A 230,686-nucleotide genomic window follows, 5' to 3' on the forward strand; every position below is an offset into this window, starting at 1 on the left:
ACCTCCGAGCCGCGGAGCAAATGGCTCAGCGTGGACCGCAGCGGCGGCAAAGGCGACCTCGCGGTGCGCATCTCCTTCGAGGAGAACGGCACGGAGAAGCGCACGGGCATCGTACGCTTCACGGCCGACGGCGTCAATCCGGTCGAAATCATCATCACGCAGTCGGCGCTGACCTTCACCAACCCCATCACCATCGGAGGCAACATCGCCACGATGCCCGACCCCTACATCGTCAAGGACGGCGACTATTACTACACCTGCAAGGCGAGCGGCAACGGCATCGCCATCTCGCGCTCCATGCGGCTCACGGTGGTCAATGCCACCACCAAGAAATGGAGCCTTCCCTACGAAGGCCCCTCGAAACCGTGGAACATCGCCGACCTCTGGGCCCCCGAGCTGTTCCACATCGGCGACCGCTGGTACGTCTACTACGCCGCCGGACGCCGCGGACAGGACGGAATAACCGGTTACGGCACCCAGCGCAGCGGCGTGCTCCGTTCGAAGACCGACGACCCGCTGGGCGAATGGGAGGACATGGGCATGCTCTACACGGGCTATGACTACCAGCCGGGCATCAAGCCCACCGCGGCGAACACGGAATACGCCATCGACCTGACGACCTTCGAGCTCAAAGGACAGCGCTACGCCGTCTGGTCGGGCAACGGAACCGACGCCGTTCAGCAGATCCGCATCGCCACGATGTCGGACCCCTGCACGATCTCCTCGTCGATGGTCATCCTCTCTACCCCCACGCAGTCGTGGGAGACGATGGACGGACGCAAGATCAACGAGGGTCCCGCCATACTCGTCAACGAAGAGAAGGGCAAGCTCTTCATCGTCTACTCCTGCAACCCCTCGTGGACCAAGAACTACCGGCTGGCCTGGCTGATGCTCGACATGAACGACGGCGATCCGATGAATCCGGCCGACTGGCAGAAGTCAAGCAACTACGCCTTCTGGCGCTGCGACAACACGAAGGAGCCGGTATCGGGCGTCAACGGACTGGGCCACTGCACCTTCACCAAGTCGCCCGACGGAACCGAGGACTGGATCGTCTACCACGCCATGCGCTACTCCGACGGCGGCTGGGGCCAGCGTTACCCCTTCGTCCAGAAATTCACGTGGAACGCCGACGGAACCCCCGATTTCGGGGAGGGAGCCGGATGGGGCGAACCGCTGCTGCTGCCCTCGGGCGAAACCCTCTGAAAACCTGTCCGCATCGTTAATCTAACCGAATAACAGTACCGCAAACCGATGAAAAAATTCCTGTTAGCCGCACAAACCCTGCTGCTGCTGTTCGCGGCGGCCCCGAACGTTCAGGCACAGAAAAGCTACGACCTGAAAAAATTCCCGAAGGGATGCCGTCCCGAAGAGATCGGCGTAAGGCTCACCGAACGCTACCTCCAAACCCCGCACTCGCACTGGGGCGACATCAACTCGAAGCACAAGGTGACCCTCGTGACCTATCCCGATGTCTGCGCTTGGCTGGGGGCGCTGTGGTTCACCGCCGGAACCGGCAACGACAGCCTCTACACCCGGCTCGTGGAGCGCTTCGAACCGCTGTTCACCACGCAGAAGAATCTGCAACCCAACCTCTTCCCCAAGGACCACAACGTCGTCGATTTCTACGTCTTCGGCGCCGTGCCCCTGGAGATCTACAAGCGCAGCCACGATCCGAAATACCTGGAGCTGGGCATGAAGTACGCCGACGGACAGTGGGAGCTGCCCGCGAATCCGCAGCACTACAAGCAGCTGTCCGAAGCGAAAAAATACGCCGACGAGGGCTACTCATGGCAAACCCGGCTCTGGGTAGACGACATGTTCATGATCACCGACCTGCAAGCCCAGGCTTATCTGGTAACCGGCGACAAGAAGTATATCGACCGCGCCGCCCGTGAGATGGCGCTCTACCTCGACCGCATCCAGCGTCCCAACGGACTCTTCTACCACCACACCGGCACGCCCTACTTCTGGGGCCGCGGCGACGGCTGGATGGCCGTCGGCATGGCCGAGATGCTCCGCATGCTCCCGAAGGACAACCCCTACCTGCCGCGCATCCGGGCGGCCTACATGCAGATGATGGAGACGCTGCTGCGCTATCAGGGCTACGACGGCATGTGGCGTCAGATCATCGACAACCCCAACTCGTGGAAGGAGACCTCCTCGACGGCCATGTTCACCTACGCGATGATCCTCGGCGTGAAGAACGGCTGGCTCGACAAGAAAATCTACGGCACGGCCGCCCGCAAGGCTTGGCTGGCGCTGCTCTCCTACCTCGACGAGAAAGACAATCTCCGCAACGTCTGCGAAGGCACCGGCGCCAAAAACAGCTTCGACTGGTATCAGAACCGCCGCCGTCTGACCGGCGACCTCCACGGACAGGCCGCCATGCTGTGGTGCGCCTATGCGCTCTCCTGCGACGTGAAACCTTACAAACTGACCCCGAAACGGTAAACCGATCCCTATCATGCACAAGATTCTGAAAACCCTCCTTCTCGGATTCGCCGCGGCCGGGCTGTGCCTGACGGCATGCAGCGAGAAAGCGACCTCCGGATCGGGCGTAAAGCCCAAACCCAAGCCCGACCCGACGCCCGAAGTCGAAGATTACGATCTGGTCAGCTTCCCCGACCGGAAAGACCCCAAAACGGTCGGCGAAGGGGTCGTCGATCTCTTCATCCGCTCGGGCAACTCCAACTGGGGCGACATGCACTCCTCCAGAAAGAGCACGCTGACCTCCTACCCCGATGTCTGCGCCTGGCTGGGAGCCTTCTGGTATGCCGAAGCGGCAGGCAACAACGACCTGTTCAACCGGCTGGTGGCCAAGTTCGACCAGTTCCTCGAAGTGGACGACAAGAGCGTCGAGCCGAACAAGAGTCTGGTGACACAGATCCCCCGCACGGAAAACAACGCCGTGGACTACAACATCTTCGGCGCCGTGCCGCTCCACATCTACCATGTCAAGAAACAGCGCGGCGCAGCCGAGTCGGAGATCAAAAAGTACCTCGACCTGGGGCTTCGCTACGCCGACCAGCAGTGGGAGCTGCCGACGGAGCAGAAATACCTGGAGAAGATGAAGAACCCCGAGTATTATCACAACCTGGGCTATTCGTACCAGACGCGCCTGTGGATCGACGACATGTTCATGATCACGGCGCTCCAGTCGCAAGCCTACCTGGCCACGGGCGACGAGAAGTACATCGAACGGGCCGCCAAAGAGATGATTCTCTACCTCGACGAACTTCCGGGCGAGAACGGAATCTTCTACCACGCCCCCACCGCCAAATTCTTCTGGGCGCGCGGCAACGGCTGGATGGCCGTCGGAATGCCCGAAATGCTGCGGATGCTTCCCAAATCGTCGAAATACGACGTTTACCGCGACCGGATTCTCGCCGAATACAAGAAGATGATGGCCACGCTGAGCGCCTATCAGTACGACAGCGGACTGTGGGGACAGCTGATCCATCCCAATCAAGGCGACATGTGGGAGGAGACCTCCGGATCGGCAATGTTCACCTACGCGATGATCCTCGGCGTGAAGAACGGCTGGCTCGACGAGAAGACCTACGGCACGGTCGCCCGCAAAGGGTGGCTGGGAATCCAGAACTACCTGAACACCAACTTCGAGATCCGGAACGTCTGCTGCGGAACCGGAGCCGGCACGAGCTACGCATACTACCGCGACCGGGACAAATACACCGGCGACCTGCACGGACAGGCGGCCGTGATGTGGTGCGCCTACGCGCTGACCGAACTGGCCAACGAACAGAAACAATAAACGACAGAACAACCCTAAACCTACCTGCAAGCCTATGAAACACACACAGCAGACCGAATGAAGAAACATTCGGTCCGGGGCGCGACCCGCCTTCCGGACTACGGGCTTTCGAGGTCCGAACCATTCCGAATCATCATCATCAATCAACCAAAACCGTATGGAAAAATTTTATAAAACAAGCATCGGGTACGCCAGAGCGCTGAAAAGCGCGGGCATCGCCCTGCTTCTCGTGATGTTCCTGTCGGTGAGCGTCGATGCAGTCCATGCACAGGGCGCCTCCGCACAAACGGGGAAACGACGCATCACCGGAACCATCACCGACGCCGACGGGTCGCCGCTGGTCGGCGCCACCGTCTACATCAAGGACACCAACGTCGGAACGACGACCAACACCGAAGGTCTCTTCGTCATCGACGTACTGCCCAAACAGCAGATCACGATCAGCTACATCGGCTACCTGTCGCAGACGCTCCCGACCGACGGCCGCGAAGTGTTCAACATCAAGCTGCAATCCGACACCGATCAGCTCGAAGAGGTCGTCATCGTCGGCTACGGCAAGCAGAAGCGTCAGGCGATGGTCAGCTCGATCGCCACCGTCGGGTCGCGCGACCTGATGCAGTCGTCGTCGAGCAACCTGACGAGCAACCTCGCCGGACAGCTCGCCGGTCTGATCAGCATCCAGCGCAGCGCCGAACCGGGACGCGACGACGCCGAGTTCTGGATTCGCGGCATCAGCACCTTCAAGGGCGGAACCAACCCGCTGGTGCTCGTCGATGGAATCCCCCGCGACATCAACAACATCGAAGCCGACGAAATCGAGACGTTCAGCATCCTGAAAGATGCCGCGGCGACGGCCGTCTACGGCGCCGAGGGTGCCAACGGCGTCATCCTCGTAACCACCAAGCGCGGTACGATCTCCCGCCCCAAAATCTCGTTCCGCATCGAACAGTCGATCGCCTCGCCGCAGCGTCTGCCCGAGTTCGTCGATTCGTGGGACTACCTCGAACTGGCCAACGAGGCCCGGTCCAACGACGGACTCACGCCCAGCTTCAGCGCCGCGCAAATCCAGCTCTACCGCGACCGTGCGGACAACGACCTCTATCCGAACACGCAGTGGATCGACGAACTGGTTCGCAAAGCCGTGCACAGCCAGCGCTACACGCTCAACTTCCGCGGCGGCGCCGAAAATGCCAAATATTTCGTCTCGATGGCCTACTACCAGTCGGACGGCGTCTTCAAGGAGAACCCCAACGGCAAATACGACAGCAACTTCGGATTCGAGCGCTACAACCTGCGCAGCAACATCGACCTGAAAGTGAGCAAAACCACGCGCCTGAGCGTCGATCTCTCGGGCCAGTACGTACACCGCCGCACAGCCAACCGTTCGGCCGACGACATCTTCAGCTTCATGCTGCACACGCCGTCGTACCTCTTCCCGGCCATTTACAGTGACGGCACGCTCGCCAGCTACGAGAAGCAGGCCGACTCGAACAACCGCAACCCCTACAACATGCTCTACAACCAGGGCTACCGCCAGGAGTGGGGCGTGAAGATCCAGTCGAACATCAAACTGGAACAGGACCTGAAATTCATCACCCCGGGTCTGAGCGTCCGCGGAAGCGTCAGCTTCGACTACGACGGCAGTTCGGCGACGCTGCGCGACTACTGGCCGAGCCTCTACCACGCCAGCGGCCGCGACGCCGAAGGCAACCTGGTCTTCACCACCACCTCGTCGGGATCGCCCGAGATCTCGGACCCGAAATTCACCTCGACGAGTTACCTGCGCAAGATCTACATCGAAGGCGCCGTCAACTACCAGCGCACGTTCAACTATGTCCACAACGTGAGCGCCATGCTCCTCTACATGCAGAAGGAGCAGCAGAAGAACGATCCGGTGCTTCCCTACCGCAAGCAGAGCGTCGTGGGACGCGTGACCTACTCGTACGACAACCGCTACTTCATCGAGGGCAGCTTCGGCTACACCGGCAGCGAAACCTTCGCCAAGAAGAACCGTTTCGGCTTCTTCCCGGCCGTCGGCGTCAGCTACTTCGTCTCCAACGAGAAATTCTATCCCGAAGGGCTGAAAAAGGTGATGAACAACCTGAAAATCCGCCTCTCGATGGGCCGCACGGGTAACGACGACACGGGAACCGACCGCTTCCTCTACCGTGCGACGTTCAACACCGAGGGCCACACCTTCAACCAGGGCATCGGCACCTCGGCCTCGAACGGCATGGGAGCCGGCATCTACGACCTGCGCTTCGTCAACAACGACATCCACTGGGAAATCGAGACCAAGCGCAACGTCGGACTCGACCTCGGCTTCTTCGACAACGAAATCGAACTCACGGCCGACTATTTCAACAACCGCCGCAAGGACATCCTGCTGGAGCGCAACACGGTCCCCGGAGTCGCCGGATTCCACGCAAAGCCGTGGCAGAACTACGGCATCGTGGACAACTGGGGCGTCGATGCCAGCCTGAACGCCCGCCACGACTTCGGCAAAGTCCGCATCAGCGCCCGCGGTACGTTCACGTTCGCGCGCAACAAGATCGTCGAATACGACGAGCTGAACCAGCTCTACGACTACCAGCGGATCACCGGCACGCGCGTGAACGAGAACACGCTCTACATCGCCGAACGCCTCTACACCGAGGACGACTTCATCCGCACGCAGAATCCCAACGGAACCTACTCCTACGAGCTGCGTCCGGGACTTCCGACCGTCGCGCTGCAAGGAACCCTCGGCCCGGGCGACATCAAGTACGCCGACCTGAACCACGACGGCGTGATCGACAGCAACGACAAGAAGCGCGGCGTGGGACACCCCTACAATCCCGAAATCAACTACGGTTTCGGCCTCAATGTCGAGTACAAAGGCTTCTACGTGAGCGCGTTCTTCCAGGGCACGGGCAACTCGTCGGTGCTGCTGGCGTCGGGCAACAACCACTTCTGGCCCTTCAACTGGTACGAGGACAAGTCCAACTACCGCACGCTGTTCCTCGACCGCTGGACGGCCGACAACCCGCGCCAGGATGTCACGATGCCGCGTCTGCACAGCCATTACAGCCACAACGTCAACAAGGAGGCCAGCACGTGGTGGCTCCGGAGCGGCAACTTCCTGCGCTTCAAGAACCTCGAAATCGGCTACAACCTGCCCAAGACCTTCCTCCGCAAGATCCGCCTCGACGCGGCGCGCGTCTACATGCTGGGCAACAACCTCTGCGTCTGGGACGACATCAAATACTGGGACCCCGAGCAGGGCAACCGCAACAACGGCATGAGCTATCCCATGTCGCGCACCTTCACGCTGGGACTCGAAGTCAACTTCTAATCAAGGAGAACGAACTATGAAACAGAATTTTGTAAAAATACTTTCCACCGGACTGCTGGCCTGCACGGTCTGGTCGTGCAGTTTCCTCGACGTGTCCGACGAACTGGCCGGCGGCATCTCCGACATCTCGCAGGTGTTCAGCAATGTCGATCGCACCAAAAAGTGGTATTCGCAGGTCTTCAACAACCGTCCCGACTATTCGGCCGTCTGGGTCACGGACAGCCCGATGGGAAATCCCTGGACCGCCTACTCCGACGAAATCTACACGCGACTGGCCAACAACGCCGGCAAATACACCGAGTGGAACTCGTCCAACAGCAATTCGCAGCGCTGGAACACGCTCTACGGGAGCATCCGGCAGGCCAATATCTTCCTCGAGCAGGCTCACCCGATCGTGGACGAAGGAGGTCCCGACGCCGACCGTCTGACCGAAGAGGAGATCAAGCTCTACAAGGCCAACGTCCGCTTCATGCGTGCGGCCTACCACTACTACCTGATGGAGCTGTACGGCCCGATTCCCATCGTCGATCATTCGATGACGCTGGAAGACGATCTCGACCTCCCGCGCAACTCGCTCGACGAGGTGATCGAATTCATCGACCGGGAGCTGAAGGAGTGCATGGAGGAGATGGCGCAGGAGCCCTACCACGACAACGAGAACCTGCGCGCCGTGCCCACCAAGGGCGCCGCGCTGGCGCTGCGCGCCAAACTGTGGGTTTATGCCGCCAGCCCGCTCTTCAACGGCGGATGGCCCGAGGCTCTGGCGCTGACGAACAAGGACGGAAAACGGCTCTTCCCCGACCGGAACGATTCGAAGCTGCAAACGGCGGTGGACCGTCTGCGCGACTTCCTCGACTACGCCGAGCAGGGCAGCCGCTACGAACTGCTCAACACGGGCAACCCGGACGACGACCTCTACAAACTGTTCCAGGAATACAACAGGGAGATCATCTGGGCTACCTCGACCAATTCGTGGGGCAAGCTGGGCGAACAGAAATTCGACACCTTCGCAACCCCGCGCTCGCAGCCTCAGGGTCAGGGCGGATTCCACGTCCTACAAGAGCTGGTCGATGACTTCTACATGAAGGACGGCAAGCCGATCAAGGCCACCTCGTTCCTCCCCAAGTCGGAGCTCTACCCCGCCAACGAAGCCGAGATGGGGACCTACAACGGCGTTCAGGTGTCGAAGATGTACATCGACCGCGAACCCCGTTTCTACAACACCGTCACGTTCTCGGGCATGAAGTGGCACATGAGCAATCAGGAGATCCAGTTCTACCGCGGCGGCCGGGACGACAACTCGGTGGCCGACGGCGCCCCGCTCACGGGCTATCTGCTCTACAAGCGCATGAACCGCACGGTCTACGGAGGCAACATCTCCGGCGCCGTAACGTCGAAATACCGTCCGGTGATCATCTTCCGCCTGGCGGAGTTCTACCTGCTCTACGCCGAAATGCTCAACGAGGTGGACCCGGGCAACGCGGACGTGCTGAAATACGTCAATCTGGTGCGCCGGCGCGCCGGGCTGGACGACCTGGAGGCGCTGAATCCCGCCATTGAGGGCAACCAGACCTTGCAGCGCGAGGCGATCCGCCGCGAGAGCCGCATCGAACTGGCCACCGAGGGACAGCGCTACTTCGACGTGCGCCGCTGGATGATCGCCGACAAAGCGCCCGGCGAAGGCGGTCAGGGAGGCGATTTCCACGGCATGAACGTCGATCAGGCGCAGCCCGCGTTCTACACCCGCACGAAGCTGCAGACCCGCTCCTTCAAGAACAAAAACTACCTCTATCCCATTCCGCTGGACGAGATCAAGCGCAGCGACGTGCTGGTGCAGAATCCCGGTTGGTAGAGCCGTATAAACCGATAAACTTACGATGATGAAAAAAATCAGCATATTCCTGTTCGCAGCGGCGGCCCTGCTGGGTGCCGGCTGCGACGACAGCTCCGACACGGACAAGGTGATTCCCGTTTCGGCGATCGCACTCGACACGTCGCTGAGCGGCGGCATCTCGCTGGTCGTCGGCCAGACGGCCGACATCACCGGCAAAGTGACGGTACGCCCCGAAAACGCCACGGACAAGACCGAGACCTACGAGTCGTCGGACCCGGAGACCGTTTCGGTCGATGACGCCGGCGTCGTGAAGGCCGTGAAGCCGGGCCTGGCGATGGTCACGATCAGCGTGGGCGGCAAGCACTCGCACTTCGAAGTGGAGGTCCGGGAGCAGCGGATTTCCGTCGAATCGGTCACGCTGCCTGCCGAACTGGCCGACGGCGTAACGCTGAAACTCGGCGCGACGCTCGACATCGCCGGCAAGGCGACGATCACCCCTTCGAACGCCACGGACAAGACCGAAAGCTACAATTCGTCGAACCCGATGATCGCGTCGGTCACCGAAGAGGGCATCGTATCGGCCATCGCCGTCGGCGAAGCGACGATCACGATCTCCGTCGATGGCCAATCGGCCCAGTTCACCCTCACGGTCGAGAAGATCGCCGTGGAGTCGGTAACGCTGCCCGAAGAGCTGGCCAAGGGCGTCACGCTGAACAAAGGCGAAACGCTCGACATCGCCGGCAAGGCGACCGTCAAACCCGAGAATGCCTCGGACCGCACCGAAAGCTACGATTCATCGGATAAGGCCGTCGCCACGGTCAGCGCCGAAGGTCTCGTAACGGCGCTCGCAGTCGGCACGACGACGATTTCCGTCACGATCGACGGGGTTTCGGCCTCGTTCGAACTGACCGTCGCCGAAGAGGCTCAGGTGGACATCGAGACCATTACGATTACCGACGGCCGCTGGAACAACTCGCTGGGAACGGCGAGCGTCGAGCTCAAGAACGGAACGGCGACCTACGATCTCTATTCGCGCCTAGTCATCACCCCCAAGAATCAGAACGAGGGCGTGGCGTATCAGATCGTCAACAAGGACGGCGAATTTATCGACATCGACGAAAACGGTCTGATCACCTGCAAGAAGGTGGGTACGGCCACGGTGGTCGTTACGGCGAAGAACCACAAAAATCTGGCCGAGGGCAATACCAAGAAGGTGATCTTCACCTTGAACATTACCGATTCGAACGACCTCGACCGCACCGGCTGGAGCATGTCGGCATCGGGAGCGATCAAGGGTACCGACGGCAGCGCCACGGCTGCGCTCGACGAGGTATTCGGCACGAGTTCGTTCCCGACTGCGAGCGCATCGATTCCGGCTTCCGATGCAACGATCTTCGGTCTGGACCGTCCCGGCAAGAATGGCGCCGGCGACACGATCTGGTTCGTGGTCGATATGCAGCAGCCAAGGAGTGTAAACTACTTCCGCATCATGCACCAGGGCGTACGCAACGCCGACCGCGGTTGCCGTTGGAATGGTTTCACGCTCATCGAAGGCAGCAACGACAATTCGGAGTGGACGCCGATTGCCGAAAATGTAAAACTGCCCGATATGAGTTACGAAAAGCAGCTCGACCCGAACGACGGCAGCACCACCCGCAATATCGACGATTATCGTACGACATCGAATGTAAAGTTCCCCTCGACAGTAAATTACCGCTACCTGCGGTTTGTCGGCAAGGCAGCCAACTTTACGGGAAATAACGGCACCTGTCAGATCGCGGAACTTTACCTCGGCCTCGACGAATAAACTTTCCGGCTCCGGCGGCAGCACAGTCCGCCGCCGGAGTCCGGAATCTTCAACCGAAAAAACGACTTTCAAATTATGAAAAAAATAAGCATTTGTCTGTTTGCCGCGGCGGCCCTGCTGTGCGCCGGCTGTGAAGACGGCATACCCGAACCGGGAACGATGGAGGTTCCCGCAGAGAGCGTCGTGCTCGACGAGGAGCTGAGCGGCGGCCTCATCATGGAGGTCGGCGAAACGAGGGACGTTGCGCTGAAAGTGAAAGTGCTGCCCGAAAACGCCACCGATCTGGCGGAGCTCTTCTATTCCTCGAACGTCGAAGTGGCGACGGTCAGCCCCAAGGGCGTCATTACGGCCCAAAAAGCCGGCATCACCATGATTTCGATCTACGTGAGCGGCATCGAAACCTATTTCGCGGTGACGGTCGTCGATCAGATCCCGATCGACATCGAGTCGATCGTATTCTCCGCCCCGGCCATGAATGCCTACGCCGGAGTCGGTTACAACCTGCTGGTCTCGGTCGAGCCGTTGGACCAGAACGAAGGCGTGATCTTCTCGTCCTCCGATCCGGAAACAGCATCGGTGAACGCCGAAACCGGCCGCATGATCTGCCACCGAAGCGGCAGCGTCACCATCACGGCCGCCGCCAGAAACCACCCCGAGGTCAAGGCGTCGATCGAGGTCACGGTCACCGAGTTCTACGGCGACTGGGACCGCAGCAAATGGTCGATGAGCTTCTCGCACGGCTGGAAAGCCGACAACGCCATCGGAAGCAGCGCGACGGCCGCCATCGACGGCAACGCGAGCACGACGCTGTCGATGGACCGTCCGGGCAGAAACGGCCTTTCCGCCGACGACGTGATCTGGTTCCAGATCGACCGCGGCGAGAATCCGGGCAAGGTCAACTACCTGCGTATCCACCACCGTCCGGAGGGAGGCGGCAACAAGAACATTCTGGTCCGCTGGTTCGGCTTCAACCGCATCGAGGGCAGCAACGACGGCACGAACTTCGAGGTCATCGCCGAACGGGTCGAACTGACTCCCGATCCGAACGTCTACGAGAACCTGCAAACGGACAACGTTCCGATCCCGGAGAACGACTACCGTTATCTGCGGTTCAGCGGTTGGAACGATGTCAAGCAGGCGTCTCCGAATCTGGGCTTCTACTGCGCCCGCGGAGTGGAATACGGAGGCATCAACCCGGGCAATACCATCCAGATCAACGAAATCTATCTCGGACGCGCACAGGAATAGGCCGTCGGGTAGCGTAATCGAAAAGGCCCGAAGATTTCTCCTTCGGGCCTTTTCCCACTTTCAAAATTCAGACAACGATGATACGAAAAACCCTCTTGACCTTAGCCTTGCTGTGGATGCAGGCCGCGGCGCTGCAAGCGCAGGTCGCGCTGACCGAACGGGCCTCCGCACGCACGGACTTCGAACTGGTCGCCGCGGATTCCGGTGCGGCCATCTGCTACGACGCCGGGGACGCCGCGGTCGTGGAAACCGCCGCCGGATTGTTCGCCGCGGATGTCGCCCGCGTGACGGGCCGCGAAATCCCGGTCGTCGCCGGGCAGGAGCTCCCTGCGAAGACGCGCTGCGCCGTGATCGTCGGAACGATCGGTCAGAGCCGCTGGATCGACGAACTGACCGCGGCGAAAAAAATCGACGTTTCGGCCATCGAAGGCGGCTGGGAACGCTATGCGATCCGGCTGGTCGAGCGTCCGGGCCACGGCGTGCGCAAAGCGCTGGTCATCGCCGGCAGCGACCGCCGCGGCACGGCCTACGGATTGCTTTCGGTGTCGCGCGCCATCGGCGTAAGCCCGTGGTACTGGTGGGCCGACGCCCCCGTGCGGCACCGCAATCGGCTGACGCTGCGCGTCGGGGATTTCACGTCGGAAAGCCCCTCGGTGAAATACCGCGGCATCTTCATCAACGACGAGGACTGGGGCCTCTACCGCTGGGCGAAGGAGAACTTCGAAAAGGAGCTGGGCAACATCGGCCCGAAGACCTACGAGAAGGTGTGCGAGCTGCTGCTCCGCCTGCAAGCGAACTACCTGGCCCCGGCGATGCACGACGCGACGACGGCCTTCTACAAGATTCCCGAAAACATGCGGATCGCCGACCGCTACGCCATCGCCGTCGGCTCGTCGCACTGCGAGCCGCTGGGGCTGAACACCGCCAGCGAATGGGATTCGAAGACGATGGGCGAATGGGACTACGTGAACAACCGCGCCGGAGTGGACCGGGTGCTGAAAGAGCGCGTCGAGACCTCGGCGCCCTATGAGAACGTCTACACGCTGGCCCTGCGGGGTCTGCACGACCGGGCGATGGCCGGCAGCGAGGATCTCGACGCACGGAAGGCCACCATGCAGGAGGCTCTGCTGTCACAGCGGCAGATCCTGACAGAGGTGCTGGGCAAACCCGCGGAGGAGATTCCGCAGGCGTTCACGCCCTACAAGGAGGTGCTCGACGTTTACAACCGGGGGCTGGAACTCCCCGACGACGTGACGATCATCTGGCCCGACGACAACTACGGCTACATGAAACGCCTGAGCAGCCCCGCGGAGCAGAAACGCTCCGGACGTTCGGGCGTCTACTACCACTCGTCCTACCTGGGCCGTCCGCACGACTACCTGTGGATGAACACCACCTCGCCGACGCTGATGTACGAGGAGCTGCGCAAAGCCTACGATTCGACGGCCGACCGCATATGGCTGCTGAACGCCGGCGACATCAAGTCGTGCGAATTCGCGGTCGATTTCTTCCTGGCGATGGCCTGGGACATCGACTCGTTCGACTTCCGGCGCGCCGCGGACTACCGCGCCGAGTGGATGAGCGGCCTGCTGGGCCGGGAGTATTTCGACCGTTTCCGGGAGATTTCCGACACCTTCTACCACCTCGCATTCGTCCGCAAGCCCGAGTTCATGGGCTGGGGCTACCAATGGGCCACGGACAAGCACGGCAAGGAGCGGAACACGGACACCGACTTCTCGTTCGCCAATTACCGCGAGGCCGACCGCCGTCTCGAAGCCTACGCCCGGATCGCCGGGCAGACCGAAGCGCTGATGGACCGGATGCCCGAAGCGAACCGGGCGTGCTTCTATCAGGTGCTCTACTACCCGGTGAAGGCGTGCGAACTGCTGAACCGGATGGTGCTCCGCGGACAGCAGAACCGCCGCTACGCCACGCAGCAGCGTGCCGCGACCGACGCGCTGGCCGCCGAAAGCCGCATGTGTCACGACAGCCTGCGGATCATCACGGCGGGCTACAATGCCCTGCTCGGCGGCAAGTGGAACCACGTGATGACGATGAACCAGGGATTCGCCGCCTCCTATTTCCAGCTGCCCGAGCTGCGGAGCGCACAGCTCGCACCCGGCGCCGTACTGGAGGTCGAGGCCGAAAACGAGGATGTGATGAAAGGGCTGCGCAGCTTCCACATGCTCCCGACGTTCGACACGTTCCTGCGCCGTTCCCATTTCGTGGACGTTTACAACAAGGGCCGCGAGCCGCTGCAATGGAGCGCCTCCGCCAGCGACGAGTGGATCGTGCTGAGCCGCACGGCCGGCACGACGCGCACCGAAGAGCGGATCGAAGTGTCGGTGGACTGGACGAAAGTTCCCGTCGGAGACGAGGTTTCGGGCTGTCTGACGATCGCCGCCGCGAACGGGGAGAGCCGCCGCGTGCTGGTTTCGGTGTTCAACCCGGTCTCCCCCGCCCGCGAAGAGCTGCAAGGGGTGTATGTACAGCACAACGGATACATTTCGATCCCGGCGGCGGATTTCCACCGCAAGCGCGAGAACGACGCGATCCGCATCCGCCCGGTTCCGAACCTCGGCGTCGAGAACGCGGCGCTCCAGCTGGGCGATCCGACGATGCCGAAGCAGAACACCCGACGGCGCGAAGTGCCCTGCGTGGAATACGATTTCTACACGTTCGAGCAGGGTTCCGTAGACGTTTACACCTATGTACTGCCGACCTTCGTGATCAGCGCCGACCGGGGATACGCCGGACACGAGGCGACGAATCTGGAAACCCAGTACGGAGTCTGCATCGACGAAGGTCCGGTGATGAACCCCTCGACCTCGTCGATCGAATACGCGCAGACCTGGTACGAAAGCGTGCTGCGGAACTGCCGCGTGAACAAAACGACGCTCCACATCGGCAAGCCCGGCAGACACACGCTGAAAATCCTGTGCGGCGACGCCGGCACGGTGCTTCAAAAGATCGTGCTGGATTTCGGCGGCATGCAACGCTCCTACCAGGGGCCGCCGCCCACCCGCGCCGAGGTGCAATGAAAAAAGGAACGATCCGAACAAGGGATCGTTCCTTTTTTTCAGGACGGCAGGAAACGTCACTCCGGACATCCGGGAACGGGGTCCCCGGGCGTCGTGACGGCCGGATCGTAAACGGCGACCCCGACCCGCGAATCGGCACAGCCGTAATAGAGATACCACCGGGACCTGAAATAGACCAGCCCCTCGATGAAGACCGTCCCGTCCTTGTACTGCCCGCTCTTCTCGAAGTCGTCCACCGGACGGAAGAACGGCACGTCGAGGCGTCCGATCACTTTCCCGGGCTCTTTCGCGTCGAACAGGATCTGCCCGGCGGAATAGGTGCGTGCCGGATAACGTTTGTCCCGCCCCTCGCCGAGCCGGTTCTGGCCGTTGTAAAGCAGCAGAATGCCCTTGTCGGTCAGCAGCGCCGGAGGGCCGCACTCGGTCAGGGCGCTGTCGAAATAACCCTCGCGCGGATAGACCACCCCTTTCAGATTCCCGTCCGCACCCAGTTCCGGAGTCCAGTCGATCAGGTTGTCCGACGTGGCGATGTTGACCATCCGTTCGCCCCAGTACATCATATACTTTCCGTTCACGCGCGCGATGACCAGCCGGTCGCCGTCGAGCTTCGTCACGATCGACCCCGATTTGCTCTTCAGGTCGCGAAAACGCCCTCCGTAAGCCTTGGCGAATGCCGGGCCGTGCTTCGTCCATGTCACCAGATCGCGCGACGTGGCCACGCTGAGCCGCGGAATGCGGCGGTTCCACGAGGTGTAGAGCATCACATAGGTTCCGTCTTCGGTGACGGCCACGCGGGGGTCTTCGCAACCGCCCGGCCAGTCGCACTCCTTCATCGCGTCCTCGGCCGGAAAGAGCACCGGAGCATCCCCGAGGCGCATCGTCACGCCGTCCGCGCTCCGGGCCAGCCCGATCCGCGACGTGCGCTTGCCGATACCGGTGGCCGAATTGTCCTCGGCGCGGAAGAGCACGCAGATCTCCCCGTCCCGGACGGTCGCGGCCGGATTGAACGTGTCGCTCTCCATCCATCCGACCGAATCCCTGCGCATCGGGCAATAGAACCGGACCTGCGAATCGGGCCGAATGACGGGATTGGCGCCCGCAGGCCGGACGAAGCCGCCCAGCGCCCATTCCGGCAGCCGGTTTTCAGTTGTCCCGGGCTCCGCAGCCGAAGCGCGGCCCGCACCGCCGCCAACGAAAACAAGAAGCCCGGAGGCCGTCAGCAACATTCTGAATAGTCTTTTCATGAAATCTGTTTTTAAGTTCTGTTCCCGGGTCGGTTTCCGCACGTCCGCGCGGTTTTCCCCGAGGTTTCCGCCGGATCGTCCGTCGCCGGCAGATTCGGTACAAGATACGAAAAAACGAGCGGAAATAAAAGGACTCACCTCCGGAAAATTCCTTCGGAAAATCGAATATCCGGCCCTTCGGCGCATTTTGAACATTTCGTCCACCTCTTTTGGGCAATTTTTGAAATCCGCACAATCGGAGAATAACTATCTTGCAATCGCAAAACGACCGAAACACCGCCTATGAAAAAACCGATCCTATTGACCGCTCTCGAAGCTGCGGCCTGTGCGGCGCCCGCAGCAGCCCGGGAACAACCCAACATCCTGGTCATTCTCGCCGATGACATGGGGTATTCCGACATCGGCTGCTACGGAGGTCTGATACGTACGCCCAATCTCGACAGCCTCGCAGCACACGGGCTGCGCTACACCCAGTTCTACAACACGGCCCGGAGCTGCCCCTCCCGGGCAAGCCTGCTGACCGGCCTGCATCCCCACCAGACCGGCATCGGGCACATGGCCAAAAAACAACACGGCGAAGAGGGGTATCGCGGAGATCTGAACGACCGCTGCGTGACGATAGCCGAGGTTCTGCGCACGGCCGGGTATGCGACCTACGCCGTGGGCAAATGGCATGTAACCAACCAGCTTTCGCCCTCCGGCGCGAAGGACAACTGGCCGTTGCAGCGCGGATTCGACCACTTTTACGGAACCATCATGGGCGGCGGCAGCTATTACGATCCGGCGACGCTCTGCCGGGGCAACGACTACATCACTCCGGAAAACGATCCGGCCTACCGTCCCGAAACGTTCTATTACACCGACGCCATTGCCGACAACGCCCTGCAATTTCTCGCCACGCACCACGACCGGCAGGCCGGAAAGCCGTTTTTCATGTATATGGCCTTCACGGCAGCCCATTGGCCGATGCAGGTTCCGGAAGAAGAGGCCGCCTCTTATCACGGCGTCTTCGACAAGGGCTGGGACGAACTCAGGCGCGAGAAATACCACCGGATGCGGCAGTCAGGGCTGCTCGACCCGTCCTGGGCGCTTTCAACCGACGAAACGGTGGTTCCGTGGCGCACGGTGCAGAACAAGGATTTCGAAATCCGCTGCATGGAAGTTTATGCCGGAATCGTATCGCGCATGGACCGCAATATCGGCCGCGTGGTCGAATGGCTCCGCCGGCAGGGAATGCTGGACAATACGATCATCCTCTTCCTTCAAGACAACGGCGGCTGCGCCGAGGGCATGGAGCGGCAGCGTCCCCCGTTCAAGGTCCGCGTCCCCCAGGACGAAACCCTCGCCCCGATGGCTCCCGACGAACTCCAAACCCTCCTGATCCCCTTCAAAACCCGCGACGGGCGTCCGATGCGCCGCGGACAGGTCGAGGCCGGCGGCGCCGACACCTACGTAGCCTACGGCAAAGGCTGGGCGCACCTGAGCGACACCCCGTTCCGCGAATACAAACACTGGGTGCACGAGGGAGGCATCGCCACGCCCCTGATCGTCCACTGGCCCGCCGGCATTACGGCCCGGGGCGAGCTGCGCAAAACGCCGGGACAGCTCCCGGACATCATGGCCACCTGCGTCGATCTCGCCGGGGCGCATTATCCCGAAAGTTACGGGGACAAACCGATAACGCCTTGCGAAGGCACGAGTCTCGCCGGATCGTTCGAGGACGATACGATGCCGGAACGGGATCTGTTCTGGGAACACGAGGGAAACCGGGCCGTCAGATCGGGCCGCTGGAAACTGGTCTACAAGGCATCGAAGGGTCGCAAACAGGACATTCCGCTTTCGGCATGGGAACTCTACGACCTGAAAACCGATCGGACCGAATGTCGGGACATCGCAGCCGAACGTCCCCGACTGGTTCTGGAACTCGCCCGCAAATGGGAAGCATTCGCAGAGCGCTGTCAAGTGAAACCGTGGCCGACCACGAGTAAAACACCCGCTAAAAAACAAACACTCAAAATATCCGAACATGAATAACCGCACACTGCTCACCGGACTGCTGGGCGTCAGCACCGCTGCATCAGCCGCAGCCCAAACGCCCGCCAAAGTCAAAGCGCCCCAAACGCGCCCCAACATCATAATCATCTACACCGATGACATGGGCATCGGCGACCTCTCATGCACCAACACGGGATGGATCGAAACGCCGGCCATCGACCGTCTGGCATCCCAGGGGCTGGTGATGAACAATTATTATTCGGCGGCGCCGGTCAGTTCGCCGTCGCGCGTGGGTCTCACAACGGGAATGTTCCCGATGGAATGGGGCATCAACACATACCTTCAGGCCCGCAAGGGCAATGCCGCCTGCGAGCAGGCCGACTATCTCTCAGCCGACGCGCCTTCGATGGCCCGCATCCTCCACGACGCAGGATACGCCACCGGACACTTCGGCAAATGGCACATGGGAGGCGGACGCGACGTGACGGATGCACCGCAGATCACCCGCTACGGATTCGACGAATATTGCTCGACCTGGGAGAGCCCCGATCCCGCACCCGAACTGACCGCCTCGAACTGGATATGGTGCAAAAAAGACGACGTAAAACGATGGGAACGAACCGGTTACTTCATCGACAAGACGCTCGACTTTCTGGTGCGCCATCAGGGAACGCCCTGCTTCGTGAACCTCTGGCCCGACGACATGCACACGCCCTGGGTTCCCGACGAAGAGTCGCAGGACCACAACAACACGTGGGGATCGCGTCCCAACTTCACGGAGGTGCTGGCGGAATACGACCGTCAGATCGGACGTTTTCTCACCCGCCTGGACGAACTGGGGCTGAGCGACAACACCATCGTCATTTTCACGTCGGACAACGGTCCGGCGCCGAGTTTCCGCCAGCTCCGCACCAACGGTCTGCGCGGCATCAAAAACAGCCTTTACGAAGGCGGCATCCGCATGCCCTTCATCATCCGCTGGCCGGGCGTCATCACGCCGGGCAAGGTGGACGACGAGACCGTCGTCTGCGCCGTGGATCTGCTGCCCTCGCTTTGCGCCATCGCCCGGGCTCCCCTGCCGAAAGACTACCGATCGAGCGGAGAGGATATGAGCAAGGCCCTGTTGGGGACAGCTTCGGCCCGCAAGGGTGATCTGATGTGGGATTTCGGCCGCAACGCATCGTTCAACTTCCCGCGGGACGCCTATCACCGCAGCCCTTCGCTGGCGATCCGCCGCGGCGACTGGAAACTGCTCGTCAACCCCGACGGAACGAATGCGGAGCTGTACGACCTGTCGAAAGACGCCAACGAGACGCAAAACCTCGCCGCAGAGCATCCCGGCCTTACGGAAGAACTTTCGAAGAGCCTCCTCGCCTGGTGGGAGCGCCGCCCCCGCATCAACATTCAAAAAGAAGTGAAATGATACCCACAGGAAAAATCGGGCTCGGGACCTCGCTGGCCCTGCTCTCGGGCGGCATCGCACAAGCCGCAAAACCCGCAACCGGCACAACCCCGAAAAAACCGAATATCGTACTGGTCATCGCCGATGACTGCCGGTTCCTCGATTTAGGCTGCTACGGCAGCCCCGATGCCATCACCCCCAACATCGACCGGCTGGCCGCCGAAGGAGTGCGTTTCACCCGGTTCTTCCAGGCCACAGCCATGAGTTCGGCGACGCGCCACTGCCTGCTCACGGGACTTTACCCCGTTCGTTCAGGCGCATACCCCAACCACACCCGGCTCAACGACGGTGTCGGCACGCTCCCTCAGTACCTCAAGCAAGCGGGCTACCGCGTCGCGCTGGAAGGAAAACGGCACATCGCTCCCATCGAAGCCTTTCCGTTCGAATACCTCTCGAACGAACAGCAGCGCACCGTCTATCCCGAACTGATCGAACCGTTTCTGGCCGACGTGGCCCGTTCGGGCGAGCCGTTCTTCCTCTACGTCGGTTCGACCGAACCCCACGACCCCTGGAACAAAGGCGACCAGAGCCTTTGGAATCCCGACGACCTCACGCTGCCCTGCAACCTGGTGGATACGCCCGCCACGCGCAAGCAGTTCCGCAACTACCTTGCGGAGATCAACGAACTGGACAACCAGGTCGGTGCGGTCGATGCGTTGTTGCACAAGTACGGCCTCGACGAAAACACGATCTTCATCTTCACCAGCGAACAAGGCTATTCGTTCCCGTTCGGCAAGTGGACCTGCTACGACGAAGGTCTGCATACGGGGTTCGTCATCCGCTGGCCCGGGACGGTGAAGCCCGGAAGGGTCACGGACGCCATGTGCGAATATGTCGATGTGACCCCGACGCTGGTGGACATCGCCGGCGGAAAGATCCCCGAAGGACTCGACGGCAGGAGTTTTCTGCCCGTCATCAAGGGCGAAACCGATTCGTTCAAAAACGAGGTATACGGCATCCAGACCAGCCGCGGAATCTTCTTCGGACCGGAGTATTACGCCATCCGTTCGATTCGCAACGAACGCTACGCCTACATCATGAACCTCACGCCCGAGGCCACATTCAAATGTATGTCCACGAATCCCAAGAAAGGCTGGTGGATGTCGTGGAAGGAGAAGGCCGCCACCGACGAATTCGCCCGGCGACAGGTCGAACGCTATCAGAAACGGCCGGCCGAAGAGCTCTACGACATCGTAAACGACCCGTTCCAGACCCGGAACCTCGCCGACGACCCGCAATACGCCGGCGAAAAGGCCCGGATGCGCGCCAAACTCCTGCAATGGATGGAGAGCCAGGGAGACAAAGGCCAGCAAACGGAGATGGAGGCATTGGAACACATGGTCAAACACCGTTAAAATCAGAACTGTCTCTACTCGGCCCGCGACGAACCGCACCTGCTATACGGTGAACCTGCATCAGCGATAGCCGATCCGGTCGGAAAGAGGAAACCGGATCGGCCCGGCAACGGCTGCCGAGGGCTGAAAATCTGCATGCAAAGCGAAACATTCCGGTCGGAAAGTGCGTGTTCCCGGTCGCTGGCAAGGTAATTGACGGCCTCCTGACATAAACACACAAACACATACGACTATGGGAATGTTTTGCTTTCAATGTCAGGAGACGGCCATGAACAAGGGCTGTACGATCAAGGGCGTCTGCGGAAAAGAACCCGCGACCGCCGGATTGATGGACGTGCTGATCTATGCCGTCCGGGGCGAGGCGATCGTCAACCGGGCGCTGCGCGCAAAAGGCGCCGCCGACACCGCCGCCAGCCGCCGGATGCTCGACGCGCTGTTCAGCACCATCACCAACGCCAATTTCGACGACGAGGCGCTGAAGATGCGCATCGCCGAAGCGCTGGCGACGAAAAACCGCCTGATCGGAACGGCCGAGAAACGCGGCATCGCGCTGCCCGACATGCCCGAAGTGAAATTTCACCCCGCCCCGTCGGAATACGAAGCCGAAGCCGCAAAGATGGGTGTGCTGAGCATGCGCGACGAGGACATACGGTCGCTCAAACAACTGATCATCTACGGCGTGAAGGGAGCCGCCGCCTACGCCGAACACGCCCTGAACCTCGGCCACGAAGACCCGTCGCTCTACGAGATGCTGGAAAACGCCCTGGCCGAGGTCAGCCGCGAGGACATCGGCGCCGACGAGCTCACGGCGCTGGTCCTGAACGTCGGCGAAGCGGGCGTCAAGGCGATGGCGCTGCTCGACAAGGCCAACACCTCGGCCTACGGCGACCCGGAGATCACGAAGGTCAACATCGGCGTCGGCAAACGCCCCGGCATCCTCGTGAGCGGTCACGACCTGAAAGACTTCGAGGAGCTGCTCGAACAGACCAAAGACGCCGGCGTGGACATCTACACCCACAGCGAAATGCTTCCGGCGCACTATTATCCGGCTTTCAAGAAGTACAGCCACTTCGTCGGCAACTACGGCAACGCCTGGTGGAAACAACGCGACGAGTTCGAGACTTTCAACGGCGTGATCCTCTTCACGACCAACTGCATCGTGCCCCCGCGGCCGAACGCGGCCTACGCCGACCGAATCTATACGACGGGCTCGGCCGGGCTGCCCGGCGCAACGCATATCCCGGACCGCAAGGAGGGCAGGCCGAAGGATTTTTCGCAACTGATCGAGCACGCCAAGAAGTGCCCGCCTCCGACGGAGATCGAACACGGAGAGATCGTCGGCGGCTTCGCCCACCATCAGGTGCTGGCGCTGGCCGACAAGGTGGTCGATGCCGTGAAGTCGGGAGCGATCAAGAAGTTCGTCGTGATGGCCGGATGCGACGGCCGCATGCGCTCGCGGGAGTATTACACCGATTTCGCTTCGGCGCTGCCCGGAGATACGGTCATCCTGACGGCCGGCTGCGCCAAATACCGCTACAACAAACTGCCGCTGGGCGACATCGGAGGCATTCCGCGCGTACTCGACGCCGGACAATGCAACGACAGCTATTCGCTGGTGCGCATCGCGCTGGCGCTGAAGGAGGCTTTCGGGCTCGGGAGCGTCAACGACCTGCCGATCGTCTACAACATCGCGTGGTACGAGCAGAAGGCCGTCATCGTGCTGCTGTCGCTGCTGAGCCTCGGCATCAAGAACATCCACGTCGGGCCCACGCTCCCGGCGTTCCTGTCGCCGAACGTGCTGAAAGTGCTGGCCGACAAATTCGGCCTCGGGACCATTTCGACCGTGGAAGAAGACATGAAAAACCTGATTTATGAAAACAACGACGGAAAACACGTTCCCGAAGGCATCGGTGATGCGGTTCGCGGATAAAATCGAATATGCCGACGGAGGCGTCGTAAGCAAACAGGTGCTGAAAAACGACGCCGGCAACATCACCCTCTTCGCATTCGACGAGGAGCAGGGGCTCGCAGAGCACACCGCACCGTTCGACGCCCTGGTGCAGGTGTTGGACGGCGAGGCCGAAATCCGGATCGGCGGCGAACCGCTCCGGCTGAAAACCGGCGACGCCGTCATCATGCCCGCCGGGGTCCCTCACGCCCTGCAAGCCGCCGGACGGTTCAAGATGCTGCTGACCATGATCAAGGGATGAGAAAGAGAGAACGCCGGCTTGCGCCGGCGTTCTCTTTGCGCCCGTAAGATGCGAGCGGAAAAGACCGTAAATGTCCAGAATAAGACCGTTTATCCGAAGTCCTCCGCTTGCGCAATCGGCAGGGCTTTAGTAACTTGCAGCCGGACAAATCCGCTTCCCGCAGCTGCGGACAGAAACAACTGGCATTCAACGGCTTGAATTTTGCGGCAGGCGGAATCGTTCGTTGTGCACATGCTGAGAAAAATCGTAAAATATACGCTTCGGACACTGATCGTCATCCTGCTGGCGGTGCTGCTCGCCCCCGCGCTGCTCTACGTTCCGGCCGTTCAGGATTTCATCCGGGGCAAGGCGGTCGGCTACGCCTCCGAGGCGCTCGGCATGGACCTTTCGGTCGGCCGCATCCGCCTCGCCTTCCCGCTCCGGCTGACGGTCGAAGAGACGCTGCTGATCGACCGGGCCGACACGCTCGTCGATTGCGGCCGGCTCTCGCTGGACGTGGCCCTGTGGCCGCTGATCCGGAAAGAGGTCGTCGTCCGCAGTTTCGAACTGGACCGGATCGCGGCCCGCTACAAAGACACCACGGGAGGTTTGGATATGCGCCTCTCCGCCGGACTGCTCTCGCTCGGGGAGACCCGGGCCGACCTCCGGACCCAAAGGGCCGGCATCGCCCGGATCACACTCTCCGACGGCGACATCTTCCTCGGCCTGAAGGCATCGGCCCCTGCGGAAAAGGCCGACAGCACGGCTCCGCCGGCCTGGTCGCTCGACATCCGGAAAATCTCGGTACTGAACACCTCCTTCGGGATGCGGACCGCACCCGCGGTGACCGAACTCGCGGTACGCCTTGCCGACGGCACGGTCGAGGAGTGCCGCGTCCGGCTCGACAGCCAGCAGGTCAGCGTCGGGAGCGTGCTGCTCGACCGCGGCGTCTGCTCCTACCTGACCGCCCCGTCCGGCCCCGGGACCGAAACGCCGCCCGAACCCGCCGACACGACGCCCTCCCTGCCGTGGACCGTGCGGGTGGGAAGCGTCGCGCTGACCGACAACCGGGTGGAGTACGGCACGCTGGGCCACCGCCCCGCCGCGGGATTCGACCCGGCGTTCATCGCCCTCTCGGCACTCGACCTGCGGATCGACTCGGTCTACAACCGGGGCGCCGACATCGCCCTGCAACTCCGGCAGCTGACGTTCACCGAGCGCAGCGGACTTTCGGTGCGCGACGCGAGCGGACGGTTCGAAATGGGCCCGGCAGGCGTTTCGCTCTCCGGATTCGAACTCGGAACCGCCCGGTCCCGGCTCCGGGCCGACGTTTCGGCCGGACCCGGCATCCTGCGCACGGAGCCCCGCACGCCGCTCTCCGCCGCGCTTTCCGCCGACCTGAACACCCGGGAGATCGCCGATCTCTACCCGGCGGCGATCCCTCCGGCGCTGAACGACCGCACGGTCCGGGTGAAACTGACCGCGGCGGGAACCCTGGCCGACATCGGCCGGATCGGTCTCGACATATCGTCGCCCGGACACCTCGACTTCACCGCCAACGGCCGGGCGCAAAACCTCCTCGACCCCGAATCGCTGAACGCTTCGGCCCGTTTCGAAGGCGACTTCCGCGACATGGCCTTCCTCGTGGAGCTGCTGCCCGACTCGGCCCTGCGCCGCCGGGTGGCGATCCCCGACCGGATCGGACTTCGCGGCTCGGCCGCGGCGGACAGAGGTGCGTTCTCGGTCGCCTCGACACTCTCCGTCGGCGACGGCCGCATCGTTCTGGACGGGCGTCTCGATCCCCGGCAGGAGAGCTACGACGCCGAATTCCGGTGCGACAGCTTCCCGGCCGGCCGCTTCCTGCCGTCCGACTCGCTGGGGATGCTCGACCTCGCGCTGACCGCCCGGGGCGCCGGATTCGACCCGTTCAAAGCCCGGACCCGGGCGAACCTTCGGGCGCAGATCGACCATGCGGAGTACCGCGGTCACGACTTCGGCGGCATCGGGCTGGAGGCGGATTTGGAAGACCACCGTCTTTCGGGCGCCCTCTCCGACCGGGATTCGGCCCTGCGGATGTCGCTGACGCTCTCCGGTGCGCTGACCGAGGAGCGGCAGGAGGTGCGCCTCGCAGGCAGAATCGCCGATTTCGACCTCGCACAGATGGGCTTCGTCCCGGAGCGGCTCGGCGGTTCGTTCCTGCTCGACGCCGAGGCATCGGCGACCCGCTCCGGCAGCTATGCCGCCCGCGTGGGGCTGGACAGCATCGTGATCCGAAGCGGCTACCGCACCGACCGCATCCGCGCCACCAGCCTCTCGTTCGCGGCCGACACGGCCTCGACGCGGATCGAGGCGTCGTCCGGCGACCTGTCGCTGCGGTTCTCGTCGCGCAGTCCGCTGGACTCGCTGATCGCGGCCCTGACCCGGAGCGCCGACACGCTGGCACGCCAAATCCGCCTCCAGAAGGTCGATATGGAACAGCTGCAACCCGTGCTTCCCGACTTCGACCTGCAAGCCGCAGCCGGACGGAACAATATCCTGAACAACCTGCTGAAAACCCGGAAAGCCTCGTTCAAAGCGTTGGAAATCCGGGGCGGCAACCACGGTTCGCAGCCCGTTTCGCTCCGGATGCGCGTCGAAGGGCTCGCCTCGGGAGGCATCGTGCTGGACACCGTGAAGCTCGGCATCGCGCAGGAGGCGGAACGGCTGGCCTACTACCTCCGCGCGGCGAACACCCCCGGCAATCTCGACCATGTGGCGCAAGCCGCCCTGTACGGCAGTCTGGCGGGCAACACCGGCACGGTGAACCTCTGGCAGAAGAACCGTGCGGGCCGCGAAGGGTTCCGCTTCGGGTTCGACGTGACGTGGACCGACAGCCTGATCCGCGCGAGCGTCACGCCCCGCAACCCGCTCTTCGGCTTCGAACCCTGGGAGGTCAATCCCGGCAACTACCTCGTCTACCGCTTCGACAAACGGCTGGAAGCCGACCTCGACCTGACCCACGGCACCCAGCGGTTCGCGCTGCGGAGCGTCTCCGCCCCCGGCGCGCCCGACGGCATCCGGCTCGACATCGCCGGACTGAACATCGGTTCAATGCTGGAACTGCTCCCCTCGGCACCGCCCATCGACGGCGTGCTGGGCGCCGACGTGACGCTGCACCTCGCGCCGGACAGCCTGTGCCTCCGGGGCGACGTGTCGGTGTCGGAGCTCTCCTACGCAAAACAGCGTTTCGGGAATCTCGATTTCGGGCTCTTCTACGGTCAGGGCCGGGGACACCGGGCCGATGCACGGCTCCTGCTGGACGGCGCCGAGGCGCTGACCGTCGCGGGCGACTACCGCCCCGACCGCGAAAGCCCGCTCGACCTGACGGTCTCGGTTCCGGGACTTCCCCTGCGTCCGGTCAACATCTTCCTGCCCGAAGATCTGCTCCGCCTCTCGGGCGACCTCGGGGCGAAAGTGCACGTGCGGGGCACCTCCGACCGGCTGATACTCGACGGCGGCGTGCGGTTCGCGCAGACCGAGGTCCGCGTGCCGATGATCGGCACCTCGTTCCGGCTCTCGTCCGACACCATCCGCATCGCCGACAGCCGCGTGCGGTTCGACGACTACGCGATCACGGCCCCGAACAAAAATCCGCTGACGATCCGGGGCAGCGTCGATCTCTCGGACTTCGCCCGGATGAAGGCCGACCTCGCGCTGCGCGCCTCCGACTTCCAGTTCGTGAACGTCGCCCGCAAGGAGGGAGCCCCGGTCTACGGAAAAGCCTACCTCGATCTCGACGCCACGGCCCGGGGGCCGCTCGACGAACTCGTCGTCCGCGGCAGCCTCGCCCTGCTGGGCGGCACGGACATCAGTTACGTCATGCAGGACTCGCCGATGGAGGTGAAAGAGCGGCCGCAGAACGTCGTGTCGTTCGTGTCGTTCCGCGACCTCGACGCGCAGGAGCCCTCCGAAGCGGCCCCGGCGGTCCGGATCGGCGGTATGGACGTGCTGCTGAACGTCGATATCAACAGCGACGTGAAGGCCGGCGTGGACCTCTCGGCCAGCGGCGATAACCGCATCGACCTCCAGGGCGGCGGCAACCTGACCTACACGATGAATCCGCTGGGCGACGTGAGCCTCTCGGGCAAATACGTCCTCTCGGGCGGCACCGTGCGCTACAACCCGCCGGTCATCTCGCAGAAGATCTTCAAGATCACCCCCGACGGCTACGTCGAGTGGGTGGGGAACATCGCCGACCCAGCCTTCAACATCACGGCCGTCGAAACCGTCCGGACCAACGTCTCCTCGAACGACCAGGATGCGCGCCCGGTGAACTTCGACATCTCGATCAACATCCGCAACACGCTCAACGACCTCGCGGTGAGCTTCGACCTCGCGGCCCCCGAGGACCTCACGCTGCAAAACGAGCTGAACTCGCTCACGGCCGAACAGCGCGCCACGCAGGCGATGAACCTCCTGATCTACAACACCTACACGGGTCCCGGATCGACGGGCAAAGCCTCCTCGGAGAACCCGCTCAACTCGTTCATCCAAAAAGAGCTCAACCAGTGGGCGCAGAACAACCTGAAAGGCGTCGATCTCTCGTTCGGCATCAACTCCTACGGCGAGGACGACCCCAACGGCCAGCGCACCGACTACTCCTACCGCCTTTCGAAGAGCCTGTTCAGCAACCGCGTGCGGGCGGTCATCGGAGGCAAGATCAGCACCGACGCCGATCCGTCGCAGAACCTCAAGGAGAACCTGATCGACGACATCTCGCTGGAATACATGCTCACCAAACGGGACAACATGTACCTGCGCCTGTTCCGCCACACGGGCTACGAGAGCATCCTCGAAGGCGAGATCACCGAGACGGGCGTGGGCTTCGTCATCCGCAAGAAACTGCTGCGCCTAGGCGACCTGTTCCGGCTGACGAAGCGCAGCGCCGAAAAACGACAACGCAATGAGTCCGAAGAGCTTCCGAAATAGCGTCTTCCTGCTTGCGGCCGCCGCGCTGCTCGCAGCCTGCTCCACCACCCGGCGTCTGGGGGCGGGCGAGGTTCTGTACACGGGCGTGAAGAAAATCCGCATCGAGCCCGACTCGGGCGTCGTGCTCTCCTCGGCCGCCGAATCGGCCGTGAAGGAGCCCCTCTCCGTAGCCCCGAACAACCCGCTTTACAGCCCCTATCTGCGCACGCCGCTGCCGATCGGCCTCTGGGCGTGGAACTATTTCTACACGCCGAAAGAAAAGGGATTCAAATACTGGTTCTACAAGCGGCTGGCCAAACAGCCCGTGCTGATCTCCAAGGTGCAGCCCGAACTGCGCACCCGGGTCGCCGAGCAGGTTCTCGAAAACTACGGCTATTTCGGCTCCCGGGCCTCGGACTCCCTGCTCCACCGCAAGCACGGCCGCAAGGCCAAGGTGAACTATACGCTCCGGATCGCGCCGCCGTTCCGCTACTCGGAGATCACCTACCCGGCGGTCGAAGGCGGGCTGAAACCCCTGATCGACAGTCTGCACGCCACCTCGCTGCTCCGCACGGGCGCGCAATACAACCTCGACACCCTCACGCTCGAACGGCAGCGCATCGCGCGGCTCCTGCGCAACCGGGGCTACTACTATTTCCGTCCGGAGTATCTGGAATACCTCGCCGACACGACGATCTCGCCGCAACGGGTCGCCGTGCGGCTGAACCTCAAGCCAAACACCCCCGAGGTGGCCCTCAAACCCTACCGCGTGGGCGACATCACCGTCCGCCTGACCAACATCCGCCCCGGTCCGGCCGACACCCTCCGGCTGCGCAACGCCACGGTCATCGCCCAGCGTCCGATGAAGATACGGCCCGGAGTCCTCGCCCGGGCGCTCGCCCTCGAACCCGGCCAGCTCTTCACCGTCGATGCCCAGAGCCGCACGCAAACCAGCCTCAACAAACTGGGGATTTTCCGCTCGGTCAACCTGGGCGTCACGCCGCTCGACTCCCTGCGGGGCGCCGACACGCTCGACGTCACGCTCGACGCGCAGTTCGACTACCCGCTCGAAGCGGCCCTCGAGACCGACGTGACCACCAAGTCGAACAGCTTCATCGGCCCGGGCATCACCTTCAAGGTCAGCAACAACAACCTCTTCCGGGGCGGCGAGGTCCTCGCCCTGAAGCTCAACGGCTCCTACGAATGGCAGACGGGCAACCGGAACTCCGGAGGCCGCTCCTCGCGGCTGAACTCCTACGAACTGGGGCTGAACGCCAATCTCAACATCCCGCGACTGCTGCTGCCGGCATCCATGACGCGGCGCATGCGCTATCCGGGAAGCACCTCGTTCCAGCTGGGCGTGGACCTGATGAACCGTCCCAGCTTCTTCCGGCTGATCGCCTTCAGCGGCTCGGCGGGCTACAATTTCCAAACCTCGCCTTACAGCCGCCACGCGCTGACGGTCTTCAAGCTCACCTATAACAAACTGCTGCACACGACCGAATCCTTCGATCAGACGATGGACGAGAACCCGGCCATCGCCATGAGCTTCCGCAACCAGTTCGTGCCGTCGATCGGCTACACCTACACCTTCGACAAGAGCTACGGCGCCACGGGCAACCGCCGACTCTACTGGCAGAACAGCGTCACTTCGGCGGGCAATCTCCTCTCGGGCATTCTGCGGGCCTTCGGCGAGCGGCAGCCCCAGCACCTCTTCGGCAACCGATTCTCGCAGTTCGCCAAGGAGGTGAGCGAATTGAAGTTCTACCACCGCATCGGCCGCCGCAACAACTGGCTGGCAACGCGCCTGCTCGTCGGCGTGGGCTACGCCTACGGCAACTCGGAGGTGATGCCTTACAGCGAACAGTTCTACATCGGCGGCGCCAACAGCATCCGGGCCTTCACGGTGCGTTCGCTGGGCCCCGGCAGCTACCGCCCGCCCCGCGACGACCGCAACGGATACCTCGACCAGACGGGCGATTTCAAACTGGAGGCCAACGTCGAATACCGCTTCGGGCTCCTCGGGAAGCTCGGCGGAGCCGTATTCCTCGACGCCGGCAACATCTGGCTGCTGAAAAACGACCCCAAACGCCCCGGCGCGGAGCTGAAATGGAAAGGCTTCCTGAACGAGATCGCCTTGGGCACGGGCTTCGGACTGCGTTACGACATCAGCGTTCTGGTCATCCGCGCCGACCTCGGCATCGGCCTGCACACGCCCTATCCGAATCCGGACAAAAAGGGTTATTACAACATCTCCAGTTTCAAGGACGGCCTGGGCTTCCACCTGGCCATCGGCTATCCTTTCTGACCCGCACAGTCGATAATCCGGGGGCAAAACCGGTCCGACACAGGGCTTTCCGCAGAAAATCGGGGTCGCCATTTGCAGAATCGGGAAATATTGCGTACTTTTGGGGCATCTTTCGGAAAGATGCAGGAGTGGTTGAACTGGCCCGCCTGGAAAGCGAGTAAACCCCTAAAGGGTTTCAGGGGTTCGAATCCCCTTCTTTCCGCAAAATTGATTTCCAAACGAAAGGTTGCACAAAGTGCAACCTTTTTTGTTTTGGGAGCGGCGCAAATTCCTACCGGATAAAACTCGTCGCCACCCGCTCTTCGGGCTCCGGACGCCCCTCCCCGGCCAGCAGCCCCGCGCGAAGCACGCGCGCCATGTTGCGCGCCAGCACCCGCATCGTCTGCAATCCTTCGACATCCTGCGCCGCCTCGCCGGGCAGCCGTCCGTGAACGCTGTTCCAATACTGCGACGAGACGACAGGCATGTTCGAGATCGTGAAATACTTGTTCAGCCGGTCGAACGTCGCGCTCGCCCCGCCCCGGCGGCAGACAGCCACCGCAGCCGCAGGCTTGTAAGCCAGCAGGTTCCCGCAGGAGTAGAACAACCGGTCCAACAGTGCGCACAGCGATCCGTTCGGCCCGGCGTAGTAGACCGGCGACCCGACCACGAGGGCGTCGGCCCCGGCGAGTTTTTCACGCACTTCGTCGTAGAGCGCGTCGTTGAAGACGCAGCGGCCCAACTCCGCGCATTTCCCGCAGGCGATGCACCCCTGCACGGCCCGCGTGCCGATCGACACGATCTCGGCCCCGATGCCCTCGTCGCGGAGCGTGCGGGCCACTTCCGAAAGCGCGATGAAGGTGTTCCCCTCGCGCCGGGGGCTTCCGTTGATAAGCAGTACTTTCATGACAGCTATTTTTAATAAAGACACTCCCTGCACTTACCGCGCCGGAGACACGGCATTTCATCTATAATGAAAAAGGGGGATTCTTTCGAACCTCCCTCACTCTCAAACCTAACCGGAAATTACTCGGCCTTCTCGCAGCAGGGTTTCTCGGCGCAGGTTTTCGTCGAATCGCACTTCTCAGCGCAGCAAGCCTTCGTCGAGTCGCATTTCTCGGCGCAGCAAGCAGCAGCTTCGGTCGTGGCGGCAGCCTCGGCGGCGGCATTGTCAGCGGCCTTCTTGTTCGAATTGCCACAGCAGCTTACCATAGCGACGGCAGCCATGACGACAACAAAAGAGAAAATCTTTTTCATAGCGCTAAATGTTTAGAAATTAGTTGTTCTGTAACGCCGCAAAGATAGATATTCGCCCGAAATAAGCAAAGAAAAAACGCATATTTTTCAAAAACGGGCTTTTTCAGTCCAAAAGGTTCGAAATCGGGAACTCCTCGTTTTTCAGGAACGCCTTCGGAAAAGTCCCCGTCACGCGGCCTTTCAGGATCACGGCCTCCTCGTTGCTCAGACAGTCCCCGACCGAAACGACGAAATAGGGGATCTTGTAATCCATGTAGACCTTCACGCCCGGATAGGTCTCTTCGAAGAGTTTCTGGGCGGCGAAAGCCCCGTTGCGGGCCTCGGGTCCGTTGTCCGAGAAGATGCAGACGCGGAAGCCGCGCACCCGCAGCTGCTGTCCGGCGCGCACGGCCTCGGCCACGGCGCGCGCGGCGTCGCCGTGCTCCGCGACGGTCACCTGCGCCCGTCCGAAAAAGGCGGTGCCGGCGACGGGTTCGGCCAGACGCTGTTTGAAAGCGTCGAGCGACTGTGCGCGGAGCGAAACGGCCGCACACAGGAGCATCAGGGTAAGGATCGACAATCTGCGCATCACTTCAATTTGTTTTTAACGTCCTGCAACGTCAGGCCAAAGGTATTCAAAAAATCCGACAATGGCATCCTGTCGCGCGAAATTTTTACGGGCGCCGGGCCTCCGCGTCCCTCCAGGGCATAGGCGATGCCGACCTGCGAAAGGTCTCCCGCCTCGACTTTCCGGAGCAGCACGTAGAGCGCCAGCGGATCGGAGATTTTCACCCGCCACAGCGTCCGGAAACTGCCCGTCGTGCGCCGGGGCACCTCGACCGACTCGCGCAGCACGACCGTCCCCACACGCCCGTCGGCGTAGTAAACGTCGATTTCGGCCGTTTCGAGCTGCAACTTGTAGCCCGTGTTGTTCATCACCCGCACGACGATCTCAGCGCCGGTCAGCCCCTGGCGTTCGATCTTCTCGATCCCCTCGAAGCGGATGTTGCGCTGCGCCTTCTCGACGGCCTTGCGGCACGAAGCCGCCGACGCAGCCACAGCCAGCAGCAACAGGTATAACAGAAACTTTCTCATCGCTCTCCTATATATATCTGCGCGATCCCGCAACTCTGGCTCTTCGCCCGGCAGTTCCGGAACCCCGCCTTTTCCATCATCCCCAGAAACTCCGCCGGAGCGGGGAACTCCCCCACCGAAGCCGGCAGATACTCGTAGGCCCTTTTGTCGCGCGACACCAGTCCGCCGATGCGGGGCAATATCTTGTAGGAGTAGAACTCGTACAGCGCCCGGAACACCCGGTTGCGGGGCCGCGAGAACTCCAGGATAACGACTTTGCCCCCGGGCCTTATCGTGCGGGCCAGTTCGCAGAGCCCGGCCGCGAGGTCGCCGAAATTGCGCACCCCGAATGCGACGGTCGCCGCATCGACCGAGGCGTCGGCCACCTCCAGATGTTCGGCATCGCCCCGTTCGAGAACGATGCGGCTGTCCAGCCCCCGGGCCTCGACCTTGCGGCGCGCCACGGCGAGCATCTCCTCCGAAAGGTCCACGCCCATCACCTGCACGTCGCGGATGCGCCGCGCCAGGGCGATCGCCAGGTCGCCCGTGCCGGTCGCCACGTCGAGTATGCGGCGGGGATTCGCACGCCGCACCTCGTTCACCGCACGGCGGCGCCAGATGCGGTCGATGTTCACCGAAAGCGTATGGTTCAGCAGGTCGTACCGCGGCGCGATGTTGTCGAACATCTCGCGGACCTCCTCCTTCTTGGTCTGATCTGTGTTGTAGGGTTTCATTCGTATCTTATCGTTTCTTCGGGTTTCACGCCGGACACCACGGCCGTCGGGATCACCAGCAGGGCGACGATCGCGGCGACGAACCCGGCGTTCAGCGCCAGCCACCATCCCCATCCCAGCGACACGGGCACCTCCGAGAGCAGGTAGCCCTCCGAACTGAGTTTTATCAAATGGGTCCACTTCTGCACCAGACACAGCCCCAGCCCGACGGCGTTGCCCCACGCCAGTCCCCGCAGCGTGACGAAGCCCGCCCGCCAGAGGAAGATGCGCCGCAGTTCGCCGCTGCGCATCCCGAGAGCCTTCAGCAGACCGATCATTCGCGTGCGTTCGAGCACCAGAATCAGCAGCGCCGAGGCCATGTTGAAGAAGGCCACGACCAACATGATGACGATGATCACCGCGGCGTTCACGTCGTGGGCTTTCAGCCAGTCGAAGATGTTGGCGTAACGCTCCGTGACGCTCGTCACCGCGAGGTTCTCCGTTCCCTCCGCCTCGTCGTAGAGCAGCGTGCGGCCCAACGTGCGGGCGAAGGCGCCGGCGTCGCGCAGGTCGCGGGTCCGGATCTCGTAACCGGAGATCTCGTCCGGCCCCCAGTCCGAAAGCCGCTGCACGTTGCGGATGTCCGTGACGACCACCATGCCGTCCATCTCCTCCATCCCCGAGGCGTAGACGCCCGCCACCTTGAACCGGTCGCGGCGGGGCATCTCGCCCGGCTCGACGAAGAGCATCTCGACCTTGTCGCCCACCCCTAACAGCAGCCTGTCGGCCAGCGAACGCGACAGCAGGATGTCTTTCGTGCGTACCGAATCGCCCACGCGGGGCAGCTCGCCTTCGACGAGCCACTCGCGGAAATAAGACCAGTCGTAATCCCCCTCGACGCCTTTGAGCATCACCTCGCCCACGGCGTCGGCCGTGCGCACGATGCCGCCCTTCACGGCGTAGGGGGCCATCGCCTCGAACCCTTCGGTCGCGCGGATCAGCTCCTCGAGGTGCGCGCTGCGGTGCACGGGTTCCGAATCGAGGGCGTTAACGCCCCGCACGTCGGTCACCGAGACATGGGCGGCGAAGCCCGTCATCTTGTGCGCCACCTCGCGTTTGAACCCCATGATGACGGCCATCGCAAGGATCATCACAGCCGCACCCACAGCCACCGACACCACGGCGATACGCTCCATCACCCCGGGTTTGTTCTCCGGGGAGGGCTTCGCCATGCGGCGTGCGATGAAAAAGGCGAGATTCATGGCAACGGTTTTGCAGAAAATTTATGCAAAGAAACACATAAATTTCGTATTTCGGGTGTCGTAACGACACTTTTGTTTTACAAAGCCCCCGCAATCCGGTTTTGGAACAGCCCGGCTTTTTTGTACCGATTAACATCGTAACGACACTTATCATCCGGGAAGTATTTCGAAACCGCTCGTTTTTTCCTATCTTTGCGGCAAACAAAGGGTTCGATATGAAAAAGGAAGCTCTTATTACGGGTGCGACATCGGGCATCGGACGCGCCACGGCGCTGCGGCTTGCGAAAGAGGGGTATGCCGTCACGGCCACCGGACGGCGTGCCGAACGCCTCGCGGCGCTGAAAACCGAGATCGAAGCCGCGGGAGGCCGCTGCACGACGCTCGCGTTCGACGTGCGCTCCGAAGAGGAGGTGCGCCGGAATCTCGAACCGCTCGAAAGGGTCAATCTGCTGGTCAACAACGCGGGACTGGCCGCCGGGCTGGAACACATCGACCAAGGCGACACCCGCGACTGGGACGCCATGATCGACACCAACGTCAAGGGGCTGCTCTACGTCACGCGCGTCATCGCCCCGAAGATGGTCGCCGCAGGCGGCGGCCACATCTTCAACATCGGCTCGATCGCCGGAACCGAAGCCTACGAGAACGGTGCGGTCTACTGCGCCTCGAAGCACGCCGTGCACGCCATTTCGCAGTCGATGCGCGCCGACCTGCTGTCGGCCGGGATCAAGGTCACGGAAATTCGCCCGGGGATGGTCGAGACGGAGTTTTCCGAAGTCCGCTTCCACGGCGACAAGGAGCGCGCCGATGCGGTCTACGCGGGCGTCGAGCCCCTCACCGGCGACGACATCGCCGAAGCGATCGCATGGGCCGCACAATTACCCGCGCATATGAACGTTAATGATATGGTACTGATGCCCGCCCGACAGGCCGGAGCCTATTACACGTACCGCAAAACAAAATAGAGAACGCTATGACATTTCCTATGATTGCACTGCTCCAGGCAGGCTATTACGCAGAGCCCCACGCCGCACGCTACGACGCCGCGACGATGGGCATGTTCGTGCTGATCATCGCCATCGGCATCGTCGGCTTCATCGTGCAGGCGCGCCTGCAATCGGTGTTCAAGAAATATTCGAAGGTGCAGTTCCCGGGCGGCCTGACCGGCGCCGAGGTCGCCGAAAAGATGCTGCGCGACAACAACATCCACAACGTGAAAGTGACGCACGTGAGCGGCCACCTCACCGACCACTTCAATCCGCAGACGATGACCGTCAACCTGAGCGACTCGGTCTACTCTTCGACGAGCGTCGCAGCGGCGGCCGTCGCAGCCCACGAGTGCGGCCACGCCGTGCAGCACGCGCAGGGCTATGCGCCGCTGGTATTGCGTTCGCAGCTGGTTCCCGTCGTGCAGTTCGCCTCGTCGGCCGCCACGTGGGTCATCATCCTGGGCCTCGTGATCCTGGCCTCGACGCAGAACGAACTCCTCTGCTGGATCGGCGTGGGCATGATCGCCATGTCGGCGGTCTTCTCGCTCGTCACCCTGCCTGTGGAGTACAACGCCTCGGCCCGCGCCCTGGAGTGGCTCCAGGTCAGCCGCACGATGCAGGGCGCACAGCTCGCACAGGCCAAGGAGGCCCTCTCGTGGGCGGCCCGCACCTACCTCGTGGCGGCGCTGAGCGCCATCGCCTCGGTCCTCTACTACGTCTTCCTGATCCTCGGACGGCGCGACTGACCCGGCGATGAACTCCCCCGAAAAAGACTTCACCCACCGCAGCTGGCTGGCGACCGCGGCGCTTATCGCAGTGCTCGCAGCCGTCAGCTTCATTCCCCCGCAGAGCATCGGGAGCGTCAAACTGCGCCGCGCCAACATCCTCTCGGATGTCCTCGTCTTCGACGATGCGGCGGCGGCCGAACCCGCCGCCGAACCCGTACTCTTCGACGAGGAGGATTTCCACATCGACCTCGAAGCCGTCGCCGAACGCATCGAGGCCAACACCGCCCCGCGCGAAACGCAGGCCACCTATCGGTGGATCATCCCGCGGGACAGCCTCCGCGGCCCGCGACCCGAACCCGACCCGGCGCGCCTCACCGCGACGCCCGTTCCGATCGAGGATTACAGCGACAGCGGCCGCATCCGCGCCTTCTGCGACACGCTGCTCAACGCCCGGCGCCCGGTGCGCATCGCCTTCCTCGGCGACTCGTTCGTCGAGGGCGACATCCTCACCTCGGACCTGCGCGAACAACTCCAGACGGCCTTCGGGGAGCGGCCCGGCGGCGGTGCGGGATTCGCCCCGATGGCCTCGCCGCTGACGGCCTTCCGGCGCACGATCAAAACCCAGTCGAAAGGCTGGACGACCTACAACATCATGCAGCGCAAGGCCGCCCCGGAGAACCTGCGCAACCATTTCTACATCTCGGGATGGGTCAGCCAGCCCGCGGCGGGGGCATCGACCCGCTGGGAGAACACCGACTACCGCAAGCTGCTCGACTCGTGCGACGGAGCGCGCATCTTCTTCCTCTCGCCCCGCGACAGCCGTGTCGAGGTGACGCTCAACGACACCCTGCGCCGCGCGTTCGACATCACGGGCGACGCCGCCGTGCGTCAGATCGAGGTTTCGGCCCCGCACGTCCGCTCGCTCGCCTTCAAGGTGCTCTCCGGCACGGAGGGCTTCATCGGCTACGGCGCGATCTTCGAAGGCGGCGGCGTGGTGGTCGATAACTACTCGGTGCGCAGCAACAACGGTCAGGCGATGTTCTGGACCAACCCCTCGGTCAACGCCCGGATCAACGCCCTCACGGGCTACGATCTGGTGATCCTCCAATACGGGCTCAACATCATGCAGTCGGGCGTGAAGAGCTACACCAACTACGCGGCGCAGATCGAGAAGATGGTGGCCTTCGTCCGGAGCTGTTTCCCCCGCGCCGCGGTGCTGGTGCTGGGCGTCAGCGACCGTTCGACGAAGACCGACGCGGGCTTCGAACCGATGGACGCCATCCCCTACATGCTCGACGTTCAGCGCCAGGCGGCCCGGAACACGGGTGCGGCTTTCTGGCCCACGTGCGACGCCATGCGCGCACAAGGGGGCATGGAGCAGTTCGTGAAGAACGGCTGGGCCGGCAAGGACTACACCCACATCAACTACGCCGGCGGACGCCGCGTGGCGTGGGCACTGTTCGACGCCCTCAACGCCGAAGCCTGCGCGCTCCATGCCGAACAACGGGCCGCCGAACTGCGCCGGCAGGCCGAAGCCGCCGTGCTCGACTCCCTGCAAAAGGCGCGCATCGAACGCAGCCTGCTGCCCGCCGCAGCCCCCGAACCGCTTAAACCGCCGATACGATGACGCTTCCCGCGACAGACGGATTCTGGGACAAAGTGCTGGCTCTGCTGACCTACGACGCCTCGTCGCCGCTGATCTTCAGCAGCGGGCTGTTTCTCTTCCTGTTCGCGGGGTTCCTGCTCGTTTACAGCGCCTTCCGCCGCGCGCCGATGGCCCGCATCGTCTATGTCATCGCCTTCTCGCTCTACTTCTACTACAAGTCGAGCGGCATCTATTTCCTGCTGCTGGTCTTTGCCGCGGCGAGCGATTTCCTGATCGCGCGCGGCATCTTCCGCACCCGCTCCAAAAGCCTGAAACGCTGGCTGATGGTGCTGAGCGTGGCCGTCAACCTCGGCATGCTCGGCTACTTCAAGTACACCAACTTCTTCATCGACATCTCCAACCAGCTGTTCGGGCAGGGATTCCTGCAATTCCGGAACATCTTCCTGCCGGTCGGCATCTCGTTCTTCGTCTTCCAGTCGATGAGCTACACCATAGACATCTACCGCGGCCAGCTGAAACCCCTGTCGAACTGGCTCGACTATCTCTTCTATCTGTCGTTCTTTCCGCAGTTAGTGGCCGGCCCGATCGTCCGGGCCCGGGACTTCATTCCCCAGATCCGGCAGAATCCGATCGTCGTCACCCGCGAGATGTTCGGCACGGGCGTCTTTCTGATCCTCACGGGTCTGTTCAAGAAGGCGATCATCTCGGACTACATCTCGCTCAATTTCGTTGACCGCATCTTCGACGAGCCCCTGCTCTACTCCGGATTCGAGTGCCTGATGGGCATTTACGGCTACGCGCTGCAAATCTACTGCGACTTCTCGGGCTATTCGGACATGGCCATCGGCATCGCCCTGCTGCTGGGATTCCGCTTCCCGAAGAATTTCGACGCCCCCTACAAATCGGCGACGATCACCGAATTCTGGCGGCGGTGGCACATCTCGCTCTCGTCGTGGCTGCGCGACTACCTCTACATCTCGCTGGGCGGCAACCGCAAGGGCCGCATCCGGACCTACGGCAACCTGCTGCTGACGATGCTGTTAGGCGGACTGTGGCACGGCGCGGCCGTGCGCTTCATCCTCTGGGGCGGACTCCACGGCGCGGCGCTGGCCCTGCACAAACTGTGGATGTCGGTCGTTCCGGGCGCCAAGGCCACCGGGGCCCAGATGCACTGGTGGAGCCGTGCGGCGGGCATCTTCCTCACGTTCAACATCGTCTGCTTCGGGTGGCTGATGTTCCGCGCCGAGTCGATGCAGACCGTTCAGCTGATGCTGCACCAGATTTTCGAGAACTTCAACGCCCCGATGATTCCGCAGGTGCTGGCGGGCTATGCCTCCGTCTTCGCGCTGATCGCCGCGGGCTACGTCCTCCACCTGCTTCCGGGCCGGGTGGACGCCCTGGCGCAACGGATCGTGGTCCACGCGCCGCTGGTGCTGCAAGTGATGATGGCCGCGGCGATGATTTGGTGCGTCATGCAGATCAAATCCAGCGACATACAGCCGTTTATCTATTTCCAATTCTAAGTGACCGATGTACGACTTCGACCATCAACTGTTTCTCGACCTGAATTTCGACGGCGGCCCCTGCATGGACCGCCTGATGCTGACCGTCTCGGGTACGGCGATGTGGCTTCCGCTCTATGCGCTGATTCTGTGGCTCGTCTGGCGGCGCGGCGGATGGCGCGGCGTCATCGTCTTCACGGTGCTGATGATCGCGGCGCTGGCCCTCGCGGACATGGTTTCGGGCATGTTCAAGAGCAACGGAGTGCTGGGCGGCCTGCTGCCGGGCTTCGAGCCGCGCTGGCGGCCGATGTTCACCCCCTCGCTCGAAGGGCTGGAGATCGCTCCCGACTCGCTGCGGGCGCTGCGCATGGCCGGCACGCCCGGCGACTGGACGGTTCACGTTCCGGTCGAAGCCGTGAGCGGCCGCTACGGAACGGTCTCGGCCCATGCGGCTACGATCGTCGCGCTGACCGTGCTGTCGGCGGCGGCGATTCGCCGGCGGTGGTTCACGGCGCTGATGCTCTTCTGCACCGTACTGATCTGCTATTCGCGCATCTACCTGGGCAAACACTTCCCGATGGACCTCGTGTGGGGCACGCTCGTCGGGGCGGCACTCGGATGGGCCGCATACCTGGCCTACCGGACACTGTCCTGCCAAAAAAAGGAGCTGCGATAGCAGCTCCTTTCCGTTTCCGTCGTCCGGATCAGAATCCCCAATCGGCAGGGTTGTAGGAGGCTTTGACACTCTCGTCCACATCCGGGAAGAAGGTGAACCCGGTCTTCTCTTCGATCTCTTTCACCGAGCGCAAATAGCTCTTATCGAGCGTCGGCGATGAAGAACCGCCGATCTGATCGGCATGTTCGAACCAGAAACCCACAGCCTTCAGTTCCGAAGCTGCACACTCCTGAATCGGCTTTCTGAGGTTGCCGCTGCGGGTGCGCAACAACAGTTTGTAGTAATGGGTCGGCACGATGCACTCTTTCGAGTATCCGGGCACATAGTAACGCACCCGCGTATCGCCGGAACCATTCCAGCAACTCGCATCGCGGGCAACCATGTCATCGTTCTCGAAATAGGCTCCCGAAACACAGTAAAGCGTATCGGAGCAGACATATCTATCCAATATCCGCTTCTCGGCATCGCCCCATACCTTGTCGAAAGCCGTGCGGCCCTGCGGCGAGATATTGCCGGGATAGAAAGTCTGCGTATTGATCTCCGCCGGATTGTTCTTGTCGCCGCATCCCCGGTAACTCGACGCCAGCATGTGCCCGCGAATCCATTGCTTGTCGATGCTCTCGGAATAAAGCGACATCGCCCGGTTGTTGTTCACCGCCAACGGATAGATGATGGCCTGCTCCGTCTCGGTCATCGAAGGATCGCGCGTCCACGGATCCGTAGCGGGGCGCGTAGTGCCGCCCTCCTGATAGCAGGCGTGCTGCGGATGGGCGATCCACAACGGGCAATGGCGCTGCGTATCATAGCAATACGTATAATTGCGCAGATACTGTTTGGTGGTTACGGTCGAGGCCCAGAAAGTGTGGATTTTCTTGCCGGTCATGTCGGCGGGCGTCGCAGGAAGTTCCGCCCAGCGGTATCCGGCAGCCCCGGCGAACGTAATATTCACATTCCCGGTCTTGGCCCCGGGGCCTTCGCCGGCCGTGACGGTCAGCGTGCAGCGCACCCCTTCGGGAGCGGCCGTAACGGTGATCGTGCCGTCGCCCGTACCCGAAGCGGGCGCAAACACGAGCGCCGGATCGGAACACGACGCACTCCACGAAGCGTTGGAGGTCACCGTGATGCGGTTGGTGCCCGCAGGGTCGAAGCGCAGGTCGGCGGGAGCGAGCGAAAGCGTCACTTCGGCAGAAGCCGCGGCGCGGGTCACGGTGATGGTTTTGCCGGAAGCCTTGCCCGCAGCGGTGCGCACCCCGACTTCGACAGACGTTCCCCGGGGCATGTCCAGCACCCGGAAGGTCCCGTTGCCGACGCCCGCCGAAGGATCGACCGTCACGGCCGCCGAGGCAGGCTCCCAATAGACCTGCCACGCGCCGTTGGCCATCACGCGGACGGCATTGTTGGCGGCGTCGGTTTCGTCGAAGGTGAAAGATTCGGATTCGACGGCGGCATAGGAGTCGTCCGAAGAGTCGTCACCGCCGCAGGAGGCGAAAAACAGCAGACTGCCCAAAAGAATCCCCATAACCCGCGGGGGGGGGTAATTCAGCCGATTGCGAAAAAAGGAGTCGAGTTGTTTCATAGACTGGCATTTAATTAGACACAACGGACAAATTTAATCATTCCGGGAAAATAAACAAACAAAAAAACGGTTTCGGGACAGGGAGGGCAGAGGAATGGCGAAACAGTTGCTATTTTGCCCATTTTTCACTAATTTTGCGGGGTTGCACGAGAAAACATCAAAAACATACGATATGGCACTCGAACTCAGCGAACAGGAACAGCTTCGCAGACAGTCGCTCACGGCGCTCCGTGAATTGGGCATCGAGCCCTACCCCGCCGCCCGCTACGAGGTGACGGCCACGGCGCGCGAGATCGCCGACAACTACGACGACACCGAAAAGAATTTCCAGGAGGTGCGCATCGCCGGCCGCATCATGTCGCGCCGCATCATGGGCAGCGCCTCGTTCTTCGAACTGCAAGACCACACGGGCCGCATTCAGGTCTACATCCGCCGCGACGACGTATGCCCCGAAGGCGATCCGACGCTCTACAACACGGTCTTCAAGAAACTGCTCGACATCGGCGACTTCGTGGGCGTCGAGGGCTTCGCGTTCCGCACCAACACCGGCGAGCTGTCGGTGCACTGCCGCCGGTTCACCGTGCTGTCGAAGTCGATCCGCCCGCTGCCCGTCGTCAAGGAGAAGGACGGCAAGACGTTCGACGCCTTCACCGACCCGGAGGTGCGCTACCGCCAGCGGTATCTGGACCTGATCGTCAACCCGCAGGTGAAGGAAACCTTCGTCCGCCGCGCCAAGATCATGGCCACGATGCGCGAATTCTTCAATTCGAAGGGCTATATCGAAGTCGAAACCCCGATCCTGCAACCCATTCCGGGCGGCGCATCGGCGCGTCCGTTCATCACGCACCACAACTCGCTCGACATAGACCTCTACCTGCGCATCGCCACGGAGCTCTACCTCAAAAAGCTGATCGTCGGCGGATTCGACGGCGTGTACGAGTTCGGCAAGAACTTCCGCAACGAGGGCATGGACCGCACGCACAACCCCGAATTCACGTGCATGGAGATCTACGTGGCCTACAAGGACTACCTCTGGATGATGGAGTTCACCGAGCAGATGCTCGAACGGGTGGCCGTGGCCGTGAACGGCACCACGGAGCTGACGATCGACGACAAGGCGATCTCGTTCAAGGCCCCGTTCCGCCGCCTGACGATGACCGACGCCATCCGCGAGAAGACCGGCTACGACATCACGGGCCGCACGGAAGAGGAGCTGCGCGAAGCCTGCAAGCGACTCAACGTCGAGGTGGACGAAACCTACGGCAAAGGCAAGCTGATCGACGCCATCTTCGGACAGTACTGCGAGGAGGAGCTCATCCAGCCCACCTTCATCACGGACTATCCGCGCGAGATGTCGCCGCTGTGCAAGCGCCACCGCTCGAATCCCGACCTGACGGAGCGTTTCGAACTGTTCGTCAACGGCAAGGAGCTCTGCAACGCCTACTCCGAGCTGAACGACCCGATCGACCAGCTGGAGCGTTTCCAGGAGCAGCTGCGACTCTCGGAGAAGGGCGACGACGAAGCCATGTTCATCGACATGGATTTCGTGCGCGCGCTGGAATACGGCATGCCGACCTGCTCGGGAATGGGCATCGGCATCGACCGCCTGACGATGTTCATGACCGACCAGACGTCGATCCAGGACGTGCTGTTCTTCCCCCAGATGCGCCCCGAGAAGAAGGTCGTGAGCGATCCCGTGGAGGCCTACACCGCCATCGGGGTCCCCGAAGAGTGGGTTCCGGTGATTCAGAAGATGGGCTACCTGACAGTCGAGTCGCTGAAAAAACTCGCCCCCGGGAAATTCTTCAACGACCTGTGCGGATTCAACAAGAAGAACAAGCTCGGGCTGAAAGCCCCCTCGATCGACGAGGTAAAGAAATGGTGTACTGAGGAGAACTAATTCACTATAAAATATTCAGGAAAATGAGAAAGAAAATTGTTGCCGGCAACTGGAAGATGAACACGCTTCCCGCCGAAGGTGTCGAACTAGCCAAAGGCGTCGTAGCAGGCCGCGGAGAGGTTTGCTCGTGCGTGAACTTCATCGTATGCCCGCCGTTCACCCATCTGTCGATGGTGGCCGAGGCCCTGAAGGGTTCGGACATCGCACTCGGCGCACAGGACTGCGCAACGGAGGCCAAAGGCGCCTACACGGGCGAAATCGCCGCGTCGATGATCGCCGCACTGGGCTGCAAGTACGTGATCCTCGGCCACTCGGAGCGCCGCCAGTATTACGGCGAGACCTCCGCAACGCTCAACAAGAAGATGGCGCAGGCTTATGCCAACGGACTGGTTCCCATCTACTGCGTAGGCGAGAACCTCGAAGAGCGTGAGGCCGGCAAGCACTTCGACGTGGTGAAAGCCCAGATCGAGGAGGTGGTTTACAACCTCACCGCAGAGCAGTACAAGGAGCTGGTGATCGCCTACGAGCCCGTGTGGGCCATCGGCACCGGCAAGACCGCAACGGCCGAGCAGGCACAGGAGATCCACGCCTACATCCGCGAGGTACTGGCTGCCAAATTCGGCGCCGCAGCCCAGGAGACGGCGATTCTTTACGGCGGTTCGTGCAAGCCTTCGAACGCAGCCGAGATCTTCGCCAAAGAGGATGTTGACGGCGGTCTGATCGGCGGCGCAGCCCTCAAAGCCGAGGATTTCCTCGCCATCGGCAAGGGATTCTCGAAGTAATCCGCACGCCCTGCAAGGCAAATCCCCGATCCTTTTCGGATTGGGGATTTTTCATGGCGCCCGTCCCGAAGCGGATGCGGCGAGACAGCCCCACGGTTCCGACGCCGCGCACAGAAAGCCGACGCCCCGGGCACAGATGTTCAGCCACGGCACCGGAGAACTGCGTTTCCGGCTTGTGCATTCGGCCGCAAATCGCTATCTTTGTATCATAAACCCGCGCTCGGGCAGACGGTCTCCGGACCCCGGACCTGCCCGGCCGAAAACCGATTCCATGAAAATGAAACACATCTTCATCCTCCTGCTGGCCGCGATCTCCATAACGGCCTGCAACCGCACCGCCAACGCCGGCGGCGAAACCCTGACGGTCGATGAACTGCTCGCCGATGCCGATGCCCTGGTGGGCGACACCGTACGTGTGGAAGGGCTCTGCGTCAGCACCTGCGGCCACGGCAGCACCCACATCACCCTTATGGGCAGCGACACGACGCAAGTGATCGAAGCGCTGGCCGACGAACGCATGCAGTCGTTCGATCCGCTGATCTCCAACCGCACGGTAGCCGTCGAAGGCGTCGTGGCGGAACAGCGCGTCGAACTGCCGTTCCTCGACGACTGGGAGATGCGCCTCGATGCCAGCATCGAGGGCGGCAAGGGCAATCCCGAAGCCGTAGCGGTGCTCAAAGGGCAGATCCGCGAACTCCGCGACTCGATCGCCGCCCGCCGTGCACGCGAAGGCAAGGAGTATTGGAGCATTTACCGCATCGAAACGTTCGCCTGCCATGCAATCGACGACGAAGCCGGGCGCTAAACGAGGCTCGCAGATTCGCCGGTGGGCGCGGATCATCCACCGTGACCTTTCCTACTTTTTCGCAGGCGTGGTGGTGGTTTACGCCGTATCGGGCATCGTGCTGAACCACAAACGCGACTTCAACAGCAACTATTCGGTCCGCCGCACGGAATTGCAGATGCCGGGCACCTATCCCGCCCCGGCCGAAACCAGCCGAGAGCAGGCCGAAGAGCTGCTCCGTGCAGCCGATCCCGAAGCGCGCTACGTGAAGCACTACGCCAGCGGCGAACAACGGGTAAAGGTCTTCGTCGCAGGGGGCTCCGTACTCGAAGTGGACATGCAGAACGGCCGGGCGGTCTACGAAAAGCTGACCAAAAGGCCCGTCATCAGTTCGATGAACCGTCTGCACTATAACCCCAACCGGTGGTGGACCCGTTTTTCCGACATTTTCGCCGCATCGCTGCTCGTCATCACGCTCACGGGGCTGGTGATGGTTCCGGGGCGCAACGGACTGCGGGGCCGGGGAGGCATCGAACTCGCGGCGGGCATCGCCGTGCCGATCCTCTTCCTGCTCTTCCTGTAAGACACGCCGGGACAAGACACGAAACGGGGCGGTCGTTCGATACGACCGCCCCGCTGTTTTCAGGACCGAACCGCTTACGCCCCGGCCTGCGTTACTTTCATGCGGAAAAGCTCCTTATTATTCTCTCCCACCAGGATTACATCCAGTTTGCGTTCTGCGCCGGTGTTCACAGTCTCGGGATAGAGAGTTACATTCCCCATATTATCCCGCTCAGCATAAAGCCAAGGCTCTGCCACGACCTCCGAGGTACCTTCGGTAACCACTTTTACGAGGAAAGAGCCCTCGCTCTCAGTTCCGAACTCCTGCTTAGCAGCCTGCGTGGCATCTTTAGCAAAGTTCACGGAAAGATTAGTAGAAAGTTCAGCCCAAGAGTCCATATCGTGAACGGTCAACGACGTTGCCAAAGGCGCATCTTGATTGAGCCAAATCTGAATCGGCTCCGCATTACCTGCCGAAATCTTCACCAAAGCCCCACTCTGCATCAAGGACTGCGTATTGGGAAGGAAATTCACGATCAGAGCATCGCCATTAACACCCGAACTCTTCTTGAGCGTACAATAAGTCGGCAATTCCTCTTCATCGGTAATAGGATCGCCCATAAAATCGCAAAATTCGGCGGTCCAAAGGTGCGCATTGGTAGTCACCGTAGTTACGGTCACATCCCCGCCCGCTGCAGGAGCCGTAAAAGAATAAGACCCATAGACTGCCTCGAGATCGACCGACAGGGTCGCATCTACCGGCTCGGGGAAGTCCTGCGTCACGGTGAACTCCACGGGAGTTACCGTTCCGGCCGAAATACGGTATTTGGCCGTACGCTCCTCGGTGGTCAGGTTGCTTGCAGGAGCCACCTTGATCTGAGTGGCGCTCTGGACCGTCACCACGCACCACTCGGCTTTCTCCTCGCCTTCGGCCAACACCTGCTCGACCGTGACCGTCGAAGCATCGGTGTCGAGCGCAATGACCTGCGCCTCGGGAGAGGTCGCCACGAACGTCAGCGCAGCCTGCGCCGGATCGGCCAGCGCGAGTTTGGTCACGACGGGCTGATCGTCGCCGTCGTCGGAACACCCGGCGAATGTCAACGCAACCAAAGCGAACGCCGGAATCAGAAATTTCATCTTTTTCATAACCTAACGAATATTAAAATTGGACTATAATTTTGCATTCTTGAACGCCGATTCGATCTTCAGGATCTGGAATTCGTAGAAATCCCGCGTGCGGGCGTCGCCCGAACCCCGGCGCTGTTTGTAGAGGCTCAGCACCCGGCGAAGCGTCGCCGCGTAGAGCGGCTGTCCCACCTGCGCCGAAAGCGACGGACCTTTCATGTCGTGACGATAGTAGGAGATCTCCCCGGCCGAGGCGTGGTCGTGGCGGCATTCGGGATGGTTGCAGACGAACGGAGGCAGCGCCTCGTCGGCCAGCTGCGCCAGCAGGGCGCTTCCGTCGTCGGCCAGTCCCTTGCCCAGTTGGAGCGCCGTACCCGAAGGGCCTGTCAATCCGCTGTTTTTGAGCAGCGCGGCCACGGCGGCACCTTGCAAATTCATCTCCTCGACAGTCAGCGAACCGCCCCTGACGGCCGAAGCGAAGACCGTATTGTAGGCGTCGTTCAGATAGGTGTCCACGCGATAGATCCCCTTCTGGCCCGAGCGCTCGCCCTGATAGATGCTGCCCAGGGTCGCAGGGCTGAAAATCTTGCCGGCGACACCCGAAGCCGCGTTGTCGAGGATCGTGGAGGGCTGGCCCAGTTTGTCCATCAGCTCCTGGGGCAGCAGCCACGCACGCGCCGTAAGCACCTGATCGACCAGCCATTTCATAGCCTGCTTCTGCCGTTCGGCGGGAATGTAGCTCAGGGCGCGCAGCGGGCGTCCGTCCTGCACGAGGTCCTTGTACTCCACGCCGCCCAGATAGGGCATCACGTGCATCAGATAACGCGTGTACTGGCCGATCACGGCGGCATACATCGACTGGATATTCTTATAATCGCGGTTCTCCTCGGCGAACCAGTCGCAGAGGTTGGCGATCATGTACTTGCAGTTCTCGATACCGTAATTGCCCGCCTTGATATGGTCGTTGCCCAGGTCCTCCGACTGGTCGGTGGGATCGAGCGTCAGGAAAATCTGCTGTGCGCCGAACTCGTACATGGGGTCGTCGCGCTTGGCGGCCAGCAGCTCGTTGAGCAACGGCAGCTCCTCTTCGGCGTCGCGCGTCTTCTCGAAGATGCGGTATCCCCAGTTGATGGCGTGGATGTCGTAGACGCCGACCAAGGGCGGCACCATCCGCACGCCGCGCTCGAAATCGCCGCGCTGGGCGATATAGTTGTTGCGCGCGTAATCCATGATCGAAGGAGTCGTACCGTATTTCTGCGTGAACGACGGACTGCGCAGCGAATCCACCGGGAAGGAGTAGCTCGCCCCCATGTTGTGCATCAGTCCCAGCGTGTGGCCCACCTCGTGAGCGGCCACGTAGCGCAGCGACTCGCACATCACGTCGTCGTCGAAGACCTGCTTGCGCACGCGCGGATCGACGGCTCCCGTCTGGGCGAAACGCCAGTTGTGCACCAGCGAAATGACATTGTGGTACCAGATAACGTCGGCCACCAGAATCTCGCCCGTGCGGGGATCGGTGTAGCTCGGGCCCATGGCGTTGGCCACGTCGGTAACAGCGTAGCGGATGCAGTTGTAGCGGATGTCGTCGGGATCGAACGACGGATCGTCGGGATAGTCGCGGGCCTCCATCACGTTCTTGAAACCGGCGGCCTCGAAAGCCTTGTTCCAGTCCTCGATGCCCAGCTTCACCACCTCGCGCCACTTGTCGGGGAAAGCGTCGTCAACGTAGAAGACGATTTTGCGCTCGGGCTCGACCAGTTCGCCGCGGAAGTATTTCTCCCATTCGCCCTCCTTCGGCTCGATGCGCCAGCGGTGGATCATCTCATGCGTCAGCAGCTTGTCCTTCGACGAGGTGTAGGTGTAATATTTCGAGCTGAAATAACCCACGCGGTTGTCCTGCCAGCGAACCTTCATCGGCTCCTCGGGCAGTTCGAGAATCGACCGCCGCACGGTCACCGTGTAGCCGTCCGGCTCGGAGTTGTAATTGAGGATGCTGGTGATTTCGAGGTTCTTTTCGAAGACCTTGACCTCCTTGAGCTTCGATCCGGCGGCATCGTACGTCGCACTCATCTCGCCCGGAACCAGCGGGCTCTGGCGGATCGGCGTGAGCAGCTTGTCATTCGACACGAAGAACGAGGTCACGTCGATCAGCAGCGTGTCGTTGCGCGAAGCCTTGATCTTGAAGGTCCGGGTGATGGGGTCCTGCACGTTGCGGCGGAACGACTTCTCGATGGGGTCGTTCGGCGCCACGCGCTCCCAGTGGTTGACCTTGTGGAGATAGACGTTGGAGGTATCGGCCGAGAAGCGGATCATGAACGGATCGCCCAGCATCTGCCCGGCCACGAAATTGGAATTCTGGCTGATCTCCGAAATCCGGTTGGCCAGCAGATAGCTGGCTTTGAGGTTGCGGGGCGTGACGGCCAGCAGCAGTTCGCCCGTCTTCGTCAGATAGTAGTCGAACAGGCCGCTGCCTTTCCGGGCGCCCTTGACGGCCTTGTCGAATTTGTCCTCTTTCTTCACGGAGTCCGTCTTCTCGACCTTCGCGGCCTTCTTTTTCTTACTGGAGAAGGGCCACATCTGCTCCGCGTGCAACGGGCTGCAAGCCAAGAGCACGGCGGTTGCAGCCAGAATCAGTTGTTTATTCATATTCATCGGATGTTGTGTGTGTTACAGTTCCTTGAACCACAGCGAACGGATGCGCTGGAATCCCGTCCAATCGGTATTTTCGTCGGCCTGGAGTTCGATCCGGTCGGCGGTGTCCGCCACCGCATACTTGCGGATGCGGCCGCTGTCCGGAGTGCCCGCCTCGTAGGTGCAGACATAAACGCAATCGCTGTTGCCTTCGGCCACGGTGTGGATGTCGCCGTGGATCTGCGTGATCTCCGCGGGCGAGAAATCCAGCAGCTGCACGGGCTTCCGGCCATTGCGGAAATCGTAGCCATAGAGCACGCCGCCCACCGAGTAAAGCATATAGCCGTGCTGCGAGGTCATGCACCAGTTCGCGGCCTCCGCCACGGGAACCGAAGCGTCGATCTCGTAACGCGCCCCCTTGCTGGGACCCGACCGCAGGCAGGCGTAGGTGTAGATCCAGTATTTCCCTGCCGGGGCGTCGTGCAGGATCGTAGCCGACTGCCCCGAAAGGAAGCGCGAATTGACGGTCGTCACATAATCCAGCCCCGTCCGCCAGGGGAACAGGGCGAGGTCCGATTCGGTGTCGGCGGCGTTCCGCAGGGTTTCGTCGTTGCGCATCAGGTAGCAGAAACGCTTGTCGTCGTCGTTGTAGAGCATGACGGTGGTGATGGACCCGGCGCCGCTTCCGCCGCTCAGGTTGTAGGCGATCCGGTCGCCGATGCGCACGTAGTCGTAGCTCTCGGCATAACGGTTGACCGGATTGCCGAAATAGCCCGTGTTGACCGAAGAAATGCTGTATACGTACGCGTAGCCGTCCACCAGAAAGATGCGGAACTTGTCGTCGATCTGGATCATGTCCGAAGCGGCGGTCTCCGTCAGGTACTGCGGATTGGCGAAGTAGTTGCGCATGACGGTATAGTCGTCCGTTCCGAAAGATTCGCGGTCGTAGAGGAAACTCCCCTCTCCGGTCGAAAGGTAGATGCGCCCGTGCACCAGCGAAGTGTACTCGTTGTTGTCGCACCAGATGCGCAGGGGATTGCGGTGGCGGGTGTCGTCCCTGACCACGTCGCGTTGAAGCAGCGTATCGCGGCTGATCGACACCATGTCCACGACGGCGGCGCCCTCCTCGTCCTCGGCGGCGACCAGCCAGCCGCGCGTATAGGCCGTGCTGACCGAGATCGTGGTGCTGCGGCTGAACATCAGTCCCGTCGCGGGGTCGGTGATGCGCAGCAGCAGCGAATAGTCGTCGCTGGGCAGGTTCACGGCGTAGTCCAGATCGCGCGTCCGGGCGATCGTGGTGCGCTCGCCCGGATTGCGGACCTGACCGACGACCACCCATTCGTATTCGTAACTCCCGGTCAGCCCGGGGTCCTGCGACGCGGTGATGTAGGGGCTGATTTTCAGTTCGTCGATGCCCGAACGCAATTTGTATTCCACGCCCTCGAAGCCCCGGGCCCCGATGACGATTTCATTGATCTCGCGGTAATCGTAATTCCCCTTGTCGCCGTAGCAGCCGCCCAGCAGCAGAAGGAGTGCGGAAACCGCGAACAAACAGCTCTTTTTCATAGGCTCTGAATCATTATTCGGCCGAATCCGGTCCGGATTCCATTTTGACGGGATTGCCCTCCCCGTCGAGATAGTCCTCATAGACGGTCCGCCCGGCGCGCTCCTCCCCGTCGAGGTAGCGGCGGAAATTCTGTCCCAGCACCTTGCGTTCGACGTACGACAGGGCGTCCGGCTGGAAATCGGCGAGCGTCAGGTCGAAGACGCTGCACATGAGTTTGATCTTCTTGTCCGAATAGGGTCCGTAGAACTGGTCCGACCACCCGTCGAGCCGCACGTACTTGTCGCTCACCGTGACGGTGTGGCGCAGCACGTCCGTACCCACGGTCTCGGTCCCGTTCACCGGGAGCCAGGCGCTCAGCGGCAGGTCGAACTGCTCGTTGGGAAGCAGTTCGAGCGTGAGCGTCAGCTCCTTCCCGTCGAGCGAGGCCCGGCGGAAAAACCGGATCGGAATGTAACCGTAAACCTCGCCCGCCGCGACGACGCAGTCGCCCTCGGGCAGTTCGTAGTCGTGTCCCTCCTGCGCCGTGGTCCGGTCGGCGACGGTGCGGAAGGCAAAGGCGCGCGGATAGTCGGCCACCGAACCGATGACCTTGACCCGCAGTTGCAGGGTCTGTTCGTCGGTTCCGCTGGGCAGCAGCGCGAACGGGAGGCTCGAATCGGCGGTGTAGCGCGGGTTCTCCTCGTCGCTGCCCGATTGCAGCATGGCGAAATAGATTCCCGTCTGCCCGTCGTAGGTCCGGATGGATTCGTTGCAGGCCCCCAACGCGAGGGCCGCGGCAGCGAGCGCCGGAATCAGTCCGTATCGGTTGTAATTTTTCATGTCGAACGCTATTTATGGTGCTCCTGTTCCTTCTCGGGCAGCGCGAAGAGGTAATTCGCCGGGTCGAACTCCAAATAGCCGCCGTTGTTGCTGTACACTTTCCGGATCGAGGTCTTGCGCAGACGCTTGTAGTACCAGAAGAGCTGCCCCTCGCCGACGAATTCGCGGATGTACTCCTCCGTGAGATCGTTGCTCAGCGTTCCCGTCGCGGGCAGCGAGGTCGCCTTGCGGGCCGAGCGCAGCGCGTTGAGCCACCCGTAGGCCGTCGCCTTGGAGTCCTCGCACTCGGCGGCGATCAGGTACATCTCCGCCATCCGGACGACGGGGACCATCGAGGCGTAACCCAGGTCCATGTCCTGCACCTGCCCGTATTTGACGAAGAAACGCTGGTCCACGCCCTCGGTATTCTTGAGCGTCTGCCACTGGTAGGTGCGCAGGTCGCTTTCCGAATCGTAGAGGTTGTGCACGGCCAGTTCACCCATCGTGAGCAGGTTGACCTGTTCGAGTTTGTTGGAAAAGAATTTGTCGTGGATGTCGCTCGTGCGTTTCGAGTTGACCGCCGAGAAGAGCGCCTCCGACGAGAAGATGCGGTCTTCGGAGTTCTGCGTGGCCACGCCGACGGCGGTCTGCCCGGTCACATCCTCGCGCGACGCGAAGGGAAAGAACGGCCCGGCCTCGTCGATCACCTCCCCGGCCAGCCGCCCTGCCAGCGTCCGGTCGCCGGTATAGATGGCCAGCCGCGCCTGCAACGCTTTCACCGCAAAGTAATTGAGCCGCAGGTGACGGCTCCGGTAACGCACCGAACCGGTCGTTTCGCCGTTCAACCGCCCCTCGGTGCGCACGGGGTCCCACTCAGCGAGTTCGGAGAGCGCGTCGGTGAAGTCCCCGGCGATCTTTTCGGCCACCTCGTTCGCGGGCAGCAGCGGCGTGACGGTCAGTTCGCTGCTCGTGCGGTAGGGAATCGAAACCCGGGCGGGAGCCTCCGCGAAGACGGGCCCGAAGATGCGCAGCATCTCGAAGTGCAGCAACGCCCGCATGCCCAGCATCTCGCCGCGGATGATGTGGTAGGCGCGGTCGGAGAGCACATCGCGGTCGCTCTCGCAATGTTCGAGAATCTTGTTGACGTTGGCGATGACGAAATAGGCTTTGTCCCACGTATCGGCGACGGCCGTCTTGCGGGCCTCCGCGGAGTAGGCGCCCAGCGTGTTGAAGGTATGGGTCGAAGGCTGCGTGGTATCGAAATACTGGGCCTGCACATCGAACGTGACGGCCGCGAGCGACTTGCCGTATAAGCTCGCCTGCGGCAACTCGGCATAAACGCCGTTGAGCGCCGTGAAGAACCCCTCCTCGGTCTCGAACAGGGTGTTCTCCATGATACGGTCCGACGAGTCGATCGTCAGCCAGCCCTTGCAGCCGCCCGACAACAGCGCCAGCGCCATCAGGAAATATAGTTTGATGATTTTCATAAGCATACGGTTTTCGGATCAGAAACGCAGGCTGATCGACAGCGAGAAACTTTTCGAAAAAGGATAGTCCGTACCGCGCTCCTCCTTGAAGGATGCCAGGCGGAAGATGTCGTTCATATAGAAGCGGAACGAAGCGCCCTGGACGCCGACGACATGCAGCCAGCGGGCCGAGGTTTCGTAACCGACGGAGATCGACTCCCCGGCGATGTAGTTCTCCCGGAGCACGAAGCGCGAGGACATGGGCGTAGTGTCGTCGATGCTGATGGCCTTGAAACGGGCCTTGTCACCGGGTTTCTGCCAGCGGTCGTGCAGCGCGCGCCGGTCGAGGTTGTAGTAGAGCGCCGTTTCGGAGATGTTCTCCACCTTGTTGTAGAGCGCCGAAGCGAATACGTCGGCCCCGAAGCTGTAACGCAGGTTGACGCTGGCCGAAAAGCCCTTGTAGAAGATCGAGGTTCCGATGATACCCTCCAGAGCGGGAGCCGAGGAGCCCACCACCACCTCGTCGTTGGCGTCGTACTTGAACGTATAGCTGCCGTCCTTGCGGATGAAGACCTCGCGTCCCGAGGAGGGGTCGATGCCGTGCGACCGCACGGCCCAGATGTCGTCGGGGCTGGCGCCGTCGTAATAACGCTTGAAGGTCGTGGCGCTGCCCTTCTGGTTCATGAAGTCGAGTTTGTCGCCGATGTTGCGGTACTCCGAGTTGTTCTGGCTGAAAGAGGCGTTCACGCTCCAGCGCAGGTACTGCCGTTTCATGACCACCACGTTGAGACTGCCCGAAAAGCCCTTCGAGATCTGACCGCCGAAATTGGTGTAGATGCGCGTCGTGCCCAGCGACGGGGGCACGGGAATCTGGGCCAGCAGCGGGTCGGTGTTCTTGTGGTAGAAATCCACCGAGAACTTCACGCGGTCGAAGATGTCGATGTCGAGACCGAGGTTCTTGTCGATGGTTTTCTGCCATTTGAGATTCGGGTTGCCGAACTTTTCGAGGATCGCGCTGGTCCCGAAGAGATTCTGGTAGGTGGAGTTGTAGATGTAGGTTCCCGAAGCCGTGTAGGCGTCGAAATTCTGGTTTCCGGGGTTACCGATCGAGAAGCGCAGCTTCAGCAGGTCGAGCCATTCGGCCTTGCACCACGCCTCGTTGTGGATGTTCCACCCCACGCCCACGGCCCACGTCGTCGTGAAGAGGTTCTCCGAACCGAAAACCGACGATCCGTCCATACGCAGGCTGGCGTCGAACAGATAACGGTTGCGGTAGGAGTAGTTGCCGTTGAGATAGAAGCTCGTGCTGCGGCTGATCCGGTCCGTATAGCTCGGCTTGTCGCCCTGCTGGAAACCTTCGGAGAACGAGGGATTCTGGTGCAGGTCGCTCGTGAATCCGAAGATCTCGTAGCCGGTGTTCTTCTGCGTGCGCGAACTGAAATTCCAGCCGCCGACGGCATTGATCTGATGATGGCCGAAAAGCCGGCCGTAGGTGACGGTGACATCGCCGTTATAGCTCATCAGGTCGGTCTTTTCCGTCGTGTAGGAGCCCTTGGAGGTCGAACCGTTGAAATCGGAGTGCGCGGGCGACTTGAACGCCTCGCGCTCGGAGATGCTCTTATTCAGGGCGAGACGCCCGCGGACCTGCAACGAGGTCACGGGACGCCAGATGACCGTGAAATTGTTGCGCAGTCCGAGGTCCTTCGTCACGTCGGTGTTGACCACGCGGCGGAGCTGGTAGAGCGGGTTGTAGATGAACTCCTGCGCCACGGAATAAGGCTCCAGAAACTCCGGAATCTCCCCGTCCTCGCTGTATTTGCGGTAATAGGGATTGGCCTGGGCGAAAGTCGAGAAGGAGACCGGCTCGCGCTCGCTCTTCACGGAATCGAAGCTGAAATCGTTCGAAAAGATCAGCTTGTCGGTGCGGTAGACGAGGTTGATATTACCGCCCGTAATCCCCTTTTCGGAGCCCTTCATGATGCCCTTCTGATTGCTGTAATTCAACCCCACGCCGTAGAGCATGGCCTCGCTGCCGCCGTCGATATAAACGCTGTGCGTGTGATTCAGCACCGAGCGCAGGGGAACCGACAACCAATAGGTGTCCACGCCGCGCATCACCTCGGCCAGCCGCGAATTGTAGAGCGCATCCAACTGATCCTGATCCTCGCCGACATAGCGTCCGGCCAGCACCTCGTAGCGGAGCTTCTCTTCGGCATTCATCAGGTTGTAGTCGGAGAGGTCGGGGAACTCGAACCGCAGGTCGGCCGAATAGGAGACCCGCAGCTGCCCCGGCTCGGGCTTGACCGTCTCGACGACGATCACACCGTTGGAAGCCTTCGAACCATAGATGGCCGCCGAAGCGGCATCTTTGAGCACCGTGACACTGGCGATACGGTCCATGCTCAGGTTCTGAATCTGGGCGATCTCCACCTCGATACCGTCGAGGATGAAGAGCGGCTGATTGGCCGTATTGTCGTATTCGGTGGTGAGGTCGCCCACCAGACTGGTCTTGCCGCGAATCTCCAGATCGGGCAGCCGGTTGGGGTCGGAACCGAAAGCGCGGTTCTCGACGAGCGTCAAGGCCGGTTCGAGCGTTTTGAGACTCTGAAAGACGTTCTTCGTGCCGATGGCCCGCAACTCCTTGCCCGTGTAGGTCGTCGCCGAACCGGCGAAGCTGTTCTTGTCGCGGCTGTAAATACCCGTCACCACCACCTCGTTGACCTGCGTGGCGTCCTCTTTGAGCACGACTTCCAGATCGCGCTGGTTGGCATACTCCACCTCGAAGGGGACCATGCCTATGAAGGTGAAAACGATGGTCTGCTTGCCCGACGGAATGCCTTGCAGGCGAAATTCGCCCTTGGCGTCGGTCGCGGTGCCGATACGGGGCGTCGATTTCACATAAACCGAGGCACCGACAATGAATTCGCCTTTCTCGTTTTTGACATTGCCGGTTATCGTCCGGCTGGGTTTGGAAGCGCTACTCTGTGCATGAACGAGCAGGGGGGGGGAGATCAATGCAGACAACAGAAGCAGCAGAAGTCGCAGTTTCATAGATTCGGAGTATTTCCGCCTGCCGGGAAAAAGCGACTCCGGCCGATCGGAATTCATTTGACTTTTCGCACGCTCCGGAGGCAGGTTATCCGACACCGGAGAGAATGTGCAAAGGTATAATATTAATTCGGAATAGCAAAACAGGACGCATCCCTAAAAAAGGGGATTTTTTCATTTCGCCGTTGCCGTCCGGAAAGCGGAAAGAACGGCAAGGGCGGGCGAAAGCCCCCTGCGAAACAGCGAAGCGATCTTCCGGCCATGATACAATCCGAAAAATCCGCGAATGGGGCGTCAGTCCCATCCGCGGATTTCAACGGAAACGGCGCAAATGCACCGCTGTCACGAATTACATTTTCTTGCCCACGTTGGTCTTCTTGGCAACCTTCGGAGCGGCAGCCTTGGCCGAAGCGGCCTTCGGGGCTGCGGGCTTCTTCGGGGCGGCAGCCTTCTTGGGCGCTGCGGCCTTCTTGGCCTCGCCGCCCTCGACGACGGTGGCCTCCTCCACGGCGTCGGTCTTCTTCGCTGCGGGCTTGCGCGAACGGCGCGTCTTGGGTTTCGCCTCCGAAGCGGCAGCCGGAGCGATGCCCAGCGTGTAAGCCTCGTTGAAATCGACGAACTCGATGATGCACATGTCGGCAGCGTCGCCCAGACGGAAACCGGTCTTCAGAATGCGGGTGTAACCGCCCGGACGCTCGGCGATCTTCGGAGCGATCGTGCGGAACAGTTCCGTGACGGCCTCCTTCTGTTTCAGGTACGAGAATACTACACGGCGCGAGTGGGTCGTGTCCTCCTTCGACTTGGTTACCAGGGGCTCCACGAACTGCCGTACGGCCTTTGCCTTCGCAACGGTGGTCTCGATGCGCTTGTGCATGATCAGCGACGATGCCATGTTCGAAAGCATCGCCTTGCGGTGTCCCGCCTGACGGCCGAGGTGGTTGAAATTCTTATTGTGTCTCATTTAATTAATCTTTGTCAAGTTTGTAGATTGATACGTCCATACCGAACTTCAAGTTGAGCGAGGTCAGCAGCTCGTCGAGTTCCGTCAGCGACTTCTTGCCGAAGTTGCGGAACTTCAGCAGGTCGTTGCGGTTCAGCTTCACGAGATCCCCCACGGTATCCACGTCGGCGGCTTTCAGACAGTTCAGGGCGCGGACCGAAAGATCCTGGTCCGAGAGCTTCGTCTTCAGCAGCTGACGCATGTGGAGAACATCCTCATCGAACTCCTCGGCACCGTTCGTATCTTCCATGTTGACGGTGATCTTCTCGTCGGAGAAGAGCATGAAGTGCTGGATGAGAATCTTGGCGGCCTCTTTCAGAGCCTCTTTGGGGTGAATCGACCCGTCGGTAGTAATTTCCAAATTCAACTTCTCGTAGTCGGTCCTCTGCTCGACGCGGTAGTCCTCGATCGAGTACTTCACGTTCTTGATGGGCGTGAAGATCGAGTCGATCGGAAGCGTTCCGAACTCGCTCTCGGCGGGGGCGTTCTCCTCCGCGGGCACGTAGCCGCGGCCCTTGCCGATCGTGAGCGTCATCTGCATCTTGGTGCCCGGGGCCAGGTGGCAGATCACCAGGTCGGGGTTGAGCACCTTGAAGAACGACAGGTAATTCGAGATATATCCGGCAGTCAGCTCCGTCACACCCGCAACGTTAATGGATACTTTTTCTGCATCCTGATTATCGACTGTGCGGATAAAACGAACCTGCTTCAGATTGAGGATGATGTTCAACATATCCTCCATCACACCGGGGATAGCGGCAAACTCGTGATCGACACCGGCTACCTTGACAGTCGTGATCGCATAACCCTCGAGCGAGGAGAGCAGAATACGACGTAAAGCGTTACCGACAGTCCGGCCGAATCCGGGCTCCAACGGCCGGAACTCGAACTTTCCGAACGATGAAGTGGACTCAAGCATAATAACCTTCTCAGGTTTCTGGAATGCTAATATTGCCATAATAGTGAATTTGTTTGATTACTACTTCGAGTACAACTCGACGATGAGCTGCTCCTTGATGTTCTCGGGAATCTCCTCACGCTCCGGGCGCTGGAGGAACTTTCCGCTCATCGAAGCGTTGTCCCACTCCAACCAGGCGTAGCGGCTCTTCGACGAGCCGGACAGAGATACCGTGATCACTTCCAGGCTCTTCGACTTCTCGCGAACCGACACCACGTCACCCGCACGCAGCGAGTACGAGGGAATGTTCACGACGTTGCCGTTCACACAGATATGGCAGTGCGAAACGAGCTGGCGGGCAGCGGCACGCGTCGGGGCGATACCCAGGCGGTAAACGACGTTGTCCAGACGGCATTCCAGCAGCTTCAACAGGTTCTCGCCCGTGATGCCGCCCATGCGGGCAGCCTGCTCGTAGGTGCGCGAGAACTGCTTCTCCAGCAGACCGTAGGTATATTTGGCCTTCTGCTTCTCGCTCAACTGCGTGCCGTACTCCGACACCTTTTTGCGCTTACGCGCCAGACCGTGCTGTCCGGGAGGATAATTGCGCTTTTCGAGCACCTTATCCGCACCATAGATAGCTTCGCCGAACTTGCGGGCGATTTTCGATTTAGGTCCTATGTATTTTCCCATTGTCTTAACTTATTAAAAAAACGTTGAATATTCCTTACCTCGCACCGAAAATTAGACGCGGCGGCGGTTAGGAGCACGGCAACCGTTGTGCGGCAGCGGAGTAACGTCGATGATCTCCATCACCTCGATACCTGCGCCGTGGATGGTGCGCACAGCCGACTCGCGGCCGGCGCCCGGACCCTTGACATAGACTTTCACCTTGCGCAGGCCCATGTCGTAAGCCACCTTCGCGCAATCCTGCGAAGCGGTCTGTGCTGCATACGGAGTATTCTTCTTCGAACCACGGAAACCCATCTTACCGGCCGACGACCAGCTGATAACGTCACCCACCTCGTTGGTGATGGTGATGATCACGTTGTTGAAAGTGGAGTGCACATAAGCGTTACCCACGGCTCCGACCTTGACAACCTTTTTCTTAACTGTTCCAGTTTTCTTTGCCATAATTCTCTAAAGATTACTTCGTTGCCTTTTTCTTGTTTGCGACGGTCTTCTTGCGGCCCTTGCGGGTGCGCGCATTGTTCTTGGTTGACTGACCGCGGACCGGAAGACCCAGACGGTGACGGATGCCGCGGTAGCAGCCGATATCCATCAGGCGCTTGATGTTCATCTGGACCATCGAGCGGCATTCGCCCTCGACCTTGATGCCCATGTCGGCGATCGTCGAACGGATCGCTCCGACCTGGTCGTCCGACCAGTCCTGTACTTTGAGATCGTAGCTGATGCCAGCCGTCTCGAGAATTTTGCGAGCCGTCGAGCGACCGATGCCGTAGATATAGGTCAGGCCGATCTCGCCTCTTTTGTTTTTCGGTAAATCTACACCGACTATACGTGCCATATAAATACTTTTTCTTTTTTGACTTGTCTAAAAAACATTAACCCTGGCGCATTTTGAACTTGGGATTCTTCTTGCAAATGACGTAAAGTTTGCCTTTGCGCTTCACAATCTTGCAATCCTCGCTTCTCTTCTTGATGGATGCTTTTACTTTCATGATTTTCAAGCAATCTAATTATTTGTACCGGAAAGATATACGTCCCTTCGTAAGATCGTAGGGCGTCATCTCCACTTTTACTTTATCTCCGGGAAGGATCTTGATGTAGTGCATACGCATCTTCCCCGAGATATGGGCCGTGAGCACGTGGCCGTTGTCCAGCTCGACGCGGAACATCGCGTTGGACAGTGCCTCGATGATCGTCCCGTCCCGTTCGATAGCAGCTTGTTTTGCCATAGAGTCTCAGTTGTTTATTGCCTGTTCGATGATACTGAAATCCGTCAATACGTCGGGGCCCGATTTGCGAACCGCAACGGCGAACTCATAGTGCGCCGCCGGTTTGCGGTCCCGCGTGCGGACCGTCCAGCCATCCTGTTCGAAAACCACCGCTTTGGTCCCCATGTTGATCATGGGTTCGATGCAGATGACCATGCCCTCCCTGAGCAATGGTCCCCTGCCGCGTGCGCCGTAATTGGGAACGCCGGGGTCTTCGTGCATTCTGCGACCCAATCCGTGTCCCTCCAATTCGCGCACCACGCCGTAGCCGAAGCTCTCGGCGTGTTCCTGCACGGCCGCCGACACGTCGCCTACGCGGTTGCCGGTCTTGGCCTGCGCCGTACCTTTATAAAGAGCCTCTTTGGTGACCTCCATCAGCTGCCTTACTTCCGCGGCAACCTCTCCCACGGCAAACGTATATGCCGAATCACCAACAAACCCCTTCATAAACGTACCGCAATCGACCGAAACGATGTCGCCCTCTTTGAGGACGCATTTCGAAGATGGGATACCGTGAACTACCTGTTCGTTTACCGATATGCACAACGAAGCGGGAAATCCCTGATACCCGAGGAAGGCAGGAACTGCTCCGTGCGCGCGGATGAAATCCTCGGCAATCGAATCCAACTCCTTGGTGGTGACACCCGGACGGATGTGGCGACCCACCTCCGCCAGTGTCCTCGACACCAGGATGTTGTTCTCGCGGAGCAGCTCTATCTCCTCGTCTGTCTTCAGATATATCATTCTCTTCGCTTAAAACTCTTCGGAAAAACTCCTAATGACGACCTTGGATACGTCCGGTCTTCATCAGACCGTCATAGTGGCGCATCAGCAGGTAGCTCTCGATCTGCTTCAGAGTGTCGAGCACCACGCCGACCATGATCAGCAGCGACGTACCTCCGTAGAAGTAGGCGAACGCCTGCTGGATGCCCAGGAACTTCATCGCCAGCGCGGGCAGAATCGCCACGATCGCCAGGAAGATCGAACCCGGAAGCGTGATGCGCGTCATGATGGTGTCGATGTAGTTCACGGTCTGCTTACCCGGTTTCACTCCCGGGATGAAGCCGCCGTTTCGCTTCATGTCATCGGCCATCATTTGAGGATTGATGATAATCGCCGTGTAGAAGTAGGTGAAAGCGATTACCAGCACTGCAAGCGTGAAGTTGTACCAGAAACCGGTCATCGAGCTGAAGGCAGCCGCGAAGGCCGTACCGGAGAACAGCGCCGGAATGAACATCAGAGCCTGCGCGAAGATGATGGGCATCACATTCGCGGCATTCATCTTCAACGGGATGTACTGACGCACGCCCCCGTACTGTTTGTTTCCGACGATACGCTTTGCATACTGCACAGGCACCTTGCGGACTGCCTGTACCAGGGCGATCGTTGCCATGAAGACAAGGAACAGCAGGATCAGCTCGAGGATCAGCATGATGGCGCTGCCGGTGGCCGTCTGGAAACGGGCGTTGACCTCGGCCAACAGCGCGTGGGGAAGACGTGCCACGATACCGATCATGATGATCAGCGAGATACCGTTACCGATACCCTTGTCGGTGATCTTCTCGCCCAGCCACATGATGAACATGGTGCCGGCGATCAGAATCGTCGTCGCATAGGCAATGAAGCCGAACGAATTGCCGTAGACGAAAGCGGAAGGCACCTGATGGTACAGGTTGGCCATGTACGCCGGGCCCTGCAGGAGCAGGACGCCGATCGTCAGGAAGCGCGTCCACTGATTCATCTTGCGGCGGCCGCTCTCACCCTCCTTCTGCATTTTCTGGAAATACGGAATCATCATACCCATCAGCTGGATGATGATCGAGGCGGTGATATACGGCATGACTCCGAGCGCCAGGATCGAGGCGTTGCCGAAGGCGCCGCCCGAGAAGACGTTCAACAGACCCAGAAGTCCGTTGCCCTCCAGCTGGCTGGCATACGCCGACCCCTCGCCCAGGGCGTTGGGGTTGATGCCCGGAATCACGACGAAACTGCCCAAGCGGAAGACCAGCAGCAGCCCGATCGTGTAGATCACACGTTTGCGCAGCTCCTCGATCTTGTAGATGTTCTTGAGCGTTTCTACCAATTTCTTGTTGGTCGCCAAAAGAGCGATTACCACCAAAAAGACGATACCAACAACGAGATACTGATTCATAATTTTTGGGTTCTAAGGTTGCTTACAGTTTTTCGACGCTGCCGCCGGCTGCCGTGATGGCTGCCTCGGCGCTCTTCGAGAACGCGTGAGCCTTGACAGCGAGCGCCTTCGAGATCGTGCCGTTGCCCAGAATCTTCACCTTGTCGTTCGACGAGATGAAACCTGCGGCCACGAGCGTATCCACCGTAACCTCCGTGAGCGACTTCTTGGCGGCCAGCTCCTCGAGCGTCGAGAGGTTGATCGCCTTGAATTCCACTCGCTTCAAGTTGGTGAACCCGAACTTGGGAACGCGACGCTGCAACGGCATCTGGCCACCCTCGAAGCCGAGCTTGCGCGAGTAACCCGAACGCGACTGTGCACCCTTGTGTCCACGGGTGGCGGTGCCACCGTGACCCGAACCTGCACCGCGGCCGATTCGTTTGTCGTGGTGCGTTGAACCCTTTGCGGGTTTGAGATTATTGAGTTCCATGCTTAAAATAATCCGTTAGCAGTTAAACTTATTCTGCGGGCTGAGCGGCCTCCTCCTTCACCTCGGCCTTCTTGGCCTTGGGGGCTGCCTTCTTCGCAGGCGCAGCGACCTCCTCGACCTTGACGAGGTGTTTCACGCGCTCGATCATACCCTTGATGATAGCCGAGTCGTCGTGCTCGACGCTCGCATTGATCCGCTTCAAACCCAGCGCATCGAGATTCCGGCACTGGCGCGTCGTGGAGCCGATGCGGCTTTTGACCTGGGTGATTTTCAATCTTGCCATGTTCTTCTGAATTAACCGTTAAACACCTTGTCCATCGAGATGCCGCGCAGGCGGGCGACGCTGTGGGCGTCGCGCAGCTCGCAAAGCGCCTTGATGGTCGCCTTCACCAGGTTGTGGGGGTTCGACGAACCCTTGCTCTTGGCAAGCACGTTCTTCACGCCCACCGACTCCAGCACGGCACGCATGGCGCCGCCGGCGATGACGCCCGTACCGGGAGCGGCCGGACGAATCATCACGAGCGAACCGCTGAAACGCGACTCCTGCTTGTGGGGGATCGTGCCGTTGATCACCGGGATCTTGACGAGGTTCTTCTTGGCATCCTCCACGCCCTTGGCGATGGCCGACTGCACCTCCGAAGCCTTGCCCAGGCCGTAGCCTACCACGCCGTCCTCGTTACCTACGACGACGATGGCCGAAAAACTGAACGTGCGACCACCCTTCGTAACCTTGGTAACACGCTGGATGCTGACGAGACGGTCCTTGAGTTCGAGGTCGCTCGTGCGTACTTTCTTTATGTTGGTATTTGACATAATCGCTTAGAATTTAAGTCCGCCTTCGCGTGCTGCTTCGGCCAGCTGTTTAACTCTTCCGTGATACAGGTAACCGTTACGGTCGAAAGCGACGGCCGAGATGCCTTTGGCGACGGCGCGCTCGGCGGCCAGTTTGCCCACCAGGGCGGCTACTTCGCACTTGTTCTTTCCGGCGGCGGCTTCGGCGACCTCCTTGTCCAGCGAGGAAGCCGTAGCGAGGGTTACACCGGCGAGATCATCAATGAACTGCACGTAGATCTGCTTGTTGCTACGATATACAGTCATGCGAGGCTGTGCGGGCGTTCCGCTCACGATCTTGCGGATACGCATCTTGATCCTCTCTCTTCTTTCTATCTTGTTCAGTGACATAACTTCAGACTATTTACTATTTAGCACCTGCCGATTTACCGGCCTTGCGACGGATCTGCTCGCCTACGAACTTGATACCCTTGCCCTTGTACGGCTCCGGCTTGCGCAGCGAACGGAGCTTGGCGGCGACCTGGCCGATAAGCTGCTTGTCGATCGACTTGAACGTTACGATGGGGTTGCCCTTCTTCTCGGTAACAGCCGTAGCGGTCACCTCCTTGGGCAGCAGGAAATGCGTATCGTGCGAATAGCCGAGGCTCATCTCAAGCACCTGGCCTTTGACTTCGGCCTTGAAGCCGACGCCCACGAGCTCCTGTTTGATCTCATAACCCTTCGACACGCCGATGACCATGTTGTTGATCAGCGCACGGTACAGACCGTGCATCGAGCGGTGGCGGGGCTGGTTGGTGGGACGGCTCACCAGAACGGCGGGGATCTCCTTGCCCGTGTGAACGTCCGTGTGCGTGCCGACCTCTACCTTGATGTCCGAGTCAACTTTCTGGCTCAGCGTCCCGAGTGGCCCTTTCACGCTTACCGTATTGTCGGCCGATACCTCTACGGTAACGCCGGCAGGCAGGTTTACAGGTAATTTACCAATTCTTGACATTGTGTTGTTCTTTAATGATTTGCGATTAGTAGATGTAGCACAGCACCTCGCCGCCCACGTTCTCCTTGCGGGCCTGGGCGTCGGTCATGATGCCTTTCGAGGTCGAAACGATGGCGATACCCAGACCGTTCAGCACGCGGGGCATGTCCGAAACCGACGCATAGCGGCGAAGACCCGGGCGGCTGACGCGCTTGAGGTCCTTGATGGCGTTGGTCTTGGTGGCGGCATCCCACTTCAGAGCGATTTTGATCGACGGGTGTCCCTTCTCGTCCTTGTCGAATTTGTAAGCGAGAATGTAACCCTGCTCGTAGAGGATCTTGGTTATCTCCTGCTTAATTTTTGAACCGGGAGCTTCAACCACTTTGTGGTTGGCTTTCACCGCGTTTCTAATTCTGGTCAGAAAGTCCGCAATAGGATCAGTCATAACGAATAGAAATTAAAAATTAAAAAATTGGTTAAACTAATATTCTGGCTTTCAGTCGGTTGACTGTCGTCCGCCGCTTTACAGCCCCTTATCTTCCGCCCCCGCTCGCATACGCACGCGAGGGCCCAAAGCGCGCAAATATACGCATTATTTCCCAAACGGCCAAGATTACCGCCTGATTTTTAGCGATTTTACCGCTGCTCCCGGAATACGGACAATGTTAGCACCCACTATGTTGCTAACATATATCCGCACAAAACTCCCGTTCAGCAACCGGCAGCGCCTCCGGAAATCACCCGGACGCCCCGCTTCCGCAGTTCGCCCCGGTCACCTCCTCCGGCCTCTCGGTCCGAGAAATTCGTAACCAAATGTCCAACCCCTCGCTACGCCCCACATATCGGGAAGTTACCGCTTGCAGCGGCACTTTCCCCGATACTGTGACGTATCTACACGGGCTGCACACCCCTATCTGCCTCAGTTCCTTCGGCAATAAAAAATGAAAAATTCAGCATTAAAAATTTCACTTTACTGCCACGAGCTATGCACTCTCGGACGCAGAGACCTCTCTGAAGAATGGAAAATAATTCTTAATTCTCCATTCCCGGTTTTTAATTGATTTTCCGGGGATAAACTCCCCGGAAAATTACCAGCTGGCCTTCGTAACGCCCGGGATCAGTCCCTTCGAGGCCATCTCGCGGAACTGGATACGGCTGATGCCGAACAGGCGGATGTAGCCTTTGGGACGGCCGGTGATCTTGCAGCGGTTGTGCTGACGGATCGGATTCGAGTTGCGGGGCAGCTTCGACAGTGCCTGCCATGCCTCCTCGTGGTCCATCTCACCGCTCTTCACCTTGGCAGCGATCTCCTCGCGTTTGTGAGCATAGCGGTTTGCAAGTTTCGCACGCTTCACCTCGCGGGCCTTCATAGATTCTTTTGCCATAGCTTAGTTGTTCTTTTTAGCGTTTTTGAAAGGAAGGCCGAACTCGCGGAGCAGGGCATAAGCCTCTTCGTCGGTCTTGGCCGTCGTTACGAACGTAATCTCCATGCCGAAGATCTTGGTGATCTTGTCGATGTCGATCTCCGGGAAGATGATCTGCTCGGTGATGCCCAGGGTGTAGTTGCCCTGGCCGTCGAACTTCTCGTTGATTCCCTTGAAGTCGCGGATGCGGGGAAGCGCCACTGCGATCAGACGCTCCAGGAACTCGTACATCTTCGTATCGCGCAGCGTCACGCGCACGCCGATAGGCATGCCCTTGCGCAGCTTGAAGTTGGAGATGTCCTTGCGCGAACGGGTCTGAACGGCCTTCTGGCCGGTGATCGTCGTCAGCTCGGCTTCAGCCACGTCGATGAGTTTCTTGTCGGCGACGGCCTGGCCCATACCCTGGTTGATGACGATCTTGACGAGCTTCGGGCACTGCATAATGCTCGAGTAACCGAACTCCTTCATAAGGGCCGGTTTGATCTGCTCCTTATACTGTGTCTTGAGTGTAGGTACGTATCCCATTATTTGATCTCCTCCCCTGACTTTTTAGCGAAACGAACTAATTTACCTTTTGCATTGAGCTTGCGGCCGACCTTGGTGGGTTTTCCCGACTTGGGGTCGATGAGCATCAGGTTCGAAACGTGGATCGGAGCCTCTTTTTCGATGATGCCGCCCTGGGGGTTCTGCGCATTGGGCTTGGTGGCCTTCTTGCAGAGGTTCACGCCCTCGACGATGGCACGCTGCTTCGAAACCTCCACCTTCAGTACTTTACCCGTCTGGCCCTTGCCGTCGCCGGCGATGACCTGAACCTGGTCCCCTTTCTTAATATGTAATTTCACTGACATATCCGAAATTGTTTTTATGATTACAATACTTCGGGTGCGAGGGAGATAATCTTCATATACTGGTCGCGCAGCTCGCGAGCTACGGGGCCGAATATACGAGTACCGCGCATTTCACCCTGGTTGTTAAGCAGCACCACGGCGTTGTCGTCGAAACGAATGTACGAACCGTTTGCACGCCTGATTTCCTTCGTGGTTCTTACGACGACCGCCTTCGATACGGCGCCCTTCTTGACATCGCCCGAGGGGGTCGCGCTCTTCACGGCCACCACGATCTTGTCGCCGATGGATGCGTAGCGACGCTTCGTGCCGCCGAGCACCCGGATGCAGAGGACCTCCTTCGCACCGCTGTTATCAGCTACTACGAGTCTACTTTCCTGTTGTATCATAACTACTTAGCTCTTTCAATGATTTGTACTAATCTCCAACGCTTGGTCTTGCTCAGCGGGCGGGTTTCCATGATGCGCACGGTATCGCCCTCCTTGCAGGTCTCGTCGAGCGACTCGGCGACGAATTTCGTCGTCTTGTTCACGAACTTGCCGTAGATAGGATGCTTCACCTTACGTGCTACTGCAACCACAATGGTCTTCTCCATCTTGTTGCTGACAACCACACCGATACGCTCTTTTCTAAGATTTCTTTCCATAGTTGTTGCTTATTTGGCGTTTTTTTGACGCAGAATGGTCAGCATGCGAGCTATATCTCTGCGGTTCTTCTTGATGATCGACGGGTTCTCGATAGGGGACACTGCGTGCTGCACCTTCAACTTCCCGAGCTGGGCCTTTTCGGTCTCGATGCGTTCCTGCAGGTCCTTGATCGAAATATCCTTGATTTCTGCACTTTTCATTTTGCGTTCCCTTAAATTGTGGTTTCGACGTAGTCGCGTCTTACGATAAACTTGGTGGTGATGGGCAGCTTCTGGGCTCCCAGGCGCAGGGCCTCCTGAGCCACTTCCAGGGGCACGCCTTCGGCCTCGAAGAGGATGCGTCCGGGAGTAACGGGCGCCACGAAGCCTTCGGGATTACCCTTACCCTTACCCATACGTACCTCGGCGGGCTTCTTCGTGATGGGTTTGTCGGGGAAGATGCGAATCCACAGCTGACCTTCACGCTTCATGTAACGCGTAATGGCCTGACGGGCCGCCTCTATCTGACGACCCGTGATCCAGGTCGATTCAAGTGCCTTGATTGCGAACGATCCGTATGCAAGCTGGTTTCCTCTCTGAGCGATACCTTTCATACGGCCTTTCTGCATTCTTCTAAATTTGGTCTTTTTCGGCTGTAACATGTTAGTTCTGCTTTAAAAAGGTCCTACTTACTACTGATTGTTGTTGCGGCGGTCTCCGCGTCCTCCGCGGCGGTCGCCACGATCGCCGCGTCCCCCGCGACGGTCGCCACGGTCTCCGCGTCCTCCGCGGCGGTCGCCGCGCTCACCGCGGTCGCCCGAAGGAGCCTGTGCCGAAGCGCCTGCGATCTCGAACAGGTCGCGCTGACCGTAGACGATGCCCTGGCAGATCCAGACCTTCACGCCCAGGATGCCCACCTTGGTAAGCGCCTCCGTCAGGCAGTAGTCGATATCTGCGCGGAACGTATGCAACGGAATGCGTCCCTCCTTGATCGTCTCGGTGCGGGCCATCTCGGCGCCGCCCACACGGCCGGCAACCTGAATCTTGATACCCTCGGCGCCCATGCGCATGGTCGAAGCCACGGCGGTCTTCACCGCACGGCGGAACGATACGCGGCCCTCCAGCTGGCGGGCGATGTTCTGGCCGACGATCACGGCGTCCACCTCGGGGCGCTTCACCTCGAAGATGTTGATCTGGATCTCCTTGCCGGTGAGCTTCTTCAGCTCCTCCTTCAGTTTGTCGACCTCCTGGCCGCCCTTGCCGATGATGATGCCCGGACGGGCCGTCGAAATCGTAACGGTCACGAGTTTCAGCGTGCGCTCGATGATGATCTTCGAGATGCTCGCCTTAGCCAGACGGACATTCAGATACTTGCGGATCTTGGCGTCTTCGACGAGTTTGTCGGAGAAATCCTTGCCTCCGAACCAATTGGAGTCCCAACCGCGGATGATGCCAAGACGATTTGCTATCGGATTAACTTTCTGTCCCATCTGATTACTTGTTTTCTACGGTTACCATTTTGTCAACTACGATCGTTACGTGGTTCGAACGCTTGCGGATACGGTGTGCCCGGCCCTGGGGCGCAGCCTGAATACGCTTCAGCATGCGGCCGCAGTCTACGAACACCTCTTTCACGCAGAGCTTCGTGTCTTCCAGACGCTCCGACTCGTTCTTGGCCTCCCAGTTGGCGATCGCCGACTTGAGGAGCTTCTCCATACGGATCGACGCCTCCTTCTTCGAGTAACGAAGGATGCCCAGTGCCTTGTTGATCTCCACGCCGCGGATGATGTCGGCCACCAGGCGCATCTTACGGGGAGAGGTCGGGCAATCACGCATGATGGCGATTGCCTTCTGCTTCTTTTCGGCCTTCATTTTCTCGGCCATATTTGCTTTTCTTGCACCCATTTTCTACCTATTTTTTCTTGTTACCTGCGTGACCGCGGAAGTTGCGGGTGGGAGCGAACTCGCCGAGTTTGTGTCCCACCATGTTCTCAGTTACGTACACCGGAATGAACTTGTTTCCGTTGTGGACGGCTACCGTCTGACCTACGAAGTCAGGCGAGATCATACTTGCACGCGACCATGTTTTGATTACCGACTTTTTATTCCCTTCGGCCTGGGCGACGATCTTCGCCTCGAGCTTGGGGTCGATAAACGGTCCTTTTTTTAATGAACGGCTCATTATGTACTCTTATTTAATTATTTTTTCTTCTTGGAAATAATAAACTTCGAGGTCGTCTTCTTCGGGTTACGAGTCTTATAACCCTTGGCAAGCAGACCCTTGCGCGAACGCGGGTGACCACCCGACGCACGTCCTTCGCCACCACCCATCGGGTGATCCACCGGGTTCATGACGACACCGCGGTTGCGGGGACGACGGCCGAGCCAACGCTCGCGTCCTGCCTTGCCGGACTGCTCGAGGCTGTGGTCGACGTTCGACACGACACCCACCGTAGCGCGGCAAGTTACGAGTACCATACGAGTCTCGCCCGAAGGCAGCTTGATGATGGCGAATTTGCCCTCACGAGCCAGCAGCTGGGCGTAGGAACCGGCCGAACGCGCCATAGCGGCACCCTGACCGGGGTAGAGTTCAATGTTGTGCACGACCGTACCCAGGGGGATCTCGCTCAGGAAGAGCGTGTTTCCGACCTCGGGAGCGACGCCTGCGCCGCTCATGACGGTCTGGCCGACCTGGAGTCCGTTGGGTGCGATGATGTAGCTTTTCTCACCGTCGGCGTAAACCAGCAGGGCGATGCGGGCGGTACGATTGGGGTCGTACTCGATCGATTTTACGGTTGCAGCGATGCCGTCCTTCGTGCGTTTGAAGTCGACATTACGATACATCTGCTTGTGACCGCCGCCGATATAGCGAACCGTCATCTTACCGGCGTTGTTGCGGCCGCCCGAGCTCTTCTTGGGGCTCAGCAGCGACTTCTCCGGCTTGTTCGTCGTGATTTCGTCGAACGTGCCGATAATCTTATGTCTCGTACCTGCGGTTACAGGTTTAAATTTTCTTACTGCCATCTTCGTTAGATATTACTGTAAAAATCGATCTTGTCTCCATCCTTCAAGGTGACGATAGCCTTCTTGAAGTTATTGGCGCGACCCTCCAGAAGACCTGCCTTGGTATAGCGGCTCTTGAGTTTGCCCATGTAGTTCACGGTGTTCACGTCCGTAACGACGACGTTGTACATCTGCTCTACGGCATTGCGAATCTGCAGCTTGTTAGCCCTTACGTCAACGATAAAACCGTAGCGATTCAACTTATCGCCCTGAATCGTCATTTTTTCGGTCAAAACCGGCTTAATAATAATGTTCATTGTAACTTGCGTTTTTAAGCTAACATCGTATTCAATACATTCTCGGCGCCCTCCACCATCACGATGGCCGATGCGTTCATCACGTCGTAGGTGCAGACGTTCTGAGCCAGCACGGGCTTCACGTAGGTAAGGTTGCGGCACGACAGCTGCAGGTTCACGTTCGATTCCGGAAGAACGAGCAGAACCTTCTTGTCGTCGACCTTCAGCGCCTCGGCCAGCGCAGCTACCGACTTGGTCTTGGGAGCCTCCATCGAGATGGCCTCGACGATGCTGATGGCACCGGCCTGAGCCTTGTAGGTCAGCGCGCTGCGGCGAGCCAGCTGCTTGAGCTTCTTGTTGAGTTTGAAGCTGTAATCGCGGGGCTGGGGACCGAATACGCGGCCGCCGCCCGGGAACAGGGGCGACTTGATGCTGCCCGCACGCGCACCTCCGGTGCCTTTCTGGCGTTTGAGTTTGCGGGTCGAGCCGGCAACTTCGTTGCGTTGCTTCGACTTGTGCGTGCCCTGACGCTGGTCGGCGAGGTACTGCTTCACGTCGAGGTAGATAGCGTGGTCATTAGCCTCTACTCCGAAAACGGCATCCGAAAGGACTACCTTGCGACCCGTCTCTTTTCCTTGTGTGTTCAATACAGCTAATTCCATACTACTTTTCAATCGTTAAATAAGCACCTTTGGCTCCCGGAATCGAACCCTTCACGAGGATGAGGTTGTTCTCGGGAATTACTTTCAATACACGCAGGTTCAGAACCTTGACCTGCTCGCCGCCCATCCGGCCGGGCAGACGCTTGCCCTTGAAGACGCGCGAGGGATAGGACGACGCACCCAGCGAACCCGGCTTGCGCGCACGGTTGTGCTGGCCGTGGGTCTGGCCGCCTACGCCGCCGAAGCCGTGGCGTTTCACGACGCCCTGGAAGCCTTTTCCTTTCGAGATCCCGGTCACGTCAACCCAGTCCTCCTCCGAGAAGAGCTCTACGGTCAGCGTGTCGCCGAGTGCCACTTCGGGCATCCCCTTGAACTCCGCCATCTTGCGTTTGGGGGTGGTGCCGGCTTTCTTGAAGTGACCTAACAAGCTGCTGCTGGTGTGCTTTTCACTTTTTTCGTCATAGGCAACCTGAACCGCCTCGTAAGCATCCTTCTCGACGGTTTTGATTTGCGTAACAACGCACGGACCAGCCTCAATGACAGTGCATGGTATGTTCTTACCCTCGGCACTGTAAACGGAAGTCATTCCGATTTTCTTTCCAATAAGTCCTGACATTTGTTGTCAATTGTTCGTTATAAAATAGTGTAAAGTGATGTTGCGTTCATTTCCCGCCGGTTCCCGGTCCGAAACGCCGTAAACGGCATTTCGGGAGCCGGCGGAACGTCGTTCGGTCTATCACACCTTGATCTCGACCTCGACTCCCGAAGGAAGTTCGAGCTTCATCAGCGCGTCGATCGTCTTGGGCGTCGATGAGTAGATGTCGAGGATGCGCTTGAAGGTGCAGAGCTGGAACTGCTCGCGGGCTTTCTTGTTGACGAAAGTCGAGCGGTTGACCGTAAAAATCTGCTTGTGCGTGGGAAGGGGCACCGGGCCGCTCACGACGGCGCCCGTGCTCTTCACGGTCTTCACAATCTTCTCGGCCGACTTGTCCACGAGATTGTGATCGAATGACTTTAACTTGATTCTAATCTTCTGGTTCATATTGTTTGCTTATTCTATTTCCTTACGTTTACCACTCGACTTCTCGATGATCTCCTTGGCCAGGTTGGCAGGAACCTCCTCGAAGTGCGAGAACTCCATGGACGAAGTGGCGCGGCCCGACGAGATCGTACGCAGCACGGTCACATAACCGAACATCTCCGACAGGGGAACCTTGGCCTTCACCACGCGGGCGGTGCCTTTCGTCTCCATGCCGGTGATCTGGCCGCGGCGCTTGTTCAGGTCGCCGATGATGTCGCCCATGTTCTCCTCGGGGGTAACGACCTCCACGGACATCACGGGTTCCAGGATCACCGAACCGGCCTTGGGAGCGGCGTTGCGGTAACCGTTGCGGGCTGCGATCTCGAACGACAGCTGGTCGGAGTCCACCGGGTGGAACGAACCGTCGATCAGCGTGATCTTCATCGAGTCCATCGGATAACCGGCCAGCGCACCGTTGGCCATAGCCGACTCGAAGCCCTTCTGAACCGAAGGAATGAACTCCTTGGGAATGTTGCCGCCCTTCACCTGATCGACGAACGTAAGGCCCATCTTGCCGTCCTCGGCGGGACCGATCTCGAAGATGATGTCGGCGAACTTACCGCGGCCGCCGGTCTGCTTCTTGAAGACCTCGCGGTGCTGAACCGTCTTGGTGAGCGACTCCTTGTAGTTCACCTGCGGGGCACCCTGGTTGATCTCCACGCCGAACTCGCGGCGCAGACGGTCTACGATGATGTCGAGGTGGAGCTCACCCATACCGCTGATAACCGTCTGACCCGAATCCTCGTCGGTGTGAACCGTGAAGGTAGGGTCCTCCTCAGCCAGCTTGCCCAGGGCGATACCGAGCTTGTCGAGGTCCTTCTGGGTCTTGGGCTCTACGGCCAGACCGATCACCGGCTCGGGGAAGGTCATCTGCTCCAGCATGATAGGTGCGTTCTCGGCGCAGAGCGTGTCGCCCGTGCGGATCTCCTTGAAACCTACGGCTGCGCAGATGTCGCCGGCGCCGACGGTCTCCATCGGGTTCTGCTTGTTGGCGTGCATCTGGTAGATACGGCTGATACGCTCGCGTTTGCCGCTGCGCGAATCGAGGACGTAGGAACCTGCATCGAGTTTGCCCGAGTAGACGCGCACGAAAGCCAGACGGCCTACGAACGGGTCGGTAGCGATCTTGAAGGCCAGTCCGCAGAAGGGCTCGTCCTCCGAAGCGTGGCGCACCTCTTCCTGCTCGGTCTTGGGGTTCAGGCCCTTGACGGGGGGCAGATCCAGCGGCGAGGGGAGGAATGCCATCACGTAGTCGAGCAGCTTCTGCACGCCCTTGTTGTGGAAGGACGAACCGCAGAGCATCGGCACGATCTGCATCGAGATCGTGGCCTTGCGGATTGCGGCGAGCAGCTCGTCGGCCGTGATCGAATCGGGGTCCTCGAAGAACTTCTCCATCAGCGCATCGTCGGTGGAGGCCACCTCCTCGATGAGCTTGGCGCGCCATTCGGCAGCCTCGGCCTTCATCGACTCGGGAATCTCCTTCAACTCGAAGTTGTCGCGGACGGTCTTGTCGTCGTAGTAATAGATAGCATTATTATATATAAGGTCTACCAGACCTTCGAACTTGTCCTCGGCACCGATGGGCAGGACTACCGGCAGAGCCGTAGCCCCGAAGTGCTCCTTGATCTGTGCGCACACCGACAGGAAGTCGGCGCCCGTGCGGTCCATCTTGTTGACGTAACCGAGGCGGGGAACGTTGTATTTGTCGGCCTGACGCCATACCGTCTCCGACTGGGGCTCGACGCCGCCCACGGCGCAGAACGTGGCGATAGCGCCGTCCAGCACGCGCAGCGAACGCTCCACCTCGACCGTGAAGTCAACGTGTCCCGGGGTGTCGATCAGGTTGATCTGGTACTGGTTGCCCTTGTAGTTCCAGAATGCGGTCGTAGCGGCCGAGGTGATCGTGATGCCGCGCTCCTGCTCCTGAACCATCCAGTCCATCGTGGCGCCGCCGTCGTGCACCTCGCCGATCTTGTGGGTCTTGCCCGTGTAGAAAAGGATTCGCTCGGATGTAGTGGTCTTACCGGCGTCGATGTGGGCCATGATGCCGATGTTGCGAGTATACTTTAAGTCTCTGGTTGCCATCTGTCAATCCTCTCTTTTAGAATCTGAAGTGTGCGAATGCCTTGTTTGCCTCGGCCATGCGGTGCATCTCCTCCTTGCGTTTGAAGGCGGCACCCTGCTGGTTGAAGGCATCCAGTATCTCTGCCGAAAGCTTGTCTGCCATCGTCTTGCCGGCGCGCTTGCGGGAATAGAGGACAAGGTTTTTCATGGAAATAGAAATCTTGCGCTCCGGACGAACCTCCATAGGAACCTGGAACGTCGCACCGCCGATACGCTTCGATTTCACTTCGACTTGGGGTGTGATGTTCTCCAGGGCCTGTTTCCAGATTTCCAGGGGAGATTTATCAGCATCCTTCATCTTCTTGCCGACGATATCCAACGCATCGTAGAAAATCGTGTAGGCAATACTCTTCTTACCATCCAGCATAAGGTTGTTCACGAAACGGGTCACAGCCACGTCTCCGAACTTCGGATCCGGAAGTAGAATTCGCTTCTTTGGCTTAGCTTTTCTCATTGCTATTAAAAATGTTCTTCGTTAAAAATTTCTCTTGACTACTTGCCTGCCTTGGGGCGTTTGGCACCGTACTTCGAACGACGCTGACGACGCCCATCGACGCCTGCCGAGTCGAGCGCACCGCGCACCAGGTGATAACGTACACCGGGGAGGTCCTTCACACGACCGCCGCGGACGAGCACGATGGAGTGCTCCTGCAAGTTGTGGCCTTCTCCGGGGATGTAGGCGTTGACCTCCTTGCCGTTGGTCAATCTCACACGCGCCACCTTACGCATGGCCGAGTTCGGCTTTTTCGGGGTCGTGGTGTACACACGCGTACATACGCCCCGGCGCTGCGGACACGCGGCCAGTGCGGGAGACTTCGACTTGTCCTCCAGCGTCACGCGGCCGTTTCTCACTAACTGTTGAATAGTTGGCATTGCTTAAACTGTCCTTTAATTGTTAAAAAAATCTATCTCCATTGTCCAAAATGGACTGCAAAGGTACGCATTTTTTCGGAAATACAATATATAAGGGCATCTTTTTTCGTGATTTTACGGGATTTCGCGCCGTTTTTCATTCTTTTTACTTATAGTTTTCACAGCAATATATCATATCATTTATACATAAAATTACAAACCGCTGCCTTTCATAGTCTTATGCGAACTTTTCGGAAGGCTTGAAATTCGCGGAAAAATCACTAAATTTGCCTGTGCATTCCGGGGCAACCTCCTGAATGACAAAAATCAATCATCAAAAATTTTCAGACCATGAACAAATTTCTTTTTTCGACTGCATGCCTGACCCTGCTGGTTGCGTGCAACGACAACGAGGGGGGGGGAATTCCACGCCCGTAACCTTTGACGACCCAACGTTCGCAACCTACAACCTCGCGCATTTCGATGCCAACGGCGACGGCATCCTAACCGAAAGCGAAGCCCAAAAAGTCAAAAAGCTGACACTCGACGCCAATACCGATGCCTCACTCGCCGGAATCGAATCGCTCGCCGGAATCGAGTATTTCACCGAGTTGGAAGAGCTTGCCTGCACCAAATGCAATTTCGCGTCGGTGGACCTGAGCCGCAACCGGAAACTGAAATCGTTGGCACTGATGTACGGAAAACTCACGGCGTTAGACCTCGGAGCCCTTTCCGAACTGGAAACCCTGAACTGCAACTCCAACGCGCTGACGGCACTCGACCTAACGAAAAATCCGAAACTCAAATACCTCTACGTGCAGGCCAACAAGCTCACCGCGCTCGATGTCAGCCGCAATCCGGAGCTGGAACATCTCTATGTGAGCATTATGAGCTTCATGTCGAATCAGATCGAAACGCTCGACATCACCCAATGCCCGAAAATCACACAGTTGTATGCCGTTGACATGACCTCGCTCAAACAGCTCCGTATGCTGCGAGCCCACAAGGAAGCGAATATCCTGATGAGCGTCCCCGCCACTACCGAAATCATCTACGAATAGGCCATTTTTCGGCGGCAGGCAGACAGGCAGGTAGGCGCGGCACGGACTTTGCCCCCGGAACGGCGGTACGGGCCGCCGGAGCACCGAACGCCCCGGCGACGAACGAACCCGCACCGAAAACAACGCATACCGCCATGAAACAACTCTTACACAACCTCTTCCTGCCGCTGTTCGCAGCGGCCCTCTGCTCGGGAGCATGCAGCGACGACGACAACGACAGCCGGCCGAAACCCTCGGGCTACGACATCTACACGGCCGGCTACAAAACCCCGTCCGGAAAGTCCGTGGCGACGGTCTGGAAAAACGGCAGCGAGCTCTACGCCCTGACCAACGGCACGAACGACGCCTGGGCCTACTCCGTCTTCGTGGATAACGGCACGGTCTACGCCGCGGGCTACGAGCAGCAGGGCGACGCGATCGTCGGCAAAATCTGGGTGAACGGCGCCTTGAAATACACCGTCGCACCGGCTTCGGGCAGCGCCTATCTCTATTCGATTTCGGCCGCGGACGGCAGTCTCTACGTCGCCGGCAGCGAGGACGTGAACGGCGCCCTGACGGCCAAAATCTGGAAGGACGGCGCGGAGGCTTACGCCTATTCGGTGAGCCCCGCCGTGTCGCAGGCCAAAGCCGTGGCCGTCGCGGGGAGCGACGTTTACGCCGCAGGCAGCCTCCGAAACGAACTCGGGAAGCAGCTCGCCGTGGTCTGGAAGAACGACAAGGCGCACTTCACGCTCTCCGACGGACAGACCGACGCCGGCGCGACGGCCCTCTGCCTCGACGGCCGCACGCTCTACACGGCGGGCTACGCCGGCACACAGGCCGTCGTCTGGAAGGACGGCAGCGTGCTCTACACGCTGACCGACGGCAGCTCCTCGGCCCAGGCCACCGCCGTCTGCCGCTCCGGGAGCGCGCTCTACGCCGCGGGCTACGTCATCGACGGCTTCGAGAACGAGGGTGTCGTCTGGAAGAACGGCCGGGAGCTTTACGACCTTTCGGACGGTTCGGGCGAAGGCTCGATGCCCTATGCCATAGCCGTTTACGGCGACGACGTTTTCAGCGCCGGGACCCTTTTCGGCACGTCGCGCACCGCCGCGGTGTGGCACGGCGAGAAGATCCTCCACACGCTCACCGACGGCACGGGACACGGCGAGGTCTACTCGATGTTCGTCGTACCGCTCTACGACTGACGCGCCGCATCGGAAACGGAAAGGGACACGGTCTTTCGGGGCCGTGTCCCTTTTTATGCGCCATTCCGCGACCCGGAGAATGACAAATCGGAAAACTTTTGTTATTTTTGCAAGCCCGCCCAAGAGCCGGGTTTAGAAAGAGACAGAACCAAAAACGGTCAAACAACGACAAAACAAAATCCTTAGAGGAGATATGGAGTACAATTTCAAGGAGATCGAGGCCAAATGGCAAAGCCGCTGGCGGACGGACAAGACCTACAAGGTGGAAACGGACCCCTCGCGGCCCAAATTCTATGTGCTGGACATGTTCCCCTATCCGTCGGGAGCGGGCCTGCACGTCGGGCACCCGCTGGGCTACATCGCCTCGGACATCTACTCGCGCTACAAGCGGCTCAAGGGCTTCAACGTCCTGCACCCGATGGGATACGACGCCTTCGGCCTGCCCGCCGAGCAATACGCCATCCAGACGGGCCAGCACCCGGCCGTGACGACCGAGCAGAACATCGCCCGCTACCGCGAGCAGCTGGACAAGATCGGTTTCTCGTTCGACTGGGACCGCGAGGTGCGCACGTGCGACCCCGGCTACTACAAGTGGACGCAGTGGGCGTTCCTCGAAATGTTCTCCCATTGGTACGACCGTTCGAAGCAGCAGGCGCGACCCGTCGCGGAGCTCGTAGCGGCGTTCGAGAAGAGCGGCACCGAGGGCGTCGATGCGGCCTGCACGACCGAAATGCGCTTCACGGCCGCCGAATGGAAGGCCAAGAGCGAACCCGAAAAGGAGCAGATTCTCCAGAACTACCGGCTGGCGTTCCGCGCCGACACGATGGTCAACTGGTGTCCGAAGCTGGGGACCGTGCTGGCCAACGACGAGGTGCACGACGGACTTTCGGTCCGCGGCGGCTATCCGGTCGAGCAGAAGCGCATGAAGCAGTGGCTTCTGCGCGTGACGGCCTACGCCCAACGGATGCTCGACGGACTGGACAAACTCGAATGGAGCGACTCGCTCAAGGAGATCCAGCGCAACTGGATCGGACGTTCCGAGGGCGCCCAGGTCTTCTTCGACATCGAGGATTCGGCGAAGAAACTCGAAATCTTCACCACCCGTCCCGACACGATCTTCGGCGTGACGTTCATGGTCATCGCCCCCGAACACGAGTGGGTCGGCGAGCTGACGACGCCCGAGAACAAGGCCGCCGTCGAGGAGTACATCCACCAGACCCGCAAGCGTTCGGAACGCGAGCGCATCGCCGACACGAAGCGCGTAAGCGGCGTGGCGACAGGCTCGTACGCCATCAATCCCTTCACGAAAAAAGCCATTCCGATCTATATCTCCGACTACGTGCTGGCGGGCTACGGAACGGGCGCCATCATGGCCGTTCCGGCGCACGACTCGCGCGACTGGGCCTTTGCCCGCCACTTCGGGCTGAAGGTCGTTCCGGTGGTCGAGGGCGGCGACATCGAGAAGGAGTCGTACGACGCCAAGTCGGGCAAACTGATCAACTCGGATTTCCTCGACGGGATGGATGTAAAGGAGGCGATTCGGGTGATGTTCGCCGAAGTCGAGCGGCGCGGACTGGGCAAGAAGCTCGTCAACTACCGCCTGCGCGACGCCATCTTCTCGCGCCAGCGCTACTGGGGCGAGCCCTTCCCGATCTACTACAAGGACGACACGGCCTACCCGCTGTCGGAAGACAAACTGCCGCTGGAGCTGCCGCCGATCGAGAATTTCGGCCCCACGGAACAGGGCGAACCGCCGCTGGCCCGCGTGAAAGGCTGGGCGACGCCCGAGGGGTATCCCTACGAATACTCGACGATGCCCGGATTCGCCGGCTCGTCGGCCTACTACCTCCGCTACATGGACCCGCACAACGACAAGGCGCTCGTGAGCCGCGAAGCCGACGAGTACTGGCGCAACGTGGACCTCTACGTGGGCGGCATCGAACACGCCACGGGACACCTGATGTACTCGCGCTTCTGGAACATGTTCCTCTACGATCTGGGAGTCGTGTGCGAGGAGGAGCCCTTCAAGAAACTCGTCAACCAGGGCATGATCCAGGGCCGTTCGAACTTCGTCTACCGCATCGTCGGTACGAACAAGTTCGTATCGCTGGGCCTCAAGGAGCAATACGACACGCAGGCGCTCTACGTCGATGTGAACATCGTCCGCAACGACATCCTCGACCTCGACGCCTTCCGCGCGTGGAGGCCCGAGTACAACGATGCGGAGTTCATCCTCGAAGACGGCAAATACGTCTGCGGCTGGGCCATCGAGAAGATGTCCAAGTCGTTCTACAACGTCGTGAACCCCGACTACATCGTCGACAACTACGGCGCCGATACGCTGCGCATGTACGAAATGTTCCTCGGCCCGCTGGAGCAGTCGAAGCCCTGGGACACGAACGGCATCGACGGCGTGCACAAGTTCCTGCGCCGCTTCTGGCGGCTCTTCTTCGACCGTGACGGCCAGCTGTGCGTCACCGACGAGAAAGCCACCGAAAAGGAGCTCCGCACCCTGCACAAGACCATAAAAAAGGTCTCGGAGGACATCGAGAACTTCTCGTTCAACACCTCCGTGGCGGCTTTCATGATCTGCCTCAACGAGCTGGGCGAGTGTTCGAAGCGCGAAGTGCTCGAACCGCTGACCGTACTGCTCGCTCCCTTCGCCCCGCACATCGCCGAGGAGCTGTGGGCCGCGCTCGGACACGCCGAATCGGTCTGCACGGCCGCTTACCCGACTTTCGACGAGAAGCACCTCGCGCTCGACGCCTTCGAATACCCCGTGTCGGTCAACGGCAAGCTCCGCTTCAAGAAGGAGTACGCCATGTCGATGACGCCCGCCGAGATCCAGGCCGCAGTCGTCGGGGAACCCGAAGCGCAAAAGTGGCTCGACGGCAAGACCCCGAAGAAGATCATCGTCGTGCCGGGCAAGATCATCAACATCGTAATCTGAGCGCCGGCCGGCTAAGAGCCGGGATTTAGGGGTGAAGCACGGCGCCGGATCTCGTCCGGTTCCGCGCCTCCACCTCTGAAAAACGGTTTCTCAAACGTCCCTTAGTGGGCGCTTACAAACATACAATCCAAAATGAAACGAACCTTCCGACTTTTACTGGCACTTTTGCTTATGAGCGCATCCGCTTCCGCCAAAGACTACGGACAGGCCCTAACAGTCCGCATCTGGGACAACGCCTCGGCACCCCACAGCAACGGCATCGACACCCCCGAACAGGAACCCGAACCCAACCGGCTGGCCAACACCTCCGACGCCGAACTCTACATCTTCCCGGCCGACACGTCGAAAGCCACCGGACAAGCCGTCGTGATCTGCCCCGGAGGCGGCTACGGACGGCTGGCCATCGACCACGAAGGCTACGAGGTGGCGCAATGGCTCGCCGCGAACGGCATCACCGGCGCGGTGCTGAAATACCGCATGCCCAACCACCACCCCGAAGTGCCGCTGGAAGATGCCGAACAGGCCCTGCGCATCATGCGCGGCGACGCGCCGGGCGCCGAAGGCTTCACCTGCCCGAAGGTCGGCATCGCCGGATTCTCGGCCGGAGGCCATCTCGCGGCGATGGCCTCGACGATCGGCAGCGTCCGTCCGGACTTCTCGATCCTCTTTTACCCGGTCATCTCGGCCGTGCGGGGCAAGCGCCATCAGGGGTCGTTCATCAACCTGCTGAGCGCGGAGCGCACCCCCGAACAGGATGCGGCCTATTCGCTGGAGAGCCGCGTGACCGAAGCCACGCCCCCGGCGCTGCTGCTGCTCTCGGACGACGACAAGACGGTGCCGCCGGTCAACAGCACCTGCTATTACACGGCCCTGAAGGAACACGGCATCGAAGCCTCGATGCACATCTATCCCACGGGCGGCCACGGCTGGGGCATCCGCGAATCGTTCCGCTACAAGGCAGCCTGGCAGGACGCCGTGCTGGACTGGCTCCGCAAACGTTAAACCGCAACCGCAATGAAACTGAAAACGACGCTCGCGGCCGCAGCCGCGATCCTCACGGCGTTCGCCGCAACGGCGCAGAAGCCCGTGGCGACGCTGAAAATCTGGGACAACGCGACCGCGCCCCACAGCAACGGCATCGTCCCCGTCCCCGGAGAGGACGACCCGGCCCGCACGACCCGCACGACCGAAACCGAACTCTATATCTACCCGGCCGACACCGCCCGCGCCACGGGACAGGCCGTGGTGATCTGCCCCGGAGGCAGTTACCTGGGGCTGGCCATCGGTCACGAGGGGCACGACGTGGCCCGCTGGCTGTCGCAGAACGGCGTCACGGCCGCGGTGCTGAAATACCGCATGCCCAACGGGCATCCCGAAGTTCCGCTGGAGGATGTTCAGCAAGCACTGCGCATCATGGCGGGCCTCGAAGCGGGCGCCACGGGATTCTCCGCCGACAAGGTGGGCGTCATGGGCTTCTCGGCCGGCGGCCATCTGGCAGCCACGGCCTCGACGATCGGGGCGTTCAAACCCGCCTTCTCGATCCTCTTCTATCCGGTCATCACGGCCGAACCCGGAAAGGGGCACCAGCTGTCGTTCGACAGCCTGCTGGGAACGGACCGCACGGCCGAACAGTCGGAATACTACTCGCTCCAAAACCGCGTGACGGAGGCCACGCCCCCGACCCTGCTGCTCCATTCGGACGACGACACGGGCGTACCCGCGGTCAACAGCGCGCTCTACTACGAAGCGCTCAAAGCCCACGGCGTGAAGGCTTCGATGCACATCTACCCGACGGGCGAGCACGGCTGGGGCTTCCACACGAACTTCCCCTACCACGAAGTCTGGAAAGCCGCCGTGCTGGAGTGGCTGCGGGAGGTCAACCGATAACGAGAGGGGCGCATGCCCCTCTTTCGTTTTTTCGGGAGGCGCATTGCCGTTTGCCGATTATTGGTGTCGTAACGACACTTTTATGAGTCAGAAAGTTTTACCGAATCTCCTGCGATTCGGTTTTGAACTCCTCCGCCTTTTTAGTATCTTTGCACCCAAAATAAACACTTATGGCAGACAACAGCATACTGAACCGTCTGGACGGTCTGAAACTCAAATACGAGGAGACGGGGCAGAAACTCACCGACCCCGAAGTCATCGCCGACGTCAAGCAGTTCATCCAGCTCACCAAGGAGTACAAGGAGCTGGAACCGATCATCGAGACCTCGGAGCGCTACCGCACGGCCATCGCCAACCTCGCCGAAGCCAAGGACACGCTGGCCACGGACAAGGACGAGGAGATGCGCGAAATGGCCCGCGAGATGATCGCCGAACTGGAGCCCCAGCTGGAGCAGATGGAGGAGGAGATCAAGCTGCTGCTGATTCCCAAGGACCCGCAGGACTCGAAGAACGCCATCATGGAGATCCGCGGCGGCACGGGCGGCGACGAAGCGGCGATCTTCGCCGGCGACCTGCTGCGCATGTACACCAAATACATCGAGTCGAAAGGCTGGCGTTACGAAATCACCTCGTCGTCGGAGGGCGCCGCGGGCGGCTTCAAGGAAGTGGTGCTGAAAGTCACGGGCCAGAACGTCTACGGAACGCTCAAATACGAATCGGGCGTGCACCGCGTGCAGCGCGTGCCGCAGACTGAGACGCAGGGCCGCGTGCACACCTCGGCGGCGTCGGTGGCGGTGCTTCCCGAAGCCGAGGAGTTCGACGTGGAGATCTCGATGAACGACATCCGCAAGGACATCTTCTGCGCCAGCGGCCCCGGCGGCCAGTCGGTCAACACGACCTATTCGGCCATCCGCCTGACGCACATCCCGACGGGCATCGTCGTGCAATGCCAGGACCAGAAATCGCAGCTGAAGAACTTCGACAAGGCGTTCGAGGAGCTGCGCACGCGCGTCTTCAACCTCGAATACTCGAAATATCTCGACGAAATCGCTTCGAAGCGCAAAACGATGGTCTCGACGGGCGACCGCTCGGCCAAGATCCGCACCTACAACTACCCGCAGGGGCGCATCACGGACCACCGCATCAACTATACGATCTACAACCTCGCAGCCTTCATGGACGGCGACATCCAGGACTGCATCGACCATCTGATCGTGGCCGAGAACGCCGAACGTCTGAAAGAAAGCGAGCTCTGATGCACCTTCCCGCCGACTTCGACGCCGAGATTTACGACATCGTCGCGCAGATTCCCGCGGGACGGGTCGTAACTTACGGGCAGCTGGCCCGGCTGGCAGGCATGCCCGGTTACGCGCGCCGCGTGGGACGGGCGATGGCCACGGCTCCGGCGGGGATTCCCAGCCACCGGGTCGTCAGCGCCGCAGGCCGCACGGCCCCCGGATGGACCGCCCAGCGGGAGCTGCTCGAAGCGGAGGGCATCCGTTTCCGGCGCAACGGGTGTGTGGACCTCGCCCACCTAAGAGATGAGTTCTAAGGGGCGGCGGCAGGCCGCAGCGCTCTTCATTCCTATCACGCCCCGGCCTGCAAACGGGTTTCGGCGGACAATATCCGGCCCCCGGCGACCGTTTTGCCAATAAACAATACGCCGACAGTCCGAAAAGCACGCCATCTCCCTCCCTGAAGGAGGGAAAGGGTGGGTCGGATTTGCAAATGACGCCGCAGGCGGCAAAAACGGGGGTCGGGAACTACATTATATCGAAAAACAGGAATCGTTCAGCTATGAAAAGATACGTCATACTTCTCTTTCTCCTGAGTTTCGCCGCAACCGTCCGGGCTGCGTCGCCGAAACCTACGCCGATGTACATCGTCAACGGCAAGGAGACGACGGAAATCCGCTCGATACCGCCCGAGGACATCGAGAACGTCGAGATGCTCCCCGCCGACGAAGAGACCATCGCCCGCTACGGCCAGCGCGCCGTGCACGGCGTCATGCTCATCACCCTGCGCTACGACCAGCCCGCGACTTTCCCCGCCGACTCCACGTTCGGCCACTATATCGCCAGCCGGGTGCGGTGGGACGCGAGCGAACCCGCCGCCCGCGTGGTGCTGCGCTACAAGGTCACGCCCGAAGGCGACACCGTCGTCCATCAGGAGCTCGAATCGACCGACAAACGCCTCAAACGGCGCGTGCTGAAAGCCGTGGCCGAGGCCCCGCGCTGGACCCCGGCCCAAAAGAACGGCCGCCCGATCGAGAGCGAAGGCGTGCTGCGCATCCAGCTCCCCGAGGGCAAGCGCATGCCGCGTCCCGTGGAGCTCGTCATCCGCTGAAAACCATCCCCGCAGAAATGAATCCCCGTCTATGAAAACCAACTCCCTTTCCGCCTGGATACTGGCCGTGAGGCCGTATAGTCTGGGCAACTCCGTGATCCTCGTCCTCGTCGGCTCGGCTCTGGCCCGCACCGACGGCTCGTTCCACTGGCTGCCGGCCCTGCTGTGCCTGCTGTTCGCCGTGCTGATGCAGTGCACGGCCAATCTGGTGAACGACCTCTGGGACTTTATGAAAGGAGCCGACAAACCCGACCGGCTGGGACCCGACCGCGCCTTCGCCAAAGGCTACATCACCCTTCCGGCCATGAAGGCCGGCATCGTTGCGTTCACCCTCGCGGCCTGCGCCGCGGGAATCGGACTGCTCGTCTGGACCCTGCATGCCGGCGTTCTCCGCTACGGCGGCTGGGAGCTCGTCGCCGTGGGCGCCGCCTGCGTCGTCTTCGCCTGGTTCTACACCGCCGGCCCGTGGCCGCTGGCCTATCACGGCATGGGGGACATCGCGGTCATCCTCTTCTTCGGACTGATCCCCGTGGGATTCACCTACTACATCCAGACCGGAGCGTGGACCTGGGAAGTCTCGGTCGCAGCGCTGGCCTGCGGACTGGTGATCGACACGATGCTGATGGTCAACAATTTCCGCGACCGCGACGAGGACGCGCGCTGCGACAAGCGCACGGTCGTCGTCTGCCTCGGGGCCGGAGTCGGCCGCTGGGGCTATTTCGCCCTCGGGGCCGCCGCCGTCGCGCTCTGCCTCACGCTGCTGGCCGGAGGCCGCCCGTGGGCCGCGCTGCTGCCCCTCGCCTACCTCGCGGCGCACACCGCCACGTGGCGCAAGATGGTGCACATCGACCACGGCGAAGAACTGAACGTCTGTCTGGGCGAAACGGCCCGCAACATCCTGCTGTTCGGAGCCCTGTTCACCGCCGGAATCCTGCTGGGCTGATGGCTGAGACGCAACATATCACCCTGCGCGAATTGCAGCGCCGCGTGAAAGCGGCGCTCGAAGGGCAGTTCGCCCTGCCCGTGTGGGTGAACGCCGAAATTTCCGAAATAAAGGTCAACTACTCGGGCCACTGCTACCTCGAACTGGTCGAGAAGGGCGGCGACAACGGCGTGCCGACGGCGCAGGCCCGGGCCGTCGTATGGCGTTCGCACTACCCGCGCATCTCGGGTTATTTCGAGGCCGAAACGGGGCAGCCGCTGGCCGCGGGCATCAAGATACTGGCCAAGGTGCTGGTCTCCTACCACGAACTCTACGGCTTCTCGCTGCAAATCACCGACATCGACCCTTCGTACACGCTGGGCGACATGGAGCGGCAGCGGCAGCAGACCATCGCGCAGTTGCAGCAGGACGGAGTCTGGGAGATGAACCGCGAGGTGCCGATGCCGGCCGTCGTGCAGCGCATAGCCATCGTGTCGAGCGTCAACGCCGCGGGCTACCAAGACTTCTGCAAAGAGCTGGACAAAAGCCCCTACCGGTTCCGCCTCACGCTGTTCGACGCCTTCATGCAGGGCGAAGCGGCCGAGGAATCCATCGTCGAAGCCTTGTGCGCCGTGGCCGACCGTGCGGAGGATTTCGACGCCGTGGTGCTGATCCGCGGCGGCGGGTCGAGGAGCGACCTCAACTGTTTCAACGCCTACCGCCTCTGCGCCCACGTGGCGCAGTTCCCGCTGCCCATTCTGACGGGCATCGGGCACGACAAGGACACCAGCGTCGCCGACATGGTGGCCCACACGGCGCTCAAAACTCCGACGGCGGTGGCCGGATGGCTCGTCGAACGGATGGCCGGAATCGAAGGATGGCTCGACAGCGCCGCCCTGCAACTCCATGACACGACGGCGGCGGCGATGCACGCCTCGGAGGTGCGTCTCGAACGCCTTTCGGGCGAGCTGCGGCGGCTGAGCGGCGAACTTCTCACCCGGCAGTCGCTGCAACTGGAACACCTCGCAGGGGTGCTTCCCGAAGCAGCGCGGGATTTCCTCGCGCGGCAGACGACGCGGCTGGAAAACGCCGCGGAACTGATCGCCGGGCGTTCGCCCGAACGCATCCTCCGGCTGGGATTCGCCGTGGTGCGGAGCGGCGGCAGGGCGGTGACCTCGGTCCGGGCGGTCGCGGCGGGCGAACCCATCGAGGTCGAAGTCGCCGACGGCAAGATAAGTGCAACCGTAAACGCTGAAAAGATATGGCAAAAAAAGAGCTGACCTACGCCGAGGCGATGGCCGAGATCGAAAAGATTCTCGGACGCCTGCGCAGCGAGGAGATGAACGTGGACGGCCTCGCGGCGGAGGTGAAACGCGCCACGGAGCTGATAGCCTCGTGCAAGGCGCGCCTGCGCAAGGCCGAAGCCGACGTGAACAAAGTGTTGGAATAGGATGAAAAAGCTGATCCGCTGGTCGCTGAACCACATTCCGCGCCCCGTGCTGCAACGCATCGCCGGATGGGCCGTGCCCGCGGCGGGACTCCTCTACAAGGGCCGCGGGGTCGAATGCCCCGTGTGCGGCGCGAAATACCGGAAATTCATGCCCTACGGCTATGTGCAGTCGCGGTCCAACGCGCTGTGCCCCAAGTGTCTGTCGCTGGAGCGCCACCGTCTGCTGTGGCTCTACCTGACGCGCGAGACCGACCTCCTGACCGCCTTTCCGCGCACGCTGCACATCGCCCCCGAGGTCTGCATCATGCGCCACCTCAAACCCCACTTCCGTCCGCATCCGGGACAATACGTCACGGCCGACCTCGAAAGCCCGCTGGCGGACATCCATTTCGACGTGCAGCAGATCCCGCTGGCCGACGATTCGGTGGACGTGGTGATCTGCAACCACATTCTGGAACACGTCGCCGACGACCGGAAAGCGCTGCGCGAACTGCACCGCATCCTCAAACCCGGCGGCTGGGGCATCGTCCTCTCGCCCGTGGACCGGGATTACGAACGGACCTACGAGGACGATTCGATCACCGACCCCGACGAGCGCACGCGCATCTTCGGGCAGTACGACCACCGGCGCATCTACGGCGCCGATTATGCCGACCGCCTGCGCGAAGCGGGCTTCGAGGCCGCGGACATCGACTACGCCGCGACCTTCACCGACGAGGAGCGCAGGCTATACGCCCTGCCCGCCGATCACATCTACGTGGTTTACAAAGTCTGACAGACGGCCGTCGAAACGGCTGTCCGACGGGAAGCGTCCGACGGCGATGCGGGGTTTGGTCTTGCCGTGGAAATCGCTCCCGCAGGTCATCAGGGCCCCTTCGGACCGGACCAGCGAGGCGAAATAAGCGGCCTGTTCGGGAGTGTGGTAGTTGTTGAAGACCTCCAGTCCCGCGGCCCCGCGGCCCAAAAGCTGTTCGGCGATCTCCTCGCGGCCCCGGAAATTCAACCCCGGATGCGCCACGACCGGCACCCCGCCGTTGTCGCGGACCAGTTCGACGGCCCGGCGGAAATCCATATACTCCACGGGCACGAACGCCGGACGTCCCTGGGCGAAATAATCAAGATAAAAGTTGATGTAAGGCATATCGCTCCGTGCGCCGCCCTCCATATAGGGCCGCAGCGGGGGCGTATGATATTTCGCGTCGGAAAGCATCACCTCGGCGATCAGTTCGCCCGTCGGAAGTCCTCCTCCAGCGGCCGCCAGCACCGCTTCGGCATCCACGGAGAAACCCAGTTTCAGCAGGTTATCGACCATGCCGCCGAACGACGCCATGACCTTGGCGGCGACCTCCTCTTCGAGCCGTGCGAAATCCGCCGACCGCCAGTCGATGCCGTACCCCAGCAGGTGGAGGTCCGTACCCCGGTAGTTGCAGTCGATCTCGATGCCCGGAACGAATCCGATGCCCCGTTCGCAGGCCAGCCGGGCGGCTTCGCCGACGCCCCGCACCGAATTGTGATCCGTCAGCGAAAAGAGCGTCAGCTGCGCCCCGAGGCACTTGCCGACGAGTTCGGCAACGGAAAATTCCCCGTCGCTGCTGTATTCGGAATGGATGTGCAGATCGAAAGCGGCCATATCAGCAGAGGTAAAAGACGATCCCGACGAAGTGCGCCGCGACCGCGAGGTTTATCAGCAGATGCCAGACCATGTGGTGATAGCGGAATCCCTTTTTGGCGTAGAACCAGGCCCCGAGGGTGTAGAGCAGGCCGCCCAGCGCGATCAGCACCAGCAGCGGCGTCGAGGCCCGGCGCACGAACAACGGCAGGAAGAAGACGATCGTCCAGCCCATGACCAGATAGATGGTCAGACTGACGGCCGGTATCGACTTGCGGGACAGTGATTTGTAGAAGATGCCGAAAAGGACCATCGCCCATTGGAGGACGGTGATGAAAACGCCCTGCCAGCCGCCGATGACCACCAGCGCGATGGGCGTGTAGCTGCCCGCGATGGCGACGTAGATGAAGATATGGTCGAGGATGTGGAAAACGTCCTTGTGCTTCGACTGCGGATTCATCGAGTGGTAGAGCGTCGAGGCGAGGAACATCAGAAAAATCGAGATCACGAAAACCGACACCGAGGCCGCCGCCAGAACCCCGTCGGGATCATGCACATAGGCCCACACGGCGGCAAAAGGAAGCGCCACGAGCGCCAAAAACGACATCACGCCGTGGGACACGGCATTGGCGACCTCCTCGCCGACGGTCGGCACGTAAATCTCCTTTTTCTTTGCCATAGCAGAACGTATCGGTTCAATGTTACAAATTTATAATTTTTTTTCATATCTTTGCGAGCATAGGCATTCGGTCAGGTAAAATATGGACTTTTCACGGTACGAAAAACTCCGCACGCTCGTTCGCGCGAACTTCTCGGAGCAAACTCAGCGCCTCGTTGACGAAGCGTTGGAGTATGCCGGCGGGAAACTCGCCGGGCTGGTGCGCTACGACGGCTCGCCCCTGCTGGACCACGCCGTCGCGGTGGCTTCGATCGTGATCTCGGAAGTGGGCCTCGGCCGCAACTCCTCCGTGGCGTCCATCCTGCACGACGTTGTGCGTCTGGCCCACAAGCAGCTTCCGGCCGAGGAGTTCCTCGCCCTGAGCGCCGACATCCGCAAGCGCTTCGGCGATCAGGTCATGGGCATCACCCTCGGGCTGGCCAACATCTCGGAGCTCAAACTCAAAGTGGCCAAGGAGCAGGCCGACAACTTCCGCGACCTGATCGTCAGCTACTCCGAAGACCCGCGCGTGATCCTCATCAAACTGGCCGACCGCCTCGAAGTGATGCGCTCGCTGGAGATGTTCCCGCGCGAAAAGTGGCGCAAGAAGAGCTGGGAGTCGATGAACCTCTATGCCCAGATCGCCCACAAGCTGGGCCTCTACTCGATCAAGAGCGAGTTGGAGGACATCGCCCTGAAATACCTCGAACCGAAGGATTACGAGCACATCGTCACGAAGCTCGAAGAGAGCGCCGAAGAGCGCCGTGCGTTCATCGCCCGCTTCCTCGTGCCGATCGAGCAGCGGTTGCACCGCCTCGGCATCAAATACCATGTCAAAAGCCGCACCAAGTCGATCTTTTCGATCTGGAGCAAGATGCACAAACAGCACGTCCCGTTCGAGGGCGTCTACGACATCTTCGCCATCCGCATCATCATCGACTGCGACAAGGAGGCCGAAAAACAGCTGTGCTGGACGGCCTATTCGGTGGTGACGGACTTCTACACCCCCAATCCCAACCGCATGCGCGACTGGATCTCGATCCCCAAGTCGAACGGCTACGAGTCGCTGCACACCACCGTGTCGGCCGAAGGGCGCTGGGTCGAGGTGCAGATCCGCACCGAACGCATGGACGCCGTGGCCGAGCGCGGCATCGCGGCGCACTGGCGCTACAAGGGGGTCAACCAAGGGGCGCAGACCAGCGAAATGTGGCTGGGACACCTGCGCGAACTGATCGAGGATACGACGCACGCGCTGGCGCAGCGTTTCGACGCCAAACCCGCCTCGGGCGAAATCTTCGTCTTCACGCCCAACGGTGACCTGCGGAAACTCCCCGAGGGAGCCACGGTGCTGGATTTCGCCTTCGACATCCACACCTCGCTGGGCTCGACGTGTGTGGGCGGCAAGGTCAACAACCGTTCGGTGCCGATCCGCGAGCAGCTGCGCAACGGCGACATCGTCGAAATCCTCACCCAGAAGAACCAGACCCCGAAGTCGGACTGGCTGACCTTCGTGGTGACCTCGAAGGCCCGCAACAAGATCAAATCCTACCTCCGCGAGGAGCAGGCCAAGCATACGCGCATGGGGCGCGAGGAGCTGGAACGCAAGCTCAAGAACTGGAAATTCGCCATCACGATCGACGAGGCGGTGGCCTACCTGGCCAAATACTTCAAACTGCGCCTCGGAACAGAGGTCTACGCCCTGATCGCCACCCAGAAGCTCGATTTCGGGTCGATCAAGGAGATTCTGGCCCGCCACCTCTCGGGGGAGGCCGAGGAGGAGCGCCGCGCGGCGGCCGCCGAGGTCGAACGCCAGAAGGCCGCGCTGCACAGCGCGCGGGAGAGCGCCGCGCCGCAGGATGCGCTGGTGATCGACGACGACATTTCGAAAATACAATATAAACTGGCCAAGTGCTGCAACCCGATCAAGGGCGACGACGTGTTCGGGTTCGTGACGATCAATGCGGGCATCACGATCCACCGCTGCGACTGTCCCAATGCCAAGCGCATGCGCGAAAACTATCCCTACCGGGTGATCGACGCCCGCTGGCGGCAGAACGCCGAGGGGGCTTTCCGCGTGACGATCCGCATCGTGGCGGCGGACACGACGGGCATGGCCAACCACATCACCGAGGTCATCGTCCGCGACCTCAAACTGGGCATCCGCTCAATGAACTTCGCCCCGGCCGGCAACGGCTGTCTGGCGGGAGAAGTCGCGGTCGAGGTGCCCGGCGCGGGCGTCGTGGATACGCTGATCCATCAGATCATGCGCATCAAGGGCGTGCAGAGGGCCTACCGCATCAACTAATCCGTACACAACTTTTTACCCACATAAACGATAAATGAATAACAACACAATCAGCGTCGTATTCGCCGACTCGTCACACGCACACTACGCACCGCGTATCTGCGAACTGATCTATGAGTCGGCCCTGCAGCGGGGCACGGGCATCGCCAAGCGTTCGCCCGAGTACATCGCAGCGAAAATGACCGGTGGCAAGGCCGTCGTGGCGCTGGACGGTGAAAAACTGGTCGGGTTCAGCTACATCGAGTGCTGGGGTCACGGCGACTTCGTCGCCACCTCGGGACTGATCGTCGATCCGGAGTACCGGCACATGGGACTCGCGGAACAGATCAAACGACGAACGTTCGAGCTTGCCCGACGACGATTCCCGTTTGCCAAGTTATTCAGTATCACCACGTCGCTGCCCGTCATGAAGCTCAATTCGCGGATGGGCTACGTTCCCGTGACCTTCTCGGAACTCACCGAGGACGAGGAGTTCTGGCGCGGCTGCGAAGGCTGCTGCAACTACGACATCCTGCAACGCAACAACCGCCGCATGTGTCTCTGCACGGGAATGCTCTACGACCCGGCCAAGGAGCCGCCCGCGAAGCAGTCGCGCCTGGCGCCCTACCGGATGTTCCTGAGGAACAAAGTAAAGAAGTTGTTTCACCTGAAATAGTAAAAACCGAAATAAAATGGAAAAGAAGAAAGTGGTTCTGGCGTTCAGCGGAGGTCTGGACACCTCGTTTTGCGTAAAATACCTCTCCGAGGAGAAGGGGTACGACGTTTACACGGCGATCGCCAACACGGGCGGATTCTCGAAGCCCGAACTCGAAAAGATCGAACGGCGCGCCGTGGAACTCGGCGCCGCGGCCCACGCCACGCTCGACATCGAACAGGAGTACTACGAGAAGAGCATCCGCTACATGGTCTTCGGCAACATCCTGCGCAACGGAACCTATCCCATTTCGGTGAGCTCGGAGCGAATCTTCCAGGCCATCGCCATCATCGAATACGCCAAGAAGATCGGCGCCGACGCCGTCGCCCACGGTTCGACGGGCGCGGGCAACGACCAGGTGCGCTTCGACCTGACATTCCAGATCCTCGCCCCCGAGATCGAGATCATCACCCCGACGCGCGACATGACCCTGACGCGCGAATACGAGATCGACTACCTGCGCAAGCACGGCATCACGGCCGACTACAAGAAGATGGAGTACTCGATCAACAAGGGGCTGTGGGGCACCTCGATCGGCGGCAAGGAGACCCTCCATTCGGAGCAGACGCTTCCCGAAGAGGCTTATCCCAGCCAGATCACGGCCGAGGGCGAAGAGCGGCTGAAACTCACCTTCGAGCAGGGCGAGCTGGCGGCGGTCAACGGCAAACCCTATGCGGATAAAGTCGAGGCCATCCGCGCCGTGGAGGCCATCGGTTCGAAATTCGGCATCGGCCGCGACATGCACATCGGAGACACGATTATCGGCATCAAGGGCCGCGTGGGATTCGAGGCCGCCGCGCCGATGCTCATCATCGCCGCGCACAAGATGCTCGAAAAGCACACACTGACCAAATGGCAGATATACTGGAAGGATCAGGTCGCCACGTGGTACGGAATGTTCCTCCACGAGGCGCAGTACCTCGAGCCCGTGATGCGCGACATCGAGGCCATGCTCCTCTCCTCGCAGCGCAACGTCACGGGAACCGTGGAGCTGATCCTCCGCCCGCGCAACTACACGCTCGTGGGCGTGGAGTCGACGTACGACCTCATGAAGACCGACTTCGGAGAGTACGGAGAGGTCAACAAGGCCTGGACGGCCGATGACGTGAAGGGTTTCACGAAGATCCTCGGCAACCAGATCAAGATCTACTACAACGTCCAGAAACGTAACGGAAAGAAGGAGCAATGATCCGCGCGGGCATCATCGGAGGGGCCGGATACACGGCCGGGGAGCTGATCCGTCTGCTGGTGAACCACCCGCAGGTGGAGATCGCCTTCGTACACAGTACCTCGAACGCCGGGAACCTCCTCACGGAGGTACACGCGGGGCTGGAGGGCGAGACGTCGATGCGCTTCTGCGCGGAGTACGACCTCGCGGCCGCCGACGTGGTCTTCCTCTGCTCGGCGCACGGACAGAGCCGCACGTGGCTGGCGGAGCAGACGCTTCCCGAGGGGCTGCGGATCATCGACCTGGCGCAGGATTTCCGCGACGAGTCGGAGGGCTTCGTCTACGGGCTCCCGGAGATGAACCGCGAGCGCATCCGCACGGCGCGTCGCGTCGCCAACCCCGGGTGCTTCGCCACGGCGATCCAGCTGGCGCTGCTGCCGCTGGCCGCAGCGGGGCTGTTGCAGGACGAGGTGCACGTGACGGCGGTCACCGGATCGACGGGCGCGGGCGTAAAGCCCTCGGCCACGACCCATTTCAGCTGGCGGGCGTCGAACATTTCGGTCTACAAGGCTTTCACGCACCAGCACCTGATCGAGATCGGGCGCAACCTGCGGCTGCTGGAGCCGTCGTTCGACCGCGCGGTGAACTTCGTGCCGATGCGCGGGGACTTCACGCGGGGCATTCTGGCGAGCGTCTACACGGCGTGTCCGCTCGACGGCGAGGCCGTACGGAAGCTCTACGCCGGTTTCTACGCCCCGGCGGCGTTCACTCGTGTCACGGACTGCGGCGTGGACCTGAAACAGGTGGTGAACACCAACAAGGCGTTGCTGCACACGGCCGTCTACGACGGTAAAGTGCACGTCGTCTCGGCGATCGACAACCTGCTGAAAGGCGCCTCGGGGCAGGCCGTGCAGAACATGAACCTGATGTTCGGGCTCGACGAGAAGGAGGGCCTGCGACTCAAAGCAAGTGCATTTTAAGATGGAATTATTCAACGTATATTCGCTATATCCGATCGAACCCGTCCGGGGCCGGGGCTGCTTCGTCTACGACGAGGCGGGCACCGAGTATCTCGACCTCTACGGCGGCCACGCCGTGATCTCGATCGGGCATGCGCAGCCCGACTACGTACGGGCCGTGCAGGAGCAGGTCGCACGCCTCGGGTTCTATTCGAACTCGGTGGAGAACACGCTCCAACGGACACTCGCCGAAAAACTCGGGCGCATCTCGGGTTACGACGACTACCGCCTCTTCCTCTGCAACTCGGGGGCCGAGGCCAATGAAAACGCCCTGAAACTGGCGTCGTTCCACACGGGCCGCAGCAAGGTGCTGGCCATCTCGAAGGCTTTCCACGGCCGCACGTCGGGAGCCGTCGCCGTAACGGACAACCCCGCGATTCAGTCGCCCTTCAACCGCACCCCCAACGTGGAGTTCACGCCGCTGAACGACCTCGAAGCCGCCCGGCAGAAACTTGCGACGCGGGAGTTCGCGGCGGTGATCGTCGAGGGCATCCAGGGCGTGTCGGGCATCCACTGCCCCACGGACGAATTTCTGCGCGGGCTGCGCGAAGCGGCCACCGAAACCGGGACGCAGCTGGTACTGGACGAAATCCAGTCGGGATACGGCCGCACGGGGCGGTTCTTCGCCCATCAGGCGGCGGGCATCCGTCCCGACCTCATCACCACGGCCAAAGGCATGGCCAACGGATTCCCGATCGGCGGCGTGCTGATCGCGCCCCATTTCGAGGCGCGTCCGGGACTGCTGGGAACCACCTTCGGAGGCAGCCACCTGGCCTGCGCGGCGGCGATCGCCGTGCTGGAGGTGATCGAACGCGACGGACTCGTGAAGAACGCCGCCGAAGTCGGCGAACACCTGCTGTCCGAACTGCACAAGATCGACGGGCTGAAAGAGGTGCGCGGACGCGGCCTGATGATCGGCATCGAGATCGACGGTTCGGGCTCGGAGCTCCGCAAGCGGCTGCTCTTCGAAAAACACATCTTCACCGGCGGGGCGGGAGCCTCGACCGTGCGGCTGCTGCCGGCGCTGTGCCTCACGCACGAAATGGCGGAGCGCTTTTTGGCGGCATTCAAAGAGGTACTCGCATAGGCGACAGCCGAAAGCCCCCGCCGAGGCGGGGGTTTGGGGGTGGGTCAGATTTGCGAACGCGGCTGCAAGCCGCGACAACGACCGACCGGAACGAGACCCGGACAGAAAAACAAATTGAAACGACCGTATTATTATGGATAAATTTACCTGCGTACAAGACATAGGCGACCTGCGTCAGGCCGTCGCCGAAGCGGAGGAGATCAAGCGCGACCGCTTCCAGTTCACGGGGCTGGGGCGCAACAAAACGCTGCTGATGCTCTTCTTCAATTCGAGCCTCCGCACGCGGCTCTCGACCCAGAAGGCCGCCATGAACCTCGGGATGAACGTCATGGTCCTCGATGTCAACCAGGGGGCCTGGAAGCTCGAAACCGAACGGGGCGTGGTGATGGACGGCGACAAGGCCGAACACCTGCTGGAGGCGATTCCCGTGATGGGGTCCTACTGCGACGTGATCGGCGTGCGCTCGTTCGCGCGCTTCGCGGACAAGGCCGAGGATTACGAAGAACGCGTGCTGGAGCAGTTCATCCGCTACTCGGGACGCCCGGTCTTCTCGATGGAGGCCGCGACGCGCCATCCGCTGCAAAGTTTCGCCGACCTCATCACCATCGAGGAGTACAAGACCGTGGAGCGCCCGAAGGTCGTGATGACCTGGGCCCCGCACCCCAACGCCCTGCCGCAGGCCGTGCCCAACTCGTTCGCCGAGTGGATGAACGCTGCGGACTACGATTTCGTCATCACCCACCCCGAGGGGTACGAGCTCGACCCGAAATTCGTCGGCACGGCCCGGGTGGAATACGACCAGCGCAAGGCCCTCGAAGGCGCCGACTTCGTCTATGCGAAGAACTGGGCCGCCTATGCGGACCCCAACTACGGCAAGGTGCTGTCGCGCGACCGCGCATGGACGGTGGACACCGAGAAGATGGCGCTCACGAACAACGCATACTTCATGCACTGCCTGCCCGTCCGGCGCAACATGATCGTCACGGACGAGGTGATCGAATCGCCCCGTTCGCTGGTGATTCCCGAGGCCGCGAACCGCGAAATATCGGCCCAGGTGGTGCTCAAACGACTGTTGGAGGGGCTGAAATGATGGAACGGATCACGGTCGTAAAGATCGGCGGCAACGTCATCGACAACCCCGCAGCGCTGAAACGCTTTCTGAAAGAGTTCGCCGCGCTGGAAGGTCCGAAAATCCTGATCCACGGCGGCGGGAAGCTGGCCACGCGGCTGGCCGAGCGGCTGGAGCTGAAAGTGCAGATGGTTGACGGGCGCCGCATCACCGACAAAGGAACGCTGGATGTGGTGACGATGGTCTACGCGGGGCTTATCAACAAGCAGGTCGTCGCAGGGCTTCAGGCCGCGGGATGCAACGCCCTCGGACTGTCGGGGGCCGACGGAAACGCCGTCACGGCCCGCCGCCGCAATCCGCATCCGGTGGACTACGGATTCGTGGGCGACATCGAGCGGGTGGATTCGGAACTGCTGCGCCGGCTGCTGGAAGGGGGCATCACGCCCGTCTTCTCGGCCATCATGCACGACGGGAAAGGGACGCTGCTTAACTGCAACGCCGACAGCGTGGCTTCGGCCGTGGCGCTGGGAGCGGCGCAGATCGTCCCGACGGACTTGGTATTCTGCTTCGAGAAAGCCGGAGTCCTGCGCGACCCGGAGGACGACACGACGCTGATCCGCGAAATCACGGCAGCGACGTACGCCCCGCTCAAGGAGGACGGAACGGTGAGCAAGGGGATGATCCCCAAGATCGAAAACGCCCTGAAAGCCATCGAGAAAGGCGTGCGGAGCGTCACGATCAAACATTCGGACAATTTACTGAACGATACGGGAACGGTGATCCGGAATTCGTAATTCAAAATTCACAATTCAGAATTGGATAAAGCTGTCACAGATGCCGTCGAGCTGCTGAAAAGGCTGATCGCAACGCCCTCGCTCTCGCGCGACGAAGCACGCACCGCGGAGCTGATCGCGGGATACCTCGCGGAGCACGGCGCCGTGCCCGAACGGCTTGCGAACAACGTCTGGGTGCGTTCGGAGGGATTCGATCCGGCGCGTCCGACGCTGCTTCTGAACTCGCACCACGACACGGTGCGTCCGGCGGCTTCGTACACCCGCGATCCGTTCGTGCCGACGGTCGAGGGCGACCGCCTCTACGGCCTCGGAAGCAACGACGCGGGAGCTTCGGCGGTATGTCTGATACAGACGTTCCTGACCTTCCGGAAGAGGGAGCTGCCTTTCAACCTCGTGCTGGCCGTCTCGGCCGAGGAGGAGTGCATGGGCGAGCACGGCATGCGGGCCCTGCTGCCCGCGCTGGGCAGGATCGACATGGCGCTGGTCGGCGAACCGACCGGCATGCAGGCCGCCGCAGGAGAACGGGGGCTGGTGGTGCTGGACTGCACGGCGCACGGCAAAAGCGGCCATGCGGCCCGCGGCGAGGGGGTCAACGCCCTCTACATCGCGCTGGAAGACATCGCGCGGCTGCGTTCGTTCCGCTTCGAGCGGGAATCGGAGCTGCTGGGTCCGGTCGGAATCGCGGTGACGCAGATCGAGGCCGGGACGCAACACAATGTGGTGCCCGACACCTGCCGCTTCGTCGCGGACATCCGCACGACGGACGCCTACACCAACGAGGAGACGGTCGAAATCCTGCGGGCGGCCATCCGGTCGGACGCCGTGCCCCGTTCGACGCGCATCCGGGCCTCGGCGCTCGGAGCGGAACATCCGCTGATGCGGGCGGCCCGGGCCGCAGGGCGCACTTCTTACGTGTCGCCCACGACATCGGACATGGCGCTGATGCCCTTTCCGTCGCTCAAAATGGGCCCCGGACAGTCGTCGCGCTCGCACACGGCGGACGAATTCGTGCTTCTGACGGAGATCGCGGAGGGAATCGCCGTCTACGAAAACTACATCGAAAAATTAGCTTTGGAATATGGCAAAACTTTGGGATAAGGGGTTCGAACCCGACAAGATGATCGAGGAATACACCGTGGGCGACGACCGCGAACTGGACATGCGGCTGGCGCGCTACGACGTAGAAGGGTCGCTGGCCCATATCGCCATGCTGGAGAAGATCGGCCTGCTGACCGCCGAAGAGCTCTCGACGCTGACGGCGGGGCTCCGGGAGATCGCCGCGGAGATCGAAGCCGGACGCTTCGAGATCGAACCCGGCACGGAGGACGTGCATTCGCAGGTCGAACTGATGCTCACCCGCCGGCTGGGCGACGCGGGCAAGAAGATCCATTCGGGCCGTTCGCGCAACGATCAGGTGCTGGTGGACCTCAAACTGTTCCTGCGCGACGAGCTGCGGCAGACGGCCGACGCCGTGAAGGTAGTCTTCGACCGGCTGCAAGAGCTCAGCGAACGCTACAAAGCGGTGCTGATGCCGGGCTACACCCACCTGCAAATCGCCATGCCCTCGTCGTTCGGACTGTGGTTCGGGGCCTATGCCGAGACGCTCATCGACGACATGCGCCTGTTGGCCGCGGCGTGGCACATCGCCAATCAGAACCCGCTGGGATCGGCCGCCGGATACGGCTCGTCGTTCCCGCTCGACCGCACGATGACCACCCGCCTGCTGGGATTCGAGGCCCTGCACTACAACGTCGTGGCGGCGCAGATGAGCCGCGGCAAGAGCGAACGCGCCGCAGCGGCCGCCATCGCCGCCGTAGCCGCGACGATCGGCCGGCTGGCGATGGACGCCTGCCTGTTCATGAGCCAGAACTTCGGCTTCATCTCGCTGCCCGACGAGCTGACCACCGGGTCGAGCATCATGCCCCACAAGAAGAATCCCGACGTTTTCGAGATTATGCGCGGACGCTGCAACCGCCTGCAATCGGTGCCCAACGAAATCGCGCTGCTGACGACCAACCTCCCGGTGGGCTACCACCGCGATCTGCAACTGATGAAGGACATCCTCTTCCCGGCGACGACCGAGATCAAACGGACGCTCCGGATGTGCGACTTCATGCTGGCGCACCTGCGCGTCAACGAGCACATCCTCGACGACCGGAAATACGACTACCTCTTCACGGTGGAGGATGTCAACCGGCTGGTGTTGCAGGGCACGCCCTTCCGCGAAGCCTACAAGGAGGTGGGCATGGCCGTGCAAAAGGGCGCATACACCCCCACCCGCGAGGTGCACCACACCCACGAAGGCAGCATCGGCAACCTCTGCACCGCCGAAATCCGGCAGAAGATGGAACGCGTGCTGGAAGAATTCGTCTGAAACCAATCCAAACGGACCATGTTATGACACGTCTGAATTGCATCGCATGGCTGCTGCTGAGCATCTGCGCGGCGGCCGTCGCTCCGGCATCGGGGCAGACGAAGGTGAAGACCTCCGTCGAAAAGGTCACCCTCTTCATCGACGGGGCGCAGGTGACGCGCACCAAGCAGATCGACCTGCCGGCCGGCAACTCGACGCTCGTATTCACGGGGCTCTCGCCCTACCTCGACGACAAGAGCATGCAGGTCGCCGCCAAGGGGCGATTCACCGTGACGGCCGTCAACCGACTCTTCAACCATACGGACAGCCTCGAACGCTCGGCCCGGCAAAAGGCGTTGGAGCAGGAACTCGCCCGAATCCGGCTCGAACAGCAGCAGCAGAAAGCCGCACGCGAGGTGATCGACGCGGAAACCGATCTGCTGAAGGTCAACTGTTCGGTGGGCAACCGCAATGCGGCGACGCCGCTGGCGGCCATCAAGGAGCTCAACGAATATTACGCCTCCCGGATGCAGGAGCTCAAACGCCGGACGCTCGAACTGGACGGGCGGACGAAAGTGCTGGGCGAACGCGAACGGCAGGTGCTCGCCGACCTGGCCCAGCTGGGCGGCAGACAGTCGGCGCCGATGAGCGAGGTGGAGGTGCGGATCGAGGCTCCGGCGGCCTGCAAGGGAGCCTTCACGCTAACCTACTACGTCCGCAACGCCGGGTGGTTCCCCTCCTACGACATCCGCTCGGGCGGATTGTCGGAGCCCGTGGAGATCTCCTACAAGGCCAATATTTTCCAGAACACCCGGGAGGAGTGGAAGAACGTCGGGCTGACGCTCTCTTCGTCGAACCCCACGACGGGAAACATCGCCCCGCAGCTGAAAACCTGGTGGCTCGACTACGGAACGACGCCGCCCCGCTACGCCTCCGACCTGACGGGCAACACCGTGTCGGGAACGGTATTCGACGAACAGCGCGAACCGCTCATAGGCGCCAGCGTCCTCGTCCCGGGCACCACCGTCGGGACTTCGACCGACGCGCAGGGGCGTTATTCGGTCACCGTGCCCGACGGAGCTTCGAGCCTGCAATTCAACTACATCGGCTACAAGTCCCAGACCCGCGCCATCGCGGGCAGCACGATGAACGTCGTGATGCAGGAGGATAACGCACGGTTGGACGAAGTTGTCGTCACGGCATACGGAAGCGCACCATCCGCGGCTCTCAGCGGCAAGGCAGCAGGAGTGCGGGTGCGCGGCAAAGCAGCCCCGGCGATGGAAGCGGAGTTCATAGAGCTCGCCGAAGAGAGCGAAGCGATGGAGGTGGAGCAGACCCAGACTCAGCTGGGCTACGAATTCGAGATCAGACAGCCCTACACCATCCCCTCCGACGGCAAGAGCGTGGCGGCCGAGATCGGACGCTACCGGCTCCCGGCGACATACACCTACCGATCGACGCCGAAGATCGACAAGGACGCCTTCCTCGTGGCGGAGGCCACCGACTGGGCGAAACTCAACCTGCTGGAGGGCGAAGCCAACGTCTATTTCGAAAACACGTTCGTGGGCAAGAGCATCCTCAGCCCCCGGGAAGCCGGCGACACGCTCCGCTTCTCGATGGGCCGCGACCGGGGCATCCGCATCGAACGCACGAAGGAGAGCGACTACTCGGCGCGCCGGGCCATCGGATCGAACCAGACTCAGAGCATGGGATGGAAACTCGCCGTCCGCAACACCCGCACGGAGCCCGTGACGCTGATACTCACGGACCAGCTGCCCGTGTCGCGCAACAGCTCGATCACTGTCGCTGAAGAGGAGCTGAGCGGCGGAACGCCGGACAAAAACACCGGAACGGTCACCTGGCGGCTGGAGCTGAAACCCGGCGAACAGCGCGAACTGCGGCTGCGCTATGCGGTGAAATACCCCAAGGGCCGGAGCCTGACGATCGAATGACCCGGAGAGAGGGAAACGAAAAGGGAGGACTGCACAGTCCTCCCTTTTTTCGAAGCCGCGATTCGCTTATTTGATGCGCTCGTAATACTCGCGGGTGCGGGTGTCAACGCGGATCTTGTCGCCCGTGTTGATGAACAGCGGCACGCGGATCGTGGCGCCGTCCTTAGCCGTCGCGGAATTCACCGTCGCGGGTTTCAGCGAGTTGGTCGAAGCCGTGTCGCCCTTGATGCCCGGCTCGGTGTAGATCACCTCCATATCGACGATCGGAGGAAGCTCGGCCGAAAGAACGGCCTCCTTCTCGGTGTGGAACATCACCTCGACGATCTGTCCGTCGGTGATCAGGTCGTAGTTGTTGATCAGGTTCCGGTCGATGTTGATCTCCTCGAAGGTTTCGGTGTGCATGAAATGAGCGCCCAGGTCGTCCTCGTAGGTGAACTGATAGGGACGGCGCTCGACGCGCACCTGCTCGATCTTCTGGCTCACCGACGAAAAGGTGTTTTCCAGCACGCGGCCGTTTTCCAGGTTTTTGAGTTTCGAACGGACGAAGGCAGGGCCCTTGCCCGGTTTGCAGTGCTGGAAATCGACCACAAGGAACGTCTTGCCGTCCATTTCGATACACATGCCGATCTTGATGTCAGCTGCTGTAATTGTCATAGGAAATATGGTTTATAATTGTTCATTTTCATGCACCATTTCTCGCCTCGGCAATTCGTGCAAGCCCGATTGCACCCGGCTTATCGAAATCGTTGCTTTTCCGCGGCGCGAAGTTACGAAAAAAATCCGGAAATTCCTATTCCCGGGGCCACGGCCCGACGCAAACGCCCGCAGAACGCGTTCAAAGCTCTATCGCCTTGCATTTGAGGCCCATCTGCCGGATCTTCTCCAGCGTGCGGGGCAGCGCGTAGCGCATGTTGCGGAAAGCCTTTTCGCTGTCGTGGAACACCACGATGGCGCCCGGCGCGAGGTACTTCGTGACGTTCTTCAAACAGGTGCGGGGCGAAAGGCGGCGGTTGTAGTCGCGCGAGATGATGTCCCACATCACCAGCTTGTAGCGCTGGCCCAGAAAACGCGCCTGCGCCGGCGTGATGCGCGCATAGGGCGGGCGGAACAGCTCGCTGTGGATCAGGTCGTTGGCGAAATCCACATCTTCCGTATAGCGTTCGAGGCTCATGCCCCAGCCCTTCTGGTGCGAGTAGGTGTGGTTGCCCACCTTGTGCCCGGCGTCGAGGATGCGTTTGTAGAGGTCGGGGTACATCTCGACGTTCTTGCCCAGCACGAAGAAGGTAGCTTTGGCACCGTACTTGTCCAGCGTGGAGAGTATCCACTCGGTGACGCCCGGCGTGGGGCCGTCGTCGAAGGTGAGGAACACCCCGTCTTCGTCGTCGATCTCCCAGATCAGGTCCGGCATCAGGCGCCGGATTATTTTCGGTGGTTTGAAACGCATGCCGGCGCAAAAATAGTGAAAATCCGGGCCATTTGGAAAAAATATATCTATATTTGTAGTAGATTCAATTTCAGACCGCAGCATGAAAACTATCCTCCGTATCGCATTGGTTGCCGCCGTCATCGTCTCGGTGACGGGCTGCGACGCCTTCAAGACCCTGAACAAATCGAAAAAAAGCGCGCAGGGAAAGCCCTACGAGCTGATCGTGGTATGCCCCCAGGCCGAGTGGACGGGCGAGGTCGGAGATTCGCTGCGCGCGATCTTCACGGCCCCGGTGCCCTACCTGAACCAGACCGAACCGCTCTTCGACGTGCTGCGCGTCACCGAACGCGGTTTCACGGGCATGGTTGCCGACCACCGCAACATCCTCAAAGTGCTCGTCGATCCCTCGCTGCAAGCGGCCTCGACGGCCGTGCAATACGATGTCACCGCCGACCCGCAGATCGTGCTGACGCTTCAGGGACCCGACGACAAGGCCGTGGTGGATTACCTCTCGCAGCACCGCGGGGAACTCGTCCACGTCCTCGAACAGGCCGAGCGCGACCGCGCCGTCAAGGCCAACGAAACCTACAACAACCCCGGCATCGAAGCGGCCGTCCGCAAGACGTTCGGCGTCGAAATGCGCGTTCCGAAGGGATACCTGCTGGCCGCCGAGAAGGAGAACTTCGTCTGGGCCCGCAACGAATACCCCACCGCCAGCCAGGGATTCTTCGTCTACTCCTACCCCTACGAAGGTCCGGAATCGCTCTCGGCCGAGGCCCTGACCGCTGCGCGCAACAAGTTCGCGGCGCTGATTCCCGGTCCGTCGGAGGGCTCCTACATGACCACTTCGGACGCTTTCGAACCCGGCTACCGCATGTTCCGCCTCGAAGGACGCCTGTGGTGCGAGCTGCGCGGGTTCTGGGACGTGCACGGCGACTTCATGGGCGGTCCGTTCGTGAGCTACTCGACCGTGGACACGGCCACCAACCGCGTCTTCACGCTCGACTGCTACGTCTACGCCCCCGACCTGAACAAGCCCCGCAAACGCAACTACATGCGCGGCGTCGAACACCTGCTCTACTCGGTGCGCTTCCCCAAGCAGGCGGAGTGATCCGGGAGTCCGCGGCGCACGCGCCGCATGAAACGAAGAAACCGAAAATATGCAGCAGATCCTGACATATACGTTCCTCGTTTTCTATACGGTCACGATCCTCAGCATCGTCCTGGTCATCATCACCGACAACCGGAATCCGCTGAAGACCCTGCCGTGGATCATCGTACTCGTATTCGCCCCCGTCGTGGGGCTGGTGTTCTATTTCTTCTTCGGGCAGAACCTCTCCAAACGGCGCATCATCTCCCGCCGCACGCGCAGACGCATCACCATGCAGCTCGAAGAGGCCCGTGACACCGGGCGGCCCGAAATTCCGGAGGAGCACCGCCGGCTGGCCGCGCTGCTGTACAGCACGACCCACTCCGTCGCGCTCTACGGCAGCCGCATCACCCCCTACACCGACGGCCGCTCGAAGATGGAAGCCCTGCTGGCGGAGATCGCCCGGGCGAAACACCACATCCACATCCAATACTACATCTTCTGCGACGATGAAACGGGACGCCGCCTGCGCGACGCGCTGGTGGAGAAGGTCCGGCAGGGGGTCGAGGTGCGCATCCTCTACGACGACGTGGGGTGCAGCGGCGTGAAAAAGGACTTTTTCGAGGGGATGCGCCGCGAAGGAATCGAGGTGTTCTCGTTCCTGCACGTCAAGTTCCCGCTCTTCACCAGCAAGGTCAACTACCGCAACCACCGCAAGATCGCCGTCATCGACGGCCGCGTGGGATTCATCGGCGGCATGAACGTCGCCGACCGCTATGTCCGCGGCACGGGGTGGGGTTCGTGGCGCGACACCCATTTCCGGATCGAGGGCAGCGGCGCGGCGGGACTCCAGGTGTCGTTCCTGAGCGACTGGTCGGCGACCACCAAACAGCACATAACGGGCGCGGCCTATTTCCCCCAGTCGGAACGCCATGCGGAGAACATCCTCCAAATCGTTCCCAGCGGCCCCTTCGGCCAATGGCGGGCGCTGTTGCAGGCCGACAGCTATGCCGTTTCGAACGCCCGGCGGCGAATCTGGATACAAACCCCCTACTACCTCCCCTCGGACGTGCTGAACACGGCGCTGCAAGTGGCGGCGCTGGCCGGTGTGGACGTACGGCTGATGCTCCCGGCCCGCTCCGACTCGAAGATCGTGGACCTGGCGTCGCACTCCTACCTCGACGACATGATGAAAGCCGGCGTGAAGATTCTCTTCTACAAACCCGGATTCCTGCACTCCAAACTGCTGATTATCGACGACACGCTGACCGTGATCGGCTCGGCGAACATGGATTTCCGCAGCTTCGAACACAACTTCGAGATCAACGCCTTCGTCTACGACACGGAATTCACGGCCCGGATGGACGCCGTGTTCCGCGACGACGCCACGCGCTGCCACGCCCTGACACCCGGAGAATGGTTCAACCGTCCGCGGCCGCGCCGCTGGGCGGAGTCGCTCATGCGGGTCTTCTCCCCGCTGCTGTAACCCGCCTGAGAGGCGGGGTTTTGATTGTCACGGTGCAGTTCGTGAGTTTCGTGAAACGGGCAGGAGCATACCGAAGCATGCGGCTGTCCCGGCCCCGCAAGAGATGTGCAAAAAATGCCCGTAAGAATCGAAACCTAAATATCGACGATGCCGTTGCGGATGGCGTAGACCACCAGCGAAGCGGTATTCTTGCAGCCGGTCTTTTCGAGGATATTGGCGCGGTGCTTGTCCACCGTGCGCTTCGAGATGAAGAGTTCGTCGGCGATCTCCTGATTCGACAGCCCCCGGCAGACCGCCACCAGAATCTCGCGTTCACGCGACGAGAGCTGTTCGTCGGCGGCATCCTCGCGCGTGCGCATGCGCCCCGTCAGCGAAGTCAGCAACTGCGGCGAAAAGTAACTGCCGCCGCCCGTCACCGTCTCGATGGCGTCGATCACGTCGCCGATGTCGGAATCCTTCAGCAGGAACCCCCGGGCCCCGGCCTCGACCATCCGCGAATAGTAACTCTCCTCGCCGAACATCGAAAGGGTGATGATCCGCAGGTCGGGACGCCGCGCCAGCGCCCGTTCGGTCGTCTGCGCGCCGTCGAGCCCCGGCATGGAGAAATCCATGAATACGATGTCGGCGTCGATGTCGTCCAGCATGGCCAGAAACTCCTCGCCGCTGGCAGCCTCGCCCACCACGCGGCACTCCGCACAGCGTTCGAGCAGTCCCCGCAGTCCGTTGCGGAACAGCGAGTGGTCGTCTACGAGTATGATTCGGCGTTCCATGTTACCGGCGGCGGCGTTTGCGGTGTTTGGCAGGCGCGGGGTCCTGCTGCGTATTGACGCGGATGGCGGCGCGCATGCCCTTGCCCTTGGACGAGGAGATGTCGAAGGTCCCGCCCAGCGAATTGATGCGCGAAGCGATGTTCGAAAGCCCCATGCCGCAGTCCATCATCGCCTGCGGATTGAATCCCCGGCCGTTGTCCGTGTAGTCGAGCGTCAGCTCGGAACCGTTCTGCGCCAGCGAGAGGTTGACGGCCGTGCAGGCGGCGTGTTTGAGCGAATTGTTGATCAGCTCGCAGATCACGCGGTAGAGAATGACCTCGATGTCGGTGTCGTAACGCTCCGAACGCAGGTTGGTCGTGAAGCGGATCTTCACGTCGTGCATCGCCACGCTCTTGTCGATGAAGTTCTGCACGCCGCGCGCCAGTCCGAAATCATTGAGCACGTGCGGCGAAAGATTGTTCGAGATTTCGCGCAGCGAGCGGATCGCCTCGTCGATCACATAGGTCGTGTTGTCGATGATTTCGCGCTGGTCGGCGTCGTGCTCCTCGCGCGAAAGGGCCGTGAGCGACATCCGGGCCGACGAAAGCAGCGGCCCGAGGCCGTCGTGGAGCTCCTTCGAGAAACGCGACCGGGCCTTCTCCTCGGTGCGGAGCACGGCCGTCAGGATGCGCTTGTTGAGCAGCGACCGCTGGCGGTTGAGCCGGTCGATGTATTTGAAGAGTTTGTGGGCGTACATCACGCCGATCGACAGGCAGATCGAGATCACGATGCCCAGGTAGCCGAACCACCAGCGCGGAATGACCTCGAACCCGGAGGCGAGGAGCAACTGCACGAGGCGTTCGACCGAGAGCAGCGAGAAACCTACGATGAAAAGAATCCACACCGAATTGTACTTGGTGGTGCGCACCAGCCGCAGGGCGTAGCCCGTGGCGACGCATTGGATGACGATGGCGATGACGAGCAGGATCTTGATCAACATAGGCGGCTATTTTTCACAAAAATAATGAAAAATTAAGAATTATAAATTAAAAATGCTCCGGTGACCGGATGTCCCGACGAACTTTTCGAAAAAAGACCGCTTCGGTCACTTCAAGACATTCCGGAGGCCCGACAATTGCCGGTAATCGGTCAGGTCCGTCTGCACGGGGACCACCGCCACGTAGTTGTTCGCCAGGGCCCATTCGTCGGTGTCCTCGGCGCCGGGCTCGCCGTTGACGAATTCGCCCGTGAGCCAGAAATACTCGCGGCCCCGGGGGTCTTCGTGGCGATAGAACTCCTCGCGCCAGAAGCCGCGGTTCTGGCGGCAGAGTTTTATCCCCTTTATCGTCTCGGGGCGTCCGACCGGGACATTCACATTGAGGCACAGCGGCAATTCGATCTTCGCGGCGAGGATGTCGCCGACGATCCGTTTGCCATAGGCCGCCGCCGCGTCGAAATCGGCGTCGCCGCGGTGGTCGTCGAGCGACAGCCCGACCGAAGGGCAGCCGTAGAAACTGCCCTCGATGGCCGCACCCATCGTTCCGGAATAGAGCACGTTGACGGCCGAGTTGGAGCCGTGGTTGATGCCCGAGATCACCAGATCGACGCGCTCGTCGCGCAGCAGGTAGTCGAAGGCCATCTTCACGCAATCGACCGGAGTTCCCGAAAAGGCGTATATTTCGAGCCCCTCCTCCTCGCGGACGCGCCGCAGGTAGAGGGGATTGTACATCGTGATCGCCTGGCTCATGCCGCTCTGCGTCGTCTCGGGAGCCACGACCACCACACGGCCGAAGCTCCGGGCCACCTCGACGGCGGCGGCCAGGCCCTTGGAATCGTAGCCGTCGTCGTTGGTGACAAGTATCAGTCTTTCGTTCATCTTTTTCAAATCGTTTCCCTGCAAAGATACAAAAAAGCCGGGCGGATTCAAAACCAGATTGCGTGCGGTCCGGTAAAGCCTCCCGACAAACAAAAGGATCGTTACGACACCGAAGATACGAATAATCCCGCGCTTTTTTCATGCAATAGTTGCACCGTTCCGAAAATTCTTCCTATATTTGCACTCCCTATCGGGCGTATATCGACCTCTTTCATTGGGCGGTACGGCGGATGCGGGCGCGGCCGGAGACGGACGCGGCTCCCGCGGGATTACGGGCAAAGGGCCCGTATGGTAGCCGGAACGCAGCGGGAACGTCGAATGCGAAACACAAAAATTCGTTGCAACAATGAACAAAGACGCAATCATCAAGCTCGTCAACGAGCAGATGTGGCCGAAGACGGACGCCGACGTGCCGTCGTTCAAGGCCGGTGACACGATCACCGTCTCCTACAAGATCGTCGAGGGTAACAAGGAGCGTATCCAGAGTTTCCGCGGCGTAGTGATCCAGATCAAGGGCTCGGGCAAGACCAAGATGTTCACCATCCGCAAGATTTCGGGCGGCGTGGGTGTCGAGCGCATCTTCCCCCTCTACTCGCCCCACATCGAGAAGATCGAGGTCAACAAGGTCGGTGTCGTACGCCGTGCACGTATCTACTACCTGCGCGACCTGACCGGCAAGAAGGCCCGCATCAAGGAGAAGCGTGTCGCCCGCACGGACAAATAGTCCGCAGCGGTTGCAGAAAAACAGGACGGCCCGTAGAGGACCGTCCTGTTTTTTGCACCGGCATGAAAAAATCCGGCCCGGAGGGATCTCCTCCGGGCCGGACGAAGCCGGGCAAGACGCCCGCTGAAAATTATTCCGTTACGGGGATGTCCTTGTTGACGTTCTTCGAGCCCACGAGTGCGTAGTAGAGCAGGTAGGCCAGAGCGATCACGATCACCCAGTAGCTGGTCAGATAGCCCATGCCGCCGTCGGTAACGTCAACGATCGCATTCTGGAGCAGGGGCAGGATACCGCCGCCGCAAACCAGCGCCATGAAGATACCCGAAGCCTTCTCGGTGTATTTGCCCAGCCCTTCGACGGCGAGGTTGAAGATGCCGCCCCACATGACCGAAGTGCAGAGACCGATCAGCACCAGCAGCGCCGCGTTGACGGGAACGTTCACCAGTCCGAAGCCTGCGGAACCGTTGAAGACGGGCAGGTTGACAGCCACCTCGGGGGCGAACATCGCACCCAGCGTAAGCAACAGACCTACGGAGGAAACGACCGTCAGCATACTCTTGGCGGACACCTTGCTGCCGATGGCGGCGCCCAGCAGACGGCCGATCAGCATCAGGAACCAATAGGTCGCGGCAACCGATCCGGCGACGGCCTCGGCATTCACGCCGCTGCCCAGCACGTTCAGGTCGGGATTCTGCAACCACTTCTGCAACACGTTGGGGATACCCACCTCGATACCTACGTACACGAAGATGGCGATTGCGCCCAGCATGAAGTGACGGAACGACAGCGGGCCGTATTTCGAAGCCTCGGCCGTCTTCACGCCGGCCTCCTTGTTGGTCTCCGGAATCTTCGTCAGGCTGATCACGATGAACGCGAACGCGAAGATGGCCAGCGCGGCGTACATCAGCGGGAACACGTTGCTGATCTGCGCGTTCTTGATGCCCTCCGGAATCAGCAGGCCCGTCAGGATGATCACGGCCGTACCGCACAGCGAGTTGAACGAACCGCCGGCCTGGATCAGCTGGTTGCCCTTGTTGCCGCCGCCGCCGAGCTTGTTCAGCATGGGGTTGACGACCGTGTTGAGCAGACACATGGAGAAACCTGCGATGAATGCGCCCAGCAGGTAGACGCCGAAGCTCTGGGCGCTGCCGGACAGCGTCTGGATGCCGACACCGATGAAACCGACGGCGATGGCGACCAACGCGGTCTTCTTGTAGCCGTACTTCTGAAGCATGTTGCCGGCGGGATAACCCATGATGGCATAGGCGATGAAGTTGGCGAATACGCCCAGCGTACCCATCCAGTTCGGGACGTTGAACTGATACTTCAGAATGTCACCCATCGGCGAAGCCAGATTCGTCACGAACGAAATCATACCGAAGAGGAAGATCATCACGACGATCGGCAAAACATAGTTTTGTTTTTTTGTCTCCATTTTTATCAATTTAGGTTAATAAGTTTCATCGTATCAGCGGTCCCGTTCGGCGATGTAGGCGCAGAGGTTGACCAGCGCCGAGCGGTATTCGGAATCCTCGTAGTCGGCGAGCATCTCCACGGCCCGCGTGATGTAGCCCTGCATCACCTCGGCGGCGAAAGTCAGGCCGCCTTCGTTCTCGACCGTCGAGCGCAGGTATTCCACCGCCTCGTCGTCCTCGTGACAGCGCGCCAGCCGGGCCAGCAGGTCGGCGCGGCGCTCCTCCGAAGCCCGGTCGAGCACCGAGAGCAGCGGCAGGGTGATCTTGCCTTCGCGCAGGTCGTTGTTGGCGGGTTTGCCCGTATGCGCAGAGGGGGTGTAGTCGAGAATGTCGTCCTGAATCTGGAAAGCCATGCCCACGGCCTCGCCGAAACGGCGCATCGTGGCGACCTTGTCGCGCGTGGCCCCCACGGCCAGCGCTCCGGCCGAGGCGCTGACGCCCAACAGGCTGGCGGTCTTCTTATATATGATGTCGAGATAAGCCTGACGGGTCATCGTGCGGTTCCGGGCGCAGTCGTCCTGCAAAACCTCGCCTTCGCACAGCGCCGCCATCGAGCCGCAGACGTGGGTCACCAGATCGAACTGGCCGCTCTGCAAGCCGATGTTCATGTTCTTGGCGAGGATGTAGTCGCCCAGGATCACGGCCTTATGCGACTGCCAGCGGGCGTTGGCCGAGGGTTTCCCGCGGCGCATGTCGGATTCGTCGATCACATCGTCGTGGATCAGCGACGCCACATGGATCATTTCGACCAGCATGGCGGCCAGACAGGCCCGGCGTCCCATCGAAGCCCCCTTCACCGGTGCATTCATCGCCGCCGAAAGCATTACCAGCATGGGGCGGATGCCTTTTCCGCGTGTGGAAAGGGCGTAGCGCAGCATATCGGAAAGCAACTCCCCCTCGGCCGTGAACTGGCGTTCGACGAAATCGTCGAAGGCTTCCAGCTCGGCAGTCACGGGTTTGTGAATGTCTTCGAGTGTAATCATATCCGCAAAGATAGTGATTTTTCGGAATCCCGGCTCGGGGAGTAACTATTTTTTCGTACCTTTGAGGCCGGTGCCATAACGGCACTTTCAAAAAAAGAGCGGAAAATTTCGTCGAGCCATACGCGATTCGGTTTTGGCCCCATTCGATGTTTTCGTACTCTTTGTTAATTGGTTAAGACTGGCTGAAATGGAACTTTCGAACCCGATACGCTCAAAACTGCTGCCGGCAGCGACGGCCCTCGTGCTCTTCCTCGCGGTGAGCGCCCTCTATTTCGCACCGCAGTTCCGCGGCGAAGTGCTCCCCCAACACGATGTCATCCAGTACGAAGGCATGGCCAAGGACATCACCGACATGCGCATCGCAACGGGCGAAGACCCCCAATGGACGGGCGGCATGTTCGGCGGAATGCCCGCATACCTGATCAATGTCGCCTACCCGGCCCAGCTCGTGAAGCGCACCGTCGGGCAGGTCGTGAAGATCATGGACACCCCGGCGGCGTTCCTCTTCTTCGCCATGATCTCGATGTGGCTGATGCTGATGATCGTCGGCGTCGATCCCTGGGTGGGAATCGTCGCGGCGCTGGCCTACGGGCTCTCGACCTATTTCCTGCTGATCATCGGCGCGGGACACATCACGAAGATGTGGGCGCTGGTCTACGCCCCGCTGATGATGGGCGGCGCGTGGATGACGCTGAGGGGCAACATCTGGTGCGGCGCGGCACTCACGGCGCTCACGGCGTCGCTCGAAATCGGTGCCAATCACCCGCAGATCACCTACTATTTCCTCGTGGCGATGGCCGCCTTCTGGATCAGCGAAGGCATCGTCTCCTTCCGGGAAAAACGGATGAAAAACTTCGCCCTGCGCACGGCGGCGCTGGCCGCGGCGGGCCTGCTGGCCGTAGCGTCGAACTTCTCGCCCCTGTGGTACACGGCCAAACACTCGAAAGAGACCATCCGCGGCGGCTCGGAACTCGCAACGACGGCCGAAACCTCGGCGGGCGGCCTCGCACTCGACTACGCTACGGCGTGGAGCTACGGCAAGGCGGAGACCTTCAACCTGCTGATCCCCGATTTCATGGGCCGCGAATCGGCCACGACTTTCCCGGCGGACGGAGAGACGGCCGCCGTGCTGAACGGATACGGACTGCGCGGCGCGGCGCAGCAGCTGCCCGCCTACTGGGGCACGCAGCCCTACACGGGCGGTCCGACCTACCTCGGAGCGGCGGCGGTGTTCCTCGCGGCGCTGGGCATCGCGCTGGCCCGGGGGCGCAACAAGTGGTGGATCGTCGCCGCATGCGTCGTGATGATTCTGCTGGCCTGGGGCCGCAACCTGATGGGATTCACCGAATTCGCCTTCAAATACCTCCCCGGCTACAACAAGTTCCGCACGGTGTCGATGACGCTCGTCGTCGTCCAATGGGCCGTGCCGCTGCTGGGCGCGCTGGCCTTGATGCGGCTCTGGAAGGAGGAGATCCCGCGGGAACGGCTGATGAAGGCGCTGGCCTGGGCCGCGGGCATCACGGGCGGACTGTGCCTGCTGTTCGCCGTGGCCGGAGAGGCCCTCTTCGACTTCGGACGCGGGGAGAGCGCCGCGATGATGACCGACACGTTCCGCCGCATCTTCGAGAACAACGACATGCAGTCGTACATCGACCGCGGCCTGGATGTCGAGTGGGCCGAAGCGACGGCCGACGCCATGGCCGCCGACCGCGCGGCGATGATGCGGGCCGACGCATGGCGTTCGCTGCTGATGATTCTGCTGGCGGCGGGCGGCGTGGCGCTGTTCGCCCTGCGGAAAATCGGCAAATACGTGCTGACGGGGCTGCTGGCGGGCGTGATGCTGCTGGACCTCGTGCCGGTGGACCTGCGGTTCCTCGGGCACGACAAATTCGAATCGGCACGCCGCCGGCAGGTGGTGCCCACGGCGGCCGACAAGGCGATCATGCAGGACAAAGATCCGGGCTACCGGGTGCTGAACCTCACGGTCAGCCCGTTCAACGACGCCACGACCAGCTATTTCCACCGCTCGGTAGGCGGGTATCACGGCGCCAAGCTGGCCCGCTATCAGGATTTGATCGACCGCTATCTGTCGAACGTCGATGACGGGGTGCTGGACATGCTCAACACGCGCTACCTGATCGTTCCGGGCGCCGACGGACAACCCGAACCGCGCCTGCGGACGACGGCCAACGGCGCGGCGTGGTTCGTGGACAGCGTCGTCTACGCCTCCACGGCCCGGGAGGAGATCGACCTGCTGGGCACGACCGACCTCAAAACGACGGCGGTGGTGGCGGCGCAAGACCCGGTGGAAATCGTACCGCGACCGATGCCCCTCGGCATCTATGCCTCGGCCCGGATCGACCTCACGGAATACCGCCCGAACTACCTCAAATACGAATACACGACACCCGAAGAGGCCGTGGCGGTCTTCTCGGAGATCTTCTACGACCACGGTTGGAAAGCCTATGTGGACGGCGAGGAGATGCCCTACTTCCGGGCCGACTACGTTCTGCGGGCGATGAAGCTCCCCGCCGGGAAGCACACCGTCGAATGGCGGTTCCGCGCGCCGGGCTGGACGGCGGTCGAAGGGGTGACGCTCGCGGCGTCGCTCGCAATCCTGCTGGGAGCCGTCGCGGCGCTGATCTATTGTTTCAGGAAGAAAAAAGCGTAAGGTTATGAAAGATGACAAGCGGTTGAAACGAAAGGTCCGCAACTCCTACATCGTATCGACGGTGAGCATCACGCTCGTACTGTTCCTGCTGGGGTCGGTGGGCTACCTGATGGTGGCGGCGCTGAAAGTCGCCGACACGTTGCAGGAGAGCATCGCCGTCTCCGTGGAGCTGAAAAACGGACTCTCCGACGAACAGCGGGAGGCGATCGAAAAACGGCTGACGGACGAAGAGATGGTTGCGACGATCGCCTACTCGCCCAAGGAGGAGAAGATCGACGATCAGGAGTTCCGGAAAATGTTCAACAGCTCGTTCGAGGAGATCTTGCAGGAAAATCCCCTGCTGGATTCGTTCGAACTCACGCTGACCTCGGCGTCGGCGGACAAGGAGCTGCTCGACTCGTTCATCGCCGCCATCGAACGCATCGACGGGGTCGATCGGGTGTCGTACCCCGCGCAGATGGCCGAACGGCTGCACGCCACGGTGAACAAGATCCGCCTCGTGCTGCTGATGTTCGGCGGGGCGCTGCTGGTCATCTCGCTGATCCTGCTGAGCAACACCATCCGGCTGGCGATCTTCTCGAAACGCTACCTCATCAACACGATGAAGCTCGTCGGGGCCACCAAGTGGTTCATCATGAAGCCCTTCCTCGGGAGCAGCATCACGCAGGGCATACTGGCCGGCGTGGCGGCCTCAGCGCTGTTCGTCCTCGCGGTCTACGGGCTCAACGAAGCCGTGCCCGAACTGATGACCATCGCCGAAGCGGGCAAAATCGCCATCATCCTCGGGTCGATGGTCGTCGGCGGCATCGTCATATCGGGGCTCTTCACCTTCGCGGCCCTCAACAAATTCGTCAACATGAAGTCGAACAAGATATACCTATATTAAATGAAAAAGAAGCAGAAAAAAACGCAGGACCCCGCGCAGGAGGATACCCGCATGCCGCTGACCCGGCGCAACTACGTCCTGCTGGCAATCGGATTCGCCGTCATCCTCCTGGGATTCGTCCTGATGGCCGGCGGCGGCAGCGATTCGCCCGATGAATTCAACTATGCGATGTTCTCGTGGCGCCGCATCACGCTGGCCCCGATTCTGGTGATCGGCGGATTCGTCGTCGAGATCTATGCCATCATGAAGCGGTACTGATACATGGACACACTGCAAGCCATCCTGCTCGGCATCGTGCAGGGCATCACCGAATTCCTCCCCGTATCGAGCAGCGGACACCTCCAGATCGCCAAGGAAGTGCTGGGCGTCGAGCTGGAGAACAATATCACCTTCGATGTCATGCTGCACGCCGCCACGGTGCTCAGCACCGTCGTCGTGCTGTGGCGCGAACTGCTGCAACTGTTGCAGGGGCTCTTTTCGAGGCATTTCAACGAACAGCAGGCTTACATCCTCAAAATCGTCGTCTCGATGATCCCGGCCGGCGTCGTCGGCGTGCTTTTCGCCGAACAGATCGAGGCGTTCTTCGCGTCGCTGACCTTCGTGGGCGCCATGCTGATGCTCACGGCGCAGTTGCTGACCTTCGCCTATTTCGCCAAACCCCGCGCGAAGAAGGGAATCACCTATGGCAACGCCTTCGTCATCGGCCTCGCACAGGCCGCGGCCACGCTCCCCGGCCTTTCGCGGTCGGGATCGACCATCGCTGCGGGACTGCTGCTCGGCAAGAGCAAGGAGGAGGTCGCCAACTTCTCGTTCATCATGGTCATCCCGGTCATCCTGGGCAAGATGCTGCTGGACATCTGTTCGGGCGAGGTCACGGCCCTCGACATCCCGGCGGGAGCCCTCGCCGGCGGATTCCTCGCGGCTTTCGTCTCGGGAACGCTGGCCTGCAAATTCATGATCGAAGTGGTCAAGCGCGGCAAGCTGATCTGGTTCGCCCTCTACTGCTGTTTCGCAGGACTCGTCTCGATCCTCTTCTCCATCTTCTGACACGCATATGCCCATGACCCGAGAACCGCTGGACCTGCGCGGCATCAATTTCGAAGAGGGCTACATCGCCGTTCTGGACAAGCCCCTCCGCTGGACCTCGACCGACGTGGTCCGCAAAGTCAAATTCACCCTGCGCAAGCTCGGCTACCGCAAGATCAAGGTCGGACACGCCGGGACGCTCGACCCGCTGGCGACGGGCATCCTCGTGGTCTGCATCGGCCGCGCCACGAAGCTGGTGGACGCCCTGCAAGCCGAGGAGAAAGAGTACATAGCCGACGTGATGCTGGGCGCCACGACCCCGAGCTACGACCTCGAACACGAGATCGACCGGACCTATCCCTACGAACACATCACGCGCGAAGCGGTCGAAGAGGCGCTCGCTTCGCTCACCGGCGAACGGCTGCAAACCCCGCCCGTCTACTCGGCCAAGAAGATCGACGGGACGCGCGCCTACGAACTGGCCCGCGCCGGCGAGGAGGTCGCCGTACGCCAGGCGCTGATCAACATCTACGAGATAGAGATCGAGGAATACGACCTTCCGCGGGTGCGCATCCGCGTCCGTTGCAGCAAGGGCACCTACATCCGGTCGCTGGCCCACGAGATCGGGCAGGCGTTGCACAGCGGAGCCCATCTCTCGTCGCTGCGCCGCACGCGCAGCGGCGGATTCACGCTCGAAAAAGCGTACGAACTGGATGATTTTCTGGAAAATTTGCAAAAACTCGAAACAAAATAGCCTTTTTTGCGTATAGAAAATAATCTGTGTTATTTTTCGACGTAAAAAAAGCGTTTATCTATGAAGTTATCGCAATACGGGTACGACTTTTCGCCCGAAATGCTGGCCAAATACCCGGCCGACAACCGCGACGAATCCCGGCTGATGGTCATCGACCGCGCCAAAGGGACCATCGAACACCGCATTTTCAAGGACATCATCGAGTACTTCGACGAAAAGGATCTGTTCGTCTTCAACGATACCAAGGTCTTCCCGGCGCGCCTCTACGGCAACAAGGAGAAGACCGGCGCCGAGATCGAGATCTTCCTGCTGCGCGAACTGAACCGCGAACTGCGGCTGTGGGACGTGCTGGTGGACCCGGCGCGCAAGATCCGCATCGGCAACAAACTCTATTTCGGCGACGACGACCTGCTGGTGGCCGAGGTGATCGACAACACCACCTCGCGCGGCCGCACGCTGCGCTTCCTGTTCGACGGCTCCTACGAGGAGTTCAAGCAGACGCTCTTCGCGCTGGGCGAAACGCCCCTGCCGAAATGGGTGCGCGAGAAGGTCGAACCCGAGGACGCCGAACGCTACCAGACGATCTTCGCCGAGAAGGAGGGCGCCGTGGCGGCCCCGACGGCCGGCATGCACTTCTCGAAGCACCTGATGAAGCGCATGGAGATCAAGGGCGTCGATCGGGCTTTCGTGACGCTCCACGTGGGGCTGGGCAACTTCCGCACGGTGGATGTCGAGGACCTCTCGAAGCACAAGATGGATTCCGAGCAGTTCTTCGTCACCGACGAAGCCGCCGAGGCGGTCAACGCCGCCAAAACCTCCGGCCACAAGGTCGTGGCCATCGGCACGACGGTCATGCGCACGATCGAAACCGCCGTCTCGACCAACGGCCTGATCAAACCCATGGAGGGGTGGACCAACAAGTTCATCTTCGCTCCCTACGAGTTCACGGTGGCCGACGCCATGGTGACCAATCTCCACCTGCCCTACTCCACGCAGCTGATGATGGTGGCGGCGTTCGGCGGGTACGAAACCGTGATGAACGCTTACAAGATAGCCAAGGAAGAAGGGTACCGCTTCGGCACGTACGGCGACGCGATGCTGATTCTTTGAAAAATTTTCACTATCTTTGTCAAGCATAAACCCCCTTTCAAACATGGCAAGCAAGATTCTGTACGTCTGTCAGGAAATCACCCCCTATCTTCCCGAAACGGAGGGTTCCCGGCTTTGCCGTGCGCTGACGCAGGCAATGCAGGAACACGGAAACGAAATCCGCACCTTCATGCCCCGCTACGGCTGCATCAACGAGCGCAGGCACCAGCTGCACGAGGTCATCCGCCTCTCGGGCATGAACCTCATCATCGACGACAACGATCACCAGCTGATCATCAAGGTGGCCTCGATCCCGGCAGCCCGCGTACAGATCTACTTCATCGACAACGACGACTATTTCTCGCGCAAGGCCGTGCTGGCCGACGCCGAGGGCAATTATTTCCCGGACAACGACGAACGGGCCATCTTCTTCGCCCGCGGCGTGCTGGAGACGGTCAAGAAACTGCGCTGGACTCCCACCGTCGTGCATTGCCACGGATGGTTCTCGGCCGTGGTCCCCGTCTATCTGAAGCGGGTCTTCGCCGACGACCCGATCTTCCGCGATGTCAAGGTCGTGGTGTCGCTCTACGGCGACGGATTCCCCGGGGAGCTCCATCCGGAGTTCGGCGCGAAGATCGCCGGCGAGGGAGTCAAAGATAAAAATCTCTCGATTCTCGACACCCCGTCATACGAAAATCTCTGCCGCTTCGTTATGGAATATGCCGACGGCGTGGTGGCGGCCTCTGCGGATGTCGCCCCCGAGGTGCTCGAAATGGCCCGCACGAGCGGAAAGCCGATGCTCGAATACCAGTCGCCCGAGGCGGAGGACTTTTTCGATAATTACAACCGATTCTATGAAGCCATTCAATAATTTCCGCCGCAGGCTGCTCCCGACCGCAGCAATCGCCGCCGCAATCGCAGCGGCTTTCGCGGGCTGCACCAAGGTAGACGACACGCTGGGCGGAAACCTCATTCCGGAAAATCAGCAGATGAAAGCCGGATACGTCGAACTCCTCGGCGAGGGGCTGAATCCCCGGAAATACGTCGAAACGCGGCTGTTCCAGAGCGATTCGCTGATCGGTTCGAACATCTCCTACGGCTATTTCGGCACCTGCATCAACGACACGCTCGGCGAGCGCAAGGCCGGATTCCTCTCGCAGATGATCAACTACTACAAGGTCGATGAGGGGTATTTCGGATATATGCCGATCTTCGACTCGGCGCAGATCATGCTCAAAATCGCCAGCATAGGCCGCGACAGTCTGACCAAGCAAAAATTCGCCGTGTACGAAATCCTCAGCAACGACTACATCGACAAAAAGCCGATTGCCGCCGGCAAGTCGCAGGCCGACACGACGTTCTACATCAATTTCGACCCGCAGAACCCCAACGGAGACGGTTCCGCAGCGCCGGTCTATAATCCCGAAAAGCCGCTCTTTTGGTTCTACTTGGGCGGCGAGGGTACGACCCCTTCGACGGCCACGAACATCACGCTGGAGCCTACCGAGGAGGGAAAGAATTACATCAAGCGGCTGATGCTGCAAGAGGGCGAATACAAAGACGACTACTCGATTTACAGTCCCGACAGCCTCGAATACTGGGTCAAGGAGTTCAAGGGGCTCTATATCTGCCCCGATCCGAATGAGCCCGTCCAGAAGAACGGCATCAAGGAGACCGGCACGATCTTCTCCACGTCGCTCGACTATTCGGGTCTGGCGGTCTTCGGCCGTAACCGGGTGGAGGGCGACCCGACGCTGATCAAGGACACGATCGGCATGGTCTACTATTTCTACGAATCCGGCACCGAGTTCGGCAATGTCTCGGTGAACTCCATCCGCCACAACTACGATGCGGCCACTTCGGACGCCAAGATCGACATCTCCCAGGCCCGCGAGGTCAATCCCGACGGAACCATCAATGAAAACCGGGGGCTGAACTCCCGCGTCTATGCCGAAGGCATGGGCGGCGTGGTGACCGAGATGACCTTTACGCCGGAGTTTTTCGCACGGATGGAAGAGGAGATCGCCGAAGCGAACGAAAAGGACGGCAAGGATTTCAAGACGCTGGCGTTCGGCCAGACGAAAATGTCGGTCTATTTCACCGACAGCAAATACGACTGGGAGGAGCTGACCTTCGGCAGCAAGCTGATCGACGAAATGAACGCCTTCCCGAGCCGTCTGGGCATGTACACCAATTTCAAGGCGCTGACGCCGATTTCGGACTACGCCTATTCCTACGAGCAGAACTACAACACGTCGCTCGCTTACGGAGGCTACATCAACCGCAGCCGCGGGTGTTACGTGATGGATATCACGGGCTACATGCAGCAGCTGTGGAACAGCTATATCAAGGCCAAAGAGGCGGCGGGCGGCGTAATCGGCGACATCGACTGGGACAAGGTCGCAAACCGCACGGTCTACATCGGCCCCGATGCGTACAGCCTTTATTCCACGTCGTTCGGCGTATTGCAGGGCATGGCCGCCGACGGCAACGAAGCCCCGATTCGTTTCGAAATATTTTATAACCTGATCAAATAAACGCCAGAGAAACCCTCATGCGGAACCTAAGTGTAATGCTTAGGTTTTCGCATTTCTGAAAAAGCCATCAAAAAAACGCAATGCAGGAAAACTTAGTTATCGTCGAGTCCCCCGCCAAGGCCAAGACCATCGAGAAATTCCTCGGCAAGGACTTCATCGTCAAATCGAGCTTCGGCCATATCCGGGACCTTGCGAAAAAGGACCTCGGCATCAATATCACGGAGGGATTCAAACCGGTCTACGAAATCCCGAGCGACAAGAAGAAGGTGGTGGACGAACTGACCAAGCTGGCCAAAACGAAAACCGTCTGGCTGGCGTCCGATGAAGACCGCGAAGGAGAAGCCATCGCATGGCACCTCACCGAAGTGTTGGGGCTCCCCGTAGACCGGACCAAGCGCATCGTCTTCCACGAGATCACCAAGCGGGCGATTCTGGAAGCCATCGAGAAACCGCGCACGGTCAATATGGACCTGGTAAACGCCCAGCAGGCGCGCCGCATACTCGACCGGCTGGTCGGTTTCGAGCTCTCGCCCGTGCTGTGGAAAAAGGTGCGTCCGTCGCTCTCGGCAGGACGCGTGCAGTCGGTGGCCGTGAGGCTGATCGTCGAGCGCGAGCGCGAGATCATCGCTTTCCGCTCGGCCGCCTATTTCCGCGTCGTGGCGCAGTTCCACGCCGCCGGCGACCCCGAAAAGACGCTCTTCAAGGCCGAACTCGGATCGCGTTTCGAAACCGCGGCGCAGGCCGAGGAGTTTTTGAAAAGCTGCATCGGCGCGACCTTCACGGTGGCGAAGTCCGAAGAGAAACCCGCCCAGCGCTACCCCGCACCGCCGTTCACCACCTCGACGCTCCAGCAGGAGGCCGGGCGCAAACTGGGCATGTCCGTATCGCAGACGATGTCCGTGGCGCAGCACCTCTACGAGCAGGGTCTCATTACCTACATGCGTACCGACTCGGTGAACCTTTCGCAGCAGGCGCTGGCCCAGTGCAAGGAGGAGATCACGAAGCTCTTCGGCGAGAAATACTCCCGCTGGTTCAACTACAAGACCAAGACCAAAGGCGCCCAGGAGGCTCACGAGGCCATCCGTCCGTCGTACATCGACCGGCAGTCGATCGAGGGCACACCCGCCGAGAAGAAGCTCTACGACCTGATCTGGAAGCGCACGGTCGCTTCGCAGATGGTCTGCGCGGAGCTGGACCGCACGACGATCACGATCGACATGTCGGGTTCGTCGAATCAGTTCGTGGCGCAGGGCGAGGTGGTCCGTTTCGACGGCTTCCTGCGCCTCTACTCCGAATCCACGGACGACGACCAGGCCGCCGAGAGCGGCGAAGGGCTGCTGCCGAAGCTGACGGCCGGCGACCGGGTGCTCCCGGTGCAGATCACCGCCACGGAGCGTTTCACGTCGGCCCCGGCGCGTTACAACGAGGCGTCGCTCGTGAAGCGGCTGGAGGAGCTGGGCATCGGACGCCCTTCGACCTACGCCCCGACCATCACCACGATCATCAACCGCGGCTACGTCGTCAAGCAGAACAAGGACGGCCAGAAGCGCAACTACGTGCAATTCACGCTCACCGGCGACAAGATCGCCGAAAAGAGCCTTTCGGAGAACTACGGCAAGGAGAAGAACCGCCTCTCGCCGACCGACATCGGCATGGTGGTGAACGACTATCTGGAGGAGCAGTTCGGACCGATCATCGACTACAACTTCACTGCCAACGTCGAAAAGGAGTTCGACCGCATCGCCGAGGGCGACATCACGTGGGAGAAGATGATCGACGGTTTCTACGGCCCCTTCCACAAGATGGTCGATTCGGCCATCGCCACGCAGAATCCCAAGACGCGCGAGGTGCGCATCCTGGGCAACGATCCCAAGACGGGTCACGTCGTGAAGGCCCGCATCGGCCGCTACGGACCGATGGTCGAGATCGAGGGGAACGAAGGCGAAAAGAGCCGCTTCGCGTCGCTCAAAAAGGGCCAGCTGATCGAATCCATCACGCTGGAAGAGGCGCTGGAACTCTTCGCACTGCCCCGCGGCCTGGGACAGCTGGACGGCGAGGAGCTGACCGTCGGCATCGGCAAATACGGCCCCTACGTCCGCTACGGCAAGTCGTTCGCCTCGCTGGCGAAGACCGACGACCCCTACACGATCACCTACGACCGGGCTGTGGAGATCGTGCACGCGCACAAGGCGGCCGCTGCGGCGGCCAATACGCCGCTCAAGAGCTTCCCCGAAGACCCCGACATGCTGGTCAAGAACGGCCGTTACGGCGCCTACATCGCCTACAAAGGCAAGAACTACCGCCTGCCGAAAGGCGCCAAACCCGAAGAGCTGACCCTCGACGAATGTCTGAAGATCGTCGCCGGATCGAAGAAATAACGACAACGAAAACCCGTCATACCATGAAAAACCTCATTTTCGCCGCATTCGCGCTCTGTCTCGCAGGAGGAGCCGCGGCACAAACGCCCGAAACGGCCGCTCCGGAGGGCTACCGTTTCACCGACGTTAAGATCATGCCCGTCACCTCCGTGAAGGACCAGAGCCGCAGCGGCACCTGCTGGTGCTACTCGACCCTGTCGTTCCTCGAAAGCGAGATCCTCCGCGCCGGAGGTCCCGAACTGGACCTCTCGGAGATGTGGATCGTGCGCAACATCTACTTCGAAAAAGCGGTGAAATACGTCCGGCTCCACGGTTCGCTGAACCTCGCCGTCGGCGGCCAGGCCCACGACGTGACCGGCGGCATCCAGCGCTACGGCATCGTCCCCGAGGAGGTCTATCCGGGGCTGAACTACGGCTACGACAAACCCAACTTCGACGAGATCGACGCCGTGATCAAAGCCTATGCCGACGCGGTGATCGCCGCCGCCTCGAAACGCCGCGACGGAAGCAAACTCACGACCGCCTGGCAGGCCGGGCTGAACGGCATCCTCGACGCCTATTTCGGCGCCATGCCCGAGAAATTCACCTATGAGGGCAAGGAGTACACCCCCGCATCGTTCGCCGCGTCGCTGCCGATCGACATGAACGACTACATCGAATTCTCGTCGTTCACCCACCACCCCTTCTACACGGAGTTCGCTATGGAGGTTCCCGACAACTGGAACTGGGACAAGGTGTGGAACGTGCCTCTGGACGAGTTCATGCGGATCATCGACAGCTCGCTGGAAAAGGGCTACACCATCGCCTGGGGCACCGATGTCAGCGAAAAGGGATTCAGCCGCACCAAGGGGCTGGGCATCATCCCCGAGGCCGACCTCGAAGGCATGGAGGGCACCGAAGCCGAGAAGTGGGGCAAGCTCACCCAGAAGGAGAAGGAAGCCGCGCTCTACAACTTCGAAAAGCCCGGCAAGGAGCGCACCATCACGCAGGAACTCCGTCAGGAGGGATACGACAACTACGAGACCACCGACGACCACGGCATGCAGATCGTGGGCACGGCCGTCGATCAGAACGGCACGCCCTACTACAAGGTCAAGAACTCGTGGGCTCAGGTCGGCCCCTACGACGGCTACTGGTATTTCTCGCGTCCGTTCGTCGCCTACAAGACGATGACGGTGCTGGTCAACAAGAACGGCGTGCCCAAGGAGATACTCAAAAAGATCGGCCTCAAATAAGCGCACGCGCCGCACGAAACGACAGCCCGGGCTTCCATCGAAGTCCGGGCTGCGCATTTTGCGGAACTGCGGTTCACTCCTCGATCTCGACGCCCAGCAGACGGGCCAGTTCGGCGGCTTGCAGAACGTTTATCTTCACGCCTTTCAGTTCGAAGGAGTCGATTTCGCGGACCCGTATCCCGCGGATGTCCGAATCGGCGAACGACACGCCCCGCAGGCGGGTTCCGAAAAACTCGGCCGCCGCCAGTTCGCACTGCGCGAACTCCACGCGCTCGAAACGGCAGTCGCCGAAAGCCGCGCTGCGCATCCGGCACCCGGCGAAGCGCACCGTGCGCAGCCTCGAAAAGGCGAAATTGGCGAATTCGCCCTTGCAGCGGTCGAACAGCAGATGGTTCAGGGTCGTCTCGGCGAGGCCGGTCCCCGTCAGCTTGCAGTCGGCGAACTCCACGCGGTGGAAACTGCACCCTTGCAGATCGGCGTTCGAGAAATCGCAGTTGCGGAAGAGGACATCCGAGAACTGCGAGTGCCCGAGCACGCTCCCGGCGAAGCCACAACCGGTAAAGCGGCACCCCTGCACAGAGAGGTGCTCGCGGACGAGGGCGCCGAACCCGACACCGCGGAAAGCGGCGCCGACAACCTCTTCGTCGAGGAGCATCCGGGCCGGATCGGCGGAGGTTTCGGGTTCGGGCGGCAGCTGCGGGCGGGCGATTTCCATAAACGAATATTGTTTGAATTGCTACAAAGGTAGGAATTTTTCCGGGATCGGTCGCCTCCCGAAGGGGTTCCGATTGTTCATTTTGCACAACCGGAAAATAAGGGTTATCTTTGCATTCGACCCCACCCCACACGCTATGAAAAAGACCATTGCACTCCTTCTTTCCGCCGCTCTCCTGCTGACGGCCGCACGCCCGGCATCCGCTCAGAGCACGGAACCCTCGAAAGAGAATTTTCCCTCGACCGAAACGACGCTCTCGCAGATCGGTCAGGCCGAGGCGCATCCGAACGCCAAACACTCCCGGACGGCCGACACCTCGGCCCTCGCCGCCCCGGTGAAACGCCCCGGGCTCGTCCGCCGCATCATCGACTATTACAGCCGCTCGAACGTCGATCAGACCTTCGAAAAGAAGATCGACTGGAGCATCGCTCCCGGCCCCAACTACTCGTCGGACGTGGGATTCGGCATCGGATTCCTGCTGGCGGGCCTCTACCGGCTCGACCGCACCGACTCGGTCACCGCACCGTCGAACATCTCGATCTACGGCAACTTCACGACCAAGAAATTCGTCTTGCTGCGCTTCTCGGGCGACAACATCTACAACAAGAACAAACAGCGGCTGAGCTACTCGGGAGCGTTCGTCTACTTCCCCGGAGCCTTCTACGGCGTGGGCTACCAGGCCGGCAAGGAGGGTTATGCGCAGGACCTCACCACGACGATGGGCATCTTCCGCATCTCCTACTGCACATCGCTCGTGGGGCGCTTCTATGTCGGTGTCAGCGGCGGCATCGACTACACCGGGGCCAAATACAAGAGCTCCGGCATGGTGGAATACATGCAAAAGATCGACGACAACGAGATAGCGAAACCGGGCGGACAGATCGGTGAGATGTACGACCTCTGGAAAGACGGCAAACGCTACGACCCCGAGAAGCAGGACCCCTTCTCGAACTTCATCGCCGCAACGGGCGACAAACCCAACGCCTTCAACACCAACATCGGACTCTTCGCCCAGTACGACACGCGCGACGTGACGTTCAACGCCTCGAAAGGCGTCTTCGTCAAGTTCGAAGCCAAGTGGTATCCCGAATGGCTGGGCAACACCCGCCGCACGTTCGGACGCTTCACGCTGACCCTGGATTACTACCTGAAACTCTGGAAAGGGGCCGTGCTGGCCTACGACCTCTACGCCGACGCCACGGCCGGCACGCCCTCGTGGCACATGTATGCCAAGATGGGCGGCATGGAGCGCATGCGCGGCTACTACGAGGGCCGCTACCGCGACAAACGACTTATCGAGACGCAGTTCGAACTGCGGCAGAAGATCTACCGCCGCCACGGCATCGTGGGATGGATCGGCGGCGGGCAGGTCTGGGGCACGGACCGATTCCGCTGGGGCAACACGCTGTGCAGCTTCGGATGCGGCTACCGCTTCGAGTTCAAGAACAAAATGAATATCCGCCTCGACTACGGATGGGGCAATTTCGGCAACCGGAACCTGCCGTGGGACCGCAAACGCTCCTCGGCATTCCTGTTCACCGCCTCGGAGGCGTTCTAAAGAATACAGACAAGGATAAAGCCGTCTTCACGGCGCACGGAGAGCTCCACGGGCTCTCCGTTTTCGATCCGCCCGGTCAGCCTGCCCGCCGCGAGGTCCGCACCCTCGATGCGGAGGTCGTTCCGGAAATCCAGTTCCCGGCGTCCGGCGTACTTATAGAGCGTCTCCTTGGCGCACCAGACGATTCCCGGCCATAGCGGATCGTCGGAAAGACCGCGTTCGGAAGGGGTCGTATACCGGTCTTCGGCCCGGCTGAAATCGCGCGACACGGGTTCGATGTCCACGGCGCAACGTTCCGTAGAGATGCAGACGGTGATGCGGCCCGCACAATGCGCGACCGAGATGCAGCAGTCCGAACCCGTCAGCACGGGAGCCCCCGCGGCGTCGTAGCCGATCCGCACCTGCATCCCCAGTTCGCGCCGCACGATGGCCCGCCAGCCGAGGAACTCCGCACGGCGGCGCTCCGAGCCGAATGCCGCCGCCTCGGCGCGCTCCTCGGGCGTCGTCCACCGGGCCGCCTCATCGGCCCCCATCGGCGGCTCGACCAGCAGTCTCGGGATCATGGGATGTCCACGCGGATTTTGTCGATGCGGTGCCCGTCCATCTCCTGCACCGTGAAACGGATGTCGTGCGCCGTGAAGGCGTCGCCTTTGCGCGGGAAGTCGCGTTTGAGTTCGAGCATCAGCCCCGCGAGGGTCTCGGCCTCGCCCTGCACGTCGGCGAAGGTGTCCTCGTCGATGCCGAGGATGCGTTCGAAATCCCCGAGGTGGGTCTTGCCCTCGAAGAGATAGCACTTGGGACCGAGACACGTATAGAACGACTCGTCGTTATCGCTCTCGTCGGAGATCTCGCCCACGATCTCCTCGATGATGTCCTCCAGCGAAACCAGCCCCAGCGTCGAACCGTACTCATCGACGACGATGGCCATGTGGACCTTGTTCGACTGGAAATCGGCCAGCAGGTCGTTGATCTTCTTGTGCTCGGGCACGAAGTAGGGTTTGCGGACCAGCTGCTGCCAGGCGAAATCGCTGCCGTTGTTGATGTAGGGCAGCAGGTCCTTGACGTAGAGCGTGCCGCGGATGTTGTCGATATCCTCCTCGTAGACCGGGATGCGCGAGAATCCCGATTCGATGATCGTCTTCTTGACCGTTTCGTAGTCGTCCGTGGCATCGAGCGCCGTGATGTCCACGCGGGGTTTCATGATCTCCTGCACCTCGGTATTGACGAAGTTGACGATCCCCGACAGCATCACGTGCTCCTCGGGGCTCGTGCTCTGGGTCATGTCCACGGCGTCGGCCAGTTCGTCCAACGATATTTCGCTCCTGTGGGCGGCCTTTTCGCTGATGCGGCTGCTCGTGCGGACGAGGATGTACGACAGCGGGTAGAAAATCCACCGCAGCAGCACGAGGGGCCGGGCCACCATCGAGGCGAACCTCACGGGGATGGTCTGCGCCAGCACCTTGGGCAGGATCTCACCGAAGAGCAGCAGCAGGAAGGTCACCAACACGGTCTTGAACAGGAATTCGAAACGCAGGAACGTGAAAAGCGAGTCGATGATATTGGCCGTGAGAATGACGATGCAGATATTCACCAGATTGTTGACCACCAGGATCGTGGCCAGCAACAGATCGACATCGGTCAGCAAGCGCAGCACGGCAGCGGCCGACAAGCTCTTGCTGTTCTGCAAACGGCGGACATCGTTGTGCGAAAGGGAGAAAAACGAAGTCTCGGCACCCGATACGAGCGCCGAAACACACAGCAGACAGAACGTCACCGCGCACAGCACGGCGATCTGGGGCGAAAACCCGTTGTAAGCGATCCAGGGATGAGCTTCTTCCAAACCGACAGTCAATTTGTTAATCGAACAGCGAGCCGCCCTGCGTCTCCTCTTTCGGAGCCGACGCCTCCGCCGTATCGTCTTTCAGTACCTCTTTGCGGCCGCCGGGCATCTGCACGACGAACTTCGAGTTGCGCGACTGGTAGGCGGGCTTGGCCAGCAGGCTCTCGATATTGCTGTAACGGGTCGGCTTGGCCCCGAGCATCACTTGCTCGGGCTGGCGCTGCGCGACCTTGGGCGTCAGGGGCTTGATCGGCTCCAGCACGGGGGCCGCGGCCGACTCCTTGGCGACCGGCTCGACGATGTGGGGCGCAGGGATGATCGGCCTCATCGCACCGGGCTGGGCCTCGCCCTCGAAGCCCGTGGCGACCACCACCAGTTCGATGGAATTGCCCAACTGCGGCTTTTCGCTCGTACCCCAGATGATGTTGGCATTGTGGATCACGCCGTGGTCGTCCTGCACGCTGGCGTGGGCCTGGATATACTCCAGAATCTGCACCACCTCCTCGTACATCAGAGCGTCGGCGTCCGACACCGAGATGTTCAGCAGGATATTCTTGGCCCCCGAAATGAGGTTGTGATCCAGCAGCGGCGAGCGCAGCGACGCTTCGGCGACCGCTTCGGCGCGGTTGTCGCCCTCGGCCGTGGCCACGGCCATGTGGGCCCGGCCGCTGTCGCGCATCACCTTCGACACATCAGCGAAATCGACGTTCACCAGGTCGCTTTCGACGGTGATGATCTCGGCGATGCCCTTGGCCGCCGAGGCTAGAATGTCGTCGGCCTTTCCGAAAGCCTGCTTGAGCGAGAGGCGGCCGTAAATCTCCAAAATGTTCTCGTTGTTGATGATCAGCAGCGAATCGGCGTTCTGACGCAGCTCCTCGATTCCCCGGAACGCCTGTTCGTAACGGATCTTTCCCTCGACGGCCAGCGGCGAAGTGACGATAGCCACCGTCAGCAATCCCATCTCGCGGGCCAGCTTGGCGATGACGGGCGAGGCGCCCGTACCGGTTCCGCCGCCCATGCCGGCCGTGATGAAGATCATCTTCGTGCCGGACTCTTCGAGCGTCTGCCGGATTTCGGGCAGCGACTCGACAGCCGCACGACGCCCGTTCTCGGGATCGTTGCCGGCTCCGAGCCCCTCGGCTCCGAGGCGTATCTTCAACTCGACAGGGCTCTTGTCGAGCGCCTGCTGGTCGGTATTGCAGACCATGAACGTAACCCCCCGGATACCGAGATTCCACATGTGGTTCACGGCATTGCCCCCGGCGCCGCCGACGCCTACGACCGTAATGATCGAGCCGCTCATGCGCGGAGCCTTGATTTCCGACATCAATTCGTCTGTCATATCGTTTATTTATTTCTATATTACAGAGTCACTACTCCATAGGGGTATCCGCCCCTTCGAAAACCCGGTTAACCCAGCCTGAAACCTTTCGGGACAATTCGCCCCATACATTCTGTAAGGCTTCACCGTCGTCAACCATTCCTGACTCCGTCATCTCTTCTTTCGTACCTATTTCCTCTTTCGACACAACGGAATGATCCTCTTGCATCTGACTGCTACCCCATTCTGAGATTTTAGAATTAGATTCAGAGACCTCAAATCCCGTAGCAATAATCACCAACTCCAACGTTCCCGATTCCATCTGTGGATTGATACTCGTGCCCCAAATAATATTGGTTTCACTCAACCCGACATTTTTCCGACCAGCATTGGCATAATGCTGAATACGATCCAACACTTGCGTCACCTCCCTGGTTTTCAACTCGTCAGAATCCGGAACCGAAAAATTCAGCAGGATGTTCTTGGCTCCAGCAATCTCCAAATGGCCCAATAACGGAGAACAAAGAGATGCCTTCAGAACCTCATCGACTCTGTTTTCACCACATGCTGAAGTCACACTCATATGCGCTCTGCCACAATTACGCATAACTTCGGTCACATCTGCGAAATCGACACCCACTAAATCGCTTTCCCGAGTCACAATTTCGGCAATTCCCCGCGTAGCAGTACTCAATACGTCATCAGCCCGGCTGAAAGCCTCATGCAACGGAAGTTCGTCATACGCCCGCACCACATTGTCATTGTCAATCACCAGCAACGCATCAACATTCTGCTCCAACTCGGCAATAGCTTCCATAGCCTGTTTCCAACGTTTTTTCCCTTCACTCGCCAACGGAGATGTAACGATACCGACGGTTAACAGGCCCAACTCCTTGGACAGCTTGGCGATGACCGGAGCAGCGCCCGTTCCTGTTCCGCCGCCCATACCGGCAGTGATAAACGCCATGCGACAGCCGGATTCCGTGATGCAACGCCGTATATCATCCAATGAAACGATAGCGGCTTCCCGGGCACGTTCGGGACGGTTACCGGCCCCAAGTCCCTCGTTCCCCAATCGGATCTTATTGCCAACCGGATTGACATTCAAGGATTTCTGATCCGTATTACAAGCCAGATAAGTGACACTTTTCACTCCCGCATGCCACATGTTGGATACGGCATTGCAACCTGCACCACCTACCCCGATTACCATAATCAACGAAGACTCGTTCCGGGAAACTTGGATCTCAGACATCAATTCATCTATCATTGCCTGTACATCATTACGAATTCTTCCCTAAATCTCTTCGTCTTCGGCGGCCGAGAAGCCCTTGTTAATCTTGTCGATGGCGCTCATGACGATCGACCCGAAACCGCGCTTGCGCTTGGGCTCGACAACCGGCGGCCGCTCGTCCTCCCGCGGCGCGTCCTGCTCTTCGGCAGGCTCGGCCTCCGGCTGCGGAACGGGCTGCGGAACAGGTTTCGCAGGCGCAGCATAGGGCTGGGCAACACGGGGCTGAGGCGCTTTATAACCTCCGACCGGAGGCTGCGGCGCAGGCTGACGCATCTCGGGCCGCGGAGCCGCAGGCCGTTCGACGACGGCGCATCCGCCCTGCTCGGCGCCTTTCAGCAGGATGCCCACGGCCGTCGAATAGGCCGGATCGGCGATCTTCTCCTTCGACTCCTCGGTGATGCCCGCCTCGGGAACGGCGACGCGCACGTCCATGCCCGTCACCCGGCGGAACAGTTCGTCGAGATCCTTCAGTTTCGCCGAACCGCCCGTCAGCACGATGCCGTAGGCCAGTTTCCCGGCGAAGCCCGAATCCTTGATCTCCTGTTGCACGAACTCGGCGATGTCCGTGGCGCGAGCCTCGATCACCGTCGCCAGATTGCGCAGCAAAATATCCTTCGCCTCGCGGGCCGTGCGGCCGTTGACGCGGATCAGCTTGTCCTCGGGGGCCAGTTCGGCAACCGCCGAGCCGTATTTTTGTTTGAGGCTCTCGACGTGTTTCTCGGGAACGCTCATCGTGCGGATGTCGCGGTTGATGGCCGAAGCCCCGATCGGAATCGAAGCGATGTAGCGCACCACGTTGCGGTAATAGACCGTCACGTCGGTGACGCCGCCGCCGACATCGACCACGGCCACGCCCTCCTCCTTCTCGTCGGGCAGCAACACCGACTCGGGCGCCGCCAGCGCGTCGGACACGACGCCCAGCATCTTGATCCCGAGGCGTTTCAACGCCATGTCGAGGCGCTGCATCGGGGTTTTGAGGCAGAGGATGAAATTGAACGTCGATGAAAGTTTCTTACCGAACGAACCCACCGGATTGCGGACCTCCTGGCTGTCATCGACCATATAGTTCTGGGGCACGCGCTCCATGATGGTTTCGTCGTCGGGAGCCTGCACGTTGCGCATGCGGTCGAACAGCGCATCGACATCCTTCTGGTTGACGCCGTTCTGGGGATCGTAGACGAAGACATGGTCGGTGTGGCGCGCGCAGCGCACGAAATCGCCCGAAATACCGGCATAAGCCTCCGTAATGCGGATTCCGAGCTGCTCCTCGGCTTCCGACACGGCTTCGCGGATGGCATGGCTCACCAACTCGATGTTCTCGATCCGGCCCGCATTGACCCCCTCGACGGGTTTCGAGACGATGCAAGCAACGTCAACGGCGCCTTCGGGCGTCTTTTCGCCGACGGCCACCACGACCGACGAGCTGCCCAGATCGACGGCAACGGCATAATTCTTTCTTTCCACGGTATAATCCTTTTACTTCTTGCAGACCACCTGGTCGTTATATCTGATGTCAATAGTGCGGTATTCGTTCCAGCCGATCGACGGAAGTCCGCGGCGGTAGAAGCGCTCCAACTTCCCGAACTTGCGTTCGACCTCCTCCAACCGGCCGAAAAGGATCGTAAAACGGCCGCTGCGGGGCGTCAGCTCCACTTCCAATGCTCCGCTGGGGGTCGTGTGCGCTGCGATCTGCACCACTTCCGACCTCCAAAAATCGTCGTTTTCGACACTCTCCACAAAGGTAAGGAGTTTCATGAAATCTTCGTAGCTTTTCTCCAACTTTTTTTGTTTCGCCCGCTCGGCCTCCTGCCGCCCGTCGATCCGTTCGATCTCCTCGCGGATCACGCGCGCCCGATAGCGGTAGGTCCGGCGCAGCGCGGCCTTCTTTTCGCGCAGCGCATCGACCCGCTCGTCGAACTCCCTGGAGCCCTCCAGACGCCACCACTGCCGCTTGATGCGCATGCGGCGCAGGGCCGAGACATTGCGGTCGTTCTCCAACTCGCGGCGGTAGAGGGGATACTTCTCCCGTTCGAGTTCGGCGATCCGGTTTTCGATCTCCTGCGAACGCCGATCGACATGCTCCCGGACACTCCCTGCATACGACGCCGGAAAAGGCGGACGGTACGAACCCGTGACCACCGGAACGTAGAGCGACGAGGCGCGCGGAGCGGCGAAAACATACCCTTCGGGCGTCACATAGGCGTTCAGTCCGTCGGTCAGCAGCCGCAAAAGGGGCTTGCGCTGGCTGATGGCGACATGCAGAATCCCGTCGTAGGAGACGTAGGCGGCCACTTCGTCCACGAAACCGTTGCGGGCGATCAGGCGTTCGATCCCCGTAAGATCCACCGCATCAACAGCCGTGCCGATCGTCTCGATTCCGCTTTGGGAAATCCATCCGCGGACCATCGCCGCCGAGACCAGATGCCCCTGCGAGGAGCTGTCCACGACTTCGATCTCCAAGCCTCCGACCCGCTTCGCCATGCGCACACGGCGCGCCGAAGCCCCCGCCCAGATGACATAGGCGGCGACGGCGGCCCACATGAGGCCCAGAAGCGCGGATCGGAGATAACGGTTCATCGTCTAACTTTTCGCACGGAGTTTTTCGGCGATGGCTTCGCAGCAGGCGTCGATATTGCCCGCTCCGAAGCTGATCACCACGTCCGTATCCATCGCGGCGACCTCGTCGGCCAGCCGTTCGCGCCCGACGATCCGGCAGGGGACCGTCACCCGGTCGGCGATGATCTCCGACGCGACGCCCGGGATCGGCTCCTCGCGCGCCGGGTAGATCGGCAGCAACACCACCTCGTCGGCGTGCGACAGCGCCTCGGCGAACTCCGCACAGAGGTCGCGGGTGCGGGTGTAGAGGTGGGGCTGGAAGAGCGCCGTGATCCGCCGCCCGGGGAACATCCCGCGCACGGAAGTCAGCGTCGCCGCCAGTTCGCGCGGATGGTGGGCGTAGTCGTCCATATAGACCTGTTTCGGGGTGTTCACATAGAACTCGAAACGCCGCTTGACGCCCGAGAACGACGCCAGAGCCTCGCGCAGCTTCTCCGCATCCGGTTCCGTCCCCTCGGCCCGCGCGGCGCACCACACCGCGGCCACCGCGGCCACCGAATTTTCGATGTTGATCCACCCCGGGATGCCGAGCGTACACCCTTCGATCACGCCGCCGGGCGTCACGATGTCGTAGCGGTAATGTCCGCCTTCGAGCAGCTGCACGTTGCGGGCGTAGAAGTCGCACGGCGTATCGTAGGCATACCGGTAGACGGTGATCTCCGGATTGTCGATCACGATGTCGAGCCCCTGCTTGATGATAAGGTATCCGTCGGGGCGGATCTGCCGCACGAACTGCGCGAAAGCCTCTTTCACCGCTTCGTGCGTGCCGTAGATGTCGAGGTGGTCGGCATCGGCCGAGGTCACCACCGCCACGTCGGGATAGAGCCGCAGGAACGAACGGTCGAACTCGTCGGCCTCGACGGCCAGCCGCCCGCCCAAAGGACGGGAGCCGGAGACATCCGAAACCCCTCCCGCTGCCGAACGGATCTCCGGCACCCCTTTGCCGTCCAGCACGAGGTTGCCGCCGAAATTCTTGGAGATGCCGCCCAGAAACGCCGAACCGCCGTCCGTCAGAACGCGGTTGAGCCACGCCACCAGCGTCGAAGTAGTGGTCTTGCCGTGGGTGCCCGCCACGGCCATCACGTATTTGCCCTCGGCCAGGTGCCCCAGCATCTGCGACCGCTTTTCGATCCGGAATCCGTGCTCCGCGAAGTAGCGGTACTCGCTGTGGTCCTGCGGCACGGCGGGGGTGTAGACCACCATCGTCCGCTCCGGATCGAGAAACTCTTCGGGAATCAGCCGCACGTCGTCCTCATAATGGACCGCCGCGCCCTCGGCTTCGAGTTCTCCGGTGAGGTGCGAGCGGGTGCGGTCGTATCCGGCGACCCGGCGGCCTTCGTGCAAAAAATAACGGGCCAGGGCGCTCATGCCGATACCGCCGATACCCAGAAAATAGACGTTCTTATATTCCATCACTTCATCACCTTTACAATCTCATTCACAATATCTTCCGCGGCGTTCGGCCGGGCCAGCGCTTCGAGGTTGCGGCTCATCGCCGCCAGCGCCTCCCGGTCGGCCAGCAGCTCCAGGGCCCGCGGCATCGCCTTCGTGCGGCTCTCGGCGTCGGCGACCACCACCGCGGCGCCCTTCGTCTCCAACGCCCGGGCGTTCTTGGTCTGATGGTCCTCGGCCACGTTGGGCGAAGGCACGAACAGCACCGGCTTCGCCACGAGGCACAACTCCGAGACCGTCCCGGCGCCGCTGCGCGACACGACCAGGTCGGCCGCGGCATAGGCATAGTCCATGCGGTCGATGAAAGCCCCCTGCCAGACGTGCCGGGCCGGATGTGCGGCCAGAAAAGCCTGCATCTCGCGCTCATAATACTTGCCCGTCTGCCAGATCACCTGCACGGGGGCTTCGCCGCCCGTTTCGACGATCCACGCCTTCATCATCTCGTTCAGCGACCGTGTGCCCAGCGACCCGCCGACCACCAGAATCACCGGCAGGTCGGGCGTCAGGCCGTAGTATTTCAGCGCCTCGGCGCGGTCGGCGCCCTCCTTCGAGAAGCGGCCCCGCAGGGGATTGCCCGTCAGCACGATCTTGGCCGCCGGGAAGAAGCGCTCCATCCCCTCGTAGGCCGTGCAGATGCGTTTCGCGCCCTTCGACAGGATTTTGTTCGTGACCCCCGCATAGGAGTTCTGCTCCTGAATGACCGTCGGCACGCCCATCCGCTGCGCGGCCCACAGCACCGGGGCGCTGGCATAACCGCCGAACCCGACGACCGCATCGGCCCCGAATTCGCGGATGATCCGCTTCGCCATCCGGATGCTCTTCACCGCTTTGAACGGCACGGCGAGGTTGTGCCAGTCCAGCCGCCGCTGCAATCCCGCGATCGGCAGCCCCGCGATGCGGTAGCCCAGCGCGGGAACTTTTTCCATCTCCATCTTGCCCTCGGCGCCGACGAAGAGAATATCCACCTCGTCGCCGAAACGCCGTTTCAGGGCCTCGGCGACAGCCACGGCCGGATAGATATGGCCTCCGGTTCCACCTCCGGAAAGAATGATGCGTTTCATGGTATAATTTTTTTAATTCTTAGTTCTTCATTTTTCATTGAGTTTACAGCCGACGACCGCAAACTCATCGCCCCCAGTTGCCCCGGTCCAGCGACCGGTAGTTGATCGCCTCGGCGATGTCCGCCTGAACGATGTCGGCGCGTCCCGCCAGGTCGGCAATCGTGCGCGCCACTTTCAGAATGCGGTCGTAAGCCCGCGCCGAAAGCGACAGCCGCTCCATCGCCCGCTCCAGCAAGGCCGCCGAAGCCGCATCGAGGCGGCAGTATTCGCGCAGCGCAGCGCTGTTCATCATCGAGTTCGTATGCACGCCCTCCGTATTGCGGAACCGCTCCGCCTGCACCTCCCGCGCCCGGACGACCCGTTCCCGGATCGCCGCGCTCGGCTCGCCCGGGGCCGTCGCCGAAAGCTCCTGCGGAGCCACGGGCGTCACCTCGACATGCAGGTCGATACGGTCCATCAGCGGACCCGAAATGCGGCCCATGTAGCGGTGCACCGACCCCGGCGAGCAGGTGCACTCCCGCGTCGGATGGTTGTAATAACCGCACGGACACGGGTTCATCGCCGCGACGAGCGTGAAATTCGCCGGATATTCGACGCTGTATTTGGCCCGCGACACCACCACCCGCTTCTCCTCCAACGGCTGCCGCAGCACTTCGAGCACGCTGCGCCCGAATTCGGGCAGTTCGTCGAGAAACAGCACCCCGTTGTGCGCCAACGACACCTCGCCCGGACGCGGCGACTGCCCGCCGCCGATCAGGGCGACCTGCGAAGCGAGGTGGTGCGGAGCCCGGAACGGCCGCCGGGTCATCAGTCCTCCCGCCAGCCCCGTGCCGCCCGCCACGGAGTGTATCTTGGTCGTCTCCAGCGCCTCTTCGCGCGTCAGCGGCGGCAGGATGGTCGGCAGACGCCGCGCCAGCATCGTCTTGCCCGAGCCCGGGGAGCCGATCATAATGACGTTGTGTCCGCCCGCCGCGGCGATCTCCAGCGCCCGTTTCACGTGCGCCTGCCCTTTCACGTCGGCGAAGTCCTCGGCATACCGCAGCGCCTCTGCGCCGAACGACTCTCCGGCGGCCGGCTTCGCCGGAACGATCTCCGCCTCGCCGTTCAGGCAGGCGACGACCTCCCGGAGCGTCGTGACGCCGATCGCGTCGATCCCCTCCACGACCGCCGCCTCGGCGGCATTCCCGGCCGGCAGCACCAGCCGCCGCAGCCCTTCGGCACGCGCCCGGACCGCCAGGGGCAGCACGCCCCGCACGGGTTTCACCGATCCGTCGAGCGACAGTTCGCCGATGAACATCGTGCCGTCCACCGCCTCGGCGTCGATGCGGCCCATCGCCGCGAGAATGCCCACGGCGATCGGCAGGTCGAAGCCCGAACCCTCCTTGCGGAGGTCGGCGGGAGCCAGATTGACGACCACTTTTTTGCCCGACATCCGTTCGCCGGAGTTCTCGAACGCCGCGCGGATGCGCTGTTCGCTCTCTTTCACGGCGTTGTCCGGCAGTCCCACGAGGTACAGCCCCAGCCCGCCGCCCGTGATGTTGACCTCGACGGTCACCGCCACGGCGTCGATCCCGGCAAGGGCGCCTGCATAAGTGCGAACGAACATAAACGTATCTATTAAATATCACGCGGCTGCGCAGACCCGGACCCGTTGAATCACGACCTGCCGCCGCCCATAAATCCCGCTTCCCAGGCGGGCGCAAAATCCGGACATGATCCGTTCTGCTCTGCCCTCGCCCACAAATCCCGCTTCTTAAGCGGGTCAGAAGGGCGCTTCGTCGTTGAGGTTCGCCGAGCGGTTCACGTCGAACTCGCCGCCCATCGCCGCACCCAGCCCGGCCGCGGGCATGCCGTTCGAACCGCTGGCATAGTCGTCGTAAGCCTGCTGGCTGTCCGCCGCCTGCGCGGGCGGCAGCATCGAATCCTCCATGTCGGCGAAACGCGCCTGCTCCTTGAGAAAGCGCAGGTTCACGTCGCACACGGCGCCGTTACGGTGCTTGGCGAGGATGATCTCGGCCATGCCCGCCGTGGGCATGCCGTTCTCGTCCTGATTGATGCCGTAGTACTCCGGGCGGTGGATGAAGGCCACGATGTCGGCGTCCTGCTCGATGGCGCCCGACTCGCGGAGGTCCGACAGCTGGGGACGCTTCGAGCCGCCGCGCATCTCCGTGGCACGGCTCAGCTGCGAAAGGGCAATCACCGGCACGTTCAGCTCCTTGGCGATCGCCTTCAGCGTACGCGAGATGAAGGCCACCTCCTGCTCGCGGTTGCCCTTCGTGTCCTGGTTGCCGGTCATCAGCTGGAGGTAGTCGATGATGATGATCTTGATGTCGTTGTGTATCTTCAGGCGCCGGGCCTTCGAACGGAACTCGAAGACCGAAAGGGCCGGAGTGTCGTCGATGAACAGCGGAGCCGAGCCCAGCGGCTTGGTCGCCGATTCGAGATGGCGCCACTGTTCGGGTGTCAGGCGGCCCGACTTGACATCGTTGCCCGAAAGTCCCGTCTCGGCGATGATCAGACGCATCATCAGCTGCACGGAGGACATTTCGAGCGAAAAGAACGCCACGCCCTGCTCGTGATCGACGGCCATGTTGCGGGCCATCGAAAGCACGAAGGCCGTCTTACCCATCGAAGGACGCGCGGCGACGATGATGAGGTCGGACAACTGCCAGCCCAGCGTCACGCGGTCCAGCGCCATGAATCCCGACGGCACGCCGCTGAAGGCGCTGGTGTTCTTCGAAGCCTCCTCGATCTGCATCAGCGCACGGGCCAGGATGTCCTTCGACGACTGTACCGAACGCTTGACGTGCCCCTCGGCGACCTTGAAGATCTCGCCCTCGGCGTAGCCGATCAGCTCCGTGACATCGGTCGATTCGTCGTAGGATCGTTTCTGAATCTCCGTGGCCGAACGGATCAGCTCGCGCTGGACGTATTTCTGGGCGATGATCTTGGCGTGGAACTCGACGTTGGCCGCCGAACCGACCTTCTGGGTCAGCTGTGCGAGATACGAGGCGCCGCCCACCTTCTTGAGCTCCTTCTTGACCTTCAGCCGCTCGGTCACGGTGTAGAGGTCGATGGGTTTGAGCTCCATCGACAGTTCGTTGATCGCCTTGTAGATCAGGCGGTGTTCCTCGGTGTAGAACGCTTCGGGGGTCACGTACTCCTGTACGGAGATGATGCTGTCCTTTTCGAGCATCAGCGCGCCGAGCACGGCCTCCTCCAGTTCGACCGCCTGCGGGGGTACGTTGCCGACGGTGTCGGTCATCGCTTCGAACGCCTCCCGGTTGCGGGAGGAGGGGGTAAAATCTTTCGCCATTTGGTATCGGAATCTTTCAGACTCCAAAAGTAGCGATTCGGCCGGAGAAAACAAAACGGCCGCGGCAAAGTTATTGTCGAAAACCGTGTCGATAACACGGTTCATCCGCAAACAACTCCCGCTGCATCCGAAAAACGGTCTGTTGAAAAAGATTTTCTAATTTTTCATTTTCAATTACTCCTTCACGCCCATTTCACGCCGGGAGACGGCGAAAGCGGCGATGCTGACGCGGCAGCCGGGCGCGGCGCGGAGAATCTCGGCGGCGCAGGCGAGCAGCGTGTTGCCCGTGGTCATCACGTCATCGACCAGCAGGACATGCCGCCCGGCGAGCCGCTCGGGATGCCGGACCGCAAAGGCGCCTTCGACGTTGCGGGCCCGGTCGCGGCGGGATCGGAGGGTCTGGCTGGGCGTATTGCGCCTGCGGCGGACGCTGCGGCGGTCAACCCCGACACCCAGCTGCGAGGCGATTCCCTCGGCGAGGTACTCCGACTGGTTGTAGCCCCTCCGGCACCTCCGGAAAGGGTGCAGGGGCAGCGGGACCACGACCTCGACATCGTCGTAAAGCCCGCTCTCCCGGAGATGCCGCCCGTACCACGCGCCCATCTCCCGGGCCGTACGCCACGCCCCGCGGTACTTGAAGCCGTGGATCAGCCGCCGCCAGCCGCTTCCGTGGACGAAGAAAAGGAATCCCGAAGCCCGTTCGACGGGCACCAGCCCCCAGCATTTGCGCGCGACGGGATTGTCGGCCTCGTTCCAGTAGCCGGTCAGGGGCGCCGTGGCGCGGCAGAAGGTGCAGACCGTCCGTTCGCCGCGTGCGAGCGGCTCCCCGCAGACCGCGCAGCGGGCCGGGAACAGCAGCGACGCAACGTCGCGCAAAAGGTCACTGAGGATCGACATTGACGATGACGGCGATGGCTTTGAAAGCCGGATTTTCGGAGAAGGTTTTCAGTTCGGCAGCGAGCAGTTCGCGGGCCCGGGCCGACGAGGCGCCGCTCTCGATCTTCAGGAGCAGCCCCGCGAGGTACTCGCCGCGGATGCGATCGACGGGCGGGGTCATGGGTCCCAGCACGCGGCGGCCGAAGCGGACGCGCAGGCGTGAGGCCAGCTCCATGATCCCCTGACGCAGCACCACGGGATCGCGGTGGCGCAGTGTGAGCGACGTCAGCCGCGCATAGGGCGGATAGAAGAAGGCTTCGCGTTCGGCGAGCTGGGCGCGGGCCATCGCCCCGAAATCGCCCGCCACGACCTGCCGGATGACGGGATGCCCCGGCTCGGAGGTCTGGATCACCACCTCACCCCCTTCGGCGCGGCGTCCGGCGCGTCCCGCCACCTGCATCATCAGCTGGAAGGCCCGCTCGGCGGCCCGGAAGTCGGGATTGTTCACCAGGTTGTCGGCATTGAGAATGCCCACCAGCGAGACGCCTCCGAAATCGAACCCTTTGGTGATCATCTGCGTTCCGACCAGAATGTCGGTCTTGCGCGCCTCGAAATCGGCGATGATGGCGTTGAAAGCCTTTTCGGAAGTCACGCTGTCGCGGTCCAGACGGGCCACCCGCGCTTCGGGGAAAATCCGGGAAATCTCCTCCTCGACCTTCTCCGTCCCGAAGCCCATCGGAATCACGTCCGTAACCTTGCACGAGGGGCATTTCGCCGGGACCTCAGCCGTGTAGCCGCAATAGTGGCAGACGAGTTTCCGCCCGCTCTTATGGTAGGTCAGCGTGACGTTGCAGTGGGGACAGCGGGCCGTCCAGCCGCACTCGGAGCACTCGACATAGGGCGAGAAGCCGCGGCGGTTCTGGAACAGCATCACCTGCTCGCCCCGGTCGAGGGCCTCGCCGATCCTGTCCAGCAGGAGTTTGTTGAAATGGGCCTTGCGCTCGCCGCGCTTGGCGGCCCGCAGGGTGTCGGAAACGAGGATCTCGGGCGGCCGGGCATCGCCGTAACGCTCCGTGAGCTCGGCCCGGCCGTATTTGCCCGACGCGGCGTTGAGCCACGTTTCGAGCGACGGCGTGGCGCTCCCCAGCAGCGTGCGGCCCCCCATAAGACGGGCCATCACCACGGCGCAGTCGCGGGCGTTGTAGCGCGGCGCAGGCTCCGTCTGCTTGTAGCTGGCGTCGTGCTCCTCGTCAACGACGATCAGCTGCAACCGTTTCAGCGGCAGGAAGATCGACGAGCGGACCCCGACGACGAACTCGCCCCCTTCGGAGCGGTTCAGCCGCAGATAGGTTTCCGTGCGGCGGCGGTTGGTGAGTTTCGAATGGTAGGGCGTGACTCGGCTGCCGAAAATGCGCTCCATGCGCGCGATGAGCTGCGCCGTGAGGGCGATTTCGGGGACCAGCAACAGCACGTCGCCGCCGCGCGCCAGCACCTCGGCGATCAGGTGGATGTAGATTTCGGTCTTGCCCGAACCGGTGATCCCTTGCAGCAGGGCCGTGCTCTTCCCGGCGGCGAACTGCCCGCGCAGCTCGTCCAGCGCCTTCTGTTGGTGCGGGGTCAGTTCCGGAAGCCGGAATGCCGAGCCGCCGCGCTCGACGGTACGTTCCCGCTCGGTGCAGACGATCAGTTTCTTACGTTCCAGAGCGTGCAGCACGGCGTAGTCGGCCCGGAGCAGACGGCGGGCCACCTCGCCCGTCGAAATGCGCGTCTCGTCGCCGGCCGTGGCCAGCTCCAGCAACGCTTCGTACTGTTTCGGGGCGCGCCGTTCGAGTTTTTCGCACGCCTCGTGGAAGGCCGTCTCGTCGTGGAGCTCCCGCGCCAAAGCGACGTAACACTCCGTCCGGGGCCGGAACTCGTCGTCGGAGAACTCCTCCTCCGTGTCGCCCGAAGGCTTCATCAGCGCCGGCAGCGCCACGCGCATCACCTCGCCCACCGAACACATGTAGTACGAGGCTACCCACTCCCAAAGCGCCATCTGCTGCGCCGAGAGCAGGGGTGCGCCGTAAAGGACGCGGTGAATGGATTTGATCCGTTTGAAATCGGGCTTCCGGTCGTGGACCCGCCACACGATGCCCGTATAGAACTTGCGGGGTCCGAACTGCACCGCTACGGCCTGTCCCGCCGCGACCTCCGTCCCCTCGGGAACGGCGAACGTATAGGCGGGCTGCGCCAGCGGCAGGACTATGTCGGCATAGCGGAGCATCAGCCCTTGCCGATTGCCTGGAATCCCTTGCCGTAGACGCCCATGACCGAACCGACGGTCATGAAGGCGTCGGGGTCGATGGTCTTGACGAATTTGAGGATCATCGAGGTCTCGCGCTTGCGGCAGACCACCATGACGATCTTGGACTCTTTTTTCGAATACCACCCCTGCGAGTCGATGAGCGTGACCCCGCGGTGGACGTTATCGACGATCGCCTGGGCCATCTTCTCGTAGTCGTGCGTGACGATAAAGACCTGGCTCGACTGCTGGCTCCCGGCCATGATCATATCGACCGTATAGCCCACGACCGCCGTCATCACGTAGCCGTAGATCACGGCGCTGATGCCCATGCCCACCAGCATGGCCGAGGCGATGATGACGAAATCGGAGTAGATGAGTATCTTGCCGTAGCTGACCGTGCGGTATTTGTTGATGATCATGGCCACGATGTCCGTGCCGCCCGTCGATCCGCCCTGCGAGAAGCAGAGCGCGATGCCGGCGCCGGCCAGAATGCCGCCCATGACGATCGCCAGCAGGTTATCGACGCCGAGGAAATTGCCCTCGGGAAGCACCTCCTGCCAGAAGTTCATGCCGAGGGAGATGACCACCACGCAATAGATGGTCTTGACGCCGAAATTCCACCCCACGATAAATCCGGCGACGAGCAGCAGGACGGCGTTGATGATGAAGACCATCGTACCGATCTGGAAATTCAGCCCCAGCACCGAAAGGGCGTTGCACAGCACGAGCGACAGACCGGCCGCACCGCCGCCGACACCGCCCGCCGGGAGAATGCAGCCGATCCAGCCGAAAGAATACATCAGCATGCCGACAGCCATCAGGATATACTCCTTGACGGGTTTCAGCACGATATCCGGGGAAATGGATTTCATAGCGACGGATTTTTATTCAACGTTATTTTCGGCGAAGATAGTAAAAAATTCGCCTTGGTATGCATTGCGTTCCTCCAATCTTTTTTCGAGCCGGGCGAGCAGCTGTTCGTTGCGTATCAGCCCCCAGTTTCGGCCGTAATGATAACGCGGGGGAGCCTCCGAGGCGAAACGCTCGACGACCAGATCGGGACGCAGGCGGCGGAGGATCTCGACGAACAGGTCGATGTACTCGTCCGCCTCCCAGAAGCGGAAGCGTCCGGGATCGGCGTCGTATTCGGCAGCCATCGGCGTCGAGCGGAAGACCTGCAACTGATGGAATTTCACGGTCGTGAGCGGCAGGGCGTTGATCCGCTCCGTCTGCGCCAGCAGCATTTCGTCCGTCTCGCCCGGAAGCCCCAGGATGAAATGCGCCCCGACGGGCAGTCCCCTCCCGGCCGTCATCTCCACGGCCCGGCGGGCGCAGTCGAAATCGTGGCCGCGGTTGACGGCCCGCAGCGAGGCGTCGTAAGTCGATTCGATGCCGTATTCGAGGGCCACATAGCGGTCGCGGGCCAGTTCGGCGAACCAGTCGAGTTTCTCCTCGTCCACGCAGTCGGGGCGCGTGCCGACGACGATGCCCGCCACGTCGGGATGCGCCAGCGCTTCGCCGTAGAGCTCCTTCAGGCGTTCCAGCGGGGCGTAGGTGTTGGAAAACGACTGGAAATAGACCAGATACCGACGCGCCGTGCGGTAGCGGTTGCGGTGGAACTCGATGCCCTCGTCGATCTGCTGCCGGATGCTCTTCGACGGCATGCAGTAAGAGGGTGTAAACGCTCCGTTGTCACAGAACGTACACCCTCCTTTTCCAATAGTTCCGTCGCGGTTGGGGCAGGAAAAGCCCGCATCGACCGAGAGTTTCTGAACCCGGCCGCCGAACAGCTGGCGGAAATAGCCCGCATAGGAGTTGAACCGCCGCTCGTCGCCCCAGGGGTAAATCATCGGAAATCCCAGTCTGACTTGTCGTAAGTATCTTTCGGGGCCTGCGGGACGTTGGCGAAGAACTTGAATTCCACCTTCCGCTCGATTTCGGCGACCGAAGTCATATTCGCCGAAGGCTTGCCGCTCGGATAAGCGCGGTTCTCGAACCAGAAGCCGACGCACTGGATCTGATCGGCAGGGAGTTCCCAAAGGGGTTTCCCCGTGTCGCCGGCCTTCGAACGCATCAGCACGCGGTAGAAATTCGTCGGCACGACGCACGTCTTGCCGCTCTGGTCCGTAACGGTCGTATTGTCATTGGCGAAATAAACGCCCGACACCACGTACAACGTGTCGGCGCAGATATTCTTCCAGCAATCCTCCTCGAGCGACATCCACACGCCGCCGTTGAAACTGTTCTGCCACTGCGGGGCTACATTGGTCACATAAAACGTCTGCTCGTTGATTCCGAGACTCGCCGTCCGGTCGTTCGACGCGAGCAAGTGCCCTTTCGAATAACCGGGCTGCGGTTTGTACGATCCGTCGATCAGATCGGGCTGAACGCTTCGGGAAATGATCGGATCATAGGCCCATGCGTCCGTGCGCGTCTGCGACCCCCGGTAACATTCGTGCAGCGGGAATGCCGACCAGATGCCCGTGCGCTTATCGGCGCTGTAACAGACCGAATAGTTGCGGCCGCCCGGCGCACCGTCGCAGTAATGGGCGGCATAGTAATAATCGTCCGGACGGTCCTGGATGGCAGGGAGTTCGGCCCATCCCGTATATCTCTTCAACCCGGAATCCGGATCGGGGTCCGGATCGGGATCGGGGTCAGGGTCGGGGTCCGGATCGGGATCGCTTTCCTCGCCGGTGTCGAACGCAGCCGAAGCACTCCGGATACGTCCGGTCGGCAGCTCGGCAAAGGCGTAGAAAATATAGGTCGTCCGGGGCCGGAGACCGCTCACCCGGGCCGACAGGCGGCTGCCATCGACCGTGACGTCCTTGTAATCGACGAATTCGCCGAGCGATCCGCCGGTCAGCTCCGCGCAGGCGAATCCCGCGCCGAGCTCCTCCAGCACCCCGTCGCCGAAGCGCGTGAGGCAGGTCAGCTCGACGGTCGTGCCGTCGGCCGAAGCGGCGGGCGCCAGGAACCAGTCGTTCCCGTTATCCGTCTTTTCATCCCCGCAGGCGAAGAAGGCCACGGAAAGGGCCGCAAACAGAAGCGCAAAAATCTTTTTCATCAACGTTGCGTTTATTCTTTGTGTTTCGAATCCATCCAGATCGTCACCGGGCCGTCGTTGAGCAGCTCGACCTGCATGTCGGCCCCGAACTGGCCCGTGGCGACCTCCCGCCCCAGCAACTCCGCGACACGGGCCGCAAAACGCTCATAAAGAGGGCGCGAAACGGCTTCGGGAGCCGCATGGATATAACTCGGGCGGTTGCCCTTGCGCGTAGAAGCCTGAAGCGTGAACTGGCTCACGACGAGCACCTCGCCGCCGGTCTGCACAACGTCGAGATTCATCACTCCGGCCTCGTCGTCGAAGATGCGCAGCCGGACGAGCTTTCCCGCGAGGTATTCGATGTCCTCCGCGCCGTCGTCGTTCCCGACGCCGACCAGCGCCAGCAGTCCGGCGCCGATCCGGGAGCGAACCTTGCCGTCGATGGTGACGGATGCGTGTTTCACACGCTGGATCAGCAGTCGCATGGCACGGTCGGTTTACAGGTTTTCGAAATAGGCCCACAAGTTGTCGCCCGCGGGCACGGGAGCCGTGACCGAAAGGGGTTCGCGGCGCACGGGATGCTCGAACTCGACGCGGCGCGAATGGAGCGAAATGCCGCCTCCGGGCAGGGAACGCCGGGCTCCGTATTTCAGGTCGCCGCGGATCGGGCACCCGATCTTCGAGAGCTGGGCCCGGATCTGGTGGTGGCGGCCCGTCAGCAGTTCGACCTCCACGAGCGTATAGTTCGTACCCGCCCCGAGCGTCGCATAGCGCAGGCGCGCCTGCTTGGCGTCGCCCTTCGGAGCGTCGCAGGCCCGCGAACGGTTGGTCTTGCCGTCGCGCAGGATGTAGTGGCACAGCTCGCCGCTCTCGGGGTCGGGCGTGGCCTCGGTCAGCGCCCAGTAGACCTTGTGGATGCGGCCTTCGCGGATCATCTCGTTGAGCCGCGCGAGGGCTTTCGACGTTTTGGCGAAAATGACGGCCCCGCTCACCGGGCGGTCGATGCGGTGCACCACGCCGAGGAACACCTCGCCGGGCTTGGCGTCGCGTTTTTTGATGAAGCCCTTGATCTGGTCCTCCAATGCGCTCTCGCCCGAAGGGTCGGGCTGCACCAGGTCGCCGCAGCGTTTGTTGACGATCAGCAAATGGTTGTCTTCGTAGAGAATATCGTCGGGAGTGAACATCGCACGCATTACAGAATAAAGGTGAAAGGCAGCAGCCGCGCCGCCGAATCGAGCACCGTAGCCGTGCCACGGCCGCTCATGATGACCCGCATCGGGGAGCCCTGGCGGCGTTCGACATCGACCATCACCTGCCGGCACTGGCCGCAGGGATAGCACTCGCGCTCCGAGGGGTTCGACGCGATGGCCAGCGTCTCGATCGGGTCGTCGGCATAGTTGGCCTGAGCGTAAAACAGCAGCGTCCGTTCGGCGCAGAGGCCCGCGGGATAGACTTCGCTTTCGAAATTGCTGCCGTAGAGAATCCTGCCGCTGCGCAGCCGTGCGGCGGCCCCCACGCGGAATTTCGAGTAGGGCGCATGCGCATTGGCGGTGGCCCGCTCGGCCTCGGCGACCAGTTTGCGGTCGGCTTCGGGAAGTTCCGCGAGCGCCGCATAGTGTTCATAGTCGAAACAAAACTGCTTTTCCATAAACTCCTCCTTTTTTACAGGGGTGAATTACAAAGATACGAATAAGCGAGGGCAAAAGCAAGTTTACCTGCATTTTGCCGAGCGAAAGTATCTTCGGCGAAGCCAAAGTACGAATAAGCCGAGAGAAAATGCAAGCGAGCTTGCATTTTTTCCGAGGCAGAGTATCTTCGGCAGAGCCAAAGATAATGAAAGTCCGCGGTTTTCGCCGCTTCCGTTTCGGTTTATTAACCGTTTTTTCCGTCGCAGTCCGCAACTCAGGCAGGCGGGTTCCGTGCATCGTGAAACACGGGCCGGACGGGACATACCGAAGCATTTCCCGTTCGACCCGAATAAGGCGCGATGAAAGGCACCCGTGAGAATCGAAACTTATTCGAGAACGAATTTCGCCTGCACGCTGTACTGCAACTTGATGGTCTTGAAATCGAGCGGCTCCTCCTCGGCGGCGGCCTCGGCGGCATCGAATGCCTTGGCGCTGCGCATCACGGCCATATTGTTGTAGAAAACGGGCATCACGTCGTTGTTCGAATCGTAGACGTAGAAACACTTGCCGATGGTCTGTCCGATGGCCTCGGCCAGCGTCGCAGCGTTCTGCTTGGCGTTCCGCATCGCCTCGACTCGCACCTCGGACTTATAGCGTTCGAGCTGCGAGTGCGACACTTTCAGGATCGAGACGTTCGAAATGCCCAGTCCGTCCAGCGCCTGCCACACCTTGCCCACTTCGGCCGACGAACCCAGCTGCAACTGATACTTGGCCGTAGCCACCGAGGTGTTCTTCTTGAAGAACTCGCTCGACAGATTGGCCACTTTGAGCTGTTTCTCGACGTTGACGCCCAGCCGCTTCAGCGCCGCGATCATGTCGCGCTGCTGGCTTTCGACCGAGACCTTGCCTTTCGAGTCGCGTTCGTTGATGACGATCTGGAGATAAAATTCGTCGGGCGCGATCTCCCGCTCGGCACGTCCGTTGACCTGGATGTAGCTGGGGAACGCCTCCTGAACCTGAGCTGCCGCGGGGAGGGCCAGAAGCGCGACCGCCGCCGCCAAAATGAATCGTTTCATAATTTTCCTTTTTAAGGTTGTCCTTTGCAAATAAAACGCCGGAAATCGAAAATACTGCACGGGGAGGGTCATCGCCGCACGAGTTTCACGACGTTTTCCACGTGGTGCGTGTGGGGGAACATATCGACGGGCTGCACCGCTTCGACGCGGTAGTCGGCATCGAGCAGCGCCAGGTCGCGGGCCTGCGTGGCGGGGTTGCAGCTCACGTAGACGATCCGCCGGGGCGCGGCGCGCAGGAGGACTTCGATCACCGGTTCATCGACGCCCGCACGCGGCGGATCGAGAATCACGACATCGGGACGGCCGTTCGCGGCGACGAACGCATCGTCGAGCACCGCCTTCATGTCCCCGGCGTAGAAGCGCGTGTTGCCGATGCCGTTCAGTTCGGAGTTGATCTTCGCGTCGGCGATGGCCTCGGGGACATACTCGATGCCCACCACCCGGTCGCAGCGCGCGGCGCAGAAGTTGGCGATGGTGCCCGTGCCGGTGTAGAGGTCGTAGAGCACGTCGCCGGGTTTCAGGTCCGCGAAATCGCGGGCCACCTTGTAGAGTTCATAAGCCTGCGCGGAGTTGGTCTGATAGAACGACTTGGGCCCGACCTTGAAGCGCAGCCCCTCCATCTCCTCGATGATATGGTCCTTGCCGCGGTAGCAGACCGGATCGAGATCGCCGACCGAGTCGTTGAATTTGGTGTTGACTATATAGAATAACGACGTGATTTCGGGAAACGCCGCCGCCAGATGGTCCATGAGGGCCGTGATCCGGGGCCGGTCGTCGCTGTTGAAGACCACGATCACCATCACCTCGCCCGTCGAGGCCGTGCGGACGATCATATTGCGCATCAGCCCCTCGTGCGAACGGGCGTTGTGGAACGTGTAGCCGTTCTCGATGCAGAAGCGCCGGGCCTCGTTGCGGATGCCGTTCGACGGATCGGGCTGCAACCAGCACTTGCGGATGTCCAGCACCTTGTCGAACATCGAGGGAATATGGAATCCCACGGCCGGGGCGTCGCCGATGTCGCCCGCCGATGCGATCTCCTCGCGCGTCAGCCAGCGGCGATCGGCGAAGGTGAATTCGAGCTTGTTGCGATAGAACTGCGTATGCGCCGAACCCAGGCAGGGGGCTATCTCCGGCAATTCGACCTTGCCGATGCGCGTCAACTGGTCGCGGACCTGTTCGGTCTTGAAGCGCAGCTGCTCGTCGTAGGGGAGATTCTGCCACTTGCAGCCTCCGCAGACGCCGAAATGCTCGCAGAACGGCTCCGAACGCAGCGGCGATTTTTTGACATAGTTGACCACGAAGCCCTCCATGAAGCGGCGGCGCTTGGAGCGGATCTGCACATCGACCACGTCGCCCGGCACGGTCATCGGGACGAAGACCACCACGTCGTTCCAGCGCCCCATAGCCTTGCCCTCGGCCGCGAGCGTCGTTATTTCGAGCCCCTCGACGAGGGGATAATTCGCTTTTTTCCTTGCCATCGGTTTCTAACTTTGCCCGCAAAGTTAGAAACAATTAAAAATTAAAAATGAAAAATGAAGAATTATTTTCCCGCAAAACGCATCGGAACCATAATACGGAATAGTCAACTCTTAATTCTTCATTTTTAACTCTTCATCTTTAATTCGGAACTTCGCCCGCTGGCGCACGCCTCCGAGCCAGAATCCCAGCGCGAAAGGCCCTCCGATCAGCACCGCGAGAGCCAGGACCAGATAGAGCAGGACCTTGCCGACGAGCCCCGGCACGGCGTCGAGCGTCGTCCTCACCAGGTCGTCGCCCGTCTGCCGCAGTTGTTCGACAAGAGCTTCGCGCTCCCGGGTGACGTATCGCTGCAACTCGTCGCGCTGGCGGTCGAACCCGGCGAAAGCGTTGTCTATCGAGGCGTTCATCGTTCCGATCAGCTGCGTGACCTGCCGGTTCAGCTCCTCCAGCACCCGGTCCGAAATCTCGGGCACATGCTCGGCGACCACGACGATGCGGTTGAAACTGCGTTCGAGCGAATCCAGCTGCGCCCCGACCTGCAAGCGCAGGCTGTCCTGTTCGAGGCGCATCTCGAAGATGTCCTTCGACCACCCGATGCTGTTCGACATCTGCCGGGTCTGGCCGCTCAGACGGTCGTTGACATCGGCCAGCACCTCGGCGATCGACCCCGTGGCGTAGGCGTGCTCCACGCCGTTGTCCCGGAGGTATTCCAGCCACGCGAGGGTCGTATTGTCGGTCTCGTCGCCCTCCGAAGCGGGGTTCTTCCGGACATACTCCTCGACGAAAGAGGCCATCAGGTCGTAGCGGTCGGCCGGAAGCACCTGCCGGGCCAGCCTCCCGGCCCGAAGATCGAGCCGCCGCACGGCGTCGCGGGCGATACCGCTTTGGGGACCGAACAACAGCGAATCGGGCGCCGCGGAAAAGGCGTCGTTCATGCGGCGGCACAGAATCCACATGTCGGCCAGCGCCACGTCGGGAATGCCCTGCATCGCGGCGTTCACCCCGGCGCGCGTGGCGCGGATCTTCCACCGCACGGCGGCCACCCGCGTATTCACGTCCGGCGACAGCGACGCGATCGAGTCGGCCGCCCGGGCCACCTCGCCCGCCATGTCGTAGTAAAAACCGCGCGTCATGGTCCGCACGTTCATCTCCTCCTTCGACAGGGGGTCGCCCGTGGCCACGGCCACCTTCAGCAGCGAACATCCCGTCAGCGACGCCGCGGCGAAAAACGCTGCGGCCAGTTTCATCCATCCGTTCATACGATTCCGTTTATCTTTCCGGCACGCAATTACCTTTCCAGTTTTTTACCCTGTCGCGGATGTAGCGCACCGCGACGTAATGTCCCGCCTGGGGCATGTTCCCGTGGTCGAAGCCGTCGAATTCGCAAATCTGCACGTCGGGATGCCCCGCCACGCGCATCATGCGCCAGAAATAGGCGTTCTCCTCGTAGCGCCCCAGCATCTCCAGCTCGCGGTCGCCCGAGAGAATCAGTACGGGCGGACAGTCGGGCCGCACGTGGTTCAGCGGCGCCATGTCGTCCACGACCACCTGCGTGTCGGGAACGCCCATCTCGCGGCGGCGCGCGAAGTGGGTCACGACCTGCCCGCTGTAAGGGATCAGCGCCGCGAAAGCCGTGTCGGGGTCAATGCCGTAGGGCGCCATCCAGCGTTTGTCCATGCCGATCATCGAGGTCAGGTAGCCGCCCGCCGAATGGCCGGCGATGAAGATTAGCCCCGGATCGCCGCCGTAGGAGGCGATGTTCCGCACCACCCACGCAGCCGCGGCCGCGGCGTCTTCCACGCAATCGGCGACCTTCACGCGCGGGGCGAGGCGGTAATCCACGCCCACGACGGCGAAACCTTTGTCGCACAAAGCCTTCGGGATTTCACGACGACCTCCCGTCAGGCCGCCGCCGTGGAACCACACGACGGTCGGAAACCCTTTCGCGTCCGTCGGGTAACAGATGTCGAGCCGGCAGAGCGAATCGGCATAGCCGTCGCCCGCGGCGTCGCGGTAGGCGATATTCCGGTCGGTCCGGTAAGCGGCCGTCTGGGCCGAAAGCCCCGCACAGAACAGCGTCAAGGCAAAGACAAGCGTAAAAAATCGTTTCATAAGAGATCGCGGTTTCGGGTCATAAAGGTAGGTAAAATCCCGCAAAAACACTATCTTTGCGAAACAGACTGCACCAAAACAGCCGTAAATTATGAAAATAGCCTGCCTGCAATTCAACCCGATACAGGAAAACACCTACATCGTCTGGGACGACACGAAAGAGTGCGCCGTCATCGACGCCGGGAACAGCAACCCCCGCGAGGACGCCGCGCTGGACAACTTCATCGCCGAACACGGCCTGAAACCCGTCCTGGCGGTCAACACTCACGGCCATTTCGACCACACGCTGGGCGTCGAACACCTCAAACAGCGTTACGGCATCCCGTTCGCGCTGTCGTCGAAGGACCGGTTCCTGCTGGACAACGCCGCGACGAGCGGTTCGGTGTTCGGGGTGAAGGTCGGACAGATGCCCGCGGCGGAGATCGACCTCGACACGCTCTCCGAAGTCCGCTTCGGGAAAACCTCGCTGCGCGTGATCCGCACCCCGGGCCACACCCCGGGCCACGTGGCGCTCTACGAACCCGCGTCGAAATCGCTCTTCACGGGCGACACGCTCTTCCGTGAGTCGATCGGCCGCACCGACCTGCCGGGCGGCGATTACTCGTGGATCATGCGTTCGATCCTCGACGAACTGGTCCCGCTGGGCGACGAGGTCCACGTCTACCCCGGCCACGGTCCCGAATCGACGATCGGCCACGAGACGCTCTACAACCCTTTCATCGTCGAGGTGCTGAACGAGGAAGTGAACTACAAGGAGCGATGAAGGCCCTGATTCATAAGATTCTCTACCGGACGCTTCCGCTCGAAGGCTACCTGCGGGTCGTGAGCCGGATGTTCTTTCTCTGGCAGCGGCTCGGCATCGGACGCTACGCCCCGGCCACGGAGTACGTCTACCACCTGCCGCAGCTGGTGCGTCCGGGCGACACCGCCATCGACATCGGCGCCAACCTGGGCTACTACGCCCGCACGATCTCACGGCTGGCGGGTCCTGCGGGATGCGTCTATGCCGTGGAGCCCGTGGCTCCGATCCGCAAGGTCCTGAGCCGCAACCTCCGCCGCTGCGCGAACGCCGAGATAGTCCCCTATGCCCTCGGGACCGAGAACAAACCGATCACGATGGCCAACGATTCGGCGCGCGAAACGGGCTACTTCGGCACGGGACAGAATTTCGTCAACGACGGCGGCCAAAAAGCCGCCGCGGAGTTCACGGCGCAGATGCGCCGCGGCAGCGAGCTGTTCGGCAAACTGGAGCGCCTCGATTTCGTGAAGTGCGACATCGAGGGGTACGAGGTGGTGGTGATGAACGAGATGCGGCCGCTGCTCGAAAAGTTCCGCCCCACGGTGCTGATCGAAACGGGCGGTGCGAACCGTCCGCAGATCGTCGCGCTCTTCACGGAGTTAGGCTACCGGGGCTGCACGCTCGACCGGGGGCGGGAGGTCCCCCTGACGGAAGATTCCACGAAAGACATTATTTTCCGGATCGGAAAATAATTGTGAATTATGAATTGTGAATTTTGAATTGCCATGCGCATTGACATCCTGACGGTCGTCCCCGAACTGCTGACCTCGCCGCTCCACGAATCCATCCTGAAACGGGCGCAGGAAAAAGGGCTGGTGGAGATCGTCGTACACAACCTGCACGACTACGCCCACGACAAACGCAAGACCACCGACGACTATCCGTTCGGCGGCGAGGCGGGCATGGTCATGAAGTGCGAACCGGTGTTCGAGCTGGTCGAGAAGCTCCAGGCGGAGCGGCCGTACGACGAGATCATCTACACCTCGCCGGACGGCATCCGGTACGACCAGCACGAAGCCAACCGGCTGTCAACGCTCGAAAACATCATCATCCTCTGCGGCCACTACAAAGGCATCGACCACCGCATCCGCGAACACCTCGTGACGCGCGAGATCTCGATCGGCGACTACGTGCTGACGGGCGGCGAGCTGGCGGCCTGCATCATCGCCGACTCGGTCGTGCGGATCATCCCCGGAGCCATCGGCGACGAGGCGTCGGCCCTCACGGACTCGTTCCAGGACAACCTGCTGGCGCCCCCGGTCTACACGCGGCCCGCGGAGTTCCGCGGCTGGCGGGTTCCCGACGTGCTGCTGTCGGGGAATTTCGCCGAAATCGAAAAATGGCAGGACGAACAAGCCTACGAACGCACCCGGCGCCTGCGCCCCGATTTACTCGATGAATAGCCTATGAGAACACACTCCATCCTGCTGGTTGCGCTCGGCATCTGCTGCATCCGGACCGCGGCCGCACAAGAGCCCGTCACAGTCACCTTTTCCAATCCGGTGCAGCAAGAGAGCACATTCATACAGGCCTCGGCCGACTTGCAGGGAATCTGCGCCCTCAAAACCCTCGTCACCGGAAAAATCGCCGGAAAACACTACCGGCTCGACCTCGTCCACGTCGCCGACGGCAAGGAACTTCTCCGCACGCCGATGAACGAATCGGTATGCGCATCCGATACGCTGGAATTTTTCCTCGCAGCGCGTTCCATCGGCACCGACTCGGTCCATATCGCTTTCCGCTCCCCGGTCACGCGGCTCTGCGCCCTGGGAATCAGCGGCACCGACCGCTGCATGCTGATGGAAACCTTCCCGGAACAAACGCCGACCACGGACGACGCCATTCCCGTGGCGGCATTCTGCCAGGGCGAACCCATCGAAGTTCCGCTGCCTGACGGAAGCGTATTCCGGGGATTGCACTATTGCAGCGTGCGCGACGGGCATCTCCACCCCTCGAAATGGCACGAACGGTTCCGACTGAAAGACTATCTCTATTTCGAAATCAAATTCACGAACCCCTCAATGACCGAAAGATGAAGTATTACCTCCTCGCCGGGGAGCCGTCGGGCGACCTGCACGGCGCGAACCTGATCAAAGGACTGCTGAAAGCCGATCCCGAAGCGGAATTCCGTTTCTGGGGCGGAGACCTTATGGCGGCCGCAGGAGGCAGGGACAACCTGCGGAAGCACTACCGCGAAACCTCGTTCTTCGGCATCGTGCAGGTGCTGAAAAACCTCGGGACCATCCGGCGGCAGATGCGGGAATGTCAGGCCGACGTGGCGGAATTCGCCCCCGACGTGCTGATCCTGGTGGACTACCCCGGCTTCAACATGAAGATGGCCCGCTGGGCCAAAGAACACGGCATCCGCACCTTCTACTACATCGCCCCGAAGGTCTGGGCGTGGCGCGAATGGCGGGTGAAGGCGATCCGCAGATACGTCGATCGGCTCTTCATCATCTTCCCCTTCGAGCGCACCTATTTCCCGAAGCACGGCATCGAACCCGTTTTCGAGGGCAACCCGCTGGCGGACGCCATCGAAGCCCGCCGCGCATCGCTTCCGACGCCCGACGAGTTCCGCCGCCGGAACGGGCTGGACGAACGTCCGATCATCGCCCTGCTGGCCGGCAGCCGCCGGGGCGAAATCCGCGCGAACCTGCCGCTGATGGCCCTGCTGTCGAAACGCTTCCCCGAACATCAGTTCGTGGTGGCGGGCGTCGCGTGGATCGACCGCGCGCTGTACGAACAGCATATGGCCGGCAGCGACATCCGCTACGTCTGCGACCAGACCTACGAAACGCTGGCGGCGGCCGAAGCGGCCGTGGTGACATCGGGCACGGCGACGCTCGAAACGGCCCTGCTGGGGATTCCCGAGGCGGTCGTTTACCGCACGGTGTGGTGGCAGGTGTGGCTGCGCCCTTATGTGCTGAAAGTGCCGTGGGTGTCGCTGGTGAATCTCAACCTCGGGCGCGAGTGCGTGGCCGAGCTCATCCAGTCGGACCTCTCGGTGGAACGCGCCGAACAGGAGCTGCGGGCGATCGTCGCAGGAGGGTCGAAACGCGAGAAGATGCTCGCCGATTTCGACGAACTGCGCACCGTCATCGGCGGCCCCGGCGCCAGCGACCGCTTCGCAGAGCGCATGGTGGAGGAGTTAAAGAAGGAAATCCGATGAAAATCATCTGCATAGGCCGCAACTACGCCGAACACGCAGCGGAACTGCACGAACAGCTGAACGACAGCGGGAAGCTCCCCGAAGAACCGATGTTCTTCCTAAAACCCGACACGGCGCTGCTCCGAAACAACGACCCGTTCTACATCCCGTCGTTCTCGCAGGAAGTACATTACGAATGCGAACTGGTCGTGCGGATCAACCGCGTGGGCAAAGCCATCTCCGAGCGGTTCGCACACCGCTACTACGACGAAGTGGGGCTGGGCATCGACTTCACGGCCCGCGACCTCCAGCGGCGGGCCATCGCCGAGGGACTTCCGTGGGAGAGCTGCAAGGCTTTCGACCGTTCGGCGGCGATCTCTCCGGCATTCGTGCCGCTCGCGGAGCTGGGCGGAGACGTGCAGCGGCTGCATTTCACGCTCGACGTGAACGGGGAGCGCCGCCAGACGAGCGACACGGCGGAGATGCTCTTCACGGTGGACCGGATCATCGCCTCGGTGTCGCGGTACGTGACGCTGCGCATGGGCGACCTGCTCTACACGGGAACGCCCGCGGGCGTGGGTCCCGTCGCGCCCGGCGACAACCTGCGCGCGGCGCTCGAAGGACGCGAACTGTTGAATTTCGACATACGGTAACATGCTGCTCAACGACAAACTCAAACCCTACCGCCTGCTGCTGGCGTCGCAGTCGCCGCGGAGGCGGGAACTGATGACCGGATGCGGGCTTCCCTACGAACTCGCCCCGAAATACGACTGCGAGGAGGTCTACCCCGCCGACCTCCCGGCCGAAGAGGTGCCGCTCTACCTCTCGCAGCTCAAAAGCCGGGCCTGGCCCGGGCCGCTCGCGCCGGACGTGATCCTGCTGACCGCCGACACGGTGGTGGTGCTCGACGGCGAGGTCCTCGGCAAGCCCCGCGGACGCGGCGAAGCCGTCGAAATGCTCGGGCGGCTGTCGGGACGCCGCCACACGGTGGTTTCGGGCGTCACGCTGCGCACGGCGGAGCGGATGCACTGCTTCGGGGCGCGGACGAACGTCTGGTTCCGCACGCTCACGGCCGAGGAGACCGAACACTACATCGACACCTGCCGCCCGTTCGACAAGGCGGGGTCGTACGGCATTCAGGAGTGGATCGGCTACGCCGCCATCGAACGCATCGAAGGCTCGTTCTACAACGTCATGGGCCTTCCCATTCAGAAAGTATATGTAGAACTGGATAAATTCTTAGACCGATGAAACGAACCCTGCTGACCCTGCTGACCGCCTTCTTCATGCTGCCTGCGCTGGCCGACGAGGGCATGTGGCTCCCGAGCCTGATCTCCTCGCGCATCGACGACATGCGCGCCAAGGGATTCCGGCTCACCGCCGAAGACATCTATTCCGTCAACCAAGCCTCGATGAAGGACGCCGTGGTGCTGTTCAACGGCGGATGCACGGGCGAACTGATCTCGCCCGAAGGGCTGCTGCTGACCAACCACCACTGCGGCTACGGCGCCATCCAACGGCACTCGACCGTCGAACACGACTACCTCACCGACGGATTCTGGGCCATGTCGCGCGCCGAGGAGCTGCCCAACGAGAAACTCTGGGTGCGCTTCCTCGTCCGGATGGAGGAGGTGACCGACCGCATCGCCGCAGGAGAGACCGCGGAGGAGATCGTCAAGAAGGCCGAGGCCGAAGCCCCCGGCTACAAGGCCGCCGTGGAGCAGATGTACTACGGCAACCAACAGTTCCTGTTCGTCTACGAGCAGTTCGACGACGTGCGTCTGGTGGCCGCGCCGCCCTCGTCGATCGGCAAGTTCGGCGGCGACACCGACAACTGGATATGGCCCCGCCACACGGGCGACTTCTCGATGTTCCGCGTCTACGCCTCGAAGGAGAACAAGCCGGCGCCCTACTCGCCCCAGAACGTCCCCTACCGCCCCAAGAAGCACTTCACCATCTCGACGAAAGGCGTGAAAGAGGGGGATTTCACGATGATCTACGGCTTCCCGGGCAACACCCAGGAGTATATCCTCTCGGACGCCGTGGCCTACATCGCCGAGCGTTCCGACCCGGCGAAGATCGCCGTCCGCACGGGCCGTCTCGACATCATCTCCAAGGCGCAGGAGTCCGATCCCGCGCTGCGCATCTTCTACGCCGCCCGTCACGCCTCGATCGCCAACGCCTGGAAGAAGTGGCAGGGCGAGGTGCTGGGCATCGAACGCCGCGGCACCGTGGCCTCGAAACGCGCCTATGAGGAGGCGTTCGACGCCTGGGCGCAGGACAAACCCGAATACCGCAACGTCGTGGCGCAGCTCAAAGCCGAGTACGCCCGCATCGCAGACCCCTATTTCGCCCGCGAGATCACGCTCGAAACGCTCGGCGCACTTCCGATCAGATACTCCGCCAAAGAGCGCGCCGAAGCGGTCTTCGCCCGCCGCGAAGCGACCGAACGCGCCCTGTACGATCTGCAATTCGGGGAGTACGCCCGCCGCTGTCCGGCGCAGTATCAGATTCCGGAATTCCTCGACGGCGTGGCCCGCTGCGGCTCGCCCGAAGCCTTTGCCGAGGAGGTTTTCACGCAGGTCTGGAACGAGGGCGACACCACGGCAGCAACCGCCCTGCGTTCGGGAACGAAGCGCATGCTCGACCACATCGCATGGCTCACGGGCACCAAATCGCTGCGCAACCTCAACAGCAAACGGCTCAACGAACTCTACACCTCTTATATTAAAGGGCTGCGCGAATGGGACGCCCGGCGCGCCTTCTACCCCGACGCCAACCTCACGCTCCGCGTGGCCTACGGCACGGTGGCCGGATACGAGTATGCCGACGGCGAGTACCACAAGCCGCAGACGACCCTCGACGGCATCATCGCCAAGGACAATCCCGAAATCTACGACTACGACATCCCGCAGGCCCTGCGCGACCTCTACGCTTCGAAAGAATACGGCCGCTGGGCGACGACGATCGACGGCCGCAAGACCGTGCCGGTGTGCTTCCTGGCCACGAACCACACCACGGGCGGCAATTCCGGATCGCCGGTGCTGAACGCTTCGGGCGAACTGGTCGGCATCAATTTCGACCGCACGTGGCGTTCGACGATGAGCGACGTGGCGTTCGACCCCTCGATCTGCCGCAATATCGCCGTGGACATCCGCTACGTGTTGTTCGTCGTGGACCGCATCGGCGGCGCGGGCTACCTGCTCAAAGAGATGAAACTCAAATAAGGGGGGGGGCGTCCCGGAGGCCGTGCAGGAGCGCCGCCGCAGGCGTTTCGTAAATTTTGACGTTTTTCGCGCAAAAATTTTGCGAATCGCAAAATAGTGTCTATATTTGCACTCCCGAAAGTTGCTTCGGGGATGCAATGCCCAGGTGGTGAAATTGGTAGACACGCTACTTTGAGGGGGTAGTGAACAATTACGTTCGTGCAAGTTCGAGTCTTGTCCTGGGCACACGGAAATAAAATCGCAGCTGATTATCAATCGGTTGCGATTTTTCATTTCTATTTTGCACCACATTTGCACCACTCATAATATTAACATCAGATTCCACACCCCGGCAACCAACGCAAAATTCCGTTCGTCGATCTCGTTCAACCCTACTAAGCGCAATTTTGAGCCGATGATACCGTTGTACATCCAAAAGGCCAGCAGGGCCAGCAACAGCAAACCCAGCCGCCCGGATTGACGGCTGGGGCAAGTAGTGGTATAACGAAGCCTTAATGCTCGGTTGTTATTTTCTCGTGCTCCTCGGCCAACTGCCGTAGCTCGGTATTAAAATCGGCGTTGATCCTCACACGCTCTTTAAGTTGGAACAATATTTCTTTTACCTGCGGGTCCTCCGGTTTTACATCTCCGCTTTCCAATTTGGCGACAAGCTCTTCCCCTCGGCGTATTACTGCTGCTGTTTCCGCCGCCATCTTATCGCCCCGTCGTAAAATTTGATCTATATTCATAACGCAATAGTTGTTTATCGGGTGAGTTTCATTAACAATCCTTTCGGCTTATGGGTGGGCTTGCTCGGCGATACCTGCGCCCCTCGAATGTGTTTTTGCTTCGGATGATTTCGAGAATCACCCGATCGCCGTCGAGAACCAGCATCCCGTGCCGGCGTGAATCGCCGCCTTTGGTTCGGTGCTCTACCTCGCATTCGGTTCGGATGCGGACACAGCGGAAGCCTGCGGCCTCGAAAGCCGATCCGATCAGCGACAGGTCGCTGCGCTTGGATACATATACCTGCTTTTTCATAGTGTCAGTTGTTGAAGTCATAGTGTTTGTTCGTCGAAGGGTCGAACGTCGAAAATTCGCCGTTTCTTTCCCATTCCCGGACGGTATAGCGCCCCTTCGGAAGATACCCCGCCCGGCGGACGGCCTCGGCCTCGGTAGGGAATGTCCCCAACCGATAGCCGCCGTATGTCAGTTCGTAGATCATAGTTCGGTATTGTTGGACAACGTACATAAATTTTCCGTCATGGACATCACCGCCAACTTCATTACCTCGTCTTGCGCTTTGCCTAATGCGCTGTCAAATTCACTGTTCACCTCATTGACCGCCGAGCCGCCGTAATCCATTTCGGTAACTTCCGCCGCCTCGCCGCAGAGGTCCGATAATTTGATATAGATAGCCAGGTATCCGGCGGTCATCGGACTTAATTTTACGTTTTTTCAAATCTTCGATAGTCATGATTTTATAGTTTTAATTGGTTAGTTCAACATCAATTGCAAGGCATCGGCGATCTCCGGACACTCCCGGCCCGACTGGTCCCATACGGCGGGGACTTCTGTAAATTCGCTCAGCTCGTCGTTGCACAACCGGGCCGAATAGTCAACGAATACCGTGTACCCCTTGTGGGTAATTTCGAAACCTTCGCTTACGCCGTCGCAGTTGAAGGTGATGTAATCGGCCGCCTTGCGGGCCATTGTCCGAATGTCGGACCGGGTTAATTGTTCATTCATTGTTTTATCGAGGTTTTGCGAGAATCTCGCTATTTTTCAATTTCCGTAATAGGTGTTGAGGGGCGGTACGCCCCCGGTTATCGTTAGTCTCCGTAATACGTTCTGCTGTTGCCGTAGTAGTCGGCCGGAACATTTGCCAGCGGATGCCATTCCGCAACCTTCGATTCCTCCATCGGGCGGTTCTCGATTATCGCCGTCATGACCGCCAGCTTCTCGTTACGCCAAGCCTTGCGCAGGCAGGCCGAAAAGGTCATCGAAGCGTTGGCACGTTTCAGATACCAGGCGTTGCGCATGATCTTCGATTTGTTGTAGGTTGCTTTCATGGTCTTTACGTTTATTTCAATTATCACGACACAAATTTACGTATAATAAAATTAACGACCAAATAAAAGAGCATAAAAGTTTACGTAAACTGCGATTATTTTTACCAAAATTGCGTTTTATGGATATTTTGTCCTATATTTGCACTTGGAGAAACTTTTAATATATTGCAACTATGTTACAACTTAAGGATTTATTAAGGCGTAAAGGAATGACCGCAAAAGAACTTGCGGTAAAAATCGGCATTAGCGAGGGTGCGTTATCTAAGTCGCTTTCGGGTAATCCAACACTTGAACGCATCGAACAGATAGCCGCCGCTCTCGGTGTATCGGTTCCCGAGCTTTTCGCCCCTCAACCAACAAACACAATCACCTGCCCGAAATGCGGGACGGTACTGGAGGTAAAGGAACGGGAATAGCCTCCGACTGCTTGCCGTTGGGCTGGGGCTCGCTTTACAAAATATTCACTTTTTTTGTGGATATTTCTAAATAAAGCGTTATATTTGCCATTGAAAACAATACGGCACGATGTTTATAGAGTTTGACAAAGAGTATTTGCGGGAACTGTTCGAGCAGGGACGCACGGGCGACAAGAAGCACCGCTACCAGCCCGAGGTGATACGAGGATATTACAAGTGTATCATGCTGTTGAAACGGTCTGCAAACGTTGAGGAGTTATACCGGATCAACTCGTTAAATTACGAGGTTCTGCAAGGTGATAAGGCCGGTATATCATCGGTTCGGATCAATCGCAAATACCGCCTTGAATTTACCGTAAGGGAGGTAATGAACGAACAGATAATAACCGTATGCCGATTGTTGGATATTAGCAACCATTACAAGCAGTAGCGATATGGAAACGACAAAGAAAATTTACGCACCGCATGAATTGATATGCGCCGAACCGATCCACCCCGGAGAAATGCTCAAAGACGAATTACAGGCACGGGGCATATCGCAACGGAAATTTGCCGGTATCATCGGGATGCCTTACACGGCCTTTAACGAGATTATCAACGGGCACCGACCGATCACGACCGATACAGCATTGAAAATCGAGGCGGCAACGGGGATAACAGCCAATTTGTGGATAGGCTTACAATCTGACTACAATATGCAGACCGCCCGCCGAGACACCGGACTGTCGGCGGTGCTGGATCAGATACGCAAAGCGGTTGCGGTACTGTAAAGGTCGGGCGAAAGCCCGACAGAATAACTGTTGCGGTAAACTTATCAAAGTGGAGAAGGGAGAATAGTAACGGAGACGCCAGCGCATTACATATATTTCTATCCGGGGTTGCAAGGTTGCACCCCTATATAGGGGATGCAACCTGCAACCCAAGGTATATAGACAGAAAACTATGGAATTACAACCTATCCAAAACAAGATATACGAAATATGAGCTTACCACATCCGTATTGAAAATAATTCAAATATTTAGCAATAATAAACATATCTTATTCGTCTATAAAATGGGTTAAATTCCAAAAGATCAAAATAAAATTATCACGATATTTGCATCCTATAATTCAACACGATATATTTGCGCAATAAAATACACTATCATTATGGCCTACCCTGTATTATCTATTGCCAATAAAATTTTGGCATATGGCGCAGCTGCAAATGACGAAGGGGAACTTTTTTCCAATATGAAACTCCAAAAATTGCTATACTACGTGCAAGGATTTCATATAGCAGTTTTTAATCGTCCTTTGTTTAACGAAGACATTGAAGCCTGGATGTATGGTCCTGTGGTTCCTGCGGTATATGAATATTACCAAGAGAACGGAAATAAAGGAATCATGCCTAATGAAAAACCCATTACTTTAGAAGCAGAAGAAGAAAGTTTATTTAATGAAGTGCTTCGCATTTATGGAAACTACTCAGCGATTGGTTTGATGAATTTCACCCACAATGAAATGCCTTGGCAAAGCACGCCGACAGGTAAAGGACACATTATAACCAAAGAAAAATTAGGCGAATTTTTTCATACTCGCTTGGCGTAATTATGTCTAAAAACAACAGGAGGAAGATCATTCCCCCTCAAGATGAATCAATTAGCATATCGCTAAATCATATTTACAAAGAGAACTACCCTTTATTTTGTTTCAAATACCTAAGCGAAACATCTATTTCAACTTGTAGGGACCATAAATTCTTCTTCGAGTTTTTAATTAGACTCCAAAAAATATCACAATTAGGTTGGCCAGAGATTAGAACCGCCCCTCGTCATGGATTTGGAATGGAGTCTATATCCGTTGATCAGATCAAGCCCCAACTACCGGCATGTATAACTCCAGACGTAAGAAAATTGCACGTTTTTAGAGCAACGGGAGATAATCATCCATTTATAGGGCTCCAAATAGACCGCATTTTTAGAGTTCTTTTTATTGAAGCCAACTTTGGAGATATTTATGATCATGAATAAACAGATAGCCACCCTTTGAGGTGGCTATCTGCGTTCAAAGCCAACAGCAGAGAAATAGCCGTTAAGGAGGAGGGGGGGGGTACTTTATCGAGGCGGCTTTATTATTGCAAAAATGTAACTCGACCGCCTCTTGGCTATGTGTGAGTGTGTTTAATGTGAAAAACACATATCACACATATTTCTGAACCAAAATAGTTTAAGTATGTTTGCAATATCAAGCAAGAAAAAACATACAGAACCGATGCAATAATTCGTGTTTTTTCTTGCACAATGTGCCGAAGATTAACACCTTTGTCGCAGATGCTTGTGAAGTAGCAAGCCACGGACAAAACCGAAATAACAAAATCAAAGGGTCTGTTGGCGCAAGCTGGCAGGCCCTATTTATTAACTTAACCGGGTGTGAAGGAGCACCCTAACAGACGCTATGACAAATATAACGTCAATGATGGAAAACGGAGCCAATATTACCGTAGCCATCACATTGGAAGATTTGAGGCGGTTCCATCAAGAGGTAATCGCCGACACAAAAAAAGAGTTGGAGGCGCAGATCGCCGAGGACAGAGGCGAGAGGTATCTATCTATCAAGCAAGTATGCGAAATGTTGGATGTAGATCCCAGTTCGCTATGGCGGTGGCGTAAGCGAGGTTATCTTGTCCCTGCCGAGATCGGCGGTAAGCGTCGCTACAAGATGTCGGATATTCGTAGAATCTTAAACGGGAGGGCCGCACAATGAAAACAAGAAAAGCGGCCGTAGCCGCCCTAATAAGTACGTACAAAGATAATTATAATTCGGAACCCATCCAAGCCGACACGCAAAAAGCTCGCAAGGCTATCGCCCTCGAAATGCTCAAAGGAGGAATGCAGGTTACGGCTATGGGCCTAAACGTGATGATTGGCGGTAATGATGCCCGGCGGTGGATGACCGAAGTGCGACGGAAGGCAGACGGTTATGTGGTTCGAACTTATCCCTTGCGGGATCGTAGAGTCGTCTATCGGTTGGAACGGATCAATACGGATTATAACCTCTTCAGTGGACAGGAGGCCGCCGACCATGAATAAGCCCCACTATCGGAAGCCGCAAGCGGTCAGGGAACTCGAACGGATGGCCCTCGACCATTTCCGCCGAGATCATCCGAATTTTCCCGAGTATGCCATCCCGCCACAGTCCTATCGGGATAATACGGCGAACGGCTTGACGAAATGTATTGTGGATTACATTCGCTACAATGGCGGCCAGGCTGAAAGAGTCGCCACGATAGGGATGCCTGAACAAAGAGGTGGTCGGATCGTATGGCGCAAATCGAATACCACGAAAGGAAGTGCCGATATTTCGGCTACAATTGCAGGCCGGAGCGTCAAAATTGAGGTGAAGATCGGCCTCGACCACCAAAGCGAGGCACAACGCCGTTATCAGGCATCTATTGAGCGGGCAGGTGGCCTATATTTCGTTGCCAAAGATTTCACAACTTTCGTCGAGTGGTACAGCGAAAAATTCAATCGGGATTGCTATGGAAAATCTTGAAACGATCAAACTGTCTAAACAGCAAGAGTTGGCTCGCTACCGTCGGCGGACGGATGCAAAGCCCTATGTTGTCAATAAATTGAGAGAGCAGATCGCCGCTCTGGAAAATTGCGTGGACCTGAACGATAGCAAGGTCGATAATCAGTTATTGATTTTACTGCGAGATACGTTGTATAAGGCCCTATATGTCGAAAATCGTGCTGATGTCCTGATTGTCGGAATGCGCCTCACTAATCACCCCGAGATTGAACGGGTGGACCTGGCCGACCTGGTGTATAGTACCAAACTCGATGATCCGCAAACGGGTCTCTATGAATTGCTGGAGATCGGCCGCTGTATTCGAAGCGATAAGGCCGTCGCCCGGCTTACCTTCCGGCATATTCTCGAAGGATTGGATAACTTCAAAGTGTAGCTGATTATGGGATTCGTAGACGATGTTATCATGGGTGAGCCGGGATCGTCGAAAATTGACATTTCTGCTCTTGTTATCGACCTGTCGGAACAACTCCCCGATCCGCAACCGATCGTGCGAATTTGGGGCAATCTAATTGCTTCTCGGGGCAATGTATCGACCGTGGTAGGCTTGGCCAAAAGCCGGAAGACCTTTTTGACCGCTGCCGTGGCTTCGGGATTTCTTTCTTCGTCCGACTTTCTGGGGTTTGATACCCCGGCCACGGGCAAGGTAGTCTATATCGATACCGAACAGGCCCGGGCACACGTGCATAAGGTTGCCAGGCGGATTCTACGAAGCATCGGCTTGCCGACCGACCACAACCACGATAAGCTCGTCGTGGCAGCTTTGCGGGAGCTGACGCCAGATCAACGCCGGGAGGCCACAGGTGAAATCCTTCGCCGGTATAAACCCGATCTGCTGATTCTCGACGGCGTGGCGGACCTTTGCAACGATCCGAACGACCTGCACGAATCGGAGGCCCTGACTTGTGAGTTGATGCGCTGGAGTAGCGAGTATGATAACCACATACTTTGTGTGCTTCATAGCAATCCAGGCGGAGAGAAAGCCCGAGGGCACCTCGGCTCTGCATTGCTGCGTAAATCGGAAACAGTGATGCTGGTAAAAGCAGATGGTGATACCTCGGTAGTCAGTCCGCAGTACTGTCGCAATGAACCATTCACAGAGTTTGCATTTCAGATCAACGCTTCCGGGCTTCCGGAGTTATGTGGCATTCCAGCACCTCAGCCTAAAGAGAATGTTTTTGCTGAGATCATGGAGGCAGGAAAGGTTTATGCGCACTCAGAGTTGATTGAAATGCTAATGGAAGCGGTTGACCTCAAAGAAGGAAGTGCTAAGTCGAAGATTTCCCGTGCAGTCAAAGCCGGGACAATCGTGAAGAATCAAGCTGGCGGTTATTATCTTCCGGGGTCGCAAACTGAGGTTTCACAACCCGAGTTGCACGATGAACCTTTCTAAATATTTATGTTCCGTTACAGCCTTGTGGGAGGCGGGTTGCAGGTTGCATCCCCTATATAGGGGTGCAACCTTGCAACCCCACCCGCCCCAAAACGGTATGAAACCAATAATAAAACAGAAAAAGATTATAACACAGCCCAAGAAAAAGACGGCATTTGTGCCGTGCAAATCATTCAAGCATGACGGTGCAACCCTTACGGTCGGAGTTGCCGAAGTGACCGTAAATCGCAAACCTAATCCGTCAGAGGTGTATTTGTGTGTTAAATACTTCGGTGATGAGGGCACTCCCGAAGCGGTCGTTACTTTCACGCCGGACAAGGTGATAGAGATCGCAGAGGCTCTGTTGGGGTTTGCGAGGGTGGCCCACAAACAGGATGGGCGGGTATAAACCCGCCTATCCTCGAAAGCAAGGGCCGTAAACTGTTCCCCCGCACTTTGGTTCTCGACAAGCCAAAAGTACGAAAAAAAACGGGGAAGTGAGCAGAGCAAGACCGAAAGAAAAACGAAGGGGTGGCCAGCGGGACGACAGCACGCTGACAATAGGATTGAATAAGAAAGAACTTGTAGAGTTGCTGGAGCGTACCCGCCGTAAGTGCGAGGAGTACGAACGCAGACAGAGGTTCGCAATAAAAGATAAACTATTAAATATTAAAATGTTATGAAAGAAGAAACCAAAATCTACACGGAGTGTTGCATCCTGAATCAAATCGCCGCCGGAGGGTCTGACGACTGGCAGATTCGTTTGGGGAAATACATCGTATCATTGCAATACGTGGATTGCCCCGGCGATGGCTTCTTGGGCCGTCTTGCGTCTTTGGCGGGGCGTGTCCCGCAGCGTTTGGTCGCTGTTATATATCAGAGAAATCGAGACGGTCAGATCAATGCCATCCGGCAAATATCGGTTCCGGCGAAGGGGGCCAGCATTACGACCGACAATGCGACGGTTTTGAAACTGTTCGGGCATGACGGACGGTTATGTGGTTTTGAGGTCTCCAAATCGAAAGGTCCTTATTTTTTGGGCGGTAGATGGGGGCGTATATCCGCCTCTCAGCCGCTCCTACCGGACGAGCATAGGCGGGGAATAACCCATGACACGGAGCGCTGGGTTAGTATAAAATAGATTGTTAATTATTTAATCCATATGAGGATATATGGCACAGAATGAAATACATAAGATCATAACGATAGAGTTCAAAAATTCGGAACTTATCGACAAAATGCGAGAGGCGCAGAATGCTATAAAGGCACTCAATACCGAAACCAAATATCTGAAAGAGGACCTGAATGAGTATCGCCAGCAGCTCAAATCCGGAGCTATCTCGCAAGACCAGTTTGATCGGATGATGATTAAGACCAAGAACGAGATAATCAAAAACGATCAGGCTGTAATTAAATACAAATCGGATATTAAAGCGTACACTCGTGAACTTCAATCCAATATCCGCCAAGATAAGGAGAAGGTCGGTTCCCTGAATCAACTGCGGTCGTCCGTAAAGTCTTTGACTGCGGAATACAATAATTTGAGCGCCGCAGAGCGAGGAGGAGTCCGGGGGAAAGAAATCGTGCGGCAGATTCAGAAAACAACGGCCGAGATCGGCAGGCAGGAAAATGCACTCCGTAATTATCATATCGGCGTCGGTAATTACGCCGGAGGCATTCAGAAAGCGTTTGTTAAGATCGGGGCGGCGTGGATGGCTATTCGCTCGGCGTTTAGCCTCTTTCGGAATAGCTTTAACACGATTAAAGATTTCGAGCAGGCCAATGCTAATCTCGGTACCATCTTGGGTGCTACTAACGAGGAGATGGATAAACTACGAGAATCAGCACTTGAACTGGGGCGGACAACTGAATACACGGCCTCACAAGTTACACAGTTGCAAACTGAATTGGCAAAATTGGGATTCGGTCCGAAATCCATTCAGGCGATGCAACAACCGATTTTGAATTTCGCAACAGCCGTAGGTGCAAAACTTTCGGATGCCGCAAAATTGGCCGGTGCGACTTTGCGAATTTTTGGATTGAGTGCCCATCAAACCGAAGATGCCTTAGATGTCCTCGCTTTGTCTACTAATAAATCGGCCCTTTCGTTTGAATACTTGAATACGGCGTTATCAATCGTTGGTCCTGTTGCCAAGACGTTCGGATTCTCCGTGCGTGATGTAACGGCCCTTCTCGGGTCATTGGCAAATAGTGGATTCGATGCTTCCAGTGCAGCGACAGCAACCAGAAATATTTTATTAAATCTTGCTGATATTAATGGCAAACTGGCGAAGTCTCTCAACGGTCCGGTTAAGTCATTGCCGGAGTTGATCGACGGATTAAAAAAGCTACGTGCACGGGGCATTGACCTCGCCGGAACACTTGAACTAACCGATAAACGGAGCGTTGCGGCATTTAATACTTTCTTAAATGGTGCTGATGATGTGAAGGAATTACATGATGCGTTGCAAGATGTAGATGGAGCAGCTAAAAGCATTGCCGAAGAACGATTAAATACTGTTGAGGGATCAATCAAACTATTGCAAAGCGCCTGGGAAGGACTTGTGCTGTCATTTTACAATAGCAAAGGCACGATTAAGTCCGTTATTGATATACTGACGAATGGGATAGAGGGGATCAGCAATTTGCTAAATCCGGATGCCCAAAAGAACAAACAAAAAAATCTTTTCCTCGATGAATTTATGAATGTATATTCTGCCGAAGGAGAAGATGCGCTGAATCGGAATATTCAAATCGGGTTGAAATATTGGGGCGATCAATATGAAGAGGCCCGGAAACGCTATGCCGGAAGCGGAGGTCTTTTTGGTAAATCCGAATTTGATATTACCGAAACGATGTATAAGGCATTTATCGCTGCTGGAAATGAAGCTCTCGACAATGTGCAGAAACTCAAAAAAGAACAAGAAGGTTTAGCGGCACAGACAGAAGATAATGGTGAGAAAATCACTACGATAACTGAAAAAGAGTTGAAAGCACGCCAGCAAGCCGCCAAGACACAGCTCGATTTAGAGAAGCAATTATCAAAATCCATTCTTGAACTTAGACAAGCGAGCCTTGAAAAAGACCTGGAACTTTCCCGGCTTCGCTTTTCGTGGGAACGCCAAGAGCTGGAAAACAAACTCAAATACGACAAAACGCTGACTGCGGAATCCCGGGAGGCTATAAACCAGCTGATCCTGAATATGGAGGAACGCAGGTATAAGGAGGAATCCGAAATCCGCCAGCGTTGGAGCGATAAGGAGTTCGAGGAAGAAGCCCGCAATGCGGAGAACAGGATCAAGATGCGGATCAAAGTCCAGGAAGAGATGGACAAACTATCTCTTGCGCAAGTAAAAAACAGGAACTATGCAGGATTGATCGGGGACGACAAGGATGCACGGATTAAAGCGCAGCAGGCCGTTGCAAATGAAGAATTGCGTATTGCTCAAAGTAAATATGACGCTATTTCACAAATGGATGAGGAGCAATGGAGTGCGCAATACGGTTCTATTCAAGCCTATGAGATGGCCCGACTGGATGCAGAAAACAATGTGCAAGATGCAATTAAGAAAACGACCGACCTGTCTATCGCCTCGCAAAATCAGGCAATAAAAGTGCAACTGGACGAACTGGCGGCCGCCTCCTCGTTAGTTGGGAGTCTAAGAGGTTTATTCGGGGCGTTGGGCGATGATCTTGAGGCATTCGCCATTGCAGAGCAGGCATTGGCCGTGGCGCAAATCATCATCGACGCTCAAAAAGCAACAATGGAAGCGATGGTTGCATCATTCCAACTCGGACCTATTGCGGGACCTATATGGTTTGCAACACAGAAAGGAATTATAACAGCGCAGGCGGCAATCGCATCGGCGACAACGCTTGCACAAGCCATCCCTTCGTTCTTCTCGGAAGGCGGCCTTGTCACGGGCCCGGGCACCGGAACTTCGGACAGCATCCCCGCAATGTTATCCAACGGCGAAGCTGTGATGACCGCCCAGGCTGTCAACGACTGGGGCGCAATGCTCTCGGCCATGAACGTGGCAAGCGGCGGAAACGCCATCCAAGTATCGAATCTTCCCCAGCGCAACGACGGAATGAAGGGGATGGAGCGCATGATGGAACGGGCCCTGATGAATATGCCGGCGCCCATTGTTTCGGTGGTTGACATCAACAAAGGGCAGAAGCGGGTCAAGGTTCAAAACAGCCTCGGAAAATTAGGTCGAAAAAAATACGAATAATAACATGAATACCCCTAATAAGAAAGTGGGCCGCCCTCGTGCATATACCCCCGAAGCTCTTGAAGCCAAGTTCGAAGAGTATGTCGAATGGGTGAAAGCGAATCCAAGATACAGCAACAAGGCTTCAGCAGGGGAAATAATTGCGGTTCCAACACAGCGTCCCCTGACATTAGTGGGATTCTGCCAATTTGCAAAGATCAGCAAAGACACATTCCGCCGATACGAAGATGAGTTTTGCGACCTCCTTACGCACGTGCGAGTGGCTATTGAGGCGGACCAGTTGGAGGGCGCATTATGTGGGCAGTACGATTCAGGAATCGTTGCCCGTGTCCTTCATCTTGCCGACCGTCAGGATGTGACGACCAACGGCAAGGCGATAACGGCCGCAACACAGCCTATTTCCGTGGTCCTCGATCCCGAAGCTGCCAAGATCATCCAGTCCATAGGCAAAATGACAGTGAAGGAATGACGCCCGATCCCGTAACAAGTAGATTATGATTTCATTATTCCCTCTAACTCAATTCGATATTCACTACCCACATCCGCCTTAAATCGGGTATAGGTAGTATCACATAGTTTATTAATCTGAAATATACGGGGGAATATTCGGGTCGGCGCATCACATTCTTTTCCTTGCGCCAAATAAACGAAATCTAATAAACCACTTTTACTTATGTCCTTTTTTCGTCTCTTTCCCCTTTTCACCCACTCAATCTTATTGTCTGAGGCTTTCCCACGTCCGGTCATCCTATAATAGAACACCTCAATCGTTGTATTTGTAGAAATAAAACCTTCATTTTGCAAGGCTTCCAATATACGATTAGCCTGCTCATAACTCCATTGCACAGAGAAGTGTGCATGTTCCTCGATTGAAGAGATAATATTTCCGATTTTGCTATCGGATTGCTGGCAATATTGTACAACGAAATGATCAAAAATCATTTTTACCTCTTTACGGTCCACCTCCGATAAAAACTCTCCGATCACATTCTGATCATATAGGCTTTTTTCTTGCTTATACAGATAAATAGCAAATGTCCCATCGTCGATGTCATTCTGAAAATGTCCCTGCTCATAAATTCGCTTTTGCTCGTCATAATAACTCGAGTATAGAGTCTCGGTATAAATATTACATTCATTAAGCTCCAAATAATTAATAGCATAAGCAATCAAGCCTGAAGCAATTCGATTCTCTACTGCAAGCCACGATCCTGGGTTCATTGTATCGAGAAAATAAGCATAATATCCGCCATCCTGCGGAAATGCATGAAATGTCCCCGTCCTACCGTTATTCCACATTTTGGTTTCGGTTAACACGCTATTGCCGTCTTTTGTTATATTCATGGTTGTCAAATACCTACGACACCAATCCACTACCCACTCATAGCCAGGCTTATGGTCGCAGATAAAAATCGTATGATTCAGCCAATCAGCATAATACTCTCTTTTATACTCAGCATCCCCATCATTAGCGGCCCGTTTTTTTACATACCAGTCCAGAAATCCAGTCAGTGCATAATCCGCTTTTTGCGGCCCAGATGCATATTCGTTGATATGATCCAAAAAATAGGCATTATTTTTCTGAAAATCAGTCACCCACTCGTGTTCCTCTTTGTATTTGAAAGGGAGATTTATATAATCTTGATACCGCTCCCGTCCCCACATATTATAAAATACCACATCATTCATATTTACTCCAACATTTTAACCAGTTCGTTTTTCATTTCATCGTCGATGTCCCGATAACGGGCAAATGCCCGGCTACCCTCCTTGTGGCCGGACAATGCCCCTACCAGGTTCGGGTCTTTCACCTGCTTGTAAAGATTTCCAACGAATGCTCGACGAGCGAGGTGCGACGAGGCCACCTCCCAAATCGGGCGCTGTTCCGCCTCTCGGGTCAGAGGATTCAGGATCGTTACTTTACGTTTCAACCCCGCAGCGAGAAAAATCCGTTTAATCGCTTTGTTATATTGCTGTTCGGCCATAAGTGGAAAAAGCGACGAGCCGGCATAATCTGCGTAACGGTCCAATATTTCACGTGCTATCGAGTTAAGAGGTACACGTACCGTCACCGGGTGGCCGTCCTTTGTTTTGCGGGGAATATACTCAACCGCTCCATTTATCAAATTATCTCGGGTCAACTTATAAAGATCGCCCACACGGCAACCTATCAGACATTGAAAAACGAATACATCCCGCTGAATTGCGAGCTGCGGATGCCTGGTAAGATTGGTATGATAAATCTTGTTACGCTCGTCAATCGTAATATAGTATGGTGTCCCGTATATACACTCCTCCACGGGATAATTCCGAAAAGGGTTATTAGTCGTTTTGCCTACGTCATTCGCCCAAATGAAGAAAGTACGCAGTTTAGTCAGTATTCCATTGATCGTATTCTGCCCTCTTGGCTGAGGTTTCCGGCTTTCGGGAACGGCCTCGTAGATTTCGGGGTATTGGTCGCAGAAGGTGTATTCATTGCGAAGGAACTCCTCGATGTCCCGTAACACCAACGGCGTCACGGTATCAAAATCGAGCGCAAACCGACTATCCATCGTCCGGCGGGCATACAATTCATACCGCCTCAACGCTCGGATTACGACCTGAATAGCCCGCACCCGCCAATCGGACAACTTGCGCTTCTCGATAAACTCTTCGTAAGCCTCGAAAAAGGTTTGCCAATGTTCCTCGATGATATATTTCTCAGGATGCAGGTGTTTGTCAATCTCTTGGTCCAGCCAATCGGATGTCAAAGTCTCTGTACTGGGTGCGGCATTATATATCTCTAACATCATATTCTTACGGTCGGCCACCGCCTTGTTGAACAAGGCCCGTTTTTCCGCATCATAAAGAACCTTTGCCTTAATCTCCTGTCGGGTAGCATCCCAATCGGATGGGTTAACCTCCAATTCGGAAGCGTGAAATAATTGAATATTTCGACCGTCCCGTAACCGAAAGCGAACATTTGCCCGATCTATTCGTTTTCTTGATACCCGTATAAAAGCCGTAACCGATGCCATATTACAAAATCTGTTAATTCCGTGGTGCAAGTTAGAAAATTTGCACCACACTTGCACCACACAATGAAATCTTTTGCAATATTACACAATTTTATCGACAATTACAATATATTGATTATCTTTGCAATATACCCACAAACAACTAAATATCAATGTATTTACAAAAGGTATAAAATTGCAATTTTCGAATATTGTCCTGGGCACACGGAAATAAAATCGCAGCTGATTGATAATCGGCTGCGATTTTTCATTTGCCATTGTGCTGCGACAGCATCGCCCTCCCCTATGGCAGGCAAGCGAGTATCCGCATGCGACCGCAACAAGCGCATTTCGACAAATTTGTCAAGGGGGGGGGCATGCGGTCGCCCGCGACCGTTTTCAAATCCGTGCGCATACGTGCCGCCCCTTGTTCAGCAGTCGTCCGCCCGATACGCGAACGATCCGCAAGCCGGAAAACGTCCTGTCATTCGCCCCCAATATTTCGATGCGAAATCCATAAAACCCGAAAAATTCCGGCAAACCGGAAAATTCCGGGTCGGCAAAAACCGGAAAAAAGGTATTTTCCAGCAGTCCGAAGGCCCTGAGAATCTATATAACATCCGGAACTGTTCATATACAAAATATTTATTATCAAATATTTGTAAATAACTCGGCTCTATATTTTCGGAACAGGGTATTTCCCCCCCCCAAGGAAATAGGTAATTTTGTCTCATCCCCATACGGAGATTTCGATTCGTAATTTTTTTAATATATACCTAAACCCTATTCCTATGAAGAGAACCTTTTTACACCTGCTGCTCCTATCGGGCTGCGTGTGTCTGCTTCCCTCCTGCATCGAGGACAAAGCGGAAGACGCCGCACACCGGCTCGTCGTAAGCAAGGTCGATGTGGAGTTGATTCAGACCGGAATGCTGAACACCGGTTCGAAAGCCTCGTTCGACGTACTTGCAAACCGGGGGTATGTCATCACGTCCGACGCCGAATGGCTCGATGTCGATAAACCGACCGGAAAAGGACGCGTTTCCGTAACGCTCGAAGCGAAGCCCAATGAAACCGCCGGCGAACGCACCGGACATCTCACCGTCACGAGCGGAAAACTCTCCGAGCGGGTCACCGTCACGCAGACGCTCGATCCCGATCCCGACGACGGAAATCCCGTGGGATACACCTATTATTCGGAGAATTTCGACTGGATCGCCGTGTACGGCGGCGCCGACTGCGTAGGGCTCGGTTCGCAGGACGGTGCGAAAAACATTTATAGCACCGGCGACGCGCTGCAAAAATTCGGCGAAGCCGGGCTCCAAGATTACAACCCCGTGGGCAAAACGATGTATGCCTGCGCCGGATACTTCAAGATGGGAGCGACCGACAAACAGACCGGAATCATTCTGCCGGCCCTGAAAATCGGCCGCAAGAAAGCCTCCAACGTCGAACTCACGTTCGAGACCTGCCCGAATATCGGCGGCTCCGGCAAGGCCGACGCGGTGACCGTCACGGTCGAGATCGTCGAGGGGCCGGGCACGGTCAACGGCAATTCCGACCGCGAAAGCGAGGCCATGAAACCCGACCAGACCTGGAAATGGACGCCGATGAGCGTGAAACTCTACGGCGTGACTGCTGCGACCCGTATCGCCATCCGCTCGACGCAGCAGGGGAATCCCGGTGTGACCGCCGGCGAAAAAGGCTATTTCCGCTGGTATCTCGACAACGTGAAGATCGTGAAAGCTCCGCGCAACTAACCGCAATCAACTCAAAATCAGAATAACAATGGATTTCAAATACATGATAATCCGGGCGTCGTCCGCCCTGTTGCTGCTGTCGGGCCCCCTCTTCACGGCCTGCGACGACGACGATCCCGATGCGTTCATCACGGTTTCCAAACAGGAGATCGAAGTGGAATACAACGGTTTGACGGCCAACGGCGAAACGGTCAATTTCGACCTCGGGTCGAACCATGCGTGGCAGGCGACCTACGTCGAGGAGTGGATACATCCGACCCACACGGAGGGAGACCGCGGCCGTACGCGCATCTTCCTTGCGATCGACGAAAACGACACGGGCAAAGACCGCGAAGGCTATGTCATATTCGAGGGCGGCGGTTCGCGGCGAACGGTCGCTGTCACCCAGAAACTCAAAATCGACGCCCTGATGGTCTCCCCGGGCAAACTCACCGTCGTCAGGTCCGGCCTGCTGGAAACGGGCGAGAAAGCCTCGGTCTATATCTCCGCGAACAGCGACTGGACGATCGAGACCTCCGGGGACAGCGGATGGATCACTCCCTCGAAAACCTCGGGCAAAGCCGGCGAAGAGGACGTAGAGCTGACGATCGCCCCGAATACGACCGGCGCCGTGCGTACCGGAACTTTCGTCGTGACCGCCGGGTCGAAGAAGGCGACCGTCACCGTGACCCAGAACCTCGAAGGACTGAAAGTCTCCGCCGCCTCGTTCAAGGTCAACAAGTTCGGCTTCGCCGACGAGGATCGCACGCCGCTGACCTTCACGGTCACCGCCGCCGAAGCATGGACCTCGACGGCCGACGGCTGGCTGACGCTCAGCCCCGCTTCGGGCGATGCGGGCGAAACCGAGGTGACGCTCACCGTCGGCGAGAACGCCACGGGCGCTCCCCGCAGCGGCGAAGTGAAGATCGTCACCGCGCTGACCGGACTCGAAGAAACCGTACATGTCAGCCAGAACGCCAAGGACAATCTGTTCGAGGACGACGGAAAGGAGATCGGGCATGTCTATTACGATGAAACGTTCGAATGGTGCAAGCCGTTCAACAAGGACGACCAGGTCGGCAGCGACGGAGCCAAAACCAGCACCCTGCCCATCTACGGCACGGCCGAGGATCGGAAAGAGGGCAACGCTGCGTTCGTGAAATCGGGACTCGAGGATTATAATCCGGCTGGAGAATGCATGTACCTGGCCTCCGACTACCTGAAAATGGGACGAAGCGGCAACCAGACCGGAGTGATCCTGCCGGCTCTCGATGCCGTGGCAGAGGGCTATTGCACAGACGTGGAACTTACGTTCGAGATTTGTCCCAATATCGGTGGCAGCAAGATACCCGATGAAGTCACCGTTTCCGTCGAGATCGTTTCGGGTCCGGGCACCATCGGTGAAGGCGAAGCGAAACTGAGCGACCCGATAACTCCCGAAGGCCGGTATGTGTGGACGCCCGTGAGCATGAAACTTTACCGCATTACGGGCGAAACCCGGATTGCCATCCGCTCCACCCAGCAGAAAGTATCCGGCTACTTCCGCTGGTTCCTCGACGACATCAAAATGACGAAGATCGCAGCCGAATGACCCTGCGGAGACTAATCAATGAAAAACAAGAACACAGATATGAAAAACAGATTTGCAGACAGGGGAAAATCCCATGCAGGGTATTTCTTGCGTTTCGTATTCTGCCTGGTGCTGACGGCGGCCGCGTCGCTGGCGCAGGCCCAGAACCGCAATCAGGTGAGCGGCAAGGTGACCGATAAGGCCGGAGAACCGCTCATCGGCGCCACGGTCGTGGTGGTCGGCACGACGACAGGTGCGACGACGGGGGCCGACGGTCGTTTCACGATCGGGGTTCCCGCCGGAGGCGAACTGAAAATCTCCTACATCGGCTATGTGGAGCAGACCGTCAAGGTCGGCGCGCAGTCGGTGCTCGACATCGTTCTGGAGGAAGACAGCCAGATGCTGAAAGATGTCGTCGTGATCGGCTACGGCACGATGGAGAAGAAGTCGGTGACTTCGTCCATCTCCTCGATCAAGGGCGACGATCTGGTGGCCGGCATGGGCGGCTCGACCATCGCCACGGCGCTTCAGGGCAAGATTCCCGGCCTGACCATTTCGGGCAGCGCCAGCCCCAACAGCAGCAACGACTTCCAGCTGCGCGGCGTGGCTTCGGTCAACGCCAGCAAAGGTCCGCTCGTGATCATCGACGGCATCCCCGGCGGCGACATGCGCGCGCTCAATCAGGAGGACATCGAGTCGGTAGACGTGCTCAAAGACGCCTCGGCAGGCGCCATCTACGGCACGCGCGCCGCCGGCGGTGTGATCCTCGTCACGACCAAACAGGCCCGGCAGGGCCGCGTAACGGCGCGTTATACGGGCGAATTCTCGGTCGAGGCCATCCGCAAGACCCCCGACCTGCTCTCATCAAGCGAGTACGTCGAGTACGGACTCGGCGAGGACTACGGCCACGACACCGACTGGTACAAGGAGCTTACCAACGAGCTTCCGTTTTCGCAGCGCCATTCGGTGAGCATTTCGGGCGGATCGAACGTGGCGCAGGTCTACACCTCCTTCATGGCGCAGAACCAGAAAGGCATCGTCATCGGCGACAACCGCAAGGACTACTCGGGCCGCGTCAACGCCAAGTTCAACCTTTTCGACGGAGTGGTCGAGATCCGCACCAACGCCCAGTTCCGCGAGGCCGAGCGCGACAACCGCAACTCGTCGGGCATCTTCAAGATGGCTTTCGGGCTCAACCCGACCATTCCGCTCCGCGACCCCGTCAATCCGTCGAACTACAACATCGTCGGCAACGGCATCTCGGGAACGAGCTTCAACCCCGTGGCCGACATCATGCTGCGCACGAACAACGGCAAGGACCAGTGGCTGCTGGCCGATGCGACCGTGAAAATCAACCTGATGAAAGGTCTTTCGTTGCAGGGTACCGTGGGTATCGACAAACGCCAGTACCAGCAGTACACCTACGTTTCGCACGACCACAAGGAGTCGATCGACAACAGCCGCCGCGGCGAAGCGTCGCACAAGTTCAGCAAGGACAACCGGGTCTCGATCGAAGCCTATGCCAACTACCACAAGGTTTTCCGCGAGGACCATACGCTCGACGCGGTTGCCGGTTACAGCTTCTGGCAGGCCGGCGGCGAGGATTTCAGCATGTCGAACTACGACTTCCCAGTCGATGGCGTCGGTCCGTGGGATATGGGCGTGGGTTCGTACCTCTCGGAAGGGCGCGCCTCGATGGACTCGGGCAAGGACCCGCGCGAACGGCTGCTCTCGCTGTTCGGCCGCGCCAACTATTCGTACAGGGACCGCTACATGGTGAGCGCGAGCTTCCGCCGCGAGGGTTCCTCGAAATTCGGCGCGAACAACCGCTGGGGTAACTTCTGGGCCCTTTCCGGAGGCTGGCGCATCTCGAACGAAGCGTTCCTGCGCGACGTGAGGTGGGTCAACGACCTCAAAGTCCGCCTGGGCTACGGCGTCACGGGCAACAACGGCTTCGGAAACGGTTACACGACCCGCATGTACAAGGCCAACGACATGTGGCCGACCAACGGCATCTGGCAGCCCGGCTACGGTTCGGTCCGCAACGTCAACCCCGACCTCAAATGGGAGGAGAAATCGGAGCTGAACTTCGGTCTGGACTTCTCGCTGTTCGACGACCGGCTGTGGGGCAAGTTCGACATCTACCACCGCAAGGTCGATGACATGCTCTACGAAGTCAACGCCCCGATGCCCCCGATGGTGCACGATACGGTGATGAAGAACATCGGCAGTCTGGAAAACAAGGGCTGGGAATTCGAATTGGGCGGCGACATCGTCCGCAGCAAGGATTTCCGCTATACGTCCAGCCTGCGCCTGTCGCATAACAAGAGCAAAATCAAGCGTCTGGGCGACGACGGCTACTTCCTCGACCAGGTAACCTTCCCCTCGCCGGGCAACCCGGGCACGGCCGTGCGCCTGCAAAACGGCGTCGAGATCGGCCAGTTCTTCGTCTACAAGTATGCCGGGCTCGACGAGGACGGCAAATGGCTGATCTACGACAAGAACAACGAGATCGTGCCTGCCGTGGACGGCACCAAGTCGAATCTCGTCGCCGAAAACAAGCACTTCGTGGGCAACGCCATTCCGAAAGTGATCCTTTCGTGGGACCACACGTTCCGCTACAAGAACTGGGACCTGTCGGTCTTCCTGCGCAGCTGGCTCGACTACGACGTGTTCAGCCAGGTCAACATGTACTACGGACTGGCCAACGATTCGCAGCTCAACGTCCTCAAGTCGGCCTATACGCGCAACCGCAACATCAAGGACGAAAAGATCCTCTGCGACTACTGGATCGACGACGCCTCCTTCCTCAAAATCGACGCCATCAACCTCGGCTACACGCTCGACCTGAAAAGGTGGACGCGCTACATCCAGTCGGCCAAAATCTACCTGACGATCCGCGACGTGGCCGTATTCACCGATTACAACGGCATCAACCCCGAGGTAGACATCAACGGCCTGAACCCCGGTTTCGAGTATGTGAAAAACACGGCGTCGATGTATCCGCAGACGACCCGTTTCACGCTCGGCGTGCAATTAACGTTCTAAACAAAATCAGAGATGAATATGAAATTCAAACATATAGCAGCCGTATTGGCCGGAGCGGCCGCACTCTCCGCGCCTTCCTGCGATCTCAACGAGAAGTTCTATTCGGAGGTGACCCCCGACACGTTCTTCACCTCGCCCGAGAGCACCTATGCCGTGCTGTGCCGCCCCTTCACCCATTGGAAGTGGTACATCGGCGCCGACCGCTGGTACCTCCAGGAACTGACGACCGACGAAATGACCTGTCCCAAACGCGGCGCGGACTGGTACAACGGCGGAGAGTACTACCGCCTGCACTACCACACCTGGTCGCCCGACGACCGTTTCGTCGTGAACACCTACGACGGCACGACGGGCGGCATTTCGCGGGCTCTGGAGGCCAAAGCCGATCTGGAAGGCGTCGATTACAACGCCATCGGGCTCAGCGACGCCGTCAAGGCCGACCACATCAACCAGCTGAACGCCATCACGGCCTACTTCTACATGAAAGGTCTCGACTATTTCGGAGGGATGCCGATTTACCATTCGGTGAACGACGGTCTGCGCCCCCGCAATACGGCGCTCGAAACCTACCGGCACGTCGAAACGCTGCTCAAAAACGCCATCCCCGCCCTGGCGAAGAAATCCTCGCTCGGAGCCCCGGAGGACGGCTACATCAAGCAGGCTGCCGCGGCGGCGATGTTGGCCCAGCTCTATTTCAACGCCGAAGCGTACATCGGCGAGGAGCACTTCGACGAATGCGCGCAGATCTGCCGCGACATCATCGGCGGCCTTTACGGCGTCTACGAACTGGACGGCACGTGGTACGGCCCCCACACGTTCGACAACGACTCTTCGCACGAGGCGATCTGGAACGTTCCGTCGGAGAACTCGAAGGTCGAGTGGAGCTGGTATTTCAAGTATTTCTACCACTATTCGTCCTATGTCTATTTCGACATCGAAACCGCCGGTTACAACGGCTTCATCCTGACGCCTTCGCTCAACCCGCAGGGGAGCTACTACACCCAGTGGAAGCTGGGCAGCCCCTACCGCAAGTTCAACGACAAGGACCTGCGCAAGAAGCCCTACCGCTATCTCGGCAACAAGCGATACGAGGGCATGTTCCTCGTCGGCAAGCAGGTCAACTTCGACGATCCGACCAAAGTGTGCCTGGGACAGAAAGAGTACAGCGGCAAAGTTATCAATATGGTGGATCAGGTGGCCCGCTTCTCGGAGGTGGGCAGCAAATACGGCTCGGTGGCCGAACTGACTTCGACGATGGCCGACGGCGAGGAGAATTCGGGCATCCGTCTGGTGAAATCCCCGCAGCCCAACCTTGCGGACAAGCAGCTGCGCTGGAATCCCGACTGCCCGGTCATCCGCCTGTCGGAGATCTATTACATGCTGGCCGAATGCGAACTGCGCGCCGGGCACAAGAAAGAGGCCGCCGAGCTGATCAATCAAGTGCGTGCGCGCAACTTCGAGAACCGCAACGACCCTGATCCCGTGACCGCGGACAATCTCGACGAGTACCGCATGCTCGACGAATGGATGATCGAGTTCCTCGGAGAGGGACGCCGCCGCACCGATCTGATCCGCTGGGGCGCGTTCACCTCCGAGTCGTGGTGGGACCACACCCCCTCGAATGACAAGAACATGAACCGCTTCCCGATTCCCAACTCGGCCATATCGGCCAACAACCTGATCAAGCAGAATCCGGGGTACGGAGGTACGGCCGAAGAGTAGAACGCCGCTTTTCCCCGGATGCCCGAGGGTGTCCGGGGAGAAATCCGGCCTTTTCATAAACCAAACAAAAAAACCGAACAATGATCAAACACCTGTTCAAATACCTGCTGATAGTCCTGCTCGCCGGAGGGTTCACGGCCTGCTCCGAAGACGAAGGCGCCCAAATACTCGGCGGCCTTTACGAAAAGGTTGACATCGCCCCCGAACCCGGCATGAACCTCGTGGGCCGCGTGACCGACGGCAAGAATCCGATCGAAGGCGCGGTCGTGAGCGACGGCTTCACCGTAACGACCACCGATGCGCAGGGGGTCTACCAGATGCGCGTGAAGAAGAGCACTCCGTTCGTGTTCGTCTCGGTGCCCGCCGACTGCGAGATCCCGGTGGAGAACGGCATGCCGAAGATCTATAAGAAAATTGCCCTGGGCGACAACGACGTTGTGCAGCGCAGTTTCACGCTCGAACGCACCGGCAAAAAGGAGCGGTTCACCCTGCTGGCGCTGGCCGACGTGCAGATCGGCCGCGACGACGAGGTCGTGATGCTCGAAAAAGAGGTGCTGCCCCTGCTGGTGCCCTACGTACAGCAGCTGGACAAACCGGTCTACGGCATTTCGCTGGGCGACCTGGTGTGGGACAACATGCCCTTCCACAGCGTCTACAAGGAGCAGATCCGGAAGATCGGCGTACCCGTCTTCCAGGTGATCGGCAACCACGACCACGACAAGGCCATCGGCATGGACACGGAGGCCGACCACAGTTTCCGTGCGGCGTTCGGCCCCACCTATTATTCGTACAACATCGGCGACTGCCACTTCGTCGTGCTCGACGACGTGCTCTACACCGGCTCTTCCAACTACACCGCCGAAATCACCGAGGCGCAGATGGCATGGCTGGAACAGGACCTGAAACACGTGCCCAAAGACAAACTCATCATCATAGGAGTGCATATCGCCACCTCGCGCCGCAACCGCCCCACGAGCCACATCGCCAACTACCGGGAGCTCTACGCCCTGCTCGACGGATACAATGTCCGCATCCTTTCGGGACACTCGCACAACAACTACACCACGACGATCTCCGAAACCATCGAGGAGAACACGCTCGGCGCCGTGATGGGCGCCTACTGGAACGGCGAGGAGCTGTGCAACGACGGCAGCCCCCGCGGCTATGCGGTCTACGAGATCGAGGGCAACCGGATCGCAAACTGGTATTATAAGGGTACGGCCTATCCCAAGGAGTACCAGATGTACCTCTACGGTCCCGGGCAGGCGGTGTCCGAGCAATACCGCGGCGGGCTGATCTTCAACATCTTCAACTGGCACTCCACCTGGACGGTCGAGGTCCGGGAGGACGATGCCGCCTGGACGACCCTGCCCTCCGGATCGAACCTGAAATACGAAATGGACCGCCGGGCCTACGACTTCATGTACGGCGACACCAAACCCGAGCACCGCCCGACGGCCGAACCGGAGACGAACAACGACCACATGTTCTATTACGAACCGTCGTCCGCGACATGGAGCGAAGTCACGGTAAAGGCGTCCGACCCCTACGGAAACGTCTATACCGAGAGTATCCGGAACGAATAGAACCCATTACGAAGAATCGAATCCCCTCTCCGCATCGTCGGAATGAACGGTGCGGAGAATTTTTCAACTGTTTTTCAATCCATGAAAAAATTTTTCCCGACACTTCTGCTCTTGCTGAGCTGCGGACTTTCGGCCGTCGCACAGCCATCAGGGAATCCGCTCGTCTTCGGCGAGAACCGCCTGACGCTCATCACGCCGACGCTCTTCCGGCTGGAATTCGCCCGCGACGGCAAATTCATCGACGATCCCACGATCTTCGCCTACGACCGTTCGAACCTGCTTCCCGCGGACCGGTTCGAGGTGCGGGCGCTGGGCGGCGACCGCTACGAGATCACGACCGAAGCCCTGCGTATCGTCTACGAGCACGACGGCTTCCCGTTCGGACTGCACAACTTCGCGGCCTACTACAAGCTCAACGGCAAGGAAAAGAAGTTCACCAACCGCTGCATCTTCCGCAACAACCTCGGCGGCCCGGTCGAAACCCTCGACCGCGTCACCGGTGAAATCCCCATGCAGGACGGGTTGCTGAGCCGCGACGGCTGGTACGTGATCGACGACGAACGCTCCGACCTGCTGGTCGATGGATGGCTCCGGCCGCGCGACACCCGCAGCCATGTGCAGGACCAGTACTGCTTCGTCTACGGCAACGACTACAAGGCCGCGCTGGCCGACCTGGGAGCCATCGGCGGACGGGTTCCGATGACCCGCAAATACATCCACGGCGTCTGGTACTGCCGCTACTGGGACTACACCTCCGAGGAGTTCCTCTCGATCATCGACGGCTACGAGCAGAACGACTTCCCGCTCGACAACCTCGTCTTCGACATGGGCTGGCACACCTATACGGCCCGAACCGGCACCGGTCATGCCGGCAGCCGCAGCTGGACGGGCTATACCTGGGAGCGCGAACGCATTCCCGATCCCGAAGCGCTGATCGCCGAGGTGCACCGCCGCGGCGTGACCGTATCGCTCAACGACCATCCGCACGACGGCATCCGTCCCCACGAGGAGATGTACGGCGCCTTTATGAAGGATATGGGGGCCGATCCGGCCAAACCGCTCCTTTTCGACCTGGGCGACCGCAAATACATGGAGACCTTCTTCAAACACGCCCATCACACCACCGAGGATATGGGCGTCGATTTCTGGTGGCTCGACTGGCAGCAGAACTACCTCTATCCCGAGGTGCGGGGATACCGTTCCACCTCGTTGCAGTGGATCAACGAACTTTACTACCGCGAAACGGAGCGGAAAGGGCTGCGCGGCGCGGGTTACAGCCGTTGGGCCGGGTGGGGCGACCACCGCCATCCCATCCAGTTCTCGGGCGACGCGCAGGCCAACTGGGAGATGCTGGCTTTCGAGGTCAAGCTCACGGCCGCCAGCGGCAATGCGGGCTGCTACTACTGGGCGCACGACATCGGCGGATTCCGCGGCGACCCCAATCCCGAACTTACCGTGCGCTGGACGCAGTTCGGAGCCTTGTCGGCCGCCCTGCGCGTGCACTCGACCAAGGATGCGCGGCTCGACCGCCGTCCGTGGATCAGCGGCGAACGCGAAACCGCCGCCATGCGCCGCATGTACCACATGCGCTCGGAGCTGATGCCCTACGTTTACAGCAGCGTCTGGCAGACCCATTCGACGATGGTGCCGCTGAACCGCCCGATGTATATCGAATACGGCGGCGACGAACGCGCATACTGCAACGAGCAGGAGTTCCTTTTCGGGGACCTGCTGCTCGCCGCCCCCATCGCCTCGCCCGGCACGGGCCCCGACAAGGTCGCTTCGCAACGGGTGTGGTTCCCCGGAGAGGATGTCTGGTACGACTTCTTCACCCATGAACGCTTCGACGGCGGCCGGGAGTGCGAAATATCCAAGCCGCTCGAAGAGTTTCCGCTCTACGTCCGGGGAGGCTGGGTGCTGCCCATGCAGCCCTATACGCCGCGGCCGGCCTCGACGCCGCTCACGACGCTCGTCATGCGCGTCTACCCCTCGGCCGGCGATGCCGACAACACCTATACGCTCTACGAGGACGACGGAGTGACCCGCGATTACGAACGGGGTGCGTATGCGACCACGCAACTCAATTACCGCCGGACGGGGCGGGTGACGACCGTAACGGTCCGTCCCACCGCAGGCTCTTACGAAGGTCAGGTCGTCAAACGCGCCTACCGGCTTCAGCTCCCCGCCGCCGGAAAGATCGAAAAAGCGAAGGTCGGGGGCCGCAGCGTGAAGCCCGTGTTCGATGAAAAGCTGAAATGCCGTGTGATAGAGGTCCCCGCGACCGACATCCGCCGGGAGGTGAAGATCGAAATCATCGTTTGATCCGACCCCGGAGAGCGAAACGTGCGACGAATCTCCGCCGGGAAACGGTGCGGGATTCGTCTTTTTTTATAAATTTGTCTATAAACCCGAACCGATGAAGACTTTTCCGCCATATATCGCCTGCGCTCTCTGCCTTGCCGGACTCGTCGCCTGCCGCCAGAGCGAAACGGAATTGTTGCTGGCCGAACTGGACCGTACCATCGAGAACAAGGCCGTTTACACCGAGCGTTTCAACCTCCGCGCCGATTCGCTGCGCCGGGCGCTGCGGGACGCCGACGACGACACGCGGCGCTGGCAGACCGCGAACCGGCTTTTCGACGCCTACATCACCTACAATATCGACACGGCCGCCCGTTACGTCGCCCTGATGTACGACCTTGCCGAGCACACGGGCCGCCGGGACATGAAGTTTCTGTCCACCACCTGCGACATATCCGTCCTGATCGGCCGCAACAACATCGAAGACGCCTACGACCGGATTCGGTCGCTCGACACCGCAGGCATCACCAAGCGGATGCGTGCGAGCTACTACACTCAGCAGATGGTCGTCTACGGGCGTCTCGCCTCGCAGAACACCTCCGAATCCCGCAGCAGGGCCTATGCCGACACGCTCGCCCGGATACGGCGCGTGCGCATCGGCTTCGACGGACACTCGTACGTCACACGCCAACGGCTGCGGGCCATCGACCTGCTGTCGCAGCAGCGTTGCGACGAGGCGCTCGATGTGCTGCTGCCGCTTTACAATCCCCGGCAGAGTTCGCGGACACTGGCCCGCGTGGCGTACAACATAGCCAACGTATACGAAACCCTCGGCGACCGCGAGCAGCGCAAATACTGGCTCGCCCGCGCCGCGGTAAACGACCTGCGAACCCCCGTCAGGGAGTACCTCTCCCTGTACGAACTGGCGCTGATGATGTTCGAGGAGAAGGACATGGAGCGTGCGGCCCGCTATATTCAGTGCACGGTCGCCGATATGCTTTCGTGCAACTACAACACGCGCATCTTCCATTCGAGCCAGGCCGAGATGATCATCAATCAGGCCGTGGTTTACAGCATCAACTCCCGCAGCCGCATCCTGACGGTCATGGTCAGCGTTTTCCTGCTTCTGCTGGTGATCATAGCCCTGCTGCTGTTCCACACGCAGCGCCAGCACCTGCGGCTGAGGCGCAACACCTCCCTGATTTACGAAGTCAACAGGCGGCTTCACGAACGCAACGAACAGTTCCGGATCGTGAACGACCGTCTGCGCGACGCCAACAAGATCAAGGACAGTTATGTGTTCCGCTACATGCAGCTCGCCTCGCATTACATCGGCCGGGTTGACGAATACCGGATGGAATTGCGAAAAACCGCCAAAACCGACGGTACGGAGGCCCTGATGCGCAAACTGCGGTCGCCTTCGGATGTGGACCGCAATTACCGCGACTTCTACCGCATCTTCGACGAAACGTTCCTCGGCATCTTCCCCGACTTCGTAGAGCGGGTCAACGAGCTGCTCGAAGAGCCGGCGCGTTTTCCGGTGCGTTCGGACGGGGCTCTTTCGACCGAACTGCGCATCCTGGCCGTCATGCGGCTGGGGATCACCGACAGCGGTTGCATCGCCAGTTTTCTGAACTGCGCTTCGGCAACGGTTTATACCTATCGCACCAAACTCCGCAATTCGGCGCTCGGCTCGCGCAGCGATTTCGAAAGGAAGATCCAGCATATCGGCCTCTGACGGAATATATTCGGCGGAATGGCCGGCGATTCACCGACAGCCAGCTACGGAGGCGACGAATCACCCGAAAGCGGGCCATGCACCGCCCCTGTCACCCGACAATGCGGCACTCTCCGGGAATCCCGAGAGCCCCAAAGTCCCGAATCGGTCGGCCGGAATCTTTCGCCTCCGGCTTCTTCACGACACGCCCCGGGTCCATCTGCCCCGCCGGTCAGGACTTCTGCTGCGGAGCATGTAGCTGGCTGTATTCCTTCGGGGTCATGCCGTAAGCCTCCTGAAAATACTTTGTGAACCGGTACTGGTTATTCATCCCCACCTCGACCATCACTTCGCTGACACGCATGCCTCCCGAAGCAAGCAGCTGGGCCGCACGCTTGATGCGGATGTCGCGGATGATCTCCGAGACGGTGCGCCCGCCCGCAATGCGCTGCATACGGCGGTAAAGCTGCATACGGCTCATATGCAGTTCGCCCGCCAGATACTCTATGTCGAAAAGCGGGTTCTGGATATTGGCCTCCACTACGGCGCTCAGACGGCGCAGCAGCTGTTCGTCGTCCGAAGGCAGTTCGACGACCGTGGGCTCGGTAATGGTCTCGGTTCTGAGCTTACGGGCGAAGTGTTCGCGCGAACTGAGCAGATTGCGGATGCGGAAAATCAGGTTCTCGGCTTCGAACGGCTTGATGATATACTCCTGAGCCCCGGCGGTCAGGGCTTCGCGGATCGACTGCTGGTCCTCCTTGACGCTGTGGACGATGATCGGGATAAAATTGGTGCGGGGATTCTCCTTCATCCGGCGGGTGAACTCGATGCCGTCCATCACGGGCATCATCAGGTCGCTGATGACCACGTCGGGTTTCAGTTTCTGCGCCAGCGCCAGCCCCGCCCCGCCGTCAGGAGCCACGGCTATCCGGAAATGCTCTTTCAGGCAGCTCTCGATGTAAGCACTCATGTCGGCATTGTCTTCGACGATCAGCACCAGATATTTCCTCCCATCAGTCCCGGATTCCGCCGGCTCCTCTCCGGTCCGGGACTGCGGAGATTCACCGAGCTCGGAAACCTGTTCGTCAGAATAACAGCTGCGGTCGATGGGAAAGCGAACCGTGAAAACGGAGCCCTTGCCCTCCTCGCTGCCGACCGTGATCTCGCCCGCATGGAGTTCGATCAGCGCCTTTGAAAACGACAGTCCCACGCCGCTGCTCACACCGTTCAGAGGCGTCCCGTGGAAAAAAAGGTCGAAGATCCGGTGCATGTCCGCAGCCGGAATGCCGACCCCGGAATCCTGTACCGCAATCACGGCATAATGAACCCGGTCGTGCTGCTCGACAGCCAGCCGGACATGGATATCGCCCTGCTCGGGTGTGAATTTATAGGCGTTGGAGATCAGATTCTGAAGCACCTTTTCTATCTTATCGCGGTCGAACCACGCATCCGGAATTTCCTTGGGCGCCTCAAAGTGCATCATGATCCCGGTCTGTTCGCTCATGCTCCCAAACGAGTGCACCACCTCGCGGACAGTATAGGCCAGATCGTAGCGCGACACTTTCAGCGGCAGGTTCTGGGCCGAAACCTTGCGGATTTCAAGCAGCTGGTTGATCAGTTTCAGCAGTTTGTTGACGTTCCGGCGAATCAGCCCCAGCCGGAAACCGACGTATTCGCCGAGGTCCGTACGCTCCTCCAGGTCTTTGAGCGGCGCGGTGATGAGCGCCAGCGGCGTGCGGAGTTCGTGGGTGATGTTCGTGTAGAAGCTGAGCTTCATTTCGGAAAGTTCACGGGTCTTCTCCTGCTCGATCTGCTGCATGAAGAGTTTGCGGCGCCAGCGCTGACGCGACACCAAATAGAATATCCCGGCAAAGACCACCGCAGCCGCAGCAAAGACATAGAGCAGATAGGCCCACCAGGTCGCCCAGGGCGCCGGATGCACGACGATCTCCAACGAACGCTCCCGGTCGCTCCAAACCTCGTCGCTGTTCGACGAGGCGAGCCGGAAGCGGTAATGTCCCGCCGGAAGCCGTGTGTAGGCAGCGAAACGCTGCCCGGCCCCGACCACCGTCCAATCGGGGTCGTATCCTTCCAGCCGATAACGGAAGAGGTTCTTGGCAGGATTGACATACTGGTCGGAGGTGAATTCGAGCGTGAAGTTACTCTGCCGATACCCCAGTTCCAGCCTCCGGGTCCGGTTCAGGGGTTCCCGGAGCAGGACGCGTCCGTCGTACTCCCCGCCGGGTACGACCCGCTGCCCGAACACCTTCAATCCGGTGAACATCGGTTCCCCGGGATAGGGATCGGTCCGGAAATCGGACGGATTGAAATAGTTGATGCCGTTGATGCCGCCCACGAACAGCCAGCCGTTGTCCGACACGGCAGCCCCCTCGGTCCAGGTATTGCTTTGCAAACCGTCATCGCTCACATAACGCTTTACGCGCCCCGTAGCGGGCTGATAGCGATAAAGCCCCTGACTGCCGTTGAGCCACAGGTCGCCGGCGAGGTCTTCCGTGATGGCCAGTATCTTGGCGTCTTCGAGCTCCGGCGAGAGAATATGCTCCACCGCACGGATCTCTCCGCCGTCCACCGTCATCCGGTTCAGTCCGGCGTCGGTTCCCACCCAAAGCGTTCCGTCACGGGTCATACGCAGACACCAGACATGGTTGTCGCTCAGGGCGAACGGCGCGGAATCCTGCCGCACGACCTCGACCTCGATACCGGAGCCGGAGTCCGTATAGCGAATTTTCGAAAGTCCGCTTTCCGCGGACCCGGCCCAGACCAGTCCGTTTTTCGCATCGGCCAGCAGCGAATAGACGGAATTCGAAGCCAGCCCGTGCGCAGCCGTATAGGTAACGGTGCGCCCGCTGCGGACATCGTAACGAATCAGCCCGTCCATCGTGGCGATCCAGATGTCGCCGCAACCGTCCTCGCACAGATCGAGGAAATAACGATAACGGCGGGAAACGTCTTCGGGAATCCCTGGCAAGTGCAGCAGACGTTTCCGGAAACCGCCTCCGGGCAGTTCATCCAACCGATAGACCCCCTCCTGGGCGGCTACCCAGAGAGTTCCTCCGGCAGTTTGCAGAATGCGCGACACGGAATTGCGCGTGACCGCCGCGGCAAGATCCTCCAAACGGCCCGTACGGAAATCGTAACGGTAGGTCGAACCTTTGAAAGTATTGGCCCACAGCCGTCCCCGGTCATCAATGAACAGCGTGTTGACATGACTCCCGTCATACCCCAGTTCGGTGTAGCGGCGCCCGACGAGCGGTTTGAAAGTATAGAACTCCGGGGCTGCGGTCGGCGCATAGTTCACCCCGCGGCGCGTCCCGACCCAAAGCACCCCCGAACGGTCGATGCAGAGGCAGGAAACATCGTTATCGCTGATGCGCCCGAAAAAATCGGACTTGGCATAGTGTTCCGCCGAAACCACCCGATACTGGGCATCGAACCCGAGGGAGTAAACGCCCTCCGTATCGCAGCCCACCCAAAGGTGATCCTCCCGGTCGCGGACGGTGCAGACCGCCTGGAAACGGACGCCCGACGGCAGCCGGAGGTCGGTGAAGCGTTCACCGTCCGTACTCACCGAAATACCCCGGTCATGGCTCACCCAAAGCACGCCCCACCGGTCGCACTCCACGAAACGCACCGCACCGCCCGGAATACCGCCGATCAGCCGCACCGCCCGGCTTTTGCGACCGTCGCGGCCGCAAAGGTACAATCCCTGCGAGGTGCCGATCCAGACGTTTCCCCGGCCGTCTTCGGTGATGTCGCTGACATCGAGAGCCTCCAGTCCGCCAGCCGCCACAAAAGAGTAATCGCCTTTTCCGTCAGGGCTTGCGACGACCACCCCTTTCTCATGGCCGATCCAGACATCGCCCGCCGAATCTTCGCAGATGGCACGGACCTTCCGCAAATCGACGCCCCGGAGCCTTTCCGCATAATCGGTATAGCTGTCGGTGCCGGGATCGTAACGCATCACACCTCCGTCGAGCCCGATCCAGATCGTGCTGTCGGCAGCTTCGCTGAGACATACGATACGGTTGTTGGCCAACCCTCCGCGGCGTTTGGCCGAATGGCGCACGGGCCGGATGGCGTAGCCGTCGAAAAAGTTGAGCCCGTCGTAAGTGCCGATGAGCATCCGTCCGTCGGAGGACTGCAAAATCGAGGTCACGGAGTTCTGCGACAGACCGTCGTTCACGCTCAGGTACTTGAACGCGAGCCGGGTGTCGGTATCAGGAGCCAGCTCGCCGGCTGCGAGCGGCGCGGAAGTCAGAAAGGCCGCAAAAAAGGCCGCGAAGAAGATGTTTTTCATATTTACAGGCGAGGCTTACAAGACAAAAATAACAAACATATCGGGAAAACGACTATCTTTATTTCGAAGAAAACAGCTCCGACCCCGGCCGGGATTCGTCCTGCGGCGGCGATGCAACAAAAGAACAGTTTAATGTTACAATTTGAATAAATTTCCCCGACAGGGTCCGCTACCTTTGCATTACGGGTCCGAACCGCCCGTGCAAAACGCAACCGAACCAAACATTAAACCCGCTAACCTATGCAAAGAAACTTTACCCAGCATGTCCGCCGGATGCTGCGAAGCCTGGCGCTGACGCTCCTTCTTTCGGCAGGTGTCCATGCGCAGGCCGCAGCGCCGCAGCGCGACATCACCGGAAGCGTGAAATCCGTGTCCGGGGAGGCGATGGCCGGCGTCACCGTCATGGTCAAGGGAACGACCACCGGCACCACCACGGGCGCCAACGGCGTCTTCAATCTGAAAATCCCGGCCGACGCCAAGGCACTGAGCGTCTCCTTCATCGGATACGCTCCGCGTGAAGTGCCCCTTTCGGAGAAAAAAACCGTCTACACCATCATCCTCGAAGAGGATGTCGTTTCGATGGATGAGGTCGTGGTCATCGGCTACGGCTCGGTGGCCAAACGCGATCTCACGGGCGCCGTAGCCTCCGTTTCGGGCCGGGTCCTCGCGGATTCTCCCGTTTCGAACATGGCCCAGGCCCTCACCGGACGCATGCCCGGCGTACAGATCACCACGACCGACGGATCGCCCGACGCAGATGTAAAGATACGCGTGCGCGGAGGAGGGTCCATCACGCAGGACAATTCGCCGCTCTATATCGTCGATGGATTCCCCGTGGAGCGCATCTCCGACATTTCGGTCAACGACATCCAATCGATCGACGTGTTGAAGGACGCCTCCTCGGCAGCCATCTACGGCGCACGCGGTGCCAACGGCGTCATCATCATCACCACCAAATCGGCCAAAGCCGGCAAAACGACGGTCTCCTACAACGCCTTCGCGCAGATGAAATACGTGCCGAAGATGATCGACGTTATGAAGCCCTATGAATTCGTGCAGATGCAGTACGAGCTGACCTCGCTCAAAGGCGGCCAGGACGCCGAGTCCTTCGCCAGCCACTTCGGCACGCCGGCCGATTTCGACATCTACCGCCGGATGCCCGGCCGCGACACCCAGTCGGAGATGTACGGCCGTACGGCCTGGGGACAATCGCATAACCTCTCGATAGCGGGCGGCACGAACAAGACCCGCTTCACGCTGAGCGCCACGCACCTCGACGAGGACGGCGTGCTGCTCGAATCGGGTTACCGGCGCACGAACCTCAACTTCAAGATGAACCACGATCTGTTCAAGAACGTGCGGCTCGACCTGTCGGCCTACTATACCAATACGGTGATCGACGGAGCCGGCACGACGGTCAACTCCTCGACCGAGATCAAGAACGCCGTAAGCTACCGCCCGACCATCGGCAAAGCCGAACGCGGACACGGCGCCTCGGATCAGGACATTTCGTGGGTGGACGAGAACATCGAGGCCCAGAGCCAGCTCTACGACCCCGTGGAGCTCATCAAGCAGGACTACAAACGGCAGCGGCGCAACGAACTGAACGTCAACGGTGCCGTCACATGGAAATTCGCCAAGCACTTCACCTGGCGCTCCGATTTCGGCATGCTGACACGCGACTACGAAACCAAGCGTTACTACGGCCCGCTGACCTACACCTCGCGGCAGGCCGGATCGCAGCCCGTGGCCCAGATCACCACGCAGAACATGCCCCGCTGGCGCACGTCGCACACGCTGACCTACGACATCAAGAACTACCGCAAAAAGCACAACATCAACGTCATGGCCGGATTCGAGGCCATGCGCGAGACTTCGACGCTGCGCGAGATGAAATCCTACCAGCTGCCTGCGGACATGGCCATCGACGATATTTTCGCCAACATGGCCTTCGGGTCGCAGGAGTATCCTTACACTTTCGAAGATACCCCCGTGGCCATGGCGTCGTTCTTCGGCCGCGTGAACTACTCCTACCGCAACAAATACCTCGTCACGGCGACCGTGCGCATCGACGGATCGTCGAAATTCGCACCCGGCAACCAATGGGGTTGTTTCCCCTCGGCGGCTTTCGCCTGGCGCATCTCCGAAGAGCCGTTCCTCAAACAGGCCGAATGGATAGACGACCTGAAACTGCGCGTCAGCTACGGCGAAGCGGGCAACAACCGCATCGCCAACGACATGTGGCGCCGCACGTTCAAGGGGATGTTCACCGGACAGCAGAACATGGTGGCCGGCATCGGCGGCAAACCCAACATCTACCTCACCAACTCCTCGTCGGTGCTCATCAACGAAGACCTGGTGTGGGAAACCACCGCGACCCGCAACCTCGGCGTCGATTTCGGAGTGCTGAAAAACCGGCTCTCGGGTAGTGTCGAACTCTATTGGAACACGACGCGCGACCTGCTCATCAAAAACAAGATTCCCCTCCACACGGGTTACAACGAACAGCAGGTCAACGTCGGGCAGACCTCGAACCGCGGTCTGGAAATCTCGCTTACGGGCGTGATCGTCGATAAACGCGACTTCCAGCTCTCGGCCTCGTTCAACATCGCCTTCAACCGCAACAAGGTGGACAAGCTCTACGGTGCAGAGCAGAAATTCTACGACAGCGGCTGGAACAACAACAACCTGCGCGACTACCTGCTCAAAGAGGGCGAACCCGTGGGTCTGATGTACGGCTACGTCACCGACGGATATTACACCGTAGACGATTATGAGGACGGTCCCGGCTGGGTGCTCAAACCCGGAGTGGCCAACAGCCAGAACATCACCGGTTCGAACGGCAATCCGGGCGACTATCCGCGCGTGGGTTCGCTCAAACTCAAAAAGACCACCCCATACGACCCGAACGACCCCGAGTCGTGCATCGTGACCGAAGCCGACCGCACGGTGATCGGCAACGCCAACCCCAAGCACACCGGAGGTTTCAGCCTGACGGCCGCATTCAAAGGCTTCGACCTCTCGGCGATGTTCAACTGGGTCTACGGCAACAGCATCTACAACGCCCAGAAGCTCTTCAACACATCGACGGGCAAATACCAGTGGCACAACCTCCGCTCGGAGATGGATTCACGACACCGTTTCCGCGTCTTCGACGACGCCGGCAACGACCTGCGCAACGACAAGGAGGCTCTGCGGGCGCTGAATGTCAACGCCTCGATTTGGAGCCCGGTCTACCAGTACCCGATTCTCCACTCGTGGGCCATCGAGGACGGCTCGTTCCTGCGTCTGAGCAACCTCACGCTGGGCTACACCCTGCCGCAGCGCATCACCAAAAAGGTCTGGCTCTCGAAATGCCGCATCTACGTCACCGCCACGAACCTCTTCTGCTGGACGGCCTACACGGGCTTCGATCCCGAGGTCGATACGCGCCGCAGTTCGCCCCTCACCCCGGGCGTGGACTACTCGGCCTACCCCCGCACACGGTCGTTCGCCTTCGGCGTCAACCTCACCTTCTGATTTCCGGCAACGCTAAAATACCATAACCATGAAACGAACCATCCGACATATCACCGCCCTCTGGCTCCTGCTCACCGTCTGCTCCTGCGCGGACTTCCTCTCCACGGAGTCCCCTTCGACCATGCCCGACACGAAGGTATTCAGCACCGAAGGCGACACCTACCGCGCCGTGATGAACATCTACGCCGTTCTGGCGCGCAACTCGCTTTACAGCCAAAGGGTAAGCCTTTTCGCCCCCTACAACAACGACATCGAGTACGCCAAAACCAACGCCACGGCCGAGGACAGCCGCCGAGGCTTGTGGGACTATACGCTCACCTCGGCCAATACCGAAACGCTCCCGATGTGGGCCGATCTCTACATGGGCATCAACAGCGCCAACGAGTGCATCGCGGGCATCGAGAACGGTCCGCTGCTCGGCGCAACCTCGCCCGAAACGCCCTCGGCCATCCGCCAGCTCTACGGCGAAGCCAAGGCCCTGCGCGCACTGCTCTATCTGGAACTGGTCCGCAACTGGGGCGACGTGCCTTTCCTGACGCGCGAGACCCGCTACAACGACGATTTCTACATCGCCCCCACCGACCGTGACGAGATACTCGCCTACCTGATCGACGATCTGATCGACGCCGAACCGGGCATGTTCTACGCCTCGAAGATCGCCGAAGCCTGCGAACGCATGAACCGCGGCGCCGTGCAGGCGCTCATCGCCCGCTTGTCGCTCACGCGCGGCGGCTGGGCGCTGCGTCCCAACGCCGACGACGTTTCGGACCCCGGACGGATGGTCCGCCCGGACGACTACGAAAAATACTACCGCATAGCCAACACCTATGCCCGCAAACTCTACGAATCGGGCAAGCACTCGCTGGGACTCTCCTACAAACAGGTGTTCGTCAACGAAGCCCAGAAGGTCTTCCCGTCGAACGACGACATGCTCTACGAAGTGGCGATGGCCATGAGCTATTCGAGCTACGTGGGCCACTACATCGGCCAGCGCATCGACAACAGCCCGAGCATCATCTACGGATACAGCAACCCCTGGTTCATGGTGACGATGCCCTATTTCCACTCTTTCGACAGCGCCGACCAGCGCCGCAGCGTCAACTGCACACCTTACACGTGGGTCTGGAACAACACGAAGGGCCGCATCGAGCAAAAGATCTCCGACTGGAAGAACATCTACATCGGCAAATGGTCGAAGCTCGACATGAAGACCCCGCAGGGCGCAGGCGCCACGATCAACACCGGAATCAACTTCCCGGTCCTGCGCTACACCGATGCCCTGCTGATGCTGGCCGAGACCGAGAACGAACTCAACGACGGCCCCACCGATCTGGCCCGCGAGGCGCTGAAAACGGTCCGCCGCCGTGCCTTCGCCTCCGGACTCCATGCGGAGAAGGTCGATAACTACGTCGCGGCCCTCACGGGACATGACGACTTCTTCGAAGCCGTCGCACAGGAGCGCGCCTGGGAGTTCTGCGGCGAAGGTATCCGCAAATACGACCTCATCCGTTGGAACCGCCTCCGCCAAAGCCTCATCGACCTGCGGCAAAAACACATCGACATGGCCGTAGGCGCCCGCACCGGCACCGGCAAATACAAGGACATCCCGGCCAACATCTATTGGAAACTGCTCGACGACGGCACGCTCGACATCGTGGGCCTCGACCAGAACATGTCCTCGGCACCCGCGGGTTACTCCACGAGGGGCTGGGCCAAAGAGATGGTCAGCCAGTCCGGCAGCGAATACATCGTCAACGATGCGGTCGATCAGTGGTGGCGACCCGAAATCTACAACCGCGACCCGATGGTCTACATCTATCCCTACCCGAAAGATGTCGTGGCCGAAAGCAAAGGCATGATCGTCAACCGCTACGGCAAACGATAGACATTTAACCCAACCCGAAGAAAGACATGAAAGCAACATACCGAAAACTGCTGACGCTGGCCGCAGCGCTGCTGACGGCCGCAGGCTTCATCGCCTGTCAGGACGACCAGTCGCAGGAGTGGAACGATCCGCGGCTGTTCCTGCCCACCGATCTCGTAAATTTCAAACAGGACAACGGGCTCGTCGTCCGCTGGGGCATCTCCTACGGCGCCGCGGGATACCGCGTCGATCTCTCCGAAGATGCCGAATTCGCCGAAATCGCCGCCACGCAGGACATTCCCGCGTCCGACGGAAAGAATTACGAAGCCGTATTCACGGGTCTCGAAGAAGAGACTCTCTATTACATCCGCCTCTGTGCGCTGGCCGACAACGAAGCTCTCAACTCGAAATACCTCTATTCGGAAGGTACGACGGGACTGATGCGCTCGGTCTTCAACGAGGTGGGCTATGCCGACATGACCTACACTTCGGCCGCACTTTCGTGGACCGAAGACCTCGGAGCCCGCGAAATCCTCCTCACAGCCACCGGAGAGGCGGACATTCACCGCGTGCTGAGCGACGAAGAGATCCGGGAGATGCAGGCCGTGGTCACGGATCTCAAAGCAGGCGTAAAATACAAGGCGTCGTTCTATATCAACGGCGAACTGGCCAGCTATGTCTGGTTCACGATGCCCCAGCTGCCCGAGGGCGCGATCCTCGTCACGAACGAAGATGACCTGAAAACCGTCATCGAAGAGGCTCCCGAAGGCGCCATCGTCCTGCTGACCGCGGGCCAGACCTACGATTATTCGTCGGAAACCATCGACCTGACGAAAGCCGTCACCGTCAAAGCCGCTCCCGGAGGCGCCAAACCGAGGCTCTACCTCAAAAGTTTCATCCTCGGCGGCACCACCGAAACATCGTCGTCGATGCCGCTCGTGCGGATCGAGGGGCTGGAAGTATCGGGACTCATCCCCTCAGGCGGACAGGAGGACCTCTCCGTGCAGCCCAACGACGCGATGTTCTCGTTCGACGTGAAGAACACCGCCCGCGACATCGCCGTCGGCCGGCTGGAAATCGCCGACTGCATCATCCGCAACTACGCCAAGGGCTGCCTCGCATCGATCGACTACGGCTTCCACGCCGATGCCCGCATCCGCTTCGATACCATCCTGGCCGACAATCTGCTGGTCTATGACCTCGGACGCGACGTGGACAATGTCAATTCGTTCCTCCACCTCTGCGGGCGCACCGACGCCAACGACATCTACTGCGCGAACTTCATCATCCGCAACTCGACCTTCCACCACCTCTATCACGGACTGATCGAAGCCCGCTGCTGGACGGGCATCAAGGATCAGGTCGCCGCACCCACCGCCGAGGTCACGAACTGCACGTTCGACTACATGGGCCTCATGGCCGACGGCGTATGGACAGGGACCAAGAAAGGCGGACAGCGCTACCTGTTCGAATTCCTCGGCTATGCCGACAAGGCGGAGATCACGCTTTCGCACACGATCGTGGGCGAGGTGCGGACCAACAACAGCAACATTCGCCCCACGGCGTTCAACAACGCCACGCTGACCTGCACGGCGACCTTCAAATCGACCGACACGGCTTTCGACAGCAAGTTCACCGCAACGGCCACGAACCTCTCGTCGGGACAGACCTTCCCGAAACGTGCGGAATACGATTTCACGCCTACGACGGACTACGCCAACTTCTTCGGAAACGGCGATCCGCGCTGGCAATAAACAACCCGGTGCGAGGGCTTTCGGGCCCTCGCACCTCAACCGAAACCTGCCATGAAACGATTTACCGGCATACAAACCCAAGCCCTTGCAGCGGCGGTCCTGAGCTTATTTTTCGCCTGCGCCGGCACTCCCGCGACCGAGAGCGGCAACGGAGATCCGACGCCGGCCCCGGGCAAAGTCATCTTCGCAGCCCCCGACGCCAAGACCTCCGGCGACGGCTCGATCGAACGTCCCTGCACGGTCCATCAGGCTGTGGAGAAGGCTGCGAAAGGGTGGACCATCTACCTGCGCGGCGGAGAATACACGCTCGTCAAACGGCTGGAGCTCAATGCCAGAGGCACCGAGGCGGAACCGATCCGCATGCTGGCCTACAACGGGGAAAAGCCCGTGTTCGAATGCTCGGGGCTGACCGAAGCGGTCTGGTCGCGGCAAGGCATCGTCCTGCGCGAAGGCTGCTACTGGTATCTGCAAGGCATCGAGGTCACCGGAGCCTACAACGAAGGATTCCGGATCGTCAACGGCTCGCACAACACTTTCGACCGCTGCGTGGCGCACCACAACGGCGGTTCGGGATTCTCGATGAGTTTCGGCCACGAGAAACCGGGCGAACCGCTTCCGAACCCCGACGGGGAGAAAGCCGCCTGGAACACCTTCGTCAACTGCGATTCGTACAACAATTTCGACTGGTGGACCGTCAACGGGGGCGTCCCAGCCGCCGGAACCAATGCCGACGGATTCGCCGTCAAACAGGGCAGCGGCCGGGGCAACCGTTTCATCGGCTGCCGCGCCTGGAACAACTCCGACGATGCGTGGGACCTCTACGAATGCGGTCACGCCGTGGAGATGACCGACTGCTGGGCATGGCACACGGGGCATCGTGAAGACCACGTTGACATGTACGCCGACCGCACGGGCGGAAGCCTGACCGAAGAGGTCTGGGCCGGCGACGGCAACGGCTTCAAGATGGGCGGCGGGTGTCTGGACATCAGCGGCCGCGAATGCCGGGCCTACTCCAAAGGCACGCACCTGCTGCGCAACTGCATTTCGTTCGACAATGCCAAGAAGGGATTCGATCAGAACAACCACCCGATGGGAGCGTGGATCGAGAACTGCCTCTCGTTCGGCAACGGGATCAATTTCCAGTTCTGGAAGGAGAATACCGAAGGCACGGGCTGGGTATTGCGCAACAACATTTCGATGAACGGCGCCCGCAAGGACCAATTCAAGGGGCTGACCCTTCTGGCCGACGATCACAACTCGTGGAACCTCGGCATCAAGGGCAAACCCGCCGATTTCGTATCGCTTTCGGCCGCAGACGCCGCAGCTCCGCGCGGGGCCGACGGATCGTTGCCGGAACATTTCGGACGCCTCGCGGCCGGCAGCGCCTTCATCGACCGGGGTGCCCCCACCGAAACCGTCCGGGGCGACGGATTCGCCCGCGAACCGATCCCTTACAACGGCTCCGCCCCCGACCTGGGCGCTTACGAATACAACCAATAAGACCAACGATGAAAAAACTCCTGTTTCTGATTCTTTGCACCGCGGCAGGCAGCGTTTCGGCACAGCCCTGGCCGCGCCAGGAGCGGTTCACGCTCGACAATACCAAGCGCATGACCGATGCCAGCGTCTCGCTGTTCAACGTGCACTCGGACTACGACTTTCCCTACGTGATCCCGGCCCGGGAGGATGTGACCGAAAAACTGGTGCGCATTCTCGACTACCTGGAAGGTGCGACGGCCGACGGCATCGCCGACGCCGCGACGGGCGAACGGGTTACCGACATGCGGCGCATCCCCGCGCGTTTCGTCTTCACGCAAGGCGATTTCCGGCCCTACTCCTACGAATGGGGAGTGACCTATTCGGGAATGCTCCAGGCCGCCCGGGCAACCGGAAACGGGGCATTCGCGGATTACGTCGCACGGCGTATGGAGCTGCTCGCACAGCTGCTGCCCGTTGCCGATGCCCGGCTGCGCAAGGACGCCGCCTGGGAGTCGCCCGTGAACGAGATCGTCCGCCCCCGGGTGCTCGACCATTGCGGCGCATTGTGTGCCGCGATGATGCGCAGCGGACAGAGCGAAACGCTGAAACCCTACACCGACCGCATCCTGCATTTCATCACCGACGAACTCTACCGTCTGCCGGACGGCACCGTGGCCCGCAACCAGCCCTATGAGAACATCCTCTGGCTCGACGACCTCTACATGAGCGTCCCGGCATTGTGCGAAGCCTACCGGACGACCGGCGATGAGACATACGCCGACGATGCCGTGCGGCAGATCGTGCAGTTCGCCCGCCGCATGCAACTCGCCGGACCGGGACTTTTCATGCACAGTTGGGTGGAGTCGATGACCCCGCATCCGGCACTCTGCTGGGGCCGTGCGAACGGATGGGCGACGCTGGCAATGTGCGACCTGCTGGATGTACTGCCCGAAGAACATCCGGGACGCAAGGAAGTGCTGGAAATCTTCCGCGCCCATTGCGCAGGGCTTCTCGCCTGCCAGTCAGGCGAAGGGCTCTGGCACCAGCTGCTCGACCGCAACGACTCCTACCTCGAATCGTCGGCAACGGCGATGTTCGTCTACGGCTTCGCCCGCGGCATCAACCGGGGATGGCTCGACGCCAAAGCCTACGGCCCCGCAGCGCTGTTGGGATGGAACGCGCTGGGAACGCAGATCAACAACATCGGGCAGATCGAGAACGTCTGCGTGGGTACGGGAGTCAGCTACGAACCGGCCTACTATTACAACCGCCACGTGCATCCCTACACCGCCCACGGCTACGGCCCCGTCCTGATGGCGGGCAGCGAAATGCTCGCCCTGCTCGACGGTTTCGATATCCGCCAATCGACGGCCATCTACTTCTACGACCGCAAATAACCCGCAAACCCGATGATCCGAAAACTATTCCTATCCATTGCGCTGCTACCTCTGACGGTTTCGGCGGCCGATTACCGCCTCACCTCGCCCGACGGCGGCATCGTCCTCGAGGTGGCGTGCGGCGACAGCCTCACCTACCGCGTCGAAGCCGCCGGAGAGATCGTCTTCACCCCTTCGCCGCTGGCGATGACTTTCACCGACGGCACCGTATGGGGCGTGCAGCCGAAGGTCGTGAAAAAAAACTACTCGGAATCCGATTCGCAGATTCCGAGCCCGCTCTACCGCAAAAGCTCCGTCCGGGACCGTTACAAACAGCTGACGCTGACCTTCCGAGGCGGTTACGGCGTCGATTTCCGGGCCTATGACGACGGCGTCGCCTACCGCTTCTTCTCGCTCGACGACACGCCGCGGACGGTGACCGACGAACTCGTCCGGTTCAACTTCGCCGCCGACCACGAAGCCGTCGTCCCCTATGTGCTCGACCGCGAGGGAACCAAAAAAACTTTCGCACAACAGTTCAATAACTCGTTCGAGAATGTCTACACCCACGCCGCGCTTTCGGAACTGGACCCGCAGCGGCTGATGTTCCTGCCGCTGGCGGTACGCCTCCCCTCGGGACGCGCTGTCTGCATCACCGAAGCCGATCTGGAAAGCTATCCGGGCATGTACCTCAACCACGACGGCCGGGGTACGTCGCTGCGGGGCGTCTTCCCGCCCTGTCCCAAAGCCACCCGAACCGGCGGGCACAACAACATCCAGCGCCTCGTGACCGAAACCGAACCTTACATCGCCCGCATCGGGGGTGCGCGAACCTTTCCGTGGCGCGCGGCAGCCATCGTCGCAGAGGATGCCGGACTGCTCGACTGCGATCTGGTCTACCGTCTCGGAGCCCCCTGCCGTCTGAACGACACCGCATGGATTCGCCCCGGACAGACCGCCTGGGAGTGGTGGAACGACTGGGGCGTCTACGGCGTCGATTTCAAAAGCGGCATCAACACTGAAACCTACAAACACTATATCGACTTCGCGGCCGAATACGGGCTGGAATACGTTCTGCTCGACGAAGGGTGGTCGCGCATCGGCACGGGCGACCTCTATCAGGTCGTTCCGGAACTCGACCTGCCGGAGGTCGTGGCCTATGCCAACGAAAAGGGCGTCGGCGTACTGCTCTGGGCGGGATATGCCGCCATCGACCGGGATTTCGAGGGAATTTGCCGCCACTACGCCGCAATGGGTGTCAAAGGCTTCAAGATCGACTTCTTCGACCGCGACGATCAGGAACTCGTCGAGTTCGTCTACCACGCCGCGGAGACTGCCGCCCGGTACCGGCTCGTGCTCAACCTGCACGGCATGTACAAACCCACGGGACTGCAACGCACCTATCCGAACCTGATCAATTTCGAGGGTGTCTTCGGATTGGAACGGGTCAAATGGACTTCCCCCGAAGAGGCCGATCCGGTCCTTTACGACGTAACCGTGCCGTTCATCCGTCAGTTCGCCGGTCCGATGGACTACACGCAGGGGGCGATGCTCAACGCGAACCGGAAAAACTTCCGGGCCCGCACCGAGGAACCGATGAGCCTCGGCACGCGCTGCCGCCAGCTCGCCGAATACATCGTCTTCGAATCGCCGCTGGCAATGCTCTGCGACAGCCCCGCGAAATACCGCGACGCCGAAGAGTGCGCCCGGTTCATCGCCTCCGTGCCGACCGTCTGGGACCAGACCCGCCCGCTGGCAGGACGCATCGGCGAATACGTCGCCACGGCACGCCGCAAAGGCCGTACATGGTACCTCGGCGGGATCACCGACTGGAACGCCCGGACGCTGACGCTCGACCTAGGGATGCTCGGCGAGGGCGACCATGCCGTGACGCTGTTCCGCGACGGCGTGAATGCCGACCGCTATGCCCAGGACTACAAGTGCGAAACATTCCGCCTCGGGACATCCCGACAGCTGACCGTGGAGATGGCCCCCGGAGGGGGTTTCGCCGCCATCATCACTCCCATAAACCGACAGACGCTATGCGACGACTGACCCTATCGCTTTTGCTGCTCTGCGGCATTCTGCCGCTCGACGCACAGACCCCGCCCGTCAGCCTCAACGGCCGCTGGGAGGCGGGCGACGACCGCCGCTACGACCGCAACGCCGAGGTGCCGGGAATCGCCGCGGACCCCACGCGGAAAAACGACGGCCGCCTTTGGTACCGCCGCGAAGTGACGCTGCCCGAAGGCCGTTGGACGGCTGCAACGCTGGAACTCTGCGGCGCCCGGTTCCGGCCCGAGGTCTTCGTCAACGGAGTCAGCGTTTCACGCGCCGAGGGAGGCATGGCCCCGACCCTGCATCCGCTGACGAGCCGCGACGTGCGGCCCGGACGCAGGATCGTGCTCGAAATCGCCCTGGAATCGCTTGCCGACGTGCCGCAGGAGGATGCCTCCTACATCCCCGTCGCCGACCAATGGAGATCGAACAACTCCTCGGGACTGTGGGACGACGTCAATCTCCATTTCCATTACGACGCAACGATCGGCGGCATCGTGCTTTTCCCCGACATCCGGGCAAAGACGCTCCGCATCGGCTGCCGCCTCGATCCCCTTCCCGGCAGGAAACTCCGCGAAGGGCGCGGAACGCTGACGATAACCGACCGGAACGGACATAAAATGCTCGAACAACCGTTCGAATACCGTCCCGGAGAGAACTCGATCGACATCGCCTACGGCGGCATTCTCGGCGAATGGTCGCCCGAACATCCGAACCTCTATGTCATGGAACTGCGGCTCGACACCCGCGACAGCCGCACGATGCCGTTCGGCATCAAGGAGTTCCGCACCGAGAACAAACAGTTCCGTCTCAACGACCGTCCCTGTCCGCTGCGCGGCAGCACGGTGGTCTGGCACCGCTGGGTCCGCACGGAAGAGGGCGCCCGGCTCGGATACGACACCACGTGGTTCCGCGACAATGTCGTGCTGCGGCTCAAAGAACACGGCGCCAACCTGCTGCGGTTCCACCTGGGAGTGCCGCCGCGCCGCCTGCTGGACCTCTGCGACCGATACGGACTGGCCGTACAGTACGAATGGTCCTTCTTCCACGGCATGCCGGCCAGCGAAGCGAGCTGCACCGAGCAGTACGGCCGCTGGCTGGAAGCCGCCGTCGCACACCCTTCGGTCTGCATCTATCATCCTTACAACGAAACCGAAGGCGACGAACTCGGGCGGGTCTGGAATGCCCTGAACAAACTCCTGCCGCATTATCCGCAGCTGGTGATCTCGGAACGCGACGTGCTGCACCTGCACAAATACTGGTGGAGCATCTTCGAAAACGTCGGCATGTTCTACGACAGCTACGACCAGTTCGACCTGCCGATCATGACCGACGAATTCGGCGGCAACTATCTCGACGGCGACGGCGAACCCGGAGGATACGTCACCATCCGCGAAACCCTGCTGCGCTTCCTCGGGCGCAACCACACCCCTGCGATGCGGCTCAAATTACAGGAGTATTCCCACGGCAGGATCGCCGAATATTGGCGCCGCATCGGCGCGGCAGGAGCCGCACCGTTCCCCGTGGCCAGCAGTTGGGAAGACGGCAACCACTGGTTCCTCGGCCCGCTGGCCGAAGGCCGCCCCAAGCCGGTCTGGAATTCCCTGACGGCGGCCTGGTCGCCCCGGTCGGTGAGCGCCGAGATCTGGGACCGCAACTTCACGCCCGGGCAAACCGTGAGCTTTCCGCTCTGGCTCTTCAACGATACGGACGAAAAGGCCGCGCTGACGGCGCGCATCACGGTAGAGGATGCCGACGGCAAGATCTACGACGAACACATCGTCAACCGGACTCTCGGACCTTACTCCCGTATATCGCAACCGCAAACAGTCTTGCTGCCGAACCGCACGGGCGACTATATCCTTCGTGCGGAACTGGTCCGCGGACGGACGGCGCAGGTGAAATATCCGGTCGTATCGAAGTGGGACATCCGCACGTTCCGGACCACGGTGCCCGCCGAGGTCGCCGCACAGCGGATCTATATTCCGGCGGACGAATCCGAACTGCTGGCTTTCGCCCGGGACAACGGACTGGCGCTTACGCAGGAATCCGCGCAAGCCGACCTGTTGCTCTTCGGTCGGAAAAGCTGGGAACATATCGCCGCAGGCGGCACCGCCGTGGGCGAAACGATCCGGCAGGCTCTCGAACGGGGCGCCTCGGCGGTTCTGCTCGACGCCGGGGATATCGCCCTGGGGCAAGGTTATCCCCGGGAAAACGGCGACGGAGTATGGGGCCCCCTGCAAGGCGTGGTCAAGATCGAGAATCCCGGCACGAAACGTTACGAACTGTTCAAGGGGCTGACGCTGCTCTTCACCGAGGCCGCAGAACCGGAAAGTTTCCAATTCCCGGCCCCGGACAACGACGTACTGTGGCAGAACATGCCTGCCGGCTATTCGGGCATGTGGAACGGCTACCGCGGCGGACTGACCGTTCCGGCCTACGACATGAGCATCGCAGGATTGAGCGCCCGCTCGTTCTTGGAGCAGTGGGCGGCACGCGGAGCCGACCGTGCACGGATCACCCAAGGAGGCCATTATTACGGCTACGAGTTGCAGGGCTTCTATGCCTTCTCGGACAAAGCCGACGACGCGGCCGTCGAGGCGGCGTTGAAAGAGCGTGTGCGGTTCCTGATCGAAGACGCCCCGGCATTGGCCGTCGTGATGAGCGCCGATGCTCCGATCACCGTCACGGACCTCGCGGGCGGGTACGAGGCCGCCAAAACAGGTCTCGTCGAAAACCTTGAAATTCTTGCCAACGCAGGAAAGGACCTCACGAAGAGTCCGGTCGTGGCGATCGGATTCGGCGAAGGACGCGGCCGCCTGCTGGTCTCGCAACTGCTCACCAAAGGGCGTCTGAGCCCCGGATTCGGCAGCGACGGGCTTTACGGCGTGCGCTACGACGCAACGGCGGTACAAACGGTCGTGAACCTGCTCGCAGCGGCAGCCGATACGAAAAAAAACTAAAACCTACGATCCATGAAGAGTAAAAACATTCTTTTACCGCTCCTTGCAACCGCCCTGATCTGTTGCAAGGCCCCGGAGGCCGCGGCTCAGATACCGGCCCCGGCATCGGAGAAAACTTTCGCCGCACTGATCGGGGAAGCGGCCTATCTTGCCGGAGGCACAGAACGTTACACGCCTTTCGGCGACGGCGATTTCCGGATCATCCGCGTCACGAACCTCGACAAAGAGGGCGAAGGATCGCTCGCATGGGCCATCCGGCAAAAAGGCCCCCGCATCGTGGTCTTCGAAACGGGCGGAGTGATCGATCTGGAGGGAGCGACCCTGAAACTCCAGGAGCCCTATCTCTACATCGCGGGCCAGACGGCTCCGGCTCCGGGAATCACGCTGATAAAAGGCGAAGTGAGCATCCAAAGCCACGACATCCTCATCCGTCACATCAGCGTCCGCCCCGGCAACCGAGGCATGATGAAAGGCTCGGGCTGGGAGGCCGACGGCATGAGCACCTGGAAAGCCTGGAACGTCGTGGTAGACCACTGTTCGCTGACCTGGGCTACGGACGAACTGCTCTCGGCATCGGGTCCCCGCCACGAAGGACGGGACAAGACCTCGCACGACATCACTTTCAGCAACAACATCATCGCCGAATGCCTGAGCAATTCGAGCCACTCCAAAGGCGAACACTCGAAAGGCACGCTCATCCACGACTACTGTTCGCGCATCGCCGTCGTAGGCAACCTCTACGCCTCCAACCTCGAACGGAATCCGCTGCTGAAACCCAATGCCCGGGCATACATCGCCAACAACGTGATATACAATCCCAAGCGGCGCGCCATTCATGCTTCGTGGCCCGAAGATGAATACAGAGAATATCCCGACAGCCTGCGTCCGGCCAAGATCGCCGCAGTGGGCAACGTGCTGATTCCCGGTCCCGACACACCGTCCGATTTTTGGATGATCTTCGGCAAGATAGAAGCCTACCATCAGGACAACATGATCACTCCGAACGCCGGCGACACCAAAGGCGAACGCAAACGGCGCATCGTCAACAATCAGGTCACGGTCCTCGCCGAAAACCCCGTATCCGCACCTGTCTACCGAGCTATTCCGTCGGCCGAGACGGCTGCCGCAGTGCTGGCGAATGCCGGAGCGCGCCCCGCGCAGCGCGACGCCATCGACCGCCGGCTGACGGACGAAACGAAAGCCGGAACAGGCCGGGTGATCGACAGTCAGGACGACGCGGAGGGGTATCCCTCCTGCCAACCGGTACGCCGCCCGCTCGACATCCCGGATTCGGGAATCGAGGAGTGGCTCGAAAAGCTGGCTGCGGCCCTGCTGAATCCATAAAAAGAACGGATACCGGTTGACCGGTATCCGTTCTTCTTACCCGCAGACGGAAGCCGCATCTCTTCCGGGCTGGATTTTGTGCGAAATTTGCCGTATCTTGCCGAAAATTCGAGATTATGACCGAACGACTGCAATTCATACCTTTCAAATCCCGCGCCGACAAGGGCTGGGACGAAGCATGGGCCCTCTATGAAATCTCTTTCCCAGACTGCGAACGCTGGAACGCCGCCGGCTACGACCGTGCGTTCGGCGATCCGCATTTCGAAGCCGACGGCATCTGGCGCGGCGAAGAGTTCATCGGCATCCTCTTCCATTGGAAAGCCGGGGATTTCCACTATGTCGAGCATCTGGCCGTGTCGCCCCGTCTGCGCGGGCAGAACATGGGTTCGAAAGCCCTCGCGGCATTCGCGGAGGGCCGGCGCGTCATTCTGGAAATCGACCCTCCGGAGGACGAAATATCCGTCCGGCGCCTGCATTTCTACCAACGGCTCGGATTCGTCGAAAATCCCCAGGAGTATATCCACCCCTCGTTCCGGAAGCCGTTCCACGCCCACCGGCTCGTGCTGATGAGCCGTCCCGGGCCCCTCACGAACGAAGAAGCCCGCGATTTCGCGGACTTCGTGCGGGAACGGGTGCTGCGCTATTCGGAGCATGAAGCCCCGACGCTGCCCCGGCTGCCGTAAAACTGCCGTTACAACACTCCGACCAGGTATTTCGTGACGTAATAGCCGCCCACGAGCAGCCAGACGTACAACAGCCCCGCCAGCACGAAAGGCTTGGCCCCGGCCTGCTTGAATTTGGCGAGATTCGTCTCGGTGCCCAGCGCCGTCATGGCCATCGTCAGCATGAAGGTATCGGCGTATTCGATGGCGCCGTTCAGCGGAATTTCCCGGACGCTCTCCACGCCGAAAAGGTATTGCAGCAGCGAATTGAGGCAGATGACCCCGATGAATCCGAACGCGAACCACGGCACGGCGATCTTGTTCTTCTCCTTCCTGCCCCCGGCGCTCTTCCGGCGGCCCGCCAGCACGAACCCCATGACCACCAGCACGGGAGCCAGCAGCATGACGCGAATCATCTTGGTGATGGTGGCCGTTCCGGCGATTCCCAGCGCATCGGTCGGGTCCATCGCGTTGCCCGCTCCGGCCACATGGGCCACCTCGTGGAGCGTGCTGCCCGTATAGACAGCCACGCCGGTATCGGTCAGTCCGTCGAGCATGCCCGTGCGGTACATGACGGGGTAGAGGAACATCGAGAGGGTTCCGAAGATGACGACCGTGGAGACGGCGATGGCGGTTTTGTAGCCCTCGCACCTGACGACCGGCTCGGCGCCCAGCACGGCGGCGGCTCCGCAGATGGCGCTGCCCGTCGAGGTCATCAGCGCCGTATCGCGGTCCATCTTCAGCAGGCGGCCCAGCAGGACGCCGCCCAGAATGGTGACCACGACGACGATCAGATCGACGGCGACGGCCGGGATGCCGACTGCCGCCACCTCGGTCAGCGTCAGGCGGAATCCGTAGAGGATGATGCCCCAGCGGAGCACCTGTTTCGTGCAGAACCGGATGCCCGGGACCCATGTTTCGGGCAGTTTGTTGCGCAGGCTGTTGGCATAGAGCATGCCCAGCACGATGCCGACGATCAGCGGACTGAACGAAAGCCGTCTGACGACGGGGAGTTCGGCGATGTAGAACGCCGCGAACGAGAACAGCGCGATCAGAAGAATTCCGTGGAGCGTATTCGCCCGGTTGCCTTTTTCCAACATATCCTTTATTCTATAATGCGTGATACGATAACTTTTTCTTTGCCAACAGGGCAAAGATCGCATCTTTTACCGGGATATGAAACAAAAAATCGTTATCCGGAATAACCCGAAGTTATAACACGCCGCGAATCAGCGGTTCGCCCGGGCGAAATCGACGAACTGCCGGACCAGCCGCGCGGGTTCGGCCTCGGCGTGCACGAAGTTGAAATCGCGGGAGAGGGTCAGCCCCTCGATGTCGATGATCCGCAGCGCACCGCTGCGCAGTTCGTCCACCACCGAGGTCACCGACACGATGGCCAGCACGTCGCTGTTGCGGACGAAGCCCTTGATGCCCTCGGTCGTGCCGAGGCGCATCACCACGTCGAGCTGCGAAAGGCGGATGCCCTTGGCGGCGAGCGCCGCGGAGATCACTTCGAGGGTTCCCGAACCGTTCTCGCGCAGCACGAGGGGCGTCGAAAGCAACTGTTCGCAGGTCAGCGATTCGGTGCGGGCATACCTGCCGCCCGTGCGGGTCACCAGCACCAGTTCGTCGGGCGCGAAGAAGGTATAGTGCAACCCCTGCCGGCGGCTGACGCTCTCGACCATCCCCAGATCGACGGCGTGTTCCCCGAGCGCCTGCTCGACCTCGGAGCTGTTGCCCGAGAGCAGCGAAACCCGCACGCCGGGAAACCGCGTCGTAAAGCGCGCGAGGATGGGCGGCAGGAGATACTGGGCAATGGTCGTGCTGGCCCCCAGCCGCAGTTCGCCCTCGGTGAGGCTTGCGCAGAGGCTCATTTCGTACTCCAGACGGCGGTAGTCGTCGGCCAGCCGTTCGGCGGCTTCGAGCATCGTGCGCCCGGCATCGGTCAGCTCCAGACGGCTGCCGCGGCGGGCGAAAAGCTGCACCTTGTAACGGGATTCCAGCTCGCCGATGTGCTTGCTGACGGCAGGCTGCGAGATATAGAGCTGTTCGGCAGTCCGGGTGAAACTCAGCGTCCGGGCCGCGGTGATGAAGACTTTGAGCCGGAAATCGTCCATGACATCAGCCGAGATGCCCCTCCGCGGCGAACTCCTTCACCGAGCGGATGTAGTGGTCGATGGTCTCCTGCATCGAAACGAACGACTTGCCGCCCGCGGCATTCCTGTGGCCGCCGCCGCCGAAGTATTTCCGGGCGAAGAGGTTGACATCGACGCCGCCCCGCGAACGCAGCGAGACGCGGATGAACTTGCGGTGCGCCAGAAACATGGCCGACATCTTGACTTTCTTGATCGTGAGGGCGTAGTTGACGAATCCCTCGCTGTCGCCCTGCTGGAACTGGAAGCGGCGCATCTCGTTCTCCATAAGCGACATATAAGCCACCGTGCCGTCCTGGATCACCTCCATCTTGCGGTTGATGGCATAGCCGAACAGCCGTGCACGCCCCTCGGTATAGGCGTTGTAGACGTTGTTGTGGATGTCGGGGATCGAAATGCCCTTCTCGACCAGCACGGCCACGGCGCGGAACAGCTCGGGGGTGAGGAACGAGAAGGCGAAATTGCCCGTGTCGGTCATCATGCCCACGTAAAGCGTCTCGGCCATGCTGTGCGTGATGGCGTCGGTGCCGAACATCGCCTCGACGATGCTGTACACCAGAAAGCACGTGCTCGACGAATCGGGATGCGAGAACGAGAGGTCGAACCCTTCGTCGGGCGAAAGATGATGGTCGATCAGCACGCGGCGGGCCGTGGTGTTGGCCTCGATGGTGTCGCTGAGGATCTCCAGCCGCGAAACGGCGTTGAAATCGAGGCAGAAAATCAGGTCCGCTCCGGCGATCGCCCTCTTCGCACGCCCCTCGGTGTCGGTCTTGAAGACCACGACCTCGTCGATGCCGGGCATCCAGTCGAGGAAATAGGGAAACTTGTTGGGAACGACGCACGTCACCTCGTGGCCCATCGTGCGCAGGATCTCGGCCCAGGCGAGCGACGACCCCACGGCGTCGCCGTCGGGATTGGTGTGGGAGACGATGACGATCCGCTGTCCGGCGCGCGCGAGCATCTCCCGCAGGCGTTCGATATGTTCTTTCGATAGTTTCATTCGTTTTCCTCCGCTTTGGTGGATTCGGCAAAGATACGAATAAGCGAGGGCAATGTCAAATTTTTATTTGAACATTGCCGAGCGGGAGTATCTAAGGCGTAGCCAAAGATACGAAAAAGCCGGGACGTTTCCAAAACCGGACCGTCTCGCGGTCCGGCAAAACGTCCCGGCTAATACAAGCGTCGTTACGGCACCCGAGATACAAAAGCCGCGGGATGCACCGACAGTCCTACCGAATATTCAGCAGCACGAGGTTGTCGAGGACGCTCCGCTGGGCCGTCTGCTGGAGATACTCGGCCTGCTCGGCCGGAAGATCCGCGGTGAAGGCCGTCTGGTAGGGACGCTGGAAAATCGTCGTGAAAATGACGTTGGCCGCCAGATAGCTGCCCGGAACTTCGGGGTGATAGCAGTCCGGTCGGTAGAGGATGCAGTCGGGACGCTCGCGGCGCACCGTCCGCCACGCCATACCCACCGGAGCGCACCATGCGCCGTTGTCGTAGGCCATTTCGAGGTAGCTGGTCTTCAGCCGCTCCTGCATCCCCTCGTATCCGTTCGAAAGCGGGTATTCGGCCACGGGCTTGCGGTTGCCGTACTTGTGTCCCCAGGTCATGTAGAAGATCACCCGGGCGTCGGGCGACGCGGCATGCACCAGACTGTCGAGCGTCCGGGCCGCGGGATAGACCTCGCGGGCCACCTGCCCGGTCGGCATCGCGGGGGCCGAGCTCTGCTCCTGCAAGACGACGTAGTCCCAGCCGCCGTCGGCAAGGGCTTGCAGCAGCTTCTTGTTTTGCAGATGTCCCGAGAAACGTTCGCCGCCTTTGAGGAAGCGCGTGCAGGAGATCTTCATCTTCTGGGTCGAAGCGATCTGCTGCACCATCGCGGGCAGATCGTTGAAATAGGTGAAACTGTTGCCGACCCACAGCACCCGCAGGGAGTCCTGCTGGGTCCGGGCCATGCCGCCCAGGGGCAGCAGAATCAGCAAAAGGCGAAAAACGTACTTGATCATATTTTTGGAGTTTTGGGTTGACGATGGTCGGCGGCGTATTTGCGGCACCAGGTCGCAATGCCGCATTCGCCGCATTTCGGGGCCCGCGCAATGCAGACGTAGCGTCCGTGGAGAATCAGCCAGTGGTGGGCGAGCGGCAGCAGGTGGCCGGGGATGTTCTTTTCGAGGGCCAGCTCCGTCTGGAGGGGCGTTTTCGAACGGGTCGTGAGTCCGATGCGCTCCGAGACGCGGAAGACGTGCGTATCGACCGGCATCACCTCCTTCTGCCACAGCACCGCCCCCAGCACGTTGGCCGTCTTGCGGCCCACGCCGGGCAGGCGCTGCATCTGCTCCAGGTCGGAGGGAACCTCCCCGCCGAACTCCGAACAGAGCATCCGGGCCATTCCCGCGAGGTTCTTGGCCTTGTTGTTCGGATAGGAGATACTCTTTATATAGGGATAAATCTCCTCGGCCGTGGCGCGGGCCATGTGGTGCGGCGTGGGAAAAGCCTCGAACAGCGCCGGAGTGGTCATGTTGACCCGCTTGTCGGTGCACTGCGCCGAGAGGATCACCGCCACCAGCAGCTGGTAGGGATCGGTGTAGTGGAGTTCGCTCTCGGCCACGGGCATATGCTCCGAGAACCAGGCGATAATGCCGTCGTAACGCTCTTTCGTTGTCATATCCGTTGTTTTTTACGTCTGAACAGGATCTTTTTCACCAGCAGTCCGGGGCCCTCGGGGCAGAGCAGCAGCCGCGGGCAGCCGCAAACGTCGCGCCGCCAGCGGGCCAGATACTCCCGCACGGACCCCTCCCACGAAAGCACCCACAGGGCCACGGAACTCCGCCGCCGGAGGATGCGGAAACGGTTGGCGCCCGTGCCGTAGTGCGCCTCGAACCAAAGGCTGATGTCCATCAGCGAGTCGCAGAAGGCGATCCGCTTGCGATAGGCCGTGCTGTGACTCACGCTGTCGGGCAGGCGCCGGTGGACGGCGGTGATGTCGGGCAGATAGCTTATGCGGCTGCGCACCGAGAACCAGAGCCACATCGGGGCGTCGTCGGTCTTCCACCCGGGATGCTCTTCTGGGCGCACCTCATCGTAATAGCGAGCGATCAGTTCGCGGCGGGCCAACGTCGCGCAGTTGGCGATGGTCAGGCTGCACAGCAGGCGGGCGAAATCGGTGTAATGGTCCGGATGGTCGGGCTCCGTGCGGCCGGTGGCCTGCCAGTAGTTCGAAGCGCGCGTATAGCACATGCCGCACTTCGGGTCGGCCTCCATCAGGTCGGCCTGTTTCTGCAACTTCAGCGGATCGCACCACCAGTCGTCGCCGTCGAGGTAGGCGACGTATTTCCCGCGGCAAGCCTCGAACGTCCGGCGGTAGTTGGCGCGCCAGCCCACGTTCTCCGGCGAAGTCACCAGCCGGATGCGGTCCGGGTATTTCGCCGCATATTCGCGGCAAATCTCCGCCGTGCGGTCCGTGCTGCAATCCTCGCCCACGACCAGCTCCACGCCGAACGAAGTCCGCTGGGCCAGCACGCTCTCGATGGCCTGGGCGAGCCAATCCTCGTGGTTGTAGGTGGTCATGCAGACCGATACGAGCGGCGTTTCCATCGGGGTCAGAGTTTGGTCAGTTTGGCGAATTTGGCCAGCAGGGTCTTTTCGCCCGCATTGTCGAAGGCCACCACTAATTTATGGTCCTCGGCGAGGGTCTCGATGCGCTGCACGATGCCCACGCCGAATTTCGGATGCTCGACGCGCTGGCCCACGGCATACTCGCCGCTCACGGGCGCCGCACTTCCGGCGGAGAGCCCGCCGTCCATCGCCTGCCGCACCCCGACGCGGCGCATGCCGTCGGTCGAAGGCCGCGGGGTCTGCACGAGGGCCGGATCGGGCACTCCGGAACGCCGGGGCTGTGCGGCCCGCGCGAAGTGCCGCGCAGGACCCGACTCGCCGTCGGCGGGACGCCCGAAAACGCCGCTGCGACCGCCGGAACCGCCACTGTAAGAGCCGCCGCGGCTTCCGGAGCCCCCGCTACCGCCGCCGAAGCGGCCGCCGCCCTGCTGCTTCTGCTGATAGCGGTAGTCGTAACGTCGGCGCAGCTCGTCGAGAGCCGAAGGGCCCTCTCCGTCGTCGTCCCGGCGGCGCGGACGCACCTCCGCGAAATCGGCGTCGGACTCGACGTATCGGGGGTCGATCTCCCGCAGGAAACAGCTCGGACGCGAAAACTCCATATTGCCCCACTTGAAACGCATCTCGGCGTAGGAGATCGTCGCCGAAACCTTGGCGCGGGTCAGAGCCACGTAGAACAACCGCCGCTCCTCCTCGATGCCGTCGGGCGACTCGGCCGCCCGCTGCGAGGGGAAGAGGTTCTCCTCCAGCCCCACGATGTACACGTATTTATATTCGAGGCCCTTGGCCGAATGGACCGTCATCAACGTCACCTTGTTGTTGTCGTCGGGGTTGTCCTTGTCCATGTCGGTCATCAGCATCGCGTTCTGCAACCACTCCTCGATGGTCGCCGTCTCCTCCTCGGGACGTTCGCCGTTGCGGATCTCGGCGTCGCACCGCTCCTTGAACTCCTGCATCGAGTTCAACAGTTCCTCGATATTGTCCAGCGCGGAGGTAGCCTCGGGGGTGTTCTCGGCCCGGTAAGCGGCGATGATGCCCGACCGCGAAGCGATCTCCAGACCGAAATCGTAGAGTCCCTTGTCGTTGCGCGCGAGCGACAGCGCGCGGATCATGGCGACGAAATCCGCCACCTTGCGGGCGATGGTCCGCTGCACGGGGTCGGCGGCGGGTTCGGCGACCAGCGCATCGACCGCCTCCCACATCGACTGCCCCCGCTCGGCGGCCAGCTGCGCGATGCGCTGCACGGTGGTGTCGCCGATGCCGCGGGCCGGATAGTTGACGATGCGTTTGAACGCCTCGTCGTCGCGGGGATTGATGACCAGCCGGATGTAGGCCATCAGGTCCTTGATCTCCTTGTGGTCGTAGAACGACGAACCTTTGTAGATGCGGTAGGGGATGCCACGGCGGCGGAGATTGTCCTCCAGCACGGCCGACTGGTTGTTGGTGCGGTAGAGAATCACCGCCTCCGACCAGTCGTCGTCCGCGGCGCGGACCTTGTCGCGCAGGTCCGTGACGACCATCTCAGCCTCCTCGCGGTCGGTGTAGGCTTTCAGAATGCGAATCTTCTCGCCCACGTCACCGTCCGAGAAGCAGTGCTTCTCCATGCGCTTCGAGTTGCGGGCGATCACCGAATTGGCCGCATCGACGATCGTGCGCGTCGAACGGTAGTTCTGCTCCAGTTTGAAGACCATCGCCGAGGGGTAGTCCTTCTTGAACGAAAGGATGTTCTCGATCTTGGCCCCGCGGAACGAGTAGATCGACTGCGCGTCGTCGCCCACGACGCAGACCTTCGAATGGGTCTGCGAAAGGCGGCGGATGATCGTGTACTGCGCATAGTTGGTGTCCTGATACTCGTCCACCAGAATATAGCGGAACTGCTCCTGGTAGCGGGCCAGCACGTCGGGGCAGTCGCGCAGCAGGATATTGGTTTGCAAAAGCAAATCATCGAAGTCCATCGCGCCGTTGCGCTTGCAGTGCTGGCAGTAGATGTTGTAGATGTTGCCGAATTCGGGAATCTGCGCCTGCCGGTCCTCGGTGGCGTAGACCGAGTTGGCGAGGTAGGCGCCGGGCGTCACGAGGCAGTTCTTGGCGTAGGAGATGCGCGAAGCCAGCACGTTGGGCTTGTACTTCTCGTCCGGAAGGTTCAGTTCGCGGACGATGGTCTTGATGAGGTTCTTGGAGTCCGAGGGTTCGTAGATCGTGAACGAATCGGTGAAGCCGATCCGCTCGGCGTTCTCCCGCAGGATGCGCGAAAAGACCGAGTGGAACGTGCCCATGCGGATATAGCGGCTGCGGTTGTCGGGCAGCATCTGCGCGATGCGTTCACGCATCGACTCGGCGGCCTTGTTCGTGAAGGTCAGGGCCAGGATGTTGAACGGCGCCACGCCCTGCTCGATCATGTAGGCGATGCGCGAGGTGAGCACGCGGGTCTTGCCCGAACCGGCTCCCGCGATGATGAGCGAGGGAGCGTCGTAGTTCACGACGGCATCGTACTGGGCGGGGTTCAGACCCCGTAATATGGGTGATTCGTTGGATTCCATGCCCGCAAAGTTAATAAGAAATGAGCAAGAATTTTCCAAAGAAAATAATATCTTTGCATTGCGAACGTTAAAAGGTTAACTCCGACAATACTACAACAAGCATAAAACAATGAGCGAAGTCATCAACATCAAAGAACTCAACGAGCGCATCGAACGCGAAAGCGTCTTCGTCGATACGCTCCGCACCGAAATGGGCAAGGTCATCGTGGGACAGAGCCATCTGGTGGACACCCTGCTGATCGGTCTGCTGTCCAACGGCCACATTCTGCTCGAAGGCGTGCCGGGACTGGCCAAGACGCTGGCCATCACCACGCTCGCCAAAGCCGTCGATGCCGGATTCTCGCGCATCCAGTTCACCCCCGACCTGCTGCCCGCCGACCTGATCGGTACGCTGATCTACTCGCAGAAGAACGAGGATTTCGTCGTCCGCAAAGGCCCCATCTTCGCCAACTTCGTTCTCGCGGACGAAATCAACCGCTCCCCGGCCAAGGTGCAGTCGGCGCTGCTCGAAGCCATGCAGGAGCGTCAGGTGACCATCGGCGACAACACCTACCCGCTGCCCCAGCCCTTCCTCGTGCTGGCCACGCAGAACCCCCTGGAGCAGGAGGGAACCTACCCGCTGCCCGAGGCGCAGGTGGACCGTTTCATGCTCAAGGCCAAAATCTCCTACCCCAAGAAGCAGGAGGAGCGCGACATCGTGCGCATGAACCTCTCGGGAGCCGGCATGCCCCAGGTGAGTAAGGTCATCACGCCCGACGACATCGTCAAGGCCCGCAAGGTGGTCGAGGACGTTTACATGGACGAGAAAATCGAGAAATACATCATCGACATCATCTTCGCCACGCGCGAACCCGCGGAGTACAACCTCCAGAAGCTCCAGAACCTGATCGCCTACGGCGGTTCGCCCCGTGCGTCGATCTCGCTGGCCAAGGCCGCCCGCGCCTACGCCTTCATCCGCCGCCGCGGCTACGTCATCCCCGAAGACGTGCGCGCCGTCTGCCACGACGTGCTGCGCCACCGCATCGGCCTGACGTACGAAGCCGAGGCCGAGAACATCACCACCGAAGAGATCATCACCGACATCCTCAACAACGTAATCGTACCCTAACGATGCAGGAGACCGAGAACGATATTCTCAGACGCGTCCGCAAGATCGAGATCAAGACCCGCGGTCTTTCGAACGAGATCTTCGCCGGAAAGTACCACACGGCTTTCCGCGGGCGGGGCATGTCGTTTTCCGAAGTGCGGGAGTACCGGGCCGGCGACGACGTGCGCGACATCGACTGGAACGTCACGGCCCGTTCGCGCAAACCCCACATCAAGGTCTACGAGGAGGAACGCGAGCTGACGATGATGCTGCTGGTCGATGTGTCGGCCTCGCGCATGTTCGGATCGACCGACCGGCTGAAAAAGAACATCATCACCGAGATCGCCGCCGTGCTGGCCTTCTCCGCCTCGCAGAACAACGACAAGGTCGGCTGCATCTTCTTCTCGGACCGGGTCGAGAAGTTCATCCCCCCGAAGAAGGGCCGCAGCCATATCCTCATGATAATCCGCGAACTGATCGGATTTCAGCCCGAATCGGCGGGCACGAAGCTCTCCGAGCCGGTGCGTTTCCTGACCAACGTCAACAAGAAACGCTGCACGACCTTCATCCTCTCGGATTTCATGGATTCGTCCGGCGACGAATCGGCGCTGGACGACGCCCTGAAAATCGCCGGGAGCAAACACGATCTGGTGGGCATCCGCGTCTACGATCCCCGCGAAACGGAGCTTCCGAACGTGGGCATCGTCGAACTGCTCGACGCCGAGAGCGGCCGCAAGGTATGGGTGGACACCGCCTCGCGGGCCGTGCGCGACCACTACGCCGCCTCGTGGCAGGAACGCAGCGAACGCATCGGCGCAACGCTCAAGCACAACCGCATCGACACGGCCGTGATCTCGACCGACGGCGACTATGTGGCCGAACTAATGAAACTGTTCAAACAGCGATGAAACGACTCTTTGCAATAGCGCTTCTTTTCACGGCCCTCGCCGCCCGGGCGCAGAACACGCCCACCGTCACGGCGCGCGTCGAGCCCGACAGCATCCTGATCGGCGACCGCTTCGACTACATCATCGACGTGGAAAAAGACCTGGTGCAGGTGGTGGAGTTCCCCGAGTTCGACCCCCGCGACGGCAAGATCGAACTGGTCGAAAACTGCCCCGTGGACACGCTCGAACGCGACGGACGCCGGCTGAAACTGCGCAAGCGCTACCGGCTGGCGGCTTTCGACGAAGGCAAGTACAACCTCGGCGCGGCGCAGGTGCTCTACGCCGACAAGAACATCCTCGACACGCTCCGCAGCCGCGATTCGGTCTATCTGGAGGTGGCGACGTTCCAGATCGACTCCACGTCGCAGTCGATCTACGACCTCAAACCGCAGAAGACCCTGCCGTTCCGCTTCCGCGAGATCAAGGGCTACGTGACGTGGGGCATCCTGATCCTGCTGATTCTGCTGGCCGGAGCCTATGCGCTCCAACGCTGGCTCGCCAGCCGCGGCAAGGGCTTCGGGGATCTCTTCAAACCCGCTCCGCCGCTGCCTCCGCACGTGGCGGCCATTCAGGCGCTCGAAGCGCTCCACCACCAGAAACTGTGGCAGAACAACCGTCACAAACAGTATTATTCGGGGCTGACGGACATCCTGCGCACCTACATCGCCGCCCGCTGGGGCTTCGGCGCCATGGAGATGACCTCCGACGAGATCATCGAAACCATGCGGCAGGAGGAGCTGCCCGACAAGGCGCGGATGGACCTCACGGCCATTCTACGGGACGCCGATCTGGTGAAGTTCGCCAAGGCGACGCCCGAGGCCGAGCAGAACGAAGCCGACTACCTGAAAGCCTACTATTTCGTCGAGGAGACGAAAGTAGCCGAAGAATCTCCGGCCGAGACCGAAGATTCCCCGGCAATTAAAAATGAAAAATGAAAAATTAAAAATGCATAGGCTTCTATACATTTTCCTGTTTCTCCTTACATCTGCCGGGGCTCAAGCCCAACAGATGCCCGAGCGTTCGCTGGTGCGCAAAGGCACCCGGCAGTACAACAAGGGCAACTACGAGCAGGCGATAAGCCGCTACGAGCAAGCCTTGCAGGCCGTTGCAGGACAGTTCGAGGCGACTTACGACCTCGGGAACGCTCTCTACAAGGCCGAGCGGTTCGACCGCGCCGAGCAGACCATGCAGCAGGCCGCGGCCGACTCGCTGCGCACGGACACGGAACGCGCCGAGGCGTTCTACAACCTCGGGAACGCCCAGTTCAAACAGCAGAAGTACAAGGAGGCGCTCGAAAGTTACAAGCAGTCGCTGCGTCTGAACCCCTCGGACATGGAGGCCAAATACAACTACGCCTACACAAAGCGTCTGCTCGACGAGAACAAGGACGGCGGCGGAGGCGGCAACGACGACAAGGATCAGAACAAGGACCAGAACCAGCAGAACAAAGATCGGAATCAGCAAAACCAGGATCAGCAGAATAAAGATCAGCAGAACAAGGATCAGAAAGGCGATCCGAAAGACCGGCAGGGCGACGGGAAACAGGACCCGCAGGATAACAAGGGCGACAAGGGCGACCAGCAGGGTCAGCCGACGCCTTCGGGCATTTCGCCGCAGGAGCAGCAACAGATGCTCGACGCCATCCAGGCCCAGGAGGACAAGACCCAGGAGAAGCTGAAGGAGAAACAGGGCGTGGTGGTACGAGGAAAGAAAAACTGGTAAAACGTAAATGATTATGCATTTTGCTTCGCCATATTACCTCTGGTTGCTGACGCTCCTCGTGCCGATGATCGGCTACTATGTCTGGCGCACGCTCCAGGGCGGGGCCGCGATCCGCATTTCGAGCGTCGCCGGCGTCGTGCGCGCCCCCAAAACCGTGCGCTACTACCTGCGCCACCTGCCGTTCGCGCTGCGTGCGGCGGCTTTCGCGCTGCTCGTAGTGGCGCTGGCGCGTCCGCAGGATGTCGAACAGAACGTCCGCACCAACACCGAGGGTATCGACATCATGCTGGCCATCGACGTGTCGGGGTCGATGCTGGCCCGCGACTTCAAACCCGACCGCATCACGGCCGCCAAGGAGGTGGCCGGGTCGTTCATCGCCGACCGCTACGGCGACCGCATCGGTCTGGTGGCGTTCGCCGGCGAAGCCTTCACGCAAAGCCCCCTGACCACCGACCAAAGCACCCTCCAGACCCTGCTGGCCCGCATCCGCAGCGGACTGATCGAGGACGGCACGGCCATCGGCAACGGACTGGCCACGGCGATCAACCGCCTGCGGGAGAGCGAAGCCAAATCGAAGGTCATCATCCTGCTGACCGACGGCGTGAACAACCGGGGCGAGATCGCGCCGCTCACGGCCGCGGAGATCGCCAAGGCGCAGGGCATCCGGGTCTACACGATCGGCGTGGGCACCGAAGGCATGGCCCCCTACCCGGCCATCGACATGTTCGGCAACATCACCTTCGTCAACCAGAAGGTCGAGATCGACGAAAAGACGCTGACGGCGATCTCCGACATGACCGGAGGCAAGTATTTCCGCGCCACGGACAAAGCCAAGCTGAAGGCCATTTACGACGAGATCAACCAGCTCGAAAAGAGCAAGGTCGAGGTGACCGAGCACGTCTCCTACCACGAACTGTACCTCGCATGGGTACTGGCGGCCCTGGGGCTGCTGCTGGCCGAATTCCTGCTGGCGAACCTCGTCCTGAAACGAATACCGTAAAAGATCATTTCCCATGTTCCGTTTCGCAAATCCGCAATATCTCTGGCTGCTGCTGGCCGTTCCGGCGCTCGTCGCGCTGTACGCGCTCGCCGCGCGCAGCCGCCGCAAACGGCTCGCACGCTTCGGAAATCCCGCCATCCTCGAAGAGCTGATGCCCGAGGTCTCGACCGGACGCACGGCTTTCAAGTTCATCCTCTTCTGCACCGCCGTCGCGCTGCTCGTGCTGGCCGCGGCGCGCCCGCAGTTCGGCTCGAAACTCCGCGAGGAGAAGGCGCAGGGAATCGAGATGATGCTCACCATCGACGTATCGAACTCGATGCTGGCCGAGGATTTCCAGCCCAACCGCCTCGAAAGGACCAAATACGCCATCGGCAAACTCTTCGAAGGGTTGCAGCAGGACCGCGTGGGACTGGTGGTCTTCGCAGGCGAACCGAAGGTGCAGCTGCCGATCACCTCCGACTACCGCATGGCCCGGGCCTTCGCCCGGCGGATCGACCCCTCGCTGGTGTCGGTGCAGGGAACGGCCATCGGCAAGGCGCTGGAACAGGCCCTGCTGTCGTTCTCGGGCGACACGGAGGAGAGCCACGGACGGGTCATCATCCTCATCACCGACGGCGAGAACCACGATGACGACGCCATCGCCGTCGCCGAGCGCGCCGCACAGATGGGCGTCAAGATCTTCACCATCGGCATCGGCACCCCCGAAGGCGCCCCGATCCAGATCGGCGGGGAGTTCATCAAGGACGAGACGGGCGAAATGGTCGTCTCGAAGCTCAACGAAGAGATGCTGGCCCGAATCGCCGACATCACGGGCGGCGCCTACGTGCGCTCGTCGAAACAGTCGATCGGCCTCGACGAGATCGTCAAGGCGATCAACGAGATGGAGCAGACCGAATTGTCGATGGTCCGCTTCGAGGAGTTCAACGAACAGTATCAATACCTGCTTATCGCTGCGCTGGTCCTGCTGCTGCTGGAGTTCCTCATGCTCGACCGCCGCAACCCGCTGCTGGCGCACCTGAACATCTTCCGCGAAAAATAACCCCGCGAAATGCGGAACGCACGCCGGATGAAGCGGATATTGCGAAATTTTTGCTTACCTTTGCCGCGGCAGGTCCGCTCTGTCGCTGCCGGCCGCAGGCCGGGAGAGGAAAGTCCGGGCAACGCAGAGCACCACGCAGGCTAACGACCTGACAGCCGTGAGGTTGTGGGAGCGTAACAGAGAACGACCGCCCGCAGGCGACTGCGGGTAAGGGTGAAAAGGCGGGGTAAGAGCCCACCGCGGGGGCAGCGATGTCGCCCGGCCGTACGTCCCGTGGGTTGCAAGACCGTGTATACCGGCAGTCAAGGGTTGCTCGCCCGATGCCGGGGGGTAGGTTGCTCGAGGCGGCAGGAGACTGCCGTCCCAGATAAATGACAGGGGCCCGGGGTTCGCCCCGGGAACAGAACCCGGCTTACAGGGCCTGCACGCACAAAGGCGCCGCACGATGCGGCGCCTTTTCGTTTCGGCGCAGGGAAATCACATCAGCCCCATGCGCTTGCGGGCGAAGGGCACGACCCACGCCGGGGCCTGCTGCTTCGACAACAGGTCGCGCATGTAGTCCATATAGGGCTCCGCATGGCGGAAATAACGGTACAAGCCCTCGCAGAGCGAATTCTTGCGGCAGCCGTCGGACCCCGTCTCGAAGCGGTGCTTCGGACACTCGCCCCGGCAAGCGAAGTAATATTTGCACCGCAGGCACTCAGCGGGCAGCGCATTGCGCTTGGCAAGGCCGAAATCCACCCGCTTGCGCGAACGGTAGATCTCCGACAACGGAGTTTCGCGGATATTGCCCAGTTTGTATTCGGGGTAGACGAAGTGGTCGCACGAATAAACGTCGCCGTTGTGCTCCACGACCAGCGCGTCGCCGCACGTCTCGCCCATCGAACAGACGCCCGGCTGCACGCCGCACCACTGGGCCAGCGTAGCGTCGAACATCTGCACGTAACAGCGCCCCACGTCGCTCACGACCCATTCGTCGAAGATGTCGCACAGGAACTGACCGTAACCCGCGGGCGTGACGGACCATTCGGCCAACCGAGCCCCCTCGCGGTCGGGCGACACGATCAGCGGACGGTGGAAGTCCGGTTTGTCGATGACATGCTCCACGGCGGGCAGGAACTGCATGTATTTGCTGTGCACCGTGTCGCGGAAGAAGCGGTAGATCTCCCCGCCGCGCCCCTCGCACAACCGGTTCACCACGCTCAGCGTATTGTACTCCACGCCGCTGCGCTGGAACATTCCGATCGTCTGCATCACCCGCTCGAAGGTGGGTTTGCCGCCCTTCGTCAGGCGGAAGGCGTCGTGAATGTCCTGCGGACCGTCGAGCGAAATGCCCACCAGAAAATTGTTCCCGGCGAAAAGGTCGCACCAAGCCTCATCGACCAACGTGCCGTTGGTCTGGAGGATGTTCTCGATCCGCTTGCCGTCGGCGTATTTTTGCTGGAAGTCCATCGCCCGGCGGTAGAAATCCACCCCCAGCAGCAGCGGCTCGCCGCCGTGCCAGCAGAACTGCACCGTATCGACATCGTTGGCCTCGATATACTGCCGGACGTAAAGTTCCAGCAGCTCGTCGCTCATCACGGCCTGCCGGCCGCCGTACTGCACGGCCTTGTCCAGATAGTAACAGTAATGGCAGTCGAGGTTGCACGCCGAACCGGCAGGCTTGAGCATCGTCGAAAAGGCGACCGGACCCGCCTGTTTCTCAGCGTCGCGGAAGGTGAAAATGTCCTTGTTTTTCATGTCAAGGTTCCGAAATTTACGAATGAAACGGACCGGGGTTCGCAATTATTTCGACAAATATAGCGATTTGCAGAACCGCATCCTAATTTTCCATAAAAATACGGAAACGGCAGGACAATCGGGACCATTTTATGGTCAAAATTCATCGAACGGCGTCCCAATATGCCATAAACATCCGAAAAAAGAGGGACCGAAAGATCTAAATCGCTATCTTTGGCAACCGAACCCCTCCTTAATCCGATGAACCCGGGAAAGACATTGCCGCTCTTGCTGTTCTGCCTGCTCTGCGCCGCGACCGCCGCGGCACAGTCCGTCACCGTGCGTTTCCGGGTCGCCGACCGCGCGACGCGCGATGCGGTGGTGGGTGCCGTCGCCGAACTGCGAAGCCGCACGGACACCGCGGCCGCAGCCCTCTACACCACCTCGGACATCGACGGCCGGGGACTCTTCCCCCGTGTGCCGCGAGGCGAATACCGTCTGACCGTCACTTCGCTGGGCTACGACTCGCTGCGCACCGACCTGCGGGTCGGAACGACCGCCGTGACGCTCGATTCGCTGTGGCTCGCACCCCGCGCCGAAACCATCGACGACGTGGTGGTCGAGGTTCCGGCGCTCCGGTCGTCGGTCCGCGGCGACACGCTCTCCTACCGCGCCTCGGCCTACAAGGTGGCGTTCGGGTCGGACGCCGGCTCGCTGATCTCGAAAATGCCCGGACTGGAGATCGCCGACGGGGCGATCGAGGCGCAGGGCCGCAGCGTGCAGCGCGTCTATGTCGATGGACGCGAATTTTTCGGCAACGACGTGATGTCGGCCGTGCGCAACATCCCGGCCGACATGATCGAGAGCATCGACATCTACAACACGCAGAGCGACCAGTCGGAATTCACGGGCGTGGACACCGGCGAAGGGGTCACGGCGCTGAACATCGTGACGCTGCCCGACAAGCGGCGGGGCGCTTTCGGCCGCGTGTTCGGGGCCTACGGCATCCCGGACAAATACATCGGCGGAGGCAACGTCAACATCTTCAACAACGACCGCCGGATCTCGGTGATCGGTCTGGTGAACAACGTCAGCCGCCAGAACTTCTCGTTCGAGGACATCCTCGGAACCACCGAGGAGGCGGGTTCCCGGACCTCGAACAAGAACTTCATGGTGCGCCCGCTGGACGGCATCTCGACCGTGCAGGCCATCGGAATCAATTACAGCGACGACTGGGGCAAGAAAGGCAAGGTCACGGCCAGCTACTTCTTCAACCGCACCGACAACCGCAACACCAGCCGCAGCGACAAGCAGACCTTCACCGCATCGGACAAGCTGGTGCTCTACACCGACGAGAACCGTTCGAAAGCGCTCAACCTCAACCACCGTTTCAATTCGCGCATCGACTACCGGTTTTCGGAGCGCCATTCGATGATGATGCGCACGTCGTTCAGCTTGCAGGACAACGACTCGCGCAACGAACTCCTGAGCCGCACGGACAACAAGTTCTCCGACGACGACATCCGCTTCGTCAACCGCCGCCGCAACTTCGGACTGAGCGACAGCAAGGGATTCAACGTCTCGAACAGCCTGATCTACCGCTACCGCCTGCCGGGCAAAAAGTCGCACAACCTCACGTTCGGCCTCGGGGGCGCCTACCGCTCCTACGAGCAGTTCAGCTTCCCGCGGCAGTACACCTTCCGCGACCCCGACGACATCGAGTGCGACACCGCGGACTACTCCTCGCGCAACGTCACGCGCACCGACCGCGACCAGCCGGGCTACGACGTGAGCGGCAGCGCGAGCTACACCCGGGCGCTCTCGAAGCGGTCGCGCCTGAGCCTCGAATACCGCATCAACTACACCGACAACAGCGTGGACCGCAGCACGTTCGTGCTCACCAAGGAGAACGTGTTTCCGGACGAACGCAGCCCGAAGCAGTCCACGGAGTACGACTATGCGTTCCTGACCCACCGCGTCGGCAGCACCTACCAGTACTATTTCAAGAAGACGAAGGTCGCGGCGACGCTCTACTACCAGCACGCCGAATTCGACAGCGACTACGCCTTTCCCTACCGCCAGAAGACCGGCGCGTCGTTCGACAACCTGACCTACAACGTGGTGTCGAACATCAGTGTTTCGCGCAACAACACCCTGAAATTCACGGCCGTGGGCCGCACGTCGAATCCCCGCGCCACCGACCTGCAAGGCATCGTCAACACCACCAACCGCCAGAACGTCTTCGCCGGAAACCCCCGTCTCGACCCGGTCTACACCCACCGGCTGACGGGGCAGTACATCCGCACCAGCCCCAAACGGGGCCGCACGTTCACCGTCTCGGCCGAGGCGGCGATCAGCCCCAACACCATCACCGACTCGCTGGTGATCGACACGCCGGATTTCGTCATCGACGACGAAGGGACGCTGCTGGGCGAGGGCAACCAGTTCACCAAGCCGGTGAACCTCCCGGGATACTGGAGCCTGCGCGCCAGCGTCAACTACGGCATGCCGGTGCGGTGGCTGCGTTCGAACCTCAATTTCCGGGCGGGGGTCTCGACGGGGCGCATCCCGAGCATCATCAACGGCGAGCGCAACGAACTGTCGAACAGCTCCTACAACGCCGGGTTGGTGCTGGGCAGCAACATCTCGGAAAGCGTCGATTTCCGCGTCAGCTACACGGGGCGCTACAACGTGAGCAAGAGCACGTCGCACGTCCGCACGCTGGACAACACCTATTTCAGCCAGACCGCCCGGGCCGAAGCCACGTTCGTGGCGTGGAAACGCCTCGTCGTGCGCGCCAACGCCGACTACAACTACTACAAGGGCATCACGGACACGTTCCTCGAAGAGCGGCTGATCTGCAACGCCCTGCTGGGCGTGAAACTCTTCCGCAACCGGCTGGGCGAGGTGAGCGTCGGGGTGAACGACCTGCTGGACCAGAACGGCACGACCTTCCGCCGCACGGTGACGGGCACCACGCTGCGCAACGTGACGAACCTCGGCGTCGGCCGCTACGTCTCGTTCCAGTTCACCTACAACCTGCGCCTCTTCCGCCGCCAGAGCAACGCCGTAATGGATGCCCTGCAAGGCAAATAATCCACAGTCAGGAGGCCGTGCCCCGGTGTCCGAATCCACTTTTTTGCGGACGGATTGTGCGATTGAAGCAGAAATTGCTATCTTGCATCGCATAACCGCTCTTTTCCGCCTGACTTGACACGCTTCATCCTGCTGCTTATCGCCATCGCCGGCCTCTCCGGCCCGATCTCCGCACGCACCGTGCGGAGCGGAACGCCGCAGGTATACCGCAGCTACCGCCCTGCACGGGTCACGATCGCCGTCGAGGACAAGGAGACGAAGGACCCGCTGATCGGAGCCACGATCGCGATCATGAGCGGCGCAGACACGCTGCGGGGCACCACCTCCAAAAAGGATTTCTACCGCACGCTGGCCGTCTACGAGTGCGACCGCATCTTCCGCGACTCGGTCGATCTGGAGGTCGCCTACCTCGGGTACAAACCCTACAAGAAACGGTTCGCCGCGACCGAGTTCCAAAGCCGCATCGAGGTCGGAATGGAGGTCGATGAACAGTCGATCGCCCAGGTCGTGGTCGTGGGCAAGCGGGTCGCCATGGTCTTCAAGGGCGACACCATGATCTACAATGCCGGAGCATTCAAAACGATGGCCGACGACCGCTTCGAGGAGCTGTTGAAACAGCTTCCGGGGGTCGAGGTCCGGGACAACAAGATCCTCGCCGGCGGCGAGGAGGTCAAACGGGTGCTGATCGACGGCAAAAACCTCTTCGGCAACAAATCCCAGTACGCGCTGACCGACCTCGAAGCCTCGGATGTCAAGAGCGTGCGGGTCTACGAAGAACTGAGCCCCGAGGCCAAGCGGCTGGGCAACACCACGGCCCGGAAAGAGAAGGTGATGAACGTCGAGACCAAATCGAAACGCAGCGTCCTTCAGGGCGGCAGTCTGGAAGCCTCGGTCGGCGCGAGCCTCGAAAAGGACTACTCCGGGCGTCGTGAGATCCGCCATTCGGAGGCCGGAACCTACTACCGCAACAGCGAAAAAGGCAACTGGCGGATCGAAACCTCCAACCTGAAGGACGACAACTCCCGGGCGGAGAGCGCTTCGTTCGATTCGAAACTCACGCCGACGAAGCAGACCGACGCCCAGGCGGAGTACACCTACCGCCGCGGCGACTCGACCTCGGTTTCGACCGCGGTCGGTTTCCAGCGCCGCCGCCAGAGCCGCATCTCCCGCTCGATGACGGAGTATTTCCCGACCGACGATTATGCCCTGCGCACCGAGGAGAACTCCGGGGAGTCCCTCTCCAAAGCCCTCTCGGCGAATCTCTCCAACCTGACAAGCGTCCGGCGCGGAAAAAATTCTTTTTTCGCCATGACGGACTTCTCGTTCGACAACAATTCGTCGCTGAGCCGCAACTCCACCTCCCAGCGTATCGACGACGACGAGACCCGCACACTCCTCAACAACGACTCCGACAACCGGAATCTCAGTTTCAACATCCGACTCAACTATTACATTTCCCTCTCCGAAAAATCGTCGCTGTCGTTCTGGGTCAACGGCGATTACGGCACGCAGGACCAGGACGGCTGGCAGATCGACACGGCGGCCTCGGTGCAGGGCCTGCAAGTCAAACTGCGCAACAACGGCGACGGTCTCAGGTACAGCTACGAAACATCGGTCGATTACGGCTACAAGATCGGGGAGAATCTCCGGTTCTCGGCCGCCTACTCCTTCAAGCGCAGCTACGACCGCTCGAAGATGCTGTCCGTGGATTTTCTCGACGATCCGCAGGGAACGCTGGACCCCGTGAACTCCTACAACTACACGAACGACAGCTATTCGCACAGCCTGCAAGCCGGCCTGAATTACAGCCGCGACGGACTCTGGATCATAGGCACCCTCACGGGAGTGGTCTATCAGATCGCCCGCAGCGAACGCTTTCCGGAGAAGGAACGCTTCCCGAGGCAGTTCTACCAGCTGAATCCCTGGTTCAGCCTTATGGCCGGCCAATCCAAAAGGCGGTTCACCCTCAACATCAGCTCCTTTTCGCAGATGATCCCGACCGAATCGCTGCGCTCGACGATCGACGCCACGAACCCCCTCTCGCTGCGGGCCGGAAACCCCGGTCTCAAACTGCCGAACGACATGGCGTTGCTGGCAAGAATCTCTTTCAACAACGCACCGAAGGCGCGGACCTTCTCGATCGGGCTCAACGGCGGGTACACCTTCAACTACATCGCCTCGCAACGCATCCTGTTCCTCGAAGAGACCTACCTCCCCCAGTACGATTACACGGCCCGGAAGGGTGCGCAGCTCTCGACGCAGACCAACGTCGGAGGGTGTTACAAACTCGGCGGATCGGCCGATTTCTCCCAACAGATCGCCTCGCTGCGCTCGACGGTGAACGCCGGGATCAACTACAATTTCCAGCAGACCCCCTATTTCCTCGACGAGACGCTCTGCCACTCGGGCCGCCATGCGCTCTCGTTCCGCGCCGGCTTCGAATCGGGCTTTTCGAGCAAGGTCAAAATCGCCGTCTCCTCCGTGACCTCGATGAGCTCCTACTCCACGCAGAACAGCACCACGCAGGACCTGCGCGAAACGGTCCGCACCCGGCTGGACCTGCGCTTCGGAAAGTATTTCGCCTCCGTGGCGAACGCCTACGAATTCTACTGCAACAGCAATTCGCATACGCTCACGCGCCACAACGTGATCCTCAACGCCGCGGCGGGCCGC

The 230,686-nt window shown here is 60.3% G+C and carries 201 protein-coding genes, 2 tRNA genes and 1 other RNA gene (2 of these 204 only partly in view); 108 read left to right on the forward strand and 96 right to left on the reverse strand.

Annotated elements, in window-relative coordinates; translation table 11 throughout:
- The 8 genes from NQ519_RS05380 to NQ519_RS05415 all read left to right on the forward strand — a co-directional run.
- Positions 1-1,206, forward strand: partial view of a family 43 glycosylhydrolase gene (locus NQ519_RS05380; protein ID WP_227901009.1) — the 3' portion only. It extends 195 nt beyond the left edge of the window; the window shows 1,206 of its 1,401 coding nt (coding positions 196-1,401); its start codon lies off the left edge, out of view; the stop codon is at positions 1,204-1,206.
- 48 nt (positions 1,207-1,254) lie between these two features.
- Positions 1,255-2,454 (forward strand): glycoside hydrolase family 88/105 protein, encoded by a 1,200-nt coding sequence (locus tag NQ519_RS05385; protein WP_019152187.1) that lies wholly within the window; start codon positions 1,255-1,257, stop codon positions 2,452-2,454.
- Between the two features lie 13 nt (positions 2,455-2,467).
- On the forward strand, positions 2,468-3,775 hold the full coding sequence (locus NQ519_RS05390; RefSeq protein ID WP_019152186.1) for a glycoside hydrolase family 88/105 protein: 1,308 nt from the start codon (positions 2,468-2,470) through the stop codon (positions 3,773-3,775).
- A gap of 157 nt (positions 3,776-3,932) precedes the next feature.
- The gene (locus NQ519_RS05395) at positions 3,933-7,109 is read left to right on the forward strand and encodes a SusC/RagA family TonB-linked outer membrane protein (protein ID WP_019152185.1); all 3,177 of its coding nucleotides are present in this window, start codon (positions 3,933-3,935) and stop codon (positions 7,107-7,109) included.
- 16 nt (positions 7,110-7,125) lie between these two features.
- Positions 7,126-8,961 (forward strand): RagB/SusD family nutrient uptake outer membrane protein, encoded by a 1,836-nt coding sequence (locus NQ519_RS05400; protein WP_019152184.1) that lies wholly within the window; start codon positions 7,126-7,128, stop codon positions 8,959-8,961.
- A 28-nt stretch (positions 8,962-8,989) separates the two neighbouring features.
- Positions 8,990-10,750 carry an Ig-like domain-containing protein gene (locus tag NQ519_RS05405; protein WP_026076804.1) on the forward strand — a complete coding sequence of 587 codons (1,761 nt, stop codon included), beginning with the start codon at positions 8,990-8,992 and terminating at the stop codon, positions 10,748-10,750.
- A gap of 75 nt (positions 10,751-10,825) precedes the next feature.
- Complete coding sequence (locus tag NQ519_RS05410) at positions 10,826-11,998, forward strand: Ig-like domain-containing protein (RefSeq protein ID WP_019152182.1); 1,173 nt, start codon at positions 10,826-10,828, stop codon at positions 11,996-11,998.
- Positions 11,999-12,075: 77 nt separating this feature from the next.
- On the forward strand, positions 12,076-15,039 hold the full coding sequence (locus NQ519_RS05415) for a glycosyl hydrolase 115 family protein (RefSeq protein ID WP_227901008.1): 2,964 nt from the start codon (positions 12,076-12,078) through the stop codon (positions 15,037-15,039).
- Positions 15,040-15,095: 56 nt separating this feature from the next.
- Here NQ519_RS05415 and NQ519_RS05420 read toward each other — a convergent pair whose 3' ends face one another.
- Positions 15,096-16,265 (reverse strand): glycoside hydrolase family 130 protein, encoded by a 1,170-nt coding sequence (locus NQ519_RS05420; protein WP_019152180.1) that lies wholly within the window; start codon positions 16,263-16,265, stop codon positions 15,096-15,098.
- A gap of 300 nt (positions 16,266-16,565) precedes the next feature.
- Here NQ519_RS05420 and NQ519_RS05425 point away from each other — a divergent pair, with 300 nt between their 5' ends.
- From NQ519_RS05425 to NQ519_RS05460, 8 genes are all read left to right on the forward strand, one after another.
- Positions 16,566-18,317: an arylsulfatase gene (locus NQ519_RS05425; protein WP_019152179.1), complete on the forward strand. Its 1,752-nt coding sequence runs from the start codon at positions 16,566-16,568 to the stop codon at positions 18,315-18,317.
- On the forward strand, positions 18,310-19,701 hold the full coding sequence (locus NQ519_RS05430) for a sulfatase family protein (RefSeq protein WP_019152178.1): 1,392 nt from the start codon (positions 18,310-18,312) through the stop codon (positions 19,699-19,701). The genes NQ519_RS05425 and NQ519_RS05430 overlap by 8 nt, the downstream gene beginning before the upstream one ends.
- A complete protein-coding gene (locus tag NQ519_RS05435; protein WP_019152177.1) occupies positions 19,698-21,095 on the forward strand; it encodes a sulfatase family protein in 1,398 nt (465 codons plus the stop codon). Before NQ519_RS05430 ends, NQ519_RS05435 begins: the two co-directional genes overlap by 4 nt.
- A gap of 238 nt (positions 21,096-21,333) precedes the next feature.
- Positions 21,334-23,025, forward strand: coding sequence for a hydroxylamine reductase (gene hcp / locus NQ519_RS05440; RefSeq protein WP_371173667.1), 1,692 nt, complete (start codon positions 21,334-21,336; stop codon positions 23,023-23,025).
- The gene (locus NQ519_RS05445; RefSeq protein WP_026076801.1) at positions 22,967-23,305 is read left to right on the forward strand and encodes a cupin domain-containing protein; all 339 of its coding nucleotides are present in this window, start codon (positions 22,967-22,969) and stop codon (positions 23,303-23,305) included. The genes hcp and NQ519_RS05445 overlap by 59 nt, the downstream gene beginning before the upstream one ends.
- Before the next feature lie 231 nt (positions 23,306-23,536).
- A complete protein-coding gene (locus NQ519_RS05450; protein ID WP_019152173.1) occupies positions 23,537-28,252 on the forward strand; it encodes a translocation/assembly module TamB domain-containing protein in 4,716 nt (1,571 codons plus the stop codon).
- Complete coding sequence (tamL, locus tag NQ519_RS05455) at positions 28,227-30,539, forward strand: translocation and assembly module lipoprotein TamL (protein WP_019152172.1); 2,313 nt, start codon at positions 28,227-28,229, stop codon at positions 30,537-30,539. The genes NQ519_RS05450 and tamL overlap by 26 nt, the downstream gene beginning before the upstream one ends.
- Positions 30,540-30,653: 114 nt before the next feature.
- Positions 30,654-30,741 (forward strand) — tRNA-Ser (locus NQ519_RS05460).
- A gap of 69 nt (positions 30,742-30,810) precedes the next feature.
- On the opposite strand, the gene NQ519_RS05465 is transcribed toward NQ519_RS05460, so the two are convergent.
- From NQ519_RS05465 to NQ519_RS05490, 6 genes are all read right to left on the reverse strand, one after another.
- Entirely contained in the window at positions 30,811-31,425 is a 615-nt protein-coding gene (locus tag NQ519_RS05465) for a flavodoxin family protein (protein ID WP_019152171.1), read from the reverse strand.
- Positions 31,426-31,544: 119 nt separating this feature from the next.
- Positions 31,545-31,775, reverse strand: a complete 231-nt coding sequence (locus NQ519_RS05470; RefSeq protein ID WP_026076800.1) for a hypothetical protein — start codon at positions 31,773-31,775, stop codon at positions 31,545-31,547.
- Positions 31,776-31,878: 103 nt separating this feature from the next.
- Positions 31,879-32,343 (reverse strand): hypothetical protein, encoded by a 465-nt coding sequence (locus NQ519_RS05475; protein ID WP_019152169.1) that lies wholly within the window; start codon positions 32,341-32,343, stop codon positions 31,879-31,881.
- Entirely contained in the window at positions 32,343-32,849 is a 507-nt protein-coding gene (locus NQ519_RS05480; RefSeq protein WP_019152168.1) for a hypothetical protein, read from the reverse strand. Before NQ519_RS05480 ends, NQ519_RS05475 begins: the two co-directional genes overlap by 1 nt.
- Positions 32,846-33,562, reverse strand: a complete 717-nt coding sequence (gene ubiE, locus NQ519_RS05485) for a bifunctional demethylmenaquinone methyltransferase/2-methoxy-6-polyprenyl-1,4-benzoquinol methylase UbiE (protein WP_019152167.1) — start codon at positions 33,560-33,562, stop codon at positions 32,846-32,848. Before ubiE ends, NQ519_RS05480 begins: the two co-directional genes overlap by 4 nt.
- The gene (locus NQ519_RS05490; RefSeq protein ID WP_019152166.1) at positions 33,559-34,803 is read right to left on the reverse strand and encodes an ABC transporter permease; all 1,245 of its coding nucleotides are present in this window, start codon (positions 34,801-34,803) and stop codon (positions 33,559-33,561) included. The genes ubiE and NQ519_RS05490 overlap by 4 nt, the downstream gene beginning before the upstream one ends.
- 215 nt (positions 34,804-35,018) lie before the next feature.
- Between NQ519_RS05490 and NQ519_RS05495 the strand changes: the two genes are divergently transcribed.
- Genes NQ519_RS05495 through NQ519_RS05515 form a run of 5 tightly spaced genes read left to right on the forward strand, consistent with a single transcriptional unit; the run spans position 35,019 to position 40,304 of the window.
- Positions 35,019-35,768, forward strand: coding sequence for an SDR family NAD(P)-dependent oxidoreductase (locus tag NQ519_RS05495; protein ID WP_019152165.1), 750 nt, complete (start codon positions 35,019-35,021; stop codon positions 35,766-35,768).
- A 20-nt stretch (positions 35,769-35,788) separates the two neighbouring features.
- Positions 35,789-36,538, forward strand: coding sequence for a zinc metallopeptidase (locus NQ519_RS05500; protein WP_019152164.1), 750 nt, complete (start codon positions 35,789-35,791; stop codon positions 36,536-36,538).
- A 7-nt stretch (positions 36,539-36,545) separates the two neighbouring features.
- Complete coding sequence (locus tag NQ519_RS05505) at positions 36,546-38,147, forward strand: SGNH/GDSL hydrolase family protein (protein WP_019152163.1); 1,602 nt, start codon at positions 36,546-36,548, stop codon at positions 38,145-38,147.
- Positions 38,144-39,649, forward strand: a complete 1,506-nt coding sequence (locus NQ519_RS05510) for an MBOAT family O-acyltransferase (protein ID WP_019152162.1) — start codon at positions 38,144-38,146, stop codon at positions 39,647-39,649. Before NQ519_RS05505 ends, NQ519_RS05510 begins: the two co-directional genes overlap by 4 nt.
- A gap of 7 nt (positions 39,650-39,656) precedes the next feature.
- Positions 39,657-40,304, forward strand: coding sequence for a phosphatase PAP2 family protein (locus NQ519_RS05515; RefSeq protein ID WP_019152161.1), 648 nt, complete (start codon positions 39,657-39,659; stop codon positions 40,302-40,304).
- A 28-nt stretch (positions 40,305-40,332) separates the two neighbouring features.
- On the opposite strand, the gene NQ519_RS05520 is transcribed toward NQ519_RS05515, so the two are convergent.
- The gene (locus tag NQ519_RS05520; RefSeq protein WP_019152160.1) at positions 40,333-41,823 is read right to left on the reverse strand and encodes a DNA/RNA non-specific endonuclease; all 1,491 of its coding nucleotides are present in this window, start codon (positions 41,821-41,823) and stop codon (positions 40,333-40,335) included.
- Positions 41,824-42,052: 229 nt separating this feature from the next.
- Between NQ519_RS05520 and lysS the strand changes: the two genes are divergently transcribed.
- The 4 genes from lysS (at position 42,053) to NQ519_RS05540 (ending at position 45,929) form a co-directional block, all read left to right on the forward strand.
- Positions 42,053-43,780, forward strand: coding sequence for a lysine--tRNA ligase (lysS, locus tag NQ519_RS05525; protein WP_019152159.1), 1,728 nt, complete (start codon positions 42,053-42,055; stop codon positions 43,778-43,780).
- Positions 43,781-43,803: 23 nt separating this feature from the next.
- Positions 43,804-44,562 (forward strand): triose-phosphate isomerase, encoded by a 759-nt coding sequence (tpiA, locus tag NQ519_RS05530; RefSeq protein WP_019152158.1) that lies wholly within the window; start codon positions 43,804-43,806, stop codon positions 44,560-44,562.
- A gap of 271 nt (positions 44,563-44,833) precedes the next feature.
- Positions 44,834-45,367: a hypothetical protein gene (locus NQ519_RS05535; protein ID WP_227901007.1), complete on the forward strand. Its 534-nt coding sequence runs from the start codon at positions 44,834-44,836 to the stop codon at positions 45,365-45,367.
- Positions 45,339-45,929, forward strand: coding sequence for a PepSY-associated TM helix domain-containing protein (locus NQ519_RS05540; RefSeq protein WP_019152156.1), 591 nt, complete (start codon positions 45,339-45,341; stop codon positions 45,927-45,929). Before NQ519_RS05535 ends, NQ519_RS05540 begins: the two co-directional genes overlap by 29 nt.
- A 74-nt stretch (positions 45,930-46,003) precedes the next feature.
- On the opposite strand, the gene NQ519_RS05545 is transcribed toward NQ519_RS05540, so the two are convergent.
- The 39 genes from NQ519_RS05545 to rpsL form a co-directional block, all read right to left on the reverse strand.
- Complete coding sequence (locus tag NQ519_RS05545; protein ID WP_019152155.1) at positions 46,004-47,053, reverse strand: BACON domain-containing protein; 1,050 nt, start codon at positions 47,051-47,053, stop codon at positions 46,004-46,006.
- 24 nt (positions 47,054-47,077) lie between these two features.
- Positions 47,078-49,684 (reverse strand): zinc-dependent metalloprotease, encoded by a 2,607-nt coding sequence (locus NQ519_RS05550; RefSeq protein WP_019152154.1) that lies wholly within the window; start codon positions 49,682-49,684, stop codon positions 47,078-47,080.
- A 15-nt stretch (positions 49,685-49,699) separates the two neighbouring features.
- On the reverse strand, positions 49,700-51,229 hold the full coding sequence (locus NQ519_RS05555) for a PKD-like family lipoprotein (RefSeq protein ID WP_019152153.1): 1,530 nt from the start codon (positions 51,227-51,229) through the stop codon (positions 49,700-49,702).
- Positions 51,230-51,242: 13 nt separating this feature from the next.
- Positions 51,243-52,049: a DUF4843 domain-containing protein gene (locus tag NQ519_RS05560; protein WP_019152152.1), complete on the reverse strand. Its 807-nt coding sequence runs from the start codon at positions 52,047-52,049 to the stop codon at positions 51,243-51,245.
- Positions 52,050-52,057: 8 nt separating this feature from the next.
- Positions 52,058-53,515, reverse strand: coding sequence for a RagB/SusD family nutrient uptake outer membrane protein (locus tag NQ519_RS05565; protein WP_019152151.1), 1,458 nt, complete (start codon positions 53,513-53,515; stop codon positions 52,058-52,060).
- Positions 53,516-53,533: 18 nt separating this feature from the next.
- Complete coding sequence (locus NQ519_RS05570) at positions 53,534-56,545, reverse strand: SusC/RagA family TonB-linked outer membrane protein (RefSeq protein ID WP_019152150.1); 3,012 nt, start codon at positions 56,543-56,545, stop codon at positions 53,534-53,536.
- Between the two features lie 346 nt (positions 56,546-56,891).
- The gene (gene rplQ / locus NQ519_RS05575) at positions 56,892-57,503 is read right to left on the reverse strand and encodes a 50S ribosomal protein L17 (RefSeq protein ID WP_019152149.1); all 612 of its coding nucleotides are present in this window, start codon (positions 57,501-57,503) and stop codon (positions 56,892-56,894) included.
- 4 nt (positions 57,504-57,507) lie between these two features.
- The gene (locus tag NQ519_RS05580; protein WP_010262457.1) at positions 57,508-58,500 is read right to left on the reverse strand and encodes a DNA-directed RNA polymerase subunit alpha; all 993 of its coding nucleotides are present in this window, start codon (positions 58,498-58,500) and stop codon (positions 57,508-57,510) included.
- A gap of 21 nt (positions 58,501-58,521) precedes the next feature.
- Positions 58,522-59,130, reverse strand: a complete 609-nt coding sequence (rpsD, locus tag NQ519_RS05585; protein ID WP_019152147.1) for a 30S ribosomal protein S4 — start codon at positions 59,128-59,130, stop codon at positions 58,522-58,524.
- Positions 59,131-59,181: 51 nt separating this feature from the next.
- Positions 59,182-59,571, reverse strand: a complete 390-nt coding sequence (rpsK, locus tag NQ519_RS05590; RefSeq protein WP_019152146.1) for a 30S ribosomal protein S11 — start codon at positions 59,569-59,571, stop codon at positions 59,182-59,184.
- A 13-nt stretch (positions 59,572-59,584) separates the two neighbouring features.
- Entirely contained in the window at positions 59,585-59,965 is a 381-nt protein-coding gene (gene rpsM, locus NQ519_RS05595; protein WP_019152145.1) for a 30S ribosomal protein S13, read from the reverse strand.
- A gap of 37 nt (positions 59,966-60,002) precedes the next feature.
- Positions 60,003-60,119 carry a type B 50S ribosomal protein L36 gene (gene ykgO, locus NQ519_RS05600; protein WP_010262443.1) on the reverse strand — a complete coding sequence of 39 codons (117 nt, stop codon included), beginning with the start codon at positions 60,117-60,119 and terminating at the stop codon, positions 60,003-60,005.
- 18 nt (positions 60,120-60,137) lie between these two features.
- Positions 60,138-60,356, reverse strand: coding sequence for a translation initiation factor IF-1 (gene infA, locus NQ519_RS05605; protein ID WP_009597667.1), 219 nt, complete (start codon positions 60,354-60,356; stop codon positions 60,138-60,140).
- 6 nt (positions 60,357-60,362) lie between these two features.
- Positions 60,363-61,139 carry a type I methionyl aminopeptidase gene (map, locus tag NQ519_RS05610; RefSeq protein ID WP_019152144.1) on the reverse strand — a complete coding sequence of 259 codons (777 nt, stop codon included), beginning with the start codon at positions 61,137-61,139 and terminating at the stop codon, positions 60,363-60,365.
- Positions 61,140-61,170: 31 nt separating this feature from the next.
- Entirely contained in the window at positions 61,171-62,547 is a 1,377-nt protein-coding gene (secY, locus tag NQ519_RS05615; protein WP_044118788.1) for a preprotein translocase subunit SecY, read from the reverse strand.
- Positions 62,548-62,569: 22 nt separating this feature from the next.
- On the reverse strand, positions 62,570-63,016 hold the full coding sequence (gene rplO / locus NQ519_RS05620) for a 50S ribosomal protein L15 (protein ID WP_019152142.1): 447 nt from the start codon (positions 63,014-63,016) through the stop codon (positions 62,570-62,572).
- Between the two features lie 28 nt (positions 63,017-63,044).
- On the reverse strand, positions 63,045-63,299 hold the full coding sequence (gene rpmD / locus NQ519_RS05625) for a 50S ribosomal protein L30 (protein ID WP_026076794.1): 255 nt from the start codon (positions 63,297-63,299) through the stop codon (positions 63,045-63,047).
- Positions 63,300-63,310: 11 nt separating this feature from the next.
- Positions 63,311-63,829, reverse strand: a complete 519-nt coding sequence (rpsE, locus tag NQ519_RS05630) for a 30S ribosomal protein S5 (protein ID WP_019152140.1) — start codon at positions 63,827-63,829, stop codon at positions 63,311-63,313.
- A 6-nt stretch (positions 63,830-63,835) separates the two neighbouring features.
- Positions 63,836-64,198: a 50S ribosomal protein L18 gene (gene rplR, locus NQ519_RS05635; protein ID WP_026020723.1), complete on the reverse strand. Its 363-nt coding sequence runs from the start codon at positions 64,196-64,198 to the stop codon at positions 63,836-63,838.
- Between the two features lie 16 nt (positions 64,199-64,214).
- Positions 64,215-64,802: a 50S ribosomal protein L6 gene (gene rplF / locus NQ519_RS05640; protein ID WP_026076793.1), complete on the reverse strand. Its 588-nt coding sequence runs from the start codon at positions 64,800-64,802 to the stop codon at positions 64,215-64,217.
- A 25-nt stretch (positions 64,803-64,827) separates the two neighbouring features.
- The gene (rpsH, locus tag NQ519_RS05645; protein WP_026076792.1) at positions 64,828-65,226 is read right to left on the reverse strand and encodes a 30S ribosomal protein S8; all 399 of its coding nucleotides are present in this window, start codon (positions 65,224-65,226) and stop codon (positions 64,828-64,830) included.
- Between the two features lie 643 nt (positions 65,227-65,869).
- Positions 65,870-66,166 (reverse strand): 30S ribosomal protein S14, encoded by a 297-nt coding sequence (gene rpsN, locus NQ519_RS05650; RefSeq protein WP_010262412.1) that lies wholly within the window; start codon positions 66,164-66,166, stop codon positions 65,870-65,872.
- A gap of 3 nt (positions 66,167-66,169) precedes the next feature.
- Positions 66,170-66,730: a 50S ribosomal protein L5 gene (gene rplE / locus NQ519_RS05655; protein ID WP_019152136.1), complete on the reverse strand. Its 561-nt coding sequence runs from the start codon at positions 66,728-66,730 to the stop codon at positions 66,170-66,172.
- On the reverse strand, positions 66,730-67,053 hold the full coding sequence (gene rplX, locus NQ519_RS05660) for a 50S ribosomal protein L24 (protein ID WP_010262408.1): 324 nt from the start codon (positions 67,051-67,053) through the stop codon (positions 66,730-66,732). The genes rplE and rplX overlap by 1 nt, the downstream gene beginning before the upstream one ends.
- A gap of 20 nt (positions 67,054-67,073) precedes the next feature.
- Positions 67,074-67,439: a 50S ribosomal protein L14 gene (rplN, locus tag NQ519_RS05665; RefSeq protein ID WP_018696462.1), complete on the reverse strand. Its 366-nt coding sequence runs from the start codon at positions 67,437-67,439 to the stop codon at positions 67,074-67,076.
- 2 nt (positions 67,440-67,441) lie between these two features.
- A complete protein-coding gene (gene rpsQ, locus NQ519_RS05670) occupies positions 67,442-67,696 on the reverse strand; it encodes a 30S ribosomal protein S17 (RefSeq protein WP_009597655.1) in 255 nt (84 codons plus the stop codon).
- Positions 67,697-67,705: 9 nt separating this feature from the next.
- Positions 67,706-67,897, reverse strand: coding sequence for a 50S ribosomal protein L29 (gene rpmC / locus NQ519_RS05675; protein ID WP_019152135.1), 192 nt, complete (start codon positions 67,895-67,897; stop codon positions 67,706-67,708).
- Between the two features lie 11 nt (positions 67,898-67,908).
- Positions 67,909-68,337 (reverse strand): 50S ribosomal protein L16, encoded by a 429-nt coding sequence (gene rplP / locus NQ519_RS05680; RefSeq protein ID WP_019152134.1) that lies wholly within the window; start codon positions 68,335-68,337, stop codon positions 67,909-67,911.
- 30 nt (positions 68,338-68,367) lie between these two features.
- Positions 68,368-69,165, reverse strand: coding sequence for a 30S ribosomal protein S3 (gene rpsC / locus NQ519_RS05685; protein ID WP_019152133.1), 798 nt, complete (start codon positions 69,163-69,165; stop codon positions 68,368-68,370).
- Positions 69,166-69,169: 4 nt separating this feature from the next.
- A complete protein-coding gene (gene rplV, locus NQ519_RS05690) occupies positions 69,170-69,580 on the reverse strand; it encodes a 50S ribosomal protein L22 (RefSeq protein WP_026076791.1) in 411 nt (136 codons plus the stop codon).
- Positions 69,581-69,587: 7 nt separating this feature from the next.
- Entirely contained in the window at positions 69,588-69,857 is a 270-nt protein-coding gene (gene rpsS, locus NQ519_RS05695) for a 30S ribosomal protein S19 (protein WP_015547050.1), read from the reverse strand.
- Positions 69,858-69,874: 17 nt separating this feature from the next.
- The gene (gene rplB / locus NQ519_RS05700) at positions 69,875-70,699 is read right to left on the reverse strand and encodes a 50S ribosomal protein L2 (RefSeq protein WP_019152131.1); all 825 of its coding nucleotides are present in this window, start codon (positions 70,697-70,699) and stop codon (positions 69,875-69,877) included.
- Positions 70,700-70,704: 5 nt separating this feature from the next.
- Positions 70,705-70,995, reverse strand: a complete 291-nt coding sequence (gene rplW / locus NQ519_RS05705; protein ID WP_019152130.1) for a 50S ribosomal protein L23 — start codon at positions 70,993-70,995, stop codon at positions 70,705-70,707.
- A 14-nt stretch (positions 70,996-71,009) separates the two neighbouring features.
- Positions 71,010-71,636: a 50S ribosomal protein L4 gene (gene rplD / locus NQ519_RS05710; RefSeq protein ID WP_026076790.1), complete on the reverse strand. Its 627-nt coding sequence runs from the start codon at positions 71,634-71,636 to the stop codon at positions 71,010-71,012.
- Between the two features lies 1 nt (position 71,637).
- The gene (gene rplC, locus NQ519_RS05715; protein WP_026076789.1) at positions 71,638-72,252 is read right to left on the reverse strand and encodes a 50S ribosomal protein L3; all 615 of its coding nucleotides are present in this window, start codon (positions 72,250-72,252) and stop codon (positions 71,638-71,640) included.
- A gap of 120 nt (positions 72,253-72,372) precedes the next feature.
- On the reverse strand, positions 72,373-72,678 hold the full coding sequence (gene rpsJ / locus NQ519_RS05720; RefSeq protein WP_004329464.1) for a 30S ribosomal protein S10: 306 nt from the start codon (positions 72,676-72,678) through the stop codon (positions 72,373-72,375).
- A gap of 9 nt (positions 72,679-72,687) precedes the next feature.
- Positions 72,688-74,802 (reverse strand): elongation factor G, encoded by a 2,115-nt coding sequence (gene fusA / locus NQ519_RS05725; protein WP_019152126.1) that lies wholly within the window; start codon positions 74,800-74,802, stop codon positions 72,688-72,690.
- A 16-nt stretch (positions 74,803-74,818) separates the two neighbouring features.
- Entirely contained in the window at positions 74,819-75,295 is a 477-nt protein-coding gene (gene rpsG / locus NQ519_RS05730) for a 30S ribosomal protein S7 (protein WP_019152125.1), read from the reverse strand.
- Between the two features lie 38 nt (positions 75,296-75,333).
- The gene (rpsL, locus tag NQ519_RS05735; RefSeq protein WP_019152124.1) at positions 75,334-75,714 is read right to left on the reverse strand and encodes a 30S ribosomal protein S12; all 381 of its coding nucleotides are present in this window, start codon (positions 75,712-75,714) and stop codon (positions 75,334-75,336) included.
- Between the two features lie 377 nt (positions 75,715-76,091).
- Here rpsL and NQ519_RS05740 point away from each other — a divergent pair, with 377 nt between their 5' ends.
- The 12 genes from NQ519_RS05740 to NQ519_RS05795 all read left to right on the forward strand — a co-directional run bounded on the left by NQ519_RS05740 (position 76,092) and on the right by NQ519_RS05795 (position 88,271).
- Positions 76,092-76,754 carry a leucine-rich repeat domain-containing protein gene (locus NQ519_RS05740; RefSeq protein ID WP_019152123.1) on the forward strand — a complete coding sequence of 221 codons (663 nt, stop codon included), beginning with the start codon at positions 76,092-76,094 and terminating at the stop codon, positions 76,752-76,754.
- A gap of 134 nt (positions 76,755-76,888) precedes the next feature.
- A complete protein-coding gene (locus NQ519_RS05745) occupies positions 76,889-77,941 on the forward strand; it encodes a hypothetical protein (protein WP_019152122.1) in 1,053 nt (350 codons plus the stop codon).
- Between the two features lie 193 nt (positions 77,942-78,134).
- Entirely contained in the window at positions 78,135-80,891 is a 2,757-nt protein-coding gene (gene leuS / locus NQ519_RS05750) for a leucine--tRNA ligase (RefSeq protein WP_019152121.1), read from the forward strand.
- 132 nt (positions 80,892-81,023) lie between these two features.
- Positions 81,024-81,893 (forward strand): alpha/beta hydrolase, encoded by an 870-nt coding sequence (locus NQ519_RS05755; protein ID WP_052308462.1) that lies wholly within the window; start codon positions 81,024-81,026, stop codon positions 81,891-81,893.
- 12 nt (positions 81,894-81,905) lie between these two features.
- A complete protein-coding gene (locus NQ519_RS05760; RefSeq protein WP_019152119.1) occupies positions 81,906-82,778 on the forward strand; it encodes an alpha/beta hydrolase in 873 nt (290 codons plus the stop codon).
- A 170-nt stretch (positions 82,779-82,948) separates the two neighbouring features.
- The gene (gene prfA, locus NQ519_RS05765) at positions 82,949-84,034 is read left to right on the forward strand and encodes a peptide chain release factor 1 (protein ID WP_019152118.1); all 1,086 of its coding nucleotides are present in this window, start codon (positions 82,949-82,951) and stop codon (positions 84,032-84,034) included.
- Positions 84,034-84,330 carry an MGMT family protein gene (locus tag NQ519_RS05770; RefSeq protein ID WP_019152117.1) on the forward strand — a complete coding sequence of 99 codons (297 nt, stop codon included), beginning with the start codon at positions 84,034-84,036 and terminating at the stop codon, positions 84,328-84,330. Before prfA ends, NQ519_RS05770 begins: the two co-directional genes overlap by 1 nt.
- Positions 84,331-84,575: 245 nt before the next feature.
- On the forward strand, positions 84,576-85,124 hold the full coding sequence (locus tag NQ519_RS05775) for an energy transducer TonB (protein ID WP_026076788.1): 549 nt from the start codon (positions 84,576-84,578) through the stop codon (positions 85,122-85,124).
- Positions 85,125-85,155: 31 nt separating this feature from the next.
- Positions 85,156-86,067 carry a 1,4-dihydroxy-2-naphthoate octaprenyltransferase gene (menA, locus tag NQ519_RS05780; protein ID WP_019152115.1) on the forward strand — a complete coding sequence of 304 codons (912 nt, stop codon included), beginning with the start codon at positions 85,156-85,158 and terminating at the stop codon, positions 86,065-86,067.
- Positions 86,067-87,326 carry an exodeoxyribonuclease VII large subunit gene (xseA, locus tag NQ519_RS05785; RefSeq protein ID WP_019152114.1) on the forward strand — a complete coding sequence of 420 codons (1,260 nt, stop codon included), beginning with the start codon at positions 86,067-86,069 and terminating at the stop codon, positions 87,324-87,326. Before menA ends, xseA begins: the two co-directional genes overlap by 1 nt.
- On the forward strand, positions 87,308-87,496 hold the full coding sequence (gene xseB / locus NQ519_RS05790) for an exodeoxyribonuclease VII small subunit (RefSeq protein WP_019152113.1): 189 nt from the start codon (positions 87,308-87,310) through the stop codon (positions 87,494-87,496). Before xseA ends, xseB begins: the two co-directional genes overlap by 19 nt.
- Before the next feature lies 1 nt (position 87,497).
- Positions 87,498-88,271 carry a class I SAM-dependent methyltransferase gene (locus NQ519_RS05795; protein WP_019152112.1) on the forward strand — a complete coding sequence of 258 codons (774 nt, stop codon included), beginning with the start codon at positions 87,498-87,500 and terminating at the stop codon, positions 88,269-88,271.
- Here NQ519_RS05795 and NQ519_RS05800 read toward each other — a convergent pair.
- Entirely contained in the window at positions 88,224-89,126 is a 903-nt protein-coding gene (locus NQ519_RS05800; RefSeq protein WP_019152111.1) for a PHP domain-containing protein, read from the reverse strand. The two genes, NQ519_RS05795 and NQ519_RS05800, sit on opposite strands and share 48 nt — an antisense overlap.
- Position 89,127: 1 nt before the next feature.
- Positions 89,128-89,784 carry a PAQR family membrane homeostasis protein TrhA gene (gene trhA, locus NQ519_RS05805; RefSeq protein WP_019152110.1) on the reverse strand — a complete coding sequence of 219 codons (657 nt, stop codon included), beginning with the start codon at positions 89,782-89,784 and terminating at the stop codon, positions 89,128-89,130.
- Positions 89,785-89,866: 82 nt separating this feature from the next.
- Here trhA and NQ519_RS05810 point away from each other — a divergent pair, with 82 nt between their 5' ends.
- From NQ519_RS05810 to NQ519_RS05855, 10 genes are all read left to right on the forward strand, one after another.
- Positions 89,867-92,068 (forward strand): RelA/SpoT family protein, encoded by a 2,202-nt coding sequence (locus tag NQ519_RS05810; protein ID WP_019152109.1) that lies wholly within the window; start codon positions 89,867-89,869, stop codon positions 92,066-92,068.
- Positions 92,069-92,102: 34 nt separating this feature from the next.
- Positions 92,103-92,723 (forward strand): GNAT family N-acetyltransferase, encoded by a 621-nt coding sequence (locus tag NQ519_RS05815; RefSeq protein WP_019152108.1) that lies wholly within the window; start codon positions 92,103-92,105, stop codon positions 92,721-92,723.
- Between the two features lie 16 nt (positions 92,724-92,739).
- On the forward strand, positions 92,740-93,951 hold the full coding sequence (gene argG / locus NQ519_RS05820) for an argininosuccinate synthase (RefSeq protein WP_019152107.1): 1,212 nt from the start codon (positions 92,740-92,742) through the stop codon (positions 93,949-93,951).
- On the forward strand, positions 93,948-94,910 hold the full coding sequence (gene argC / locus NQ519_RS05825) for an N-acetyl-gamma-glutamyl-phosphate reductase (protein WP_019152106.1): 963 nt from the start codon (positions 93,948-93,950) through the stop codon (positions 94,908-94,910). Before argG ends, argC begins: the two co-directional genes overlap by 4 nt.
- Position 94,911: 1 nt before the next feature.
- Entirely contained in the window at positions 94,912-96,036 is a 1,125-nt protein-coding gene (locus tag NQ519_RS05830) for an aspartate aminotransferase family protein (RefSeq protein ID WP_019152105.1), read from the forward strand.
- 133 nt (positions 96,037-96,169) lie between these two features.
- Positions 96,170-97,126, forward strand: a complete 957-nt coding sequence (locus NQ519_RS05835) for a Rossmann-fold NAD(P)-binding domain-containing protein (RefSeq protein ID WP_019152104.1) — start codon at positions 96,170-96,172, stop codon at positions 97,124-97,126.
- Positions 97,126-97,899 carry an acetylglutamate kinase gene (gene argB / locus NQ519_RS05840; protein ID WP_019152103.1) on the forward strand — a complete coding sequence of 258 codons (774 nt, stop codon included), beginning with the start codon at positions 97,126-97,128 and terminating at the stop codon, positions 97,897-97,899. The genes NQ519_RS05835 and argB overlap by 1 nt, the downstream gene beginning before the upstream one ends.
- 21 nt (positions 97,900-97,920) lie before the next feature.
- Positions 97,921-98,997 carry a M20 family metallo-hydrolase gene (locus NQ519_RS05845; protein WP_019152102.1) on the forward strand — a complete coding sequence of 359 codons (1,077 nt, stop codon included), beginning with the start codon at positions 97,921-97,923 and terminating at the stop codon, positions 98,995-98,997.
- Positions 98,978-100,273, forward strand: coding sequence for an argininosuccinate lyase (argH, locus tag NQ519_RS05850; protein ID WP_019152101.1), 1,296 nt, complete (start codon positions 98,978-98,980; stop codon positions 100,271-100,273). Before NQ519_RS05845 ends, argH begins: the two co-directional genes overlap by 20 nt.
- A gap of 23 nt (positions 100,274-100,296) precedes the next feature.
- Complete coding sequence (locus NQ519_RS05855) at positions 100,297-102,204, forward strand: DUF4139 domain-containing protein (protein WP_019152100.1); 1,908 nt, start codon at positions 100,297-100,299, stop codon at positions 102,202-102,204.
- Positions 102,205-102,270: 66 nt separating this feature from the next.
- Here the strand turns inward: NQ519_RS05855 and efp are convergent, their stop codons facing one another.
- Both efp and NQ519_RS05865 read right to left on the reverse strand, forming a co-directional pair.
- Entirely contained in the window at positions 102,271-102,858 is a 588-nt protein-coding gene (efp, locus tag NQ519_RS05860) for an elongation factor P (protein ID WP_019152099.1), read from the reverse strand.
- A 181-nt stretch (positions 102,859-103,039) separates the two neighbouring features.
- Positions 103,040-103,612 (reverse strand): polysaccharide deacetylase family protein, encoded by a 573-nt coding sequence (locus NQ519_RS05865; protein ID WP_044118858.1) that lies wholly within the window; start codon positions 103,610-103,612, stop codon positions 103,040-103,042.
- Positions 103,613-103,730: 118 nt separating this feature from the next.
- Here NQ519_RS05865 and NQ519_RS05870 point away from each other — a divergent pair, with 118 nt between their 5' ends.
- Positions 103,731-104,741, forward strand: coding sequence for a DUF4837 family protein (locus NQ519_RS05870; RefSeq protein WP_019152097.1), 1,011 nt, complete (start codon positions 103,731-103,733; stop codon positions 104,739-104,741).
- Positions 104,742-104,790: 49 nt separating this feature from the next.
- Positions 104,791-106,206, forward strand: coding sequence for a cardiolipin synthase (gene cls / locus NQ519_RS05875; protein ID WP_019152096.1), 1,416 nt, complete (start codon positions 104,791-104,793; stop codon positions 106,204-106,206).
- 134 nt (positions 106,207-106,340) lie between these two features.
- On the opposite strand, the gene NQ519_RS05880 is transcribed toward cls, so the two are convergent.
- The 3 genes from NQ519_RS05880 to surE all read right to left on the reverse strand — a co-directional run bounded on the left by NQ519_RS05880 (position 106,341) and on the right by surE (position 108,831).
- Complete coding sequence (locus tag NQ519_RS05880) at positions 106,341-106,976, reverse strand: response regulator (RefSeq protein ID WP_019152095.1); 636 nt, start codon at positions 106,974-106,976, stop codon at positions 106,341-106,343.
- A 1-nt stretch (position 106,977) separates the two neighbouring features.
- Positions 106,978-107,955 (reverse strand): sensor histidine kinase, encoded by a 978-nt coding sequence (locus NQ519_RS05885; protein WP_019152094.1) that lies wholly within the window; start codon positions 107,953-107,955, stop codon positions 106,978-106,980.
- Between the two features lie 105 nt (positions 107,956-108,060).
- The gene (gene surE, locus NQ519_RS05890; RefSeq protein ID WP_044118857.1) at positions 108,061-108,831 is read right to left on the reverse strand and encodes a 5'/3'-nucleotidase SurE; all 771 of its coding nucleotides are present in this window, start codon (positions 108,829-108,831) and stop codon (positions 108,061-108,063) included.
- Between the two features lie 346 nt (positions 108,832-109,177).
- Here surE and rplS point away from each other — a divergent pair, with 346 nt between their 5' ends.
- Positions 109,178-109,555 (forward strand): 50S ribosomal protein L19, encoded by a 378-nt coding sequence (rplS, locus tag NQ519_RS05895; RefSeq protein ID WP_019152092.1) that lies wholly within the window; start codon positions 109,178-109,180, stop codon positions 109,553-109,555.
- A gap of 130 nt (positions 109,556-109,685) precedes the next feature.
- Here rplS and NQ519_RS05900 read toward each other — a convergent pair whose 3' ends face one another.
- Together NQ519_RS05900 and NQ519_RS05905 are read right to left on the reverse strand one after the other, a co-directional pair.
- Positions 109,686-110,990, reverse strand: coding sequence for an MFS transporter (locus NQ519_RS05900; protein ID WP_019152091.1), 1,305 nt, complete (start codon positions 110,988-110,990; stop codon positions 109,686-109,688).
- 33 nt (positions 110,991-111,023) lie between these two features.
- Positions 111,024-112,013: a polyprenyl synthetase family protein gene (locus NQ519_RS05905; RefSeq protein ID WP_019152090.1), complete on the reverse strand. Its 990-nt coding sequence runs from the start codon at positions 112,011-112,013 to the stop codon at positions 111,024-111,026.
- A gap of 187 nt (positions 112,014-112,200) precedes the next feature.
- Between NQ519_RS05905 and NQ519_RS05910 the strand changes: the two genes are divergently transcribed.
- From NQ519_RS05910 to NQ519_RS05955, 10 genes are all read left to right on the forward strand, one after another.
- On the forward strand, positions 112,201-114,684 hold the full coding sequence (locus NQ519_RS05910) for a YfhO family protein (RefSeq protein ID WP_019152089.1): 2,484 nt from the start codon (positions 112,201-112,203) through the stop codon (positions 114,682-114,684).
- A gap of 4 nt (positions 114,685-114,688) precedes the next feature.
- On the forward strand, positions 114,689-115,570 hold the full coding sequence (locus tag NQ519_RS05915; protein WP_019152088.1) for a cell division protein FtsX: 882 nt from the start codon (positions 114,689-114,691) through the stop codon (positions 115,568-115,570).
- Positions 115,571-115,828: a DUF3098 domain-containing protein gene (locus tag NQ519_RS05920; RefSeq protein WP_019152087.1), complete on the forward strand. Its 258-nt coding sequence runs from the start codon at positions 115,571-115,573 to the stop codon at positions 115,826-115,828.
- 3 nt (positions 115,829-115,831) lie between these two features.
- Positions 115,832-116,617 (forward strand): undecaprenyl-diphosphate phosphatase, encoded by a 786-nt coding sequence (locus tag NQ519_RS05925; RefSeq protein WP_019152086.1) that lies wholly within the window; start codon positions 115,832-115,834, stop codon positions 116,615-116,617.
- 7 nt (positions 116,618-116,624) lie between these two features.
- The gene (truB, locus tag NQ519_RS05930; protein WP_019152085.1) at positions 116,625-117,350 is read left to right on the forward strand and encodes a tRNA pseudouridine(55) synthase TruB; all 726 of its coding nucleotides are present in this window, start codon (positions 116,625-116,627) and stop codon (positions 117,348-117,350) included.
- Between the two features lie 60 nt (positions 117,351-117,410).
- A complete protein-coding gene (queA, locus tag NQ519_RS05935) occupies positions 117,411-118,460 on the forward strand; it encodes a tRNA preQ1(34) S-adenosylmethionine ribosyltransferase-isomerase QueA (protein WP_019152084.1) in 1,050 nt (349 codons plus the stop codon).
- A gap of 43 nt (positions 118,461-118,503) precedes the next feature.
- Complete coding sequence (locus tag NQ519_RS05940; RefSeq protein WP_019152083.1) at positions 118,504-119,310, forward strand: glycogen/starch synthase; 807 nt, start codon at positions 118,504-118,506, stop codon at positions 119,308-119,310.
- Positions 119,294-120,976, forward strand: a complete 1,683-nt coding sequence (locus tag NQ519_RS05945) for a DUF4270 family protein (RefSeq protein ID WP_019152082.1) — start codon at positions 119,294-119,296, stop codon at positions 120,974-120,976. Before NQ519_RS05940 ends, NQ519_RS05945 begins: the two co-directional genes overlap by 17 nt.
- A gap of 80 nt (positions 120,977-121,056) precedes the next feature.
- Positions 121,057-123,354: a type I DNA topoisomerase gene (topA, locus tag NQ519_RS05950; RefSeq protein ID WP_019152081.1), complete on the forward strand. Its 2,298-nt coding sequence runs from the start codon at positions 121,057-121,059 to the stop codon at positions 123,352-123,354.
- Between the two features lie 23 nt (positions 123,355-123,377).
- A complete protein-coding gene (locus NQ519_RS05955) occupies positions 123,378-124,589 on the forward strand; it encodes a C1 family peptidase (RefSeq protein WP_019152080.1) in 1,212 nt (403 codons plus the stop codon).
- A 73-nt stretch (positions 124,590-124,662) separates the two neighbouring features.
- Here the strand turns inward: NQ519_RS05955 and NQ519_RS05960 are convergent, their stop codons facing one another.
- Positions 124,663-125,304 (reverse strand): pentapeptide repeat-containing protein, encoded by a 642-nt coding sequence (locus NQ519_RS05960; protein WP_019152079.1) that lies wholly within the window; start codon positions 125,302-125,304, stop codon positions 124,663-124,665.
- A 136-nt stretch (positions 125,305-125,440) separates the two neighbouring features.
- Between NQ519_RS05960 and NQ519_RS05965 the strand changes: the two genes are divergently transcribed.
- On the forward strand, positions 125,441-126,862 hold the full coding sequence (locus tag NQ519_RS05965; RefSeq protein WP_019152078.1) for a BamA/TamA family outer membrane protein: 1,422 nt from the start codon (positions 125,441-125,443) through the stop codon (positions 126,860-126,862).
- On the opposite strand, the gene NQ519_RS05970 is transcribed toward NQ519_RS05965, so the two are convergent.
- The 22 genes from NQ519_RS05970 to NQ519_RS06075 all read right to left on the reverse strand — a co-directional run bounded on the left by NQ519_RS05970 (position 126,859) and on the right by NQ519_RS06075 (position 152,263).
- A complete protein-coding gene (locus tag NQ519_RS05970) occupies positions 126,859-127,425 on the reverse strand; it encodes a 4'-phosphopantetheinyl transferase family protein (protein WP_019152077.1) in 567 nt (188 codons plus the stop codon). The two genes, NQ519_RS05965 and NQ519_RS05970, sit on opposite strands and share 4 nt — an antisense overlap.
- Positions 127,422-128,702, reverse strand: coding sequence for a gliding motility-associated protein GldE (gene gldE, locus NQ519_RS05975; RefSeq protein WP_019152076.1), 1,281 nt, complete (start codon positions 128,700-128,702; stop codon positions 127,422-127,424). The genes NQ519_RS05970 and gldE overlap by 4 nt, the downstream gene beginning before the upstream one ends.
- A gap of 16 nt (positions 128,703-128,718) precedes the next feature.
- Positions 128,719-130,044, reverse strand: a complete 1,326-nt coding sequence (ftsZ, locus tag NQ519_RS05980) for a cell division protein FtsZ (RefSeq protein WP_019152075.1) — start codon at positions 130,042-130,044, stop codon at positions 128,719-128,721.
- A gap of 31 nt (positions 130,045-130,075) precedes the next feature.
- The gene (gene ftsZ, locus NQ519_RS05985; RefSeq protein WP_019152074.1) at positions 130,076-131,293 is read right to left on the reverse strand and encodes a cell division protein FtsZ; all 1,218 of its coding nucleotides are present in this window, start codon (positions 131,291-131,293) and stop codon (positions 130,076-130,078) included.
- 27 nt (positions 131,294-131,320) lie between these two features.
- On the reverse strand, positions 131,321-132,781 hold the full coding sequence (ftsA, locus tag NQ519_RS05990) for a cell division protein FtsA (protein WP_019152073.1): 1,461 nt from the start codon (positions 132,779-132,781) through the stop codon (positions 131,321-131,323).
- Positions 132,782-132,793: 12 nt separating this feature from the next.
- Positions 132,794-133,894: a hypothetical protein gene (locus NQ519_RS05995; RefSeq protein ID WP_019152072.1), complete on the reverse strand. Its 1,101-nt coding sequence runs from the start codon at positions 133,892-133,894 to the stop codon at positions 132,794-132,796.
- 3 nt (positions 133,895-133,897) lie between these two features.
- On the reverse strand, positions 133,898-135,346 hold the full coding sequence (locus NQ519_RS06000) for a UDP-N-acetylmuramate--L-alanine ligase (RefSeq protein ID WP_019152071.1): 1,449 nt from the start codon (positions 135,344-135,346) through the stop codon (positions 133,898-133,900).
- On the reverse strand, positions 135,346-136,446 hold the full coding sequence (gene murG, locus NQ519_RS06005) for an undecaprenyldiphospho-muramoylpentapeptide beta-N-acetylglucosaminyltransferase (protein ID WP_019152070.1): 1,101 nt from the start codon (positions 136,444-136,446) through the stop codon (positions 135,346-135,348). Before murG ends, NQ519_RS06000 begins: the two co-directional genes overlap by 1 nt.
- 64 nt (positions 136,447-136,510) lie before the next feature.
- The gene (locus tag NQ519_RS06010) at positions 136,511-138,052 is read right to left on the reverse strand and encodes a YifB family Mg chelatase-like AAA ATPase (RefSeq protein ID WP_019152069.1); all 1,542 of its coding nucleotides are present in this window, start codon (positions 138,050-138,052) and stop codon (positions 136,511-136,513) included.
- A gap of 156 nt (positions 138,053-138,208) precedes the next feature.
- Positions 138,209-139,762, reverse strand: a complete 1,554-nt coding sequence (gene dnaB, locus NQ519_RS06015) for a replicative DNA helicase (RefSeq protein WP_019152068.1) — start codon at positions 139,760-139,762, stop codon at positions 138,209-138,211.
- Positions 139,763-139,936: 174 nt separating this feature from the next.
- Entirely contained in the window at positions 139,937-140,659 is a 723-nt protein-coding gene (locus NQ519_RS06020) for a ComF family protein (RefSeq protein WP_019152067.1), read from the reverse strand.
- Positions 140,643-142,901: a replication restart helicase PriA gene (gene priA, locus NQ519_RS06025; protein ID WP_019152066.1), complete on the reverse strand. Its 2,259-nt coding sequence runs from the start codon at positions 142,899-142,901 to the stop codon at positions 140,643-140,645. The genes NQ519_RS06020 and priA overlap by 17 nt, the downstream gene beginning before the upstream one ends.
- Positions 142,901-143,794, reverse strand: coding sequence for a YitT family protein (locus NQ519_RS06030; RefSeq protein ID WP_019152065.1), 894 nt, complete (start codon positions 143,792-143,794; stop codon positions 142,901-142,903). Before NQ519_RS06030 ends, priA begins: the two co-directional genes overlap by 1 nt.
- Positions 143,795-143,806: 12 nt before the next feature.
- Positions 143,807-144,772 (reverse strand): TIGR01212 family radical SAM protein, encoded by a 966-nt coding sequence (locus tag NQ519_RS06035; protein WP_019152064.1) that lies wholly within the window; start codon positions 144,770-144,772, stop codon positions 143,807-143,809.
- Positions 144,769-145,989, reverse strand: a complete 1,221-nt coding sequence (locus NQ519_RS06040) for a DNA/RNA non-specific endonuclease (RefSeq protein ID WP_019152063.1) — start codon at positions 145,987-145,989, stop codon at positions 144,769-144,771. Before NQ519_RS06040 ends, NQ519_RS06035 begins: the two co-directional genes overlap by 4 nt.
- Before the next feature lie 11 nt (positions 145,990-146,000).
- A complete protein-coding gene (dtd, locus tag NQ519_RS06045) occupies positions 146,001-146,453 on the reverse strand; it encodes a D-aminoacyl-tRNA deacylase (protein WP_019152062.1) in 453 nt (150 codons plus the stop codon).
- 12 nt (positions 146,454-146,465) lie between these two features.
- Complete coding sequence (locus NQ519_RS06050; RefSeq protein WP_026076785.1) at positions 146,466-147,152, reverse strand: RluA family pseudouridine synthase; 687 nt, start codon at positions 147,150-147,152, stop codon at positions 146,466-146,468.
- Between the two features lie 8 nt (positions 147,153-147,160).
- Positions 147,161-147,616 (reverse strand): cytidine deaminase, encoded by a 456-nt coding sequence (locus tag NQ519_RS06055; protein WP_019152060.1) that lies wholly within the window; start codon positions 147,614-147,616, stop codon positions 147,161-147,163.
- A 366-nt stretch (positions 147,617-147,982) separates the two neighbouring features.
- Positions 147,983-148,672: an SIMPL domain-containing protein gene (locus tag NQ519_RS06060; protein ID WP_019152059.1), complete on the reverse strand. Its 690-nt coding sequence runs from the start codon at positions 148,670-148,672 to the stop codon at positions 147,983-147,985.
- A 68-nt stretch (positions 148,673-148,740) separates the two neighbouring features.
- A complete protein-coding gene (rlmD, locus tag NQ519_RS06065; protein ID WP_019152058.1) occupies positions 148,741-150,150 on the reverse strand; it encodes a 23S rRNA (uracil(1939)-C(5))-methyltransferase RlmD in 1,410 nt (469 codons plus the stop codon).
- 111 nt (positions 150,151-150,261) lie between these two features.
- The gene (locus NQ519_RS06070; RefSeq protein WP_019152057.1) at positions 150,262-151,410 is read right to left on the reverse strand and encodes a hypothetical protein; all 1,149 of its coding nucleotides are present in this window, start codon (positions 151,408-151,410) and stop codon (positions 150,262-150,264) included.
- 10 nt (positions 151,411-151,420) lie between these two features.
- Positions 151,421-152,263: an alpha/beta hydrolase gene (locus tag NQ519_RS06075; RefSeq protein WP_026076784.1), complete on the reverse strand. Its 843-nt coding sequence runs from the start codon at positions 152,261-152,263 to the stop codon at positions 151,421-151,423.
- 91 nt (positions 152,264-152,354) lie between these two features.
- On the opposite strand from NQ519_RS06075, the gene NQ519_RS06080 reads away from it, so the two are divergent.
- The 9 genes from NQ519_RS06080 to NQ519_RS06120 all read left to right on the forward strand — a co-directional run bounded on the left by NQ519_RS06080 (position 152,355) and on the right by NQ519_RS06120 (position 159,662).
- Positions 152,355-153,026, forward strand: a complete 672-nt coding sequence (locus tag NQ519_RS06080; protein ID WP_019152055.1) for an MBL fold metallo-hydrolase — start codon at positions 152,355-152,357, stop codon at positions 153,024-153,026.
- The gene (locus tag NQ519_RS06085) at positions 153,023-153,754 is read left to right on the forward strand and encodes an FkbM family methyltransferase (RefSeq protein WP_019152054.1); all 732 of its coding nucleotides are present in this window, start codon (positions 153,023-153,025) and stop codon (positions 153,752-153,754) included. The genes NQ519_RS06080 and NQ519_RS06085 overlap by 4 nt, the downstream gene beginning before the upstream one ends.
- Before the next feature lie 33 nt (positions 153,755-153,787).
- Positions 153,788-154,465: a tRNA (guanosine(37)-N1)-methyltransferase TrmD gene (trmD, locus tag NQ519_RS06090; RefSeq protein ID WP_019152053.1), complete on the forward strand. Its 678-nt coding sequence runs from the start codon at positions 153,788-153,790 to the stop codon at positions 154,463-154,465.
- Positions 154,466-154,468: 3 nt separating this feature from the next.
- Positions 154,469-155,098: a hypothetical protein gene (locus tag NQ519_RS06095; protein ID WP_019152052.1), complete on the forward strand. Its 630-nt coding sequence runs from the start codon at positions 154,469-154,471 to the stop codon at positions 155,096-155,098.
- The gene (gene lpxB, locus NQ519_RS06100) at positions 155,095-156,231 is read left to right on the forward strand and encodes a lipid-A-disaccharide synthase (protein WP_019152051.1); all 1,137 of its coding nucleotides are present in this window, start codon (positions 155,095-155,097) and stop codon (positions 156,229-156,231) included. The genes NQ519_RS06095 and lpxB overlap by 4 nt, the downstream gene beginning before the upstream one ends.
- The gene (locus NQ519_RS06105) at positions 156,228-156,863 is read left to right on the forward strand and encodes a fumarylacetoacetate hydrolase family protein (RefSeq protein WP_019152050.1); all 636 of its coding nucleotides are present in this window, start codon (positions 156,228-156,230) and stop codon (positions 156,861-156,863) included. Before lpxB ends, NQ519_RS06105 begins: the two co-directional genes overlap by 4 nt.
- Position 156,864: 1 nt before the next feature.
- Positions 156,865-157,461, forward strand: a complete 597-nt coding sequence (locus tag NQ519_RS06110; protein ID WP_019152049.1) for a Maf family nucleotide pyrophosphatase — start codon at positions 156,865-156,867, stop codon at positions 157,459-157,461.
- Positions 157,458-159,437, forward strand: a complete 1,980-nt coding sequence (locus NQ519_RS06115; RefSeq protein ID WP_019152048.1) for a S46 family peptidase — start codon at positions 157,458-157,460, stop codon at positions 159,435-159,437. Before NQ519_RS06110 ends, NQ519_RS06115 begins: the two co-directional genes overlap by 4 nt.
- A gap of 139 nt (positions 159,438-159,576) precedes the next feature.
- Positions 159,577-159,662, forward strand: a tRNA-Leu gene (locus NQ519_RS06120).
- A 266-nt stretch (positions 159,663-159,928) separates the two neighbouring features.
- On the opposite strand, the gene NQ519_RS06125 is transcribed toward NQ519_RS06120, so the two are convergent.
- The 6 genes from NQ519_RS06125 to NQ519_RS06150 all read right to left on the reverse strand — a co-directional run bounded on the left by NQ519_RS06125 (position 159,929) and on the right by NQ519_RS06150 (position 161,488).
- On the reverse strand, positions 159,929-160,165 hold the full coding sequence (locus tag NQ519_RS06125; RefSeq protein WP_019152046.1) for a hypothetical protein: 237 nt from the start codon (positions 160,163-160,165) through the stop codon (positions 159,929-159,931).
- 31 nt (positions 160,166-160,196) lie between these two features.
- Positions 160,197-160,457 (reverse strand): hypothetical protein, encoded by a 261-nt coding sequence (locus NQ519_RS06130; RefSeq protein WP_147513244.1) that lies wholly within the window; start codon positions 160,455-160,457, stop codon positions 160,197-160,199.
- A 4-nt stretch (positions 160,458-160,461) separates the two neighbouring features.
- Entirely contained in the window at positions 160,462-160,641 is a 180-nt protein-coding gene (locus tag NQ519_RS06135) for a hypothetical protein (RefSeq protein ID WP_019152045.1), read from the reverse strand.
- The gene (locus NQ519_RS06140; protein WP_019152044.1) at positions 160,638-160,853 is read right to left on the reverse strand and encodes a hypothetical protein; all 216 of its coding nucleotides are present in this window, start codon (positions 160,851-160,853) and stop codon (positions 160,638-160,640) included. Before NQ519_RS06140 ends, NQ519_RS06135 begins: the two co-directional genes overlap by 4 nt.
- Positions 160,854-160,913: 60 nt before the next feature.
- Positions 160,914-161,165: a hypothetical protein gene (locus NQ519_RS06145; protein ID WP_026076783.1), complete on the reverse strand. Its 252-nt coding sequence runs from the start codon at positions 161,163-161,165 to the stop codon at positions 160,914-160,916.
- An 83-nt stretch (positions 161,166-161,248) separates the two neighbouring features.
- Entirely contained in the window at positions 161,249-161,488 is a 240-nt protein-coding gene (locus NQ519_RS06150; protein WP_019152042.1) for a hypothetical protein, read from the reverse strand.
- 173 nt (positions 161,489-161,661) lie between these two features.
- Here NQ519_RS06150 and NQ519_RS06155 point away from each other — a divergent pair, with 173 nt between their 5' ends.
- From NQ519_RS06155 to NQ519_RS06215, 13 genes are all read left to right on the forward strand, one after another.
- Entirely contained in the window at positions 161,662-161,904 is a 243-nt protein-coding gene (locus NQ519_RS06155; RefSeq protein WP_019152041.1) for a helix-turn-helix domain-containing protein, read from the forward strand.
- A gap of 109 nt (positions 161,905-162,013) precedes the next feature.
- On the forward strand, positions 162,014-162,334 hold the full coding sequence (locus NQ519_RS06160; protein WP_019152040.1) for a type II toxin-antitoxin system RelE/ParE family toxin: 321 nt from the start codon (positions 162,014-162,016) through the stop codon (positions 162,332-162,334).
- Positions 162,335-162,338: 4 nt separating this feature from the next.
- Positions 162,339-162,674 (forward strand): HigA family addiction module antitoxin, encoded by a 336-nt coding sequence (locus tag NQ519_RS06165; RefSeq protein ID WP_019152039.1) that lies wholly within the window; start codon positions 162,339-162,341, stop codon positions 162,672-162,674.
- A 380-nt stretch (positions 162,675-163,054) separates the two neighbouring features.
- Positions 163,055-163,495 carry a Panacea domain-containing protein gene (locus NQ519_RS06170; RefSeq protein WP_019152038.1) on the forward strand — a complete coding sequence of 147 codons (441 nt, stop codon included), beginning with the start codon at positions 163,055-163,057 and terminating at the stop codon, positions 163,493-163,495.
- An 867-nt stretch (positions 163,496-164,362) separates the two neighbouring features.
- Positions 164,363-164,650 carry a helix-turn-helix domain-containing protein gene (locus NQ519_RS06175; RefSeq protein WP_187120524.1) on the forward strand — a complete coding sequence of 96 codons (288 nt, stop codon included), beginning with the start codon at positions 164,363-164,365 and terminating at the stop codon, positions 164,648-164,650.
- Complete coding sequence (locus NQ519_RS06180) at positions 164,647-164,976, forward strand: hypothetical protein (protein WP_019152036.1); 330 nt, start codon at positions 164,647-164,649, stop codon at positions 164,974-164,976. Before NQ519_RS06175 ends, NQ519_RS06180 begins: the two co-directional genes overlap by 4 nt.
- Positions 164,969-165,439, forward strand: a complete 471-nt coding sequence (locus NQ519_RS06185) for a hypothetical protein (protein WP_019152035.1) — start codon at positions 164,969-164,971, stop codon at positions 165,437-165,439. Before NQ519_RS06180 ends, NQ519_RS06185 begins: the two co-directional genes overlap by 8 nt.
- Positions 165,426-165,851 carry a hypothetical protein gene (locus NQ519_RS06190; protein WP_019152034.1) on the forward strand — a complete coding sequence of 142 codons (426 nt, stop codon included), beginning with the start codon at positions 165,426-165,428 and terminating at the stop codon, positions 165,849-165,851. The genes NQ519_RS06185 and NQ519_RS06190 overlap by 14 nt, the downstream gene beginning before the upstream one ends.
- Positions 165,852-165,857: 6 nt before the next feature.
- Positions 165,858-166,868: an AAA family ATPase gene (locus tag NQ519_RS06195; protein ID WP_019152033.1), complete on the forward strand. Its 1,011-nt coding sequence runs from the start codon at positions 165,858-165,860 to the stop codon at positions 166,866-166,868.
- 97 nt (positions 166,869-166,965) lie between these two features.
- Positions 166,966-167,256, forward strand: a complete 291-nt coding sequence (locus tag NQ519_RS06200; RefSeq protein ID WP_019152032.1) for a hypothetical protein — start codon at positions 166,966-166,968, stop codon at positions 167,254-167,256.
- 270 nt (positions 167,257-167,526) lie between these two features.
- Positions 167,527-167,988 (forward strand): hypothetical protein, encoded by a 462-nt coding sequence (locus tag NQ519_RS06205; protein WP_019152031.1) that lies wholly within the window; start codon positions 167,527-167,529, stop codon positions 167,986-167,988.
- Positions 167,989-168,019: 31 nt separating this feature from the next.
- Positions 168,020-171,082, forward strand: a complete 3,063-nt coding sequence (locus NQ519_RS06210; protein ID WP_019152030.1) for a phage tail tape measure protein — start codon at positions 168,020-168,022, stop codon at positions 171,080-171,082.
- 4 nt (positions 171,083-171,086) lie between these two features.
- Entirely contained in the window at positions 171,087-171,551 is a 465-nt protein-coding gene (locus NQ519_RS06215; protein WP_019152029.1) for a terminase small subunit, read from the forward strand.
- Positions 171,552-171,574: 23 nt separating this feature from the next.
- Here the strand turns inward: NQ519_RS06215 and NQ519_RS06220 are convergent, their stop codons facing one another.
- Complete coding sequence (locus NQ519_RS06220; protein WP_044118787.1) at positions 171,575-172,771, reverse strand: hypothetical protein; 1,197 nt, start codon at positions 172,769-172,771, stop codon at positions 171,575-171,577.
- Between the two features lie 2 nt (positions 172,772-172,773).
- Complete coding sequence (locus NQ519_RS06225) at positions 172,774-174,099, reverse strand: site-specific integrase (protein WP_044118786.1); 1,326 nt, start codon at positions 174,097-174,099, stop codon at positions 172,774-172,776.
- A gap of 770 nt (positions 174,100-174,869) precedes the next feature.
- On the opposite strand from NQ519_RS06225, the gene NQ519_RS06230 reads away from it, so the two are divergent.
- From NQ519_RS06230 to NQ519_RS06260, 7 genes are all read left to right on the forward strand, one after another.
- Positions 174,870-175,838 (forward strand): BACON domain-containing protein, encoded by a 969-nt coding sequence (locus NQ519_RS06230; RefSeq protein ID WP_227901006.1) that lies wholly within the window; start codon positions 174,870-174,872, stop codon positions 175,836-175,838.
- Positions 175,839-175,866: 28 nt separating this feature from the next.
- Positions 175,867-177,408: a BACON domain-containing protein gene (locus NQ519_RS06235; RefSeq protein ID WP_019152025.1), complete on the forward strand. Its 1,542-nt coding sequence runs from the start codon at positions 175,867-175,869 to the stop codon at positions 177,406-177,408.
- A 39-nt stretch (positions 177,409-177,447) separates the two neighbouring features.
- Positions 177,448-180,435 carry a SusC/RagA family TonB-linked outer membrane protein gene (locus NQ519_RS06240; RefSeq protein WP_026076780.1) on the forward strand — a complete coding sequence of 996 codons (2,988 nt, stop codon included), beginning with the start codon at positions 177,448-177,450 and terminating at the stop codon, positions 180,433-180,435.
- An 18-nt stretch (positions 180,436-180,453) separates the two neighbouring features.
- A complete protein-coding gene (locus NQ519_RS06245; RefSeq protein ID WP_026076779.1) occupies positions 180,454-182,157 on the forward strand; it encodes a RagB/SusD family nutrient uptake outer membrane protein in 1,704 nt (567 codons plus the stop codon).
- 80 nt (positions 182,158-182,237) lie between these two features.
- The gene (locus tag NQ519_RS06250; RefSeq protein ID WP_019152022.1) at positions 182,238-183,743 is read left to right on the forward strand and encodes a calcineurin-like phosphoesterase C-terminal domain-containing protein; all 1,506 of its coding nucleotides are present in this window, start codon (positions 182,238-182,240) and stop codon (positions 183,741-183,743) included.
- 81 nt (positions 183,744-183,824) lie between these two features.
- The gene (locus NQ519_RS06255) at positions 183,825-186,065 is read left to right on the forward strand and encodes a glycoside hydrolase family 31 protein (protein WP_019152021.1); all 2,241 of its coding nucleotides are present in this window, start codon (positions 183,825-183,827) and stop codon (positions 186,063-186,065) included.
- A gap of 94 nt (positions 186,066-186,159) precedes the next feature.
- Positions 186,160-187,782 (forward strand): DUF6377 domain-containing protein, encoded by a 1,623-nt coding sequence (locus NQ519_RS06260; RefSeq protein WP_019152020.1) that lies wholly within the window; start codon positions 186,160-186,162, stop codon positions 187,780-187,782.
- Between the two features lie 211 nt (positions 187,783-187,993).
- Here the strand turns inward: NQ519_RS06260 and NQ519_RS06265 are convergent, their stop codons facing one another.
- Positions 187,994-192,079, reverse strand: a complete 4,086-nt coding sequence (locus NQ519_RS06265; RefSeq protein ID WP_019152019.1) for a hybrid sensor histidine kinase/response regulator transcription factor — start codon at positions 192,077-192,079, stop codon at positions 187,994-187,996.
- Positions 192,080-192,319: 240 nt separating this feature from the next.
- On the opposite strand from NQ519_RS06265, the gene NQ519_RS06270 reads away from it, so the two are divergent.
- The 9 genes from NQ519_RS06270 (at position 192,320) to NQ519_RS06310 (ending at position 209,119) form a co-directional block, all read left to right on the forward strand.
- Positions 192,320-195,598 carry a SusC/RagA family TonB-linked outer membrane protein gene (locus NQ519_RS06270; RefSeq protein WP_026076778.1) on the forward strand — a complete coding sequence of 1,093 codons (3,279 nt, stop codon included), beginning with the start codon at positions 192,320-192,322 and terminating at the stop codon, positions 195,596-195,598.
- Between the two features lie 28 nt (positions 195,599-195,626).
- Entirely contained in the window at positions 195,627-197,483 is a 1,857-nt protein-coding gene (locus tag NQ519_RS06275; protein ID WP_083871168.1) for a RagB/SusD family nutrient uptake outer membrane protein, read from the forward strand.
- Between the two features lie 26 nt (positions 197,484-197,509).
- Positions 197,510-199,216 carry a hypothetical protein gene (locus NQ519_RS06280; protein ID WP_019152015.1) on the forward strand — a complete coding sequence of 569 codons (1,707 nt, stop codon included), beginning with the start codon at positions 197,510-197,512 and terminating at the stop codon, positions 199,214-199,216.
- A gap of 51 nt (positions 199,217-199,267) precedes the next feature.
- Entirely contained in the window at positions 199,268-200,716 is a 1,449-nt protein-coding gene (locus NQ519_RS06285) for a right-handed parallel beta-helix repeat-containing protein (protein ID WP_019152014.1), read from the forward strand.
- A gap of 8 nt (positions 200,717-200,724) precedes the next feature.
- Positions 200,725-202,092 (forward strand): glycoside hydrolase family 88/105 protein, encoded by a 1,368-nt coding sequence (locus tag NQ519_RS06290; protein ID WP_019152013.1) that lies wholly within the window; start codon positions 200,725-200,727, stop codon positions 202,090-202,092.
- A 12-nt stretch (positions 202,093-202,104) separates the two neighbouring features.
- Positions 202,105-204,126, forward strand: a complete 2,022-nt coding sequence (locus NQ519_RS06295; RefSeq protein WP_019152012.1) for a glycoside hydrolase family 97 protein — start codon at positions 202,105-202,107, stop codon at positions 204,124-204,126.
- The gene (locus NQ519_RS06300; protein WP_227901005.1) at positions 204,114-207,092 is read left to right on the forward strand and encodes a glycoside hydrolase family 2 protein; all 2,979 of its coding nucleotides are present in this window, start codon (positions 204,114-204,116) and stop codon (positions 207,090-207,092) included. Before NQ519_RS06295 ends, NQ519_RS06300 begins: the two co-directional genes overlap by 13 nt.
- Positions 207,093-207,104: 12 nt before the next feature.
- Complete coding sequence (locus tag NQ519_RS06305; RefSeq protein WP_019152010.1) at positions 207,105-208,436, forward strand: pectate lyase family protein; 1,332 nt, start codon at positions 207,105-207,107, stop codon at positions 208,434-208,436.
- Between the two features lie 116 nt (positions 208,437-208,552).
- Positions 208,553-209,119 (forward strand): GNAT family N-acetyltransferase, encoded by a 567-nt coding sequence (locus NQ519_RS06310; protein WP_019152009.1) that lies wholly within the window; start codon positions 208,553-208,555, stop codon positions 209,117-209,119.
- Positions 209,120-209,127: 8 nt separating this feature from the next.
- Here the strand turns inward: NQ519_RS06310 and NQ519_RS06315 are convergent, their stop codons facing one another.
- The 7 genes from NQ519_RS06315 to NQ519_RS06345 all read right to left on the reverse strand — a co-directional run bounded on the left by NQ519_RS06315 (position 209,128) and on the right by NQ519_RS06345 (position 217,403).
- Entirely contained in the window at positions 209,128-210,198 is a 1,071-nt protein-coding gene (locus NQ519_RS06315) for a YeiH family protein (RefSeq protein ID WP_019152008.1), read from the reverse strand.
- Positions 210,199-210,327: 129 nt separating this feature from the next.
- A complete protein-coding gene (locus NQ519_RS06320) occupies positions 210,328-211,215 on the reverse strand; it encodes a LysR substrate-binding domain-containing protein (RefSeq protein WP_019152007.1) in 888 nt (295 codons plus the stop codon).
- A 4-nt stretch (positions 211,216-211,219) separates the two neighbouring features.
- Positions 211,220-212,251: a DHH family phosphoesterase gene (locus NQ519_RS06325; protein ID WP_019152006.1), complete on the reverse strand. Its 1,032-nt coding sequence runs from the start codon at positions 212,249-212,251 to the stop codon at positions 211,220-211,222.
- Positions 212,252-212,480: 229 nt separating this feature from the next.
- Complete coding sequence (locus tag NQ519_RS06330; RefSeq protein WP_019152005.1) at positions 212,481-213,257, reverse strand: DUF4886 domain-containing protein; 777 nt, start codon at positions 213,255-213,257, stop codon at positions 212,481-212,483.
- Positions 213,254-213,916, reverse strand: a complete 663-nt coding sequence (nth, locus tag NQ519_RS06335; protein ID WP_019152004.1) for an endonuclease III — start codon at positions 213,914-213,916, stop codon at positions 213,254-213,256. The genes NQ519_RS06330 and nth overlap by 4 nt, the downstream gene beginning before the upstream one ends.
- Positions 213,913-214,845, reverse strand: a complete 933-nt coding sequence (locus NQ519_RS06340) for a glycosyltransferase family 2 protein (RefSeq protein WP_019152003.1) — start codon at positions 214,843-214,845, stop codon at positions 213,913-213,915. The genes nth and NQ519_RS06340 overlap by 4 nt, the downstream gene beginning before the upstream one ends.
- Before the next feature lie 5 nt (positions 214,846-214,850).
- Positions 214,851-217,403 carry an ATP-dependent helicase gene (locus NQ519_RS06345; protein ID WP_019152002.1) on the reverse strand — a complete coding sequence of 851 codons (2,553 nt, stop codon included), beginning with the start codon at positions 217,401-217,403 and terminating at the stop codon, positions 214,851-214,853.
- A gap of 109 nt (positions 217,404-217,512) precedes the next feature.
- On the opposite strand from NQ519_RS06345, the gene NQ519_RS06350 reads away from it, so the two are divergent.
- The 7 genes from NQ519_RS06350 (at position 217,513) to rnpB (ending at position 223,630) form a co-directional block, all read left to right on the forward strand.
- Positions 217,513-218,511 carry an AAA family ATPase gene (locus NQ519_RS06350; protein WP_019152001.1) on the forward strand — a complete coding sequence of 333 codons (999 nt, stop codon included), beginning with the start codon at positions 217,513-217,515 and terminating at the stop codon, positions 218,509-218,511.
- A gap of 2 nt (positions 218,512-218,513) precedes the next feature.
- Positions 218,514-219,398: a DUF58 domain-containing protein gene (locus NQ519_RS06355; RefSeq protein ID WP_019152000.1), complete on the forward strand. Its 885-nt coding sequence runs from the start codon at positions 218,514-218,516 to the stop codon at positions 219,396-219,398.
- Entirely contained in the window at positions 219,395-220,372 is a 978-nt protein-coding gene (locus NQ519_RS06360) for a hypothetical protein (RefSeq protein WP_019151999.1), read from the forward strand. Before NQ519_RS06355 ends, NQ519_RS06360 begins: the two co-directional genes overlap by 4 nt.
- A 10-nt stretch (positions 220,373-220,382) precedes the next feature.
- Positions 220,383-221,159, forward strand: coding sequence for a tetratricopeptide repeat protein (locus NQ519_RS06365; RefSeq protein ID WP_026076777.1), 777 nt, complete (start codon positions 220,383-220,385; stop codon positions 221,157-221,159).
- A gap of 13 nt (positions 221,160-221,172) precedes the next feature.
- Positions 221,173-222,159 carry a vWA domain-containing protein gene (locus NQ519_RS06370; protein WP_026076776.1) on the forward strand — a complete coding sequence of 329 codons (987 nt, stop codon included), beginning with the start codon at positions 221,173-221,175 and terminating at the stop codon, positions 222,157-222,159.
- 13 nt (positions 222,160-222,172) lie between these two features.
- A complete protein-coding gene (locus NQ519_RS06375) occupies positions 222,173-223,198 on the forward strand; it encodes a VWA domain-containing protein (protein WP_019151996.1) in 1,026 nt (341 codons plus the stop codon).
- A 66-nt stretch (positions 223,199-223,264) separates the two neighbouring features.
- Positions 223,265-223,630, forward strand: an RNA gene (gene rnpB / locus NQ519_RS06380) — RNase P RNA component class A.
- A 45-nt stretch (positions 223,631-223,675) separates the two neighbouring features.
- Here rnpB and NQ519_RS06385 read toward each other — a convergent pair.
- Positions 223,676-224,938, reverse strand: a complete 1,263-nt coding sequence (locus NQ519_RS06385; protein ID WP_019151995.1) for an anaerobic sulfatase-maturation protein — start codon at positions 224,936-224,938, stop codon at positions 223,676-223,678.
- Between the two features lie 213 nt (positions 224,939-225,151).
- Between NQ519_RS06385 and NQ519_RS06390 the strand changes: the two genes are divergently transcribed.
- A complete protein-coding gene (locus NQ519_RS06390) occupies positions 225,152-228,013 on the forward strand; it encodes an outer membrane beta-barrel protein (protein ID WP_227901004.1) in 2,862 nt (953 codons plus the stop codon).
- A gap of 114 nt (positions 228,014-228,127) precedes the next feature.
- Positions 228,128-230,686, forward strand: partial view of a peptidase associated domain and porin domain-containing protein gene (locus NQ519_RS06395; protein WP_019151993.1) — the 5' portion only. 162 nt of this gene lie beyond the right edge of the window; the window shows 2,559 of its 2,721 coding nt (coding positions 1-2,559); it begins with the start codon at positions 228,128-228,130; its stop codon lies off the right edge, out of view.

It is taken from the genome of Alistipes senegalensis JC50, assembly GCF_025145645.1.
Taxonomy (GTDB): domain Bacteria; phylum Bacteroidota; class Bacteroidia; order Bacteroidales; family Rikenellaceae; genus Alistipes; species Alistipes senegalensis.

What these genes read in the sequence shown, in the direction of transcription:
- NQ519_RS05385 (WP_019152187.1), top strand. Translation starts at nt 1,255, where the DNA reads ATGAAAAAATTCCTGTTAGCCGCACAAACCCTGCTGCTGCTGTTCGCG.
- NQ519_RS05390 (WP_019152186.1), top strand. Translation starts at nt 2,468, where the DNA reads ATGCACAAGATTCTGAAAACCCTCCTTCTCGGATTCGCCGCGGCCGGG.
- NQ519_RS05395 (WP_019152185.1), top strand. Translation starts at nt 3,933, where the DNA reads ATGGAAAAATTTTATAAAACAAGCATCGGGTACGCCAGAGCGCTGAAA.
- NQ519_RS05400 (WP_019152184.1), top strand. Translation starts at nt 7,126, where the DNA reads ATGAAACAGAATTTTGTAAAAATACTTTCCACCGGACTGCTGGCCTGC.
- NQ519_RS05405 (WP_026076804.1), top strand. Translation starts at nt 8,990, where the DNA reads ATGAAAAAAATCAGCATATTCCTGTTCGCAGCGGCGGCCCTGCTGGGT.
- NQ519_RS05410 (WP_019152182.1), top strand. Translation starts at nt 10,826, where the DNA reads ATGAAAAAAATAAGCATTTGTCTGTTTGCCGCGGCGGCCCTGCTGTGC.
- NQ519_RS05415 (WP_227901008.1), top strand. Translation starts at nt 12,076, where the DNA reads ATGATACGAAAAACCCTCTTGACCTTAGCCTTGCTGTGGATGCAGGCC.
- NQ519_RS05420 (WP_019152180.1), bottom strand. Translation starts at nt 16,265, where the DNA reads ATGTTGCTGACGGCCTCCGGGCTTCTTGTTTTCGTTGGCGGCGGTGCG.
- NQ519_RS05425 (WP_019152179.1), top strand. Translation starts at nt 16,566, where the DNA reads ATGAAAAAACCGATCCTATTGACCGCTCTCGAAGCTGCGGCCTGTGCG.
- NQ519_RS05430 (WP_019152178.1), top strand. Translation starts at nt 18,310, where the DNA reads ATGAATAACCGCACACTGCTCACCGGACTGCTGGGCGTCAGCACCGCT.
- NQ519_RS05435 (WP_019152177.1), top strand. Translation starts at nt 19,698, where the DNA reads ATGATACCCACAGGAAAAATCGGGCTCGGGACCTCGCTGGCCCTGCTC.
- hcp (WP_371173667.1), top strand. Translation starts at nt 21,334, where the DNA reads ATGTTTTGCTTTCAATGTCAGGAGACGGCCATGAACAAGGGCTGTACG.
- NQ519_RS05445 (WP_026076801.1), top strand. Translation starts at nt 22,967, where the DNA reads ATGAAAACAACGACGGAAAACACGTTCCCGAAGGCATCGGTGATGCGG.
- NQ519_RS05450 (WP_019152173.1), top strand. Translation starts at nt 23,537, where the DNA reads ATGCTGAGAAAAATCGTAAAATATACGCTTCGGACACTGATCGTCATC.
- tamL (WP_019152172.1), top strand. Translation starts at nt 28,227, where the DNA reads ATGAGTCCGAAGAGCTTCCGAAATAGCGTCTTCCTGCTTGCGGCCGCC.
- NQ519_RS05465 (WP_019152171.1), bottom strand. Translation starts at nt 31,425, where the DNA reads ATGAAAGTACTGCTTATCAACGGAAGCCCCCGGCGCGAGGGGAACACC.
- NQ519_RS05470 (WP_026076800.1), bottom strand. Translation starts at nt 31,775, where the DNA reads ATGAAAAAGATTTTCTCTTTTGTTGTCGTCATGGCTGCCGTCGCTATG.
- NQ519_RS05475 (WP_019152169.1), bottom strand. Translation starts at nt 32,343, where the DNA reads ATGCGCAGATTGTCGATCCTTACCCTGATGCTCCTGTGTGCGGCCGTT.
- NQ519_RS05480 (WP_019152168.1), bottom strand. Translation starts at nt 32,849, where the DNA reads ATGAGAAAGTTTCTGTTATACCTGTTGCTGCTGGCTGTGGCTGCGTCG.
- ubiE (WP_019152167.1), bottom strand. Translation starts at nt 33,562, where the DNA reads ATGAAACCCTACAACACAGATCAGACCAAGAAGGAGGAGGTCCGCGAG.
- NQ519_RS05490 (WP_019152166.1), bottom strand. Translation starts at nt 34,803, where the DNA reads ATGAATCTCGCCTTTTTCATCGCACGCCGCATGGCGAAGCCCTCCCCG.
- NQ519_RS05495 (WP_019152165.1), top strand. Translation starts at nt 35,019, where the DNA reads ATGAAAAAGGAAGCTCTTATTACGGGTGCGACATCGGGCATCGGACGC.
- NQ519_RS05500 (WP_019152164.1), top strand. Translation starts at nt 35,789, where the DNA reads ATGATTGCACTGCTCCAGGCAGGCTATTACGCAGAGCCCCACGCCGCA.
- NQ519_RS05505 (WP_019152163.1), top strand. Translation starts at nt 36,546, where the DNA reads ATGAACTCCCCCGAAAAAGACTTCACCCACCGCAGCTGGCTGGCGACC.
- NQ519_RS05510 (WP_019152162.1), top strand. Translation starts at nt 38,144, where the DNA reads ATGACGCTTCCCGCGACAGACGGATTCTGGGACAAAGTGCTGGCTCTG.
- NQ519_RS05515 (WP_019152161.1), top strand. Translation starts at nt 39,657, where the DNA reads ATGTACGACTTCGACCATCAACTGTTTCTCGACCTGAATTTCGACGGC.
- NQ519_RS05520 (WP_019152160.1), bottom strand. Translation starts at nt 41,823, where the DNA reads ATGGGGATTCTTTTGGGCAGTCTGCTGTTTTTCGCCTCCTGCGGCGGT.
- lysS (WP_019152159.1), top strand. Translation starts at nt 42,053, where the DNA reads ATGGCACTCGAACTCAGCGAACAGGAACAGCTTCGCAGACAGTCGCTC.
- tpiA (WP_019152158.1), top strand. Translation starts at nt 43,804, where the DNA reads ATGAGAAAGAAAATTGTTGCCGGCAACTGGAAGATGAACACGCTTCCC.
- NQ519_RS05535 (WP_227901007.1), top strand. Translation starts at nt 44,834, where the DNA reads ATGAAAATGAAACACATCTTCATCCTCCTGCTGGCCGCGATCTCCATA.
- NQ519_RS05540 (WP_019152156.1), top strand. Translation starts at nt 45,339, where the DNA reads ATGCAATCGACGACGAAGCCGGGCGCTAAACGAGGCTCGCAGATTCGC.
- NQ519_RS05545 (WP_019152155.1), bottom strand. Translation starts at nt 47,053, where the DNA reads ATGAAAAAGATGAAATTTCTGATTCCGGCGTTCGCTTTGGTTGCGTTG.
- NQ519_RS05550 (WP_019152154.1), bottom strand. Translation starts at nt 49,684, where the DNA reads ATGAATATGAATAAACAACTGATTCTGGCTGCAACCGCCGTGCTCTTG.
- NQ519_RS05555 (WP_019152153.1), bottom strand. Translation starts at nt 51,229, where the DNA reads ATGAAAAAGAGCTGTTTGTTCGCGGTTTCCGCACTCCTTCTGCTGCTG.
- NQ519_RS05560 (WP_019152152.1), bottom strand. Translation starts at nt 52,049, where the DNA reads ATGAAAAATTACAACCGATACGGACTGATTCCGGCGCTCGCTGCCGCG.
- NQ519_RS05565 (WP_019152151.1), bottom strand. Translation starts at nt 53,515, where the DNA reads ATGAAAATCATCAAACTATATTTCCTGATGGCGCTGGCGCTGTTGTCG.
- NQ519_RS05570 (WP_019152150.1), bottom strand. Translation starts at nt 56,545, where the DNA reads ATGAAACTGCGACTTCTGCTGCTTCTGTTGTCTGCATTGATCTCCCCC.
- rplQ (WP_019152149.1), bottom strand. Translation starts at nt 57,503, where the DNA reads ATGAGACACAATAAGAATTTCAACCACCTCGGCCGTCAGGCGGGACAC.
- NQ519_RS05580 (WP_010262457.1), bottom strand. Translation starts at nt 58,500, where the DNA reads ATGGCAATATTAGCATTCCAGAAACCTGAGAAGGTTATTATGCTTGAG.
- rpsD (WP_019152147.1), bottom strand. Translation starts at nt 59,130, where the DNA reads ATGGGAAAATACATAGGACCTAAATCGAAAATCGCCCGCAAGTTCGGC.
- rpsK (WP_019152146.1), bottom strand. Translation starts at nt 59,571, where the DNA reads ATGGCAAAGAAAACTGGAACAGTTAAGAAAAAGGTTGTCAAGGTCGGA.
- rpsM (WP_019152145.1), bottom strand. Translation starts at nt 59,965, where the DNA reads ATGGCACGTATAGTCGGTGTAGATTTACCGAAAAACAAAAGAGGCGAG.
- ykgO (WP_010262443.1), bottom strand. Translation starts at nt 60,119, where the DNA reads ATGAAAGTAAAAGCATCCATCAAGAAGAGAAGCGAGGATTGCAAGATT.
- infA (WP_009597667.1), bottom strand. Translation starts at nt 60,356, where the DNA reads ATGGCAAAACAAGCTGCTATCGAACGGGACGGGACGATCATCGAGGCA.
- map (WP_019152144.1), bottom strand. Translation starts at nt 61,139, where the DNA reads ATGATATATCTGAAGACAGACGAGGAGATAGAGCTGCTCCGCGAGAAC.
- secY (WP_044118788.1), bottom strand. Translation starts at nt 62,547, where the DNA reads ATGAATCAGTATCTCGTTGTTGGTATCGTCTTTTTGGTGGTAATCGCT.
- rplO (WP_019152142.1), bottom strand. Translation starts at nt 63,016, where the DNA reads ATGGAACTCAATAATCTCAAACCCGCAAAGGGTTCAACGCACCACGAC.
- rpmD (WP_026076794.1), bottom strand. Translation starts at nt 63,299, where the DNA reads ATGGCAAGATTGAAAATCACCCAGGTCAAAAGCCGCATCGGCTCCACG.
- rpsE (WP_019152140.1), bottom strand. Translation starts at nt 63,829, where the DNA reads ATGTCAAATACCAACATAAAGAAAGTACGCACGAGCGACCTCGAACTC.
- rplR (WP_026020723.1), bottom strand. Translation starts at nt 64,198, where the DNA reads ATGTCACTGAACAAGATAGAAAGAAGAGAGAGGATCAAGATGCGTATC.
- rplF (WP_026076793.1), bottom strand. Translation starts at nt 64,802, where the DNA reads ATGTCAAGAATTGGTAAATTACCTGTAAACCTGCCTGCCGGCGTTACC.
- rpsH (WP_026076792.1), bottom strand. Translation starts at nt 65,226, where the DNA reads ATGACTGATCCTATTGCGGACTTTCTGACCAGAATTAGAAACGCGGTG.
- rpsN (WP_010262412.1), bottom strand. Translation starts at nt 66,166, where the DNA reads ATGGCAAAAGAATCTATGAAGGCCCGCGAGGTGAAGCGTGCGAAACTT.
- rplE (WP_019152136.1), bottom strand. Translation starts at nt 66,730, where the DNA reads ATGGGATACGTACCTACACTCAAGACACAGTATAAGGAGCAGATCAAA.
- rplX (WP_010262408.1), bottom strand. Translation starts at nt 67,053, where the DNA reads ATGTCAGTGAAATTACATATTAAGAAAGGGGACCAGGTTCAGGTCATC.
- rplN (WP_018696462.1), bottom strand. Translation starts at nt 67,439, where the DNA reads ATGATACAACAGGAAAGTAGACTCGTAGTAGCTGATAACAGCGGTGCG.
- rpsQ (WP_009597655.1), bottom strand. Translation starts at nt 67,696, where the DNA reads ATGGAAAGAAATCTTAGAAAAGAGCGTATCGGTGTGGTTGTCAGCAAC.
- rpmC (WP_019152135.1), bottom strand. Translation starts at nt 67,897, where the DNA reads ATGAAAAGTGCAGAAATCAAGGATATTTCGATCAAGGACCTGCAGGAA.
- rplP (WP_019152134.1), bottom strand. Translation starts at nt 68,337, where the DNA reads ATGTTACAGCCGAAAAAGACCAAATTTAGAAGAATGCAGAAAGGCCGT.
- rpsC (WP_019152133.1), bottom strand. Translation starts at nt 69,165, where the DNA reads ATGGGACAGAAAGTTAATCCGATAGCAAATCGTCTTGGCATCATCCGC.
- rplV (WP_026076791.1), bottom strand. Translation starts at nt 69,580, where the DNA reads ATGGGTGCAAGAAAAGCAAATATGGCCGAGAAAATGAAGGCCGAAAAG.
- rpsS (WP_015547050.1), bottom strand. Translation starts at nt 69,857, where the DNA reads ATGAGCCGTTCATTAAAAAAAGGACCGTTTATCGACCCCAAGCTCGAG.
- rplB (WP_019152131.1), bottom strand. Translation starts at nt 70,699, where the DNA reads ATGGCAGTAAGAAAATTTAAACCTGTAACCGCAGGTACGAGACATAAG.
- rplW (WP_019152130.1), bottom strand. Translation starts at nt 70,995, where the DNA reads ATGAACATTATTATTAAGCCGGTTTTGACCGAAAAAATGACGATTCAG.
- rplD (WP_026076790.1), bottom strand. Translation starts at nt 71,636, where the DNA reads ATGGAATTAGCTGTATTGAACACACAAGGAAAAGAGACGGGTCGCAAG.
- rplC (WP_026076789.1), bottom strand. Translation starts at nt 72,252, where the DNA reads ATGTCAGGACTTATTGGAAAGAAAATCGGAATGACTTCCGTTTACAGT.
- rpsJ (WP_004329464.1), bottom strand. Translation starts at nt 72,678, where the DNA reads ATGAACCAGAAGATTAGAATCAAGTTAAAGTCATTCGATCACAATCTC.
- fusA (WP_019152126.1), bottom strand. Translation starts at nt 74,802, where the DNA reads ATGGCAACCAGAGACTTAAAGTATACTCGCAACATCGGCATCATGGCC.
- rpsG (WP_019152125.1), bottom strand. Translation starts at nt 75,295, where the DNA reads ATGAGAAAAGCTAAGCCAAAGAAGCGAATTCTACTTCCGGATCCGAAG.
- rpsL (WP_019152124.1), bottom strand. Translation starts at nt 75,714, where the DNA reads ATGCCAACTATTCAACAGTTAGTGAGAAACGGCCGCGTGACGCTGGAG.
- NQ519_RS05745 (WP_019152122.1), top strand. Translation starts at nt 76,889, where the DNA reads ATGAAACAACTCTTACACAACCTCTTCCTGCCGCTGTTCGCAGCGGCC.
- leuS (WP_019152121.1), top strand. Translation starts at nt 78,135, where the DNA reads ATGGAGTACAATTTCAAGGAGATCGAGGCCAAATGGCAAAGCCGCTGG.
- NQ519_RS05755 (WP_052308462.1), top strand. Translation starts at nt 81,024, where the DNA reads ATGAAACGAACCTTCCGACTTTTACTGGCACTTTTGCTTATGAGCGCA.
- NQ519_RS05760 (WP_019152119.1), top strand. Translation starts at nt 81,906, where the DNA reads ATGAAACTGAAAACGACGCTCGCGGCCGCAGCCGCGATCCTCACGGCG.
- prfA (WP_019152118.1), top strand. Translation starts at nt 82,949, where the DNA reads ATGGCAGACAACAGCATACTGAACCGTCTGGACGGTCTGAAACTCAAA.
- NQ519_RS05770 (WP_019152117.1), top strand. Translation starts at nt 84,034, where the DNA reads ATGCACCTTCCCGCCGACTTCGACGCCGAGATTTACGACATCGTCGCG.
- NQ519_RS05775 (WP_026076788.1), top strand. Translation starts at nt 84,576, where the DNA reads ATGAAAAGATACGTCATACTTCTCTTTCTCCTGAGTTTCGCCGCAACC.
- menA (WP_019152115.1), top strand. Translation starts at nt 85,156, where the DNA reads ATGAAAACCAACTCCCTTTCCGCCTGGATACTGGCCGTGAGGCCGTAT.
- xseA (WP_019152114.1), top strand. Translation starts at nt 86,067, where the DNA reads ATGGCTGAGACGCAACATATCACCCTGCGCGAATTGCAGCGCCGCGTG.
- xseB (WP_019152113.1), top strand. Translation starts at nt 87,308, where the DNA reads ATGGCAAAAAAAGAGCTGACCTACGCCGAGGCGATGGCCGAGATCGAA.
- NQ519_RS05795 (WP_019152112.1), top strand. Translation starts at nt 87,498, where the DNA reads ATGAAAAAGCTGATCCGCTGGTCGCTGAACCACATTCCGCGCCCCGTG.
- NQ519_RS05800 (WP_019152111.1), bottom strand. Translation starts at nt 89,126, where the DNA reads ATGGCCGCTTTCGATCTGCACATCCATTCCGAATACAGCAGCGACGGG.
- trhA (WP_019152110.1), bottom strand. Translation starts at nt 89,784, where the DNA reads ATGGCAAAGAAAAAGGAGATTTACGTGCCGACCGTCGGCGAGGAGGTC.
- NQ519_RS05810 (WP_019152109.1), top strand. Translation starts at nt 89,867, where the DNA reads ATGGACTTTTCACGGTACGAAAAACTCCGCACGCTCGTTCGCGCGAAC.
- NQ519_RS05815 (WP_019152108.1), top strand. Translation starts at nt 92,103, where the DNA reads ATGAATAACAACACAATCAGCGTCGTATTCGCCGACTCGTCACACGCA.
- argG (WP_019152107.1), top strand. Translation starts at nt 92,740, where the DNA reads ATGGAAAAGAAGAAAGTGGTTCTGGCGTTCAGCGGAGGTCTGGACACC.
- argC (WP_019152106.1), top strand. Translation starts at nt 93,948, where the DNA reads ATGATCCGCGCGGGCATCATCGGAGGGGCCGGATACACGGCCGGGGAG.
- NQ519_RS05830 (WP_019152105.1), top strand. Translation starts at nt 94,912, where the DNA reads ATGGAATTATTCAACGTATATTCGCTATATCCGATCGAACCCGTCCGG.
- NQ519_RS05835 (WP_019152104.1), top strand. Translation starts at nt 96,170, where the DNA reads ATGGATAAATTTACCTGCGTACAAGACATAGGCGACCTGCGTCAGGCC.
- argB (WP_019152103.1), top strand. Translation starts at nt 97,126, where the DNA reads ATGGAACGGATCACGGTCGTAAAGATCGGCGGCAACGTCATCGACAAC.
- argH (WP_019152101.1), top strand. Translation starts at nt 98,978, where the DNA reads ATGGCAAAACTTTGGGATAAGGGGTTCGAACCCGACAAGATGATCGAG.
- NQ519_RS05855 (WP_019152100.1), top strand. Translation starts at nt 100,297, where the DNA reads ATGACACGTCTGAATTGCATCGCATGGCTGCTGCTGAGCATCTGCGCG.
- efp (WP_019152099.1), bottom strand. Translation starts at nt 102,858, where the DNA reads ATGACAATTACAGCAGCTGACATCAAGATCGGCATGTGTATCGAAATG.
- NQ519_RS05865 (WP_044118858.1), bottom strand. Translation starts at nt 103,612, where the DNA reads ATGCCGGACCTGATCTGGGAGATCGACGACGAAGACGGGGTGTTCCTC.
- NQ519_RS05870 (WP_019152097.1), top strand. Translation starts at nt 103,731, where the DNA reads ATGAAAACTATCCTCCGTATCGCATTGGTTGCCGCCGTCATCGTCTCG.
- cls (WP_019152096.1), top strand. Translation starts at nt 104,791, where the DNA reads ATGCAGCAGATCCTGACATATACGTTCCTCGTTTTCTATACGGTCACG.
- NQ519_RS05880 (WP_019152095.1), bottom strand. Translation starts at nt 106,976, where the DNA reads ATGGAACGCCGAATCATACTCGTAGACGACCACTCGCTGTTCCGCAAC.
- NQ519_RS05885 (WP_019152094.1), bottom strand. Translation starts at nt 107,955, where the DNA reads ATGTTGATCAAGATCCTGCTCGTCATCGCCATCGTCATCCAATGCGTC.
- surE (WP_044118857.1), bottom strand. Translation starts at nt 108,831, where the DNA reads ATGAACGAAAGACTGATACTTGTCACCAACGACGACGGCTACGATTCC.
- rplS (WP_019152092.1), top strand. Translation starts at nt 109,178, where the DNA reads ATGAACAAAGACGCAATCATCAAGCTCGTCAACGAGCAGATGTGGCCG.
- NQ519_RS05900 (WP_019152091.1), bottom strand. Translation starts at nt 110,990, where the DNA reads ATGGAGACAAAAAAACAAAACTATGTTTTGCCGATCGTCGTGATGATC.
- NQ519_RS05905 (WP_019152090.1), bottom strand. Translation starts at nt 112,013, where the DNA reads ATGATTACACTCGAAGACATTCACAAACCCGTGACTGCCGAGCTGGAA.
- NQ519_RS05910 (WP_019152089.1), top strand. Translation starts at nt 112,201, where the DNA reads ATGGAACTTTCGAACCCGATACGCTCAAAACTGCTGCCGGCAGCGACG.
- NQ519_RS05915 (WP_019152088.1), top strand. Translation starts at nt 114,689, where the DNA reads ATGAAAGATGACAAGCGGTTGAAACGAAAGGTCCGCAACTCCTACATC.
- NQ519_RS05920 (WP_019152087.1), top strand. Translation starts at nt 115,571, where the DNA reads ATGAAAAAGAAGCAGAAAAAAACGCAGGACCCCGCGCAGGAGGATACC.
- NQ519_RS05925 (WP_019152086.1), top strand. Translation starts at nt 115,832, where the DNA reads ATGGACACACTGCAAGCCATCCTGCTCGGCATCGTGCAGGGCATCACC.
- truB (WP_019152085.1), top strand. Translation starts at nt 116,625, where the DNA reads ATGCCCATGACCCGAGAACCGCTGGACCTGCGCGGCATCAATTTCGAA.
- queA (WP_019152084.1), top strand. Translation starts at nt 117,411, where the DNA reads ATGAAGTTATCGCAATACGGGTACGACTTTTCGCCCGAAATGCTGGCC.
- NQ519_RS05940 (WP_019152083.1), top strand. Translation starts at nt 118,504, where the DNA reads ATGGCAAGCAAGATTCTGTACGTCTGTCAGGAAATCACCCCCTATCTT.
- NQ519_RS05945 (WP_019152082.1), top strand. Translation starts at nt 119,294, where the DNA reads ATGAAGCCATTCAATAATTTCCGCCGCAGGCTGCTCCCGACCGCAGCA.
- topA (WP_019152081.1), top strand. Translation starts at nt 121,057, where the DNA reads ATGCAGGAAAACTTAGTTATCGTCGAGTCCCCCGCCAAGGCCAAGACC.
- NQ519_RS05955 (WP_019152080.1), top strand. Translation starts at nt 123,378, where the DNA reads ATGAAAAACCTCATTTTCGCCGCATTCGCGCTCTGTCTCGCAGGAGGA.
- NQ519_RS05960 (WP_019152079.1), bottom strand. Translation starts at nt 125,304, where the DNA reads ATGGAAATCGCCCGCCCGCAGCTGCCGCCCGAACCCGAAACCTCCGCC.
- NQ519_RS05965 (WP_019152078.1), top strand. Translation starts at nt 125,441, where the DNA reads ATGAAAAAGACCATTGCACTCCTTCTTTCCGCCGCTCTCCTGCTGACG.
- NQ519_RS05970 (WP_019152077.1), bottom strand. Translation starts at nt 127,425, where the DNA reads ATGATCCCGAGACTGCTGGTCGAGCCGCCGATGGGGGCCGATGAGGCG.
- ftsZ (WP_019152075.1), bottom strand. Translation starts at nt 130,044, where the DNA reads ATGACAGACGAATTGATGTCGGAAATCAAGGCTCCGCGCATGAGCGGC.
- ftsZ (WP_019152074.1), bottom strand. Translation starts at nt 131,293, where the DNA reads ATGATAGATGAATTGATGTCTGAGATCCAAGTTTCCCGGAACGAGTCT.
- NQ519_RS05995 (WP_019152072.1), bottom strand. Translation starts at nt 133,894, where the DNA reads ATGAACCGTTATCTCCGATCCGCGCTTCTGGGCCTCATGTGGGCCGCC.
- NQ519_RS06000 (WP_019152071.1), bottom strand. Translation starts at nt 135,346, where the DNA reads ATGGAATATAAGAACGTCTATTTTCTGGGTATCGGCGGTATCGGCATG.
- murG (WP_019152070.1), bottom strand. Translation starts at nt 136,446, where the DNA reads ATGAAACGCATCATTCTTTCCGGAGGTGGAACCGGAGGCCATATCTAT.
- NQ519_RS06010 (WP_019152069.1), bottom strand. Translation starts at nt 138,052, where the DNA reads ATGTTCGTTCGCACTTATGCAGGCGCCCTTGCCGGGATCGACGCCGTG.
- dnaB (WP_019152068.1), bottom strand. Translation starts at nt 139,762, where the DNA reads ATGGCGAAAGATTTTACCCCCTCCTCCCGCAACCGGGAGGCGTTCGAA.
- NQ519_RS06020 (WP_019152067.1), bottom strand. Translation starts at nt 140,659, where the DNA reads ATGTCGATCCTCAGTGACCTTTTGCGCGACGTTGCGTCGCTGCTGTTC.
- priA (WP_019152066.1), bottom strand. Translation starts at nt 142,901, where the DNA reads ATGCTCCGCTATGCCGACATAGTCCTGCCGCTGGCGCAGCCCGCCTAT.
- NQ519_RS06030 (WP_019152065.1), bottom strand. Translation starts at nt 143,794, where the DNA reads ATGAAATCCATTTCCCCGGATATCGTGCTGAAACCCGTCAAGGAGTAT.
- NQ519_RS06035 (WP_019152064.1), bottom strand. Translation starts at nt 144,772, where the DNA reads ATGATTTACCCCTGGGGCGACGAGCGGCGGTTCAACTCCTATGCGGGC.
- NQ519_RS06040 (WP_019152063.1), bottom strand. Translation starts at nt 145,989, where the DNA reads ATGAAAAAGATTTTTGCGCTTCTGTTTGCGGCCCTTTCCGTGGCCTTC.
- dtd (WP_019152062.1), bottom strand. Translation starts at nt 146,453, where the DNA reads ATGCGACTGCTGATCCAGCGTGTGAAACACGCATCCGTCACCATCGAC.
- NQ519_RS06050 (WP_026076785.1), bottom strand. Translation starts at nt 147,152, where the DNA reads ATGTTCACTCCCGACGATATTCTCTACGAAGACAACCATTTGCTGATC.
- NQ519_RS06055 (WP_019152060.1), bottom strand. Translation starts at nt 147,616, where the DNA reads ATGGAAAAGCAGTTTTGTTTCGACTATGAACACTATGCGGCGCTCGCG.
- NQ519_RS06060 (WP_019152059.1), bottom strand. Translation starts at nt 148,672, where the DNA reads ATGAAACGATTCATTTTGGCGGCGGCGGTCGCGCTTCTGGCCCTCCCC.
- rlmD (WP_019152058.1), bottom strand. Translation starts at nt 150,150, where the DNA reads ATGGCAAGGAAAAAAGCGAATTATCCCCTCGTCGAGGGGCTCGAAATA.
- NQ519_RS06070 (WP_019152057.1), bottom strand. Translation starts at nt 151,410, where the DNA reads ATGAACGGATGGATGAAACTGGCCGCAGCGTTTTTCGCCGCGGCGTCG.
- NQ519_RS06075 (WP_026076784.1), bottom strand. Translation starts at nt 152,263, where the DNA reads ATGAAACGATTTTTTACGCTTGTCTTTGCCTTGACGCTGTTCTGTGCG.
- NQ519_RS06080 (WP_019152055.1), top strand. Translation starts at nt 152,355, where the DNA reads ATGAAAATAGCCTGCCTGCAATTCAACCCGATACAGGAAAACACCTAC.
- NQ519_RS06085 (WP_019152054.1), top strand. Translation starts at nt 153,023, where the DNA reads ATGAAGGCCCTGATTCATAAGATTCTCTACCGGACGCTTCCGCTCGAA.
- trmD (WP_019152053.1), top strand. Translation starts at nt 153,788, where the DNA reads ATGCGCATTGACATCCTGACGGTCGTCCCCGAACTGCTGACCTCGCCG.
- NQ519_RS06095 (WP_019152052.1), top strand. Translation starts at nt 154,469, where the DNA reads ATGAGAACACACTCCATCCTGCTGGTTGCGCTCGGCATCTGCTGCATC.
- lpxB (WP_019152051.1), top strand. Translation starts at nt 155,095, where the DNA reads ATGAAGTATTACCTCCTCGCCGGGGAGCCGTCGGGCGACCTGCACGGC.
- NQ519_RS06105 (WP_019152050.1), top strand. Translation starts at nt 156,228, where the DNA reads ATGAAAATCATCTGCATAGGCCGCAACTACGCCGAACACGCAGCGGAA.
- NQ519_RS06110 (WP_019152049.1), top strand. Translation starts at nt 156,865, where the DNA reads ATGCTGCTCAACGACAAACTCAAACCCTACCGCCTGCTGCTGGCGTCG.
- NQ519_RS06115 (WP_019152048.1), top strand. Translation starts at nt 157,458, where the DNA reads ATGAAACGAACCCTGCTGACCCTGCTGACCGCCTTCTTCATGCTGCCT.
- NQ519_RS06125 (WP_019152046.1), bottom strand. Translation starts at nt 160,165, where the DNA reads ATGAATATAGATCAAATTTTACGACGGGGCGATAAGATGGCGGCGGAA.
- NQ519_RS06130 (WP_147513244.1), bottom strand. Translation starts at nt 160,457, where the DNA reads ATGAAAAAGCAGGTATATGTATCCAAGCGCAGCGACCTGTCGCTGATC.
- NQ519_RS06135 (WP_019152045.1), bottom strand. Translation starts at nt 160,641, where the DNA reads ATGATCTACGAACTGACATACGGCGGCTATCGGTTGGGGACATTCCCT.
- NQ519_RS06140 (WP_019152044.1), bottom strand. Translation starts at nt 160,853, where the DNA reads ATGACCGCCGGATACCTGGCTATCTATATCAAATTATCGGACCTCTGC.
- NQ519_RS06145 (WP_026076783.1), bottom strand. Translation starts at nt 161,165, where the DNA reads ATGAATGAACAATTAACCCGGTCCGACATTCGGACAATGGCCCGCAAG.
- NQ519_RS06150 (WP_019152042.1), bottom strand. Translation starts at nt 161,488, where the DNA reads ATGAAAGCAACCTACAACAAATCGAAGATCATGCGCAACGCCTGGTAT.
- NQ519_RS06155 (WP_019152041.1), top strand. Translation starts at nt 161,662, where the DNA reads ATGTTACAACTTAAGGATTTATTAAGGCGTAAAGGAATGACCGCAAAA.
- NQ519_RS06160 (WP_019152040.1), top strand. Translation starts at nt 162,014, where the DNA reads ATGTTTATAGAGTTTGACAAAGAGTATTTGCGGGAACTGTTCGAGCAG.
- NQ519_RS06165 (WP_019152039.1), top strand. Translation starts at nt 162,339, where the DNA reads ATGGAAACGACAAAGAAAATTTACGCACCGCATGAATTGATATGCGCC.
- NQ519_RS06170 (WP_019152038.1), top strand. Translation starts at nt 163,055, where the DNA reads ATGGCCTACCCTGTATTATCTATTGCCAATAAAATTTTGGCATATGGC.
- NQ519_RS06175 (WP_187120524.1), top strand. Translation starts at nt 164,363, where the DNA reads ATGGAAAACGGAGCCAATATTACCGTAGCCATCACATTGGAAGATTTG.
- NQ519_RS06180 (WP_019152036.1), top strand. Translation starts at nt 164,647, where the DNA reads ATGAAAACAAGAAAAGCGGCCGTAGCCGCCCTAATAAGTACGTACAAA.
- NQ519_RS06185 (WP_019152035.1), top strand. Translation starts at nt 164,969, where the DNA reads ATGAATAAGCCCCACTATCGGAAGCCGCAAGCGGTCAGGGAACTCGAA.
- NQ519_RS06190 (WP_019152034.1), top strand. Translation starts at nt 165,426, where the DNA reads ATGGAAAATCTTGAAACGATCAAACTGTCTAAACAGCAAGAGTTGGCT.
- NQ519_RS06195 (WP_019152033.1), top strand. Translation starts at nt 165,858, where the DNA reads ATGGGATTCGTAGACGATGTTATCATGGGTGAGCCGGGATCGTCGAAA.
- NQ519_RS06200 (WP_019152032.1), top strand. Translation starts at nt 166,966, where the DNA reads ATGAAACCAATAATAAAACAGAAAAAGATTATAACACAGCCCAAGAAA.
- NQ519_RS06205 (WP_019152031.1), top strand. Translation starts at nt 167,527, where the DNA reads ATGAAAGAAGAAACCAAAATCTACACGGAGTGTTGCATCCTGAATCAA.
- NQ519_RS06210 (WP_019152030.1), top strand. Translation starts at nt 168,020, where the DNA reads ATGGCACAGAATGAAATACATAAGATCATAACGATAGAGTTCAAAAAT.
- NQ519_RS06215 (WP_019152029.1), top strand. Translation starts at nt 171,087, where the DNA reads ATGAATACCCCTAATAAGAAAGTGGGCCGCCCTCGTGCATATACCCCC.
- NQ519_RS06220 (WP_044118787.1), bottom strand. Translation starts at nt 172,771, where the DNA reads ATGAATGATGTGGTATTTTATAATATGTGGGGACGGGAGCGGTATCAA.
- NQ519_RS06225 (WP_044118786.1), bottom strand. Translation starts at nt 174,099, where the DNA reads ATGGCATCGGTTACGGCTTTTATACGGGTATCAAGAAAACGAATAGAT.
- NQ519_RS06230 (WP_227901006.1), top strand. Translation starts at nt 174,870, where the DNA reads ATGAAGAGAACCTTTTTACACCTGCTGCTCCTATCGGGCTGCGTGTGT.
- NQ519_RS06235 (WP_019152025.1), top strand. Translation starts at nt 175,867, where the DNA reads ATGGATTTCAAATACATGATAATCCGGGCGTCGTCCGCCCTGTTGCTG.
- NQ519_RS06240 (WP_026076780.1), top strand. Translation starts at nt 177,448, where the DNA reads ATGAAAAACAGATTTGCAGACAGGGGAAAATCCCATGCAGGGTATTTC.
- NQ519_RS06245 (WP_026076779.1), top strand. Translation starts at nt 180,454, where the DNA reads ATGAAATTCAAACATATAGCAGCCGTATTGGCCGGAGCGGCCGCACTC.
- NQ519_RS06250 (WP_019152022.1), top strand. Translation starts at nt 182,238, where the DNA reads ATGATCAAACACCTGTTCAAATACCTGCTGATAGTCCTGCTCGCCGGA.
- NQ519_RS06255 (WP_019152021.1), top strand. Translation starts at nt 183,825, where the DNA reads ATGAAAAAATTTTTCCCGACACTTCTGCTCTTGCTGAGCTGCGGACTT.
- NQ519_RS06260 (WP_019152020.1), top strand. Translation starts at nt 186,160, where the DNA reads ATGAAGACTTTTCCGCCATATATCGCCTGCGCTCTCTGCCTTGCCGGA.
- NQ519_RS06265 (WP_019152019.1), bottom strand. Translation starts at nt 192,079, where the DNA reads ATGAAAAACATCTTCTTCGCGGCCTTTTTTGCGGCCTTTCTGACTTCC.
- NQ519_RS06270 (WP_026076778.1), top strand. Translation starts at nt 192,320, where the DNA reads ATGCAAAGAAACTTTACCCAGCATGTCCGCCGGATGCTGCGAAGCCTG.
- NQ519_RS06275 (WP_083871168.1), top strand. Translation starts at nt 195,627, where the DNA reads ATGAAACGAACCATCCGACATATCACCGCCCTCTGGCTCCTGCTCACC.
- NQ519_RS06280 (WP_019152015.1), top strand. Translation starts at nt 197,510, where the DNA reads ATGAAAGCAACATACCGAAAACTGCTGACGCTGGCCGCAGCGCTGCTG.
- NQ519_RS06285 (WP_019152014.1), top strand. Translation starts at nt 199,268, where the DNA reads ATGAAACGATTTACCGGCATACAAACCCAAGCCCTTGCAGCGGCGGTC.
- NQ519_RS06290 (WP_019152013.1), top strand. Translation starts at nt 200,725, where the DNA reads ATGAAAAAACTCCTGTTTCTGATTCTTTGCACCGCGGCAGGCAGCGTT.
- NQ519_RS06295 (WP_019152012.1), top strand. Translation starts at nt 202,105, where the DNA reads ATGATCCGAAAACTATTCCTATCCATTGCGCTGCTACCTCTGACGGTT.
- NQ519_RS06300 (WP_227901005.1), top strand. Translation starts at nt 204,114, where the DNA reads ATGCGACGACTGACCCTATCGCTTTTGCTGCTCTGCGGCATTCTGCCG.
- NQ519_RS06305 (WP_019152010.1), top strand. Translation starts at nt 207,105, where the DNA reads ATGAAGAGTAAAAACATTCTTTTACCGCTCCTTGCAACCGCCCTGATC.
- NQ519_RS06310 (WP_019152009.1), top strand. Translation starts at nt 208,553, where the DNA reads ATGACCGAACGACTGCAATTCATACCTTTCAAATCCCGCGCCGACAAG.
- NQ519_RS06315 (WP_019152008.1), bottom strand. Translation starts at nt 210,198, where the DNA reads ATGTTGGAAAAAGGCAACCGGGCGAATACGCTCCACGGAATTCTTCTG.
- NQ519_RS06320 (WP_019152007.1), bottom strand. Translation starts at nt 211,215, where the DNA reads ATGGACGATTTCCGGCTCAAAGTCTTCATCACCGCGGCCCGGACGCTG.
- NQ519_RS06325 (WP_019152006.1), bottom strand. Translation starts at nt 212,251, where the DNA reads ATGAAACTATCGAAAGAACATATCGAACGCCTGCGGGAGATGCTCGCG.
- NQ519_RS06330 (WP_019152005.1), bottom strand. Translation starts at nt 213,257, where the DNA reads ATGATCAAGTACGTTTTTCGCCTTTTGCTGATTCTGCTGCCCCTGGGC.
- nth (WP_019152004.1), bottom strand. Translation starts at nt 213,916, where the DNA reads ATGACAACGAAAGAGCGTTACGACGGCATTATCGCCTGGTTCTCGGAG.
- NQ519_RS06340 (WP_019152003.1), bottom strand. Translation starts at nt 214,845, where the DNA reads ATGGAAACGCCGCTCGTATCGGTCTGCATGACCACCTACAACCACGAG.
- NQ519_RS06345 (WP_019152002.1), bottom strand. Translation starts at nt 217,403, where the DNA reads ATGGAATCCAACGAATCACCCATATTACGGGGTCTGAACCCCGCCCAG.
- NQ519_RS06350 (WP_019152001.1), top strand. Translation starts at nt 217,513, where the DNA reads ATGAGCGAAGTCATCAACATCAAAGAACTCAACGAGCGCATCGAACGC.
- NQ519_RS06355 (WP_019152000.1), top strand. Translation starts at nt 218,514, where the DNA reads ATGCAGGAGACCGAGAACGATATTCTCAGACGCGTCCGCAAGATCGAG.
- NQ519_RS06360 (WP_019151999.1), top strand. Translation starts at nt 219,395, where the DNA reads ATGAAACGACTCTTTGCAATAGCGCTTCTTTTCACGGCCCTCGCCGCC.
- NQ519_RS06365 (WP_026076777.1), top strand. Translation starts at nt 220,383, where the DNA reads ATGCATAGGCTTCTATACATTTTCCTGTTTCTCCTTACATCTGCCGGG.
- NQ519_RS06370 (WP_026076776.1), top strand. Translation starts at nt 221,173, where the DNA reads ATGCATTTTGCTTCGCCATATTACCTCTGGTTGCTGACGCTCCTCGTG.
- NQ519_RS06375 (WP_019151996.1), top strand. Translation starts at nt 222,173, where the DNA reads ATGTTCCGTTTCGCAAATCCGCAATATCTCTGGCTGCTGCTGGCCGTT.
- NQ519_RS06385 (WP_019151995.1), bottom strand. Translation starts at nt 224,938, where the DNA reads ATGAAAAACAAGGACATTTTCACCTTCCGCGACGCTGAGAAACAGGCG.